Below are 230,686 nucleotides of genomic sequence, written 5' to 3'. Positions count from 1 at the left end.
TCAGATAGGGCGAGAACAGGATGTACTCCTTGCCCTCGGCGATCATCAAACCCCAATCGGGTAACGGTGGTTGAACACCAAGCCCGAGGAATGACAGGGCAGACGCGATGAGAACGGCGTTGGCCATCTCTACGGTCGCGATAATGATGAGGTAGTTGAGAATGTTGGGAAGGATATCCCGCCGGATCATCGTGAAATCCGAACATCCGACTGCACGCGCGGCTGTCACGAATTCACGGCTGCGCAGTTGAAGCGTCATTGCCCGCGCGACCACCGCAAAGCGGTCCCACAAAAGCAGCCCGAGCATCAGGACCAGCAGCTTCAGGGATGGGCCGGCGAGGAAGGCGATCGCCAGCGCAATCAGCACTGCCGGCAAGGCCAGGCGAACCATGATGAGGAAGCGGACCACAAAATCGATCTTGCCTCCGTAAAACCCGGCGACGACACCAAGCGTCGTACCGATTGTTCCAGCAAGCAGGATGGTCAGAAAACCGATCATCAGCGACAGCCGACCGCCCCAAAGAAGGCGTGCAAGATAGTCGCGCCCGAGGTGATCCGTTCCCAATGGGTATTCGGCGGTGCCGCCGCTCCACATCGGCGGCCGAAGCCGTGCAATGAGGCTCTGGTCAAACGCATTGTGAGGCAACAGATACGGACCGATCAGCGCGGAGAAAACAACAAGGAAGAAAAGCCCCCCTCCGATCACGATCCCGCTGTTGGACAGCCACCGGCGCGCGGTGTCGCGTGCGGCTTCGGCGCCAAGCAGTTCGATGGGCTCTACTTCGACTTTCTCGACGGTCATTTATTGATCCCTCAGACGCGGATCGAGCAGCGCGTGCAAGACGTCGCTGACAAAGGTGAGCAAGCAATAGATTGCGCCGAGCACAAGCACGTTTGCCTGAACCACGGGATAGTCGGCCCGATTGATCGACTCCCAGGCGAGGTAGCCGAGCCCCTGAATGCCAAACACCGTTTCGAGGACGACCGATCCACCTATCAGAGCACCGAGTTGGACGGCCGCGATTGCCACGACAGGAATGAGCGCATTTCGGAGGGCATGCTTGATGATAACCGAGGCCGGGCTCAGGCCCTTGGCGCGGGCTGTACGGATGTAATCGGCGCGCAACGCATCGATCATTCCGGATCGCGTCAGCCGCAGAATCGTTGGCAAGGTCGCAATCGCCAGAACGGCTGTCGGCAGGATGAAATGCTTCCAGGTTTCCGAGCCGGAGACAGGCAGGATTCCGAGTGTCAGGCCGAAGAAAATGATCAGAAGCAACCCGAGCCAGAAAGAAGGCATGGCCTGACCCAGCACAACGCCTCCCAGCAATACACGGTCCAGAATACCGTTCGGCTTGAGCGCGGCCAGCGTTCCCAGCGGCAGACCGATAATAATCGAGGCACCAAGCCCGAGCGCGCCGAGCCACAGTGTAACCGGCAGACGCTGCGCGATGAGCGTGGATACGTCTTCCGGGAAGAACAGTGAACGGCCGAAATCACCGTGAAGCGCCTTCCAGGCCCAATCCAGATACTGAACAACGACCGGGCGATCCAACCCGTAGGCCAGACGAATGCGCTCGACATCTTCAGTAAGCGATTCCGCACCGGCGATCCGCAACGCCAGATCACCTGAGGCCCGCAGCAGAATGAAGCCCACGATCGAAACCGCGATCATGACCGCCACGGAGAGCAGAAGTTGTCTTAAAACGTAGCGTGCCAACAAAATAATTCCCGTTGATCGGATCAATTCCCAAGGCAAGAGTTGATCACGGATAACCATTTGTCAAGGACGCAGACTAAATTAATGAAACTAACATGCCGGCAATCGAAATATCCACGCAGCATCCACCATTCTGCACCCGTTCAGAACCTGAATCGACAGTGATTTCGGATTTTGGGACGCGGTTTGGCTGCGTGGCTGAGTATTTTCTTTCACAACACTCTGCGCGGGTGTCCCGACGCCGCTACACCGAACAATCGTTCATAGGCAAAATCGATACCGGCACCCAACGCCCCTACGAGCTGAGCACGCGGCCCCAAACTTGTCGGCTCGAGCTGCAATCGTAGCGGGGTACAACGCTTGAGATGGCGCTCCACCCGGGAAATCAACGCCGGATGAACGCCGATCTGCCCACCCATGACGACAACCTCCGGATCAAGAACCGCCGCTGACGAAGCGATTGCCAGCGCGACCAGGCGTGCCGTCTCGTCAATAACCATTTCTGCCGGTTCCGACCCATCATCGAGCGCGCCAAATATGTCGCGCACACTTGCCCCGCGCGCGCCACCGTAACATTCATACTTGCGGACAATCGCCTGTGCGCCAACCTCGGATTCCAGCGTGCCGACATCAAAATTACGGGAATCGAACGGGTTCGCGCCGATAGGCAACAGCGCAATCTCGCCGATGGCCCCACGACGCCCCTTCAGGAGCATGCCGCCGACAACAGCGCCAAGCCCTATGCCCGCCCCGTGGGCAACAAATATGAAATTATCGACGCCCTTGACGCTTCCGTGCCAACGCTCGCCCCGCGTTGCCATATCCACAGCGTTCTCGACAAGAAGCGGCACACCGATCCTTTCGGTCAGCATGCCGGCAAAATCTATATTGTTTATTCCGGATATGTTTGATGCCGCCAAGACCGCGCCAGTCGATGTCTGGAACACCCCCGACACGGCAATGACACCTACCTGGATAGAGCGCTTGTTGATACCAGAGGAAGCAATCATTCGCTCGACAACCGATGCGATCTGCTCGATTACATATATGCCGCCCCTAGGATCCGTCTCTTCGCTCATTTCGAGCGAGATCTTGCCGTTGAGGGTGACGAACGCCGCGCGAAAGGTGGCGCCACCAAGGTCGATCCCGAGCACATAACAGGCCCCTTCCTGAAACTCGTAATTCAATGCACGCCGGCCGACGCCGCCGGTCACCTGTTCGCCCTCCTTGATCCAGCCCTGACTGACCAGTTCCCGCACAACCTCCGACATTGTCTGCTTTGACAGCCCGGTCACTTCCGAAAGGCGCGCCCGGGAAATCGATCCGCGCTCTAGAAAAACATCAATTACGGCCTGAATGGACAATTGCCGCGCGACTGGCGCCGTGACTTCCGGTTTCTTCGACACGCGCGAAAATCCTTTTGTTAGGGAGCAAATTTAAGAAGCTGCAAAATTCATCAACCGACCTCATGACAATCTACCTTAATTGCCGCCAGCGCAAAAACTATATGCGTACGCTGCTGTTTTCCACCCGCATCAGTTCGATTTCATTTTTCAAAATGCATATTAGTCTAGGTTCTTGACAAATATACCACGCCCTCATACCGTCGCCCCACAACAATGGAGGTAAGCATGCCAAACGGGCTGAAGGTTCTTGTGGCGGGTCTCGGGCACATGGGCATGTCTCATGCCCATGCCTACGACAAGCTCGACGGGTACGAGCTGTCCGCGTTGTGTGCACGCAGCATCGCTTCACGCGATGACCTGCCTGAACAATGGCGCGATTTGCCCCGTTACGCCGATTTCCACGAGGCACTGGAAGCGGTCCGGCCTGACGTTGTCGCCATCTGCACCTACCCGGACACCCATGCCGAGTTCGCAATCTCAGCCTTTAAGGCCGGTGCGCACGTCTTCCTGGAAAAGCCGATCGCCCAGACGGTGGAACAGGCCGAAGCGGTCGTTGCTGCGGCAAAGCAGGCAAACAGGAAATTGCTGGTCGGGCTTTCGCCGCCGCACAGCCCGATGTGGATCAAGCTGAACAGCATCGCACGCGGGCTGGGAAAGCCGCTGGTGATGCGCATGAACCTGAACCAGCAATCGATCGGCCCGGCCTGGAACTGGCACCAGAGCCTTATGGAATCAGCATCGCCGATCGCCGATTGCGGCGTACACTATGTCGACTTCATGTGTAACATCACAGGTGCGCGGCCGGTCCGGGTCCATGCGATCGGCGCGCGGCTTTCGGACGATATAGCCGAAGATATGTACAATTACGGCCAGCTTCAGGTCGTGTTTGACGATGGCTCTGTCGGCTGGTACGAGGCCGGCTGGGGACCGATGATGAGCCAATCAGCATTCATCGTCAAAGACATAATTGGCCCGAAGGGTGCGGTCAGCGTCCTGTCGCCGGACAACGTTCAGCCGACGGAGGCGGGCGCGACGGTGTCAACCTCTTCGGAAATCAGTACCCATTCAAAAATCCGCCCGCTGCGCCTGCATCACGCCGAGCTCGGTTCCGACAATGCCCTCATTAACAGTGACGAGGACATCGAGATTGAGGAAGTCCTCAACCACTCACAGATGTGCGAACGCAAGCATTCCTATCTGCTGGATGCCATCCGCAATGATCGCGACATGACAGATCACATGCGCAGCGCCGTCGACAGCCTTCGCATTGTACTGGCCGCCGACGAGAGCATCCGAACCGAAAAGACCGTCTACCTCTAAAGCCGCTGCCACGCGCAGGCTCCGATCAAATAAATATGAAACGGACGACAATGAACAAGTTTGGACGCTTAACCGAAAAAGCCCGGTACCACGAAAAACTGGAAGGGCGGGTTGCGGTTGTCATCGGTTCAGGACGCGGCATTGGCGCGGCGATTGCTGCGCGCTTGGTGCGCGATGGCGCGTTTGTCGTCGTCGCGGATCGGGATATCGACCTCGCGAATAACACGGTCGCAAGCTTCGACGTCGGTGAACGCGCCATCGCGGCCCAAGCCGACATTCGTGACATCGCAGCAGCAGACCGGTTGGTGGCGCTGGCTGTCGAAAAATTTGGCCAGCTCGACATTCTCGTCCAAAACGCCGGCATCTTCCCTTGGTCGCTAATTGAAGAAATCTCGGTCGATGAATGGGACTCCGTGCTGGAAACCAACCTCCGCGGCGCATTCCTTTCAGCACGTGCAGCCCTGCCACATCTGCGCGATAGCGCCTTTGGTCGCTTGATTTTCACATCCTCGATTACCGGCCCTCGGGTTTCCAGCCCAGGCCACGCCCATTATGCCGCCAGCAAGGCCGGCATCAACGGCCTGGTAAAATCCGCAGCAATCGAGTTTTCTCCGTATGGGATCACGGTCAACGCGGTGGAACCTGGCAACATACTCACCGAAGGCATGAAGGCCGAGCGCACCGCGCAATTCATCGAGAACATGACAGCGGCTGTTCCACTCGGCCGTCTCGGCGCACCCGATGACGTTGCCAATGCCGTCTCGTTCCTTGCGTCCGACGAAGCCAGCTACATCACCGGCACGTCGATCATCGTCGATGGCGGTCAGATCCTGCCGGAGATGAAGACCGCGAAGGGATAGCTCAGCAAAGTGTAGCCCGACAAAGGGATTTAATGGCAATACCTTTCGACCGGAAACAGGACAAGCGACGATGGCACATGACGAACTGACCAACATGACCGCATGCGAGGTTGTCGCCCTGTTGAAAAAGGGCGAGGTCACGCCTCTCGATCTGCTCGACGCAGCAGAAAGGCGCATCGAAGCTGTCGATCCCCATGTCAACGCACTCCCGACACTCTGCTTTGACCGGGCCCGCGATCATGCTAGGCGCCTGATGGACAAGCCGATTAGCGAGCGCGGGCGGCTCGCCGGCCTGCCGATGCCGATCAAGGATCTGAACGAGGTCGCAGGCGTTCTGACAACGCATGGCTCACCAATCTACAAGGATCATATTCCTGAGACGTCCGACATCGTTGTTGCAAATCTCGAGAGCGAAGGCGCAGTCGTTTACGGCAAGTCCAACGTTCCCGAATTCGGTGCGGGCGGAAATACGTTCAACGAGGTCTTTGGCCCAACACGTAATCCCTGGGATACGCGCATGTCGGCATCCGGCTCATCCGGCGGATCGGCAGCCGCTTTGGTAACGGGCATGGCCTGGGTCGCTCACGGAAATGACATGGGCGGCTCGCTGCGCAACCCGGCATCCTTTTGCGGCGTGGTCGGCCTGCGCCCGTCGCCGGGCCGCGTTGCCCGCACCCCCGGTGAAATGGTCGACAGCTTGCTGGCTGTCGACGGACCGATGGCGCGCAACATCGCTGACATGGCGTTATTGCTTGATGCAATGTGTGGCGAATATCCAGCCGATCCGCTTTCCCTGCCGCGCCTGTCGGCAAGCTATGCTGAAGCCGCACAAAGACCGGAAAAACCTCTCCGCATCGCCTTCAGCGCCGATCTCGGCATAACGCCTGTCGATCCACAGGTGGCGGACATTTGCCGCAAGGCCGCTTTGAAGTTGGAACATGCGGGCGTTACCGTTGTCGAGGACCATCCGGACCTCAGCGACGCGCATGAAGTGTTCCAGACATTGCGGGCATATCAGTTCGCTGCTTCTCACAGGCAGAAGCTTCAAGACTTTCCCGAACTGCTAAAGCAGGAAATGATCTGGAATGTGGAAAAAGGCGAGCGTCTCTCCGCGTCGCAAATCATTGACGCCCAGTCGAAACGAAGTGCGATCCTTCGCCGAACGATCGACTTCTTCAGGACTTACGACCTGCTTTTGACGCCGGCCACGATCGTCCCCCCTTCCCGGTCAACAAACGTTATGTCGCCGAATGCGCCGGCAAAACTTTCGACACCTACATTGACTGGCTTGCAATTGCCTACGGTATAACCCTGACAACCGCGCCGGTGTTGTCGATGCCCTGCGGTTTCACCGACACAGGGCTACCGGTGGGCCTGCAAGTCGTTGCCGCTCCGCGAAACGAGATGGGGCTGTTGCGCTGGGCAGCCTTTATCGAAGGCGAACTCAACTCAGTGATCAGGAAACCGATTGTTCCGAACGTTACGCACGACACGTCGGTGAAATAGTATTGGCGGCGCGAGCCGCACCGAGCCGCAGCCGAAACGCTGTCGCGCAGCCGTAAAAGTCATGGGCAATACTGGGCCTTCGGCAAATGCGAAGCTCGATGCCGATTCGACTTCGGCTGACACGAGCAAATCGCCGACCGGCCATGCTCATCCGGCTTCCCAAGACAAGCCCGCGTCAGGGGGTACGGCTGCTCCCGACCAGTGCGTCGCGCAGGATTGCCGCCCAATGCGGGGCAGTACCGGCATCCGCAATGAGGTCATTGCGAATCTCGAATTCTACACAGGGCAATCCGCGTTGTTCGCCGTGCACAGGTATGGCGTAATCGGTATCGTCGCCAACCGCATAGGGTTCGTTTATGCCGATGCACAGATCCGTGTTGTCTTTGAGCCAATCGGCCACCGACGGCGCCAGATCACGATCCCGGTTGAATAGGACCCCGATTTCCCAGGGCCGTTTCTGACCAAGATAGACAGGCGTGAAAGAATGCACGGTGACCAGTTTGGTGGGGATACCGCGTTGCCGACGGTCTTCGAGCGCTTCAGTTACTGCATTGTGGAATGGCCAGAATATCTCGCGCGCCCTGGCAGCGCTTGCTTCCGGCGTCAGGTTGATATTGCCGGGCACATCAGTGGCTTCGCTTCGAACCGGCGTGAAGGCAGCAACATCGGGGCGGCGGTTGCAATCACAGACAATGCGCGAGTAGCGCTGAGCATAGAGCGGCGCATCGAGCATTTTCGACAGTTCGATCGCGACCGCGCGTGCGCCAATATCCCAGGCAATATGCCGCTGGCGATCGGTCTCCGATAGCCCCATTGTTCCAAGGCTCTCAGGAATCCGGTTTCCAGCATGCTCACAAATCACAAAATATTCAGATGTGGCATCTTGGTTGAAGGTCTCCAGAGGATGCGGCTCCTCGGGTGAGAGCACCATTGCCTTGGTGTTATCCTGCAAATCAGACACTTTTCCGCTCCATGCTGTTTGTATCAATTCGTACAAATCCAATCGAAACATTGCAAGATGTATCTTTTAGTTGACGATCATGGGGACGGCACCTTATCGTCGCGACAATTGAAGGAGCATACTCACTTGGCAGAAGTACCAGTCATTGATGCGAGCGGATTGCAACGGGGGTTTGGTGGTTTGCTGGCAGTGGATGGCTATGGATTGCAGCTGGCCAGGGGAGAACTGGTCGGCTTGATTGGCCCCAACGGCGCTGGCAAGACAACTGCTTTCAATCTGCTGACCGGCGTGTTGGAACCTTCATCCGGGACGATCCGAATCGAGGGCCGTGACCATACCGGTTCTCCCCCATGTCATGGCGCGCGCCGGGCTGGCCCGGACCTTCCAGAACATTCGCCTTTTTGACGATCTCAGTGTTCTCGAAAACATCATGTGCGGCGGTCACATGCGCCATGGCGCCAGTACGCTCGCGACCATCCTGCAGCTTCCGTCATTCTGGAGGGCGGAAGAAAAGCTGCGGGATGTGAGCCGCGATATCGTCGAACGAATCGGCCTGCAGGAACTCGCAGCCCGCAAGGCAGGCGATCTTTCCTACGGCGATCAGCGCCGGGTGGAAATCGGGCGGGCGTTGGCCGGGCAGCCCAAGGCGTTGCTGCTCGATGAGCCTGCAGCAGGGCTGAACCCGTCTGAAACCCGCGACCTGGTCGATTTCATTCGTCGCATCAATTCCGATTTCGGCATCGCTGTTCTGGTGGTCGAACACGACATGCATCTCGTCATGGATTTGTGCGACCGTATCCAGGTGCTAAACCGAGGCACGCTGATTGCCGAGGGCACGCCGGTCGATGTCCAGAAGGACTCGGGTGTGATCGAGGCCTATCTCGGCACCAGGCGAAAGGAAAAAGCCCATGCTTGAGATTCGCGATCTGAATGTGTTCCGAGGTGCGACGCATGTGCTCAAGGACGTGGCTTTTGCCGTTGACGAGGGCAGTCTGGTGGCACTGATCGGAGCCAATGGTGCCGGGAAATCAACCACTTTGCTGACCCTTTCGGGGCTATTGCCGGCGCGTTCGGGTTCAATTCTGTTCACCGCGGGCGGAACAACAATTGACCTGGTGCAATCTTCATCTGAAAAAATCGTTCGCGCCGGGCTGGTGCAATGCCCCGAAGGGCGACAGGTATTTCAGTCGCTCAGCGTGGCGGAAAACCTCGCCATGGGCGCCTACACACAATCGGACAAAGCGGCGATAAAACAGACGACCGAACACGTCTATGAACTGTTTCCGATCCTGTCGGAAAGAGCGCATATCGCTGCCGGTTCGCTTTCCGGCGGCGAACAGATGATGCTTGCCATTGGCAGGGCTTTGCTGGCCAAACCGAAAATGCTGCTTTTGGATGAACCCTCCCTTGGTCTGGCCCCGCAGATTGTCGAGAAGATTTTCGATATTATCGAACAGCTGAAAGCGACAGGCGTCACCATCTTGCTGATTGAACAAAACGCGGCAATGGCGCTCGATATCGCCGACCGCGCCCATGTCATGGAGAACGGACGCATCGTGCTTTCGGGCACCGGCGCCGAACTTGCCCAGAACGACCGGGTCAGACAGTCCTATCTCGGGGTCGCAGCATGAGCCAATACCTTTTCCAACAACTGATCAACGGCCTTGCGCTTGGCAGTCTCTATGCGCTTGTCGCGATCGGGTTTTCGATGATTTACGGCATCGTCCGTCTGATCAATTTTGCCCATGGGGACCTGGTGATGATCGGGGCCTTTTCGACACTCGCCCTGGTGAGTGCAGGCGTACCGTGGCCAGTCATCCTGATCTTTGTGCTGGCGATCGGCGCGCTTGCGGGCATGGCGATCGAAACAATCATATTCCGGCCGATGCGTGGCGCCAGCCCGGTCACCGGCTTTATCGCAACACTGGCGGTTTCGATTGCCATTCAAAACAGCGCACTGATGATCCTGTCCGGCCAGCCGCGGAACTTTCTGTTTCCAGCCTTCATGCGTCAACGCATCGAATTTAGCGGGGTCAATGCGTCGCTGACAGACCTCGTCATTATCGTTCTGACCCTGCTTCTCATCGGCGGGCTGTTTCTGGTGGTTTATCGAACCAAGCTCGGTACCGCGATGCGGGCGACGGCCGAAAACCTGATGGCTGCCCGGCTGATGGGGGTTGCTGTCAATCGGACGATCCTCGCCGCATTCGCCATCGGCAGTGCGCTTGCTGCCGTTTCCGGCCTGTTCTGGGGCGGCAAATTCGGCCAGATCGATCCACTGCTCGGTTTTGTGCCGGGACTGAAAGCATTTGTCGCGTGCGTCATCGGCGGTGTCGGCTCGATTGGCGGCGCCATGCTCGGCGGTTACATTCTCGGGCTTGCCGAAGTTCTCTTTGTCGGTTTGTTGCCACAGGAGTTCTCAGGCTACCGCGATACGTTTGTGTTCCTGCTGCTGATTGTCATCCTGCTGGTCAAGCCATCGGGGCTTTTTGCACGCAATACCGAGGAGCGCGCATAAGATGAAGGCGAGAGAACTCAATGAGGCTCGGGCAATTACCCCGCATGCAACGCCGATGAAGGGGTTTGTCGCCGCAGCCGCTGTTGTCGTGATAGCGGCCATTGCTATCTTTGTGGCGAGCAAGGGACTGAGCAATTATACCGTTACCTTGCTGGCATTGTTGTTCATAAATGCTGCACTGGCGGTATCGCTGACACTGACCAACGGTCTCACCGGATTGTTTTCACTGGGGCACCCGGCCTTCATGACGATTGGCGCCTATGTCGCCGCCATCCTGACATTCAGTGCAAGGCGAAAAGGGTCGATGCTCCCCGATCTGCCGGACTGGCTTGCGTCAACCGAGTGGTCGATGTTGCCGGCATTGCTCGTAGCCGGTCTGGCCGGTGGCTTGGTCGCCTTGGCCATTGGCGGTGCCGTGCTTCGGCTCAAGGGTCACTATCTGGCAGTGGCGACCTTGGGATTGATCATCGTTGTCCAGGGGCTGGCAACCAACTGGGACGGCATTACTCGCGGCGGATCAGGCATCAGTGGGCTGCCCCGGTATGTCGACATCTGGTGGGCCTTCGGATTCCTGGTGCTGGTGGTTGCTGTGACATGGCGGATCAAGTTCTCGTCACTGGGACGCGCAATGATGGCGGTTCGCGAGAATGAGCTTGCTGCCAAGTGCAGCGGCATCAACGCAGCGCGGCTCAAGATTTTGGCCTTTGTCATCGGCGCCATCATGGCCGCCATGGCCGGCGCGCTGCTGGCCCATCTCATCAGTGTCGTGACCCCGAAAACCTATTCGGTTCTGTTGGCCTTCAATATTGTCGTAATGGTTGTCATCGGCGGTTCCGGCAGCATCATGGGAGCTCTGCTTGCGGCGACGGTTATTACCATCGTGTCCGAAAGCCTGCGGCCCGTTGAGGAGAGCGTGGGGCTTTATGGATTGAGCCAGGTGATTGTAGCGCTTTGCCTGATCCTCGTGCTTTACCTCAAACCGTCGGGATTATTTGGCAGCGGTGAACCGGTGGTCATTCGCAAATTATTCAGTGGAAGGCAGGAACCATGACAGAACCGCGCCGCAAGGATGTTTACCCGGGTCGCGTCTTGCCGCTGAGCGCCGAGCGCTGCGGGTTACTGGTGATCGACGTGCAGAACTGGGTGATGGATGAAGCGAACCGTCAGCCACGACCCGAATTTTACGAGGCTGCCCGCGGGCACGTTATCGGCAATATCGGCCGGCTGGCCGATTCATGCCGGCAAACCGGCATAGAAGTCATCTATACGGTGATGGAGAATTTTACCGACGATGGCCGTGACCGCAGCCTCGACTACAAGCTTTCTAATTTCTTCATTCCCAAGGGATCCTGGGACGCCAAGGTAATCGACGAGGTGGCGCCTCGGGGCGACGAGATGATCATTCCGAAGACCTCTTCCAGCCTGTTCAATTCGACCAACTTCGAATATCTGGTCCGCAATATCGGGCTGGACACGCTGTTCGTAACCGGGTTTCTCACCGACCAATGCATCGACCATACCATTCGCGATGGCGCTGATCGCGGATTTCACATGGTTTGCGTTTCCGATTGCTGTGCAACCGATACTCAAGCGCGGCACCAGTCGGCGCTGGCGGCGTTCAAGGGCTATTGCCGCATGGAGACAACAGACAGCCTGATTGCTGCAATCAAGCGCGACACCAGCGGTTAACGCATCGTTGAAGATCGGGACAAGTTCTGCTGGTTATAGACTGCGCCCGGCAATAGCAGGGCGCAGTCAGGTTTCATCAGTAGGCCAGGTGGTATTTCTCGCACTGCTGCCCGTCCGATAGGTCCTTCATCAGGTCCACCTCAAAGCGTTTGTGCGCAAGATAGGCCTGGATCAAATCTTCACCCAGCAACGGCTTGAATGCGGCTTCGCCCTCGAACAAGTCCAGTGCCTCGGTTAATGATTGCGGCAAACGCACAATGCCCAGGTCGCGGAGTTGCGCCTCCTCAAGATCCTGCGGCGGGCCGGGACAGACTTCCGGCCGGTCGAGTTTCTGGTCAAGTCCATGAAGGCCCGCGGCAATCAATGTGCCCAAAACCAGGTAAGGATTTGCCGTCGCATCGGCCGCGCGAAATTCAAAGTGGAACTGTTTTGAAATATCAGTCCCGGAACCGGGAAAAACCGGACAGATTCTCAGACCGGCCTCGCGGTCGCGCTCACCCAGATTGTTGTAGGCCGCACTCCAGCGGTTGGGGGTCAACCGCAGATATGAAATCGTCCCGGCGGCGGTAATGGCCGTCAGCGCAGGCATGAGCTTGAGAATGCCAGCCAGAAACGAGCCGGCGGTTTCCGACATGTTGTTCTTGCCCTGGCTGTCATAATTGACCGGCTTTCCGGATGCTGCGTCCATCAGGCTGAAGTGCATGTGCACGCCGTTGCCTACCGCGTCAGGCCGCAGGATCGGGGTGAAGCTTGCCCTCGTCCCGAAATACTGCGCAACCGCCCGCGCGATCTCGCGCACCGCCACCGCCTCGTCCGCTGCTTTGACCCCTTCAGCCGGGCCAACCGTTACCTCATACTGTTTTGGCCCGAATTCGGGCATGAACGTATCGATCTCAAGGCCCGCAGCCTTGAGCGCCCCAAGATAGGTTTCGGCAAACCTGCCTTGCCGCCGAAACGCATCAAGGGCATAGCTTGCATTGGGTAATTCCTCGACATCCTCGAGCATGAACTCATGCTCGAATGCTGCCTTCAGCTTGAGGCCATGACGGTCCTCGAGTTGCTTAAGCATGCGCTTGAGGAAACTGCGCGGACAAACGCTCCACGGGGTCCCGTCAAGATTGCATATATCGGCCATCATATAATGAAACGCGGCTTGTTCATCGCCAAAATCAACCCGGACACGCGTGGCGTCATCGGGAACCAGCACTGTATCTCCAAACGGCCCCCAGGGGCTTGGCGCGATCGGGCCGTGTGCGGTGATCATGCTGTTGGTCGGGGTCCAGCCAATGCCTTTCTTGAGGCGGCTTTCGAGATCACAGGCCGGAAAGCCCTTGCCTCGCACCTGGCTAGCCAGATCGGCCGTGCACAACATAATGATCTCTTCACGCAACATGGCAGTCCTCATCTCGTTTTCTGATTGTTTTTGGCGCTGGTCTGATTATTTGCGGCAAGGTGTGACCGGAGATCTTCAAGCGCTTCGATGCGCTTTTTGCCGGCCGTGTCCGCTTTGCTGGCGACAGCGCCAACCAGCGCTTCGGCCACGCCTGTCCCGACGGTCAGGACATCGAAAATTGACGGCGCTTCCACCGGGAAGGTCAGCACATGGTGTGCCGAACGTGCGGCTGGCGACTGCCAGATATCGGTGAGCAGGACGATGGTCGCGCCTCGCTTGGCTGCGGCATCGGTGAAGTTGATGACATCGTCCTGGTAACGGCGGACATCAAAGACCACCAGGATACTATTGCGCCCTATATCGAGCAGGCATTGCGGCCAGATCTGGGTCTGCCCCGAAATCGGATAGACCTTGCCCCGGATCGCGATCAGCAGGTCACCCATGTAGTTGGCAATGTTTGACGAGTACCTGCCACCCAGAAGGTGAATGTCACGCCGCGGGTCAGCCAGCAGAACGGCAACCTTGTCGAATTCCTTTTCGGAAATAAGGTCCGGCAGCGCGCGGAAGTGCTCGGCGAGGCGATCGCTGGTTCTCGCCAGAAACGAAGTCTTGGCCGCTTCGTCACGCACCTTGCGTTCGCCGAAGCGCATCAGTGGCGACTGAAGGGTTTCCTCGATGTGGCCGCGCAGCGCCACCTGAAAATCTGCATAAACCGGAAAGCCCAACCGCTTGACGAGACGCAACACAGTTGCCGTGCTGACGCCACTCTGATTGGCAAATTCGGCGACCGTGGTCAGGCCCGCCATTGGATAATTGGCCATGAGATGACGCGCCGCACGCGCCTCCCGGCTGCTCAATTCAGGCAATGCCTGCCTCAGTTCTTCAAGCACGTTCATTGATTTTTGCTCATCAGAGATGACGCCTTCATCTGTATCAAATCAGACAAACATGCGCATTGAAAGAAAAAATGTACCATTCGATTGACGTTATCCATTTGCAGAGGCATGCTGCTATCGACGCATGAGGTGTGTGCACAGCTTATGTGTGAGGGTGAACATTCGACTAATTCAACAAGGAGATTAGCATGAAAAGTTTGATCGCCGCATCGGTGGCTTTCGCTGCCATGCTGGGAGCGGCCCACGCACAAGAAATCAAAATCGGCGCGCTATACAATCTGACCGGAGGCATGTCGTCACTTGACGGGCCATCGCTCAAGGGCGCGCAACTTGCAGTCAAGCAGATCAACGAGGGTGGCGGTTTGCTCGGTCAGCAGGTCGTGTTGATTGCCCCTGATGGCAAGACCGACCAGCAGGAAACTGCCAAATCGGCTCAACGTGTTCTCTCCGAAGGAGTGGTCGCGGGCATTGGTCAGTCAGACACGACATTCGTGATGGCTGCAGCGCCACTGTTTCAGGAAGAAGGCATCCCGTTTGTCACTTCGGGTGCAACCCATCCGGAATTGCCGCAGTGGGTCGGCGACTACATGTTCATGACGCCGTTTGGCGATGACGACCAGTCTTATGCCATCGCGGACTATGCCTACGACAAGCTTGGTGCCCGCAAGGTCGCTGTGTGGACTGACAACTCGATGGATTTCACCAAGGCTTTGAGCAAGTTCTTTGTCGAACGGTTCGAAAAGCGCGGCGGTGAGATTGTCGGGACGGACACCTTCATGATGGGCGATACCGACTTTTCTGCCCAGATCGCCCGCATTGGCTCGCTGGATCCGAAGCCGGATGCCGTGTTCATCTCCGCCATTCCTTCGGAAGCAGGGTTGTCGGTAAAGCAGATCCGCGAGCAGGGCATCACCATGCCAATCGTTTCCGGTGATGGTTTTGACACCGAACTCGTTGCCAGCGTGCCGGGGCCGGAACTGGCCAATGAAGTCTATTTCTCGACCCATACCTACCGGGCCGATGACCGTCCGGAAGTGGCGAAATTCGTCGAAGACTACAAGGCGGAATATGGCATTGATCCGGAAAATGCGTTTGCGCCGCTAGGGTACGACGCGCTGATGCTGGTTGCCGATGCGATCCGCCGTGCAGATTCTGCCGAGCCCAAAGATATCCGCGATGCCCTCGCCGAAACCCGGGGCTTCAACGGTGTCACCGGTGAAATCAGCTATACGCGCGAGACTATGGTTCCGCCGAAGCCGGTTTCCATTATCAGCGTGAAAAACGGCAAATACGCTGTTGAAGAAATCTGGAATCCGGAAACCAACTAAACACCGCTTGCAGGTAGCAGAGAAGACGGGGCCCAGCTTGGCCCTGTCTTTTTTCTTGGGCCGTTGAAATGGCCACCAATTGGGAGATGGTTTGAAATGAGCACGAACATCGGCGGCACACTGGCCCGGTATGAAGGGCGCGACAGAAATTTGGATTCGCGGAAAACGGCAGTTTTGGTCGTTGATGCGCAGAATGCTGAATTGCAGCCAGAGATACTGCAACAACATCCCGAATTCGCCGAAGCACTGAAGAACCGGGCGCTGCCAGCCATGAGTCGGTTGCTGGATGCGGCCCGCGAACGGGGCGTCGAAGTGATTTACACCGTGATCGAATCACTGACCCAGGACGGGCGGGATAGATCGCTGGATCACAAGTTGTCCAACATCCACGTCCCCAAGGGATCGCCGCTGGCCAAGGTTATCGATGATGTCGCGCCGATGGGCGATGAGATCGTGCTGCCAAAAACTTCGTCAGGTGTCTTCAACTCGACCAACATCGATTACGTGCTTCGCAATTTGGGTATCGAGAACGTCATCATCACCGGATTTGTCACCGATCAGTGCATCGATATGGCGATCCGCGACGGCGCAGATCGCGGCTATTACATGGTCTGCGCGGCGGACGCCTGTGCAGCCTACACGGAACAACGCCATGCCGCTGCCCTGAAGGTCTTTGGCGGCTATTGCCGCGTTCAGAATGTTGACGAGATTCTCGCAACCATTGTCGCCGATTGATTACGCCCCATCGAGATCTTGCAAGGCCTGGCGCTGGTGGCCAGGCCTGCTTGGGCAGCACCGAGTTTTCTAAACACCCTCAGGCTTTATTCTCTGCTGCCGTTCTAACTTGACGGGTAACAGCATCTCGTTTGAAATCACCACTGAAATTGACTTTGCCCATCATGCCCTCCTTGCCTCAAAACCAAGAAAGAAGGCGTCTACAAATCTAGGGACTATTCAATCAGCCGTCCGGACCCTGTGGAGATTGGCGAAGCTATCGTGCTAGCGTAGGATCATGATCGAGAAGTCACCAACCTGCCAAGCTAACGAGACCGCCCGGTGATGGCATCGCATCACAATCTCTATCTGGTCGCACTTTCGATCATTGTTGCCATTCAGGCCAGTTATGTCGGCCTGTACCTCGCGCTGCGGATCTCCGGGGCTTTCGCACTCAATCGACGACTCCTGATCGCGGCCTCCGCGATGACCCTGGCTGTGGGTATATGGGGCATGCACTTCATCGGCATGCTGTCTATGGCGATGGCGGCAGAGGTCGACTACTTGGTGCTGCCGACACTTCTTTCATTCCTGGTTTGTGTGTTGGTGACGGGAATTGCCGTCTATCTGGCCAGCCTGCGTTCGCCGCGCTTGTTGGCGATCGCGGCAGGAGTGATGGGATTGGGCATCACCACCATGCATTATGTCGGCATGATCGCCCTGCATTCCAGTGCCCGGCTGAGCTATGATCCGGTCTATGTGATTATCAGCTTTATCATCGCCGTGACCGCCTCGGGTCTGGGGCTCTGGCTGGCGTTTTCAGCCGACCGGCGTCCGCCGCTGTTTCTCTGTGCCACCGCGCTGGGATGCGCGGTATCGGGAATGCACTACACGGCAATGGCCGGCACCACGTTTGATTTTTCACTTGCTGCACCGATCACATCGACATCGTATATTTCAAGCGACACATTGGCGGTGATCGTCAGCGTGGTTGCCTTCGCGGTGTCAGGAATCTTCATGTTGACGCTGGTACCCAAGCGGGTGACCTCCGGCCCCCATCAAGCAGATAGGACGAACGGAGCGGACGGCGCTGACGACTTCTATGACAGCGGCTTTGATGACAGCACTGTGGCGGACCCGGCGGTCGCCGAAGTCACAGCAGTGCAAAGATCCAGTTCAGGCAATCTGTTGCCGATCGAAAAGAACGGAAACCGGTTTCACATCGCAGCCAGCGACGTCATCTCGGTGCATGCCAACGCCCATTACACCTATGTCTTCAACGGGCGCGACGACCTTTTCTGTTCGTTGTCGATCAGTGAAATCTTCGAACGTCTGCCCAAGCCTTTGTTCTACCGGACCCACCGCAGTTATATAGTCAGTCTTGCGCATGTGGGCCAGGTGAAGAAATCCGGAGATGCGGCCATCGCCGAACTGGTTTCGCCTGTTCGCAGGACGGTACCGATCAGCCGGGCCCGCGTGGCCGATCTTCGCCAGAAATTGGCCGCCCACCAGTCCCGCGAACACTCGAATATCAGCTAGAATTTATGTCAACATTGTTGACGCAGTTCGTGCGAACACCCTGTATTTCGTGAAAATACGTGGTGTTCGTGCGCCAGCAGTTGTCTGGCACCGCCGCAATAGCCTCTCTTCTGAGCACTGTTGAAGATCGATCGAGAGAGCAGCCTTCGGGCTCTTGGAGTGATCGGTTCTTAATCTGCCAAGTTTTCGGGAGGAGCTAGAATGATACCAGGCACATTCGACTATCACCGACCTGCAACCATTGACGATGCGGTGGGGCTGCTCACCAAACTCGGCGAGGATGCCAATATTCTCGCCGGCGGGCACAGCCTGATCCCCTTGATGAAGACCCGGCTGGCTTCGCCGGAACATCTTGTCGACCTCTCCGGCATCGGTGGTCTCAAGGGTATCGAGATCAAGGGCGACGAAATCATCATCGGCGCCATGACCACGCAGTTCGAACTGATCGCATCAGACGAACTTGCCCGTCATATTCCCATCATCGCCGAGACCTCGCGGCTGATCGCTGATCCGCAAATCCGCTACAAGGGAACCTTTGGTGGCAATGTCGCCAACGGCGATCCCGGCAACGACATGCCGGCGCTGATGATGTGCCTTGGGGCGACCTATGCGGTCACCGGTCCGGATGGCAGCCGGGAAATTCCCGCGCGCGATTTCTACCAGGGCGCCTATTACACCTCGCTGGAGCATGGCGAGATCCTGACTGCAGTCCGCATTCCGACCCCTGCCCCAGGCCATGGCTATGCCTATGAAAAACTCAAGCGCAAGGTTGGCGACTATGCCACTGCGGCCGCTGCCGTCGTCATCACCATGGCGGGTAGCAAATGCACCAGCGCATCGATCGGTTTGACCAACGTTTCGGAGACACCGCTCTGGGCATCCGATGCTGCTGCTCTGCTTGTTGGCACCAGCCTCGACAAGGCGACAGTCGATGCTGCCGTGGCAGCCGCCGAAGCCATCACCAACCCGGCCTCCGATATGCGCGGGCCTGCTGAATATCGCACGAAAATGGCAGGTGTCATGGTGCGGCGCGCACTTGAGCGGGCTCAGTCCCGCGCCAAAGGTTGAGGGGGAACTCCAATGACAAAATCGCATATCGAACTGACCATCAACGGCAAGAAGGTAGAGGCTCTGGTTGAGCCGCGCACCTTGCTGATCCACTTCCTTCGCGAACAGCAGAACCTCACCGGCGCGCACATAGGCTGCGACACCGGCCATTGCGGTGCCTGCACCGTCGACATGGACGACATGTCGGTCAAGAGCTGCATGACGTTTGCGGTGCAGGCCAACGGCACAGAAATTACCACCATCGAAGGCGTGGCCAATGCGGACGGAACCTTGAGTGCGCTGCAGGAAGGCTTCCGTATGATGCACGGCCTGCAATGCGGCTTCTGCACGCCGGGCATGATCGTCCGCGCGCACCGCCTGCTACAGGAAAATCCGGCGCCGACCGAGGATGAAATCCGCCATGGCATTTCCGGCAACCTTTGCCGCTGCACGGGCTACGTCAACATCGTCAAGTCCATCCAGTATGCCGCCGCGAAAATCAACGGCACCCCGTTTCAGGAGGCTGCAGAATGAACGACCAGACCAAAATTGATCAGGACCGCGCCGAGCGCACCGAAAAACTCCAGGGCATGGGCTGCAAGCGCAAGCGGGTCGAAGATGTCCGCTTTACGCAAGGCAAAGGCAGCTATGTCGATGACCTGAAACTGCCAGGCATGCTGTTTGGCGATTTTGTCCGCTCACCCCACGCCCATGCGCGGATCAAGAGCATAGATACCAGCCGCGCCCAGGCTCTGCCGGGCGTCGTTGCTGTGCTGACCGCTGCTGATCTCAAGCCGCTGGGTCTACATTACATGCCGACGCTGGCCGGTGACGTGCAGGCGGTTCTGGCCGAGGAAAAAGTTCTGTTCCAGAATCAGGAAGTGGCCTTCGTCATCGCCGAAGATCGCTACATAGCCTCCGACGCCACCGAACTGGTTGACGTGGAATATGAAGCGCTGCCGTGCATTGTCGATCCGTTCAAGTCGATGCTGCCCGATGCACCGATCCTGCGCGAGGACATTCAGGACAAGATGGAAGGCGCTCACGGTCCCCGCAAACACCCCAATCACATCTTTGAATGGAAGATCGGCGACCAGGAGGCCACGGATGCGGTCTTCGCCAATGCCGATGTGACCATCAAGGAAATGCTGGTCGATCACCGCACTCATCCATCGCCGCTGGAAACCTGCCAGTCGGTGGCCTCCTTCGACAAGGTCAAGGGTGAGCTGACATTGTGGGGCACATTCCAGGCGCCGCACGTCATTCGCACCGTCGTTTCGCTGATTTCGGGCCTGCCCGAGCACAAGATCCACGTCATTGCGCCCGATATCGGCGGCGGCTTCGGCAACAAGGTCGGCGCCTATGCCGGCTACGTTTGCTCGGTTGTGGGCTCCATCGTGCTCGGCGTGCCGGTCAAATGGGTCGAGGACCGGATGGAGAACCTCTCCACCACGTCGTTCGCCCGCGACTACCACATGACCACAGAACTTGCCGCCACCAAGGATGGCAAGATCCAGGCCATGCGCGTGCATGTGCTGGCCGATCATGGCGCCTTTGACGCCTGCGCCGATCCATCCAAATGGCCGGCCGGTTTCATGAACATCTGCACCGGCTCCTATGACATCCCGACAGCGCATCTGGCCGTCGATGGTGTCTACACCAACAAGGCCTCAGGCGGCGTCGCCTATCGCTGCTCGTTCCGCGTCACCGAAGCCGTGTTTGCCATCGAGCGGGCGGTGGAATTGCTGGCCCAGAAGCTTGGCATGGATGCGGCTGAGTTGCGCATCAAGAACTTCATCAAACCCGAGCAGTTCCCCTACCACTCGGCTCTCGGCTGGGAATATGACAGCGGCGACTATCACACCGCCATGAAGAAGGCGATGGACACCATCGGCTACAAGGAACTGCGCGAGGAGCAGGCGAAGAAGCGCGAAGCTTTCAAGCGTGGCGAGACCCGAGAACTGATGGGGATCGGCATCTCGTTCTTCACCGAGATCGTCGGCGCCGGGCCTGCCAAGAACTGCGATATTCTCGGCATCGCCATGTTTGACTCCGCCGAAATCCGCATCCACCCGACCGGTTCGGTGATTGCCCGTATGGGCACCAAGAGCCAGGGCCAGGGTCACGAGACAACCTACGCGCAGATCATTGCCACCGAAATCGGCATTCCGGCCGACGACATCATGATTGAGGAAGGCAACACCGACACTGCGCCCTATGGTCTCGGCACCTACGGTTCACGCTCCACGCCAGTGGCGGGTGCAGCAACGGCCGTGGCTGCCCGCAAGATCAAGGCGAAAGCCCAGATGATCGCCGCCCACATGATGGAAGTGCATGAAGGCGATCTGGAATGGGATGTCGACCGTTTCCGGGTCAAGGGATTGCCGGAAAAGTTCAAGACGATGAAGGAAATCGCCTGGGCTGCCTACAACAATCCGCCCCCGAACATGGAGCCCGGTCTGGAGGCAGTCAATTATTATGAACCGCCGAACATGACCTATCCGTTCGGCGCCTATTTCTGCGTCATGGACATCGACGTCGATACCGGTGTTGCCAAGACGAGGCGTTTCTACGCGCTCGATGATTGCGGCACGCGCATCAACCCGATGATCATCGAGGGACAGGTCCATGGCGGCCTGACCGAAGCCTTTGCCTGCGCCATGGGTCAGGAAATCCGCTACGACGAGCAGGGCAATGTCATGGGCGCGTCTTTCATGGACTTCTTCCTGCCGACCGCCGTCGAGACCCCCCATTGGGAAACCGACCACACGGTGACCCCCTCCCCGCACCATCCGATCGGTGCCAAGGGTGTGGGTGAAAGCCCCCATGTCGGCGGTGTGCCATGCTTCTCCAACGCCGTGAACGATGCCTATGCATTCCTCGGCGCCGGACACATCCAGATGCCGCATGATGCATGGCGCCTCTGGACCGTCGGCGAGAAGCTGGGTTTGCACACATAGAGTCGGGGAAGCTCCGGTGAAAATTCCACAGGAAAAGGTCGCCACGCAACTGGCCGCGGTCGGGTATATTCCCGATCGCGATCTGGCCACGGCGCTATGGCTTATGGAGAGCCTCAAGCGGCCGCTGCTGCTTGAGGGCGAAGCTGGCGTCGGCAAAACAGAAGTGGCACGGGCCTTGGCCCTTGCCCACGATACCAAACTGATCCGGCTGCAATGCTACGAGGGGCTCGACCAGAGTGCGGCCCTCTATGAATGGAACTATCAACGCCAATTGCTGGCCATCAAGGCACGCGAAGGCACCGATGCCGCTGCAGTCGAGGAGCATATTTTCAGCGAGGCCTATCTGCTCGAACGTCCGCTGCTGGCCGCGATCAGGCAGGAGAAGTCTCCTGTTCTGCTGATCGATGAGGTGGACCGGGCGGACGAAGAGTTCGAGGCGTTCCTGCTCGAACTGCTGTCAGACTTCCAGGTCTCGATTCCGGAATTGGGAACGATCACGGCGACCACCATTCCCCGTGTCATCCTGACATCCAATGGCACACGCGAACTCAGCGATGCCCTGCGCCGTCGCTGTCTCTACCATTATGTCGACTATCCCGATGTCGACCGCGAAGCCAGAATCATCCTGTCGCGCCTACCCGGCATCGACACCGATCTGGCACTGCAGATCGCCAATATGGTCAGCCTCATCCGCAAGGAAGACTTGCGCAAATCACCGGGCGTCGCCGAAACGCTGGACTGGGCTGCCACTCTGGCTGGCCTCGACATTCGCCATTTGCGCGATGAACCGGAGACGGTTCACGAAACATTGATGTGCCTGATCAAGACTGCTGAAGACAAATCCGGCATGACCCGTGAGGTCACCGACCGGCTGCTCGGCAAGGTGGCCTGAGATGAGCGCCGCGCTGCCTATGGAAAACCCGCTCGGCGCAGGCGCCAGGACGAAGCTCAATGGCTTCGCCCATGTCTTGCGCGACAACGGGTTTGTCGTCGGTTTGGCTGAAACTCGTGATGCCCTGACGATCCTGAGCGGCGGCAATGCGACCCGGCCCACGCGCCTGCGCGCGAGTTTGAAAACCCTGTTGTGCAGCAGGCAATCGGATTGGCAGAAATTTGACGAGATATTCGATGCCTACTGGTTGCAACGCGGGATGAAATCGGCGACGCGAATTTCCGGCGCGCCAAAAAATCTCCGGCCGGTCTGCAAACCCAGACGGCGGGCAAGCGCGGCTTTGGCGAAAGCGATCAGGCCGATCATGTCGAGCGCGGCGAAGGCAGTGAAGTTTCCGAAACCGGCCAGTCCAAGCGCGAAGGCGCATCACGGACCGAGCTTCTGTCAAAAACCGATTTTCGTCACCTCTCGCAACCCGAAGATCTGGCCGCTGCGCACGAGCTTGCAGAACGCCTTGCCAAAAGCATGCGCGCGCGGCTGACACGCCGGATGCATGCGCGGCGCTCCGGTCAACGGCTGGATCTCAGGCGAACCATTCACAAAAGCATCGCCCATGGCGGCACGCCGCTGGAGCTGATCCGCCGCAAGCGCAAGGACAAGCCTTTGCGGCTTGTGGTGCTGCTGGATGCGTCAGGTTCAATGAACCTCTATTCGGCTGTTTTCCTACGCTTCATGCACGGCGTTCTCGACAGCTTTCGCGAGGCCGAAGCCTTTGTGTTCCACACCCGTTTGATCCACATCTCGCCGGCCCTGCGCGAGCGCAATCCGCAACGCGCCATGGAGCGCATGTCGTTGCTGGCGCAGGGCACCGGAGGCGGAACCCGGATTGGCGAGAGCCTCGCCACCTTCAATCGCTGGCATGCCAAACGCTGCATTCATTCGCGCACTTGCGTCATGATCGTCTCGGACGGCTACGACACCGGTTCGGCTGAAAATCTCGGGATCGAGATGCAGGCATTGCGCCGCCGCTGCCGTCGCATTGCCTGGCTCAACCCGATGATCGGCTGGCAGGGCTACGCGCCGGAGGCCGCCGGCATGAAGGCGGCGTTGCCCTATATCGACCTGTTCGCTCCAGCCCACAATCTGGAGAGCCTTAAAAACCTAGAACCCTATCTGGCGAGGATATGACCATGCCACGGCAGTCCGACATTCTGGATCTGATGAATGATTACAAAACCAAGGGCGAGCCGTTCGCGCTGGCGACCGTCGTGCGCACGGTATCGGTCACAGCCGCAAAGGCTGGCGCCAAGGCGGTGATCCGAAGCGACGGTACCATCACCGAGGGTTGGATCGGCGGTGGCTGCGCCCGTGGCGCAGTGTTGAAGGCTGCGCGGGAAGCACTTGCCGATGGTCAATCGCGGCTTGTCAGCATCCAGCCCGACGAGCAGCTCTCGGAGCATCAGGTCAAACCCGGCGAGGTGCGCGAAGGCGTGGTCTACGCCAAGAACATGTGTCCCAGCCAGGGAACCATGGATGTGTTTGTCGAACCGGTGTTGCCGCGGCCGCATCTGACGATTTGCGGCGCCTCACCAGTTGCCGTTGCGCTTGCCGATCTCGCCCGGCGGATGGGGTTCTTCGTCACCATCTGCGCGCCGGCGGATGACCACGCCGGCTTTGGTGAAACCGATAGGCTGATTGATGGCTACGCCATTCCAACCGACGGCAGTGAAAGGGATTATGTGGTGATTGCCACCCAGGGCCGCGGCGACAGCGCGGCGCTCAAGGCGGCGGTGCAGGTGCCTTCAAAATACCTGGCATTTGTCGGCTCACGCAAAAAGGCTGCCGCTTTAAAAGCCGATTTGGTAGAATCAGGCATACAGGCTGCACAGCTTGAAAACATTCATGCCCCGGCGGGTCTCGATCTCGGCGCCATCACGCCCGACGAAATCGCGTTCTCGATTGTCGCCGAAATGATCGAAATCCGCCGCCGCGGCCAACGCACACTCTGACAAGGACAAACCAATATGGAAATGAACGGATCACAGCGCATCGAAGCCTCCCGCGAAGAAGTCTATGCCGCCTTGAATGACGTCGACATCCTGCGCCAGTGCATTCCCGGTTGCGAGTCTCATCGAAAAGACCTCCGATACCGAGATGAACGCCAAGGTGACATTGCGGGTCGGTCCGGTGAAGGCGAGTTTTACCGGCAAGGTGACGTTGTCGGATCTCAACCCACCAAACGGATACACCATCAGCGGCGAAGGTTCCGGCGGCATGGCCGGCTTTGCCAAGGGCGGAGCGAAAGTTGATCTGGTGCCTGAAGGCGATGCAACCATGCTCAACTACACCGTCAAGGCCGAAATCGGAGGCAAGATCGCTCAGCTTGGCAGCCGCCTGATCGATGGCACGGCGAAGAAGCTGGCCGGCGAGTTCTTTGCCAAATTCAGCGAAATTGTCGGTCCGCCGCCGGCTGTCGAACAAGCAGAGGCCTAGGAAGTTGCGGCCAAGAAGGGCTGGGTCGGCCGCTTGCGCGATTCCTTGTAACCCGCGCTAGCTAATTGCCTGTCTGGCGGCCCTATTCGAAGCACGTGCGGCCGGAGGGACAAGGAGACATATGATTGATGTATGACACGGCGGCAATCGTTCTGGCAGCAGGCCTGTCTCGCCGGATGGGAGCGGTCAACAAACTGCTTATCGACATCAACGGCGCTGCGATGATCCGGAACACGGTGTCGGCCTGTGCAGCCGTGTGTGATGCGCCGGTTACCGTTGTGACTGGCCATCAGGCAGCCGTCATCGAACAGGTGCTGGCGGGGCTCAACGTCAGGTTCATTCACAACCCGGATTATGCTTCGGGACAGGCAAGCTCTGTGGTTTCCGGACTGAACGCGGTGCCGGAGGCAAGGACAACGCTTGTCGTACTGGGCGATCAACCGCTCCTGGATAATGAAGCACTGAGACAGCTTCTTGCTGCGCACAGGGCCAGCGACGAAACACGCATTACCATACCGGTGAACGGCACTGATCGCGGTAATCCACTGGTCATCCCGCTGGCGTTGAAGGCATCGTTGCTGTCAGACAAGACCAACCCCGGCTGCCGGAAATTCACCCGCAACAACCCGGACAAGGTCAACCAGGTGGCCTTTGATAACCCTGCCTATTTCACCGACCTCGACACGCTGGACGACCTCGAATCCTTTCAGAAGGCACAACCGCCAGCCACGTGACACGGCTATAGCGAGGGCATACCATCCCCATCATGCGGGCCTATGTTGCTTGAGAAAGCGGTCGATCACGCCCACCAGTGTCAGCGCAATCGCGATCCGGACGAACTGAAAGCTGGCGACAGTGGCGACGTCGAGCCGCAGCACCTCGGCGGTGATCACCATTTCGGTTACCGCGCCGGGCGCGTTTGCCAGCATCATGGTGGCAAGGTCGATATCATAGAGGTAACCGAGGATCAGCGAGACCATCGCCGAGACCGCTATGAGGAAGGCTGTCGACAGGCAGGTGCCGAGCAAGAACCGCCCGGCGCCGCGAAACAGATCGCGCCGGAACATCGATCCCGGCGAAACCCCAAGCAGGATCTGCGCGGCGGGAACGACGCCGGCATGGTGGGTGGCGTGCGGGATACCCGACGCCGCCAGCGCGCCGACAACCATCATCGGGCCGAGGAAAAACGGGCTGGTGAGGCGAACCATGCTTGCGGCCAGACCGGCAGCCAGGGCGATTGCGGCCAGCAGTGCCGTGTCCCACCATCCGCCGGCGGCAATCGCCACGGCCGGCGCGGATACGGCAGCGATGGTGAGCGCGGGGGGAAACACCAGCACGACGAAGACGATCCGCAAGGTCTGTGCCAGCGCGGTGCGCGCGCCATCACCACCGTTCTGGGTTGCCAGCAGCGCCATCTCGATTGGGCCACCAGGCACCGTGGAATAAAGCGCGGTTGCGCGATGGACGCCAAACAGACGGGATTGCGCGACACCGTAGGCGGTCGCCGCAGCCGTCAGTATCAGGGCACCGGCAATGATCGGCACCGCATTTGCAATGATGCGGTCAAAGGCGTCTGGTGTCAGGTGCAGACCGAGCGCGCCGCCGATCACAAGTTGGCCGATAACCCGCAGCAAGGCCGGCGGCGCTCTCTGGCTGAATAGCAGGGTGATGGCCGCAGTGGTGATCATCGGCCCGATCATCCAGGCCAGCGGCGCGTGCAACCAGGTGCCGAGCTGGCCCGCCACAAAGGCTGCCGCAAAGACGCCAAGCAATATCGCCACCCGCCGTAATGCCGACCAGGAAGCCGCTCTCATGGCCTGTCGAGCGGACTATTCTGCGCCTCCGATTTCCCCTCCCGGTCATAGGCAAGCCGAAAACCGACATGGCCCGTGCCGCTGTCGGGCGGACAGCCGAGCCGGGCGGCGATACGGTAGCGATGGCAATAACTTTGATGACACAGATAGGAGCCACCCTTCATCAGGCGCTGCTGTTGGCTTTTGGCAACCTGATTGCGTAGTTTGCCGTTGCTCGACAGCGAGCGGACGCGAAACGGATCCTCACACCATTCCCAGGCATTGCCGACCATGTTGTAGAGACCGAAGCCATTGGGTTCGAACGTATCGACAGGTGCTGTGCCGGCATGGCCGTCAAGCGTCAGATTGGTATCGGGAAAATGCCCCTGCCAGATATTGCAGGGGAAGAAATCGTGATCGTCGGGATTGCGATCACCCCAGGGGTAGACGCCGCCATGCGGGCCGCGGGCCGCGTGCTCCCACTCGGCTTCGCTCGGCAGCCGCCCGCCTGCCCAAGCCGCAAAGGCCCTGGCGTCACGCCAGGAAACATGCACCACCGGGTGGTTTACACGGTCATCCACATCGGAACCGGGGCCTTCGGGATGTTTCCAGCAGGCGCCCTCGATCCTGAGCCACCAGGGCGCTTCCGGCGCTGCCGGCACGGCTTTCGCAATCTCGGTGGTAACGAAAGCCCAGAAGACAAACGACCAGCCGTACTGCTCGGCTTCTGTGACAAATCCTGTCGATTCAACGAATGCGGTAAAGCGCTTATTGGTGACGGCAAAACGATCAATGCCGTAGCTGCGCAAACGCACCTTGCGCCGCGGCGCCTCGCCATCGATTGGCAGCACCGGATGATCGGTGCCGACATAAGACGTTGCGCCCTCGATCCAGACCATATCCCGACTGCCGGGATCTTCCCGCCCATCTGCGAGTGGAACCTGATCCAACGTGACGGCGCCAGGCTTGGCCGGGGCTGATGGAACACAACAGCTTTTTGCGGGCTTGTCGGCTGCCGCATGATCAACCTGTTGGTTCATTTTGCCCCGCTGTCGTTCGATCATCGGGTTTGCCCCACACCACGCGCCGTTTCAGGCGCCGCCGCGCAAATTGCGCTGCCGTGGGTCGATGATGTCGCGCAGTCCGTCGCCCATCAAATTGAGACTCAGCACGGCAACCGCAATGGCGATACCGGGGAACACGGCAATCCACCAGGCTTCCTGAATATAGGTACGACCATCGGCGATGATGTTACCGAGCGACGGTGCCGGCGGTGGCGGGCCAACGCCGAGAAAGCTCAGGATCGCCTCGGCGACGATCGACACGGCAAAGACGAAAGTCAGTTGGACGATCAATGGCGACAAGGCATTAGCGAGGATATAGCGGAAGATGATGCGCGCGTGGCTTGCGCCAACTGCATGCGCCGCCTCAATGAACTGCATGCCCTGAACCACCAGCACGCTGGCGCGAACAATGCGCGCCGTGCGAGGGGTGAAGGTAACTGTGAGCGCGATGATGGCGTTGATTTCGGACGGTCCGAGCGCTGCAGCGAGGGCAATGGCCAGCAGCACGCCGGGAAACGCCATCAAACCATCGAGCGTACGCATGATAAGGCTGTCGAGCCAGCGAACATAGCTTGCCAAAGTGCCAAGCAGCGTGCCGAGAATTCCGGTTGTCAGAACGACAATGAGGCCGATGCGCAGCGATACGCGGGTGCCGTAGATGATGCGGCTGGCGATGTCCCGGCCGAAGGAATCGGTGCCGAACCAGTGCTCGTAGGATGGCGGCATGAGGATCGAACGGTAATCGCTGCGGCTCGGCTCATAGGGCGCGATGAGATCGGCAGACAGGGCGACAAATACAAAGATCGCAAGGATCACCAACCCGAAGGAAAACGAGCGGTGGGAGAGCAGCCGGCCGGCAAGCTGACGCCAGCGTCGCCTTCGCGCGGCTGCCATTTCAGCGCCCAGCGAGAGCGTGTCCTCGGGGTGCACGGGCTCAGCGGTCATCACGAACCCTCGGGTCAAACCAGACATAGAGCACATCGACAATGATATTGACGAAGACGAAAATCGCCGCCGTCACCAGCAGACCACCCTGGATGATCGGGAAATCGCGCCTCTGGATCGAGCCGATGATCAGCCTGCCGACGCCCGGGAGCGAAAACACCGATTCAATCACCACCGCGCCGCTCAGCAGCACCCCGGTGATGACACCGACAACGGTGATGATCGGTACCATGGCGTTGATCAGCGCATGTTTGAAAATCACCGTGCGGGCGCGCATTCCCTTGGCCTTGGCTGTGCGCACGAAATCCTGATTGAGCACATCGAGCATGCTCGACCGGGTCATTCGGGCAATTACGCCCATTTGCGTAAAGGCCAGCGTCAGGGCGGGCAGTGTCATGCTTCGCACCCAGCCAAAAAAGTCTTCGGTGATCGGAACGTAACCGCCGGTGGGAAGCCAGCCCAGAAACACGCCGAACAGAATGATCATGACAATGCCGAACCAGAAGTCGGGCACCGAAAGACCAATCAACGCTGTGACCATCGCGCCCTGATCGAGCCAGGTGTTCTGGCGGACCGCGGCGAGAATGCCGAGCAAGATTCCGATCACGGTAGCAATGACCAGCGAAAGGCCGGCGAGCGACAGGGTGATCGGCAGCCGCTCGAAAACAGCATCGCTTACCGAGCGGTTCAACAGGTAGGAATGGCCAAGATCGCCTTGCAGCAACTGGCCATACCATGCCAAAGCGCGCTCCAAGAGCGGTCGGTCGAGACCAAGGTTCTGGCGGATGGCTTCGAGTTCGGCAGGTGTGGCATCGCCACCGGCAATCTCGGCGGTGACATCGCCGGGAACGATCCAGATGATCAGGAATGTGACCAGCGACACGACAAAGAGAATTGGGATGGCGCTGAGAAGACGACCTGCAACGAACCGGATCAAGTTTCTCTCCCCCGAGAAGGCGATGGGTGGGTCGGCGGGAAGCGGACTGCCTCCCGCCGACCCTATCTGGTCAAACCGGCTTAGTCTTCAAACCAGACGTTGTAGACGCGCGGGAAACGGAACGGCTTGAAGCCCTTCACATTTGACCGGCTGGCCTGCATCAGCCCGATATTGCCAAGCTTGATGACACCGAAAAACTCGTACATACGCGTCTGGATCTTGGCGAAGGTGGCCTTGCGGGCCTCCACGGTCGAACCGGAAATGAGTTCCTCGTAAAGCTGATCAAGTTCGGGATCGTTCTTGATGAAATGCGGCTTCTCGCCTGTCAGCGTTGCAATCAGTCCGACCGGGCCAAGATAGGGCTCGATGCCCATCTGCAGCGTCCAGCCGTTCCAGCCTTCAGGCTGCAGCCTGATTTTCAGCGCTGTTGGCCAGTCAACCTGATTAACGACAGCATTGATACCGATGGCGTTGAGTTGTTCGGCGATGACGATGGCGGACTTCGAATGACCGGGGATGTTGCCGTCGGTCAGGATCGAGAATTCCTCGCCATTATACCCCGCTTCCTTGAGCAGCGCCTTGGCGCGATCCGCGTCGGCCTGATTGTAGTACTCCTTGCCGATGTCACCCGCATCATAGGTCGTGCCGGCATATTGCCAGCCATGATCAAGCTGGAACAAGCCTTCGGTGGTGATGCCCATGATTTCTTCCATGTTCAGCGCAACCTGAACGGCTTCGCGGAACTTGGGATTGTCGGACGGCGGCACATTCATGTTGAAAATGAAGGTGTTGAACGCCCAGGGCATGTTCTCGTAGGTGACAATATCGGCATTGCCTTCCAGGCGCCGCGCGGCAGGCACCGGAATCTGCTCAAGCAAGTGAACTTCGCCTGCTTCAAGTGCGGCAACCTGGGCACCCGGTTCAGTGATGATGCGGAAGGTGACCGTATCAAAATAGGCAGTCTTGTTGCCGCCAAAGCCGTCGATCCCGGTTGAGCGCGTATCGGCGCTGTAGTCTGCGAACCGCTCGAGCTTGACGTGGCTATCGGGAACATACTCAACATATTTGTAGGGGCCGGTTCCGACGAAGCTGTTCTTGCCGGCTTCAGTCTCCGCGTCTTCTTCGGGAATGATGACCGCAGGTGCGCGTGGAGAGGAAAAGGCCTCCAGAAATGTCGGCGTCGCCTTCTTCATGGTGAAGGTGACTTCGTAGTCGCCGGTGATCTCGATGCTTTCGACCGGATCGAGAAGATTGCCGGTGGCGCCGACCTTGCGGTAGCGCTCAAGCGATGCCTTGACGTCCTTGGCGGTCATTTCCTTGCCGTTGTGGAATTTCACACCCTTGCGCAAGGGAAAGCGATAGGTGAGCCCGTCATCGGAGATCTCGCAGGTTTCGGCGAGGATCGGAATCGGCGTCACGGCTTCGCTGAAGCCGTAGAGCGGCTCGTAGATATTCATGTTGATGTTGCGTGACGCCTGTGAAGACGTCGACATCGCATCAAGGCTTGGCGGATTGGAGCCTTGAACGACGATAAAGTCGCCGCCCATGGTCTGGGCCATGGCGCCACCGGCCAGGAACGCAGTCGAAAGCACAAGCGCCCCCGTCACGGTCAATGCCCGGCCCAATGATTTCAATTGGTGATATACTCCCATTTCTTCTCATCTCCCTGTTGTCGTTCCCGCGACACCGCACAGGCTTGTGGGGTGCCCCCCTTTGCCGCTATATCGGCGTTTCCGGGGTGTTTTGTATTATCGTATTATCGTATTATCGTATACGATGTTCGCTTAACGCCAGAATGTCAAGGAATTCACTCTTCATGTCGACTGCTAAAGCGCCACGACCAAAAAGAAACTTCTCCAGCCTCGCCCCGCTGACGACGAAAACCCTTGTTGATCAGGTCGTTGATGCGATTGTGGAAGCGACCGCCAAGGGAATATTTCTGCCCGGAGACAGGATCGTCGAGGCGGAAGTCGCGCGCTCGCTGAACGTCAGCCGGATCCCGGTTCGCGAGGCATTGCGGCTGTTGGAGAGCCAGGGGGTAGTTGTCAGCGAACGTTACCGCGGCATGCGGCTGATGAGCGTCAATATTGATCGGCTCGAAAAAACCCTCAAGGTTCGTCTTGCGCTGGAAAAGCTCGCCGGTGCTGAAGTGATCGCACGGGCAATGGCAGATCCGGCGATCCTGGCTCCGCTTGAGGACATCGTCACCCAGATGCATGCTGCAGCCGATGCCGGCGACGGCTTTTTGGTGGCAAGCCTCGATACCGCGTTTCATCTCTGCCTTTGCGAGTTGTCGGACAATGACACGCTGGTACGCACCTGGAAGCCGCTGTCGCGGCAGCTGACGATCATCTTCGGCCTTTCGACCCTGAAGAAGGACATAAAGGCCATTGTCGCCGAGCATGACGACGTCATAGACGCCTTGCGCAAGGGCGACCGGAGCGCATTCGACAAGCTGATGGAAGTCCATATCCTCGAATACTCGCGTGCCGTGGACTATGAGAAGCTCGTCGAGCAATTGCGGATGCTTGAGCATCGCGACAACACCGATTGAGGGCTCACAGCTAAATGCTGCGTGCGACCTCTGCATCCGGCACCACCGCATTGCGCGCCGGATGCCCGAAGGCGGGTGCCAGCGCGTAATCATCGCCGCTACGGTCGAGAAGCCCAATCAGACGGCCGTGCATGTCGGCTGCCAGATCGGCGCCGGCTGACTGGTCCACCAGATTGTTCATTTCATAGGGGTCGGTTGAAAGATCAAACAGCTGCCATGGCCGGGCCCCTGCCCGGTCGCCGATCACCGTGTATTTGAGGTGATCGGACCTGATCCCGCGCCAGGTCTCGTCGTAATAGGAGCGGTTAGACCGGGTTTCGGTGACGAATTCCAGCAACACGCCATCGCGGACCGGCTCCGCACATTCGCCACGGATGAACGGCGCCAAATTCATTCCGGTGAAGCGCGCGGACGCTGAACCGCCGGTCAGCCCGACAAATGTTGGAAACAGGTCCTCGGTGTTGACCGGTACAGACGCGGTCGCGCCGTGGCCGGCAACGTAACGGTCGGGACCGGCGACAATCAGCGGCACGCCTACCGATTCCTCCCAGGGCTCCGCCTTGCCCAGCAAGCCGTGGCTGCCGCCAAGTTCCCCGTGATCGGAGAGGAACACGACCACGGTGTTATCCGCCAAGCCAGTCTGTTCCAGAACCGTGTCCAGCTTTCCCATGTTGTCGTCGATCATCTCGATCATGGCGTAATAGGCCTGCATATTGGCTTCGGCCACCCGCGCCACCGACGCGGGGTCATCCGGGTCGACCTTTCCCGCCGGCCCGCTTTCCTCATGCCATTCGGGCGGAAAGAAGCTGATGGCAGCAAGATCTACATTTGGCCGCGGCACCATCGGCCCGCGATCGCGGACACGCTTCAGACTCTGCTCCGACGCCATAAAGGGCGGATGCGGCGCCTCGACCGACAGCAACAGGAAAAACGGCTGATCCTCCGGCCTATCTGCTTCGAGATAATGGGCAGCCAGATCAAACAGCCCGTCGGTCTGATGGCCGGGAAGACGCCGCGGCACCGGATCGTCATCGACAAAATAGGCGGTGTCGTAGAAATCATTGCGAAGTTCGAAACCGCGCCAATAGTCAAATCCGCGGCGGTGACTGGCCGGGATCGGCGTCCTGCTTGCCTGCGACAGGGTCAGGCCGCCGCTGACGCCATAGGCCGAATAGAGGTGCCATTTGCCGATATAGGCCGTGGCATAGCCTTGTGATTTCAGCGCATCGCCCAACGTATGCTCCGCCGGAGACAGCCGGTAGCCAAGCGCAGGCACATTTCTGGAATGGGCGTATTCACCGGTCACCATTGAAAACCTGAACGGCACACAGGCAGGAAACGTCGAACAGGCCGAGGTAAAGCGAACGCCACGGGAAGCGAGCCTGTCGAGGTTGGGGGTGCGTACATTTGGATCGCCGGCACAGCTCAGCGCGTCGCGCCGCATCTGATCAACGAGAACGACAATGATGTTTGGCTGATTCATGATACCCGTTTCCGGTTGCGTATAATAGCATCGACCGGCACCATAACCACGGACGGAGCGCGACAGCGAGAAGGTACTTGAGACTTGCTAATCGTATTATAGTATACAATATTAAAACCAACAAAGCGTTTTTCGAACCGAACGGGAATGCATGTGCCGGCCACCCACGAACCCCACACCACCATGAACGGTTCCCACACACCGCCGCCGTTGCTGGAGGTTGAAGACCTTACCGTTTCATTCCACGGCCTGAACATCGTCAAGAACCTCTCCTTCACGCTTTCGCCGGGCGAGATATTGGGGATCGTTGGTGAAAGCGGCAGCGGCAAGAGCATGACCGCGCTGTCGATCATGGGGCTATTACCGCGTAACGGGGTTGTCACTGCCTCGGCCCTGCGGCTTAACGGCGAAGACCTGACCAACGCCAGCGAGAGCCGGCTGGAAGAGTTGCGCGGCGCCTCGATGGGCATGATCTTCCAGGAGCCGATGACCGCGCTCAACCCGGTGCTGACTATTGGCGACCAGATCATGGAGACGGTCAGGCGCCATCTGAAAGTGGGGCGGCGTGAGGCGCGTGAGCGATCAATCGAAGCCTTGCGGAGGGTCGGCATCCCCTCGCCCGAACAGCGCATCGACGATTATCCGCACCGGCTGTCGGGCGGCATGCGGCAGCGGGTGATGATCGCCATGGCGCTGATGTGCCAGCCGAAACTGCTGATTGCCGATGAACCGACGACAGCGCTGGACGTGACTGTTCAGGCGCAGATCCTTGATCTGATGCTCGACTTGCAGGCCGAGTACAAGATGGGCATCATCCTCATCAGCCATGATCTGGGCGTGGTGTCGGCGTTCACCGACCGGGTGTTGATCATGTATCTGGGACAAGTGCTCGAAGACGCCAGCGCCGACGCAATGTTCAATAATCCGCTGCATCCCTATACCGAAGGGCTGCTTGCCAGCATCCCGCCGGTTGATCACGACGAGGAACGGCTTCAGGCGATCAAGGGGTCGGTTCCGCCGATCTTCGACCAGCCGCCCGGTTGCCGGTTCGAACCGCGCTGCAACTATGCCCGGCCGGTGTGCGCAACGGCGGTTCCGGCGCTTGTCGATTGCGGCCAGTCGCACCGCGCCGCCTGCATTCGCAACACCGGTTACCAGTTCACGCAGGTCAAGCCATGAGCCTGCCACACACTTCCGCTCCGGCTGGCGATCCGATCCTCGAGGTCAAGCACCTGTGCAAGGATTTCATTGCCGGCAAGGATGGCTTGTTGTCCGCCAAGCGCACCATCCGGGCTGTCGACGATGTCAGCTTTGACATCATGCGCGGCGAGACGCTCGGGCTTGTTGGCGAAAGCGGCTGCGGCAAAACCACGACGGGACGGCTGTTGCTGCGGTTGCTCGACGTGACATCGGGAAGCGTCAAATTCAACGGCGCCGATATTCTCGCCCTGAGCCCACCGGAAATGCGCGCCATGCGGCGCGACATGCAGATCATTTTTCAAGACCCGTTCGGCGCGCTTAACCCGCGCATGACGGCAGGCGAACTGATCGTCGAGCCGCTGGTCATTCATGGCATCAGTGATGCCGTTGAGCGCGAAAGAACGCTGCGGCGGCTTTTGAATCTGGTCGGGCTTTCCGCCTTTCACGCCGGCCGCTATCCGCATGAATTCTCTGGCGGGCAGCGGCAGCGCATCTGCATCGCCCGGGCGCTGGCTCTGGAACCGGCGTTCATTGTCTGCGACGAGGCGGTGTCGGCGCTCGATGTCTCGGTGCAGGCGCAGATCCTGAACCTGCTTCAGGATCTCAAACACGAACTCGGGCTGACCTATCTCTTCATCTCGCATGATCTGGGCGTGGTGCGACATATCTCCGAGCGCGTGGCGGTGATGTATCTCGGCCAGATCGTCGAACTTGGCTTGCGCCGATCGATTTTCGACACCCCTGCCCATCCCTATACTCAGGCGCTGTTGCAATCGGTTCCTTCGTCCGCCAAGGGGCGAAAGTCGTTCTTTACGATCAAGGGCGATGTGCCGAGTGCCGCCAACCCGCCAAGCGGGTGCCGTTTCCACACGCGCTGCCCGATTGCCATTCCGCGCTGCAGTTCCGAACCGCCCCGACTGCGCGAGATCGCGCCCGGACAATCTGTCTCCTGTCATCTGGCAGGAACGGAGCCGACTCTTGACACCGCTTCTGTCTGACAAGGAAATCAAAATGGCCAAACGTCCCAACATTGTGCTTGTTCTGTCGGATCAGCAACGCAGCGATTCACTTGCCTCCTATGGCAACCGGTTTACCGTGACACCGGGCACCGATGCGATGGCAGCCGCCGGCAAGTCGTTCGATGCCGCCTTCACGCCCTGGCCGGTCTGCACCCCGGCGCGCGGCACGATGTGGACCGGGGTCTACCCACACGCCCATGAACTGATCGACAATCTCTATGGCGTCGACAATGCCTTTGCCTCGCACTCCGCCGTCAAGCAGACGGTTTTCGATCATCTTCAGAAAGCCGGTTATCTCACAGCACATTTCGGCAAGTGGCATCTCGGCGAAACCCAGCCGCCATTCTTCGACGTCTGGGAGGAATCGTTCAATTCGCGCAAGGGCCACTGGATGGATGGCAAGCTCGACGGCGAGTACCGCCCCGACCGGCAGACCAATGCGGCAGTCGCGTTTCTGGAAAGCCAAACCGCGACCAGCGATCCGTTCGCGATGGTGCTCAGCTTCTACCCCCATGACCCCTATTCCGCGCCGGAGCGCTTCTACGAGCCCTATCGCGGCCGCGGCGTGCCCTTCGCCGGCTACTATGCGGCCGTCAGCGCGCTGGATCATGACCTCGGACGCATCCGCGCGGCGCTCGAAGAAACCGGGCTCGCCGACAATACGGTGGTGATCTATTTTTCCGATCACGGCGACACGTTCTTCTACCGCCCGGAAGGCGAGCATAAATTTGTCTGCCACGACGATGCCATCAAGATCCCCTTCATTGTCGAAGGACCTGGCATCGCGCCGTCAACGCGAACCGGCTTGCCGATCGGGTTGCAAGATCTGGCGCCGACCATGCTCGATTTTGCCGACGCGGAAATTCCGGGCAACATGCAGGGCCGCAGCCTCAGGCCGATCCTGATGGGCGAAGAACCCGGCGACTGGCGCGACGATTACTACGTTCAGAACATCACCCATGTCAGCAAGATCGAGCAGCGCGCCATCCGCACACCTGACTGGAAGCTGATCGCCTCCGCCAATGGGGCCCATGAACTCTATGATCTGCGCGTCGACCCGGAAGAGGAACTCAATGTGTTCGTGACTCCGCGCGACGATGGCGGGTTCCAGCGCTTCAAGCACTACCCGGATTATGCGGCAAAGATTGCCGAATTGACGGGCCGTATGAAGCGCACGGCCCTTGAGATCGGCGACACCCGTGGTGAAGAACTGGCGGCTGCGGTTGACGAGGCCATCAGCGCAAGGCTCGAGGCGCTGGCATAAGTCTGAATTCAAGGTCTACGAGGCTCCGGATTCCCGGATCCGGAGCCTGTTCGTTGTGAACTCCACGCGGTAACGGCGAGACTGTATTGAGGTTTCTCTCCTAATCCGCCATGGCAGCGTTTGCCGGCAATGGTGACGTGGATGCAGGCACTCTTTGGTGCCGTGTCTTGACGAGGTAGATATGGTGGAAGGCATCCGCACGCATGCCCGACAGCTGAATATCCTCACGCTGCCATTGCCATGGTTGGGTTGTCAGTCGCTGTTCGAATTCCGGAGAGATTTCGGAGGACCAGAAAGCGGCAATCCCGCCCGGCCGCAGCGCATGTCGCACCACGTCTAGGCCATAGGCCTCGTAAAGCCTGTTGTTGTCGGGACGAACCGTGAAATCGGGGCCGTTATCGGTATCCATCAGGATGACGTCGAATGCACCCGGGCTGGTTTCCAGCGTCTCCATCACATCTTCAATGCGCAGGTCGACACGCGGGTCGCGCAGCGGATGGCCGGCAAGCTTGCTCAATATTCCGCGGTTCCAGGTTGCAATCTCGGGGATCAGTTCGCAGACAACAATCTGTGATTTCTCATCCAACATGTCGAGCGCAACGCGAAGGGTAAAGCCCATCCCGAGCCCGCCAATCAGTACGCGTGCCCCTGGGTGCCCGTTCAGCCGCAGGCTACGCACGGCCAGCGTGTCTTCGGATTGATGGTTGATGTTGGACATCAGTTCCGATCCGTTGAAGCGGATCTCGTAGATGTCTTTGCGCTGTCGCAGCACAATGCTGTCGCCCGCCGCCGTGGTGGCGCGGTCCAATTCGGTCCAGAGTGTCATGAAAATGTCCTGTCGGCAGGCCAGCAAATGGCCGCCGTGTTTCCCGGTTAAAGACGAAGAAACGAACGGGGTTGCCGAGTGCTCAGAAGCCTGGCAACCCAGGGACATCGTCTGCCCTGTCTCCGATCAACCGGGGAAACAGTGCAGGCTGCCGGGATATGTCACTTGAAAGGAGCATGATGCGACCGACTGTGGTTGTTCAACTAGGCTTATCATCCATTCTGGCAATGTCGTCCAGTGTTCACTCAGTTGCTCCACAAAGCCCCGGAGTCCGGGCGATGTGAGAAGCCTCGTCAAGACAGAGAAACCGCGGACCGGTGCGCTACCTAGATGTGAAGGCTACCGCTGAGAATCAAGCCAGCTGTCGTCGGCGGTAATGGAAACCTGGTGGGTGCTCACCGGCTGCGTGTTCGCTCCCCAGGCGCGCAGCACTGCCTTTTCGGCGCATCGCAAATCGACTTCCCGGCGAATGGCCTGCGGATCCCAGCCGTCGAGGACGCGGTCAGCGCAGCGCCGCCGCACCTCCTCATAGGCAGGCGCTTCCCCCAGATCGACGGCTTCTTCGGGATCGCTCTCCAGGTCGAAAAGTTGCGGCCGGTAGCCGTCGATATGGACATATTTGTACCGTCCCATTCGCACCATGCGCTGGCAGGTCGCCTCCGGGCCGGTCCACAGCGACGACAGGTCGGTTACATATTCGCTGAAGGTTTCGTCTGTCCATTCCGCGTCCGGATCGCCGGCGATTGCCAGCAGGCTGCGCGCATCAGAACGCGGCAATGGGGGTGCGCTGGCGGCCTCGATCATGGTGGCGCCAACATCATTGAGATTGACGATACGCTGATTGCGGACACCGGTGGGCACGTGCCCCGGCCATGCCATGACCAGCGGGACTTTCACCGATTCCTCGTAGAAGGTGTTCTTCCACCACAGATCACGCTCGCCGATCTGTTCGCCATGATCGGACGCATAAATCACAAGCGTATTGTCAGCCAGCCCGGCGGCCTCAAGCACGGCGAGTACATACCCGATCTTCCGGTCCATTGCGTGGACGAGCCCGTAATAGGCGGTCCGCGCCCGGATGATGTCATCGATGCCTGCGGCTTCACTGCCGCTGTAACGACGCCAGCTGACAAGCCATGGATGCTCCTTCTCCGGCGCCGGGCGTTTGATTTCGGGCGGCCCGACGCGGCCATCAAACAAGTCGAAATCTTCATTGCGGGCAACAAATGGACAATGCGGAAGCAGGAAACCGACGCTCATACAGAACGGCTGCGTTGACCCCGCCGCATGTTCCGCGCCCAGTCTTTCCAATTCTGCGCAGGCAGCTTCCATCGTCACGTCATCGACAACCTCATAGCCCGACTGGCCGCGCCCGGATGCAGTGATACTGACGGCGGGGATTTCGCTGCCACTGGGACCGGGCGCCGATGGCCCCTGGGTTCCCGCCAACATGCCCAGATCCTGCCGCCCCGCGCCCAGCCAGTTTGGCGAACAATCACCGCTCACACGCTCGTCAAAACCATGAAGCTGATCCGGGCCGATCGAATGCAGCCGACCGGCCAGAATGGTGCTGTAGCCCGCAGCCCCCAGCGCATGGGCGTAGGTCGGCAGATCGGAGGCAAGCTGGTCTTCGAGCGTCCAGCAGCTCTGTTTGTGCGGCCAGCGCCCGGTCAAAAGCGACATCCGGCTCGGGGTGCAGATCGGCGAGGCGCAATAGGCGTTGTCGAAGGTCACGCCCCGCGCGGCGATACGATCGATATTCGGCGTTGGCGACAGCGCGTCACCATAGCAACCGGCGATCTTCTGAGAATGCTGGTCCGACAGGATGAAGAGGATATTGGGACGTCTGCTCATGCCACCCTCCTGCTTGCACTCAATCGATGCTCAGTGATCTGTAAAGCACCTGCACGCCGATGCAGATTTCAGCGGTGCCGTCACGCTCTCCGGCTACCGCTGTGTCGCGGCGGTATAAATCGTCGCTTTCGGGCGAAACTCGACATCGGGGTCTAGCGGGTAGATCGGCCGGGCGCAGATACTGTGGCCGAGGCTTGGCAGATCTGCCGAGGTGGCGCCGGGCGCATCGATGTTGAAATTCTTTTCGACCCAGGCGTCATACATGTGAAATTCGGTGTGCGGCGACTTGACCACGACCAGGTCGAAATCAACCGGGTTGCATCCGCTCGAATAGTACATAGCACGGTCAAACAGGCTGACTGATTTGCTCATGACCACGACGGTAAAATTATCGAACACGAGAACCGCCGTGAGCCCGGCATCGAGTTCGGTTTTCATGGTCTCCAGCCGCGACTGGCCGTCTGACAGGCTGGCCACCCGCGCGGTGGTTTCCATTGGCTTGTAGCGCGCCGGATCAATCGCACCGCCAAGCGTTACCGAGATGGTGGCGCCAACGCCGGCCTTGTGGGCAGTTGCCGCCGCTGCCGGATCGACGATCTGGGCCAGTACCCTGCCGGGATAGCCGGCAGAACGCAGCGCCGCCAGGATCGCATTTGAATCGCCCGTTGCCCCGGAGGACGTGGCGTCGGCAGCATCGGTGAAGACCACCGGCCCCGTCATCGTGCGTGCCTGGGCAATCGCCCGGTCGAGCGCGATCAGCTTGCCCTGCATGCGAAAGCGTTGCGGCCAGAATTCATTGGCCAGCCTTTTGGCTTCGGTCTCGGCCGTGGCCACGTCCCCGTCGGTTTGCACGATTACCTGGGTGCAGAGTTCCGGCACATCGGTGAACGGGTTGCCGATCATGATGCCTGCGGCAAGCGCGGAGCCGTCGCGCTCGATCCGCTGGCATTCGCGAATGAGATCGCCATAACAACCGGTACCGGTGATCAATTCGTCGCCGCGCACGAGCGCAGGGACTACCACTCGGGCCGCCACCGGCTTCACCTCCCCGTTCATGACCGAAAGCAACAGGCGCGCGGCGCGGGCGCCGGTGTCACCGAAATCAACGTGCGGGTAGGTGTGATAAAGCGTCAGCCCGTCAATTTGCTGCAACATCCGCTCGGTGAGGATGCCGTGCAGATCGAGCGACAGCACGATCGGCACATCGGGGCCGACAATCTTGCGAACCTCCGCCAGCAGGTAACCTTCCGGATCGAGTTCACCGACAGCGCCCATGGCGCCATGCATCGAAGCATAGACGCCGTCGATCCGGTCCGCTCCCGCGCGCACCGCGTCGAGAATTTCAGCTGAGAGCCTCGACCATCCTTCCGCCGACACTAACCCGGCACTGCCGGCCCTTGCGGCGATGGTCGGAACAACGGCAATATCGGGATGTTGATCAAACACCGAAAAGGCGCCGCCAAGCTCGGTGTTAAGCCCCCGATGGCTGTACAGCGCGTCGCCGTGGGCAATGTGGAAGTTCTCATATTCCGAAAGCAGCGGATTGAAGGAGGATACTTCCTGCTTGCAATCGAGGATCAAGATTTTGGCCATGCGTCAAGTTTCCTGAGACATCATTGGAACAAGGCGACAGGGTTGCCGCCCTCCGCGTTAATCCGAGGCTGCGACATAGTCGGTCATCACCACCGCGACAGTATCGCCACGCCCAACCCGGCCCGGGCCGGCCGACATCCACAGCACGCCGTCGTGATTGTAACGCAACTCAATCGGCTCACGGTCAACATCCTCGACGAAATGGAGATAGCCCGATGGTTGACCAGCCTTGACGGTGTCACCAACGACATTGCAAGGCTCGAAGGTGCCGATGGACGGCGCGAACGTGTAGAGTTCACGGGCAGCGACCATCATGTGCCGGGTTGCCGTGCTGCCATCGGCCTGTGCGGTTTCCGGCTTGCCCTCAATCACGTTGAAATGCTTGAGGATGTTGTCGATACCGCGGCGACCGATGCGCACTCCGTCAACACTCACCCTGCCCCAGCCCCCAAGCTCCGTGCCGAGCGAAATGATGCCACGGCGCTCGACACAGGATGTAAACGTCGCCCCCTCGTCCACTCCACTGAAGACAACATTATAGGGCGCGCCGAATGCGGCGGCTGCGTCCATGGTGCGCTTCATCATCGCGGCGTCGCCAACATCATGCATATTGGTGGACGGTGCCGAATCGCCGGAATGGCCGGCCGTGTGCATGTCCACCGAAACATCGGCCATCGGCAGAATGACACTGTCGAGATAATGCGCCAACATCTCGCTGAAGGTGCCCTTCGGATTGCCCGGGAAACAGCGGTTCATGTCGCGATTATCGATCGGCGAAAGGCGGGTATTGCTATGGACTGCCGGCACGTTAACCGCCGGCATCATGATCACCCGACCCTGCACTTTGGCGGGATCGAGCGTCTGCGCGAGTCGCGAGATGGCAATCGGCCCCTCATACTCGTCACCGTGGACCGCGCCTGTGAACAACACCGTCGGGCCAGTGCCATTCTTGACGACAATGATCGGGATTTCGACGATGCCCCACCCCGAGGTGTTTCGGGACAATGGCGCCCGCAGATATCCTGCCTGACGGCCATTTTTCTCAAAATCGATTTCACCGGCGATCCGGCTTTTCTCAGCAGACGTGGTCAAAAGGTTTCCTCCAAGACTGTGCTTGAATTGTATGATTGTATACTATATCGGTCGAAGTCAACAAGTTTCAGGCCCAGCGCCGCAGGAGAGGATTGCATGCACGCGCCAGCGAAAAAGACCACCGCACCGGTTCGAATTACCCGCATTGTCGTGGCGCCACTTCTGGGCGAAAGTCCTCCTGGCGGCTGGTCGAACGAGATCAAGGCCGATGATTCAATCCATGCTCTGATCGCTGTTCACACCGATGCCGGGATAACCGGATTTGGTAGCGCGTTCACCGATGGAAGGCTGGTGGAAGCTGCGGCGAAGGTGCTTGAACCGCTGCTGCTGGGTGAAAACGCACTCGAGCCGGAGCGGGTCAGCGAGAAGCTGCACCAGAACACATTCTGGATGGGGCGTGGCGGCAGCCTGACCCACGCCATAAGCGGTATCGACATTGCCCTGTGGGACATTCTGGGCAAGGTTACCGGGCTTTCGATCGGACGGCTAGCCGGCGGCCGCTACACCGACCGCGTGACTCCCTACTGTTCTTTGCTGATGACCGAGCCATCGGCCATGGGCGACGAGATCATCAGTTTCAGGGATCAGGGCTTCAAAGCCTTCAAGATCGGTTGGGGCCCGTTTGGCCGCCGCGATGACTTCAAACTCGACGAGGCCATTGTCGACGCCGCCAGGCGCGCGCTTCCCGAAGGTGGCAAGCTGATGGTTGATGCCGGTGGCAGCGACGCATTCTGGCCCAACGGGCTGAAATGGGCGTTGCGAACGGCTGACATGCTGGCCGACCATGATGTCTACTGGTTCGAGGAGCCGCTCAAACCCGACGCCATCGATGATTTTGTGGTGCTTCGCAACCAGAGCAAACTGCCTATTGCTGGCGGCGAGGTGCTGACACGACGCCAGGCCTACATTCCGTTCCTCACCCAGGGCGCCTTCGATATCGTCCAGCCGGATGTAACCAAGGTCGGCGGGCTCAGCGAGCAGCGGCGCATTGCCCGGCTGGCCGAAGATTTTGGCGTCCGCTATGTCGGCCATGGATGGAATACGGCACTAGGTCTGGCTGCGGATCTGCAATTGGCCGCGGCGCTACCCAATGTCGATCTGGTCGAATATATCGGCGGCAGCGCCTATGTCGACAACATCATGGCGAAGCCCTTCAGCCTCGATGCAGACGGCATGCTCACCATTCCGGATCTGCCGGGTCTGGGCGTTACACTCGATCCTGACCGGGTCGCCCAGTACACACCCGACGCAGCGAGCCTTTTCGACGGAGGCTGAGCTCTCCTTGTCGCCGCAGTGCGACCAGGAACTTGAGCCCGGTCAGAGGCTTGGCAGCGCGCCGTCTTCGCCTTCCATCATCTTGTCCAGTATCACGTTGAGTTGTTGAAACTCATCCTCTGTAAGCTTGCTTCGGAAATAGTTGGCCGTCTCCATTGCACGCGGCAAAAATGCGTCAAGCTTCTGCTTGCCAAGGTCGGTGAGATGGACGTCCCGACCCCGCTTGTCACCATCCAGAGGGATGCGTGAAATCATGCCTTTACGGTCCATCGAACCAAGGACGCGCGAGATCACAGCCCGGTCCACGCCCAGATAGTCGGCCATCGCCGACGGGCTCTGGATTCCATATAAGCCACGCATCACCAGTACGCACCACATGATGCGCGACAGCCCCAGTTCACCCAGAAGCCGTTCGTAATGCTGCTCCATAAGCCGTGAGGTACGGGTAAACCTGAAACCCAGGCCCCCACGCAGCTGATAGTCATGTTCGTCGGTCATGTGATTGACATTGTCAATTATCTCGTTTCATATGTCTGATAACGAAGAATTGGCGGCGAGGCAAATTCGCTTCAACAAAGCCAATCAAGGGTCAAGGCAATCTCAGGATTGCGACTTGGGACAGCAAGCTCCTGAAAAGCTGGGCGCCGAAGTCAAGGGAACCACTGAGAAAACGGTCGGACTGCAGGTCCGCCAAACATTCGGAGGATAACATGAAAGTCGCAACTCTCATTCGTGCTGGCATGCTTGCACTCGCAACGGCTGCAGCGCCGGTTGCCCACGCGGCCGATATGAAAACCATCGCGATTTCGACAATCGTCGAAGTGCCATCACTGATGGACGGCAAACAAGGCATCATCGATGCCCTTGCCGACCGCGGATATATCGAGGGAGAAACACTCCAGATCGAATATCAGAACGCCAATGGCAGCATGCCGACGCAGCAGCAGATCGCCAAGAAATTCGTCGGCAACGCGCCGGACGTGATCGTGCCGATCACCACCCCGACCGCGCAGGCCATGGTTGCCTCGACCAAGGACATCCCGATTGTTTTCGTCATGGTCACCGACCCGCTGAAAGCCAAACTGATCGAACGCTATGAACAGCCCGGAGCCAATGTCACCGGTGTCTCCGATGCCGCCCCGATCGGTCAGCAACTCAATCTAATGCTCGAATTCCTGCCCGACATGAAGACGGTCGGCTTTGTCTACAATCCCGGCCTCGACAATGCCTTGGCCGCGCTCGCTGTCCTCAAAGAAGAAGCTGAGAAACGCAATTTGACCGTTGTGGAATCGGCCGCGCCGACGACCAACGAGGTAATCCTGGCGACCAAGAAACTGATCGGCAAGGTCGATGCCGTCTATGTGCCTGACGACACCACAGTGGTCGCGGCGATGGAAGCCATCGTGAAGATCGGCTGGGACGTGAAAATGCCGATCTTTTCAGGCGAAACCAGCGGAGTGGAGCGCGGCGCTGCGGCTTCGGTCGGGCTCAACTATTATGCGGTTGGCCGGCTTGCCGGAGATATGGTTGCCGACGTTCTCGACGGCAAACCGGTGGGGACCATCGATGCCGTCATTGCCAAGGATCTCAATGACAAGTTCGAAACCCTCATCAACAAATCTTCGGCCGAGAAGATGGGATTGACGGTGCCGCAATCAACACTCGATGCGGCGACCAAGATATTCGAATAACAGCTTCATCCCATCGGGCGATTGGCGCCCATCGACGTCAATCGCTCCAAGCTGATGGCAGTGAATTCCCATGTCCTTGTATGAATTTCTCGGCACGCTCGAGACCGGTTTCATTTTCGCAATTGTCGCGCTCGGCGCCTATCTGACATTCAAGATACTGGACTTTCCGGATCTGACGGTGGAAGGCAGCTTTCCGTTGGGCGCCGCCGTCTGCGCTACCTTGATTGTCGGGTTCGGCGTCAATCCCTGGCTGGCCACGCTGCTTGCGGGCGGCGCCGGCTTTGCCGCCGGGTTTGTTACCGCCTACCTCAATGTACGCTTCAATATCCTGCATATTCTGGCCGGCATTCTGGTTGGCATTGCGCTCTATTCGCTCAACCTTCGCATAATGACGGGGCCCAACAAGGCGCTGCTAGGGGTCGAAACAGTCTATTCGGCATTCGAGGGCTGGGGTTATCCGGGCTACATCGTCAACCCGATCTTCCTTGGCATTCTGGTGCTTGTCATCAAACTGCTGATTGACCTTCTGCTTGCCACGGGGCTCGGCATCTCGATGCGCGCCGCAGGAGCCAACCCGGCGATGGCGGAAGCAAACGGCGTCAATGTCGGCAACATGAAGCTGTTTGGCGTCGGGCTTGCGAACTTTCTCACCGCAGTCGCCGGTGCCCTGTTTGCACAGATCTTCGGCGCGGCCGACGCCTATATGGGGATCGGCGTCATCATCGTCGGACTGGCATCGGTAATCGTCGGCATGTCGGTCCTGCCCTCCGATACGATCGCCCGCGCGACTGCGGCCTGCATCATCGGGGCTGTGCTTTACCGGCTTGCGGTGGCGGCGGCGCTAAATGCCGATTTCATCGGGCTGCAGGCGTCCGATGTCCAAATGGTGACCGCAGTGCTGGTTGCTGTCGCCTTGATCGTGCAGCAATCGGGACTGTCGTTCCTGAAGATTTTCAAGAGGCGCAGCAATGATTGAACTTTCGGATGTCCATGTCACGTTCAATCCCGGAACACCGCTGGAAACCAAGGCCTTGCGTGGGGTCAACCTCAATGTTCCTGAAGGCCAGTTCCTGACCGTCATCGGTTCCAACGGCGCTGGAAAATCGACCTGCCTCAATCTCATTGCCGGCCTGTGCCGGCCTGCCAGCGGCACCGTGGCTGTCGCCGGGGACGATATTTCCGATTGGCCGATCTATCGGCGGTCGAAGTTCTTGAGCCGGGTTTTCCAGGATCCCAAGATGGGCACATGCGAGGATTTGACCATCCTCGAAAATTTCGCGCTGGCGCAAGGCCGAACCCGGCCGCGCGGGTTTCGCATGGCAGTCACCCGTACAATCAAGGACGAGGCAGCCGAGCGGTTGAAGGTGCTGGGGCTCGGTCTGGAAAACCGGCTCCACGACAAGGTCGGCCTGCTGTCGGGCGGCCAACGCCAGGCAGTAAGCCTGCTGATGGCCACGACCGGTGACACCAAGGTCTTGCTGCTGGACGAACATACCGCCGCGCTTGACCCGAAAACTGCCGGGTTCGTCCTCGAACTGACGCAGTCGATCGTTGCCGAACTGAAGCTCACGGTGGTCATGGTCACGCATTCGATGGCGCAGGCACTGCATGTTGGCGACCGCACGGTGATGTTTCACCGCGGCCGGATCGTCACCGACATCGACGGACCGAAACGCGCGGCCATGCATGTCAACGATCTGCTCGCGTTGTTCAAGCAAGAGCAGCACGAAGAACTCAGCGACGACGCATTGTTGCTCGGCTGAGACGGGCCGGCAAACCTACATTTTTTGAACCCAGACAGCCAAGGAAACCAGCAATGCCATGGATTGATGCCATTCCCTACGATCAGGCCGAAGGGCCGCTCAAGACCATCTATGACCGGGTCAAGGGACCCGGCAACAAAGTCGACAACATTCTCGCCATGCACAGCCTGCGTCCGCATACGCTCGAAGGTCACATGATGCTGTACAAGAATGTGCTGCACAATTCCAACAACACGGTTCCGAAATGGTTTCTTGAAACCGTCGGCGTCTGGGTGAGCGCGCTCAACCAGTGCAGCTACTGCGTTGATCACCATTTTGCCGGTCTGAGAAGGCTGTTGAAGGATGACGCTCGCAGCGACGAGATCCTGGCGGCAATCACCGATCGCGCCATCGACCGTGCGCCGCTCGATGACGCTCAGAAGGAAGCCTTGCGCTACGCCGAAATACTGACGGTAGCGCCCAAAAACCTGGTTCAGGCCGACGTCCAGAAGCTGCGCGAACTGGGCTACAGCGATGGCGAAATCCTCGAGATCAATCAGGTGGCGGCCTATTTCAACTATGCCAACAGGACGGTGCTTGGTCTCGGCTGTTCCACCGATGGCGAAACTCTTGGCCTCTCACCCAATGATTCCAGCAAGCCCGATGACTGGAACCATGGATAAGCGCCGCAGCCCATTTAACCGACCAATCCAAGGAGCCAGAGACCGATGACAGATCAAAGCGATTTTCACGTAGGCGAGCGGGCCGAGGCTCCGCCAGTCCCAACCCAATTCGAGCCGTCGCCGTTTCGCAAATCCCGCCCGCCGGAGCCACTTCACTTCGAAGTCAATGTTGTTGCCGAAGCACATGACCGGCAGAAGAAGTCAGGTGTGGTCCAGGTCAACATTCCCGGATTCAGCCCGGTCAAACTATATTGCGACGAGCAGACGCCGGTCGGAGACGACACTGCACCGCCGCCGCTTGCGTTTTTCTCCGCCGGTATCGCCTTCTGTTTGATGACACACCTGACCGACATTCTCACGGCTCGTAAAATACAGGTGGATTCCCTGCGCCTTGAGCAACGGATCCGCTTCATGACAAATCTGGGCACGATGCGCGAACTCGGTCACACCACAGATGGGCGATGCGAAAAAGTCGAAACCCACGTCATTATCGAAAGCCCTGAATCCGAAGAGAGCATCCAGGCACTCCTGGCCGAGGCGGAAGGCGCATGCATGGCCCATTTCGCGCTGCGCAATCCGATCCCCTGGTCAACCCGACTGATACACAACAACCGCGAACTGCTGCATGACGAAGGCTGAAACCTGTTGCGCAGGTCGGCAAACCGGCTGCCGGGGGTGTTGTCACGCCCCGGCAGCACGAACTCAGACGGGCTTGTAGGCGATGGCTTCGATCTCGACCAGGATATCGATCATCAGCCGTGATTCCGCAGTCGAGCGGGCCGGCGGATCTTTGGGGAAAAACGGCGCATAGGCGGCATTGAAGTCGGCAAAGTCTTCTGCCCGCTTGAGCCAGACCGTGGTCTTGACCACATCCGAAAGCTCACACCCAGCCAGCGCCAACGCCGCAGCAACATTTTCAAGCGCCTTGGCCGTCTGTGCGCCGACACCGCCATCGATGATCTTGCCGTCGCTGTCAACGGGGACCTGACCGGAAACGTAGACGAAGTCACCTGCCCTGACGGCGGGTGAAAGCGGTACGTGTGATGCGCCGAAACACTGCTTTTTGGTCATGATGATACCTTGTGGTTGCGATAGGTGGTTGCGGTGGATTGCCCGCGGGCTTCTGCCGGCTGATGCTTGCATGAAACCCGGGTTGAGAATTGCCTCGGCTCAGCCGGAGCGGCCACGTGCGTCGACGGGTAAGGCGCCCAGAAGCGCGCCGCCGGATACGACATAAAGCCGGTCAAACAGATTGGTGACAACACAGGTGTGGTTGGGCAGCACATGGATGCGGTCGCCTACCTCCGGCTTTGCGGAGCAGGCCGAGATGTCGATCAGACCATGCTCCTCGTTCAGTTGATAGATTCTGGCTTCAGGATGTTCAAGCACCATGCCATAGCCATCAAGCCCGAGCAGATCGCTGGTCAACGCCTTCGAACCGGCATCGATGATAGCACGGTCCGCGGTGGGGCGGCTGACCACGGTCGCCAGCACCGTCATGGCGCATTGATCGAGCGTGGCGGTGCCGTGATTGAGCAGCGCCCGGTCATTGTAGATATAAGTGCCGGCGCGGTACTCGGTGACTGGCGCCAAGCCCTCATCGGACCACATGTCAGGACTGCCGCCTGACGACACCACCGGCACGGCGATGCCCACCGCCTTGCAGGCGTCGATGGCCGCCTCGAGAACCTTCTGTGATTGCTGGCGCTTGCCTGCGGCCGGGTAGGTCATCAGGCCGCCAAACTGCACACCGCTGGTAGCGGAAATCCGCTTAGCCATCGCGGCAATCGCTGCCGGATCGGCAAGCCCGCATCGGCCACCGCCGGTATCGCATTCGATCAGCACGGTGATGGTTGCACCAGCTTCGCGGGCAGCGTCAGCGACGGCATCAACCACCGCATCACTGTCGGCAACCACGGCAAGCTTTGTCCGCCGCGCCAGCGCGCCAAGCCGCGCGAGCTTGGCCGCTCCCAGCACATTGGTGGTCAGAAAAAGATCGTCAATGCCGCCGTCGGCCATGACTTCCGCCTCGCCCACGGTCTGCACGGTGATGCCGCTTGCACCCAACTGCAACTGGCGCATGGCCCAGGCGACACTGCGGTGAGTCTTGATATGCGGACGGTTGGCAAGGCCGAGATCGTCGCAGCGCTGCTGCCAACGGACCAGATTGGCGTCGGCAACATCCGCGTCAATCAACACCGCGGGGGTTTCCAGCGTGTCCAGCGTACGCTGCAGCGGCTGCAGTTCGTCGTGCAACAGTTCAGACAATCCCGTCATGATGTGATCCTTTCGCTGGCCAATGGTCCGCCTCAATCGGCTGGCGCGACCGTCAGGCCCCGCCAGCCGTGTTTGGCGGATCAGTTGTCGAACCAGCCTTCCTTGAGATAGCGCATATATTCAAACACCATGCCGTGCTTGCGCACAAACACGACCTCGAGAAAATCGCCAACAATGAAGGGTTCAATCAGGATTTCTGCGCCCTCGAGATAAGGCGCCAACTCGGTAACCCGGTAAGCGACATGCGGGTTGTCGCGCACGACCGCCGGTACTGTGCTGTCCTCGCGATAGCGCAAGAACTCGATGTGTTCGGGATGATTGCGCGGGTTGGTCACCCAGATCTTGCTCGCTTCCACCCAGTCTTCATCGGGCTGCGGCTCGGTGGTGGTGATGCCTACATGGTCGAAAACATATTCCAGCATCAGCCGATCCTCACCACGTTGCCGGTCCGCGCCGATTCCTCGGCCGCAAGCGTGGCCTCCAGAGCCGCGGTCGCATCCTCGGGCGTGCCGATTGTCACTTCCTTTCCATCCAGCGCACAGGTGGCGAAATAGGTGAATTCGTCACGCAATGCGCCACCGCGAACACCCTCGAACATTGGCCAATAGGTCGTGTCCGGCGAATGCAGCCGGTCGCCGTCGACAATACCCAGATTGGGGAACGTGTCCTGGACATGGATGATACCCTCGGTGCCGATGATCGACATGCGCTCGTCGATGTCGAAGGGGGTCTTTTCGGGCATGCACCAGACTGTTTCCAGCGTGGCGCTGGCGCCGTCGGCAAAGCGGTACATGGTCTGTCCGATATCGGGATGCTTGAGCCCGCGCACATCGACGGTCTGGGCATACGCCGAAACGATGCGCTGGCCGGTAAACCAGAGCATGATGTCGGTATCGTGAATGGCATCGCCGACAATCGGCCCGATCTTGTCGAGAATGGTCGGTGTCCATGCAGCTGGAATGTTGCGGCGGGAAGACAAGGCCACAATCTTGCCGATGCGGCCTTCGTCGATAGCCTGCTTGGCCATGCGGTAGCGTGGATTGAAGCGCACGATGTGGCCGATATAGAGAATGCCCTTGGCGCTCTTCGATGCCTCGGTGATTGCCAGCCCGTCCTCGACTGTGGACGCTATCGGCTTTTCAAGGAACACATGCTTGCCGGCCTTCAGCGCGGCAATCGCCGGCTCACGGTGCTGGTCCCACATGGTGCAGATCGACACCGCATCGATGTTCGGATCGGCCAGCATGTCGTGATAATCGCGGTAGAGCTTCTTGACGCCGAATTTTTCGCCCATTTCTGCAAGTCGTTCAGGCGTGCGCGTACACAGGGCAGCCAGTTCCAGATTGGCAACGCCGGCAATGGTCTCGGCATGAATCTCGCCGAACCAGCCAAGACCGATAATCCCAATTCGCAAACGATCCATGATTGTCTCCCTCTAGAATTCCTCGAGCGTCAATTCGCGCGTCATGACGATGTTTCCGGCGGTCAGCCCGCAATCGACGGGTATGGCCGCACCGGTGACGGCACTGGCTGCGTCGGAAGCCAGGAACGCGATCACCTTGGCGACCTCGTCGGGCTCGACGATACGGCCCAGCGGATACCAGCGTTCGAGCTGCTTCAGCACGTCGGGATCCTTGGCCTTGCGGTCGTCCCAGATCGGCGTGCGCACCGTTCCCGGCAGCACGCAATTGGCGCGAATGCCGTGGCGGCCATATTCCATGGCGATCGCCTTGGTCATGGCGATGATGCCGGCCTTGGCCGCGCTGTAGGCAGGATCGCCCAGCGCCGACAGACCGTTCACCGAGCCAACACTGACAATGCAGCCCCCGCGCCGTTCAACCATCTGCGGCAACACCGCGTGGGTGCAGGCATAGGCGCCATTGAGATTAGCTGCGATGTCCTCGTTCCAACCCGCTGGATCTGTGGAGGCCAGCGTGTGATGGCGTGAAATACCGGCATTGTTGATGAGGACATGAACCTCGCCAAAACCGGCAAAGGCGGTCTTGACCTGGTCGACAGAGGCAATATTGGCGATCGCCGGGATAACCTTGATCCCGTCCTTGCCGAGCACGTCAACCAGATCGTTGACGCGTTCGCTCACGTCAATGGCCGCGATGGTCGCCCCTTCTGCGCCGAAGAAGCGGCAGAGCCATTGGCCAATGCCGCCGGCCGCACCGGTGATGGCGACGGTCTTGCCTTCGAATGGTCGGGTCATTGCGCCCCCCGCAAAACATCGCCGATCCAGCCGAGATTGGCCCGGCGCAAATGGCCCCAATTGTAAAACGCCAATTCCTCGACCCCGCCCTCGCGCAGCGCCTCGACGGCGGCGATGAATTCCGCCCGGTTGGAAATGTCGGGATGCGATGGGCGCAAAATCCCGCGCAGCGTACCGGTGCCCTTCAGCCGCCGGCGAATATCGAACAAATCGGCCCTTATCCGCTCGGCACTCGGCTCATAAAAACAGGCTTCGACGATGCCTGTCGTTGCCGCCAGTGCGTACAGATCACTGCCCTCGTACCAGGCGCCGGCCGTTGGCCGCGCCACCGAGGGGATGACAGCCACTGTCGCATCCTTTCGGACCGCTGCACGGATTTCGGCCACCAGCGATGTGACAACGCCGTTGCGGAAATCGAGATAACGGCGGAGATCGGCGTTGGTCGCGACATCAGCGCGCCAGAATGCCTCGGCCATGTCGGCGGGGTAATCGATATCGCTGTCGAGATAGGCTTCGATGTCGCCGGCCACTTCCGCCTTGAACCGGCGGGCGTCGATGCCGGCCTTTTCGGCGCCCGAGACGCAATGGTCGCAGAAGCACAGGCCGAGCATGTTTTCGAGCCAGGGATTGGATTTCATCAACGCGAATTCATGGTGGAACCCATGCGCATAGGGCGCAAATCCGGGCGATTCCATGGAGAGGCCGCTGACCGGGTAGCTCTCGGTTACATCGCGGGCGAGACCGATGGCATAGGCCCGTGCTTCCGGTGCCGAGGGGCAAAGATTGTAGTAATAGGGATCGCCAAAAGCGTTACGCACCACGGACTGCGTATTGGCCATCCCGAGCCTGGTGTTGTGCAGCAACACCAGCCAGACATTGACTGCCATGCCGCTCTGTTCGACCAATTCGCCCAGCATGTCGCGTTCACTTAGCATGCTGTTGGCAACAGGCTTGATGGCACCGTAGCGTGACGGATCGGCGTTGAAATAGACCGTTCCGTCTTCGGGAAACAACACCTTGCCTGCCCTGCCATGCGGGCGCATGAACTTGCCGGCATGGTAGCTTCCGGCCATCGTCACCGTATCGAGACCGAGACCGCGAAACTCGTCTGCAGCAGCCTTGACGCCGGTTTCCGCAAGGTCCCAGGCATAGGTGTAAATCGCCTTGTAGCTCATTCCGCCGCTTCCTCTTTGTGGTGATCGTGCCCGCAGTGGCTGCCCAGGGTGAATGGCTCCTCGAACGGGCGCCGACCGATTTCCATCTCCTTGCCGTCCAGATAGACCGCGACCGGCTGCAACAGCGTCACGCCGGGGCGTGTGGCGCCGACGACATCCTCAAAAACATAGTTGCTGTCGACCTGACGGAGCACGGTAATATCGGCCGCAGCGCCAACGCCGAGATGGCCGAGTTCGGGGTGCCTGATGGCCAGTGCCGGCCGGCTCGTCGACATGCCGATCACGTCGGGCAACGTCAGTCCGCAATTGAGCAGCTTGCTCATCGTGTGCAGCAAATCAAAGCCCGGGCCCTCAACAGCGATGACATGAACATCGGAGGAAATCAGGTCGGGCAGAAAGCCATCCTCAAGCGCCCGTTCGGTGGTCTCGTAGCCAAAAGCGCCCATGCCATGGGCGATATCAAACAGCACGCCGCGTTCGCGCGCCGCGCGCACTTCGGGTATCACCTTGCCGTCACTGCCAACGGCAGAATTCGGATCGGGGCGGAAACAATGGGTCAGGATATCGCCGGGGCGCAGCATCGAGACGACGTCGCCATAGCTTGGCGGTGCGGTGCCGATATGGGTCATCAACGGAAGGCCGACAGCCTCGGCAGCCTCCAGCGCCACTTCCAACGCACCAAGCCCCAGGTCACCCGTCACCGGGCCGCCGATGCGGACCTTGACACCAACAATACGGTCGCGATTGGCCTCGATCTTGGCCACACAGCGGTCAACCGGCAGCATTTCGCGGATCCGCGCCTCACCGATCGACACCCCCTTGTCGAAGCCGAAAATGCCGGGGAAGGAAATATTGAGAAAAGCAAATATCTTGTAAGGCGACTGGTTCATCACATAGTCGCGAAAACCATCATAATTGCCGGCCCCTGCGCTACCGGCATCAACCATCGCCGTCAGCGCGGAACGCCGCGCGATCATGCCCGGATCAACGCTCAACGAGGTCGCCTTGTGGTAAACATGAGTATGAATATCCATCAGACCGGGCGCGACGATGCACCCGCTGAGATCTTCCACACGGGCGGTCCCCGGTTGCAGCGATGCGCCGATCGCAGCTACCTTGCCCGCCTTGATTGCCACATCGAACACGCCGTCGACGCCGTTGCGTTCATCGAGAACGCGGCCGCCCTTCAAGACGAGATCGTAGCCTTCGCCGGCTGCCGACTGACTCATTGAAGTTCTCCAATTGGTTCAGGTTTGGCGTGGGCGACCCGCTTCAAAAAGCCGCCCACGCCCGTAGTCGAACGGGCTTAATCCAGTTCGATCACGCGTTTTTCGTTGATTGATTGTTCGGCAGCCAGAACGATGCGCAGGCTGTTGACCGCCGCATCCATGGATTCGCCGAGATCAATGTCTTCCTGTATCGCCTTGAGGAAAAATGCCTGCTCGCGGTCGCAGAGGTCCTGATGACCAGGCTCATCGGTCATGGTCATGATTTCGTCCTCGCGGGCGAAATTCTTGTCCGCGTCAACCTCTGCATGGTGGTAGCGGATCGCATCGGTCTTGGTGTGCTGGTCGATATCGGCCGAATCCGACAGATTTTCCTTGGTCTGCTTGGGATTGGGGACAATCGAGACAGCGCCCTTGGGACCGACGACATCCTTCACGAAATAGGCGACTTCGCTCATCATCGGACCCCAGCCGGCCTCGTACCAGCCGACCGAGCCGTCGTCGAAAGTGACGTGCAAGTGCCCGTAATTGGGCTTGTCGGCCTCTTCCCAGAGGCTCGCGCCGATGCCGTGCACGCGCACCGGCTTGGCGCCCGTGAGCTGGCACATGACGTCGACATAATGAACGCCGCAATCGACGATCGGAATCAGGCTGTCGATCAGATTCTTGTGCCAGGTCCATGCCGGGCCGCTGCTCTGCTGATTGAGATTGAGCCGCATCACCAGCGGCTTGCCGAGTGTCTTGCCAAGTTCGATGAACTTCATCCAGCTCGGGTGAACCCGCAGGATATAGCCCAGCACCAGCTTCTTGTTCTTCTCGCGAGCCAGTTTCACCACCGCTTCGGCATCGGCTATATTGGTGGCAATTGGCTTTTCCATGAACACATGGGCACCGGCATTCATCGCCTTGATGGCGAACTCGGCGTGCGAATTAGGCCAGGAATTGATCGAGACGGCATCCGGCTTCGCGACCTTCAGCGCTTCGTCGTAATCCTCATAAAGCGGATAGCCCTTGAGTTCGTCGGGCACCGCCTTCGACTTGATTGTGCGGCTCATCAGCCCGACAATCTCGAAGCCCGGGTTGCGATGATACGCGCTTGCATGCGAAGCGCCCATGTTGCCCAGACCGACAACCAGAACCTTGACCTTTTCAGGCATGAAGCCCTCCCCTTAAACAGTTTGATCGATGGCGGGCGGCGCGTGCGCCGCCCGCGTTTGACTGGGTTGCCCTAACGGTCAGCCCTTGACGGCCTGGTCGTAGAGATGTGCCTTGAGGTTCTCGACGTCGACCGCGGCAAACTCGTCGCTGAGCTTGTAGCCATCTGCATCGGCCTGGACCTTGGCCTTGTCGAAGTCGTTGGCAGCCGGGATCAATTCATTGGTACACACATCTTCCGCCTTCACCGGATTGGTGATCTGTCCAAGCTCGTGGATCTGGTCGAAGAATGTCTGCCAGGCTTCCATGTTGTGGTCACCCCAGCCGGCGCGCTTGCTCATGTCACCGCGGAACACGGCGATCTGCTGCAGGATCGAGGTAGTGCCAAGTTCCGGCCCGAGATTACCGGCGACTGTCGGGAACTGTTCGAACACGATCTCGACTGCGGCGCGCGGATTGAGATGGGCGAACTCGAGGCCCATGGCCCAACCGCGCAGATACTTCTCGAGGTACGCCTTCTTGTCCGGGTCTTCCAGATCTTCGGCGCGGACAACGAAGGTGTTGGCAAACAGCGGCGAGTTCTGCACGCCGAGCCAGTATTCGAAGTCCAGTCCGGTGGCGATCCATTCAGCCCGCAGGCCTTCCCAGCCAAGTGCGGCATCGCCCTGGCCGGCCTTGAGCGCGGTTGCCCAGGTGGGCCAGCCGGCTTCGACATACTTGACCTTGCTGACATCAACGCCCTGGACGGCCAGCATCGGGTCGACAATCGACTGCCACGCAGCCGAGCCGAGAAGGATGGTCTTGCCTTCCAGCGTCTTGAGATCGTTGGTGCCTTCGCCCTTGCGGAAAGCGAGACTGAAAGTGTCGAACGCGCCCATGTGGAAGGCTGACTTGAGTTTCATGCCGTTTTCGAGCGCATACGAAAACACGCCGGGCGACGGGAAGCCGATATCGGCCTGACCCACATCAACAAACTTGACGGTCGCGGTACCGTCGGACGGACCCGGCTGGAAGTCAGCCTCAACGCCGAGATCGTCGAAATAGCCCATCTTCTTGGCGACATGATAGGCATAATCGTCAATCACTTCGATCGTGCCGCGCGGCGAAATCCAGGTGAATTTGGAATAAGGCTCCGCGCGGGCGCCGGATGCGCCAAGCACCGAGACGCTGACCACGCCAGCGGCGGAGACCTGAAGGAAAGTGCGGCGGCCCATGCTGCCGGACAAGAAGTTCTTATTCATAACCTATTCCCCTTTTACGTTGAAGCGTTCGGATAGTCATTTCCTGGTGCCAGTTCCTCCCGACAACAGGATCTCAGTCAGGCTTCCCAACTGGCGTACTTCTTCCCGAGAAGGAAAAAGAGCACATAGATGAGGATGCCCAGGATCGAGAGGATCAAGACCACCGCGAAGAATTGCGGCATCTGGATCATCGATGAATAAGACGTCAGCCGGTTGCCGAGTCCAAAGCCGCCGCCGACCATTTCAGCGCCGACCGCAGTCAGCAGACCGAAGATCGAGCCGACCATCAGGCCGACGAAAATCATTGGCAGCGCCATCGGCGCACGGACCTTCCAGAAGATCTGCAGGGTGGAGGCACCATAGGAGCGGGCCAACGCGATCTTGCCATGGTCGACACGGCGAAACCCGGTCGCAGCGTTGATCATCACCATCGGCCCGGAAGCCAGCGCCACGGCAATGATGCGCGGCTCGTAGCCGAAGCCGAAGCGCAAGATCAGAAGCGGCACCAGCGCCAGCATCGGCGTCGTCACCAACAGCAGGATGTAAGGCGTGACAATTTTCTCGACAAACGGAAATTGGGTGATCACGGCAGCAAGGATCAGACCGACGGAAGCCCCGATGGCAAAGCCACCGAACAGCTCAACCAGAGTATGACCAAGATGCGGGGCGATGAGCGGAAAATCGGTGACCAATGCCACGGCGATCTCGCTTGGCTTGGGAAGCACATATTGCGGCACTTCCAACAAGCCCAGCAGCAACTCCATGCCGCCGATGACAATCACGGCAACAGCGACCACCGCAAATATCTCGCCAGCGGATTTAATTCCGGGGCCCGAGGTGAGCGCCGACATGTTGGTAATGCCAACCTCGCTGGCGCCGCCAGTTTTAGCGTTAAATTCAGGTATTGCGTCTTTCTCGCTCACATCGTCCTCACTGGGCTGCTGTCTGGACAGATTGGGAGGGTGCGGCAGCACGGTCCGCCGGGTAGCGGCTTTGCTGGTTCCCGACGATCTCCTGCTTGATGGCGTTGGTGAGATCGAAAACCTCCTTGGTCGCCATGATTTCCATGGACCGCGGTCGGGCGAACGGTACCGTATGAATATTGGCGACCCGGCCCGGCCGCGGGCTCATCACCACAACGCGGTCGGAAAGGAAGATCGCTTCCTCGATAGAGTGGGTGATCAGCACGATGGTGGTTTTGGTATCGAGCCAAATCTCTTCCACCAGCCGGTTCATTTCCTCGCGGGTGAACGAATCAAGCGCACCGAACGGCTCATCCATCAACAGCACCGAAGGCTTGAACGACAACGCCCTTACCAGCGCCGCGCGTTGCTGCATGCCGCCCGAAAGTTCGCCCGGAAAGCGATTGCCAAAGCCTTCAAGTCCAACGCGGTTGAGCAATTCATCAATCCAGATCCTGTCGGGCTTGATGCCCTTGATCTCGAAAGGAAAATTGATATTGGCATCGAGATTGCGCCACGGCAGCAGATTGGCATTCTGAAACACCATGCTGATGTCGGGATTGGGGCCGGTCACCGGTTTGCCGTCGAGCAGCACCTCGCCGGCGCTGAGACCATGCAGCCCCGACATCGACCACAGCAGCGTGGTCTTGCCGCAACCTGATGGGCCGACGATCGAAACGATTTCGCCATCCAGTACATCTACCGAGCAACGATCAATCGCCAACAGGTCGCCCGACCGAGTGTTGTACACCTTGGTCGCGCCCCTCACTGAGAGTTTGGGATGGATGGCTTGTTCGACAGTCATTGTCCCTCACACTGCTGGTCCGCTCGTGCAATCCGGGAACGGGGTCCCGACGCATGAGAAGAGTTTGTAACTATCCGACTTAGGAGTCAAGCGTATCGCAAGATAATTACGTTCGCGGCGCACAATGCGATGTTTCCGGTCTTATTTCTCTTGTAAAGTGTGTAAGTTTCCTACATTATCGGCTTGAAGTCGACGGAAACGTACCGAATTTCACCGCCGAAAGACAACCATAACTGAACTTACATGGTGGATATCGCAGTGACCCAGAGAGCGGGAAAGCCGCATCAAAGCAACGCCGCGCCGGACGACGCCAGCAACGAAGACTATGCCAAGGCGATTCCCGACATTCTCTCCCAGATCAAGGATTCCTACGCGGAACTGCGCCCGGCCGAACGACGGGTCGCCGATGTGGTTCTTGCAGATGTGACCTTTTCCGTAGATGCCTCAAACGCCGATATCGCGAGGAAGGCCGAAGTCAGCGAGCCGACCGTTACCCGATTTTGTCGCGCCATCGGCTGCGATGGCGTGCGCGATTTCAAGCTCAAGCTGGCACAGAGCGTCGTGGTGGGACGGCTTTACCTCTCTCCCAACCCGCCTCCTGAACCCAGCGAGAACGGATCGCCGCTTTGGAACGTTGTATTCGGCGAAGCTCGCAATGCACTTAATGCGGTCGAACGCAGCATCGACCCGAAGGACATCCTGAAGGCTGCCGAACTGGTGTCCAGCGCGCCGCAAGTGCTGGTGTTCGGCCTTGGCGGAAGCTCGACGGCGTTGGCGCTGGAAACCCAGAACCGGCTGTTTCGCTACGGCGTCATCGTGTCTTCCTATTCCGACCCCTATATCATGAAGATGACCGCCTCGACGCTCAAGCCGGGCGATCTGGTGATCGCGATCTCGGGCACCGGACGCACCCGTGAAGTGGTGGAAGCAACGACGCTTGCCAAGCATTACCGCGCCAACACGATTGCCATCACCACTCCGGACAGCGATCTGTCAGCTGCTGCCGATCTGGCGCTTACTGTTGATGTACCGGAATTTCAGGACGTGCTCAAACCAACCGCCTCGCGCTACGCCTTCCTGGCGATCATCGATCTGGTGTCAACTGCGGTCGGTTACCGGCTCGAGCCGGATGCACGCGAAACGCTGCGGCGGATCAAGTACACGGTGCTCAATCATCGCAAGGGCAAGGTGCTGGAACCGTTGGGCGACTGACCGAAAGCCAGACCGGAATCAATTTCCCGGCTGCGCGCGCAGCCCCGAAACTGGAGGTATTGAAATGCACGACACAGCACCCGCGTCAGAGGCAACAGCCTGGCTTGCCATGCTGGGCGACAATCTCGGCAAGGGCGACATTGAGACAACACTAGATTTGCTTCAAAACGGTTGCTGCTGGCGCGATCTGGTGGCGTTTACCTGGAACATCAAGACGATGGAAGGCAAGCCCGCAATCGCCGAGATGCTGGCTGCGACGCTGGCTTCGGCGGCACCATCGGCATGGCAGATCACGCGGGCGTCAAAGACCGATGATGGCGCCATCCAGGCCTGGTTCAGTTTCAAGACCAGTGTCGGACAGGGCCAGGGAATCTTCAGCCTGGTGGATGGCAAATGCCGGACCATGCTAACGACACTGCAGTCGCTCGATGGCCATGAAGAAGCGGCCGGGATGACGCGCATTTCCGGCGTCAATCACCGCGCAGACCGCAACCGCGAGACCTGGTCGGAACGCCGCGCGCGGGAAGAAGCCGAATTTGCGGAGGGAACCACTGATCCTTACTGCCTGATCATCGGCGGCGGCCAGGGTGGCATCATGCTCGGCGCCCGGCTAAAACAGCTCGGGGTGCCGACGGTGATTGTCGAGAGAAACGAGAAGGCTGGCGATTCCTGGCGCAACCGCTACCGCTCGCTCGTGCTGCACGACCCGGTCTGGTACGATCACCTGCCCTATGTTCCGTTTCCCGACCATTGGCCGGTGTTTACGCCCAAGGACAAGATGGGCGACTGGCTGGAAGCCTATGTGAAGATCATGGAGCTGACCTATTGGGGCAGCACCGAGTGTGTTTCCGCCGCATTCAATCCGGAAACAAAGCGCTGGCGCGTCGAGCTTGTGCGCGACGGCAAGCCGATGATCATGCAGCCGACGCAGCTGGTGTTCGCCACCGGCGCCTACGGCCCGCCGAAGATGATCGACCTGCCCGGCGCTGACAGTTTTGCGGGCGAGATCCTCCATTCCAGCCACTATTCCGAGGGATCGGCCTACCGCGACAAGAAGGTGGTGGTGATCGGGGCTGCCAGTTCCGGGCACGACATATCGGTCGACCTGTGGGAAGCAGGTGCCGAGGTGACCATGGTCCAGCGCTCCCCCACAACCGTGATCCGGTCGGAAACGCTGATGGAGCTTGGCTTCGACATCTATTCCGAACAAGCAGTGCAAAACGGCATCGACGTCGACACAGCCGACATGATTGCGGCGGCGACGCCTTTCGCCCTGCAACCGCCGATCCAACGTGCGCTTACTGAAAAGATTCGCGCGCGCGACGCTGAATTCTATCGCAAGCTCGAAGCAACCGGGTTCCTGCACGATTTCGGGGAGGACGACACCGGGCTGTTGATGAAGGCGTTCCGCACCGGGTCGGGCTACTATCTCGATGTCGGTGCATCGCAATTGATCATCGACGGTGAAATCGGCATCAAGGCCGGGGTCGAGATCGACCGGATTTCGGACACGGCGATCCATTTTGCCGATGGCACGGCGCTTGAAGCCGATGTGATCATCCAGTCCACCGGCTTTCACTCTATGCATGAGGTCGTGGCCAGTATCGTCTCGCGCGAAACCGCCGACCGGATCGGCACCTGCTGGGGCCTGGGTTCCGGCACCCGCAACGACCCCGGTCCATGGCATGGCGAACTGCGCAACATGTACAAGCCGGTGGCGCAGGAGAACATGTGGTTCCAGGGTGGCAATCTGGCGTTGCAGCGGTTCTTCTCCAAATACGTGGCGCTGCAGATTAAGGCGCGGATGGAAGGCATCGAAACCCCGGTCTACGCCCCGCCGCTCTGATCAGGCGGGAAGCTCCCGGCAGGGCTCACGAGTCCAATGGGTATCATGGGCCCTGCCGATCAAGCGGTTGCCCTTGCGAGAACCGCGGGTCCGATCGGCGTAGTTGGCGCTTGTAACGAACCGTTCAGCGATGCACCTGCGCGAAAGTGCGCACGTCCTTTGCCTCGATCATTTGCCCACCAGCCTCGCCGAAGGCCTTGAAATGGGACGTCGCCCGATGGGCGTCAAAGGCCGCAAGGTCCGAATAGACCTCGTAGAGGAAAACGGTGTCGGGCAGCGCCTCGTCATGGCAGACATCGAATTGATGACACCCGGCCTCGGTCTCGCGCGAGGCTCGCGCATTTTCCAGGATCAGCGGCAGGAATTCGGCCATCTGGCCGGGCTTGATTTTGAAGGTGACGACAACAGCAAACATGTTCTTTCCTCGCTTAACGAAACAGTTCGACCATCGTCATAGACACTGCGGGCACACAGGTCACCAGCAACAAGGCGGCAATCGACAAGCGATAGAGCGTGTCCATCCGGCCGGCGGTCGACCGGCATGGGCTTCGACGGGTGTAATTCGCCACCGGCACGGCTGATATTGACGCCGACCATACGACTTGTGTGCAAGCCTAGCACTGCCGTCAAACCGCTCCCGGTTGACTTGCAGCGATTGCACCAATGTGATCTGATTTCCTCATCCCATCACACGGCAGGATGGCCTCTTCCCGCGGCGCAAACACCGCTGGAGAAAGCCCCCTACGCGATGCACATTCTAAAATCGGAGCCAAACACCCATGAGCACAAAAAACCTGGCGGACATGCTGAAGAACCCCGACCTGCTTATCAGTTCTGCCTTTGTCGGAGGCGACTGGATGGCGGATGCAGCAAGCGGCAAGCGTTTTGACGTGCTCAATCCGTCGACCGGCGCGGTCATCACCTCGCTGCCCGATCTAAGTGTGGACGAGACCAGGGCGGCAATCGACACCGCGCACCTGGCACAGAAGGACTGGGCGGCCAAAACCGGCAAGGAACGCGCAACGGTGTTGCGCAAACTCTTTGATCTGATGGTTGCCAATGCCGATGATCTGGGCGCGATCCTGACCGCTGAAATGGGCAAGCCGTTTGCCGAAGCCCGGGGCGAGATACTGTATGGCGCGAGCTTCATCGAGTGGTTTGCCGAAGAAGCCAAGCGCATCTATGGCGACGTCATCCCCGGCCACCAGCCCGACAAGCGCATCATTGTGCTCAAGCAGCCTGTTGGCGTGGTCGCCTCGATCACCCCGTGGAATTTTCCCAATGCGATGATTGCCCGCAAGCTCGGACCGGCGTTGGCTGTGGGCTGCGCCTTTGTCGCCAAGCCTGCCGCCGAAACTCCGCTGTCGGCGCTGGCCATGGCCAAACTCGCCGAAGACGCAGGTCTACCCAAGGGCCTCTTGAGCGTCATCACCTCGAAATCAAACGCGCCGATTGGCCAGGAATTCTGTTCCAACCCAAAGATACGCAAGATCACGTTCACGGGTTCGACCGAGGTTGGCCGCATCCTGATGCGGCAGTCGGCCGACCAGATCAAGAAGACCTCGATGGAACTCGGAGGCAATGCACCGTTCATCGTCTTCGACGACGCCGATCTCGATGCCGCCGTCGAAGGCGCGATGATCTCGAAATACCGCAACAACGGCCAGACCTGCGTCTGCGCCAACCGGATCTATGTGCAGTCGGGTGTCTACGACGCGTTTGCGGAAAAACTGGCAGTCGCGGTCAGCAAGATGAAAATTGGCGACGGCTTTGACGATGGCGTGACCACCGGTCCGCTGATCAGCGAAGCCGCCGTGAGCAAGGTGATGGAACACATCGAGGATGCCAAGGCCAAGGGCGCCAAGGTGATCACAGGCGGCAGCCGCCATGCGCTCGGCGGCACCTTCTTCGAACCAACGATCCTGACCGGAGTGACCCGCGAGATGAAAGTCGCCGGCGAGGAAACATTCGGCCCGGTGGCACCGCTGTTCAAGTTCGACACGGTCGACGATGTGATCGAACAGGCCAACGATACCATCTTCGGCCTGGCATCCTACTTTTACGCCAACGATCTGACACGGGTCTGGCGGGTGGCCGAGGCGCTTGAATACGGCATGGTCGGCGTCAACACCGGCCTGATCTCGACCGAGGTCGCCCCGTTTGGCGGCGTCAAGCAATCAGGCCAAGGCCGCGAAGGTTCGAAATATGGCTGCGACGACTATCTGGAAATGAAATATCTCTGCCTCGGCGGGATTTAAACGAAGCAATCCTGGGGCTTTGCAAACGCATAAGCCCCGGGACCCCACAAAGAGCCGTTCTATTCCCAATCGGTGCCAGCCGGAGGCCGGTTGCGGTTTGCCTCGATCTGGATCGCTTCATCAGCCTCGGCGAGGTCTTCTTTTGAAGGTGGCGATGGTGGATCGTTCTCGCCGGACTTGTCCTCCGTCAGCGCCAGACAGTAGAACATCGGAAAGTGGTCGGAGCCGACAAACCGCTGCCGCTCAATCGCCACAAGTACAAAATCGCGCGAATGAAAAATGTGGTCGAGCGGCCAGCGCATGAACCAGAAACGCGCGTCAAACGAATTGAACATCCCCCTGCCCTGACGTGGATCAAGTAGGCCGGAAATTCGAAGGAAACGGCGTGTGGTTCGAGACCATGCGACGTCATTCAGATCTCCGGTAACGATCAGCGGCAAGGGTTCTTTGTGCGCCTGCTTGGCGACCACCAGAATTTCCGCGTCGCGGCCAAGCGTATCGCGGTTGGGCAATGGCGGTTCAGGATGGAGCGCAATGATCCGGACATCGCGCCCGCCGGGTAGCCGGGCTACACAGGAGATGCTCGGCACTTCTTCGTTGAGCAGAAACCGAACCTCATGCTCAAGCAAGGGATAGCGGCTCGCGAGAATGATCCCGTAGCTGTCCTCCTGCGGATGCTCGATGCTGTGACGGAACTCGGTCAGGCAGGGCTGCAACGCCTCGACCCAGGCCCGGTCCGGTTCCATGAACACGGCAATATCGGGCCGGGTGTCACGGACCAGATCAATCACGCTTTGATAGTCGCGATTGCCTTGTTTGACATTGCATGTGAGCACCGAAATTGTCGGCGCCTCCTTGCTGTCTCCCGCATACTGGACAGTTTGTACCGGCCACAGCGGGGTGAAGCGCACGACAAAGACAAGCTGGATGGCAATTGCCACAACAGCCATGACTACGGCAGCCACAAGGGTCGATGTCAGCGAACCGGCAAGTATCGCGCCAACAATGACCAACACCGATATTGCGATGGCTTGCAGCCGGCCAAAATCGAAAGAGCGCACCATGCCGTGTCCGAAGGGCAGCAGCGGCATCAGGCTGGCCAGCAGACAGATAGCTGCGAGAACGGCAAGACCAATTTCGATCACGCGGGTGTTCCGGTTTCGGTGCGTGTCAGCGACACGCTGCTCGCCGGTATTGCGCTGGTAAGCGAGGCACGAAGAAGCGGCCGGCGCGCGCGGCTTAAAGGTTCAACCAATGTTTCTGCGGCTGCAATGGCGTTGCAGCGCAGCCGGAACGGGCCGGTGTAGCGGCTACCGAACCTGTAATACCAGCCGTCTCGCCAATTCTCGATCTCGAACAAGGGCTCGTCCATCGCACCATCTCCCATTTCTGCATGAGTTATCAACGCGGGATCGTGACGACGGTTCCCCCGATCGTGTCGAATGATCTTGCGGGAACTTCCCGGCGCTTGCCTCGTTTAATCGGGCAACCCCGCCCAAGTGGCTCTGGAGAGTGAGTGGAAGACCGATGAGCGACAAGACCAGATCATTTCAGGAATTCATCCAGAGCGCGGAGTTTCGAGAAACCGGCACTGGTTTTCAATTCGCATCTGCAGTTCGAGAAGCTGCGGGCCGATGGCCGCTTCGACAAGATGAAGGACATCATACGCAAGCGCGATGCAGCGCTGGCCGGCACCATCAACCCGATGCTCAACGACCATGGCGAAGCCTCCGAAGCGCGTCAGTACAGCGGCCGCGCAGTTGACCAAGAATGGAAATGCCCTTTTGCCCACAAGGATGTAGCCTGACATGACCAATCGAATTGCACCTCGCAGCGGCACGGCCTTCGAACTGAAGAAAGGCCAGTTGCTTACCGTCATTGATCCGGAGGGCGAGCAGGTTTCCGACCTGGTGGCCTTCAGCGCCAGTGACAAGTGCGAATATCTCTCATGAGGAAGGTCGATCGATTACGCGGGCAAAATCTTTTTGACCAAGGGCGACACCCTCTATTCAAACCGTTCAGTCCCCATGCTGACTATTGTCGAGGACGAGGTTGGCCGCCATGATTTCAGCCTGACGCCGTGCTCGCGCGACACCTTCCGCATCATCTATGGTGACACCGATCCGCATCACGGGTGCCAGGGGAATCTTGAGAATGCACTGGCGCCTTACGGGATCGGCGCTGACGCTATTCCAATTGCGTTTAACGTGTTCATGCATGTCTCGGTGGACAGTGACAGCGGCGAGATCAAGGTGCTGCCACCAAAGAGCAAGCCGGGCCAGAAAACTGTATTCCGCGCCGAAATGGACCTGATTATTGCCATGACCGCCTGTTCAGCCGGGCAATCCAACAATTTTCGCTATAAGCCGATCGATTACCGGGTGGACGATCCGCCCTGAATCGCAGTTCTCAAAAAATCACGCCGGGCAGCCAGGTTGCCAGTTGAGGCAGCAGCCAGACCAGTGAGATACCGACGATCTGCAACCCGATGAAGGGCACCACACCGGCATAGATCTGTCCGGTGGTGACTTCCGGTGGGGCTGCACCGCGCAGGTAGAACAGCGAGAAGCCAAACGGCGGAGTTAGGAAGCTGGTCTGCAGATTGATCGCCAACAGTACACCGAGCCAAATCGGATCGTGACCCATGACAATCAGCGTCGGCGCGATCAGCGGCAGCACGATCACCGAGATCTCGACGAAATCGAGAAAGAAGCCGAGCACGAAGACAAAGGCCATGCAGAACAGCAGCGCGCCTGCCGGACCGCCTGGCATGTTGGTGAGGATATGAGCCACCCTCTCCTCGCCGCCAAGACCAATGAAAACCAGCGAAAACATGCCGGCCGCCAGAATGGTAGCGAAGATCATTGCCGTCATGGTGAGCGTGGAATCAACGGCGGCGTGCAGGGTCTTGGTGCGCAGCGTGGCCTTGAGCGCAGCCAGGATCGCCACCGCCCCGATGATTGTAAGAACAATGTAGAAGCCGCCTGCTGCCAGCGAGAAAATGCCGAGATCGTTGCGCTGCAGGCGCACCGGAAACAGGCCGGCAAAGACGCCAAGGCAGATCAGCGCGGCAGCGCCCCAGAGGATGATCCGCGGGTTCTTGCCAACCCGCATACCGGCCATCAGCAATGCGCCGACAGCGCCGACGGCAGCAGCTTCGGTGGGGGTTGCGACACCGCCAAGGATCGCGCCGAGAACAGCAATGATCAGCAGCACCGGCGGCACGATCGCCGAGATGATTTCGCGCCGGTCGGGCTTGGCGAGATCAAGCGAGGCCGGCGGCATGTCTTGCGGCCTCAGCAGGCCGCGCACCAGAATATAGATGAGATAGAGCAGCACCAGCGTCAGGCCGGGAATGATGGCGGCGGCAAAAAACTGACCCACCGACAGCGCCTCAACCGAAAACTTGCCCTGCTCGTATTGCGCCTGCTGATAGGCGTTCGACATCACATCGGCGAGAATGATCAGCAGCGTTGAGGGCGGGATGATCTGTCCCAGCGTGCCTGCAGTGCAGACGATGCCGGAGGCGACGCGCGGATCATAGCCCGAGCGCAGCATGGTCGGCAGCGCGATCATGCCCATGGCCACAACGGTGGCGCCGACAATGCCGGTGGAGGCGGCAAGCAGTGCGCCGACCAGCACGACGGAAATGCCCAAACCACCGCGCAACTGCCCGAACAGCCGGCCCATGGTATCGAGCAGTTCCTCGGCAATGCGGCTTTTCTCCAGCACCGCGCCCATCAGCACGAACAGCGGAATGGCGATCAGCACCTGGTTGGACAATAGTCCGAACACGCGCTGGCCGGTGGCACCCAAAAGAGTAATGTCCATCACCCCGAGTGCCCAGCCGAGATAGGCGAAAATGACCGCGATACCGGCGATGGTGAACGACACCGGAAAGCCGAGCAGGATGCCGCCCATCAGCCCGGCGAACATGATGAGATCGAGATACTGGCTCATGCGTCGGCCTTTGCGGCGTCAGGTCGGGTCAGAAAAAGTCGGATCAGCAGCGACAGCGATTGCAGAACCAGCAGGATGCAGAACGCCGGGATCAGCGTCTTGAGCAGAAACACCGCTTCGATGCCGCCGACCGAAATTGGCCCTTCCAGGATTTTCCAGGAATTACGCACCGACGGCCAGGACCAATAGAGCAGCACCAGCATCGACGGGATCAACAGCAGGATATGGCCGAAAATATCGATGCGTCGGCGACCGTTCGGGCTCGCCTTGGCATAAAACACGTCAACACGGACATGCTTGTCGACCAGCAACGTGTATCCCGCACCGAGCATGAACAGAGTTGCGTGCATGTAGAGCACGCTTTCCTGGGCGGCGATCGAATTGACGCCGAACACATAGCGGCCGACGACAATGGCGAATTGCACCAGTACCATCAACAGAGCCAGCCACCGCACGATGCTGGCCGTCACCCGGCTGACGCCGTCAAGAAAGTCCGCCAGGCGCTGCATATGGTCCCCTTTGCCCTGAAATCAGCCGGCGCGGCACCCTCGGGCACCGCGCCGGCATATGGCTAGATCGATCAGTAACCCATTACAGACGCACGGGCATTCATCTGCCCGTTGTCGGCGTAGGTCATGTAGCCACCGACCAGATCGCGATAGGCGATGTAACTTTCGGTGATGCGCTTGACCAGTTCATCGTCATTCTGGCGCAATTCGTCAACGACTTCTTCCGCCGCCTTGCCCATTGCAGCGACGACATCGTCGGGCAGCTTGCGAACATTGACGCCATGCTCGGAGACCAGCGTCTTGAGCGATTGCGCATGCTTGGTCGTGTATTCGGTCCAGACCGGATTGTAGAGGCTTTCGCAGGCCAGCGAGACAACCTGCTGCAGGTCTTCCGGCAATTCGCTGTAGGCCTTGGCGTTGACGCCACATTCTTCCGCAGAAGACGGCTCACCGACGCCGGGCCAATAGTAGTTCTTGGCAACCTGATAAAAGCCGAGTGCTGAATCAGTCCACGGGCCGATGAATTCGCCGGCATCAAGGGCACCGGTCTGCAGTGCCTGGAACATCGGTGGTCCACCCATCGCCTGGGCAGCCATGCCAAGCTTGGTGGCCATTTCGGACGCCAGGCCGGTGGTGCGGAACTTCAAGCCCTTGAGGTCTTCGACCGAGTTGATCTCGTTGCGGAACCAGCCGGCCCATTGCGGACCGGAGTTGCCGCACAGGAACGGCTTGACGCCAAAGCGGCCGTACATTTCGTCATAGAGCGCCTGGCCACCGCCATGCTGCATCCAGCCGAACTGCTCGTCTGCGCGCAGGCCGAAAGGCTGCGAACCAAACAACAGGATGCCCTTGGACTTGGAACCCCAATAGGCGGGAACGGCATGGTAGAGCTCGGCAGTGCCTTCGGAGACAGCGTCAAAAACGCCCGGTCCCGGAACGATTTCGCCCGCTGCATAGAGCTTGACCTCAATGCGGCCGCCAGACAGCGTGGTGATGCGGTCGGCCAAAAGCTGGGCTGCGACGCCCGGACCGGGAAGGTTCTTAGGCCACGCGGTGACCATCTTCCATTGGCGCTTGTCCTGCGCGATTGCAGGCGTGGCAAGGGTCGCAGCCGCGGCTGCACCGGCGACGCCTGCCGTCAGGAATTTTCTTCTCTGCATTTTCGTTCCTCTCAGTTTGGTTCACCCAAGGATTGCGGGCAGATTGAGCCCATGTTCGCGCGCGCAATCGAGCGCGATTTCGTAGCCGGCATCGGCGTGACGCCAGACACCGGAAGCCGGATCGTTCCACAGCACCCGTTCGAGGCGTTTGGCGGCGGCGTCGGTGCCATCGGCGACAACGACCATACCCGAATGCTGCGAGAACCCCATACCGACTCCACCGCCATGGTGGATCGATACCCAGGTGGCGCCGGACGCGGTGTTGACCAGAGCGTTCAGCAGCGGCCAGTCGCTGACGGCATCCGAGCCGTCCTTCATGGATTCGGTTTCGCGGTTGGGCGAAGCAACAGAGCCTGAATCAAGATGATCGCGGCCAATGACGATCGGAGCTTTGAGTTCGCCCGATGCGACCATCTCGTTGAACGCGAGGCCTGCACGATGGCGGTCGCCAAGACCAATCCAGCAGATTCGCGCCGGCAGGCCCTGGAAGGCGATGCGTTCGCGGGCCATATCGAGCCAGGCGTGCAGATGGGTGTTTTCGGGAAACAGTTCCTTCATCTTGGCGTCGGTCTTGTAGATGTCTTCGGGATCCCCCGACAGCGCTACCCAGCGGAACGGGCCGATACCGCGGCAAAACAGCGGACGGATATAGGCCGGCACGAAGCCCGGGAATGCGAAGGCGTTTTCCAGTCCCTCGTCCTGCGCCACCTGGCGAATGTTGTTGCCGTAATCGAGCGTCGGAACGCCGGCGTTCCAGAAATCCACCATCGCCGCAACATGAGCCTTCATGCTGGTGCGGGCTGCCATTTCGACGGCCTTGGGATTGCTTTCCTGCTTTTCGCGCCATTCAGCGACAGTCCAGCCCTGCGGCAGATAGCCGTGCAGCGGATCATGCGCAGAGGTTTGGTCGGTGACTATATCGGGGCGCGGACCTCCAGCCTTCATGCGTTCGACAAGCTCGACGAAGACATCAGCCGCATTACCCACCAGCCCGACCGACTTGGCCTCTCCGGCCTTGGTCCATTTGTCGATCATGGCGAGCGCTTCATCCAGCGTCTTGGCCTTTTCATCGACATAGCGGGTGCGCAGGCGGAAATCGATGCGGGTCTCGTCGCACTCGACGGCGAGACAGCAGGCACCGGCCATCACGGCTGCCAAAGGTTGGGCGCCCCCCATGCCGCCAAGACCACCTGTCAGGATCCACTTACCTTTCAGATCGCCACCATAATGCTGGCGTCCGGCTTCGGCGAAGGTTTCGAAGGTGCCCTGCACAATGCCCTGCGTGCCGATATAGATCCACGATCCGGCGGTCATCTGGCCGTACATGGCGAGCCCGCGCTTGTCGAGCTCATTGAAATGGTCCCAATTGGCCCAGTGCGGCACCAGGTTGGAGTTGGCGATCAGCACGCGTGGCGCATCCACATGGGTGCGGACCACGGCCACCGGCTTGCCCGACTGGACAACAAGCGTCTCGTCGTCATTCAATTCCTTCAGACTTGCGACGATCTGGTCGAAATCCTTCCAGGTGCGCGCCGCCCGGCCAATACCGCCATAGACGACAAGCTCGTGCGGGTTTTCGGCGACGTCGGGATGCAGATTGTTCATCAACATCCGCATCGGCGCTTCAGTCAGCCAGCTCTTGGCGGTGATCTCAGTGCCGGTCGGCGGATAGACGTCGCGCTGATTGTGTCTCGGATTGGTCATGCGTGGCCTCCCAGGGAAGATGTCAGATCTTGAAGAGCTGTCAGAATGGTTTTGAGGTGCACCCGCAGTTTCTCGGCCTTGGCCTGATCGTAGGCAAAGGGGAGTTCCTCGGCTGCGAGATGCGTGCTTTGCGCCAGTTCCATCTGGATGGCGTGAATATTGTCGGCCGGGCGACCATAATGCCGCGTGGTCCAGCCCCCCTTGAAGCGGCCATTGAGAATGCTCGAATAACCTTCCGCTCCGGCGCAGATGCCCGACACAACACCTTCGATCACAGGGGCGCAGGTGGCGCCATTGTTGGTGCCGATATTGAAGTCCGGCAGCGTGCCTTCAAACAGGAACGGGATGTTGGAGCGGATCGAATGGCAATCATAGAGGATTGCAACGCCATGGATCTGACGGACCCGCGCAAGCTCGGCTTCCAGCGCTGCATGATACGGCGCGTGCCAGGCGAGCCTGCGCGCCTCGATTTCCGCAGCGTCCGGCTCTTCCAGCCACAGGGGCTTGCCGTCGAAATCAGTCATCGGAACCAGACCGGTGGTGTTCTGGCCCGGATAGAGGCTTTCGCCCGACGGATCGCGGTTGGCGTCGATAACGTAACGATGGAAATTGGCGCGCACCGTGGTGACGCCATCCAGCAGGCCGTCATAGAGCTGGTCGACATGCCAATCGGTGTCGCCCAGCGTTTGCCCGAGCGGCGTCAGGCGGGCAAAAATGTCGGCCGGGACGTGGGTGCCGGTATGCGGAAGGCCCAGAACAATTGGGCCGCTTCCCTGTTTGATATCGACTGGGGTCATGCCGCCTCTCCGGCAAGCAGACCGGCCACATTGCATTCGGCCTGAACCAAGCCCTCGGCCACCAGCGATGCGGCCTTGGCGATGTCACCGGCCATGAACCGGTCGTCCTTGAGGGTGGCAATCTCGGAGCGGATCAAGGCGAGAGCAGACTGCAAAGCCGGGCTTGTGGTCAGCGGTGCACGAAACTCGACGCCTTGCGCTGCGCACATCAATTCGACGCCGACGATGACGTTGAGATTGTCGTTCATCCGCAACAACCGCCGCGCACCGTGGGCAGCCATGGAGACATGGTCTTCCTGGTTGGCCGAGGTAGGCGTGGAATCGGTCGAGCACGGGTTGGCGAGATGCTTGTTCTCGCTCATCAGTGCCGCCGTGGTGACTTCGGCGATCATCAGGCCTGAGTTCAGCCCCGGCGCCGGCGTCAGGAACGGCGGCAAGTCAAACGACAGGGTCGGATCGACCATAAGAGCTACGCGACGCTGGGAAATGGCGCCGATCTCGGCGATGGCGATGGCGATCTGGTCGGCAGCAAAAGCCACCGGCTCGGCGTGGAAGTTGCCGCCGGAGACGATCTTGCCTTCAGCGACCAGCACCAGAGGATTGTCGGAGACCGCATTGGCCTCGACCTCCAGCGTCTGACCGGCAAAGCGCAACAGATCGAGTGCCGCGCCCGCCACCTGCGGCTGGCAGCGAATGCAATAGGGATCCTGCACGCGCGTATCGCCGGAGCGGTGGCTTTCGCGGATTTCAGAGCCATCCATCACCGCGCGCATGGCCCGAGCGACATCGATCTGGCCACGGTGGCCACGGAACGCATGAATGCCGGCTTCAAGCGGCGCCGTCGATCCCATGATCGCATCGGTCGACAGGCAGGAAGAGACGACACTGGCCTGAAGATTGCGGATGGCGGAGAAATAACCAACCAGCGCGCAGGCCGTTGAGAATTGCGTGCCGTTGATCAGGCCGAGACCTTCTTTCGGCGCCAGCACGGCAGGCTCGACTCCGGCGGCGGCCAGCGCCTTTCCGGCAGGCATGCGTTCGCCGTCAAAGATCGCCTCCCCCTCGCCGATCATGGCGGCGGCCATATGCGCCAGTGGCGCCAGATCACCCGAAGCGCCTACAGAACCCTGACTCGGAGTCACAGGCGTGACGCCCTTGGCCAGCATGTCCTGAATGACCGACAGGGTTTTCCAGGTGATGCCGGAAGCGCCGCGCCCGGCCGAAAGCAGCTTCAGCGCCATCATCAACCGGGTGGTGGCGATGTCGAGTGGCTCGCCGACGCCGCAGCAATGCGACAGGATCAGGTTGCGCTGCAACTGCGCGGTATCGCCGGGCTTGATGCGGACACTGGCAAGCTTACCGAAACCGGTATTGACGCCATAAACCGCCTCGTCGCCGGCCGCAGCCTGACGGACAAGATCTGCGGCCGCCTCAATACCCGGCAGGGCGCTGTCATCGAGAACCGCTGCAACACCGGTGCGCCAGATCTGTTCGAGTTGGCCAAGCGTCGCCTGACCGGGCAATAGCGTCAGCTTCATAGCGCGCCTCCATAAATCCGCTTCCAGAGCGGGTTGAATCCAATGCGGTAGGCCAGTTCCGCCGGATGCTCGACATTCCAAACGGCGAGATCGGCGCGCAAGCCAGGCTTGATCATGCCTGCATCACCGAGACCCAATGCTCGGGCGGCGTTTCTTGTGACACCCGCAAGCGCTTCTTCCGGTGTCATGCGGAACAGGGTGCAGGCCATGTTCATGCTGAGAAGCAGCGAGGTCATTGGCGATGAGCCCGGATTGCAATCCGTTGCTACAGCCATCGCCACGCCATTTTGGCGAAATGCGTCAATTGGCGGCGCGGCGGTTTCATGCAGTGTGTAAAATGCACCGGGCAGGATAACCGCGACGGTGCCTGCTTTTGCCATGGCTGCAGCATCCGCAGCGTTGGCATATTCAAGATGGTCGGCAGACAAAGCGCCATAGCTCGCGGCCAATTGCGCACCACCGAGGTTGGATAGCTGTTCGGCGTGCAACTTGACCGGAATGCCGAGCGACCTGGCCTTGTCGAAGACGCGGGCTATCTGGTCCGGTGTAAAGGCAATGCCCTCGCAAAAACCATCAACCGCATCGACCAGACCTTCCGCATGGGCAGCCTCGAGTCCGGGAATACAGACCTCGTCGATATAGGCATCGGGGCGATCCTTGTATTCGGGCGGCACCGCGTGCGCGCCGAGATAGCTGGTCCTGACCCTAACCTGACGACGTTCAGCCACAGCCTTGGCAGCGCGCAGCATTTTCAACTCGTTTTCAATATCGAGGCCGTAACCGGACTTGATTTCGATGGTGGAAACACCTTCGGCAATCAGCGCATCAACCCGGGTGAGCGAGCCGGCCAGCAAATCATCCTCGGATGCGGATCGGGTGGCGCCAACGGTGGAAACGATGCCGCCGCCTGCCCGGGCAACTTCCTCGTAGGACGCGCCCTGAAGACGCATCTCGAATTCCTTCGCGCGGTTACCGCCATGAACCACATGGGTATGGCAATCAATCAGCGCCGGCGTTACCAGCCGGCCGCCGAGATTGAGGGATTCATGGCCGTGAAATTCAGCCGGCAATTCCGATGCCGGCCCCACCCAGGCGATCCGCCCCGCCTCGGTGACGATTACCCCCTGCTCTACCAGTCCATAGGCTGGCGTGCCGTCCATGGTCGCCAATGTCGCGTTGGTCAGAAGCATGATTTCGCCATTGTTATGTTCGCATGATTGAACTATAAGTATATACATAATAACCTGTCAAGAGGCGAGGATGATGACAAGCGTTTGGGCCGAAAAAGCGTTACTGGCGAGCGGGTGGGCGGAAAATGTCAGGGTTGAAATCGACCAGAACGGGTTGATTGTGTCGATCGAAACCGACCAGCCATCGAGTGGCCACAAGACCGGCATTCTGCTGCCAGCGCCAGCCAACTGCCACAGCCATGCATTTCAGCGGGCGATGGCGGGGTTGACCGAAAAGCGCGGGCCAAACACCTCGGATTCATTCTGGACCTGGCGACAATTGATGTTTCGGTTTCTCGACCGGCTGACGCCGGATCATGTCGAAGCAATTGCCGCTTTCATGCAGATGGAAATGCTGGAAGCAGGCTACAGCGCCAATGTCGAATTTCACTATCTGCACCATCAGCCGGGCGGCGTGCCCTATGCCAATCTGGCTGAAATGGCCGAGCGGATTGCTGCTGCAAGCGCCACGACCGGCATGGGATTGACGCTTCTGCCTGTGCATTACCAATATGGCGGCTGCGACAAGCGCCCGTTGGGGCCGGGACAAATACGCTTTGGCAACACGCTTGACCGCTACACCGAGCTTCATGCCAAATCTGCGGAAGCCATTGCCCACCTGCCCGCCGACAGCCGCATCGGGGTTGCGCCGCACAGTCTGCGCGCGATTGCAATTGAAGACCTTGCGCACCATGCCGAGCTGGCCGGCGACAATCCGCTGCACATGCATTTGGCTGAGCAAATTGCAGAGGTGGAGGAAATCGAGGCCGCGCATGGCAAAAGACCGGTGGAACTGGTGCTTGAAAAAATGGAGCTGAATGAGCGACGCTGTTTCATCCATTGCACGCAGATGTTGCCGCATGAAACCGAAGGCCTCGCCAGAAGCGGAGCGATTGCAGGACTCTGCCCGATCACAGAATCAAGCCTGGGCGACGGCATCTTTGATGGCGTCCGCTGGTTTGAAAACGGCGGCGCGATTGCCATCGGTTCGGATCTCGAACATCCGCATCTCGCTGTCGGAAGAACTCAGAACACTCGACTACTCGCAACGGCTGCGTGATCATTCGCGCGCGGCATTGGCGACGCAAGACAAGTCCACCGGACGGCGGCTGTTTGATGCCATCAACGCGGGTGGGGCCAGTGTGTCGGCGCGCAATAATGGGGCTCTAGCGGTCGGCAAGCTCGCCGACATGATGGCGCTTGATGCCGACGCGATTGATCTTATCGGCCGAACCGGCGACACAATTCTCGATTGCTACATATTCGCCGGCGACGACCGCATCGTAGGCGATGTCTGGTCGGCAGGCCGCCACATGGTGACAGGCGGCAAGCACGTGAAACGGGAGGCTATCGTCTCGGCCTATGCGAAGGCGATGAAGGAGCTTGGAGAAGCCATTTGAGCGGGGAGAATTCAACAGCTGGCAATCGGTTCAGGCGGAAGTTCTGCGCCGGATCAACGCCCGCGAATGGAAGCCGGGAGACTTCATTCCGAACGAGGCGGAACTGGCGATCGAGTTCGGCTGCGCCAGGGCAACAGTCAACCGGGCACTTCGGGCTCTTGCCGAATCAGGACTTCTCGACCGTCGCCGCAAGGCCGGAACTCGGGTGGCATTGAACCCGGTGCGCAAGGCCACGCTTGATATCCCGGTGATCCGCTACGAGATCGAAGGCAAGGGCCAGACCTACCGCCACACGGTGCTCACGCAGGAGCGCGCGGTGCCGCCATCAGGCATCCGGGCCCGCATGCAGATCGAGTCCGGCGTCAAGCTGATCCATCTGGTCACGCTGCATCTGGCTGACGGCAAACCCTATGTGTTCGGAGACCGCTGGATCAACACAGCAGCGGTGCCCGGCATCGAGACAGCCGATCTCACCGTCAAAAGCGCCAATGAGTGGCTGGTGGCAAACATCCCGTTCGAGGGTGGCGACTTCTCGTTCTCGGCAATGACTGCAGGCAAACGCGAAGCCGAAATCCTTGCCTGCAAGGAAGGCGAAGGTCTGTTCGTCATAGACCGCAGCACCTGGAACAAGGGGCTGGTGATCACCTCGGTGCGGCTGACCTTTGCACCGGGCTATCAGATGCATACCAAGATCTGAGCGGTCAGGCGTCGACCTATTTGCCCTTCCAGACCGGATCGCGCTTTTCGGCAAAAGCCTTTGATCCTTCGAGATTGTCCTCAGAGCCATAGAGTGTATCAACGGTGCGTAATTGCCGTTTGGTGACCTTGTTCATGGTGTCCTGGAATTTCTCGCCTTCGGCTTCGCGCACCACTTCCTTGATCGCGGCAAAAACCAGCGGCGGGCCGGACGCGAGCAGCTCGGCCATTTCCCAGGCCTTGACCATCAGCTCATCGGCCTTATGAATCTGGTTGACGAAGCCCCAGCGGTGGGCTTCCTCGGCATCAAGCCAGCGGCCGGTGAACAGCATTTCCATGGCGATATGATAGGGAATGCGCTTGGGCAGCTTGATCGAAGCCGCATCGGCGACGGTGCCCGAGCGGATTTCAGGCAGTGCAAAACTGGCATGTTCGGCTGCCAGAATGATGTCGCAGGACAGTGCTATCTCCAGCCCGCCACCACAACAGATGCCGTTGACGGCGCAGATCACCGGCTTGTTGAGATGCGGCAGTTCCTGAAGTCCACCGAAGCCGCCGACGCCGTAATCGCCATCGACCGCATCGCCATCGGCTGCAGCCTTCAGGTCCCAGCCGGGGCAAAAGAATTTCTCGCCGGCGCCAGTGAGGATTGCGACACGCAAATCCGGATTGTCACGGAAATCGCGGAACACCTCGCCCATGATACGGCTGGTTTCCAAATCGACCGCATTGGCCTTTGGCCGGTCAAGCGTGACTTCCAGCACGTGGCCAACAATACGGGTCTTGATTGGTCCGGTCATGGTCGGGTTCCTTCCTCATTCAGACAAATCAGCGCGTCGACGGCTATGGCGTCAGACGTGCGGGCGATCAATGGATTGACTTCCAGCTCAATGAGCCGGTCGGCGTGAGCTTCAGCATAGTTGCACACAGCCATCGCCGCATCGACCAGCGACGCGATGTCTGCTGCCGGTTTGCCGCGATAGCCTTCAAGCAGCCGGCCGACCTTCAGGCTCTTGAATGCGGCCTCAATCTCGGTCCGGCTTGCGGGCAAGAGCAAGCTGGCCGTGTCCCCCAGCAGCTCGGTCAGAACGCCTCCGGCGCCGAGGGTCAACAGAAACATGCCTGTCGGATCACGGGTGATGCCGATCAACAGTTCGGCAAGTTGGCCTGACACCATTTCCTCGACCAGATACCCTTGAGCTGTGCCGCTCATATGTTCAGCCGCAGCAACAAGATCCTGCTGGTTTGGAATATTGAGCACCACCAGCCCGGCTTCGCTCTTGTGCGCCGCGCCCGTTCCCTTGAGCACGACAGGAAATTCCAGTGCGGCGGAAGCTTCGGCCAACTCATCGATTGTCGCAGCGGTTCGGCTCTGCGGACATTTGAGGCCAAAGCCGGACAGAACGTCTTTCGAGGCAGCCTCACTGAGGGTGACGGGCGTTCCGGCATGCGTTGATGCCAGCTGCACACCCGGAGCTTCACTACTGCTGATCCGGCCTGCGGCAATGGCGGAGTTTATGGCCGCTATGCCTTCACTCATGCCGTGGAGGACGGCGACACCTCCCTCCATGAAACTGCGAGTGAAGCTGTCCGACATATTTTCAGGCAGGCTCGCCAATACCGCAACGCGCGCGCCGGTGTCTGCCTTGGCTGCAACAATGGCGTCGACTGCGCATTGATAGCCTGACGGGTCGCAGCGGTCGGCACGTGGGAGGTCCAGAATGAAGACGATGAGGTCAAATGTTTCGGCCATGACCATCGAGAACATCCGGGTCATGCGAGGCGTGTCACCCCAGATGAAGGTGTGATAATCGAGCGGATTGGCGATGGTGACGATGGGTCCAAGTTCGGCTTTCAACGCGGCGCGTTGAGCTGGCGCGAAATCGGCAAACTCCAGATTGGTCCCGCTGCTCAGATCCGCCATCAGGCTTGCTTCGCCACCGGAGCAACTGACCGAACAGATTGCGGACCCCGGCAACGGCCCGACCATATGCAGAAGCTTGAGCGTTTCAAGAAAGACTGCAATTGTCTCGACCTCAATGATCCCGAGACGTTTGAGCAATGCCGAGCCAGCTGCGGCATCGCCGGCCAGCGAAGCGGTGTGGGTCATCGTGGCAGCGCGGGCCTTATCGGAGCGGCCGATCTTGATGGCGACCACCGGTTTACCCTTGGCGTGCGCCTTGGCGGCTAAGGCTTCCAATGCACGGATATCACCAAAACCTTCGAGATAAAGCCCGATGGCGGTGACACGATCATCGTCAAGCAGTGCTTCGGCGATGGCGCTGGCGCCGACCTGCGCCTGATTGCCGGCGGCAATCACATAGGCAATCGGCAGACCGCGGGCCTGCATGGTCATGTTGATGGCGATGTTGGAGGACTGGGCGATAATTGCCACGCCACGATCCACAGTCATGCCGCCGTGCTGATCCGGCCACAGCGTGACATTATCGAGATAGTTGAGAAGCCCGTAGCAATTGGGCCCGAGAATCGGCATATCGCCTGCGGCCTCGACAAGCCGCGCCTGCAGATCAGCCCCGCCGGCAGTTTCAGTTTCGCTTTCGAGAAAGCCTGAGGCAAAACAGGTTGCCCCGCCGGCTCCCATGGTGCTGAGCTTTTCGACCACCTCGATGGTCGCATCGCGATTGACGCCGATGAAGCTGGCATCTGGCGCGCCCGGCAGATCATCAATGGAGGCGATGCAGTGCACGCCGAGGATGTCACTACGTTTCGGATTGACCGGCCAGATGTCGCCATCAAAGCCGGATTTCTTCAGCTGCGCCACAACATTGACGGCCCAGCCGCCGCCAAACAGCGCGATGGATCTGGGCCTTAGAAGGCGGGAAAGGTCAGGTTTCATGGTTGGATCACGCGCCAAACGGACGCAGCAGCGAGCGCGAGATGATGTGGCGCTGGATCTCGGATGTGCCTTCCCAGATACGTTCGATGCGGGCGTCACGCCAGATACGTTCGAGCGGTAGTTCATCCATCAGCCCCATGCCGCCATGGATCTGGATTGCTTCATCGGCGACCATGGCCAGCATTTCGGTGGCCTTGAGCTTGGCCATTGCCATGTCGGCATCCGACGCTGTGCCCTGGTCGAATTTCCAACCGGCTTCGAGGATCATCAGCTCAGCCGCCTGCATTTCCATCGCCATGTCGGCGAGCTTGAACGAGACGCCCTGGAATTTGCCGATCGGCTGACCGAACTGCTCGCGGGTAGCCGCCCATTCGACCGAATGCTGGAAGGCGCGGTCGGCGCGGCCAAGACATGTCGCGCCGACCTGCAACCGGGTTGCGCCGAGCCAGGTGTTGGCGACTTCAAACCCCTTATGGACTTCGCCGAGCACATTTTCAGCAGGAATGCGGCAGTTGTCGAATTCGAGGATGGCGTTGGTATAGCCGCGATGGGAGACATTGCGGTAACCGTCGCGAACGGCATAACCCGGTGTACCCTTGTCGACAAAGAACGCAGTGATCAGTTTTTTCGGCCCGCGCGGCGTTTCTTCCTCGCCGGTGGCCATGAAGGCGATGGTGAAATCGGCGATATCGGCGTGCGAGATGAAATGCTTGGTGCCGTTGAGCACCCAGTCCGTGCCATCCTGCTTGGCGCTCGCCTTCATGCCGCGCAGATCGGAGCCGGCGCCCGGCTCGGTCATGGCCAGGCAATCCCATTTTTCGCCAGCAACGCAGGGCTCGAGATACCGAGCGCGCTGATCAGGTGTTCCGGCGCAGAGAATGTTGGAGGGCCGAGCGACGCAGGTCCAGTGCAGCGCGTAATTGGCGCGGCCAAGCTCCTTCTCGTAGAGCAACCAGGTCGGCGTATCGAGGCCGGCGCCGCCGAATTCTTCGGGGATGTTTGCGGCATAGAGACCGGCAGCGATCGCCTTCTGCTGGATCTCGCGGACAAGATCCATATCGAGATGGCCGGTGCGTTCAACCTCGGCTTCGTGCGGATAGAGTTCATTCTCGACGAAAGCCCGTGTGGTCTCGACGATCATCTCCTGTTCCTGGGTCAGTCCGAAATCCATGTTCTCATACCTTTGGGTCGGGGTTTTCAGTATGGCCATCAACGGCAATCACCTGGCCTGACACCAGCCGTGCACCGTCGGACGCCAGAAAAACGGCCATATTGGCTATGTCCTGAGCCGAGACGAAGGAGCGCATTGAAACGCCCGCCTCGTAGCCTGCCCGGATGGCTTCGGGCGTTGTGCCCTTGGCCTTGGCCTCACGCGCAATCACACCATCAATCCGCGGACCTTCAACGCATCCCGGTGCGATCGCATTGGCGCGGATACCGTAGGGGCCGAGCTCCATGGCCAACGTCTTCATCAGGCCGATCACGGCCCATTTCGCCGATGAATAGGGTGACCGGTTTGGAAAACCGTTGATGCCTGCATTCGACGAGGTGATCAGGATGACGCCGGATTTTTGCGCTTTCATCATCGGCGCGGCATATTTTGCGGCCAGAAACGCGCCTTCGAGATTGACTGCCACGCAGCGGCGGAAATCTTCCGGCTCGACATCCTCGACCAGAGCCGTGGGACCGGCAATGCCGGCATTGGCGCAGACGACGTCGATGCCATCCCACTCATCTGAAATGCACGCGAACACCGCCCGCATGTGCTCAGGATCGCTGGCGTCGCCGGTCATTTTCAGCCAACTATTAGGGCACTGAGCCAACGCGGCCTCGTCCATATCGGTGACAAAGATCCGGGCACCATCGACTGCAAAGGCCTGAGCCATTGCCTTGCCGATGCCCGATCCGCCACCGGTGATGAGAACCCGCTTGCTCATGCCCTAATCCCGCATGCTGGCTGGCTTGGGCAGTTTCGACTGGGCTTCGCCAAGCGCGGTGATCTTGGCTAGAACCGCACCTTCCGGTTCGCAGGATTTTCGGGTTTCGAGCGAAACATGGAGCAGAAGCTGGTTACAGGTCGCCAACAATTCGCCGTCAGCGGTCCGGATCATCTCGTGATACAGCCGTAGCTTCTTGCCACGGGCTTCGAGAACCTGGGTGCGGACATGGATCACATCGCCAAGATGGGTCTCGTTGAGATAGCCGATTTCATTGGAGACGGTGAAATAGGACAGACCGCCGGCGATATAGGCCTGGTCGGCGCCGACCATCGACATCACCACGTCGCCTGCATCAGAGAACACCTGCCCGTAACGGCTTTCGTTCATGTGGCCGTTGTAGTCCATCCAGTCGATCGGGATAACGCGGTTGAGTGTTGTTAGCGGTTGGTCAATGTCAGTGGGCAGTGGCGGCTTGTTGCGTGCGTCCTGGGCATTGAGCAGATCGCCGGCACCCCAGTTACGGCCCTTGAGCGCCCGCATCATGGCAACAAGATTGTCGTCGCGGATGCGCTCGAGTTCGCGGATCGAATGCATGCCCGACTGCGCGTCCGACTGATCGGCGATCATGTTGGTCAGTTCTTCGGTCAGTTCCGGCACATCCATCAGCTTGGTCCAGGGCCAGGAGAGGCACGGGCCGAACTGGGCGATGAAATGGCGCATACCCGCCTCGCCACCGGCTATGCGATAAGTCTCGAACAGGCCCATCTGGGCCCAGCGCATGCCGAAGCCATAGCGGATGACATCGTCGATTTCCTGGGTGGTGGCAACGCCGTCCTTGATCAACCAAAGCGCCTCGCGCCAGACAGCTTCGAGAAACCGGTCGGCAATGTGGGCGTCAATTTCCTTGCGCACGATCAGCGGCTTCATGCCGATTTCTTCGAGCACCTCTTTGGCGCGCTCGACAGTTTCCTGAACCCCGACAAGCTCGATAACCGGCAGCAGGTAGACCGGGTTGAACGGGTGGGCGACGAAAATCTGTTCCGGCCTCGCCGCGCCCTGCTGCAGCTCGGACGGTTTGAAGCCTGACGTGGACGAGCCGATCAGCGCATCCTTGCGGCAATGGGCCTGGATTTCAGCAAACACCTGGTGCTTGATATCGAGGCGTTCTGGCGCGCTTTCCTGGATCCAGTCCGCGTCAGCCACGGCTTCTGCCAGCGACGCAGCGAAACTCAGTTTGCCTTCTTTCGGGACGGTCACATCCGACAGCGCGGGCAAGGAGCGCCGCGCATTGGCAAGCACTTCACTGACCTTGCGTTCGGCCTCTGGATCAGGATCGGAGACGATCACGTTCCAGCCATTGAGGAGGAAGCGCGCAGCCCAGCCGCCGCCGATGACACCACCGCCGATGATGGCGGCTGTTTTGTTTTCACTCATGTGTTTCGCTCTTTGGCAAGTGTGGGATCGGTCAGTTCAACGCGTTCGCCGGCGCGGATCACTGCAGGATCATAGGCTTTGCGGGCAAAGACCTGCTCGACTTGATCGCGGAAGAACTCGATGTCTTCATGCGGGTAGTCCGGGTCAAAGCTGTTCTGATCCCAGCGCTCGCAGAATGTGGCGCAATCATCGTAATAGGCGTGCCCCTTGTAGGCATCGCGCGCATGCGGATTACCGCCAACATGCTGGGCATAGTAGAGCTTCTGGAAGTCGCCGTGCTTTTCCACCACCCAGGCGCATTGCTCGCGCACGAAGGGTTTGAGGATAGCGGCTGCATATTCATCGTGATTGTAGGGCGCGTAGATGTCGCCGATGTCATGCAGCAGTGCCGAGACCACCCAGTCGACATCGGCGCCATCGCGCCAGGCGCGGGTGGCGGCCTGCAGCGAATGTCCGAGCCGCGTGACCTGGTAACCCGACAGGCTCTTGTCGAGATCGACCATTGCCGAGAGCAAGCGTTCGCCGGTCTTGGCGGCATACTCGATTTCGTGCTCGGTGAGGAACTCATAGCCCTCACGGTCGCCATCCTTCATCGCCCTGAACTTGACCTTTTCCATGCCACCCTCCCCTTCGTGTTTCATGCAGCCGCAGGCGCGCGCTTGGTCAGGTTGAGCCGTTCGCGGACTTCCTGCGGACCGATGACCCGCGCGCCCATGTTCTCGACGATTGATGCCGCGCGCTCGACCAGCTGGGCATTGGTGGCGAGCTGGCCCTTGCCGAGCCAGAGATTGTCTTCAAGACCAACGCGGACATTGCCGCCGGCCAGCACGGAGGCCGCGACATAGGCCATCTGGTTGCGGCCAAGCGCGAAGGCCGACCAGTTCCAGTCATCGGGCACATTGTTGACCATCGCCATGAAGGTGTTGAGGTCGTCCGGCGCGCCCCAGGGCACGCCCATGCAGAGCTGCACCAGAGCGTCGGGCGCGAGCACGCCTTCCTTGACCAGTTCCTTGGCGAACCAGAGATGACCGGTGTCGAAGGCCTCGATCTCCGGCTTGACGCCAAGCTGGGTCATCATGCCGCCCATGGCACGCAGCATGCCCGGGGTGTTGGTCATGACGTAATCGGCCTCGGCAAAATTCATGGTGCCGCAATCAAGCGTGCACATCTCGGGCAGGCATTCGAGAATGTGCTTCATGCGTTCGGATGCACCGACCATGTCGGTGCCGACCGGATTGAGCGGCAACGGCTTTTCGGTCGGGCCAAAGGTGATATCACCGCCCATGCCTGCGGTCAGGTTCAAGACGACATCGACTTCGGCTTCGCGAATGCGCTCGGTGACTTCCCGGTACAGCGCAACATCGCGGCGCGGGCTGCCGGTCTCGGGATCGCGGACATGGCAATGAACAATTGCGGCGCCGGCCTTGGCGGCATCGATCGCCGAATTGGCAATCTGCTCGGGCGAACGCGGCACATGCGGGCTGCGGTCCTGGGTGGCGCCGGATCCGGTGACGGCGCAGGTGATGAAAACCTCGCGATTCATGGTCAATGGCATGCGGTCAATCCTCCTCTTGAGTGTCGTGCAATGATGACTGGCTTGCAGCCACATGCATTGCAATTTACGAAGTAATCATGACACAAAGCAAAGCTCTGTCGATGATTTCTGAATTGGACCGCCCGATCAAAGTCGATCTGCTGGCCCTGCCCGGCTGTTCGCTGCTGACGCTGGCGAGCAGCGTCGAACCACTCAGAGCCGCCAATCGGCAAGCCGGTCGGCTGGTATTCGACTGGCGCTTCGTCTCCGTTGATGGCCAGGCACCGGAAACCTCTTCGGGGATCGCCTGGCCGGTTCAGCGCAGGCTCGATCCATCTAGCCGTAGCGATATTCTGGCAGTTGTCGCTGGCTTTGGCGCCGCGCGCATGACCGAGCGCAAACTGATTTCGCTGATTTACCGCGCTGCCCGCAATACCAATCTGGTTATCGGCATTGAATCGGGCGCCTGGTTGCTGGCGCGTACGGGGCTGCTCGACGAGCACCGCGCGGCCACCCATTGGGAAGATTTCGAGGAGTTTGCCAGCGCCTTCCCACATGTCGACCTGAGGCCCGACCGCTATGTCATCGACGGGCGCTTCATCACCACCTCGGGCGCGTCGCCCACCTTCGATATGGTTGTCGATCTGATCGGCCGTATTCTCGGCCGTCCGGCAGCACTCGATGTTGCCAGCAGCTTTGTGCATGACGAACTGCGTGCGGCTGGCGACGCCCAGGTCAATGTCACCCTGGGCGACACGCTGCATGATCCACGGCTGGTGCGTGCGGTGCGGATTATGGAAACCCATATCGACGCACCGGTCAGCATCGCGGCAATCGCCAAACGGGTATCAATGTCGGCGCGCGGACTGGAACAACTGTTCGCCCGGCAACTGGAACAGACGCCAGGAGCCTATTTCCTGTCGCTCAGGCTGGCAGCGGCGCGACGGCTGGTCAATGATACGCGGTTGAGCATGACCGATATCGCATCACGCACTGGGTTTTCATCGGAATCGTCATTCTCGCGCGCTTTCAGCCGGCAATTCGGCACCCCGCCCCGCGACAGCCGCAAGGCGCGGTCGGCCTAACGGTGTTGTCGAGACGAGGCAAGTCAGCTTTGGACTGGCACCCTGGCTTCAAGCCAGCGGAAAGCGACCACCAGCACACCGGTCAGGATCATGTAGATCAAGGCCAGCAACAGCAGCGGCTCGTAGGTCAGAAAAGTGTCTTGGCGGACACGGGAGATGATCGCATAGACATCGACCACGGTAATCGTCGCCACCAACGGCGTGGCTTTGAGCTGCAGCACAGTTTCACCAGCCAGCGTCGGCAGCGCCCGATGAATGGCTCGCGGCAACCAGATCCGCCGGAAGGCCGTGAAGGGCGACATGCCATAGGCCCGCGCCGCTTCGAGTTCACCCTTGGGCACGCCGGCAAAGGCGCCGCGCATCACCTCTCCCTCGTATCCGGCAAAGGACATGGTCAACGCCAGAACGCCGTAAGGCCAGGCCGACCTGAGATAGGGCCAAGCCCAGGACTGGCGGATCTCCGGCCAGTAGGCAAACAGCGAACCGAGGCCGTAATAGAGAAGCCACAGTTGCAGCAGCAACGGCGTGCCGCGGATCACGGTGCAGAATGCGCGCGCCGGTCCCGACAACCAGAAAGGCCCCGCAGCTTGAGCCAGACCGAGCGGCACGGCAAGGAGAAAGCCCAGCACGCTGGTGAGAAACAGCAGCCACAATGTGGTGCCGACACCGGTGACCAGCTTTCCGGAGTAACGCGGCAACCAGTCCCAGCGCATGGTGGTCGCGGCAAACACCACGATGCCGATGGCAATCGCCAGCAGCACCAAACGGTGCGGCTCCTTCCAGCTTCTGAGTTCCGGTTCCATCAGCGCACCGCCGTCATGCCACGACGGGCATGGCGTTCAACACGACGAATGACGACATTGGAAAGCAGTGTCACCATCAGGTAAAGCAGCCCCGCAGCCATGAAAAACAGGAAATAGGACTTGGTGGTGCCGCCTGCCTGTCGCGTCACAAGCGTCAGTTCCGAGACACCGACAACAGCCAGAAGCGCCGTGTCCTTGGTAGCTATCAGCCAAAGATTGGCAAGGCCGGGCACCGCATGCGGCAGCATGCCGGGCAAAATAATGCGCCGCAGAACTTGCAGCGACGACATGCCATAGGCCCGCGCCGCTTCGATCTGTCCATAGGGCACGGCCTTGAAAGCACCGCGCAGAACTTCGGTTTGATAGGCGCCCTGCACCACGCCAATGACAAAGATGCCCGCGGCCAAACCGCTGATATCGGTGCGCTCGGCGCCCATCAGGATCATGATCTTGTTAAGCGCGTCGGTGCCTGCGTAATAAAGCAACAGGATGAGAACCAGCTCTGGCACCGCGCGCACCAGCGTGGTGTAGACATCGAGCACATCGCGCAGGATCGGCCCACCATAGAGCTTGCCGGTGGCACCACCGATGCCGATCAGAAAGCCGAGAATATAGCCGCCGACGGCAACCTGCAGCGAAACCGCAAGACCTTTGAGCAACACACCGCCCCAGCCTGGCGGCTCAAGCGCCAGAAGCTCCCAGGCGGCAATGCCGGTGATCCAGTCAAGCATTTGAAACACTCATTGCGGATCGGCGAGGTGAACCCGCCGATCCGGCTGGAGCGATTGCGCCAGCGAGGCGCATTACTTGCCGTAGATGTCGAAGTCGAAATACTTCTTCGAGAACTCGGCATAAGTGCCGTTTTCGCGGATGGCGGCGATGGCTGTGTTGAATTTCTCGCGCAGCTCATCATCACCCTTGCGTAGGCCAACGCCAACGCCGGCACCGAGGATCGCCGAATCGTCTTCCACCGCGCCGGCAATTTCGCAGCACGTGTCTGACTTGACGAAAGCATCCAGCGCCAGTGAATCCGCCATGACGGCATCAACACGTCCGGCAGCTAGATCCTGATTGGCTTCGTCCTGGGTCTGGTATTCCTTGATCTCCGCTGCGACGTCACCGAAATGCTCGATTGCATATTTCTGGTGGATCGTGGAGACCTGAACACCGAGGATCTTGCCCTTCAGTCCCTCTGCGTCCGGGGTGATGCCGCCGCCCTTGGCCATCGCGACAACCGCAGGCGTATTGTAATACTTATCCGAGAAATCAATGGTCTTCATACGCTCTTCGGTAATCGACATCGAGCCGACGATGGCGTCGATCTTGTTCGATGTCAGCGCCGGAATGATGCCATCCCAAGCAACCGGCGTGACCACGCAATCAAGCTTGGCCTCGGCGCAGACGGCGTTCATGAATTCGATTTCCCAGCCGGTCCAGTTACCGGCTGCATCGGGCTCGGTGAACGGCGGATAAGGCTCGGCTGCAACACCAACGCGCACGGTTTCAGCGGAAGCGGCGTGGGCCGCAAGCGTCAGACCGAATGCGGCGATGGCTGTAACGAGTTTGGTTTTCATAGTATTTTCCCTGTTGGACGTTCGGGCTTTGCCCATTCACCCTTGGACTATTGGACAGTCGCAAGGAATTTTTGCAGACGCTCCGATTTGGGCGCGCTGTAGACAGTTTCGGGCGGACCTTCCTCCTCGATCACACCGTCAGCCAGAAACACGACATGGTTTGCCACTTCACGGGCAAAATTCATCTCGTGGGTAACAAGCAGCATGGTGCGGCCCTCTCGGGCCAGATCGGCAATCACGGCCAGCACTTCGCCCACCAGCTCAGGGTCGAGTGCAGATGTCGGCTCGTCAAACAGCATCACCTCCGGTTCGACCGCCAGCGCCCGGGCAATTGCCGCGCGCTGCTGCTGGCCACCGGACAAAAACGCCGGATAGACATCGCGCTTGTCGGACAGGCCGACACGCTCAAGCAGTTTTTCGGCGCGCGCAATCGCTTCGTCGCGCGGCACACCCATCACATGCACCGGAACCTCGATGACATTGCCAAGCACGGTCATGTGCTGCCACAAATTAAAGCTCTGGAATACCATCGCCAACCGGGTTCGGATCCGGCGCAGTTGCGCAGAATTGGCCGGCTGCTGGCCGCCGCGCCCATCCGGCTTCATCTTGATGATCTCACCCTGGATGCTGATCGTGCCTTTGGTCGGCAGTTCCAACATGTTGATGCAGCGCAGCATGGTCGACTTGCCGGAACCCGATCCACCGATGATGGCCACCACGTCGCCGGTGTTGGCCGACAGCGACACGCCCTTGAGCACTTCGAGCTCACCAAACTGCTTGCACAGGTTGGTAACGGCGACAGCGGGCGGAGACGTTGCGGCGGCGGTTTGGGCGCCAGATTGTGGACTGCTCATACGGTTCCTCAGATGCCCCGGTGGGAGCGAACTGAGCCAATCGTGACCCTTGCGCAGTAATTAATCAAGTGTATAATTTCTAAAATCGCACATCACCGGAACGGACTCCTCTATGAAATACGGATCTCAATCGATGACCGCCCCGCTCAAACGGGTGCTCATGCGCCGGCCTGGCAGCAGCCTTCAAAACGCCAACGCTGCGGAGTGGCATTACGGCCCCGGGTTTGATGGCGCCCGCGCCATCGAGCAATTCGGCGTGTTTGCAGATTTGGTGGCGGCGTGTGGTACTGAGATCATCTGGATCGAGGATTCCGGCGACGGCATGGCCGATGCGATGTTCACCCATGACCCGTCGTTGGTGAGCGACAAGGGCGCCATTATTTTGCGCATGGGCAAGCCCGGACGGGTGGGCGAACCGGCGCTGCACGCCGCCGCCTACCGCGCTGCAGGCATTCCGATCCTCGGCGAAATCAAGGCCCCCGGCCAGGTCGAGGGCGGCGATTGCATCTGGGTGGATGACTTAACGCTGGCCGTCGGTCGCGGTGTTCGCACCAACCAGGCAGGTATCGAACAACTGGGCGAAATCCTGTCCCCGCTCGGCGTCACCGTACTCGGCTATGACCTGCCGCTCGGCAACGGCGCCGACGCCTGTCTGCATCTGATGTCGGTAATGTCGCCGCTCGATGAAAAACTGGCGCTGGTGTATGCCCCGATGCTGCCGGTCGGATTCTGGCAATTGCTGAAAGACCGCGGCTACACCCTGGTGGAAGCGCCGCGCAACGAGTTCGAGGCTTCCAACGGGCTCAACCTCAATGTGCTGGCGCTGACCCCGGGCGAGGTGATCATGGTCGATGGTTTCCCCAAGACACGGGCGCTGATGGAACAGGCCGGTTGCAAGGTAACGGCGTTTGAGGCCGATGCGCTGTGCATCCCTTGCGAAGGTGGGCCTACCTGCCTGACCCGTCCGGCATGGCGGGAATGACGCGACGCGCCTTCCATCGTGAACCAGAAGCGGTGCGGCAGAATGATCTGATTGCAGCAACGCTCGACAGCATTGCCGAATTGGGGCTTGCCGGCGCCACGGTGCGCGAAGTCGCGTTCCGCGCCGGTGTTACGCCAGGGCTGATCCGTCGCTATTTCGATAACAAGGAACGGCTGGTGGCGGCCGCCTACAGATCCTTCATGGCCGAACTGACCGCCAACGCCGCCGCCGGTTGCGGCGATGGCACGGCGCTGTCACGGCTTGCAGGACTTATCCGCGCCAGCGTCACGCCGCCGGTCGCCGACGGGCGCGCGCTGTCGATATGGGCCGCCTTTACCGGAACGGTGAACTCCGACCCGGCGATGGCAAAAGCCCACCGCGAAGGTTACCAGTCGTTTCGTGATCTGATCGAAAAGCTGGTCTGCGAGGTCATGGCGGAACGAGGCGTGGCCGCGTCACCACTGCAGATCAGGCAGCACGCAATCATTCTCAATGCCCTGCTCGACGGGCTTTGGATCGAAATCTCCATGGGTGGCGACGACTTCTCGCGCCTCGACGTGGTCCGGCTGACACTCGATTCAGTGGCGACGCTGCTCGGTATCGAACCGGCGGAATTCAGGGAATAAACAGATGCATTACGCACAAATCACCGAGCGCCTGGCTCACAGCGGCGGCGCCAAATGGGCGATCCACCAACATTGCCGGACGATGAAGGCTCAGGGTGCCGACATCATTGAATTGACCATTGGCGAGCCCGACCTTCCACCCGATCCGCAACTGTTCGAGGTCTGCCACCAGTCGATGCTGGCCGGACGCACCGGCTATTCCAGTGGACGCGGCGAACCGGAACTGCTCGACGCGATCGCCGCACGCTATGCGCGCCGCCGCGCCGATGTTGATACCGACAACGTGATGTGCTTCCCGGGAACCCAGACTGCGCTGTTTGCGACCATGATGGCGCTGACCGGGCCCGGCGACGGCGTGCTGGTGGGCGATCCATTCTACGCCACCTATGAAGGTGTGATCGGCGCCAGCGGCGCGCATCGGCAACCGGTGCCACTCAGGCCCGAAAACGGGTTCCGGATGAAGGCCGAAGATCTAGAGGCATCGATCACGCCGCAATCGCGGGTGCTGCTGCTGAATTCACCGCACAACCCGAGCGGGGCGGTGCTGAGGGCCGAGGAACTTGCCCGCATCGGCGCGGTCTGCAAGGCCCATGATTTGTGGATCGTCGCCGACGAAGTCTACGAGGAACTGGTGTTTGACGGTGAATTCGCATCACCGTTCGACAATCCCGACCTCGCAGACCGTGTGATCGCGCTGTCGTCGATTTCCAAATCACACGCAGCGCCGGGCTTTCGCAGCGGCTGGGCAGTCGGTCCGCACGAATTCTGCGACAAGCTGCTGCCGCTGTCGGAAACCATGTTGTTCGGCAACCAGCCGTTCATCGCCGACATGACCGCATTTGCCCTCAATTCTGACCTCCAAACGTCAAAGCTGATGCGCGAGGCCTACAAGCGGCGCGCGGCGCTGATTGCCGACAGGCTAGAGCAACTCGACGGCATCGTGCCGTTCCGGCCGCAGGCAGGCATGTTCATCATCGCCGACGTCTCCGGCACCGGACTCGATGGCGAACGCTTTGCCTGGCGCTTGCTGGAGGCTGGTGTCGCGGTTATGCCGGGCTCCTCGTTCGGTGACAATGCCGGCGGGCTTATCCGGCTCAGCCTGACAGTGCCCGACGAATCGCTGACGGAGGCCTGCAACCGCATCGCCAGTTTCGTGGAATCGATCTGATGGCAGAGAAATCCCAAACCGTCGGTGAAGCGCTGGTAACAATGCTTGAGCAGGCCGGTGTCGACACCGTGTTCGGTATCCCCGGCGTTCACACCATCGAGCTTTATCGCGGGCTCGCGGCAAGTTCGATCCGCCATGTCACCCCACGCCACGAACAGGGTGCAGGATTCATGGCCGATGGCTATGCGCGCGCCAGCGGTAAGCCCGGCGTGTGTTTCGTCATCACCGGCCCGGGGTTAACCAACACACTGACGGCGATGGCGCAGGCGCGGGCCGACAGTATTCCGATGCTGGTGATCTCCGGTGTCAACGCCACGACAACGCTTGGCAAGGGCTGCGGTCATTTGCATGAACTGCCGGACCAGGCAGGGCTTATCCGCACGGTCGCCTTGTCGACCCACACCCTGACCGAGCCATCACGACTGGCTGAGGTGCTGGAGCAGGCCTTTTCGGTGATGACCGCCGCCCGCCCCGGACCGGTGCATATCGAAATCCCGATCGACGTGATGAAGTTGCCCGCCGCTGGCCGGACATTCAAAATGCCTGAAGCGGCCCCATTGTCGCCCTCTGTGGCCGCGTTTAAACGTGCCGCGCAATTATGCGCTGCGTCGGAAAGCCCAGTGATCCTGATCGGCGGCGGCGCGGTCCGGCATGCGGCGGCCGTACGCGCTTTCGCCGAAGCACTCGATGCGCCGGTGGTCAACACCACCAACGCCCGTGGGGTGATGGCTAACCATTCGCTCGACGTGCCCGCCAGCCCCAGCCTGGGCTCGGTGCGCAGCCTGCTTGGCCAAGCCGACCTGGTGCTGGCGCTCGGCACCGAACTCGGTCCGACCGACATGGACATGTATCAGGATGGCGGGTTTGCGCTGCCTGAAAACCTGATCCGGGTAGATATCGACGCAGACCAGTTGCTTCGCGGCGCGCCGGCGGCGCTGCCGGTGCGGGCGGATCTGGGCGCGTTTATCGCCGGCATGCTTGTCCTTTCCCCAATCTGGGCCAAAATCGAAGGCCGCAATGGCAGCGCCCGCGCAAAATTGGCGCGCGATATGGCACTGGCCGAGATTGGCGACGCCTATCGCCAGCACATCAATCTGGTGCAGCGGATCTGGGATATCCTGCCTGATGCCACCATCGTCGGCGATTCAACCCAGCTGGTCTATGCCGGCAACATGTATGTCTCAGTGCCCGGCCCGGCCACCTGGTTCAATTCGGCGACCGGTTTCGGCACGCTGGGCTATGCAGCGCCTGCAGCGATAGGCGCAGCGCTGGGCAAGCCCGGCCATCCGGCGGTAGCGCTTTTGGGCGATGGCGGATTTCAGTTCACGCTGTCGGAGCTTGGCAGCGCCCGCGACTGCAACGCAGACGTGGCGTTTCTGGTGTGGAACAATTCCGGCTATATGGAAATCGAGACGGCGATGACCTCGGTGGACATTGCACCGATCGGGGTTACCCCATCGGCACCCGATTTTTCGATCATTGCCACAGCCTATGGCCTGCCCTCGCGCAGGGTCAGCAATGCCGAGGATTTGCTGACGGCACTGAAAGACCTGCCGCGCCCCTGCCTGATCGAATATCTCGACAACCCCGACGATTGAGGGCTTTGCACTTTACTATCTCAGGCGCAAAGCAACGCTGGCAAACGGTCGCTGCCCAGTCGCCAGCGGCATGCTGCCCATACGAGACATACCAGGCGGTTTGATACGCGCTAGCGACAACACCGGAATGCGTTTGTTCCTGCCGAGCAAGCATGCGCCCGGAACTCGCGTCGGCAGTCTCATGCCTCACCGTCAGAAGCGCGAAATCCTCGTCACCTGAGCAGACTGAGCGGAATGGTATTTGCGCACAGTTGTTTCAAACGGGCCGATTATGCCGAGCATCGCCGGTAATCCATATCGCGGAAAATAGGGAAGCTTACTTCCTCCTTATAATTACTAAAAACGCCAGCAGCGGAACAACGACAAACGGCATAAGAATAATTATTTTTGATGTATATTGAACACATCTTTATTTATACTGAATTCCAAAATACTAATAACTGTGGATATAACAGATATAGTTGCTAAAAATAGGGCAAATATTGATATACTTCTATTAAAAGCTTCATCTTGTTCATACTTTGAAGATTCAATCGCAATGTCTAGCGCCCCGAATGCTTTTACAGTGCTGGCTTCTGATTCCTGCACCCCATAATATCCGGATGTTGATTTTATCACTTCACGAATACATCTATGCGCTGCGTTCCTCAAGCCATACACATGTGCTCGGTAATTACCCACCCCCGAATTCGTGATTTCCGGTTCTTCTACCGGCCTATGCCAGGACGGATGCGATGACCTGGAAGGGGTTTGCGCCTTTGAGGCGGGCGGTGTCGATGGTCGTGCGTACATCCGCCTCGGCTTGGGCGGCCCACATGGCGCGATATCCGTTTGTCACCTTTCGCTGAATGACCCATGGACGGAGCTTTCGCTCAGATGTGTTGTTGGTGACATCGACTTCTCCGGGATAGTCGCAAAACGTCAGCAGCTGATCGCGGGCCCGCCCGATCTTGGCCTGGAGCTTTTGGGCCAGGTCGCACGAAGTCGGGGCGCATAGAAGCCCGGCAAGCTGTTTATCGAATTTGCGCTTCTTGCTTGCGACGGTAGACGCAGCGAATGTGCTTATGGCTCTGGCGAAATCAAACACACGGCCAAACCAAAGCTGGAAGCGAAGAGGGAGATCATCCTCGCCATGTTCCAGCGCAAAGGCTGTATCACGCGCCAAATGTGCAAGGCAGGTTTGATGTCGATGGCCGTGAGATTGCTGGGCTGAATACCGATCAGATATCCATACCTCGGGGACATGGCCGCCCATGGTCTCGTGAACGACCCGTGCTGCACGGGAGTAATCGGGCTGGTGGACAACAGCATCCTTGCAATGAAAAACCCAGTGTTGGGCATTTGTGCCCTCGATACGCACACCGGTTTCGTCGCTGGCGACAACGCGGGCGGCTCGAAGGCTGGCCTTGGCGGCCTGTGCTGTGGCCTGGAAGCTCGGACGGGAGCGGGAAAACATGTTCATGATCGCGCCCTCGCTCACATTAAGGCCGAAGATATCCATGAACACACCGCTCAGGCGTTCGTAAGACAATGCATGGAAACTCTTGAGGTAGATCGCCAGCGCGTGAATGCCTGGCCCGAACGGCGTTGCGGTTGCCACGGCAGGTGCGGTGGCTTTTGTTGTCGTGCCGCATTGCGGGCAATGACAGGAAAAACGCCGATGCCGGGTGACATGAGGACGGATCGCAGGAATATCGATCTCGTCATAGGCCCCGGCCAGCACCATCGTATCATCACCGGAAAACGCATGGCCGCATCTCTTGCAGGCGGTCGGTTCATGATCGCGAAACATGTCGGCAAAATCCGCCAGCACCCTATTGTGGGGTTCATGCCCGGGCTTGGCTCCACCCGGTCGTGAGTTGACGCGTTTCTCTTTCTTGTCCGTCGAGGGCGGCTTGGAAGACGTCCGAGAATCCTTGGAAGGCCGTTGGAGCCGAAGCACCATCTCGATCAATTCGTCCTTGCTCAGCTGCTGCAAATCAGTCCGATCCATATCATCATGGATTCAGACATTGTGGTGCATGGCAAGGGGGTGGGTAATTACTGTGCTCGCCTTGTAATAATCAGTATTTTGTATCTTTGATATTTTTTGAGTGATTTTTTTCCATATTTATTGAAAAATTCATCAAGCCTTTGCGCTGCTATCAATGCATTCTTCTCACCACATTCGTTTAGATACCGTATAGTCATGTCGGAATTTGCAATTTCAATAAAGTCTATTTGACATTCTTTTCTATTTAAATATTCATCGTCGCCGGACAACACGTAGGTGCCAGTCACTTCCGATACTTTATTTGCAGCAATATTGACACATATTGTGTTACTATCAGACTCCAGATACGTTAACTTTTTCCGATCTGAAAAACCTATTTTATCCGACAATCCAGGTACTAATATTTGAGACCCGTGACACATGAACCAGTTGCTGTGCCAACTATTTGTTCGAGAATGTAATTCAAATAGCTCTTCTCTTTCTGAACGCAAAGAAGGTGTCTCTAGCGGAAACGAAGACAAGTCCGTAACGATGCCCATTTTACATAATTCAGAAAGCCAACCGCGGTAAATGGGCCCATCGTTTTCGCAGGCTTGATTAGCAAACGTGGACGAGGCGTCAATATCCAACTCACCCCCCAAAAAATTATAATAATAGTATAAAGATAGTATTCCGCTCTTATAAAATATGAATGTTACTTTGCTCAATTTGAAATTTGATTTGTATCTTGAGTTTTCTTCATGATGCAAAAATATTGATTTATAATCTATCTCTGACTCAATAAACTCTTCCTCAATATCTATAAATCCATTTGATCGTATTACCGATTTGTAATCCACATTATTCTTTGAATTATTGTATATGTAATTAAATGTTCCTGAGTTTATGTATTCATATCCTTCTTTAGAATTAATATGTATCTTATCTGAAATGGAGAGAACTTTTCTACAGATCAGAACAATCTTCTCGTCGCTCATAACAAAATTGTCCTTCAACGCATTTGAACCGTTCAATCGATCATTCAGCAACACTGCGGCGGCACGTTCACTAGTCCCGGTGCCACAGCGCGGTACCATATTGCAACCAGCGTGACACGGGCGGAGAAGTCAAGATCATCAATTGACAAGCACCCTCATTTCTCAGTCCTTATATGACAGTCGCGGTCAGGGTGCCCGGGTTGGTTCAGTTGTGATGTGACCGGCTGCAAACTTTGGTAAGAAATGCGTGAGCGTGTACCCGCCGACGAACACCGAAACGCCCCCACCCGCGCCCCTCGCATTATGCTTAGCCCCCCGGTTACCAATCAACCGGGGCGACGTCGACTGACTGGTTGCTGGACTGACCGCCGGCGATGCGCATGGCGCCGCGCACCGGGGCTACATCGGCATAGTCGCGGCCATAGCCGACCACCACATGATCGGTACCGGCAAACACCGCGTTGGTCGGGTCATATTCAACCCACCCGGCTTGCGGTCCGCACCACGCCTTTACCCAGGCATGCATGGCATCGGCGCCTTCGAGCCGCTCCTGGCCCGGTGGCGACAGGGTGCGCAGGTAACCACTGACGTAGCCCGCCGGAATGCCAAGGCTGCGCAGCGCGATGATCATGATGTGGGTAAAATCCTGGCAGACGCCGTGGCGGGCGGCGAAGGCTTCGGCGGCAGGCGTGTCGACCGTGGTGGCTTCGGCGTCAAAGCGCATCGCGTGGTGCAACGCCAGGCCCAGATTCCCAACGATGTCGCTTGTGGCGAGACCCGGCGACCGGTGACCGGCTGCCCAGCTGGCGATCGCGGCATCCGGCAGTGCGTAGCGGGAAGCAGCCAAAAAGTGCAAGGGAGACACCGGCCCCAGATCGACGGTCTCGGCCAGCGCCTGGGTAAGCCCCGCGAGATCAGGCGAACCGCCAGTTGGCGCGGCGCCGCCCGTAACCTCGACCCGTGAAGTGAAGCCAATCACGATGTTCCAATGCGCCTCTGCAAAGGCCAGCTCGGTAACGGCGTTGCCGAAGAAATCGGTGCGGTCCGACCGATAGGTCGGCAATGGAGCAATGGTGATGTCGCCTGTAATCAACCGTTGCCGGCCCTCAATCGACAGGGGCATGGCATGCAGGATCTGCCGTGCGCCGGCTGCCGGAGCCTCGAAGGCGTAGTCGATGACCAGCTTGATGTCATAGAGCATGGCCATCACCCGAGGTACTGGGTGTGAATTTCATTGGTCACCTGACCGATGGCTTGCCGCAGCTCGTTGAGTTTTTCCAGATCAAGGCTTTGCGGCGTATGCGCGGCGAGATCACTGTGGAGCCGCTGCACCAGCAGTGACAGATTAGACAATCGCCCTTCAGTTTGCGCACCCGGAAGCAGACTCACCTGATGGCAGATCTCACTGACATGACAGGCAATCGATCGCGGATTGAGCACATCAAGCGCCAGCAGATCGATCACCGTGTTGCGGCTGGCGGTAACCGAATAGCGGCGGCGGTGGGTCATGACGCTGTCACCGATCTCGACACAAAGCTCGAAACCGCCATGCGGGCCCGACCATTCGCCAAACGTCGCCAGCAATTCGGCCATCGCCATTGCGCGCTCAAGCGAGCGGCCGATGGTCAGGAACCGCCAACCGGTGGAATGGTACATGTTCTCGTGCACCAGGCCGGAAAAACCGGTGATCTTGCGCAACAATACACCGAGCGCCGAAGCCGCATCATCACCGGGTACCGCAACCCGGCGCATGTCGCCGACCGCGCCCTCAAGGTTTGCGAGCGAGGACCACGCATCGACTGAAAACCGGTCACGTACCTGATTGGCCGAATTCACCGCCATTGAAATGGCCTGCGCAACGGCCAGGGGAACCCCCTCCCCGGTCTCGACCCCACGCTCTTGAAGATAGGTTTCAATGGTATTCATCAGTGGCGAGCCGCCGGCGGGGCTTTCAGGCAAGCGGCTCATATAGGCGCGCACCAGCCGCATCAGTCCCTCTGAGCGTTCGACATAGCGGCCGAGCCAGAAGAGATTGTCGGCGGCGCGGCTCGGCAACAACGCCGGCGAGGTTCGGACGAAAAATTCGTCTGGCCTCACCCTGGCCTCTTCTTCGGGCAGCGGCTTGTCGGAGACCACCCAGACGTCGGCGACCGAACCGCCGCGCCGGATCGACACCGCGGATGGATCATCAGCCGACGCCGCAAGCCGGGCAAACCCGCCCGGCATCAACTGCCAACCGTCGCGGGTGCGCGACAGGAACACGCGGATACTCATCGGCCGCGGTTTCAGCACGTCGTTTTCCCAAGTCGGCGTCGTCGACAGCGACACCAGTTGCTGGCCGACCAGGTGTCGCCCCTCGGCTGCCAGCCAGGCATCAAGATCGAGACCGATTGCCGACATGTCACCCTTGAGCACGGCGCCAGGCTCCGGCTCCAAAGGCAGGCGTGTGGAATTTGCCGGACCGATCATCATTGCGTCGGCGTTGGCGAGCACATGGGCACGCTCGGCTTCACCGCCACACCACCAGGTGGCGATGTTGGGGATGGTAAGCGGCTTGCCGTGCAGCACCTCGGATAGACGCGGCAGGAAGGCCAGAAAGGCGCGGCTTTCGAGCACGCCCGCGCCCAGTGCATTGACCATTGTGACGCCGCCTGAACGAACCGCGCCGAGTAAGCCCGGCGTTCCCAGCTTGGATGCCGATTCAAGTTCCAGCGGGTCGGCCCAGATGGCATCAAGCCTGCGCCACAGAACGCTGATCGGTTTGGGGCCGGAAACGGTTCGAACCAGCAGCCGGCCATCCTCGACCATCAAATCATCGCCCTCAAGCAGCATCATGCCGAGATAGCGGGCGATGTAGGCATGCTCGAAATAGGTATCGTTCATCGGACCCGGGGTAAGGATGCCGACACGGCTGTTGTCTTCCTGGCGCGCAGCATTGAGCCCGTCCCGGAAGGCGCGAAAAAAGCCTGCCAGCCGCGCGACATTGGCACTGCGGTAGAGTCCGGGAAAGGACCGTGACGAGGCAACGCGGTTTTCGATCGCATAGCCGGCGCCCGAAGGTGCCTGGGTGCGGTCACCCAACACCCACCACCGGCCATCGGGACCGCGGCCGATCTCGAAGGCGAGAAAATGCAGGAAATGTTCAGACGCCGGTTTCACGCCCACCAGTGGCCGCAGCCATTCCGGGTTGGAGGCGACCAGGCTGGCGGGAAGATGGCCGTCGGCAACCAGCTTATTGTCGCCATAGAGATCGGCAATCACGGCTTCGAGCAGGTCGGCACGTTCGCCCAGCCCCGCCGCTAGCGCCTGCCACTCGTCGGTCGGCTGGATCACCGGCACCGGACTGAGCGGCCAGTCGCGCGGACTTGCGCCCTCCTCGTACTGACGCACGAACACACCCGCATCGCGCAGATAGTGCGCGCCACGGGAGAAGTCTCGCTCGCGCTCCTGCGGGTTTGCCGCCTGCAAATGCGCCACCAGCTTTCGCCAGGCCGGCTTTACCCGGCCCTCCTCGTCGAGCATTTCATCACGCACCCCTGGGGGCGGCGCATAGCCTGACAGAATGGCGGACCTTTCGGCATCGTTCGACATGTAAGAGCTGTTCACCGGTCAGAGCCCCGGTTTGCGGCGCAAATCGAGCGTGAACGGGAACTCCGGATGCGGCGTTTCCGGCGTCGGCGTACGGGCGCCGGGGGTATGGCCGCGATGCTCGAACCGCGCCAGCCGGCGAGCTTCGGCCTCGTTGCCATTGACCGGGAACGTATCGTAGTTGCGACCACCGGGGTGGGCTACATGATAGACGCAACCACCGAGCGGCCTTCCCGACCAGGTGTCGAATATATCAAAGGTGAGCGGTGCGTCGACCGGCAGAACCGGATGGAGCGCCAGCGTCGGCTGCCAGGCCTTGTAGCGCACGCCGCCGACCGAGACTCCGGCCTTTCCGGCTGCCGCCATCGGCACCGGGCGTCCGTTGCAGGCGACCAGATAGCGCGACGGATCGGCGCTTTCGAGTTTGACCTGCAGCCGTTCGACCGAACTGTCGGTGTAGCGCACGGTGCCGCCGATGGCACCGGTCTCGCCCAGCACATGCCAAGGTTCGAGTGCCTGCCTGAGTTCCAGCTTCACGCCTTCATAGGCAACCTCGCCACAGAACGGAAAGCGGAATTCGGCCTGCGCCTCATACCATTCCGGCCGCAGCACAAAACCGTGGTCGCGCAGATCCTCGAGCACGTCGAGGAAATCCTGCCAGATGAAATGCGGCAGCATGAAGCGATCATTGAGCGTGGTGCCCCAGCGGGTGAAATGCCCCTTCGCGGGGGACTGCCAGAAGCGGGCGACGAGCGCGCGTATCAGCACCTGCTGGGCCAGGCTCATGCGCGGGTCTGGCGGCATCTCGAAGCCGCGGAATTCGACCAGGCCGAGCCGGCCGGTGGGACCGTCGGGCGAATAGAGCTTGTCGATGCAGATCTCGGCGCGGTGGGTGTTGCCGGTGACATCGGTGAGCAGGTTACGCAACAATCGATCAACCAACCATGGCAAGGGCGGGTTTCCGGCATCGGGATGCGGGATCTGATCCAGCGCCATCTCGAGTTCATAGAGGCTGTCGTGACGCGCCTCGTCAATGCGTGGCGCCTGGCTGGTCGGGCCGATAAACATGCCGGAGAACAAAAACGACAAGCTCGGGTGGCGCTGCCAATGCAAAATCAGGCTTGCCAGCAGGTCCGGACGCCGCAGAAACGGGCTGTCGAGCGGGGTTACCCCGCCAACCACCACGTGGTTGCCCCCGCCGGTGCCGGTGTGGCGGCCGTCGATCATGAACTTGTCGGCGCCGAGCCGGGTCTGGCGTGCCTCTTCATAGACCCCTTGGGTGATTGCAACGCACTCATCCCAACTGGTGGCGGGGTGGACATTGACCTCAACCACACCGGGATCGGGCGCCACCCGGATGACATTGAGGCGCGGATCGTGCGGCGGGCCGTAACCTTCGATATGGACCTTCAGGCCGAGTTTGTTGGCCGCCACTTCGGCAGCCGAGACCAGTTCGAGATAGTCCTCGACCTTTTCCACCGGCGGCATGAATATGCACAGGCGTCCATCGCGCGGCTCGACCGAGATCGCGGTGCGGACTGCGCCGTCGAGATCGCCAATTTCCTGCTCGACGCGCTGCTGGGTCGGCTCGGTTGCAGTAAACTGGGCGACCGGCTGGGCCGCAGCATCGGCGGCACGGGAGTCGGCCAGTGCATCGGCAAAGGCTGCTGCGGCAAGATCAGGCAGATCGCCGCGCGGTTCAGTCGGATCGGCGGGATTGACGAACGGATATTCGGATTCAGGCACATGCGGCAGCGAGCCGAGCGGCAGGCGATAGCCGACCGGGCTGTCGCCGGGCACCAGAAACACGTGGCCGCGCCGGGTCTTCCATTTTTCCGAGCGCCAGCCATGGGCCGCAGCCTTAGACTGCCAGCGCTGTACCGGCAGCACAAAGCCAGACGGCGTGGCAAGCCCGCGCGAAAACACCGTGGCAATGCGATGGCGTTCCTCGGCGTCCTCAAGCTTGGAGTTTTCCGGCGTCACATTGTCGGGCAGATTGCCTTCCTTGATGATCCATTCGGCCGGGTCCTCATAGGCGGGCACCACGTGACCCTCGGCAATTCCGAGTGTATCGGCAATCGCCGAGAGCAGTTGCCGGGCGGACTCCGGGCTTGCTTGCCCGGTCTCCTGGCCCTCGTCGGCGATCAGCTCGGCATTGTGCCAGATCGGCTTGCCGTCGCGCCGCCAGTAGAGCGAGAAGGTCCAGCGCGGCAGTGTCTCGCCGGGATACCATTTGCCCTGGCCATAATGCAGGAACCCGCCGGGCGCGAAACGGTTGCGCAGCCGCCGGATGAGCTTGTCGGCAGCCTCGCGTTTTTGCGGGCCAACTGCAGCGGTGTTCCATTCCTCACTTTCGAAATCATCGATCGAAACGAAAGTCGGCTCGCCGCCCATTGTCAGCCGTACGTCGCCCTGCTTCAGCTTGTCGTCAATTTCATGGCCGAGCTGGTTGAGCGCGTCCCAGGACTCGTCGCTGAACGGCTTGGTGATGCGCGGGTGCTCCGCCATCCGCTCGACCCGCATGTCGAAGCCGAATTCCACCTCGGCGAAACTCGCCAGCCCGGAAATCGGGGCGGCATTTCGGTAGTGCGGCGTTGCGGCAAGCGGGATGTGGCTTTCGCCGGTCAGCAGGCCGGAGGTCGGATCGAGACCGATCCAGCCGGCGCCTGGCAGATAGACCTCAGTCCAGGCATGCAGGTCGGTAAAATCGTGATCGGTTCCGGCGGGCCCATCTATTGCAACCAGGTCCGGCTTGAGCTGGATCAGGTAGCCCGAGACAAAGCGCGCGGCAAAGCCCAGTTGCCTGAGCACCTGCACCAGCAGCCAGCTGGTGTCCCGGCACGATCCGCGGCCGGTTTCAAAGGTTTCTTCCGGCGTCTGTACACCCGGCTCCATGCGGATGACGTAGCCAATCTCGTTGGCCAATCGGGCGTTGAGGCCGACAACGAAATCGACCGTGCGGGCGCGCTCACGCGGCACTGTCTGCATGAACGCGGCCAGCCGCGGCCCGGCAGGTTCCGGCGTGCGGTAGATCAGCAGATCGGGGGCTATGTCCTCGGGATAATCAAACGGCCATTCTTCGGCGATATCCTCGACGAAGAAATCGAACGGGTTATAGACCGTCATGTCGGCAACAAGATCGACCTCGATCTTGAATTCCATCACCGGATCGGGAAACACATAGCGTGCCATCCAGTTTCCGTAAGGATCCTGCTGATAATTGACGAAATGCTGCTCGGGACTGATCTTGAGCGAGTGCGAGACAACCCGGGTACGCGAGTGCGGCGCCGGTCTGAGACGGATGATCTGTGGGCCCAGACTAACCGGGCGGTCGTATTTGTAATGAGTCAGATGGTGAACGCTAGCCAGGATCGACATGAGCTGTATCCGTTGATCGGGCGGCCTTGCGGCGCAAAACAGCATGCATTGCCAGCCGAGCCATGTCCACCGGTGATGATGCAGCGCACATAAATAGAAGCCAGTTATCGCTGCCGGGTTTCACCCGATCGAGGCCATAACCCGCGGGTAATGGTGCCGGATAACAGCAAAAGGGCGGGCGCAGCCGGATATACCGGTGCGCCCGCCCTTTAAGAAAAGCAGATATGAGAAGAGGTTCAGGCGGCGAGTTCGCCTTCTTCGTCAAGCAGGGATTCGAGATCGAGGTGCGAGATCATCTGCTTGTCCTTGGCAATGATAGCCGTGGTCATTCTCTGAACTTCAGTGGCGCCGACCTCGGGCACGTTCTGGATTTCGCTCTCGGCGACGGTGACCATGTCGGAGACATTGTCGACCAGAAGGCCAACCAGTTGCCCGCGAACGCTGGCGACGATGATTGCCGAACGCTCGGTGGGCTTGATGGCTTCAAGCCCGAGCCGCAGCGCCATGTCGATGACAGGAATGACGGTACCACGCAGGTTGATCACGCCCATGACATGGCGCGGGGCGTGGGCCAGCGGTGTGGCCGGCGCCCAGCCGCGGATTTCCCGGACCGACATGATGTTCACACTGAACACTTGCTCACCGAGGAAAAACGAAATGATTTCAAGACCTGATGTCTGGTTGTCGGATTGCGTCGCGTTCATCCTGCCCTCGCTTCAAATGGCCCAACTCAATACCTGCGCCGCAAAGCTTGCCGGTATCAAGATCCGGATTGTCCGGAGCTAAATAGATTTTGGAAGAGGCACGGCTTGTTTTCACATGTGCCAATTGCGGTTTGCCGCCGCTGGGAAACGCATCATGCATGAAGCTCCACAGCCTCTTCCCATGATGGAATTTACGCATGGCTTCGTTAAGAATGCGGAAACACCAAACTACAGGAATATGTGGGTTTCAGGAGCATCATGGTGAAGATTGCGCAGAACATGCCGCTTCGGCACCCACGGTATCAGGCTTGAACCAGCGTCCAAGCAGGCGACGTCCCGGGGTTCCCAGAGGCATCCACAACCCAGACAACACCGCACCCTGCCCTTCGGCAGCGCCGCCGTGGCGAAACGGTTAGATGGATCTGCATGCGACGCTCGGTCGGCGCCGCATGCAGGTGGCAGGTGCAGGCTTGTGCTTTAGTCCTTGGGCTTGCGCTTGAGGCCGCCCTTGCCGCCATCCTTGGCAGATGCGTGACCGGGTGCCGGCGCAGGTGCGGGGGCTGCGGCTGGTGGCGGGCCCTTGCGGTGCGACTTGGCTGGTTTGGCGTCAGCCTTGAAGGCAGGCTTGTCACGCTTGGGCTTCTTGTCCTTGGCCTTGGGTTTGTCCGCGGCATAAGGTTTGTCTGCGCCCTTATCGCTGCGGACAGCCGGCTTGGCTTTTTTCGGCTTTACATATTCCGCTGCAGGCTTGTCGCCCTCAACCGGGCGTGCCGGCGGAATATCATCGTATGGCCACACGCCCGGCTTCGCGCCGGTGGGCAGGTCATCGCGGGCCGCAGGTTTACGGTCAGCGTAGGCATCTTGCCGCGGCGGCCGATCGTCACGCTTCTTGCCGCCGGTGAAGGGGCGTTTCTTGGCATAATCAGGCTTTGCCTTTTCGCGCGGGCGATAATCATCTCCCGTCTGCTCAGAACGGTCACCGCGAGGGCCTCGATCTGGACGCGGGCCCGGTGCGGAATCGTTGTCGCGGGGGCGCGGGGGGCGCTGGTTGCGCGCCGGCGCTTCGGGAACACCGGCAAGCCGCGTCACGACGACATTCTTCTCGATCTTGCCCGATGGGCCGATTTCGGCCTCGAATCTTGCCGCCGCTGCGCCGGTAATTTCAACATGCGTATCCAGATCATGTATCCGGATCGAGCCGATTTCCGCCTTGGTAATGTTGCCGGCGCGGCAGATCATCGGCAGCAGCCAGCGCGGCTCTGCCGATTGCTTGCGACCCAGCGACAATGAAAACCAGACGGCATCCTTGATCGGCACATGCTCACGCGGCGCACGCTCCTGAAAAGTGCCACCGGATGAAGGCACCGGGCCATTTTCCATCAATTCTTCGGGTGCTGACCGGCCGGCATGGTGAAAGCGCATCAAGGCCACGGCAACCTTTTCAGGGCCATGCCGTTCCAAAAGCGCAGCAACCATGGCGGTTTCGTCTTCGGTAATGTCGGCCAGGAAGTTCGGGTCGTCCATCAGACGCTCATCATCGCGGGCCAGGATCTCGGCGGCCGACGGTGGCCGTGCCCACGTCGCCGAAATCCGCGCGTCGGCCAGAAGCCGCTCGGTGCGACGACGGGCGTTGTACGGCACCACCATGGCGGAGACACCCTTGCGCCCCGCCCGACCGGTACGCCCGGACCGATGTAGCAGCCCCTCGGGCGATTTGGGCAGATCGGCATGAATGACCAGCTCGAGATCAGGCAGATCGAGTCCGCGGGCGGCAACATCGGTGGCAACGCAGACCTTGGCGCGGCCATCACGCAGAGACTGCAAGGCATGGGTGCGTTCGTTCTGGCTGAGTTCGCCCGAAAGCGCGACAACGGCAAAACCGCGGTTGGAAAACCGTGCGGTCAGGTGGTTGACCGTGGCGCGGGTGCTGCAAAAGACGATGGCGTTCTTGGCATCATAATAGCGCAGCAGGTTGATGACGGCATTCTCGCGGTCATTCGGCGCAACGGTCAGTGCACGATACTCGATATCGAGGTGCTGCTTCTGTTCACCGGCAGTGGTAACACGGACCGCCTTGCGCTGATAGCGCTTGGCAAGATTGGCGATGCCCTGCGGTACGGTGGCAGAAAACATCAGGGTACGGCGTTCATCCGGCGCAGCGTCGAGGATGAATTCGAGATCGTCGCGGAATCCGAGATCAAGCATCTCGTCGGCTTCGTCGAGCACCACGGCGCGAATGGCAGAGAGATCCAGCGAACCGCGGTTGATATGATCACGCAGGCGGCCGGGCGTTCCCACCACAATGTGGGTGCCGCGTTCGAGCGTGCGGCGCTCGGTCATCATGTTCATGCCGCCGACGCAGGTGGCGATCCGCGCGCGGGCTTCGGCATAAAGCCAGGCCAGTTCGCGCTCGACCTGGAGTGCAAGTTCACGGGTCGGTGCGATGACCAGCGCCAGCGGCGCCTGGGGATGGGGCAACGACTGCTCGTCGCCCATCAAGGTCGGCGCCAGCGACATTCCGAAAGCCACGGTCTTGCCCGACCCGGTCTGAGCCGACACCAACAGGTCGGCATCACGCAGTTCGGGCGCGAGAATGGCTTCTTGCACCGGTGTGAGCGCATCATAGCCGCGCTTTGTCAGCGCATCACTGATTGCTGAATGAATATCTGTCCTGGGCGTCATCGTGTTCTTTCAATTGAAATTTGCCGGGCCGGCGGGATCGCTAGTGGAAGGCGTTCAACCACGGCTGCGGCGGATCGCTGCGGTATAGGGCATCAAAGCGGAGGTTCAAAGCGGCAATTTCGCGGGGCAGCCCGCAAATTATCTGGATAATCGCCCCCGATCAGTCAATCAGTGGGGAACCAAGGCAGTGGTGCGGCGTTATTGTGGCATGAAAAAGACCGTTCTCATATCCGCCGCTGTTCTCGCCCTGGGTGTTGCCGCTATTGCAGCCGACGAGCGCAGCATTGTCCCGCAAACAGCCACTGCGAACATTGCCATGACGTCGCTTTCGCCGCGGGTTTCAACCGTACTGCATACCTCGGATGCTTTTGACGCCGTACATTCCGACAAACAGCACCCGGGCGCGGCCCGTCTGGTGTTGTCTCCAACAACCGCAAAAACCGATGCTTGTGAGAAAGCCAACTGGCCCTACTACCCCGCCGATTGCCTGGAACGGGTGGAAACGTCTCAACTCTAAGTAACCCGAAGGCGGGAACCGCGATTGCGGCGCTGCACGCGGGGGGCGACCCGATCGCCGCTATAGAAATCGATACCCGCATTCTTGACCGCTCCAGAACGATGCCGCAGAACTTCGTTCAGCGAAGCTAAGCCGGCTTCGGTCTATCTTGGAGCAGGGCATGTCGAATTCGCATTTTGTCATCACGCTGGGTTGCGCCGATCAACCGGGCATCGTCGCAGCAATCACTGCAGAACTGGCGCGGCTGGGCGCCAATATTGCGGAATCGGGCCAATTCTGGGACCGCAGAATCCAACCGGTTCTTCATGCGGATTGCGATTGAAGCACCTGCGGGGACGCAATCCGATGCCATTTCCGCGGCACTGCAGGAACCGGTCACCCGTTTTGACATGCAGCTCGACATCAACAACCGAGCCAAACGCCCAAAGATCATCATCATGGTCTCGAAATTCGATCACGCCCTGCTGCATCTGATCTACCAGATCCGCGTCGGCTGGCTCGACGCCGAAGTGGTGGCGGTCGTCTCCAATCACGATGACAGCCGAAAACGGGCCGAGAGCGAGGGCCTGACATTTCACCACTGGCCTGTAACCCGCGACACGAAAGCTGCGCAGGAACAGAAACTGATCGATCTGGTAGAGGAAACCGGCGCCGATCTGGTGGTGCTTGCGCGCTACATGCAGGTGCTGTCCGACAATTTGTCACGTGAGCTGTCGGGCAAGGTAATCAACATCCATCACTCGTTCCTGCCCAGTTTCAAGGGCGCCAAGCCCTACCACCAGGCCCACGAGAGGGGCGTCAAGCTGATTGGTGCGACGGCACATTACGTGACGGCCGACCTTGATGAAGGCCCGATCATCGAGCAGGAGACCGAACGCGTCAGCCACGCCATGACCGGCGACGATCTGGTCGCCACCGGCCGTGATATCGAAGCCCGGGTGCTGGCGCGAGCTGTAAAGTTGCATCTTGAATCGCGGGTGATGCTCAATGGCCGCAAGACCGTGGTGTTCGGATGAGCTCCCATGAACTGGGATGACATCCGGGTTTTCCTCGCCGTGGCACGCTCCGGACAAATCCTCGGAGCGGCTCGGCGGCTGGGGATCAACCATGCCACCGCGGCGCGACGGCTGACTTCGCTGGAGAGCGCGCTTGACGCGCAGCTCATCGTGCGCCGCACCAATGGCTGCGGGCTCACGGGTGAAGGTGAAGCCTTCCTGGTCCATGCCGAACGGATGGAAGCCGAGATGCTCGCCGCCCAAGCCAACCTGGGACGCACCGACAGCGCCATTTCGGGCACCGTGCGGATTGGTGCGCCTGACGGTTTCGGTGTGTCGTTCCTGGCGCCAAGACTGGGCAGCCTGATCGCACGCCATCCGGATTTGCGGCTGCAACTGGTGCCGGTACCGCGCAGCTTCTCGCTGCCGCAACGCGAGGCCGATATCGCTATCACCGTCGAGCGGCCATCCGGTGGCCGACTGGTGGCGCGCAAACTGGTGGATTATTCACTGGCGCTCTATGCCTCGCGGGGTTACCTGCAAGCTCACGGAACGCCAACCCGGACGGAAGACCTCAAAGATCACCGGCTGATCAGCTATGTCGAAGACCTGATCTTTTCGCCGTCATTGCATTTCACCCGCGACATCCTGCGCAACTGGACGGCACAACTGGAAATTTCCAGTGCGACCGGACAAACCGAAGCGGTGCGTTCGGGCGCAGGCATCGCCGTGCTGCACGATTATATTGCCGTGGCCGACCCGGATCTGGTCCGGCTGCTGCCCGACCACCGGATCGAGCGGTCCTATTACATGGTCTATCATGAATCGGCGCGAGACCTGGCGCGGGTGCGCACCGTGGCCGATCACATCTCCGCTATCGTCCATGAACACAAGGCGGATTTCTTCTTGTAGCCGCAGTAGGCTTACATCAAGGCAAATCGACGCTGAAAAAACAAAACGCCTGCCGGGTCAGACCCGACAGGCGCTTGTAGTATGTCGGGACGTCGAACCGGTGCTTGGGAGGAGGATCCCGGCTCAATGTGTCCCGACTGATGCCCCGCCGAACTGGGAGGAGGAGGTGTTCGACGCGGCGTTGATTGGGATATGGGACATCAAATGCTGCGATGCAATAGAAGTGCCGAAAATATTTTGATCTTCCGGTAAAACATCCGTGATCGCCAACACGCGTCGCGATAGCCAAACCCTGGCTGCGAACACACAATGATGGATCGCCCGACAGCGTCAACTAACCAAATCGAGCATGAATAGCCATCAACGCAAAACCGGGGCTCAGGGCCCCGGTTGCGATTGGTTCAGGCTGTCTGCAGGGCGCCGGGTCCGGGAATGGCGCCGGGCGGGCATTTGCCCATGATGATCATCCCAAGAACCTCATCCTTGGTGACATCGGAAGTCCTGGCGTGGCCGACCACCTGCCCGTTCTTCATGACGCTGACACGGTCGGCGAGGTCGAACACATCGTGGATGTCGTGGCTGATCAGGAAGATGCCGATGCCTTCCTTTTTCAATTGCTTGATCAGGTCACCCACCTGCTCGGTTTCCTGCGGGCCTAGCGCCGCCGTCGGCTCATCCATGATCAGGATGCGGGCGTTGAAGAGAATGGCGCGGGCAATCGCCACCGACTGGCGCTGGCCACCGGAGAGCTTGCTGACCGGCTCCTTGAAGCGCTGGAAATTCGGGTTCAACCGGCCCATCACCTTGCGTGCCTCGGCTTCCATCGCAATGTCATCGAGCGTGCCCCAGGCAGTCTGCAGCTCGCGGCCGAGATAGAGGTTGGCCGCCGCATCGACGTTATCGGCGACAGCCAGCGTCTGGTAGATGGTTTCGATGCCAAATTTCTTGGCGTCGCGCGGGTTCTCGATATGCACTTCCTCGCCATTGATGAAGATCTTGCCGGCATCACGCTTGTAGGCGCCCGAGAGGATCTTGATCAGCGTCGACTTTCCCGCGCCATTGTGGCCCAGCAGCGCCACAACTTCACCCGGGAACAGATCAACCGACGCATGGTCGACCGCCTTGATGCCACCAAAGGCGATGGAAATGTCGCGAAGTTCGACCAAGGGTGTCTTGTTCATCGTATCTGACATGTCGGGGCTCCTTACTTGGCGCTTCGGCGGTACATGGTGTCGATCCAGACGGCGACGACGAGAACTCCGCCCACCACCATCTGCTGGATCGCGGCATCGAAGCCGATCAGCACCATGCCGGTCTGCAGCGACTGCATCACGATTGCGCCGAGGATCGCGCCGTAGATGGTGCCGACGCCGCCGGCAAACGACGTACCGCCGATCACTGCCGCAGCGATCACATAGAGTTCGTCAAGTGTGCCCAGATTGTTGGTCGCGGAATTGAGACGGGCACTGGCAATGACCGCGGACAGGCCGCACAGCAGCCCCATCAAAGCGAAGATCTTGACCGTGACCCAGCGGGTGTTGATGCCGGCAAGTTCCGCAGCTTCGGGATTGCCACCGATGGCAAACACATAGCGGCCGAAGCGGGTGCGCGAGGTCAGGAAGGTCATCAGGATACCGACACCGAACAGGATCAGCACCGGGATGGCGAAACCGTGGGAAATGAACAGCTCATTGATCGGGGTGTCGATGTTGTTGGCGGCCACATATTGTTTGACGATGCCGCGCGGCCAAGGATAGCTGTTGACCAGCATGACGAAACCGATGGTGACGCCACACCCGACGACGCCGAGGAACATCTCGGCCCACATTGGCCGCAGCGGGAAATTGTAGCGGTTGCGCTGACGCCGGCCGACCACCAGCATGGCTACAATACCAAGGCAGACCAGCACACCGACGATCCAGCTTCCGGTGGCGCCGATCGAGCCATAGGGACCGCCTCCCAGCAACGCAAAGGTGCTGTCGACCGGAGAAATGGTCTCGCCGCGCGCCAGCAAGAACGCCGCGCCGCGCCAGACCAGCAGCCCGCCCAGCGTGACGATGAAGGCTGGGATGCCGAGATAGGCAATAAGATAGCCGTGAAATGCGCCGATCGCGGCACCAATCAACAGGCCGCAGACGACGGTGATGATCCAGATCATCGGGTGGCCGAGACCGAGATATTCGGGCAGGATCCAGACTTGGACGATGGCCATCATCATGGCCGAGAAGCCAAGGATCGAACCAACCGACAAATCGATGTGCCGGGTGACGATCACCAGAACCATGCCGGTGGCCATGACGCCGATGGAGGCTGTCTGAACCGAGAGGTTCCACAGGTTGCGCGCCGACAAGAACGAGCCGCGGCCGATGACCAGTTCGCCATAGACGTGGAACCCGATCCAGATCGCCAGCAAGGCGGCGATCATTCCCAGCAGCCGGACATCAACCTCGGTCGCGCGCAGGAACTTTGTGAACAGGCCCTCGTTTTCGACCCGACCAGCGCCGGTTTCGGATTTTGATAGTGTTTGGCTCACCTGGACTCCCCCATCCACAAGCAATTATTGGCCGCTCCCGCAGTCGCGGTGGCCGGCATCAGTTTGCGTCGTCCGATTATGATCGGCAAGGCGCGACCTGCGCCGACGAATCCTCGCCGGCGCAGGTCTTGTTCAAAACCCAAGCTGGATCAGCAGCCGTTAACGCCGTCCATGGCGCCTTCGCAGACCTTGTCCTTGGCAATGTGACCCGCCTCGATGACAACCCCGATGTTGTCCTTGGTGATCGGCGTCGGTGCCAGGAAGATCGCATTCATCTCAACGCCCTTGGCGCCACCGGACCACTTAACGGCACCAGGGATGTCGGTCATCGCCTTACCATCAGCAAGCATGGCGGCGATATCGCCGGCAGCCTTGCCAAGTGCCCGTGCATCTTTCCAGACCGAAACAGTCTGGGTGCCACGGGCAACACGGTTGAGCGCTGCATGGTCACCATCCTGGCCACCGACCGGGATGTTCAGGCCCTGGGCTGCAAGCGCTGCAATCGCACCGCCAGCCATGCCGTCATTTTCCGACAGAACCGCGTCAACCTTGTTATCAGCAGCGGTCAGGATCTGCTCCATGTTCTTCTGCGCGTTGTCCGGCTTCCAGCCATCGGTGAATGCTTCGCCGACGATCTTGATCTTGCCAGCTTCGACATCCGCGCCGATGACTTCCATCATGCCTTCAAGCAGGAACAGCGCGTTCGGATCGCCCTTGTCACCCTTGATGATGGCATAGTTGCCTTCCGGCTGCGCGGCCTTGACGGTCTCGGCAATGATGCGGCCGACGCCCTTGTTGTCAAAGGTCAGGTAGAATGCGCGCTCATCTTCAATCAGGCGGTCGTAGCCAAGTACCGGGATGCCTTCGGCAGCGGCCTTGTCGACAGCGGCGCCAACAGCGCCCGAGTCGACTGACAAGATCACCAGCGCGTTCGCGCCCTGGGCGATGAGGCTCTCGACATCGGTAAGCTGCTTGGCGGCCGAAGCCTGCGCATCAGCCGAAATATAGGTGTCACCATTGGCTTCAATGGCGGCCTTCATGGCTGCTTCGTCGGTCTTCCAGCGCTCTTCCTGGAAGTTCGACCAGGAAACACCGATCACCATGTCCTTAGCGAAAGTTGCCGTCGACATCGTCAGCGCGATGGCTGATCCAGCCATCAAATAGATAAACGATTTCATGTTGTCCTCCCAAGGGAATTTCCTGCCGGACGGGGCCTCCCTGCCCGGTCAATGCTCAACTGCACGAACTGAAACCAAAAGTCCAGTTATTTTCTCGACAGTCGAGAAAATTAATGTCAGGGTTCCGCCACGCTGTCAACTCAGGCCGGGCTTCCCGGCTGGCATCCTTTTTTCACAGGCCCACCCAGGAGCCGGATGCGATGATGCGGAGACAAGGAAGAATCCCCGGGAAAGACGTCATTGCGCGGCGTTGACACGGGGACGCGGGGGGAAGCATGGAATAACAAGGCCCCGGAAGTGGCTGTTATCCATGGCGGAGGAAACGGGAGCGGTTTCAACACAATGAAGGTGCGGCGGCGAAAATGCTGACGAAATCCAGCTCGGAGTTGATCCGGCGCCAGAACCGGGCGCTGGTGCTTGCGGCGTTGCGCGAGCAGCGCGGTCAATCGCATACCGAACTGGCGATCGCCACCGGTCTTGCGTCGGCTACCGTCACCGCCATCACCCAGGAACTCGAGAGCGAACGTGTTATCGAGCGCGCCGAGGCGCCGTCCGCCAAGGGGCGCGGACGACCGCGAGTACTGTTCAATCAACGCCGGGCCGCAGCCTATGCGGCCTTCGTCCGGATCTCGTCGGATGCGCTTCAGTATTCGATGGTGGATTATTCCGGGACGCTTATCGACCGCATTGAAGAAAAGCGCGACAACACCGGCCAGCAGGCCGAAATCTTCGTCCGCGGTATCCGCGCGGCGCTCAACAAGCTTGCGGAACGAACCGGGGTGACGCGTGACGCGCTGGTGGCGATTTCGATTTCGTCAAAGGGTCTGGTGGCAGACGACAATGCGACGCTGTTGTGGTCTCCAGTGCTTGGCGGCCAGCAGATCAATCTGCGCGAAGCGCTGGCGCCGGATTGGCGCGCCAAGGTGACACTCAACCATGAGAGCCTGCTGGTCGCGAGTGCCCTGCACAAATCCTTGCGCAAGCAGACTGGCTTGCCAGTGCCGCGACTGGCGGCGCTGTCGCTTGGTCATTCCATCGGATTGGGCGTTGTCGACGCAGAACACCCGCACTCGCCACAAGCCAGGGCGCCCGGGTTCGGCCACATGATTCACACCCATGATGGCGCTCTGTGCCGGTGCGGCTCGCACGGCTGCATCGAGGCCTATGCGGGGTTCTACGCGATCCTGCGCGCCGCCTTTGAAGTCCCACCCAACACCATTCCCGCCAGTTTTGTGCCCTTCACCGAGGTCGAGAAAATCGCCGGACTGGCGCGACGCGGCGACCGCATGGCGGAATTTGCCTTTCGCCAGGCCGGGACCGCGCTCGGCAACGGGCTGGCCCGGCTGGTCAGCCTCTATGGCCGGATGCCGGTTGTCTTTACCGGGCCGGGCATCCGGTTCTTCGACCTGATGCAACCGGGGATCGAACAGGGCCTGTCGGCCTCGCTCGGCATCCGCATTGAAGGCCCGCTTGAGATTTCTCTTTCGCATGACGAGGAAGGCCTGGTGTTCGAAGGCCACCTCAACCGCACAATGGCGGCGATTGACCTTGAGGTGATCGCGCCGAAGATCCTGGAACAGGGGGGAACATGATGAGATATACAGACCGGGGCCCGCGTCTGCCCAGCCATCTGGCTGTGCTGCTGGGCCTACAACTGGCGCTCGCCGGCACGGCGCTGGCAACCGACCCCTGGGCGGAACGCACCCAGGCATTGGGCGCGACTGGCGCGATGCCGTCGGGACGATTGTCCAAGCCCGATCTTGAACGATTAATGGCAACCGGCGAGGCGCTGTTTGCGGCGCGGTTTACCACCGAGGACGGTGTCGGTCGGCCGGAAGCAACGCAGGCGATTGACCCAACCCGGCGCAAACATGCACGCCAACAGGCGTTCATGCGCACCGCCGGACCGGATTCGGGATCCTGCGGCGCCTGCCACAACCAGCCGGTGATGGGCGGCGCCGGGGATTTCGTGGCCAACGTATTCGTTTCCGAAGGCTTCGAAAGCGCCGACTTCGATTCACTGGACCCGCAATTCTCCAATGAGCGCGGCACCAATCACGTGTTCGGCTCGGGCCTGCTGGAACTACTGGCGCGGGAAATGAGTCGCGATCTGCAGGCAATCCGCGACAAAGCGCTGGCTCAGGCGCGCGCGGAAGGCAAGACCGTGCGGCTACCGCTTGAAACCAAGGGTGTGGCATTCGGCTTCATCACCGCCGAAGCCGACGGCTCGGTCAATCTCGATGAACTTGACGGCGTCGACACCGACCTGGTGATCCGCCCGTTCAGCCACAAAGGCGTGATGACCTCGCTGCGGCAATTCACCATCAACGCGCTCAACCACCATCACGGCATGCAGCCTGATGAACGGTATGGCGCACGCTGGACCGGCTCGGCGGATTTTGACGGAGACGGCAAATCCGTCGAGGTGACCGTCGCCGACATCTCGGCACTGGTTGCCTGGCAGGCGACATTGCCCGCGCCGCGGCAAGAGGTTCCTCAAATTGCCGGCTGGCCTGAGGCCGCAGTGCGTGGCGAAGTGGTATTTGGCGAACTTGATTGCGGCAGTTGCCACCGTCCTTCGCTGCCGCTGGAAAGCCTCGCCTTCTCTGATCCCGGCCCATACGATCTGGCCGGCACCCTCAACGACCGGCAAGTCGATGCGCCGGCGATTTACGATCTGGCGTTGATGGACTGGGCGGCGTCCCTGCCCCGCGACGAACAAGGCCGGGTGCTGGTGCCTCTGTTCGGCGATCTCAAACGCTATGTCATGACCGACAACCAAATCGACGCGCTCGGCAATGAATTGCTGTCGCAACGTTTTGTCGACCGCAACATTTTCCAGACGACCGAATTGTGGGGCGTCGGATCAACCGCGCCCTATGGCCACCGCAATGATTTCCACAGCCTGGACGAAATCATTCTGGCCCACGGAGGCGACGCGCGGGCTTCCCGGGATGCCTATGAGGCTGCTCCCGATGCCGACAAATCCGCCTTGATTGCCTATCTCAAAACTCTGGTGATTGCCCCATGACCTATATCCGTTCCTGTCTCACGCTTGGCATCATCAGCGTTTTGTCATTCCACCAGCCCGCACATGCAGAGACCGCGTTCACCGCGGACATCCCGACGCTGCACGAGGAGGCGATCGCGGCGGGTATCGATCACAGCTACACCGGGCCGTGGGAGTTCTTTGTTGGCGGCGGTGCGGCTAGTTTTGATTGCAACGGCGACCGGCTCCCCGATCTGCTGCTGGCTGGCGGTGCCTCAGAGGCGCAATTGTTCGTCAATCAAAGCCCTACCGGCGGCGCGCTGGCATTCAGGGCCGTACAAACCGGATTGTCATCGGAAGATCTAAGCAAGGTTCTGGGCGCCTACCCGCTCGACATAGACAATGACCGCCATACCGATCTGGTGCTGCTCAAACTGGGCCGCAATCTGGTTCTGAAGGGCGGGCCGGATTGCAGCTTTACCAAAGCCAACCGCGCCTTCAGCTTCGATGGTGGCCGCGCCTGGTCGACGGCGATGTCGGCGGTCTGGGAGAAGGAGGCTCGGTTTCCGACCATCGCCATTGGCAATTATGTGGACAGGTCCGCGCCGGGCACACCGTTTGGAACCTGCGAGGCCAACTGGCTGCTGCGCCCACGCGCAGGTGAGACGCCGGATTACACAGAGGCGCTGACGCTGGAGCCAGGTTACTGTGCGCTGTCGATGCTGTTTACCGACTGGAACCGCTCCGGCCAGCCCGACCTCAGGGTTACCAATGACCGGCAATATTATCGCGGCGGCGAGGAGCAACTCTGGGACGTGTCGCCGGGCCGTGCGCCAAAACTCTATTCGGCATCGCAAGGCTGGCAACGGCTGACCATCTGGGGGATGGGCATCGCCGAAATCGATTTCGACGCCGACGGCCTGCCCGAATACGCACTGACCTCGATGGGAGACACCAAGCTGCAGAAACTCGACGACGAGGCCGGCGAAGATCGGCCGATCTACCGCGACATCGCCTTCGAGATGGGCGCCACCGCGCAGCGGCCCTATACAGGCGGTGACCCGAAGCCATCGACCGGCTGGCACAGCCAGTTCGCCGACATCAACAACGACACCATGACCGACCTATTCATCGCCAAGGGCAACGTCCAGGCGATGCCGGATTTCGCCAGTTTCGACCCGGACAATCTGCTGCTTGGCGGGTTTGACGGAAAATTCCACGAGAAAGGCGGGGAAGCCGGTATTGCCCTTGATACGCGCGGACGCGGCGCGGTGGTGGAGGATTTCAACATGGACGGCATGCTCGACCTGCTGGTCGTCAACCGCGAGCACCCGGCAAGCCTGTTCCGGAATCTCGGCGCGGCAACCAGCTGGGGCCACCGTCCGCTCGGCAACTGGGTCAAGATCGAGCTCGACAATGGCGCCATCAACCCCGCGGCGGTTGGGGCACTGATATCCGTGCGCACCGGCACCCGCACCCAGACCCGGCGGCTGCAGGTGGGCGGCGGCCATGCTTCAGGCCAGGCCGGGTTCACACATGTCGGCCTGGGCGTATCCGAGCGCGCCACCATTCGGGTGCAATGGCCCGACGGCGAGTGGAGCCATCCCTACCGGGTGTTTGCCAACCAGCATGTGCGGATCATTCGTGGTGAAGCCAATGCGCGCTATTGGTATCCGGTCGCGCAATAGCGATGACCATGCCTGCCGCGCACGGGCCGATACCGGTGGGCGCGGCAGTGCTTGCTAATGATTAATCGATGAAGCTATTGCGGATCGCATAGGCGACCGCCTGGGTTCGGTTGACAGCGTCGAGCTTGCGCGCGGCATTGTTGAGATAGTGATTGACCGTATGTTCCGACAGGTCGAGAATCCGGGCGATTTCCACCGATGTCTTGCCCGCCGAGGTCCAGACCAGGCACTCGCGTTCACGCTCCGTCAGGGGTGAATCAACCTTGGCGGGCTTGGCCGAAACGAACCGCAGCTTGTGATGCGCCACATGCCCGAACAAGGCGAGGCTTGCCTTTTCGGTGAAGTCCATCGCCTCGCGTTTGCCAAGGAAACAGACTGCCGCCGGGCCATGGTCGGGATGGTAGACCGGAACAATGAACCAGCAATCGAGATTATAATCCTTTCGAAACGCGCTCAAAGCCGTCTGCCGCGCGGGTGACGTGGACAGGTCCGGAGTGTCAAGACGATACTCATCCGGTGCGCCAATACCGTTCAAGGCGTCGGCCAGGGGGCTGTTCTTGATCAAGCCGCTGTCTTCATAGCGTTGCACCAGCGCTGCCGGCGCGGAGGTGATGATCATCATGTCGGCAAAAGTCTTCGGTCCCTGATCAGGGGAACTGGCGATGAAGAAATAGTTGAACCCGTAAGCGTCTGCAAGCTCCCGCAACAAGCGGAAAATATCGAACTGTGTTGTGCATTTACCCAATCGGCTCAAGAGATCCGCCTGATCCTTGGCTGGCCGACCGCGCTTGGTCATTTGTTACCCGGCCGGTGCAGGAAAAACCGTTTCAATTCGAACTTCGCAATACTCGCGATAGATTTGGCGAAGCGACGTCCGCCCGAACTGACAATTGAATTTCCGGGTGAATAGGCCATCCGCTTCCTTCCATAAACGATAGGTGACTGCCGTCGAGGCGACATTCGTCAACGTGTTCGATTTTTCATTGTGACTGCGCATTCCCGGCAAATCCCTTGGTCAAAGCTATACCAAAGGAAACCGGATGCAAAATGATTGCACCACAAATTTTCGTATTGTCGAAGCGGCATTTTGGGACATACTGTTCCACGACTAAAAGCAAGAGAGTTCAAGGGGTAAACATGCTGGGAATGATGCAAGAATGGCCGCTTCTCTGCCACAAAGTGATAGACCATGCGGCAATTTATCACCGCCAGCGGGAGGTTGTTTCCCGCTCTGTGGAAGGCCCCCTTCATAGAACCAATTACGGCGAAATCCACGCACGATCACTCAAACTCGCGCAGAGGCTTGCCCGTGACGGGATTGGAATCGGCGACCGGGTTGCCACCATGGCATGGAACACCTGGCGACACATGGAAACCTGGTATGGGGTCCTCGGTGTTGGCGCGGTCTACCACACCCTCAACCCACGGCTGTTTCACGATCAGATCGCCTGGATCATGAACGACGCCGAAGACCGAATGCTGTTTGTCGACCTCACCTTCGTCAAGCTTGTCGAAATCATCGCGCCGAAAGTGCCGAGCCTGGAGCGAATCGTCATCCTGACCGACGACGCGCACATGCCCGAAACCTCGCTTGCCAACACTGTCTCTTATGAAAGCTATATCGCCGAGGTCGATGGCGACTTCGCCTGGGCCGACTTCGACGAACGCACGGCAGCAGGAATGTGCTATACATCGGGCACCACCGGCGACCCCAAAGGCGTGGTCTATTCCCACCGCTCGAACGTATTGCATGCGATGATGGCGCTGCAGCCCGACATGCTTTGCCTGTCATCACGCGACCGGTTGATGCCGGTGGTGCCGCTGTTTCATGCCAATGGCTGGTCAACCGCATTCTCGGGGCCGATGTCGGGGTGCGCCATGGTCATGCCGGGCCCCGGGATGGACGGACAATCGATCTATCAATTGCTCACCGAGGAAAAGGTGAGCATCACCGCGGCGGTGCCGACCGTGTGGCTGATGTTGCTGCAGTACATGGAAAAGGAAGGCGGGGAACTGCCGGACCTGAACCGTGTCGTGATTGGCGGCTCTGCCTGTCCACGGGCGATCACCCAGGCATTTCAGGACAATTATGGCGTCGATGTCATCCACGCCTGGGGCATGACCGAGATGAGCCCATTGGGCACACTGTGCTCGGTGAAACCGGAATACCGACACCTGGAGGGCGAGGCGAAACTCGACCTGCAGAACAAACAGGGCCACCCGCCCTTCACGGTCGAAATGAAAATCACCGACGACGAGAACAATGAGCTACCTTGGGATGGCGCCACGTTCGGACGCCTCAAGGTTCGCGGACCGGCGGTGTCGTCGTCCTACTACAAGGCGCGTGGAGCCGAGCAGTTCGACACGGAGGGTTGGTTCGACACCGGCGATGTCGCCCATGTCGACCGGCATGGCTACATGCAGATCACCGACCGGGCCAAGGACGTGATCAAATCAGGCGGTGAGTGGATCTCGTCGATCGAAATCGAAAACCTGTCGGTGGGCCACCCCGATGTCGCGGAAGCTGCGGTGATCGGCGTCGCCCATCCAAAATGGGACGAACGGCCGCTGCTGGTGATCGTGGTCAGGGAAGGAAAATCACCGTCCAAAACTGACTTGCTCGGTTTTCTGGAAGGCAAGATCGCCAAATGGTGGATGCCTGACGATGTGGTGTTCGTCGACGAAATTCCGCACACAGCGACCGGCAAGATCCAGAAGACGACCTTGCGCGAGCAACTCAAGGACTACCGTCTGCCAACGGCATAGACGTATCAAGACAGATGCAAAAGGCCCGAGATCCACACTGGATCCGGGCCTTTTGCCATTAATCGCGCCGCGCTCAGCGCAGCCTCAGGCCTGACTGCGCATCGAAAAGAAAGGCACGCACTGGATTGAAACCGGTTTTGAGGACTTCGCCTTCGCGCGCCTCACGGTTGTCGCGCAGTTCGATGGTGAGTGGCTGTTCCATATCCGAGCGTGAATAGGCGAATGACGATCCGCCGAGGTTTTCGATGACGTCGATCGGCATCGAAACCTGGACGCTGCCAGCCGGATCGAAATGCTCCGGCCGGATGCCGAGCTCCAACTGCGCACCCGGCTTGGGGTGAGTGGAGCGAATGGTCATCGGAACCTCAATGGCGTCGAGATCGTCAAGCCGCACGGTCAGGGTTTCGCCGCTGGATCCCACAACTGTGGCAGGCAGGAAATTCATCCGCGGCGACCCGATAAAGCCGGCAACGAAAGAATTGTCCGGATCATCATAGAGCGTCAGCGGCGATCCGGTCTGCTCGATGATGCCCGCGCGCAGCACCACGATCTTGTCGGCCAGGGTCATGGCTTCCACCTGATCGTGGGTCACGTAGATCATGGTGGCGCCGAGTTCCTTGTGCAGCTTGGCGATTTCGAGGCGCATCTGCACCCTGAGTTCGGCGTCGAGATTGGACAACGGTTCGTCAAACAGGAAGACTTCGGGCTGGCGAACGATGGCGCGACCGATGGCAACCCGCTGTCGCTGGCCACCCGACAATGCCTTGGGCTTGCGCTGCAGCAGCGGATCGAGATGCAGGATAGCCGAAGCGCCGCTGACCCGCTCCTTGATCTCGGCTGCCGGATGCCCGGTCATCTTCAGACCGAACCCCATGTTTTCCTCAACCGTCATATGCGGGTAAAGCGCATAGGACTGGAACACCATGGCGACGCCACGGTCGGCCGGCTCGACGTCGGTGACATCCTGGCCGCCGATCGACAATGTGCCGCTGGTTGTTGCCTCGAGCCCTGCGACCAACCGCAACAACGTCGACTTGCCGCAACCCGACGGGCCGACAAATACCGTGAATTCACCATCCTCGATGTCCAGATCCACACCGTGGATGACGTCGACGCTGCCGAAAGACTTCTTCACCTGACGTAATTCAAGCCCTGCCATGACACTCCCTTTCAAATCTCCGGCCTCGCCGGTTTGCGGCGACCCTGCGGCCGTCCCTCATTGTTTCCACCCAGTCATTCATGTCCGTGGCCCCAGCCGTGCGCCCATGTCCTCCATCACGGCGCCGGCGGTATTGCGCACCAGGCCAGCCCAACCTTCCAGCGTTGCAGCCGGAATCCGGTAGGCCGGACCGGTAACCGAGACACCACCGACGAAACTCCTGTCGACTGAATATATCGGTGCTGCAACGCAGCGGATGCCGGGCTCATGCTCCTCGCGGTCAAAGGCGTTGCCGGATTCGCGGATCGTTTCGATCTCGTTCATCAGCGCCTTCGGTGTGATCAGCGTACTGTCGGTAAAGCGGTGAAACTTGATGGTGGCGATAATGGCCTGCACCTCGGCTTCCGGCAGTGCCGACATCGCCGCCTTGCCAACACCGGTGCAGTAGACCGGCGACGCATTGCCGATCTGCGAATACATGCGCACGGCCTGACGGCTTTCGACCTTGTCGAGATAGATCACCTCGTTGCCGCGCAGTACGCCCAGATGCACGGTTTCGCCGGTGAGGTCGTGCAGGGCGCGCAAATGCGGCTCAGCGATGGCTCGAAACTGATTGCCGGCCCAGGCCTTGGCTGCGAATTTAAGCAGGCGGATGCCAACGGAATAGGCATGATCGCGCCCCAATGACAGCAACCCCTCCTCGACCAGATTTGACAATTGCCGGTGCAAGGTGCCACGCGGCTGGTCGGAGACGGCGAGAATATCGGTAAAGCGCATCGGCTCTTCTGCGGAGGCGACTATATCGAGCACGGAAATCGCCTTGCCGAGCGTCCCGGTATCCACCCGGCTGCGCGCAGGTTGGTCAGCTTGCGAGCCGGAATTACCCGACGCGGCTTTCGCCTTGTCTTCCATATCCTCCACATTCCCTCCCCTGCTTCCCCAACAGCACCTCGTTGCCGCAACAGGGAAACTGTCTGACTTCAAGCAGTTAAGCCTGCGCGATGACGCCTGCTCGCTTCAGTTCGACGCCTGCGGTGGCCATGCAGCCACTTTTTGCACCTTGACAATCCCTACACCATAGATTGATAATTCTAAATAGTCAAATTGAGTTCCAATTAATGGAACAAAAATTGACGCTGTCGGGGTGATCTTGGAGGATTACCCGCCCGGCAGGTGGAGCGACCGCGCTTGCGGTGCCGACACCCAAGGAACGGCAGTTTGGTCAACCTCTGGGAGGATATCTGAATGAAGCTTTCACTCACATCGACGCTTCTTGGCTCCGCTGCCCTTGCCCTTGTGGCAACGCAGGCAATGGCCGAGCAGCGCACTCTGAAATATTACGCCGACTTTGACCCGGCGCCTCTCGCGGCCTTCGAGGCCGTGATCGCGGATTTCGAGGCCGCCAACCCCGACATCGACGTTGTTCTGCAGAACTTCGACCATGAGGGCTACAAGACATCGATCCGCAACTTCCTGACCGCGGATTCGCCGGATCTGGCCAACTGGTATGCCGGCAACCGCATGGCGCCCTTCGTCAACTCCGGTCAGTTTCAGGATGTTTCCGACGTCTGGGCAGACAATAATCTGGGCGAGACACTGGCCTCGGCCAAGGGCTCGATGACCATCGACGGCAAGCAGTGGGGCATCCCCTACACCTATTATCAGTGGGGCATTTACTACAACAAAAACGTCTACAAGCAGGTCGGCGTCGAGGTTCCCACTACCTGGGCCCAGTTCATCGACAATTGCGCCAAGTTCAAGGAAGCCGGCATTGATTGCCTGACCACCGGCACCAAGGCGCTGTGGCCCGGAGCCGGCATCTTCGATTACATGAACCTGCGTACCAACGGCTATGATTTCCACATGGAACTCACCGCCGGCAAGGTGGCCTGGACCGACGACCGCGTAAAGAACACTTTTGCCGAATGGGCCAAGCTGGTCGAGCCCGGTTACCTGACCGCCAACCACGCAGCACTTGAATGGCAGGACGCTGCGACGCTGCTGGTTCAGGGCAAGGCCGCCAACTATGTCATGGGCAACTTTGCCGTGGCCGTGTTCAAGGACGGCGGCATGACCAACGATACGCTCGGCTTCATGACGTTCCCGGAAATCACCCCGGGTATTCCGCGCGGCGAAGAAGCACCGACCGACACCGTCCACATCACGGCCGGTGCCAAGAATGTTCCCGACGCCAAGAAGTTCCTCGCATATCTTGCTCAGGCAGACGTCCAGACCAAGGTCAACGAGGCTCTCGGCCAGTTGCCGATCAACAACCAGGCGAAGGTCGGCGACGATCCGTTCCTGCAGGCCGGGTTCGAGATGCTTTCGACGGCTGACGGCGGCATCGCCCAGTTCTTCGACCGCGACGCACCAGCGGAAATGGCAAAAATCGGCATGGAAGGCTTCCAGGAATTCATGGTCAAGCCAGAGAATGTCGACAAGATCCTCGAACGTCTCGAAAAGGCGCGTGGACGTATTTACAAATAAGACAAACGGTCGGGCGGTCTTCTGATCGCCCGGCCGCTTCTATACGGCCTGACGAGACCGGCGGCGGATGTAGCGTGCGCACGACCGGATGCGCACTGGGAGGTAGTCATGACGGGGTCAGCAACAACGGCAATCGCCGGCACCAACAAACGCAAGGTCGGTGTCTGGAAGAAAAACCAGCGAGCGCTGGCGCCATGGATCTTTCTCGCCCCCGGCATTGCGATGTTCGCGCTTTATGTCATTTACCCGATCATTGCCTCGATGTGGCTGAGCTTTTACGACTGGGACGGCCTCGGCACCAAAACCTGGCTGGGCCTGCAAAATTACATCGAGCTGGCCGATGACGAGGCCTTCTACACCTCGCTCAAGAACAACATCATCTGGCTGGCGCTTTACATGCTGGCGGTTCCCGCCGGTCTGTTCATCGCGCTGTTCCTGAACCAGACGGTCACCGGGATCCGGATTTACAAATCGCTTTTCTTCTTTCCCTTCGTCATCAGCCAGGTCGTCGTCGGCCTGATCTTTTCCTGGTTCTACGCCCCCAATTTCGGGCTGTTCTACAATCTGATCGAATGGATCACCGGCACCGGTGTCGCCGTATTGGCGGACGACCGTTACGTGACCTACGGCATCATCGTCGCCGGCCTTTGGCCGCAGATCGCCTATTGCATGATCCTGTATCTGACCGGGCTCAACAATGTGGCGCCAGACCAGGTGGAAGCGGCACGGCTCGATGGCGCCAAGGGCTGGAAGATGCTCTGGCATGTCATCCTGCCGCAGCTCAGGCCCGCCACCTTCATCGCCGTGGTGGTTACCGTGATCGGAGCGCTTCGCTCGTTCGACCTGGTGTCGATCATGACCGATGGCGGCCCCTACGGTTCCTCCCGCGTGCTGTCGTTCTACATGTATGAACAGGCGCTCTCGGAATATGGCTACCGCATGGGCTATGGCGCCGCGATTGCCGTCATCCTGTTCGCCATCATGATGATTTTCATCTCCGGCTTCATCTGGAAGATGATCCGCGACGAAAGGGGCGTGTGATGTTTCCCATAGCCATCGAAAAGACCTCTCCGTCGATCCAGTTCCTCTACAAGCTGGCGCTGCCCGTTGCCCTGATCCTGTGGCTGCTGCCGTTGCTTGGCGTCGCCATGACTTCGCTCAAGCCGTCGAGCGATCTGGCCGCTGGCAACTATTTCGGATTGCCGAGCTATCTCGCCTTCTCGAACTATGCCGACGTGTTCAACAATTCGCCGATCGGCAGCTACATCCTGAACTCGTTCAAGGTGACCATTCCAACGGTCATCGGAGCGGTGGCGATTTCCTGCCTGTCCGGCTTTGCGCTTGCCGTTTACCGGTTTCGCATGAACCTGGTGCTTTTCTTCCTGTTCGTGGCCGGCAACTTTGTGCCATTCCAGATCCTGATGGTGCCGGTGCGCGATCTTACCGTCTCGACCGGGCTCTACAACACGATCACCGGCCTGGCGCTGTTTCACATCGCCTTCCAGTCGGGGTTCTGCACTCTGTTCATGCGCAACTTCATCAAGGGGCTGCCGTTTGAACTGATCGAATCCGCGCGCGTTGAAGGCGTCTCCGAGTTTCGCATCTTCTGGTACATCGTGGTGCCGCTGATGCGACCGGCAATCGCGGCGCTGTCGGTGCTGATCTTCACCTTCATCTGGAACGACTATTTCTGGGCTACGGTACTGACCACCAGCGCCGAGACCCAACCGGTCACCGCCGGGCTCTATTCGCTCAACGGGCAATGGATCGCGCAATGGCAACTGGTGTCTGCCGGATCAATCATCGCCGCCATGCCGCCGGTGCTGATGTTCTTCCTGATGCAGAAGCATTTCATTGCCGGCCTGACACTTGGCGCCACGAAAGGTTAGTTCACACGTGCCCACACTGACCAAAACCCTGCGGCTCGACGGCGCAGCGACCAGCCTGGTGTTTGCCTGGAGTTCGGGCGTTCCGATCGCCGTCTACCACGGCAAGAAACTGCCGGCCGACATCGACCTTGATGTGCTGGTGGCGATTTCCGAACGGCCACTGCCGCAGGCAACGCTTGATGACAATGCAGCCATCAGCCTGCACCCGGAAATCGGCCGCGGCTTTCTCGGCCATCCGGCGCTGATCGCTCACCGGCCATCGAGCACCGCGCCAGGATGGGCCGGCCAGTTTACGGTGAGCCGCCAGGAAATCCGCGAGAGCGGCGTCACCTTCGGCATGATCGACGCCGATCGCGGGCTGTTGCTGGATCTCAATGTCGAGCTTGATCCCGAAACTGACGTGGCGACATTTTCCAGCAGCCTGCTCAATGATGGCGACACGCCGATTGTGGTCGACTGGTTGTCGACGCCGGTGATCGCGCCGCCGCAGCAGTTTTCCCAGTATCTCGCCTTTCACGGCCGCTGGTGCGCCGAGTTCGCGATCGAGCGTCAATCCATTCAACTGGGCCTGACCAAGCGCGAAAACCGGCGCGGACGAACCTCGCACGAAGCGTTTCCGGGCACTATTCTGCTCAACGCCATGACAGACGAGGAAACCGGGCAATGTCTGGGCCTGCATCTGGGATGGAGCGGAAACCACCGGATGGTGCTGGAGCGGCTGACCACCGGCGACGTGCAGTTGCAGATGGGCGTGCTGTTGTTTTCGGGCGAAGGCACACTGCCGCCAGGCGAGCGGATGACCACACCGACGCTGTATGTGGCGCATTCCGACAACGGCATGAATGCGCTGTCACAGAAATTCCACGCCCATGTGCGTAAACACATCATCAGGTTTCCGGTGCCCGACAAACCCCGGCCCGTGACAGTCAACACCTGGGAAGCGATCTATTTTGATCACAAGCACGAACGCCTGACGGCACTGGCCGATGCTGCCGCCGATATCGGCGCCGAACGCTTCGTGCTCGACGACGGCTGGTTCCGTGGCCGCAACGATGACACCTCGAGCCTTGGCGACTGGTATCCCGATCCTGGCAAATATCCCGACGGGCTGCAGCCGATCGCTGATTATGTGCGTTCGCTGGGGATGGAATTTGGCCTCTGGGTAGAACCGGAAATGGTCAATCAACAGTCTGAGCTGTTCCAGAACCACCCTGACTGGGTGCTGGGGCTGGGCAACTACCCGAGACTGACCGGGCGCAACCAGCTGGTGCTCGACATCGCCAATCCAAATGTCAGCGAGTATCTGTTCGAGCGCTTGTCCGAGCTGGTCAGCAATCATGACATTGCCTACCTGAAATGGGACATGAACCGCGACCTGGTGCTGCCCGGCGATTCCTCGGGACGGGCGACCGTGTACCGCCAGACGGGCGCGCTCTACGCGCTGCTCGACCGGTTGGGCGCAGCGTTTTCCAAGCTGGAGATCGAAAGCTGCGCTTCCGGTGGCGGCCGCATCGATTACGAGATCCTCAAGCGCACCCACCGGTTCTGGACATCGGACAGCAATGATTCGGTCGAACGGGCGCGCATTCAAACCGGGTTTTCCTATTTTCTGCCGCCCGAAGTGATGGGCGCGCATATCGGGCCGGCCTGGAGCCACACATCTGGCCGCGGCCTGCATGCCGGGTTCCGCGCGCTGGTGGCAAGCTACGGCCACATGGGCGTGGAAGCCGACCTGACCAGGATGAGTGACGAAGACAAGGTGATCATGCGCGACGCCATCGAGCGGCACAAACGCGACCGCCATATCTGGCACACGGGTAAATTCTTCCGAATTCGCACGGTGGATGACACGCTGATCGGCGCACAAAGCGTGGCGGTCGACCAGAGCGCCGCGCGGCTGGTGCTGATGCAAATCGACCGGCCCCGGTCGACCGTTCCGCCACGCATCCGGGTTCCAGGCCTCGACCGCGAACGGGCCTATCGGGTACAGCTTGAAACCGTGACGGAATCGCTCAAGAAAGCGAACCGGAAATTCGACAACCCGCTTTATCACGACGGCTTCGTGCTTGGCGGTGAAGCCTTGGCAACAGTCGGCATCGGCCTGCCATCGCTTTACGCCCAGACCGGGCTTGAGATCACGATTGACGCAATGGACAATGAAGCATGAGTACACATCCCAGATACCCAGATCTTGTCGACGCGGCGGTGCTGATCACCGGCGGCGGCACCGGCATCGGTGCTGCATTGACGGAAGGTTTCGTCGATCAGGGCGCGAAGGTGGCCTTCATTGACATCGCCCAAGCAGCAAGCGAGGCGCTGGCGCTGAGACTGGCTGAGAATGCGCGCCATGCGCCGTTGTTCATCCATGCCGACCTGACCGATCTTGACGCCATCAAGCGCGCTGCGGAACAAGCCGAACAGGCCCATGGCCCGGCCACGGTTCTGGTCAACAACGCCGCCTTCGACGACCGGCATGAACTGCTCGACATGAGCGGCGAGTATTGGGACAACAATCAGGCCATCAATTTGCGGCCGGTCGCCTTCGCCGCCAAGGCAGTAGCCCCGGGGATGATTGCCGCCGGCCGTGGCACAATCATCAATTTCACATCGACATCCTACATGCTCAACATTGGCGCGATGCCCTCCTACACGGCCGCCAAGGCCGGTATTGTCGGCTTGACCAAGGGACTTGCCGGGCGGCTTGGCCCCGATGGCATCCGCGTCAACGCGATTGCACCGGGATGGGTGATGACCGAGCGGCAGAAGAAACTCTGGGTGACCGATGAGGGGCTTGCGGCGATGATTGACCGGCAATGCCTCAAACGCCCGATCGAACCTGAAGACATGGTCGGGCCGTGTCTGTTTCTGGCGTCCAGTGCCGCCGCCATGATCACCGCGCAGGTGCTGATTGCTGACGGAGGCATGATGTGAGTGTCCCCTCCGCCGTTGTCGCCGTCGACTGGGGCACATCGAGCTTCCGGCTCTGGTTGCTATCGGCAGGCGGAACGGTGTTGGCCGAACACCGGAGCCATGAAGGCATGAGCGAAGTCGCCGGGCGCGGCTTTGAGACCGTGTTGGAAGGCCATCTGGCGACATTATCGGCACCGCGGGAATTGCCGGCCATCATCTGCGGCATGGCCGGATCCCGCCAGGGATGGGTAGAAGCGGGTTATCTTGACATTCCCGCCAATGTCACCGGCATCGGCCAGAACGCAACCAGGGTTCCCGGTGTGGCGCGCGAAATTGCCATCATTCCGGGCCTTGCGGTCCGTTCAACCGATGAGCCCGACGTGATGCGCGGCGAGGAAACCCAATTGCTCGGAGCCTATCTGGAAATGCCGGGCGGCGCGCGCTATTGCATGCCGGGAACCCATTCAAAATGGGTATCCATGGATGGCCCGATTGTCACCGGTTTTGAAACCTACATGACCGGCGAACTGTTTTCCGCCATCAACGACAACACCATTCTGGCTCATTCGACCGGCGGTGCCGGCCCGGTGGATGCGCAGGATCCGGCTTTTCTGACAGGTGTTCGGGACGGCTGGGCACGGCCCGAAAAAACCACCCATCATCTGTTTTCGCTTCGTGCCGGACAATTGCTGCACGCCACTGAGGCGGGCTGTAACCGGGCGCGGCTTTCAGGCTTGCTGATTGGCACTGAACTCGCCGGCGCCGGCATTCGCGGCGGCGAGCAGGTCGGCCTGGTGGCAAGCGGATTGTTGCAAAGACTATATCACGCGGCCCTGTCGGAATGCGGTGCAAAACTCCGCGACATTGATGCAGACATGGCGGTCAGGCGCGGTTTGATGGAAGCCTGGCGCAGCTATTCGGCCACAACAGGAGATCGCAAACGCGCATGACCAGAATTCCCTTCCCCCCATGAAACGCAGTCTTGTGGCGATCCTGCGCGGTATCAAGCCTTCCGAGACCATCGAGATCGTTGACGGTCTGATTGACTGCGGGTTTACCGCCATCGAGATTCCGCTGAATTCGCCGGACCCGTTCAACTCGATCGAGATGGCGGCCAAGCGTGCCCCGGCCGATGTGCTGATTGGCGCAGGCACGGTGCTGAAGGTGGCTGATGTCGACCGGCTCCATGACGTCGGCGGCCAATTGATGGTCAGCCCCAATGTCGAGCCCGAGGTAATCCGTCGTGCCGCATCGCGCGGGATGGTGACCATGCCCGGCGTGTTTACGCCAAGCGAAGCGCTTGCCGCCTGCGCTGCCGGTGCTTCGGCGCTGAAATTCTTTCCCGCCAGCGTGCTCGGCCCATCGGGCATCAACGCGATATCGGCGATCCTGCCGAAAGACGTTCCCGTCGGTGCTGTCGGCGGGGTTTCAAACGGCGATTTCGCGGCCTATGCCAAGATCGGCGTCCGCACCTTTGGACTCGGTTCGAGCCTCTACAAGGCCGGCATGGTTGCAAGCGAGGTGCTGCAGCGCGGCGCGGAAGCAATTGCCGCGTATGACGCACTTGCGGAGCAAGGACTGTGAGCAACGACCGCAACGTCTTCAAGGGTTCCGCATTGAACGCACCAGCTTGCATGCTTGGCGAGGGTCCTACCTATGACCAGCACACCGGGACTGCCTGGTGGTTTGATATTCTCGGCCGGAAACTGTTCGAGGCTGATATAGAGACCGGCGTTGTGAAAAGCCATCAGTTGCCACAGATGGCGAGCGTGCTGGCGCGGGTCGACGACGACCGGCAGATCATCGCCACGGAAACCGGGCTGCACCTGCGTCAGGTCAAGACCGGCGCGCTGGAACTGGTCACGCCGATCGAGGCCAATTCGCCCGACACCCGCTCCAATGATGGCCGGGTGCACCCTTGCGGCGCGCTCTGGGTCGGGACCATGGGCATTTCTGCCGAACCTGGCGCCGGGGCGATCTACCATGTCGCGCGCGGCGTCGTGAGCGTGCTGTTTGACAAGATCTCGATCCCCAACGCGATCTGCTTTTCGCCCGATGGCGCGATCGCCTATTTCACCGACACGGCAATCAACAAGCTGATGCGGGTGGACATAGATCCCGAGACTGCGCTGCCTCTTGGAGAGCCACGCGTGTTTTTCGACCATTCGGATGGTGACGGCGGGCTTGATGGCGCCGTGTGCGATGCCGACGGCGTGATCTGGAACGCGCGCTGGGGCGCAGGGTGCGTGGATGCCTATTCGCCCGAGGGAAAACGGATCAAGACGCTGGCGGTACCGGCAACCCAGACCAGTTGCCCGGCCTTTGTCGGCGCCAATGCTGATCGCTTGCTGGTAACCTCAGCACGGGAAGGCATGTCCACCGAGCAGTTGGACAATGACCCGAAAGCCGGGATGACGTTCGTCCTCGACCACCCTGTCAAAGGCCGGTTCGAGCCGGCTTACCTGCTTTAAACAGCTGCCGGAGACCCCATCATGAACCGTTGCCTCGGCGTCTGCTACTACCCTGAACACTGGCCCGAAAACCAATGGGCCGAGGATGCATCGCGGATGGCGGAGCTTGGACTGACCTATGTGCGGATTGGCGAATTTGCCTGGTCACGGCTTGAACCGCAGCGCGGACTTTACGATTTTGACTGGCTGAAACGGGCGATCGACACCCTCCACAATGCAGGACTGAAGGTGGTACTCGGCACGCCGACGGCGACGCCGCCGAAATGGCTGGTGGATGAGATGCCCGACATGCTGCCGGTGGGCGCAGACGGGACGAGGCGCGGGTTCGGCTCGCGCCGGCACTATGATTTTTCCCATGACGGCTATCTTGAGGAATGCAAACGCATCACTCTGGCGCTGGCCAAGGCGTTTGGCGCCCATCCCGGCGTCCTCGCCTGGCAAACCGACAACGAATATGACTGCCACAACACCACGCTGTCCTACTCGCCCGCAGCGCGCGAAGGCTTCCAGGCCTGGCTGCAACGCAAGTACCAGTCGCCCGAGGCTCTCAACCGAGCCTGGGGCAATGTCTTCTGGTCAATGGAAATTGCCGATTTTTCACAAATCGAGCTGCCCAACCTGACCGTGACCGAGGCCAACCCGGCGCATGTGATGGATTTCCGCCGCTACGCCTCGGACATGGTGGTGCGCTTCAACAAGGCGCAGGCCGACATCATCCGCACCTATTCCCCCGGGCGCGACGTGATTCACAATTTCATGGGCCGGACGCTGACTTTCGAACATTTTGCTGTGGGCGCAGATCTGGATATCTCGAGCTGGGATTCCTATCCGCTGGGCTTTCTCGAGGACCGGTCGGACCGTGGCGACGCCTGGAAGCGAAAATTCGCCCGCGCCGGCGACCCCGATTTCCAAGCCTTTCACCATGATCTTTACCGCGCCACTTCAAAAGGCCGCTGGTGGGTGATGGAACAGCAGCCCGGCCCGGTGAACTGGGCGCCGCACAACCCCGCGCCGCGCGATGGCATGGTGCGGCTATGGAGTTGGGAAGCGTTTGCACACGGTGCCGAAACGGTGAGCTATTTCCGCTGGCGCCAGGCGCCATTTGCCCAGGAACAGATGCATGCGGGGCTGTTGCGCCCCGATTCAGTCGAGGCCGAGGGCTTTGCCGAAGCCGCCCAGGTGGCAGCCGAGATCAAAACTCTCAACGCCGAACTAAGCGCGAATGCCGGCAAGGCGGATGTGGCAATCGTGTTTGATTATGCTTCCGCCTGGGCCTGGGAAATCCAGCCGCAAGGCCGCGAGTTCGACTATTTCCGGCTGGTGTTCGACATCTACCGGTCAATGCGCAAGCTCGGCCTGTCGGTTGATTTCGTACCTGCGAGCGCGGCCGATCTCGTGGGCTACAAGTTGGTCTCGATTCCAGGCCTGTTTGCCTGGAATGAGGAACTTGTCGAAGCGATCCGCTGCCATGACGGGGTGGTGCTGATTGGCCCGCGATCGGGATCGAAGACGGCTGATTTCACCATCCCCGAGAACCTGCCGCCATCACTGCCGACGGACATCATCGATGTCACCGTCAGCCGCGTGGAATCGCTGCGTGCGGACATGCCGGTGGCAGCCAGAGAAGGCGGCGGCTTCCAGTTCTGGCGTGAATTCTTGCAACCCGGTCCGGGAACCGAGGTGATCGCGACCACTGAGGACGGCGTGGCCGCTTGGGTTGCCAATGGAACAAGGCATTATCTTGGCGGCTGGCCCGACGAGGATTTGATGGCCCATATCCTCACCCGCCTTGCCGGCCACTCAGGAATTGCCGTCACGACCTTGCCGGACGGGGTAAGGTTGCGCCGCCATGGCGCGCATGTGTTTGCCTTCAACTATGGCAATGACAGTTTTGATCTGGCCTCGATCGGTTGGAATGACACACCGCTGATGGGTGAACTGACGCTGGCGCCATCGGGCGTCGCGGTGATGCCGGCCTCGGGCATCAAGGCAACGTGAACCGGTATCCCGAGCTCGGGAACTTGATCGCTGGCTATTGAATCGGATCAGTTGCCAGCGGCGTGGCTTCTCACCCCGACACGATCCAGTTTTCGTGGCTCTGACGGATACGGACAGTTAGGATGGCGTCATCGGGCACGAACACTTACGCCGCCCTTGGTTTGATCGAGTCCAAATCGCTGCCAATAGCGCGACGACGTTCCATGAGATCGAAGTCGCTCTGCAATCCCAGGAAGAAGCCTTCGGACAGACCGAAATAGCGGGCAAGCCTCAGATCGGTATCAGCGGTCACGGCACGCTTGCCGAGCACTATTTCATTGATCCGCCGCGGCGGAACGCGAACCGCGCGAGCAAGCGCATTCTGGCTCAAATCCATCGGCCTGAGAAAGTCCTCAAGCAAAATTTCACCGGGATGCGGGTTGGGCAACATATCAGTCATGATAGTCAATGATTCGGACATTCCTTGGTCCTCCTTCTTCCCAACGAAAACAAATTCTCCACTGGCTGTTGATCCGTATGCTGTACTGACCCTTGCGCGATCCTTTCAGAGCTTCAAGTCTATTACCTGGCGGAATTCGCAAGTCCTGCAAAACCCGTGCTTGGTTGAGCAGACGGAGCTTCCTCAATGCCACGGACTGGATGTCGGGTGGCAGGTTACGGCTTCTTTTACCCGACCAGATGAGTTCCGTTCGGTCGTCACCAAAGCTTTGGATCATACCGTCACCATAACGCCTCCCGTTACATAACGCAATACGTTACGACGGGAGTCGTTTCGTTCGACGCCCCCCCTCAGATATCCTTCATCAATCTGAGCGCATCATAGATAGCGGCGTGGGTGTTTCTGGCCGCCACCGCGTCACCGATGCGGAACAGTTGGAAGTTTTCAGCCACGTCATCTGCCGGACCACTACCAATTGCTTGCGGCTTGCCGGCGATGAAGGCCTCATAGTCGACTTGGCCGCGGTTTGAAGACAGCGGTTTGAGATCGAAATAGAGTTCATCTAGCGGCAGTGTGCCGTGGTTGATGACGATCTGGTCGAAATGGCGCTGCTTATTCAGCGGCATGTAATCGCTGCCAATCGTCGCCTTGAGGCGGTTACCATCGCGTTCCACCGCGTTGAGACGGTAAGTGACGGTAAAGATCACGTCCTTGTCCTGCAGTGCGCGCATATAGGGCACCAGGTTCATTGCCATCACGTCGGGTGCAAAACTCCGGTCGGGTGTCATGATCTCGACACTGGCGCCAGCCATTGCCGCCACTTCGGCGGCTTGCAGTCCGGCATGATCGCCGGCGTCATCATAGACCAGCACGGACTTGCCGGGTTTGACATCGCCGGAAATCAGGTCCCAGCTCGAGACCACCAGTTCGTTGCCCGCTTCCAGCACCTCGGTATGTGGCAGACCGCCGGTGGCGATGATCACCACATCGGGATTTTCCGCCACCACATCCTGTGCCTCGGCCCAGCTATTGAAGCGAAACTCGACATCGCGGGCAGCGCATTGCGCCATGCGCCATTCGATGATGCCGATCATCTCCTTGCGGCGCTGGTTCTGGGCCGTGAGCAGGACCTGCCCGCCCGGGTGCGGCTGCGCCTCGAACACGGTCACGCGGTGCCCGCGTTCAGCGGCAACGCGCGCCGCCTCGAGCCCTGCCGGCCCGGCACCAACAATCACCACCCGCTTTTTCACATCAGCTGCGGCAATCGTGTGCGGCATTGTCAGTTCGCGGCCGGTGGCAGGGTTGTGGATGCAGAGCGCGTCGCCTGCCTGGTAGATCCGGTCGAGACAATAGGTGGCGCCAACGCAGGGGCGGATGTCTTCCTCCCTGCCCTCGATGATCTTTCTGACCAGATGCGGATCGGCCATATGTGCCCGGGTCATGCCGATCATGTCGAGCTTGCCGCTGGCAATTGCATGCCGCGCGGTGGCAACATCGGGAATGCGGGCGGCGTGAAAAGTAGGCAGCCCGACCTCGGCGCGGATGCGGCCGGCGAAATCAAGATGCGGCGCCGAGCGCATGCCCTGGACCGGGATCACATCGGTCATGGCCGGATCTGTGTGGATCTGGCCGCGGACGACATTGAGAAAATCGACATGGCCCGACGCCTTGAACATATGGCCGATGGCAACGCCCTCTTGCTCGTCGATGCCGCCCTTGGCGGTCTCGTCGGCGGTGTAGCGCACCCCCACCAGCAGCTTGTCACCGACCCGCGCCTTGATTGCGGCAACCACTTCGAGCGCGAAACGGGCGCGGTTTTCAAGCTTGCCACCATAGGGCGCGTCGAGTTGATTGGTCAGCGGCGACATGAACTGATCCATCAGATGGCCGTAGCATTCAAGCTCGATGCCATCGAGGCCGGCTTCTGCCATGCGTTCGGCAGCGTCTGTATAATCAGCAATGATGCGGGCGATGTCCCAGTCTTCCATTTTCTTGGGAAACGCCCGGTGAGCCGGCTCGCGCTGATGACTAGTCGACAGCGCCGGCAACCAGTCGCCCTTGTTCCAGTGGGTTCGGCGGCCCAGATGGGTGAGCTGAATCATCACCGCGCAGCCGTGCTCATGGCACCCGTCGGTAAGTTTTTTAATCCAGCCGACAACTTCATCCTTGTAGGCCAACACATTGTTGAACACCGGCGGACTGTCCTTCGATACCGCCGCCGAGCCAGCCGTCATGGTCATCGCAATGCCGGCTCTGGCGCGCTCGACATGATAGGCGCGATAGCGATCCTTGGGCATGCCATCTTCCGGATAGGCCGGTTCGTGGCTGGTGGTCATGATGCGGTTCTTGAGGGTCAGCTTGCCCAATGTATAGGGCTGCAGCAGCGGGTCGTTGATTTGCACCATCGGTGACGGCTCCTCCGGGTCTGCGCGGGAACGGCGCCAAGCGCCCTCCCGCAAGTCTCAATTCAGTCGCAACTCATGGATGACACGCGCCAGTCATTGGTCAGGGATGCGATATCGCTCACCTGCCATCCGGCGCCGCTGTGTTGAAGGGTCCATTCGATCTCTGTCGCTTGGCCGAAATTGGCAAAATGCGCTGTCACCACCGCTCTCTCGCCCTCAACGGCTTCGTCATATTTGAGCGTTCTGGTGATTTCATCCAGATCAAGATCCTGGGCGTCGATGGAAAAGACAAAACTGATACAGTTGATCTCGTCCCGCTCCCATGCAGCATCGGCGTCATTGAGGAAATCGAGCATCGGTCCCGTAAAACGGGCGCGGTTCTCCGGCAGGTATTCGGCGCCGGGGTCCTGGTAGAAAAACGACACGGCGTCAGTTGCCTCGCCGGCAAGGGCGGGTGCCGTAAACAAGGCAATCATAGACAGACACGCAAAAATTCTGAACATCGAACGGCTCCGGTTGGGACGGCGACGTCAATACCATGCATCCGTCTGCGCCGCCTTGGTGCGTTCAACATACTCGATCAGCGCCTCGTCTGTCGCCTCATCCATTGCCGGGGCCTGATAATCGGCGAGCGTCTGTTTCCAACGCGCATTGGCCCGGGTGGCCGCATCGGTGCGGCCGGCCGCCTCCCATTTCTCATAGGGCTCGTTGTCGGCAATCTGCGAATCCCAAAATACGGTCTGGTAGTTCTCCATGGTGTGGGCGCAACCCAGAAAATGCTTGCCGACGCCCACTTCACGAAAGGCGTCGAGAGCGAGCGAATTGTCATCGACCACCACGCCAGCCAGGTACGAATGCAGCGCGCCGCAGAAATCGGCGTCCATGACGAACTTTTCATAGGACATCGACAACAGCCCATCGAGGAAGCCTGCCGAATGCAGGATGAAGTTGGCCCCGCTATGCACCGCTGAAAGCATCGACATGGTGCCCTCGTTCATTGCCTGCGCGTCGGGCAGTTTCGAATTGGAGAAATTACCGGCACATCGAAGCGGCAGATTGAGCCGGCGGGCCAGTTGGCCGATTACCATCGAGCCGACGGCAGGCTCCGGCGTGCCGAAGGTCGGAGAGCCCGACCGCAGCGACATCGATGAGAGGAAGTTGCCAAAAATCACCGGCGCGCCCTTGCGCTCGAGTTGGGTCAGCGCACATCCCGCCATGGTCTCGGCAAGCGCCTGGGCGATCGCGCCGGCACTGGTCACCGGTCCCATCGCCCCGCCGAGGATGAACGGCACGATGATGGCCGCCTGATTGGCACGCGCATAGGCGCGAAGCGCATTGGTCATGGTACCGTCCCAGACCAGTGGCGAGTTGACGTTGACATTGCCAAGGATCACGCAGTTTTGGTCAACGAAATCGCGGCCGAAAACGATCCGCGCCATTTCGATCGATTCCTTTGCGCGATTTTCGGCGGTCACAGAGCCCATGAAGCAACGGTCCGAATACTTCAGATGCGCATAGACCATGTCGAGATGGCGCTTGTTGACCGGCACATCGACTGGCTCGCAGATGGTGCCGCCGGAATGATGTAGCCAGGGGCTCGACTGCGCCAGCTTGATGAAATTGCGGAAATCCTCGATTGTGCCGTAACGGCGCCCCGTGTCCTGATCCATCACGAAGGGTGATCCGTAAGCCGGAGCGAACACAACGCTTTTGCCACCGATCTCGACGCTGTTGGCAGGATTGCGCGCATGTTGGGTAAAGCTGGCAGGCGCCGATTTGAGGATTTCGCGCAGCATTCCGGGTTCAAACCTGACTAACAACCCGTCGACATTGGCGCCGGCAGCCTTCCAGTGGGAAAGCGCCACATCATCGTCGCGGAACTCGATCCCGACTTCGGCCAGAATCCGATCGGCAGTCGCCTCGATCTTGAGCAGGTTTTCCTCGCCCATCACATCGTAGGTCGGAATATTGCGGATGATGTAGGGGGCTGCGCGATGCGGGGGCGCTGTCCCCTGCCCGGCACGGCGTCCATCGCGGCCACCGCCACGCTCACGTTTTCTTGTTCGTGAAAGTCCCTGCTCGACCGTATCTGCCTGATCCATGTCGCGTTCCTCCCAAGAGAAAAGTCTACGGCGACAAACGGCAGATGTAATGCTGGAAAATTCTTTGCCTTCAGATAAGCTGAACTTATGAGTAACCTTCGCCAACTGTTGCCGTCGGCAGGAAATCTGATTGTCTTCGAGGCCGCCGGACGGCACGCCAGCTTCACCAGGGCGGCACGCGAACTGGGCATGACCCAGGCAGCGGTAAGCTACGCCATCCGCGCGCTGGAGAGCCAGCTTGGCGCAGCGCTATTTCACCGGGTACACAGGGCGGTTTCGCTGACCGAGGCGGGGCGGCGTTTTCATGCCGATGTTTCGTTGGGCCTCAGTCACATCCGCAAATCTGCAGAAGACATCCGTGACCGCGGTCGGGCGGCCAGCGTGACGCTCGCCGCTTCCACGGCTTTCGCCTCGCTGTGGATGCTGCCGCGGCTCCACCGCCTGCGCGACGATCTGCCCGATATTGATCTAAGAATCCAAACCGCCGACCGAGATCTGGACATTCGAACGGAATCAATCGAACTCGGCGTGCGGGGCGGACGACCTGAAGATTGGCCCGATTATGACAGCGCGCTGATCGCGCCCGAAGTGATCGAAGCGGTGGCGAGCGCCGCCTATATCGAGAAACACGGGCGGCCCGAAAGCGTCGAGCACCTCACCCAGCATCGGCTGATCCACCTTGAGGAACCGTTCCGTTCGGCATGCGACTGGCAACAATGGTTCCTCAGTGCCGGCGTCAACGGATCGACTGCAAACCGGGGCCTTGCGATCAACGACTATGTTCTGGTGATCCAGGCGGTGATGGAGGGCCAGGGAATTGCGCTTGGATGGCGCCATCTGACCGAAAGGCTGGTATCAGCGGGACTTTTGCAAACGGTTACCGAACATGCGCTGGAGACTGGTGCTGCGTTTCATGTCATCTGGCCCAAGGCGCGCGCGTTGACACCGCAGACCGCCAAGGTGCTCGACTGGCTGACAAAAGAAGGACGGGTCGCGGCCAGATCGGAGGCCTGATCAACCGCGACCGAACTTTGGCCGCGGCTTGAAGCGACAATCACTCAATGGTTGAGGATGTAGAGCTTTGCTGAATCGGCACTGGCTTTCTGCTGGGCCTCGATCAGAGCGAAGGTGGCGGCGGAATCTACAGCCTTGCCATAGAGCCAGCCCTGACCGGTGCGGCAACCAAGCTCCTTGAGCTTCTCGGCCTGTTCCTCGGTCTCGATACCTTCGGCGATGACCTTGAGATTGAGGCCTTCGCACATCGCCAGAATCGCCCGGACGATGTGTTCGGCTGATTTGTCGATGGTGATTTCGCTGATAAAACTGCGATCAATCTTGACCTTGTTGAAGGCAAATTCGCGCAACCGCCCCAAACTCGACTGACCGGTGCCGAAATCGTCGAGTGAAACCCGAATGCCGATACTGTGGAGTTCATCGACCACCTTGGCGGCAACCTCCGGGTCGCTCATCATCGCCGTTTCGGTGATTTCCAGCTCCAGCCTGCGGGGGTCGAGGCCAACACGGTTGATGATTGCCAGTACGTTGAACGCGGTCGCCGGATCGGTCAGTTGCGCCGAGGACAGGTTGAATGACAAGAACAGGTCCGAAGGCCAGTGCTTGGCGGTTTCGGCAGCCTTTTTCAGCAACGTCTCTGTCAGGGAGTCGATAAAGCCGCGCTCTTCAGCGAGCGGAATGAAAAGACTCGGTGATACGAAGCCCAACTCACCGTCGGTCCAGCGGGCCAGCGCTTCGAAACCCTGGATTGACCGATCCGCCAGATTGACGATCGGCTGGAAATGCACCTCGACCTCATCGGCAATAATTGCACGCCGCAGGGCTTGCTCGACCTGGGTGCCGTGCCGCATTTCCTCAGCAATTTCCTCCGAGTAGACGGTGATCTGACCGCGACCGCGGCGCTTGGAGCGATAGAGTGCGGTATCGGCGCTCTTGAGCAGTTCGGCAAATTGCTCGCCGGCAAAGGGATAGACGGCAAAACCGAATGACGCCGACAAGCGGACGTTGCGATCACCAAGATCGTAAGGCGCCGACAAGACGTCCTTGAACATCCGGCCGATTTTTTCTGCGCCTTTCTTTTCAAACACCAACGGCAGGACAAAGGCGAATTCATCACTTTCGATGCGGGCGACAAAACCGCCATCAGGCAAGCAGGCACGCAATCTGTGCGCGACCTGACACAGGATCTCGTCACCGGCCGCGTGGCCGAACAGATCATTGATCGGCTTAAACCCGTCAATATTGGCTATGCCGATGGTAAACGGCGCCGGGTCATCTGCCCGTTCCGACGCAAGTTTCCGAATTTTATCCATCAGCCGTCGGCGATTGCCCAGACCGGTCAAAGGGTCCGTATAGGCTATCGTTTTCGGGTTTTGAGACAATATGTCTGTGTTTTCATCTTCGGGGGTCATTGATCGCCAGCTGTGCCGCACTTATGAATAGGGGTTCAAAATAGCGACAGATGTCTTAAGAATGTCCTATTATGAGACCCGTGTCTTTCCATGGATACACATCAGGTTCATATATGTTCAGCTCGCCAGTAGCACCGCGGCCGAATCCGCAGACGAGCTCGAAGCCCATTTCGAGATGATCGATTCCAGCTTTTCAGGGCTGACCGGCTTGGAGAGATAATCATCCATTCCGGCGGCAAAGCAACGCTCCCGGTCGCCGCTCATCGCATGGGCGGTCACGGCAATGATGGGAACATGCGAGCGCTCGCTGGAACTTTCTTTTTCGGCGCTGCGGATAGCCTGGGTGGCCTGTAATCCGTTCATCACCGGCATCGAGACATCCATGAGAATCAAATCCGGCGAGCCAGCGCGCCAAGCGGTCACTGCCTCCTGGCCATTACAGACGATGCGAAAATCCGCCCCGATTCCTTCGAGGATCTGCTCAAACACGATCTGATTGACCTCGTTGTCTTCTGCTACGAGCACCCGTATGCGATTTTCTGCCGTGTTTGCAGGAGTGCCGGAAGCGAGAACAGCCATTTCGGGTTTGGTCGATTGTGCCCCCGGGGTTTCCGGCGCTCGTGCAGACGCTGACCGTGCGACGGCGGGCAGCGGCTGCCGGGGTTCGGGGTCAGACGCCTCAAGCACCGGTCCGTTTGCAAGCTGTGCGCATGTTTCCTGTACCCGTCGGCGGTAAATCGCTTGATCTAGCGAGGGGTGACGGTCGAGCCCGGAGGCGCCTTCCATCATCCTCGACATCCCGGTGGTGATTTCGACGCTGTCGAGCACCAGCCCGCTTGCCTGAGCCGCATCGAGAAACGCCACGACTTCGCTAGCCTTGCCAATTGCCACCGCATCTGCGCCGGCGGTTTTCAATGCTGCCACCCTTTGTACGGCGCGATCGGTGTCCTCATCCAGAACCAGAATTCGCTCCCTCTTTGCGGACTGAACCGGAAGGTGTCCCTGAACGATCGCCGGCTCGGCATCATAGTGGGAGGTGACACGGGCTGTGTATCGGGGGCTGGACGCGAATGCACTCACATCGTCGAAGGTCACCGTCACATAATAACTTCCGGGTGTACCAGAGCGACGCGCACGGGTAATGGCATGCATCACCGTGCCGTCTGCCCGAAAGATGTCTTCGGTGGTTTCATAAGGCACGCCGGATTCGAGAACGCCGCGTTCAATTTCCTCGAATTTCGCCGCCATCTCCGGCCCGACAAGTTCCCCCGCCGTTCGACCGAGAACATGCTTGGCATGCAAACCGGGAATACGGCAGAAAGCGTCGTTGACAACGACGTAGCGAAGCGAACAATCCTTGACCATCACCGGCGTGGCCAGGTTGTCAAGAATGTGCTGGGCCAGATCGGACTGGTGTCTTGCCTCGGCAAGTTCCAGATCGCGGCGTTTCTGCTCGGAAACATCGGTGATGGTGGAAATCAGAATGCCATCGGGCATACGCCGCTTGCTCAAGCGCACCCAACGCCCGTCGCTCATCTGCTCGACGCTCTCGTAGCGCTCGCGCCAGTGAATGGCTATGCGTTCGGCAATCCAGTCCTCACGCGTAACATTGCGGGCCCTGCCATTGACCGATCCAAAAACCCGCGCACCGGCATCATACAAAGCGCCGAGTAGATCACGCAGCCTCGCCCCGGGCTCAAGGTGCTCTGGCGGCACGACGAAGAAACGGTTGAATTCGGGGCTGGCGGCGACAACAGTGTCGTGCCTATCAAAGATGATGATGGCGATATCGAGCGCCGACGCAACTGCATCAACAATCCCGGCGTCGGTCGCAGAGCGGCGCATTTCGGAATCACGCAAAGCCATTATTCACCGATCCGATACGCGCCGGAAAGACCGGAACTTGCTTGCCAACTGCCCAATGTGCAGCCTCCTAGGGAACGCAGGTACTTATATTTCGGCGATCCTGTCACAGGAGAGTTAAGCCGTGCTTAACCAAGTCGAACGGTTTTTCTCATTGCCCCATCGGCCAGAATGAGTTCAGGCCCAACCAGGTAATAGATGAGCTTTCAGTGGTTGTTTCTCCATGGACGAAGATGTCGGCGACACCTCGTTTGGCGGTGATGCAGGAGCTCCATGCCATCGCGTTCTCGCGCTCTCCCGCGGCGTCCGGTCAACCTACGAAACAGGCAAATATGCCGCTGCCCCGAGAAAAAGCACCATACTTACCCCCTAGATCCGGCTTGGACATTGCACCACGCCCCGAATCCCTCAACATGGGGGTATGCGCATCCATCAACTTCCCGAAACACTGATCAATCAGATCGCCGCAGGCGAAGTGATCGAACGTCCGGCCAGCGTCATCAAGGAACTGGTCGAGAACGCCATCGACGCCGGCGCGCGAAAGGTCGAGATAGCCACCGCCGGCGGCGGCAAGGCGCTTTTGCGCGTGATCGACGATGGCAGGGGCATGGATGCCGAAGATCTGGGGCTTGCCGTGCGGCGGCACTGCACTTCAAAGATCGACCAGCGGCTCGATGACATCAAGACGCTGGGGTTCCGAGGCGAAGCGCTGCCATCGATCGGATCGGTTGCGCGGCTGACATTGCGGTCGCGGCCCCAAGATGCGGGTCACGCCAACGAGATCACGCTGGCGGGCGGCATTCCCACGCCACTCAAGCCGGCGGCGGCCAATCAGGGCACCACGGTCGAGGTCAGGGACCTGTTTTTTGCAACACCCGCGCGACTGAAATTCCTCAAGAGCGACCGTGCCGAAACCGCGGCCATCACCGAAGTGGTGCGGCGCATCGCCATTGCTTTCCCGGCGGTGAGGTTTACGATTTCGGGTCCGGACCGCTCGACCCTTGACCTGCCCGCGACTGGCGAGGACCGGCTGGCGCGCATCGCCCAGGTGCTCGGCGATGAGTTTGCCGCCAACACCATCGCGCTTGACGCGGCCCGCGAAGACATCACGCTGACTGGCCATATCGGGCTGCCGACCTGGAACAAGGCCAACTCGCTGTCGCAATATGCCTTCGTCAATGGCCGTCCAATTCAGGACAAGCAGATCCTGTCGGCCATACGCGCAGCCTATTCCGACACCTTGCCACGCGGACGCTACCCGGTGGCGGTCCTGTGGATCACCCTCGATCCGGCGCTTGTGGACGTCAATGTTCACCCCGCAAAGGCCGATGTCCGGTTTCGGGACCCGGGCCTGGTCAGGGGACTGATCATCGGCGCCATCCGCCAGGCGCTGACCAATGAGGGCGACCGCGCATCACCGTCTGCGCGTGCCGATCTGGCGCAGGCATTTTCCTCCGCCGCCCCCTTTGCCAAAGCGCCAAACCTTGGTCAGCACGGTTTGGCCGGATTCGGCGGCAGCCCAGCCGGATCAACCTATCGGGGCTGGGTGCCGTCACGATCGCCCTCGCGACCGCTGGGTCAGGCAATGCCCGGTTTCTCTGAAGCAACGCAGGCGGAAATCGGCGACGCATCGGCGCCTTCGGCACGGTTTGAAGAGACCGGCGATGACACGTCTGTGCAAATCCATCCGCTCGGGGCCGCGCGCGCGCAGGTTCACGAGAACTATATCCTTGCCCAGACCCGTGACGGGCTGGTGATTGTCGATCAGCATGCGGCGCATGAGCGACTGGTTTTCGAGCGTCTGAAAACAGCCTTGCGGGCGGGGCCAGTGGCCTCGCAAATCCTGTTGCTGCCGGAAATCATTGATCTTCCCGAAGATGATTGCGACCGCCTGGCCGAGCGTGCCGAAGAACTCGCGAAATTTGGCCTGGTGCTCGAACGATTCGGCCCGGGCGCCATCGCGGTCAGGGAAACGCCTTCGATGCTGGGCGAGACCGATGTCGTCGGCCTGGTGCGCGATCTGGCCGACGAGATTGCCGAGTGGGACAGTGCCAGCGGCTTGCAGGATCGGCTCGAGGCGGTTGCCTCGACCATGGCCTGTCACGGTTCTGTGCGATCGGGCCGGCGGTTGATGCGCGACGAGATGAACGCGTTGCTGCGCGAGATGGAGCGCACGCCGGGGTCGGGCCAGTGCAATCACGGCCGCCCGACCTATATCGAACTCAAGCTCAGTGATATCGAAAAGCTGTTCTCACGCCGCTGAGTGCCGAATTGCCGAGCCGATTGCGTGACGCATTGTTGCATTCCAGCACACGAGGCGGCATAGAACAGCCTTGATTGAAACGGGAGTACACCCCGACATGAACAAATTTGAAGGCGCTGGCGCCCGACCTGCAAAAATCCGCTATCTGGACGGTGATTTCCAGATCCTGATGCCCGGCAGCCACGTCGTCTGCGCGGTCACCGGCGAGTTCATCCCGATCGAGGAGCTGAAATACTGGAGCGTTGCGCGCCAGGAGCCCTATGTGGATGTAAACGCGTCGTTTTTCGCCGACCAGCGCGCAGGCGTTCTACCGACTCAAAGTTAGGGTCTGTTCAGGCGCCGGTCCGTCGGCGCTTGAATGCATCAGTTGCCGCATTGATGATCGCATCGGCGACATGCGGGCTGTCAAACACCAGATCAATCTCCAGCACCGCGCTCTTTTCCATCAGCTCGATCGCCCGGCCATGGCCTGAACGCAAGCGGACATGGTCCTTGGCAGTGGTGATGATGTCGAGGCCGTAGAGTTCGGCTTCTGTCAGCAGATCGGCGATCTCATCCTCGGCAAAATGATGATGATCGGGGAAACCATGCCTGCTGGCGATGCGGACATGGGCTTCTTCAAGAGAGATGAAAAACTTCTCGGGATCGCCGATGGCTGCAAACGCCAGGCAGTTCCGATCCCTAAATTTGGCTGCATTGCGCGGCTCAAGCCTTGCAAGGTGGATCGGCTTGGCGGCACGGGCCGCCATCCGGATCATCGGATCAGCGCCGTTTCCGTCGCCAACGACCACCAGCGCATCGGCATGCCTAACCTGATCGATCACCGGCGCACGCACCGGACCGGCAGGAAACACGCAGCCATTGCCGATGCCGCGCCGGGCATCAACCACCAGCAAGGCCAGGTCGAACACCAGTCTGGCGCTCTGGAAGCCGTCATCCATGATGATGATGTCACAGCCTTCGCGCACGAGCATTTTGGCGCCCGCAACCCGGTCCGGAGAGACAACGGTGGTCGCCTTGGCGGCGAGCAACATCGGCTCGTCGCCAACCAGACGGGCGGTATCCTTGGCTGGATCAACCAGACGTGCATGGCGTATGGCGCCGCCATATCCCCGCGACAAAAATCCGGGCTTCAGGCCACGGGCGATGGCCGCTTTCGCGAGCGTCAGGGCAGTCGGTGTCTTGCCTGATCCGCCAACGGTGAAATTACCGACGCAAATCACCGCCGCATCAACCTGGCTGCGTACCCTTGTGTCCATGATACGGCGCGCGACGCGGCCGTAGACCCAGCCGAATGGCGAGAGCAGCGCGGACTGGACGCCTCGGCGCTGCCACCAGAATGGCGGCGCTTCGCTTACCATTGGCCGCCTTTCCGGTTTTCTCCGTTCTCATTTTCGCGCGGCAGCAACCGAGCCTTGACGGTCAGCGGGTTGATGTAGGGTTCGAGCGCCCGAACGGTGGATTTGAGCGCACCGCGCATATCGTACAACGTCTTCTCGCCACCAGCGGCCATGGCCTGCCGCGCCTGCGGGTTGGTGAGCAGATAATGCACGCCCTTGGCAAGCATTTCGCCATCGCGAACAAACCGGGCGCCACCATTCTTGAGCAGGCGGGCGTAGGATTCACGGAAATTCTCGACATTGCTGCCCGACAATACCGCGCAGCCGAGCATTGCGGGTTCGAGCGGGTTCTGCCCACCACCGCCCTTCAGCGACTTGCCGACAAAGACAATCTCGGTGAGGTTGAGATAGAGCCCCATTTCACCAATGGTGTCGCCGAGATATACATCAGTCTCGGGACCAACGGGCTCACCGCGGGAACGGCGCGCGACCTTGAGGCCGTTTCCGGTCAGCATCGTCTCGATGGCATCGGCGCGGTCGGGGTGGCGTGGCACCAGAATGGTCAGCAGCTTGTGGCGCGGCTTCAGCGCGCGGTGCACGGCAGCGACTATTTCATCTTCGCCTTCATAGGTCGAGATCGCAGCCCAGGTCGGGCGGTTGCCGAGCTGCTCCTGCAGCCGGGCTAGTTCGTCCCCGTCCCAGGGTGGTGCGGTGGTGTCGACCTTGAGATTGCCCGACACAGTGACCGGCCGCGCGCCGAGGCTGAGAAACCGTTCGGCATCCAGATCCGACTGGGCGATGACATGGGAAAGGTTTTCGAACAATGCGTCGGCAAGCCCCGGACGCTTGCTCCAGCGCGCAAACGAGCGGTCCGACAAGCGGCCATTGACCAGCACCTGAGGCGTTCGCCTGGCGCCAAGTTCAAGGATGGTCATCGGCCAGATTTCGGATTCGGCGATGATCGCGAGATCGGGTACCCAGTGGTCGAGGAAACGGGAAACGGCCGGCTTGAGATCGAGTGGCACATATTGGTGGATGACATTGTCACCCAGCCGCTCACGCGCCACCCTCGCCGATGTGACCGTTCCGGTGGTCAGCACAACGGAAATTCCACGCCGCCGAACCTCCTTGATCAACGGCACCACGGCATTGGTTTCACCGACGCTGGCGGCGTGAAACCAGACCAGCGGGCCGTGCGGCCGCTCGATATCGGAGCGGCCATAGCGCTCCTGGCGGCGGGACCGTTCTTCCTTGCCCTTGGCCGCGCGGATCGCCAGATAGGGGCCCAATAACGGGTAGATACCTGCTCCGAACCAACGGTAGCCGACCAGCGCCGCGCGCGCCCAACCGCGGCTCATGCCTGCGCCTCGACAGCCTTCATCACTTCGGTGGTGATACGGTTGAGTTCCGCCGTGACCTGCATCCGGGCCGCGTCAAGCTCCCCCTCGCCGGCGTCGGCTGCGACCCGGATCGGCGGTGCCAGCCGCAGACAGCGGCGACCAAACGGCAGATTGATGGTGGTCTTGTCCCAGGTTTTTTCGAGCACCCGCCGACGGCTGGTAGCGAGCGCCACCGGCACAATCGGGCGGCCGGATATTTTTGCCAGGGTGACAATACCTTTTCCGGCCTGCCGCGCAGCACCCTTTGAAATATCGGCGATCATGACGACGTTGACATCGCGATGCAGCGCGTCGCGCATGGAAAGAAGCGCCTTGACGCCTCCCTTGCGGTTGCCGGCGCCTTGATCGCGGCCGCCGGAACCGCGGATCACCTCGTAGCCGGCCCGCTGGATAATCCGTGCGTTGATCTCCGCGTCGACGCTACGCGATACGAGGGACACAAATTTCCGATCCTTGGGCGCTGCATAGGGCATCAGGATGTGCTGACCGTGCCACAACGCAAAGATAACCGGCCACTCCCCCTCCAGCAAGCTCTGCCAGTCGGTGGACGTGCCAGTGTCGCGGTTGGAACGCCAGATCGAATTCAGCGACCAGCCGATCAATGCTGATCCCGCACTCTGAACCAGCTCGGACTGCAACAGCCTCTTGCCCAGACGACGCCTGTCAATCAGGTCGCGGAGTTGTTTGGGCCTTGGTGCCGCCGTCTCGGCGTCCGGTTTGTTCATTGTGCGTTTCGCTCAGTCCGAGGACTTGGTTTTGCTGTCGCTGCTGGGGTCGAGCATCCGGTGCATATGCACGATGAAATAACGCATATGGGCATTGTCCACTGTCATCTGCGCCTTGGCCTTCCAGGCCTGGTGGGCAGTGGCATAGTTGGGATAGATGCCAACGATGTCGAGCGCGTTCAAATCCCTGAAATCCATTGAATCCAGATCCTTGAGCTCACCACCAAACACTAGGTGCAAAAGCTGCTTGTCTTCACTTTCTGCCATGGGAATACTCCACGTTCAAACGCTGCGGTCAGTCAGAGCGCGGTTTGCGTCAAAACCAGTGAAAGGTCAATGCCCGGCGGCGGGCTGGAAAGGCTCGAGCAATTGTGCAAGCTGGCCTTCGGACGCTGCCAGCATCAATGCGCGAGAAGGATCGGGGGCGTTGTAGCGCATGCGCGCGCCCTGCAGATCCACCAGCCGATGGCCGGTTTCGCCAAGCATGACATCGGCTGCGGCTAGGTCCCATTCATTCGAACTTGGCCGGATGTAGACGCCGTCGAAATCCCCTCGAGCCACGGCTGCCAGCCGAAGCGCCAGCGAGGGACCGCCCGGCACCTTGTCAACCGCGCCATCCGCTCCGGGACGCATGTGCTTGATGACGATGTCGGGCACCACGACCCGCAGCGGCGCGGCACCCTGCTCGCTGGTGTCGAATACGAGTTTCTTACCATTGAGAAAGGCACCTGCGCCAAGGCTCGCTTGCCAGACCTCACCGAGCGCCGGCGCCACCAGCACGCCGGCAACCGGCAGCCCGTCCTCGACAACGCCGATGCTGACGCACCACTCTTTGCGACCGGCGACATAGGCGCGGGTCCCGTCGATCGGGTCGACCACGAAAATCCGGCGGTGGGACAACCTGAGTTCGTTGTCCTCGGCCTCCTCGGACAACCAGCCATAGTCTGGCCGGGCGGCGAGCAGCGTTGTCTGAAGCAGCCTGTCGATTGCCACATCGGCTTCGCTGACCGGCGAGCGCCCCTCGTTCTTGTACCAGACGCCCGGATCCTTGCGGAAAAAGCGCATGGCGATCTCGGCGGCCTCGTGCGAGGCCTTCAGGATAAGTCCGAGGTCTTCGGCGTAGGGGTCAATCACCGGCAAGCGTCATGCCTTCCACGGCTATGGTCGGGGCCGCGACCGAGAACTTGGTGTCGATGTCGTCGGCCAGCGTCATGCGCTTGAACATGTCCTTGAGATTGGAAGCAATCGTGACTTCCGATACCGGGAAACTGATTTCACCATTCTCGATCCAGAAACCGGATGCGCCGCGGCTATATTCGCCGGTAATCGCGTTGACACCCTGACCGATGAGTTCGGTGACATAAAAGCCGGTGCCGACCGAGGCGATCAGTTGCTCGCGGGTCTGCTCTCCGGGAGAGACAATCACATTGGTCGACGATGGCGAAACCCCGCCGCCGCGACTGGCGCGGCCATTGCTGGTAAGGCCGAGTTCCCGGGCCACGGCGGTCGTCAGGTACCACTGTCTGAGAACCCCATCCTCGACCATGGTCAGCGCACCCATCGACACGCCTTCGCCGTCAAACGGGCGCGACCCCGGCCCACGGCGGATGAAGGGATCATCTATCAGGGTGAGCCCCGGTATTGCTACCTGCTGGTCCATCATGTCCTTGAGGAAACTGGTCTTGCGGGCAACCGAGGCGCCATTGATGGCCGACACCAGGTGGCCGATCAGCCCGCGCGAGACGCGCGGATCAAACACCACATTGATATTGGATCCGGTCTTGACCTTGCGCGGATTGACACGGGCGACGACCCGCTCACCGGCGTTGCGACCAATGAGTTCGGGCGCATCGAGGTCCCCATAGAAAACGCGACTGTCAAAATCATAGTCGCGCTCCATCTTCACGCCCTCGCCGGCGATGACGCTGACGGAGTGGGAAAAGCCCGAGCGCTCGAAGGCACCGGAAAAATCGTGCGAGGTGGCCAGCACCATGCCAAACAGGCCCGCGCCGGCGCCAGCTCCCACGGAACTGCTCACACCCGGAACCTCCAGTGCCGCGGCTTCAGCCTTCTTGGCGGCGTCTATCAAGGCTTCTGCCGGTGGCTCGGTCGGATCGAACAGATCAAGATCGGGCCAATCGCTGGCCAGCATGTCGGCATCGGCGAGGCAGGCGTGCGGATCTTCCGGCGAGACCTGCGCCATGGCCACCGCACGCGCAGCAAGGGCAGCCTCATCGGCGTTCTGGCCGGCATGCACCGTGGCCACTTTCTGGCCGACAAACACCCGAAGGCTGAAGGCGTCGGATTCAGACGATTCGGTGTTTTCCACCTGACCGTTGCGCACCGAGGCCGATCGCGAGCGGCGGCGCACCACCAGCGCGTCGGCCTGGTCGGCGCCAGCGCTGCGGGCGTGGCTGATCAGGCGCTCGGCGGTTGCCAGCAGTCCTTCGGATTGATTTGTTTCGCTCATGATTTTTCGCCTTTCACTTGGCTCTCATGTATTGTCCCGAGGGTCAAGCATCAAGCCCGACCTGTTCGGGATGACCTTGTCTCTCGTCTGGAACCAATGATGGAGCGCCATGAATGGCCGTAGCCGAAGTGAGCCTATACACGCAGGGTCTTGTTCTGTTGTGCGGGGCAATCGTTGCCGCGCCGCTGTTCAAGAAACTCGGCCTTGGCACCGTGCTGGGTTATCTTGCCGCCGGAATCGTCATCGGGCCGCTGCTTCGGATAATTACTGACGGCGAGGAAATTCTCCATTTCGCCGAACTCGGCGTGGTGCTGCTGCTGTTTGTCATCGGGCTCGAGCTCAAGCCGTCACGGCTCTGGCAATTGCGCCGCGATATTTTCGGCCTCGGGCTTGTTCAGGTGCTGTTTTCGGCGCTGCTGCTCGCCGCCGCCGCGGTGGCGTTGGCCGGACAAGCCTGGGCCGCCGCCGTCATCATCGGCTTTGGACTGGCATTGTCATCAACCGCTTTCGGAATCCAGATTCTTGATGAACGCGGAGACCTCAACACCCGCTATGGCCAGCAATCGTTTTCGATCCTGCTGTTCCAGGATCTGGCGATCGTGCCAATCCTGGCACTGGTGCCACTGCTTGCGCATGCCCCGGACAATGGCGGCGGCTCGATCATCTCCGATATTGCGATCACGGTTGGCGCTATCGTGGCACTGCTTGTTGCCGGCCGTTACCTGCTCAATCCGCTGTTTCAACTGATCGCCGGAACCGGCGCCAAGGAAGCGATGATCGCGGCTGCACTGTTCGTGGTGCTCGGGGCTGCAATGCTGATGCAATTCGCCGGCCTGTCGATGGCGATGGGCGCGTTCGTCGCCGGCGTGATGCTGGCCGAATCTTCTTACCGGCACGAGTTGGAAGCCGATATCGAGCCGTTTCGCGGCATTTTGCTGGGCTTGTTCTTCATGGCCGTCGGGCTGTCGGTGGATCTGGCGGTCATCGGTGACAACATCGTGCTGCTCGTGATTGCCGTGCCGGTGCTGATGATAATCAAGGGACTGGTGATTTACAGTGCATGCCGGGCATTCGGTTCAAGCCACAACACCAGCATCCAGATTGCCTGCCTGCTGCCCCAGGGCGGCGAATTCGGATTCGTGATTTTCAGTGCGGCAGCAGCGGCAGGCGTATTCTCTCATGGCACTGCGTCGATGCTGGTGGCGATCGTCACCATCTCGATGGCGCTGACACCGGTTGCCTCCGTGCTTGCCAAGCGGGTGATGCGCGATACCGACACCGAACAGATGGACGAGGATTTCGCCGGTGCGGGCGCCGATGTCCTGATGATCGGATTTTCCCGGTTCGGCCAGATCGCCTCGCAAATTCTGCTGGCGGGCGGCTCCGATGTCACCATCATCGACCATTCCGCGGAACGGATAAGATCCGCCTCGAAATTCGGGTTCCGGATCTACTTCGGCGACGGCACCCGCAAGGACGTGCTTATTGCGGCCGGCATCAAGCGGACGAAAATCGTCGCCGTGTGCACCCACAAGCAGGAAACCACCGACAAGATCGTTGACATGATCCAGGCAGAGTTTCCGACCGCGCGTATCTTCGCCCGCGCTTATGACCGGACCCACACGCTGTCGCTACGCGCACGCGGCGTCGACTACGAGGCGCGGGAGACGTTTGAATCGGGCATGGTGTTCGGGCGCAAGACACTCGAGGCGCTGGGCACGGCGGAGGAGCAGGCGCTCGAGATCAGCCACGACATCCGTCGCCGCGATGAAGAGCGGCTTGCCATGCAGGCGGTGGCAGGAATGCTGGCCGGCCAGGAGAAGCTGCTGACCAGACCGGTCACTCCGGAGCCGCTGATCAAGCCCAAACGCAAGTCCGAACGGCTCGACAAGCCATCGGAGCGGGATCACCAGGTTTCCGACCCGGCGTGAGCGCGTTCGCGGCCGGAATATGTGTTTCCGAATGGGCACGGGGAACGAAACCGGTCGCGGCGCATTGTATCCCTGATTTTATCAAGGAGACTTTCTGATGGCCAATCGTGAACGGGACACCACAATTGTCACCACCAGTTCAGGCGGGGCAGGTTGGTTTGTCGCAGTGCTGCTGCTAATCGTCCTCGCCCTTGGCGGATACTATCTATACAGCACCGGCGTTCTGGGCGGCGGTAGCGATGTCAACATCTCGATCGATGTTCCCAAGGACGTGGTTCCGGACGCTACGGCGAATTAACTGGCATGCCGCTGAGAAGCGGCCAATTCACCGGTCTGGGGTGAAATTCCCCGGCCGTTTCTTGGTCGCCATCAAGGAACCAATGTCTGCCGAGATTGCCGAAGCTGCATTCCGCCGGTGACCAAAATAGCTTGTCCAACCAGTATAATTGGGCGCATTGATTGGGGAAGCGCGCCAACCAGCATCTGGACAATCCGCTCAAACCCGATATCACCGTGTTGGTCCTGCCTGGTATCTGGTTGAAGGAAGACACCTCATGACGCCTTTTCACCTCGCCTTTCCGATTTCCGACATTGAAGAGACCCGCCATTTTTATGGCGAGGTGCTCGGCTGCCAGATGGGTCGCTTTACCGAGACCTGGATCGATTTCAGCCTGTTCGGCCATCAGATGTCCGGGCATGTGCGCGCCGACGCTGCACCCGCGGCAGCTTCCGGAGCGGTTGACGGGCATTCAGTTCCAATCCCGCATTTCGGGGTCGTTTTGCAGATGAATGACTGGAAGGCGCTGGCCCAAAGGCTTGAGCAGGCGGAAGGCATCGACTGGATCATGAAACCCAATCTCCGGTTCGAAGGTCAGCCGGGAGAACAAGCGACTCTTTTCATCCGTGACCCCTCGGGAAATGCCCTCGAGTTCAAGGGCTTTTCAGATCTGGAACAGGTCTTCGCTTCTTGACCGGCACGTGGCCACCAACGTCATGACCGGGGCCAACGTCCAGCAAGCGAAATTTGTCACCGGCTCGACGATGCGACATGTGATCACCATGACCGCCACCGGTTCGATCGGGCTGGTGGCGATCTTCATCGTTGACGCGCTGAACCTGTTTTACATCTCGCTGCTGGGGCAATTGGAACTGGCAGCGGCGATCGGCTACGCCGGTACGCTGCTTTTTTTCAGCACTTCGATTGCCATTGGACTGTCGATTGCGGCGACCGCCTTGACCGCGCGGGCACTGGGCCGCGGCCAGCGTGGCGAGGCCCGGGAAATCGCCGGGGCATCAATTGCCTATATGCTGATCTTGATGATCGCGACTGTCGCCATTGCGTTTCCGTTTCTGGGCGAGATGGTCCGGATGATGGGGGCTCAGAGCCGGACAGCGGAGTTGGCAACAGAATTCATGCAGATTGTGCTGCCATCGCTGCCAGTGCTGGGCACCGGCATGTGTCTGGGTGCGCTGCTGCATGCGGTTGGCGACGCCAAGCGCGCCATGTATGTGACATTGGGCGCAGGCGCACTGACAGCAGTGCTCGATCCCATCTTCATCTTCGGCTTTGACCTCGGCATTCATGGTGCGGCGATCGCAACGGTGATCTCGCGGTTCGTTCTGGTGGCAATCGGCCTGCACGGACTGATCAGGGTTCACAATCTGATCGCGCTGCCCTCTCTCGGAATGATGTCGCGGGAATTCCGGGGCTTTCTGGCAATCGGACTGCCGGCGTTGATGACACAAATCGCCACACCGGTTGGCAACACCTATGTGACCACCACCATGGCCGAACATGGCGATGCGGCTGTCGCCGGATGGGCGGTGGTCGGACGGTTGATCCCCGTAGCCTTTGGCGCGCTGTTTGCGCTGTCGGGCGCAATTGGCCCCATTCTCGGACAGAATTATGGCGCCAGGCAGTTCGATCGGTTGATGTCGACCATGCGCGACAGCCTGATTTTCATCATGATCTACACACTGGTGGTGTGGGCGCTACTGGCGCTGTTTCGCAACCAGATCGCCGACCTGTTCGGCGCCGAGGGCGCTGCGCGCGACGTGATTGTCTTCTTCTGCCTGTTCGTGGCCGGCAGTTTCGTCTTTAACGGCATGCTGTTTGTCGCCAACGCCGCGTTCAACAATCTCGGTTTTGCGCTTTATTCGACCGTGTTCAACTGGAGCCGCTCGACGCTGGGCGTCATTCCATTCGTCTGGCTCGGCGCCCACTGGTATGGCGCGGAGGGTGCGCTTGCCGGCTATGGTCTGGGTGCGGTGGTGTTTGGCCTTGCTGCGGTGATCGTCAGTTTCCGGGTGATCGGCAATATCGGCACGCATGACGGCGGCGACGCTGGCACCGCAATACCGATTCGCACGCCGCCCGCCGGACAATCGGCCTTTACCAGCGGCAAGGCCTCGACACTTTAGGCTGAAAACGTAAAGGCAGCGTCGAGATCGTGCTTGAGCTGCTCGGCAACGCCGGCCGAATCGGCCAGAATTTCCTTGGCCTTGAGGAAATCCAGCACCCGGTAGCGGTGCACTTCCGGCCGGAGCAGGATGTGCGGTGGATGGGTCTTGCACTTCATCTCGATGATCGATTGCATCATCAACTGGCTGGCGCCGAACATCATGTCGATGGTCGATGGTGCCTGACCGGGCGTGCCCGAGGGCAGGCCAACAACATCGACGCCGATGATGATATCGGCCAGCCCGGTTAATTGATCAAACGGTACCGGATTGAAAATGCCGCCGTCAATCATCACCCGGTCATCGACCAGAACAGGCCGGAACACGGCGGGAATGGCTGCGGAGGCAGCCAGCGCACAGCGCAGGTCACCATGGTCGCAAACCACTTCGCTGTGGCCGTAATAGTCGGTAACCATGATCCTGGTCGGGATCTTGAGTTCTTCGAAAGTGCGGGCCACCGCGTCGGGAAGCAATGCTTCGAGAATGCGCTCGATATCAAACTGCCCCAATCGAAGGCCGCTCTCGAAGATACCCTTGGCGCCGCGCGGATGGGCCGCTTTCCAGATCCGCCCGATCGCGCTTGCCGGCTTGCTGACGGTGGCGAGACTGTGGTCGCGAATTTCAGCGCCAGTCATGCCAGAGGCCATCGCAGCGCCCATGATCGAACCGATCGATGAACCAGCGATCGCCACCGGCTTGATGCCCATGGCATCAAGTGTCTCGATCACATGGATATGAGCAAACCCGCGTGCACCGCCGCCGCCAAAGGCAATCGCCACCGTCGGATCACCCGAACGGGGTGGCGACGGGGGGCGGGTGATGCTGATGTCGGTCATGACTTAGGTCCGCTTTCAAGCGCGTTGGCGACAATGCCCTCATCGCCGCTGCTGGCTTGAACAGTATAGCGGAACAAATGCATATGTGTGTCACCGAATGCACGGTCTTCAAGCAGCGCGAACGCCGGACCGGGAACGATTTCCGCTGCGGCCTCTTCCTCAAGCACCACCAACGCGCCGTCGGCGATCCAGCCGCCGCGGGCTGCCGATGCGAGCGCCCGATCACCCAGGCCCTTGCCATAGGGCGGATCGGCAAACACCAGATCAAAAGGCCCGACGGTACCGGACGGTCCTAGCTTGGTGGCATCACGCCGAAACAGCCGCGCCCTGCCCTGCAGACCCATGGTTTCGATGTTCTTCTGGATAAGGCCACGTCCTTCGACACCGCTTTCGACAAACAGTGCCGTGCGGCAGCCACGCGACAGCGCTTCCAGTCCCAGCGCGCCGGTGCCTGCGAACAGATCCAACACCCGAGTTTCGCTCAAGGAATCGGGATAGGCGTGACTTAATATGTTGAACAGGCTCTCGCGGCTCCGGTCGGTGGTCGGCCGGATTGCTTGGGTCTTTGGCGCGGCAAGGCTCCTGCCGCGAAACTCACCGCCGACGATCCGCACCCGGTCCCCGTCCCTTTCCAGCTGCCGGCTTGCCGGAACGCTCACCGCCCGAAGGCTTTCCACCCGGGCCCTTGCCTGGCCCCCGGTCTGGTCCCTTGCCAGTTCCCTTGAACCCGCCAGCGCTGCCGGGCTTGCCGGAAGCGGGACTCGCCGCCGATTTGCCGCGCGGCCGGTCTGCGTCACGGCCGGGCTTGCCCTCGCCGCCGGCATCCCGGTCAGGACGCGGCTTGGCGCGACCCTTGGGGAAGCTGCCGCGCCGGGTCTCGGCACGCTGGTCGGTACGGCCAGACTTGCTTGCCGGCCGCTCTTCGCCACGCTCGCCCTCGCCCTTTTTAGCGTCGGAGACGGGACGCGCGCCCGGCGCCATCCACACATTGGTGGCGCGGCTGCGCTGGACGAAACTGCGCTTGGCCGGCTTGCCACCAGGCTCCTCGTTGCGTCCGCCGCTCGGCTTTTCTCCGCGGCTCCACTCGGGCTTGTCGCCACGGGGTCTATCGGGCTTGTCGCCCCGGAACCGGTCCGGTTTGTCGCCAAAGGGTTTGCGTTCGCTGCGGTCACGGTCCGGGCCACGGCCGGCATCCTTGCCGTCACGGGCGGGCCGGCCTGGCTTGGTATCGAGCCGGGCGCGGGCGCGTTCTGTTTTCTCGGAACTCGAAATCCACTCGCGCTGGACCGGCTTGGCCGCAGGTTTGGGTTTGGCGTCGGGCTTCGGCGGAGCAAGATGCTCGCTCAAAGGGGCATCAAAATTGGCGCCAGACTGCTCGATCATGCGCTCGCCGAGCTGTTCACGCAGGGTCCGGCTCTTGACCTCGACAACCTCGCCCTCGCGAATATCGCCAAGCTGGAACGGTCCGAACGAGATACGGATCAGGCGGTTGACGTCGAGACCCAGCGCGCCGAGTACATTCTTGATTTCCCGGTTCTTGCCTTCACGCAAACCCATGGTGATCCAGACATTGTGGCCCTGCTTGCGGTCAAGCGTGGCTTCGATCCCGCCATAGAGTACGCCATCAACTGCAATGCCGTCCTTGAGCGCATCAAGCCGCGCCTGATCGATATCGCCATAGGCGCGGACCCGATAGCGCCTGAGCCAACCGGTCTCGGGCAATTCAAGTGTGCGCGCCAACCCGCCGTCATTGGTGAGCAGCAACAGGCCCTCGGTGTTGATATCCAGACGACCGATGCTCAGCACCCGCGGCAAATGATTCGGCAGCGCATCGAACACCGTTCTGCGGCCTTCGGGATCTCGGTTGGTGGTCACCAGCCCGGCGGGCTTGTGATAGACCCACAGCCGGGTCCGCTCGATGCCGGCGACCTCTTCGTTATCAACCTCGATGCGGTCAGCCAGCGAGACGACGACCGCCGGGCTGTCGAGCACCTTGCCGTTGACCTTGATCCTGCCCTCGGCAACCATCCGCTCGACATCGCGACGCGAGGCAACGCCGACGCGCGCCAGGATTTTGGCGATGCGTCCGCTTTCCACCGGGCTCTCGGCGCTCGCGGCTGCGGCGCCTTCGGATTGGGTCTTGCCGCGTTTGGGCTTGTCTTGTTCGGTCATATGTTGTTTGCCTGCCTTTACAGCGCCGCGCGCCAAGTGTGACGCGAAACGGCCGCTGTAGCACGTTTTATTTGCGCACAAGCATTTCATCGGTTTGGTTCCGGCTTAAAGGCTTATGCTGCGGTGGATGGCTGTCTATCAGGTTGAACGGACGGGGTTAAGGGGTTTCATGCGCCGGGGCGTCACATGATCAGCACAAGTTACATGGATATGGCGCTGGAACAGGCCCGGGCTGCGGCTGACCGCGGCGAAGTGCCTGTGGGCGCAGTGGTGGTGCGCGACGGCGTGGTTCTGGCGCGTGCAGGAAACCGCACCCGCGAACTCAACGATATCACTGCCCATGCCGAAATCCTTGCCATCAGGCAAGCCGCCCAACAACTCGGCAGCGAACGGCTTATCGATGCCGATCTCTACGTAACGCTCGAGCCATGCACCATGTGCGCGGCGGCAATCTCGTTTGCCCGGTTGCGGCGGCTGTATTTCGGGGCCGAGGACGAGAAAGGCGGGGCGGTCGTCAACGGCGTATGTTTTTTCAACCAGCCAACCTGCCATCACAGCCCGGAAATCTACCCGGACCTGGCCTCAACCGACGCCACGCGGCTGCTCAAGGATTTCTTTCAAGGCCGGCGCTGAGCCGGCAGCTGATTAGTATTACCAGGGCCACCAGGAACGTTTGCCGGTGCCTGCCTTCTTGGCTTCGGAAATCCGGCGCCGCTCCTTGGCGCGTTCGGGCTCGCCCAGTTCACCAACCGGCGCTGTCTCGGCGGGTTTGCGATAGGTCAGCGGCGGATCGGACAGGAACCGGCGCCGATCCGAATAGGCGCCCTTCTCGATTTTCCGCGCCTGCTGGTAGGCCTTTCGCTTGCTGGCTTCATTAATCGTATCCTGCGGGGTCGGAGGACCATCGGCCCGACCGCCAGACGTGATGGCGCGGGTGGATGACGAACCAGATCCCCGCCTGGCCAGGGGCGAAGTGAACGTCGAGCTGTTTGGATTGGCATCAGCTTCGGCAACCAGACGCGCGCGCGTTTGTTCGGGAGATTCCACCCAAGCCGGGTTGTTTTCGACAACGCTTTGCTGCGGCACTGGCAGGTTCGCGGTCTCGGCCGGCTTGACGATGTCCGGACGCGGTTTGTAGTCGATATCCGCACCCTTCCTGGGTTGGCCGATCGAGGCGATGTTGCCGATGTCATCCACCAACTGTTCGGTCGAAGTCTTGTCGGTGCCATAGGTCGGCCCCAGGCAACCCGACAGGGTCAAGCTTGCGGCAATGAGTGCGCCTATGATCACGCCAGCGCGGTACTCAATCTTCATTGTCATGCGTTGTGTCCCGTCTCAGACCGTCAATTGGGAAATCTAACTGCTTGTCGCCGTACATTCCGGCCATTTTCAGGCAGGTTTTACCGGATCACCGCAACAAGGGCAATTGACCCGGCGAAATTTGACACGAGGTCAGAATATGAACGCGCCGGGGAGCGGACAAACCCGGGCCCCGACGCAGTTTTTACAGGCGACCCAATGCCTTGAGTTCATGCAGGGCGGCGGCATCGCGAGCCGACACATCGGGGAATGCCGGATCCGCGCCGACATCATCAGTGATCCGCCACGACCGAGCGCATTTGCGGCCCTCCGCCAATGCCGGGACAACCGAAACCGCGGCCACATCATCGAGCCGGAACGCATCATCAGGGCCGACAACAGTCTCCACCCGCACCCCAGAGGTGATGCAGACTTCGGCGAAATCGCTATCGCCAACCGCCACGACCAGCGCCGGATCCGTGATGTGGACAACGGGTGCGGCCTCCAGCGACGAACCGATGCGCTTTTCGCGGCGCTCGATTTCCAGCGCGCCGGTAACGACCTTTCGCACGGTACGGATCTTCTTCCACTTGGCGGCAAGCGAATCGTCACGCCATTTGGCAGGCACATCGGGGAACTGCTCGAGATGAACCGATTCGGCATCGGGATGTTGTGCAAGCCAGGCTTCCTCCATGGTGAAGGGCAGCATCGGCGCAAGCCAGGTCACCAGGCAGTTGAAGATGGTGCGGATCACCTGAAGAGAGGCTTTTCGGCGCAGGCTTGAGGGTGCGTCGCAATAGAGCGCGTCCTTGCGGATGTCGAAATAAAACGCCGAAAGCTCGATATTGGCGAAATCGGTGAGGGCCCGGGCAACACGTTTGAAGTCGAAATTGTCGTAACCGGTGCGTACCAGACCATCAAGTTCCGACAACCGGTGCAGCATCAAACGCTCGAGCTCCGGCATGTCCGCCATCGGCACAGTGTCGCCCTCATCATGGGCCAAGGTGCCCAGAATCCAGCGGATGGTATTCCTGAGCTTGCGGTAGGCATCGATATTGGTCTTGATGACGGTCTTGCCGAGGCGCTGGTCTTCCCAATAATCCGTGTTCATCACCCACAGACGCAGGATATCGGCGCCCGATTCCTTCATGATGTCCTGCGGAAACACCTGATTGTTGAGCGATTTTGACATCTTGCGACCGTCTTCCGCCATGGTGAAGCCATGGGTGATGACGGCGTCATAAGGTGCACGGCCACGGGTGGCGCAGCTTTCGAGCAGCGAGGAATGGAACCAACCGCGATGCTGGTCGGAGCCTTCGAGATAGACATCGGCCGGCCATTTGAGATCCGGACGATCTTCCAGCGTGAAGACATGAGTGCAGCCCGAATCAAACCAGACATCGAGAATGTCGGTGACCTGGAGCCATTTCGGATCGCTTGCCAAATCGCCCAGAAACCGCTCGCGGGCACCTTGCGCAAACCAGGCGTCGGCGCCCTCAGCCTCGAAGGCTTCGAGAATGCGGGCGTTGACGCCATCATCGTCGAGCACATTGCCATCGACATCGGCGAAGACACAGATCGGCACGCCCCAGGCGCGCTGACGTGACAGCACCCAGTCAGGACGGTCTTCGATCATGCCGCGCAGGCGGTTCTGGCCGGCAGAGGGTACGAAACGCGTGTCTTCGATGCCCTTTAGCGCACGCGAGCGCAAAGTCGTGCCGTCACCGAAATCCTTGTCCATGTAGACAAACCACTGCGGCGTGTTGCGGAAGATGATCGGCTTCTTGGAGCGCCAGGAATGCGGGTAATCATGCTTGAGACGGCCACGTGCAAACAGATTGCCCGCCTCGATCAGCGCGGTGATGACAGCCTGGTTGGCGTCGCCCTTCTTGCCCTTGTCGTCGATCACCCGCGCCGGTCCGCCTTCGCGGTCTGGTCCGAGACCGGGGACATCCTTGGTGTAGAAACCGGCGTCATCGACGGTGAAGGGGATCGCCGAAGAAATCCCGCGCGCCTCGATGTCGCGGGCAGCATCCATCCAGGCTTCAAAGTCTTCACGACCATGACCGGGGGCGGTATGGACAAAGCCGGTACCAGCATCATCTGTGACGTGATCGCCGGCGATGAGTGGCACGCCAAAATCATAGCCACCGCCGAGTCCTTTGAGCGGGTGGTCGCAGACCATGCCTTCGAAAATTCCCCAAGGCACAAGATCAACAAGTTTAAACGTCAGCTTTGCCTTAGCCGCGCACTCTTCGGCCAATTGCTTGGCAAAAATCAATTTCTCACCAGGCTGCGGGCCGAAATCATTCTCGGTCGCTGTGACCTCATAAAGCCCATACTCGATCCGCGGTGAAAATGAGACCGCGCGGTTGCCCGGAATGGTCCACGGAGTCGTGGTCCAAATAACGACAGAACTCCCCTTCAACCAATCAAAATTGCCGGGAGTTACATTTCCAACAATGTTTCCACCATCAACAGAAAGATCACCCACGCTATTGAAGCCTTCGGAGACTACAATCTTCGACACCGGAAACTTCACCCAGATCGTGTCGCTTTCATAAGTCTGATACTCGACTTCGGCCTCGGCCAATGCCGTGCGTTCGACCACCGACCACATGATCGGCTTGGAGCCGCGATAGAGCTGGCCGGATTTGGCGATCTTCAAAAGTTCGCCGGCGATGCGGGCTTCGGATTTGAAATCCATGGTCTTGTAGGGATGGTCGAAATCGCCTTCGATGCCGAGACGCTTGAATTCCTCGGACTGGACATCAACCCAGCGCTGCGCCCAGTTGCGGCATTCCTTGCGGAATTCGATCATCGCAGCAGGATCTTTCAGATCAGGCTTTTCCTTGCCCTTGGAGCGGTAGTTCTCTTCCTCGATCTTCCATTCGATCGGCAGGCCGTGACAATCCCAGCCCGGGACATAGTTGGAATCAAAACCACGCATCTGGAACGAGCGGGTGATGACATCTTTCAGGATCTTGTTGAGCGCGTGGCCGATATGGATGTTGCCGTTGGCGTAGGGCGGGCCATCATGCAGCACATATTTGGGGCGGTCGGCAGAGGATGCACGCAGCTTGTCGTAGAGACGCATTTCTTGCCAGCGGGCAACCAGTTCGGGCTCCTTCTTGGGCAATCCGCCGCGCATCGGGAACTCGGTTTCGGGCAGATAGAGCGTCTTGGAATAATCGAGCTTTTCGGTGTTGTCGGTCATGGTGTCGCAATCTTTGGGGCCGTTGGCCCGTGGTAGCCAATATTCGGGATCGTCGGAAGATGGGCGCGGAGATCACGCCAAAATGCCCGGTCTCCAGCGAGGTCTTTGCTCAGCGGGAAACCGGGACCATAATTCGTATCGGCGGCGAGCCTATGATCGGGACAGCCGTGGTCATGGCGGGCTTTTATCAAGCTCTGCAATTTCAGGGAAGCGCAAAGTGCGATCTTGAAAAATTCGCCAGTTGCGCTTATTTTGGGTGGCAACTGGCGAGGTCATAATGTCAAAATCAAGGAAAGCCGGATCGCCCCCTTCTTCAGGGGAGCAAGAAGCAAAGGTGCAGCGCAGCAGACAGGTTTTGACCGCTTCTTTGAGCAGTCAAAATCCTTCGTTGCAGTCCCGACGCATATTGCTCCGCGACGCCAAGACCGGAGAAATGCAGCCCAGCGCCAGTGTGGGTGTTATTGAGACGCTTAAAAGTACCGGCTTTACAAGTGCCGAGATTTTCCAACTCGTCGTCTCCAAACGCTCTCTGGAGCGTCGTCAGCAAAAGAATGAACAGCTAAGCCCGGCAGAATCCGACAGGGCTTTGCGCCTCGCCAGGCTTCACGATCATGCCGTGCGCGTGTTTGGGTCAGAAGAAAAAGCCCACCGCTGGCTGCGCAAGCCGTGTCGCGCTCTCGACGGCGCGGTGCCGCTGGAACTGATGAAATCAGAAACGGGCGCGCATATTGTCGAATCCGAACTTCATGCGATTGATCACGGCATGTTTGCCTGAGCATGCGCATCTGGCGCATATCAAACTATGCTGACCTGTCAGGCATCGGCGGGACTTATTCCGCGAGCCGCTGGAATCATCTGGGCAGACGCATTGTCTATTGCGCCGAGCATCCGGCGCTGGCGATGCTGGAACTGCTTGTGCATTTTGATCTTGAGGACCTGCCCGAGACCTATCAATTGCTCGAGATCGACGTTCCTGACGAACTCATTGTCAAGCCGGTCGATCTTCCAGACAATTGGAATGATGACCCGGCGATATCACGCGATGCATTTGAAGCGTTTTGTGATCGCGGTGATGTCCCGGTCTTGACCGTGCCGAGCATTCTCATGCCGCACTGCCGGAATTTGCTGATCAATCCACTTCATCCCGATCATTCGAAAGTATCGATCATTTCGGCGGAAGCACACGCGCTCGACCCACGCTTTTTGACATGAGTTAAAATAGGAACGGATATCGCTCTATGGATCAAGCCGCAGGTAGATCAGCCGGCGCATTAGCGCCGTGACCGGTTTCGGCGCGATCCGGCCAATCAGCGCGAAAGCCCGGTTGGGCGCCCCCGGTATCGAGTTCTTGCGGCCCGAGAACGCGTCCGCCAAAATCAGCCGGGCAGCATGATCGGGGGCCATGCGCTTGGACGCATCGGCACCTTGCGGCGCGTGGCGCTCGGCATGGTCGGTGCGCAGTGGTCCGGGGAACGCCACCGTGATCGACACACTACGGGCCTTTGCCGCCTTACGCATGCTGCTCGCATAGATCGCCAGCGCATCCTTTGACGCAGCGTAGCTTGCTGCCCCCGGATAACCGGTGAAATAGGAAAGGGATGAAACCAACAACAGTGCCGCACCCGGAGTGAACCCGCCTTCCTCCAGCAGCCGTGCGGCGATGACCATCGGCGCCTCGGTGTTGACGCGCAGCACATTCAGGTGCGTGGCAAGATCGATGGTTTCAAATCGGCCGGTGGCCGAGATGCCGGCATTGAGCACCACCAGATCGAACGGACCGCGCTTGATCAGTTCCGGCAAAATCCGGTCAAGCTCCGTGCGGCTCGAGAGATCGCAATAAAGGTGACTGATAGTCCCCTCACCCGCGTCGGGCGCTTGCGCAACGCCCTTCTGCCGATCAAGCGACAAGACCTCATAGCCGCTTGCTGCGAGCCATCGGGCCATTGCCGCGCCGAGCCCGGCACTGCCGCCGGTGACAAGCGCGCGCTTGGTCGAGGCATTCATAGACGTCGCCCCGTAAAGGCGCCGCCAACCAGATAGCGCGCCCATGAAATGGTGCCCGACGAGCGACGGCTGGCAATCGCCGCAGCCATCATCGCCGCGACATCATCGGAGGCGAGAAACAGGGCTCGCATCCGGCCCGGATCATAACCGGCCTTGTCGTGCATATCGGTCTTGGTGGGGCCGGGATGCAGCACCTGTACCGGCACCCGCCTGCCCCATTCCGACCGCAAGGCGCGGGCCAGGCCATGCAGGCCGGCCTTTGAAGCAGCATAGGCCGGCACCATGGCCGATCCCTTGTGGGCCACCGAGCCGATGAAGGTCAGCGTCCCGCCGGATTTTTCCAGCAGCGGATACAGCGCCTGGGCCTGGGCGATTGCTGCGCCAAGATTGATGTCGAGCGTCTGGCGGATGGCGTCGGTGCTGTCAATGCCGTCGACGGCTGCGAAACCGGTACCGGCATTGAGCACGGCATTGTCGAGACGGTCCCAGCCAATGCCGTCAATTCCCCCGACCAGCGCCTGCGCCGAGCCTTCGGGATCGCTCTGATCGGCAAGAATGTATCCGGCGCCTTGCGGCAGAAGATCGGCGATCTCATCGTGCGGCTTGCGGCCGGAAAGAAGCAGGCGATGGCGACCCGAGAGCTTTTTTGCCAGCGCCAGGCCGATGCCAGCATTGGCGCCGGTGATCAGGATCTGCCGCGATCCGGCCCCGATCAAGCAACCACCCCGAAGGTCATGGCCGCATCGAGCGATGACAGCGGCGTGATCGCACCAAGTGCTGCCCTGGCTTCCGCCTCATCAAGCTTCATTTGTGCCACCAGGGGCTCCAAGCTATCGAATTTCTCCTCGCCGCGAAGCCACGATACAAAGCAGACGCTGCAGGTCTCGCCATAGAGATCGCCGGAGAAATCGAACAGATAGGTTTCCAGCAACAGCGCAGCGTCGTCCCCGTCTACGGTTGGGCGACGGCCGAAACTGGCGACGCCATCATAAAATTTCCCATCGGCACGGCGGAAGCGGACCGCATAGATCCCCGGCAACAGGCCGGTTTCAGACGGCAGCGCCATGTTGGCGGTCGGATACCCCAGGGTGCGGCCAAGCTTCTTGCCGTGCAACACCTCGGCGGAGACCGCATAACGGTAACCCAACAAGCCTGCGGCTTCGCCGACTTCCCCCAGCGCCAGCGCCCGACGTATCCGGCTAGAAGAAACCACATCGGCGTTTTCATCGCGGAAGGCGTCTACCAGCGTGACATCGAAACCATGGCGTTCGCCAGCTTGCGTCAAGTATTCGGGGTTGCCTTCACGGCCCTTGCCGAAATGAAAATCATAACCGGTCACGACGTGACGGACGCCAAGCTTGCCGCTGAGAATGCCGGTGACGAAATCATGGGCACTTTGCGACGAGAAAACTCTGTCGAAAGGATGCTCGACCACGGCGTCAAACCCGAGATGGCCGAGAATGGCAGCCTTCATGGCCGCCGGCGTAATCCGGAAAACCGGCTCGTCGGGGCGAAACACCGTGCGCGGATGCGGTTCGAAAGTCAGCACGCAGGCGGAAACGCCATCAGCTTCAGCGGCCAGGGTGGCCTGTGCCAACACCGCCTGATGCCCCCGGTGGACGCCGTCGAAATTGCCGATCGCCACAACCCCGCCCTTGAATTCCGCGGGGAACCTGGAGGCATCGTAAAGCCGTTGCGCCATTGCCTGTTTCACCATGAGCGTTCAGGCCAGCCATTCCATCCAATATGCCGGGGCGACGCCTTCAGCATTGAGGAAATCCTGCAACCGGGTTTCGTTGGTAACGCGGCCATCGAGATATTCGCGGGCATGAACGCCACGGGCGATGAAGATCGCATCGATGCCGTTGTCGAGCGCACCGCGGATATCGGTGGCAACGCCGTCACCGATCGCCAGAGTCCGCCGCTTGTCGGCGGTGCCGCGCAGGGCTTCGGCCCGAGCCATCGCCTCGCGGTAAATCGGCGCGTGTGGCTTGCCGGCGATGCGAGTTTCGCCGCCGATTTCGGTATAGATGTCTGCCAGTGCGCCAGCGCAGGGCACAAGCCGGTCGCCGCGCTCGACCACGCGGTCGGGATTGGCGCAGATCAGCGGCAGGCCACGTGCCTTGAAATCCGTCAGCAGGGCGCGGTAGTCCTCGGCGCTCTCGGTCTCGTCATCGAGCAGGCCAGTGCACAAGACCGCATCGGCCGCATCCGGCTCGACCAGCGTGACGTCCAACCCTTCAACCAGGGAAATATCACGTTCAGGCCCGAGGAAATAAATTCCGCCCTGCGCGTCTGATACCAATTGCCGTGTGACGTCGCCCGAGGTGACGATGTCATCCCAGCAGGCAGGGTCGACGCCGATGGTGTCGAACTGGCGGATCACACCGGCCGCTGGCCGTGGCGAATTGGTAATCAGAATCACGGTCTGGCCACGCTCGCGCGCCGCTTTCAGGGCCTCTACCGACAGCGGGTAGGGGTTGACGCCATTGTGGATAACGCCCCATACGTCGCACAACAAGATGTCGGCGCGGTCAGTCAATTGATCGAGATCGGTGATCTTGCGTGGCATGGGCAGCGGTTCCTTTCGGGCATTGGATGTCGCCCAGCTTGCAGGCGAATACAAGACCCCGCCGGAATTTTAGCATTTGCACGGCCGAACGCAGCCTGATTGCACGCCCAACTCTTGACTCTTCCAAACCGCAGACTTATCTCGGCTTCGCTAGCACTCTCCATGAGTGAGTGCTAGCACGTAACTCGATGAGGCCCAATACGGGGTCTCAGCCGCTTCTGTCATTCGATCAAGGAATATAGACAATGGCAAAAACCACGTTCCGTCCGCTCCACGACCGCGTTGTCGTTCGTCGTGTTGAGTCCGAAGAAAAAACCAAAGGCGGGATCATCATTCCGGATACCGCCAAGGAAAAGCCGCAGGAAGGCGAAATCCTCGCCGTTGGTTCCGGCAACCGTGACGATTCCGGCAAGCTCGTGCCGCTCGACGTCAAGGCCGGCGACCGCGTGCTGTTCGGCAAATGGTCCGGCACCGAAATCAAGCTTGATGGCGAAGACCTTCTGATCATGAAGGAAAGCGACGTCATGGGTATCCTCGGCTAAGCCGAACGACCACCCACACAGATCCTATCTGCCTCAACACGATGGGCCCAGGCCCGGGAGTTAAGTTAAATGGCTGCTAAAGAAGTAAAATTCGGTCGTAACGCACGCGAGAAAATGCTCCGTGGCGTCGACATCCTCGCCGATGCGGTGAAGGTAACCTTGGGCCCCAAGGGCCGCAACGTCATCATCGACAAGTCCTTTGGCGCTCCGCGCATCACCAAGGACGGCGTGACCGTTGCCAAGGAAATCGAACTCGAAGACAAGTTCGAAAACATGGGCGCACAGATGGTGCGTGAAGTGGCGTCGAAGACCAACGACATCGCCGGCGACGGCACCACCACTGCAACCGTGCTCGCCCAGTCAATCGTCCGCGAAGGCGGCAAGGCTGTTGCTGCCGGCATGAACCCGATGGACCTCAAGCGCGGCATCGACATGGCCGTGACTGAAGTCATCGCGGACCTGCAGCGCAAGGCCACCAAGATCAAGACCTCGGCTGAAGTCGAACAGGTCGGCACGATCTCGGCCAATGGCGAAAGCCAGATCGGCAAGGACATTGCCGAAGCCATGCAGAAGGTCGGCAACGAAGGTGTCATCACCGTCGAAGAAGCCAAGACCGCTGAAAGCGAACTTGAAGTCGTTGAAGGCATGCAGTTTGACCGCGGCTACCTGTCGCCTTACTTCGTGACCAACCCAGACAAGATGTTGGCCGAACTCGAAGACGTCTACATCCTTCTTCATGAGAAGAAGCTGTCGAACCTTCAGGCCATGCTGCCTGTGCTCGAAGCTGTGGTGCAGACCTCCAAGCCGCTGCTCATCATCTCGGAAGATGTTGAAGGCGAAGCTCTTGCTACGCTCGTGGTCAACAAGCTGCGTGGCGGCCTGAAGATTGCTGCCGTCAAGGCTCCTGGCTTCGGCGATCGCCGCAAGGCAATGCTCGAAGACATCGCCATCCTGACCGGCGGTCAGGTGATATCCGAAGACATCGGCATCAAGCTCGAAAACGTGACGCTTGAAATGCTGGGTCGCGCCAAGAAGGTGTCGATCACCAAGGAAACCACCACCATCGTTGATGGCGCTGGCAAGAAGAATGAAATCGAAGGCCGGATCACACAGATCAAGGCTCAGATCGAAGAAACTTCTTCGGACTACGATCGTGAAAAGCTGCAGGAACGTCTGGCCAAGCTTGCTGGTGGCGTTGCCATCATCCGCGTCGGCGGTGCAACTGAAACGGAAGTCAAGGAACGCAAGGATCGCGTCGACGACGCGCTCAACGCTACCCGCGCTGCCGTTCAGGAAGGCATCGTTGCCGGCGGCGGCACTGCGCTGCTGCGTTCTTCCGTGAAGATCACCTCCAAGGGTGCTAATCAGGATCAGGAAGCCGGCATCAACATCGTTCGCCGTGCCCTGCAGTCGCTGGTTCGCCAGATTGCTGAAAACGCAGGCGACGAAGCTTCGATCGTGGTTGGCAAGATCCTTGAAAAGGACGAAGAAAACTGGGGTTACAATGCCCAGACGTCCGAATATGGCGACATGATTGCCATGGGCATCGTCGACCCGGTCAAGGTTGTTCGTACGGCTCTGCAGAACGCAGCTTCGGTTGCTTCGCTGCTGATCACCACCGAAGCCATGATTGCCGAAATTCCGAAGAAGGAATCGGCTGGCGGCGGCATGCCGGACATGGGCGGCATGGGCGGCATGGGCGGCATGATGTAACAGGGCGCCTGCCCCGTTACAGCTTACTGTCTAGCTTATGTACGTGTTCCACATCGCTTCAGGCCGCCAGCCGGCCTGAAGCGAAAGCACCGAAGCCGGACTCCTCACAGGACCCTGCGGCCAATGTGCAGGCACAAAATCAGGGGTGGTTTTCGAACCACCCCTTTTTGCTATCTGCGCACGAGCCGCGCGGCGCTCAAAGCAACAGCCGCAGTGCCTACGTAGGTCGGACTTGTATGTTGCGACGCAAAAATGCGATATCTGGATATGCAAATTTAGCGATGGGTTAACCAATAAATGAAAAACAGAGGATAGGATGGATCAGACGACGCAGCACCTCTCATCAACAGGATGCGTAGCCTGCGGCGACTGACTTCGAAAAGATTGGAACGCCGATCCACGGAGCAATCCGGATCTGACTGCACAGGTCGGGTCGGCAAGATCCAACATCAATTCATACCTGAGCACGCATGATGCGTCGTCAGGGATCACAGCACACAACGCAGATGCTCCATTTCACCAGGCCCGCCGGGGTGTTTCTTGTTCAAGATAACGAAAGCAGATGGCACAACGAGTTTTGGTGCGACGCCGCAGGGCTTTGTCGCACCGGATCAGGAACTCGTCTCCCATTTTTGCCGAACCGAAAGCTGGACGGCCAATCTCGCCACCGGCGCGTTTCGACTCGGGCCTGCTGCGCGGCATTACCATGGCCTCGCCGACACAGGTGATCTGGGACTTCTCAACCTGGTGCGATGCTATGATTCTGGCTCCCGGCAACATGTGCTGGGATTGTTCGAGATGGCGGCCATGCAGGCCTCATCTTTCTGCTTTTCCACAACCATCATTCATGATGGTGGTCACCTGCCGATGATGTGCATCGGCGAATCCTCGAATTTCAACGGGAATGGCGGCGGCTCCATCAATGGCCTGTTCATGTTTGCCCATTTCGTCGTCGCTTAATCTTCGGAATATTCAGCAGCACAGCAGCATGGTTATAGCCCTGATTGTTCGGGGGTAATCCGTGCATCGTGCAAATGCGCGTAATTGTGAACAATATGTCTCCACGTGTTCAGCTATCTTGTCCGCGACCAAGACTGTATGGCTCCGCAACATTCTTTCTACAGGAGACTTACATGTCGGTTAACGTTCAACTTCTGCTCGCTCGAGTCCTTTTGAGCATCATGTTCATCCTTTCCGGATGGGGCAAATTCGGTTCGGTGGAAGGCACTACCGGCTATATCGCCAGCCTCGGCCTGCCGCTCCCGGCCCTCGCCGCATGGCTGACCATCGCGCTCGAAATCTTTGGCGGACTTGCCATTCTGATCGGCTTCATGACCCGTCCGGCCGCCTGGGCGCTGGCCGCGTTCTGTGTCGCAACCGCATTCCTCGCCCATTACCAGCCGGCAGACCAGATGCAGATGATCAGCTTCATGAAAAACATCGCCATTGCCGGCGGTTTCCTGGCGCTGGCTGCGGCCGGTCCCGGCGCATGGTCGGTCGACGCACGCCGCACGGCGTAAGCAGCAAACGCCCTTATCGCCAGACTGAAAACACCCTTGACCCGGCGTTGATATGCGCCGGGTCTTTTTGCATGCATGGCAGCGTCGCTATGGGAGGCCGGTCAAGCCGGATCCGCAGAGCCACCATTGCCGACGAATTTGCGGATGGCAAACATACCCGCAGCGGCAAAGCCGATGATGACAACAATTTCCAGACTGCGAGAGGAGAAGTAGTCCTCGCCGCCAACAAGCATCATCAGCACGCCGAACATGAGTCCTGCGGCCACCAGCACCGCCAATAGAGCTGGCGTCAACTCCCCGCGCAACAACGGCGAATTAGGCGAGACAGCTGCCAGCCGCGCCAGGATAGCCAGAACGAGCATGGACACCATAAGCACCACAAAACCGATCGAAAACTCCATGGGACACCCCCAATCCAAAATCATCCCGAAGCCTGGGAACGAGGCTGAACCGGTCGTGATGAGGCTTTCTGGTGGGCGGAGCCAATCGCATGAACAAGGCGAATGCCGTTCGGATGCGAGGGACGCGTTCAGGCCGGATCTGTTCCGGATCAAGTCAATTTTGCCGCATTCTCTGAAAAATGCAAGCGGACCGCCAAGCGTCAGAATGCCGCTTGGCACTGCTCCCGACGTCTGCAATTTTCCCAGTGTGTTTCGAAAAATGCTGTTCCGAACACCCCTTTAACGCATTTCAGCCCGCAACAGCGCGGACCGCGGCAAGCAGGGCGGCCATGCGCGGGTCGCCATCATGTTCGGGCTTGCGGGCGCGCACCAGACAGGCTTCCGATTTCAGGATCACGCCATCCGACAGGATCCGCAAATGATTGGCAGTAAGCGTCGACCCGGTGGAGGTGATGTCGACGATGATGTCGGCGGCGCCCGAGGCCGGAGCCCCCTCGGTGGCGCCCAGGCTCTCGACAATCCGATAGAGCTGAATGCCGTGCCGGGTGGAGAAGAAATTCTGGGTCAGCCGCCAGTATTTGGTAGCAATCGTCAGCCGGCGGCCGTGGCGGGCGCGAAAATCGGCGGCCACATCACCAAGGTCGGCCATGCTGTCGACATCCTTCCAGATGTCGGGCACGGCAACCACCACGTCGGCATGACCGAAGCCGAGCCGGGCGCAGATCTCGACACGCTCATCCGCGCGGACAAGACTTTCGCGTACCAGGTCCTCACCGGTGACGCCCAGATCGACAGCGCCGGCGCCCAGTTCCCGGGCGATCTCGGAGGCCGAGAGGAACGCCACCTCGACATCGTCGATGCCTTCGACGCGACCGCGATAACTGCGGTCATTGCCGATCGCCGAGACAGCCAGCCCGGCGCGGGCAAAAACGGCAATGGCACCGTCCTTCATGCGGCCCTTGGACGGCAGTGCAATGGTAAGTGTCATGCGCCTGCCCTCACTTTTTCAATCCGGTCGAGCCAGAGCGAGAAGCCAACCGCGGGGATCGGTTCGCGCGCACCCAGCAGGGCCATCAACCGGTCATAGCGACCGCCACCGGCCAGCACCGGAGCTCGGTCACCGGCTGCAATCTCGAATACCAGGCCGGTATAGTAATCCAGCGGCCGACCGAAGGTTGCGCGCCAGCGAATTGCGCCAAGATCCTCGCCGCGCTCCGACAACGCCTCAAGCCGGGCGACGAAATTGCGGTGTGCAGCGGAGATGTCGAGACCGGCATCACGGGCAAACGCCGACAGCGTGTCGGCGGCACGGTCGCAGGGCACATCAAGGGCCAGGAAGGTTTTGAGCGCGTTGAGCGAGGCTTCCGACAGGCGGGTGGCGTCGAGCGCCTGCTTGTCGATCAGCCGGGCGGCAATTTCGGCGGGCGAGCGGCTGGCATTGGTCGAATAGCCGGTCGCCTGCATCACCTCTTCGATATGGGCCTGAAGGCCGGCTGCGTCGCCGCGGGCAAGAAAGCTCGCCACCGAGGCATCGGGATCAGCAGCGCTGTCAGGGTTGGCCAGCCGGGCGATCATTGCATCGAGCGCCTGCTCGTTGCCAAAGGTATGGACCAGCCGCTTCTGCCAGCCTGCAGGCAGGCCCAGGCCGGCGACCACGGCTTCGAACACCGACTGGTCGCCGAGCGTGATGGTGAGATTTTGGTTCGTGGCAAAGCGGACGACCAGCGCGCGGGCTTCGGATATGGCGCGAGCATCGGCGCGCGCCTCGTCGGGTTCGCCAAGATCCTCGACGCCGGCCTGAAAGAACTCGTTTTCGCCATCACGACGTTGGCGGAACACCTTGCCGAAATAGGAGTAGCGGCGCGGCGTGGCGACATTTTCGGCAATATGGGCGCGGCACACCGGAATGGTGAATTCCGGCCGGAGGCAGAGGCTTTCGCCGGTTTCGCTTTCGGTGAGAAAGATACGGCGGCGCAGATCCTCGCCGGCCATATCCAAAAACGGCTCGGCCGGCTGGATCACCGGAATATCGACGCGCGGCGCCTCAAGCGCGTCGAGCGCGGCGCCGAGATCATCGGCGATGGCGGGAAATCCGGCTTCGAGCATGTATTCAGCCTTTTTCCGTGGCGGAGTCGGCAGCCTGTGCTGCGAGGATCTTGCGGACCGTGGCAAGCAATTCGCCCTCATCGACCAGATGTTCGCCGGCCTTGGCTTCGCGCCATTCGGCATTGTCGGTGATGGTCTCGGCGATGCGCTTGCCCTCGATCAGGTCCTTGACGATGACCTTGCCCAATTCCTTCTCGTTGCCGCCCTGGATGATAGCAATGGGTGAGCCGCGGCGGTCGGCGTAGCGCAACTGCTTGGGGAAGTCCTTGGGATTGCCTTGGAAAAGCTCGACCGGCACGGTCGGCCCGAGCGGCTGGCATTCGGCGTCAACCGGGTTGAGGCCGGTGCGCAATTCCTGCGCCATCTTGGCATAATCGCCGAGGCGGTCGCGGTCCATGATGGTGACGAGGATCGGACCGTTGGCCGCCTCGCCCGACAGCTTGCCCAAATTCTTCAGTGCCGTCATCAGCCGCGACACGCCGATGGAAAAGCCGGTTGCCGGCACCGGCTGGCCCATGAAGCGCGAGACCAAGCCATCGTAACGGCCACCGCCGCCGACGGAGCCGAACTGAACCTTCTGACCCTTCTCGTTCGTGACATCGAACAAGAGTTCAGCCTCATAGACGGGGCCGGTATAGTATTCGAGGCCACGGACCACGGAGGGGTCAATCTTGATGCGGTTTGAATCGTAGCCGGCATTTCGAGCAATCGAGCCAATGGTTGTTAATTCCTTGATCCCTTCTTTGAACTTGGCATTGATCGAAAACACTGATCGATCAAAAAGGGGTTGGTCACTTCATCGACGCCACTGGCCATGTCGACGATTTCTGCTGCGGTGAAGACCTCCATTACAGCAGTAATCTGCTCCTCACTCAGGCACGCCCCCGGCGCAAAATCGCCCTCGCCTTCCTTACCGCCGTCCCAACGCCCCGGACCGAGCAGCAGCCTGACGCCTTCAATCCCGAACTTGTCGAGCTTGTCGATGGCGCGCAACACGGTGAGACGCTTGCCGGCATTCTCGTCGCCGCCGAGGCCAATAGCTTCCATCACGCCATCAAGCACCTTGCGGTTGTTGACGCGGATGACGTAGTCGCCGCGCGGAATGCCCAGCGCTTCCATGGTGTCGGCCATCATCATGCACATTTCAGCGTCGGCCTGGACGCCTGGCGCTCCGACGACATCGGCGTCGAACTGCATGAACTGACGGAAACGGCCGGGGCCGGGCTTTTCGTTGCGAAACACCCAGCCTGAGCGATAGGTGCGGTAGGGCAGTTGAATGTCGTTGAAATTCTCGGCGACATGCCGGGCCAGAGGTGCTGTCAGGTCATAGCGCAGCGAGAGCCACTGATCGTCATCATCCTGGAATGAAAACACGCCCTCGTTGGGCCGGTCCTGGTCGGGAAGAAATTTCCCAAGCGCGTCGGTATATTCGACAAACGGGGTTTCCACCGGCTCGAAGCCAAAGCGCTCGTAGACCAGCTTGATCTTGGCCATCATCTGATCGGTGGCGCGAATATCGGACGCCGAGCGATCGGGAAAGCCGCGCGCCAGACGGGCCTTGAGTTTCTGGGGCTTCTTTTGCTTCTTGTCGGACATGGAAAAGGGCCTGGGAAAGGAGAAACGTTTCGTTGCGCTTCTCCTAAACGACAGGCCCTTTTGCTGCAAGGCTTGGGCGATGGTCAGACTCCGACCATCGCCCAGATCGTTAGCGGTACCGGCGCCTCAATAATAGGGCGAACGGCATTCCCGGCGCGGGCCGTGATACGGCTGGAACGAATTGTCGCGCACGCGGTAGGAGCGGTATTTGGCGTCGCACCAGCGCACATGCTGCGGGTTCATGTACCCCGGCCGCACATTGTGACCGCCGCTCTCGCTGAGCGCGCCGCCAATGATGGCGCCGAGCGCAAAGGCTGCCGGCGGGAACCAGTAACCGTTGTGTTGGCGATAGCCGCGCCGGTGTTTGCGGTAGCCGCGATGGCCATTGTAATAGCCGCGGCGATGGTGGCGGCGGGCGTTGCGACGATGGTCGCGAACCTGGACCACGTCGGTATTCTGGGAGAACTGGACAGCGGGTTTTTGCGGCATTACCTGCGCGGCGGAAACCGGCATCAACGTGGCCAGACAGATTGAAGCTGATAACAGCGATTTCGTAACAATCCTGAACATTTCTCTCTCCTTACGTTTAACCCTATTGGCTTTATTCGCAGCAGACCTTTCGCTAGCAACGCCCAACGTTACCTATTGGTTCCAACCAGGAACCAGCACCCAGTCTATCACACCACGCATCGTGGTTTGCTGCAATCCACCCTCACATTTGCTGGGAGGGCGCGAACACCCAGACCGGCGAGAACGCATGATGCCGGTCGGGGATGGCTTGAGATCACCCAAGTGCACGGTGATCCTCACTATTGGTCAACCGCCAACCTTGTTGTTGCCGGAGCCGCAAACCACCCGGACCTCATAGATGTAACTGTCCCGCTGGTTGCTGGTATTTCCCAGATTCCACTTGCCGCTCTTTGCCTTGCTCTTGCGAGCGGCCACGGCGTCGAGTTCGAAATAGGCATAGGCCTTCGCCTCGCGCGGCTGGCTCAGCACCTGTCGCTTGGTCATGCCCTGTTTCATCATCTGCGCAAGGGTGTGATCGCAACTGGCCTTTGGATCGGGGTCATGCCAGGCAATCTTGTTGATCGGCAATGTCGCGTCATGGTGGATCGACACGGTGCGCTTGCTGCCGGCGCCGACATCACGGTTGGTAAAGCTCCTGCTCCAGAGATTGCCGTCGCCTTCGAAATACAAGACGCCTTTGAACGAGCCCAGTTTCATGGCGACGATGCGTTCGCCATTTGTGGCGCGGGCATAAAGCCCCAACAGAAACTTGTGGCTCTTGGTCTTGATGCCGCTGTAGCCGCCTATCTTGGCCGACACATGGATCGGCTGGACGTCGATCCCGTCCTTTTCAACCTGTACCTTCTCGATCCAGTCCCTGGCTGAGGCCTGCACCGGAAGAGCCATGCCGGTTGCGAGAACGGCGGTGGCGAGAATGGTGGATGCAATGATGCTTGTGTTGGACATATTCTTCTCGTTTCAATCTTGATCGTGGTTAATGAACCAGTGATATCGCGGCCAAGTTGAATGCCCGCTGACCAAGTCCTTCATCTTCTGTTCAGGAATAGGCACGTGACGACCTCGCGCAGGAGTGATCGCGGCCAAGCGTAATCCCGGTCGACAAGCTGTGGCAAAGCGGTGATAGGTTGCCTGTCCACCCTCCGAGGAAAGCCTCTTCCATTGCGCCTTGCTGTCATCACCGCCATCACCATGATCGCCTTTGCCGCCAACTCGGTGATCGGGCGGATGGCTATCGGATCGGGTACCGCACCGTTGATTGACCCGGCGAGTTACTCGGCGGTACGGCTGATCAGCGGCGCCGCGACACTGGCAATACTGGTGGCGCTGACCGGCAACCGCGATGGCGTCAAGCGAAGCCCTCAGCCGGGGGCGTGGACCTCCGCGTTTTTCTTGTTCCTCTATGCCGTGGCGTTTTCCTACGCCTATGCGGCGCTGGATACCGGCATCGGCGCCTTGATCCTGTTTGCCTGCGTGCAGGCGACGATGATCGGCTGGAGCCTGAAGGAAGGCGACCGGCCGGCGCTTCTGGAATGGCTCGGGTTGATTGTTGCCTTTGGTGCGTTTGTCTGGCTGGTGTCGCCCGGCCTGTCCGCGCCAGATCCGGTTGCCGCCGCGTTGATGGCGCTGTCGGGCATCGCCTGGGGTGTCTATTCGCTGCGCGGCCGGGGGCTGGGCGATCCGATCAGGTCGACAGCCGACAACTTTCTGCGTTCACTGGCCTACCTGGTGCCGTTGGCGTTGATTGTAGTTGTCGCGCGGCTGCCGTTGCATGCGGCTATGGCCGGGTTGTTGCTGGCGGCATTATCGGGCGGGGTCACTTCGGGACTGGTCTATGTGCTGTGGTACCGGGTGCTCAGGCAGATTGGCGCCACACAAGGTGCGATCGTGCAACTGACCGTGCCGGTGATTGCAACGCTTGGCGGGACGCTGTTGCTGGGCGAGAGCTGGTCGTTCAGGCTGGTGCTGTCATCGCTGCTGATCCTGGGCGGCGTTGCGCTGGCCATTGTCGCCAAGCAGCGCCGGACCTGAATTAGGTGGGCCGCGTCCTCTGCCTCTTGCGCAACTTGTAAGTCAGCGCCAGACCGATGCAATGCGACAACGCCGCGCGATCATTAGCCTCTTCACCCGACAGAACGATGGCGCGATTGCCCTCGTAGCTAAGCATGTCGGGATACAGGGTCCGGAACTCGTCAACCAGATTGGTGTGGCAGATGAACATCAGCGCCACATCGCCGTTGCCGCGCGGCTGAATCCGCACCGAACTGCCGATGTTGCGCCGCACCGGCGTGAAACTCTGCTCGCCCCATTTGCGGCTTTCCTCGAGAACGCCAATTTCGGGCGTCTTTTCTGCCACCTCGAAGATTAACGCGCACAGCTCGTCCGCCGTCACTTTGGTCGCTCCAGCGCGTTGCGCATGGCCTCGACTTCGGCGCGCCGGCAGCAGCCTTCGAGGTGATCGTTGACCAGCCCCATCGCCTGCATGAAGGCATAGACCGTTGTCGGGCCGACAAAGCTCCAGCCGCGCTTCTTGAGATCCTTGGAGATCCGGGTCGAGACCGCCGTGGTCGGGTTGGCGCTCAGCGTGGCATGGTCGACAATTGCCGGCCGCTCCGCGGGGCCTGGTTCATGGCTCCAGAAATAGGCGGCGAGCGAGCCAAATTCATCGACCATCTCGATCGCGCGGCTGGCATTGTTGATGGTCGAGACGATCTTGCCGCGATGGCGGATGATGCCCTTGTCGGCCACCAGCCTTTCGATATCAGCGTCGCCAAAGCGGGCGACTTCACGAAAATCGAAACCGGCGAAAGCAGCCCGGAAATTCTCGCGCTTGCGCAGGATGGTCAGCCACGACAGGCCGGCCTGAAAACCCTCGAGGCAGATCTTTTCAAACAGCCTGGTGTCATCGGTGACCGGCTTGCCCCATTCCTCGTCATGATAGGCAAGATAGTCTGGCAGGTCGCCCGGCCAGAAGCAGCGCGTGCGCCCGTCCGCTCCGGTAATCAGGCCGTTTTGATGCGCCATGGGCTCGCTCTTCATCATGGTTAACCGGGATTCGGGGCCATTTAAGCTGCCGTTCACCGCGTTTGGCAAGCCGGCGATAACCCTAAGCCAAGGTATCCACCATAACCGGCCTTTTATCGACCCGGATTCATCAATTGATTGCATCAAACCCGCAGCATGGAAACTGAAACAAAGCCTCCGGTCGAGCCCGGAAGGTGGCGTTGGGTCAAAATCAGACGAAAGGTAAAGGGTCCGTCCGATGAAAAAATGTGCCTTCCTGCTCCTGTCAGGCGCGGCGTTGAGCCTCGCCTCCTTCACCGCTCCGGCATATGCCGGCGACCGCTACGGGCAACGCCCGCCGGTAGTTCTCAGCCCCGATCTGTCAGCCCCATGGGTGATGCAGCTTGGTGGCCAGGCCGCACCGCGCGGCGGCGTGGTCTACCGCACCAAACCGCGCGGAAACCGCGCGCTTGTCGCCCAACCGCGCACGCACAGGGCCGAACCGCGCCGGGTTACCAACGTGGCGCTGGCCGCACCGCGGATCAAACCCAAGCCAGCAAGCCAGTTCGATCCGAAGTTTCTGCCGCAAACAGTTAGCTATGATGGCAATCAGAAGCCCGGTACCATCATCATCGATACCAACCAGCGCTTTCTCTATTACGTCATGGGCAATGGACAGGCGCGGCGCTATGGCGTCGGCGTCGGCAAGGAAGGCTTTGGCTGGAGCGGCACCGAGAAAATCAGCCGCAAGGCGGAATGGCCAAGCTGGCGGCCGCCGGCAGAGATGATCAAGCGGGTGCGCGAAAAGGAAGGCCGGATCCTTCCCGTGCACATGCAGGGGGACCTGAAAACCCGCTCGGCGCGCGGGCGCTCTATCTCGGCTCGACGCTCTACCGGATTCACGGCACCAACCAGCCATGGACCATCGGCCGGGCGGTTTCGTCAGGCTGTATTCGCATGCGCAACGAGGATGTCACCGATCTTTACGAGCGCGCCCAGGTCGGCGCCAAGGTAATCGTGATGTAACTTTCGGCCACAATCTGGCCTTGTTGCAGACCCGGCCCGGGATCATCCCGGTGCCGGGTTTTTGCTGTACGGCCTAGCCGCCGCTCTCAACATAACCCCGAAATTATACTGCAGCGGCGGTTGATCACGACTCAATCGATGATACTTTCTGACGAAGGGGTTGAAGCAACAAAGAGGGATTGTCATGATTTCAGCACGCATACCGAGCCGTTTCACCATGATTGCCGCAGCCGCTGTGGCGCTGCTATTGGCGCCAGCCTTGCCGTCCGCCTCGGCGATGCCGCGTGGCGGTCCGGCGAGTGTTGAAACCAGCCTGCCGGTGATTACCGTTGCGCAATTGAAAAAGCCCGCTTCGAAATACTGGCGCAAGAAGGTCCGGCTTCAGACCACCGAGAAACCCGGCACAATCATCATCAATACCAACACCAAATATCTCTATTATGTCGAGGGCAACAACCGCGCCACCCGCTATGGCGTGGGCGTCGGCCGCGAGGGGTTCGGCTGGTCAGGCACCGTCAAGATCGGCCGCAAGGCGGAGTGGCCGGACTGGCGCCCGCCGGCAACCATGATCGCCCGTGAACGCCGGAAAGGCCGCCACATTCCGTCCTACGTGAAAGGCGGGCCGAACAACCCGCTCGGCGCCCGGGCACTGTATCTCTACAAGGGCGGCCGCGACACCATCTTCCGGGTGCACGGCACCAACCAGCCCTGGACCATCGGCCAGAACATGTCATCGGGCTGCATCCGCATGATGAACCAGGATGTGGAGCATCTTTACGGCCGTGCCGGCGTCGGCTCCAAGGTGATCGTCATCGGTCCCAATGGCAAAGGTGCCGAGAAACTCTACAGCGACCGCGGAATGGATTTCTTCGGCTCGCTGTTTGGCGGCTAAAGGCCGAGTGCCAACACTGAATATCTCAACAGGCGGTGCATACATGCGCCGCCTGTTGTCGTTGAGAGTGCTGGGAAAATTGGGGCTATTCTGCCGCCTGAACCGCTTCAGCTTCCGTTTCAGGCAGATCGGCGGGCCGGTCGCCGCCATACACCCAGTCCAGCAGCTCCACCGTGTGGATGACCGGAATTCCGGTGCCGCCAGCGATCTGGGTGATGCAGCCGATGTTGCCCGCAGCAATCAGATCAGGCCGGGTGCGTTCGATATTCTTGACCTTGCGATCACGCAGGGTGCGGGCGATCTCCGGCTGCATGATGTTGTAAGTGCCAGCCGATCCGCAGCACAGGTGCCCCTCGGGCGGGTCCTTGACGACAAAACCCGCAGCCTTGAGCAGCGCCTTGGGTTGCACGGTTATTTTCTGGCCGTGCTGCATCGAGCAGGCTGAATGATAAGTGACCACCAGACCGGCGCCATTGACCGGCTCGGGCATGTCAAGCGTGGCGAGATATTCGGTGATGTCGCGGGCCAGCGCCGAGACCCGCGCGGCCTTGTCAGCATAGGCGGGATCAAGACGCAGCATGTGGCCATAATCCTTGATCGTGGTGCCACATCCCGACGCGGTGATGATGATGGCGTCGAGCCCGCCATTGTCGATCTGGCGGGTCCAGGCATCGACATTGCGCCGTGCCGCCGACAACGCATCGTCCTCGCGACCCATGTGGTGAACCAACGCGCCGCAACAGCCCTCGCCTTCCGGCACCACGACCTCGACGCCGATTCGGTTGAGCAATCTGATTGTCGCTTCATTGATGCCTGGCTTGAGCACCGGCTGGGCGCAGCCGGTGAGGATGGCGACACGGCCACGCTTGTTGCCCTTAGCCGCGTGGGCGCCGGGTTCAGCGAAACCGGACTTGCCCGGGATCGCCGCCGGCACAAGCTCCAGCATCGCCGCCAGCGGCTTCATGCCCGGCAGCGCCCGGAACAACGGTGCAAAAGGCCGGCCGAGCCGGGCTGCGTAAAGCGAAGCCCGGAACCGCGCCGGATACGGCAGCACCATGGCCAGCAGCCCACGAATGATCCGATCGGGCAGCGGCCGCTTGTAGGTCTTTTCAATATAGGCGCGGGCATGATCGATCAGGTGCATATAGTCGACGCCTGAAGGACAGGTGGTCACACAGGCCAGGCACGACAGGCAGCGGTCGATATGGGTAACCACCTGCTTGTCGGCGGGCCGGTCGTTTTCCAGCATGTCCTTGATCAGGTAGATCCGGCCACGCGGGCTGTCGAGTTCATTGCCAAGCGTGACATAGGTTGGGCAGGTGGCGGTGCAAAAGCCGCAATGGACGCATTTACGCAGAATCTTTTCGGATTCGGCGACGCCGGGATCGGCAAGCTGCTCGGCGGTAAAATTGGTCTGCATGTCGCGGTTCCTTCGCGTCTCTTCCCTGTGTCCAGCCAAGCCGGAGCGCCCGCCGCCAGGACGGCGGGATAGTGCTGATTGCCAATGCCCGGTGTGCCCGCTTTAAATCAGCCAGCTTTGCGGATTGGCGATCGGTTCGTTGCGGTTGAGTTTCTGCAATCCGATAATGGTGCGGACGATGATCCAGATACCCACCAGCAGCATGGTCAGCATGCCGATCATGACAATCATCAGCACGACGCTGATCAACGCGCCCAGCAATCCGAGCCAGAAGGTCCGGATCGCCCAAGTGTAGTGGCTTTCAAGCCAGGGCTCAGACTTGCCGCGGTTGAGATGGGCCAGAACGATGCCAACAATGCCGGAAATACCGATAACGAAACTGGCCAGATAAAGGATGTAGATGATCTGCAGATTGAGCTTGCCGGGCTCGAGCCAGCGATCGGTCTGGCGCGGTTCGGTTGCTCGTTCATCATTGCTCATTGCATGCTCCTCTTTGTTGCCGGTTGCCTGACAAGCCTATCATATTGTTGCCGCCATTCGCCCTGGGTTGAGCACGCCTTGGGGATCGAACTGATGCTTGATCCGCCGTGACAGCGCTTCGAGCGCCTTGGGTTGCGGCTCGAACACCGGGACCGAAGATCGGGTGGCCGCGTCCGCGCGCACCAGCGTCGCATGGCCACCACCCAGTGCCTTGATATATTGCCGGACCAGATCGGCTTCGGCATCGGCCTCCATGCGCAGCCAGACCAGTCCGCCCTGCCAATCGTAGAAGGCGTCAACGCCGGTCTTGAGCCGCAAGGCGGCAACCAGCTGATGGCCGGCCTGCGGCGCCACCGACACCCGCCAGATCGGTTTGCTGGTGCCATCGGCAAATGGCGCCACATCGCGGATATCGCCCCACAACTCGTGTGTCTGCGCCGCATCCAGCACCGTAACCTCGCCACGACGGCCCATTTCGGTGGCCAACCGCTCAGTGCGCACCTCGACCGAATCCGTAAGCCCCTCAAGTCTGAGAACAGTGGCCGGGCCACCCTTGAGACGACCGCCCGCTACCTTTGCGACAACGCTTTCAGGCAGATGCGCGGCGCCAGAAACTTCGACCGACATCATCAGCGCCGCGGCCATGGCCTCGGCGGCTTCTGCGTCATTGAGGCCGGAGACCACCACGGTCACCGAGGTTTCCGGCATTGGCAGCACCTTGAAGATGACCTCGCACAAAACGCCGAGCGTGCCCCAGGAACCAGCCATCAGCTTGACCAGGTCAAGCCCGGTGACATTCTTCATCACCCGGCCACCGCTCTTGACGACTTCGCCGGAGCCGTTGACGAACCGCACGCCGAGCAGATTGTCGCGCGCAGCGCCTGCGGAAAGACGCCGGGGCCCGGAAATATTGCCGGCAAACACGCCACCGATTGTCGGTTCACCCGTGACGCCAAGCAAGGGGCGATAATCCATCGGTTCGAAAGTCAGCATCTGGTTGTTGGCGGCCAAGGCCACCTCGATCTCGGCCAGTGGCGTGCCGGCGCGGGCGGCCATCACCAGTTCGGACGGATCGTAATTGGTGATGCCGGTAAGCTTGGTCATCGAGATCGCAGAAGCTGACTGTGACGGCCCGCCGAGACCGGCCTTTGTGCCGCCGCCGCGAATTTCGAGCGGATTTTTTGCGGCGAAGGCCGCAGCCACAAGCCGGGCCACCTCATCCTCGGTTTCGGGATAATGGATATCCGCACTGCTCATGCTGCTGCCTTCCCGTGGTCCGGTCCGGCATCACCAGGTTCGGCAAGGCCGCCGCAGCGCCCCTCGAGTGGAAACACCTTCGAGGGATTGAGAATCCATTTCGGATCAAAGGCAGCGCGCACCCGCATCTGCTGGACCAGATCGACCTCGGCATACTGATGCCGCATCAGATCGCGCTTTTCGATGCCGACGCCATGTTCACCTGTCAGGCAGCCGCCGGCGTCGACACAAAGCTTGAGGATATCATTGCCGGCCAGTTCGGCCTTGCGACTTTCCTCGGGATCATTGGCGTCGAACAGGATCAGCGGATGCATGTTGCCATCGCCTGCGTGAAACACATTGGCGACGCGTAGGCCGTAATGATCGATGATCTCGCTGGTCTTGGCCAGCACGTGAGAGAGTTGTCCGAGCGGCACCGTGCCGTCCATACAGATATAATCGGCAATACGGCCGGTGGCTCCGAAGGCCGATTTGCGACCCTTCCAGATCAATGCCGCTTCGGTCGCGGACTGGCTTTCGCGGATGGTCTTGACGTTGTGCCTGCGGGCAATCTCGATGATCCGCTCGAGCATCGCGTCCATCTCGGCGTCAGAGCCTTCGACTTCAACGATTAGAAGCGCGTCCACATCCATCGGATAGCCGGCCTTGGCGAAGGCTTCGCAGATCTCGATGGCTGGCTTATCCATGAATTCAATGGCAACGGGGATGATGCCGGCGCCGATGATATCGGTGACACAGGCCCCGGCGGAGACAGAAGATTCAAACCCGAACAACACCGGACGTGTGCCTTCGGGCTTGGCGATCAGCCTCACGGTCGCCTCGGTGACAATGCCAAGCTGCCCCTCGGAGCCGCAGATAAGACCGAGCAGATCATAACCAGCCGAATCCAGCGCCTTGCCGCCAATATCGACGACCGAGCCATCGAACATGACCATCTTGACGCCCAGCAGATTATTGGTGGTGACGCCATATTTGAGACAATGGGCACCGCCCGAATTCATGCCGATATTGCCGCCAATGGTGCAGGCCAGCTGTGAACTGGGGTCCGGCGCGTAGAAAAAGCCATCGGCGTCGACAGCCTGGCTGATGGAAATATTGGTCACACCGGCCTGAACCACGGCGGCGCGGTTGGGGAAATCAACCTCGATGATCCGGTTCATCTTGGACACGCCGATGACAATGGCGTCCTCCTGCGGGATCGCACCGCCCGACAGCGAGGTACCAGCTCCGCGCGGTACCACGGAAATGGCGTTGTCGTTACAGTATTTCAGTACGGCGGCAACCTGGGCTGTGGTTTCGGGCAGGACGACTGCGAGCGGCATGCGCCGGTAGGAAACGAAGGCGTCGGTATCAAACGGCACCAACTCGCGCTCTTCGGTGATCAGGCAGCTACCGGGCACCAAGCCGGCAAGATCGGCGATGATTTCGGGTCGGCGCGCTATGACGGCCTTATCAGGCTCCAGAAAGGCGATCAGCTCGGACATGGCTTTCTCCCGTAGCGCATTGCAAAACAGCTTTTCAGCCATTCGCGGGTCACTGGTATTTTTTCCTTACCACTCATTTCGCACCTCGGCAATGTCCATTCAGTTCGCATCGCAGCAGTCGAACATTGCTTGGTGGTCATGTAATCGCAAACCACCTTGCCGACGCAAGCCCTCCGGCACAAAGCTCCTCAATCATCTCGTGAGGTTCCAAATAATCGAATGAAATTGGTGATGCCGCTACAACATCGCCACTCTGCCGCATTATCCGACGTCATCAGAAACCTTATTAGAATCAGATCATGGCGGTTGACGGAAGAGCCTTGCGGCTGGCGCCTCCAGCAGCGATCAACCCGGAAAAGGCCTTGATCACGCGCTTCTCGGCCATTTTTTGCGATAGAAAACCACCAAATTTGCAGGTAATTGGATAATAATATTGACCAGCTTTCCTGACGCTTGTTACGCTGTGCGAAAGAGGAACCGACCGCGCCCATGACAACCGATATTTACGGACGAATTGAGCACAGCCGCACCGCCGATGAAGTGGTCCTTCAGATCGAAGTCCTGGTGCTCGAGGGGGTGCTGCGCGTGGGCGACAGGCTTCCTGGCGAGCGTGAACTCGCCAAGCAATTCAACGTTTCCCGGCCAATCCTGCGCGAGGCGCTGAAAGTGCTTGAAGGCCGCGGACTGCTCAACACCCAGCATGGTGGCGGCACCTTTGTCGCCGATGTCATTGGCCAGGTATTCACACGCCCGGTGATGGAATTGATCGCCCGGCACCAGAAGGCAACGCATGACTATCTCGAATACCGGCGCGAAGTCGAAGCCGTCACTGTCGAATTCGCCGCGCGCCGCGCCACCGACGCCGACCGCGATCTTCTAACCCGCATCATCACGGCCATGAAGGCCGCCCATCAAAAGGACGATTTCGCGGAAGAGGCGGCCATCGATGTCGAATTTCACAGCGCCATCGGTGAATGTGCCCACAACATCATTCTGCTCCACACCCTGCGTTCCTGCTACCGACTGCTGACCGAGGGCGTGTTCTACAATCGCGCCATGGTGTACATGCTGCCGGGTGCGCGCGAACAGTTACTTGCCCAGCATCTGGCAATTTACGATGCCGTGATGGCCGGCGACCCTGATGCGGGGCGCAGGGCCACGCAGGCCCATATCGATTTCGTATCCAGGGCCATGATCGACGCGGAGCGGTCGGGCAACCGGGAACGGGTGTCCAAGCTCCGCCTTCAACAACGCTCGCCCGGTATTGCCGGTGCGGGTAAAACCACCAAGCAGAAACGATCGGAGACAGCGGAGTGACATTAGCGAATTCGGAGGCCGCAGGGCAGCCGCGCGTAGGGCTGTTTGCGACCTGTCTGGTCGATCTTTTCCGACCATCGGTGGGCTTTGCCAGCGCCAAGCTGTTGCAACAGGCCGGGTGTGAAGTGCATGTGCCGGTGGCGCAGACCTGTTGCGGCCAGCCCGCCTACAATACCGGCGACAGGGCCGACACAAGGGAGATCGCGGAGCAGGTGATCGAGGCTTTCGAGGAATTCGATTTCGTGGTGGCGCCGTCAGGATCTTGCGCGTCGATGCTGAAGAAGCACTATCCGGGGCTGTTCAAGGGCGACGCCAAATGGGAAGAACGCGCCCAGCGCTTCTCCGACAAATGCCACGAACTGATCTCGTTTCTGACCGACGTGATGATGGTGCGCGACACCGGTGCGGCGCTTGAAGCCAAGGTGACCTATCATGATTCCTGCTCGGGCCTGCGCGAACTCGGCATCAAGCAACAGCCGCGCAAGCTGCTCGGCAATGTCGACGGCGTAAAGATGCATGAAATGAAAGATTCGGATGTGTGCTGCGGCTTTGGCGGCACCTTCTGTGTCAAATATTCCGATGTTTCCAACGCCATCGTCACCAAAAAAGTCGACAACATCGATGCCTCCGGCGCGGAACTGCTGCTGGCCGGTGATCTCGGGTGCCTGATGAACATGGCCGGAAAACTCAAGCGTCAGGGGTCTGATGTCGAGGTTCGCCATGTTGCTGAAGTGCTCGCGGGCATGACCAGCCAGCCGCCGATCGCCGGCTCTGGCAAATAGGCGGAAAGGGAGACAAGCGATGGAACTTACCGCCAAACATTTCAAGGCCAATGCATCCAAGGCACTTGTCGACGCTCAATTGCAAAAAGCGCTCGGCAATGTCGAAAAGGGTTTTATCGGCAAGCGCCAGAAATCCGTCGATGCACTGCCGGAGTTTGACGCACTGCGCGACAGTTCGCGCGACATCAAGAACCATGTGCTGGAGCATCTCGATCTCTATCTCGAGGAATACGAGGCCAAGGTGACTGCCTCGGGCGGGATCGTGCATTGGGCCGAAACGGCCGAAGATGCACGCCGCATCGTGCTCGCCATCTGCAAGAAGGCCAACGCCCGCACGGTGACCAAGGGCAAATCAATGATCACCGAGGAGATCGCTCTCAACGATCACCTTGAAGCCAATGGCATCGAGCCGGTGGAAACCGATCTGGGCGAATACATCATCCAACTGCGTGGTGAACACCCGAGCCACATCATCGCGCCGGCGGTGCATCTCAACAAGGAGCAGGTCGAAAGCGATTTCCGCCGGGTTCATACCCACCTGCCCGAAGGACGCGATTTGTCCGAACCGGTATCATTGCTCAGCGAGGCCCGTGAAGTGCTGCGCCAGCGCTATTTCGCCGCCGATGTCGGCATTACCGGTGCCAATTTCCTGGTAGCTGAAACCGGCTCTTCGGTGATCGTCACCAATGAGGGCAATGGCGACCTGACGCAGACGCTGGGCAAGGTGCATGTGGTGGTGGCCTCGATCGAGAAGATCGTCCCGACGCTGGAAGACACCTCACAGATCCTTCGGGTGCTGGCGCGCTCGGCTACCGGACAGGACATGAGCGTCTACACCACGTTTTCTACCGGCCCGAAGCGGCACGAAGACCCCGACGGTCCGGACGAATATCACGTCGTGCTTCTCGACAATGGCCGCTCGGAGATGATCGGCACCGAGTATCAGGACATGCTGCGCTGCATCCGCTGCGGCGCCTGCATGAACCATTGCCCGGTCTACCATGTTGTCGGCGGGCACGCCTATGGATCGGTTTATCCGGGCCCGATGGGCGCGGTGCTGACCCCTTCACTGAATGGTATCGAGGAAACCGGACAATTACCCAACGCCTCGACCTTCTGCGGCCGCTGCGAGGAAGTCTGCCCGATGCGGATACCACTGCCGAAGATGATGCGGCATTGGCGCGAGCGCGAATTCGAGCGCAATTTGACGCCCTCGGTGGCGCGTTACGGCCTCAAGTTCTGGGCATTCTTTGCCAAGCGGCCGAAGCTCTACCGCTTCGCCGCGTCCTTCGGCATTCCGATCCTATCGGTTTTGGGCGGCTCGACGCGACGATTCCGGTCAATGCCGATGGCAGGTGGCTGGACACGCTATCGCGATCTGCCGGCGCCGGAAGGCCGGACCTTCCAGCAGCAATGGGCGCAGCGCGAGACGCTGAAGCAGGAGGCAAAGCAATGAGCTCGCGGGAAGCCGTACTGGGCAAGATTCGTAAATCCATCCAGGTGGCGGGCCCCGACACGGAACGTCGGGCAGCCGTTGCCGCGCGGCTTGGAACGGCGCCAAGCGGAGTGATCCCGGCGCGGGCGCAATTGCCCCAACCCGAGCAGATCGAGTTGTTTTCGACCATGGCGGACAAATACGGCGCCACCGTGAGCCGGGTCGGCGACTACGACAAGATCCCCGCGGAGGTGTCAAACTATCTGCGCGAACGCAACCTGCCGGCGGCGATCCGTATCGGCGCCGACCAGCGGCTCAAGCAGGCCGACTGGGCCTCGGAGAAGAATCTCGAGATCCGCGAAGGCGCGTCTGACGGCGGTGATCTGGCGGGCGTCAGCCACGCCCTGGCGGGCATCGCCGAGACCGGCACGCTGGCGCTTTTGTCGGGACAGGACAATCCGACGACGATCAACTTTTTGCCTGAGCACCACATTGTGGTGGTGAAGGCCGCTGATGTTACCGGCGACATGGAGGGCGTGTGGACCATGCTGCGCGCGCATTCAGGCAAGGGCGAGATGCCTCGCGCGGTCAACCTGGTCACGGGGCCGTCGCGCTCGGGCGATATCGAACAGACCATTCTGCTCGGCGCTCACGGCCCGCGCGCGCTGCACATCATCATCGTCGATTAGGCAAGGTGGGGCCGGGCTGGCCTGGCCGCGCGGCTCTAAGCCGGTCCGTCGAGCCGCGCCGCGATATCCTCGCGGTAATCTCGCTGCGCCTTTTTGCGGAAGGCTTCGGCCCAGCCGCCCGCAAGCCGCGGCAGTTCGGCCAATGCAGCAGCAATCTCAGGATCCACTCGCGGGTTGAGTCTCGCGCGTGTAACCCGCTCGACGCTCCAGTCCGGATTGGGGCACTCGAGGCGTCTGACCTCGTCGCCGACGCGCACGGCGCCGGGTTCGAGCACCCGATAGTACCAGCCGGTGCGAACGGTTTGCTGAAACAGCGCCGCCATCGTCTGGATGCCGGTATGAGCATTGAGTTTCCAGCAGGGCTGGCGGCCTTGCGAAATTTCCACCACCGCCGACCCCATTGCCAGCACATCGCCAATACAGAGATTGGCCTCGGTCATGCCGCGCGTGGAGATGTTCTCGCCGAACCGGCCCGGCCCAAACTCGTCGGCAATCGCGCCGAGTTCCGAGCGCCACGTTGGATAGTGTTCGGCTGCGTAATGATGGACCGCTTTTTCGAGACCGCCATGAACTTTGAGGTCCGCCTGCTGATCATCGACAAAGCCGGTGTCGGTCAGCTCCTGCGCCGTGTCGATGGGGTGTTTGCCGATCGCCGATGGCGGCTTGCCGGCCCAGCGTTCGTGGGGCTGACCCACATAAAGGCCGATGATGACGGCGCGGAGTTCAACTGCTGGTGGGTCATGCGGGCTCGTGCTCATGGCAGATCTGGTCCTTTTCAACCGGTTCTAGGTCGACTTCCAGCAACCGGCAATAGGCCGCATCGCCGCGCCTTTGATGGTAGCGACACTGGTGGCACAGGCCAAAGGTCTTGCCGCCCCGGGCTGCGATCACGCTGCGCAGCACATCGGCTAACCCCTGCTCCAGCGCCTCAACCTGATCCGGCGTCAGATCAGCCATGGCCTGATCGATGATCCTGTCGGAATGCGCCAACGTCCTCCCGGCAGCGGTCACCGCATAGGAAATGCTGCGCCGGTCGGTTTGCGAGCGCGCCTCGGTGACGAGTCCCTTGCGCTCAAGCGCCCGCAAGGTTTGCGACACGGTTCCGCGGGTAGCCCCGGAAAATGCGGCGACATGGGAAGGCGCGCGCGAAAAGCGGTTGGCACTGGCGAGGTAGCGCAGCGCCTGCATCTGCGCCGGGTTGAGATCGCTGTTCCAATCTTCCGATTCGGAAAGCCGGGACAGCCGCTCGATCAGCGCACGAACCTGATTGGTTTGAGCTGGTTTCATACCGGCAATGATAGCGAGTCGAAAAAGCACTTGCAATAGTTTCGACTCGCTACTAATAAATATTGATCAATCAAAAAGGAGACGATCATGAAATCCCTGCCAATCCTCGCTCTTTCAGGCCTGCTCGCCACCGTGGCGCATGCCGATGAACACCACGCAGTTGACCAGAAAGGCGCAGTTCTGTCGGACGCCGACGCAACCAAGGTTGCCCCATTCGATATTCTTGCAGCCCATGTCCACCGCGAAGGCGCACTGATCAAATTCCACATGACCACCCAGGGCACTGCCGGCGCCGATAGGCCAGCATCCACAGGCGCACTCGGCGGCGCGCCGGTCTGGTCCTATGTCTGGCCGACATCGCTTGATCCATCGGCCGTGGGGTTTGAAGACAAAACCGGCATTCTGGCGCTTGCGGCAACCAGCCACCCCGATTTCGACGACACGCCCCTTTATGACGAGAACGGTGACGGCGACATCGGCAATGACGGCGCCGGTTGGCACAGCCACTGGGTGGTGTTGACGCCTAACGAGGCTTGCGGCACCGGCGCGTTGTCGGTGCGTGACATTGGAGAAAACGAGACGCCCCGCCTGCCCGCAACTTGGCCCGGTCTGCCGATCTTCATCGACAGTCCCGGCTTCAGCCCGGTTTTTGACGGTCCGGAAATCGCCATTACCGTGGCGCTGGCCAATCCCGAAGACGCAGTGGGGATATCATTTGACGGCGTGACCGCAGCGCTCAAGGTCAACGCCAGTGTTCATGCACCGCTGCTGTGCGTCACCGATGTGTTCGATATCGCCTCGGGTGATCTAAGCCTGCCCGGCAAGGTCGAATAGGACCGGCCCCGACTGTCCGGTCCCCGCATCAGGCTTCGCGCCAGCGGGGGCCGGCTCTCTTGACGCCCGGTGGAATTTGCGGCTTGCTTCCGGCTTGATTTCCATCCGAGTTTACCGCCATGCCCATTTCGCCTGAACATTTCCTCGCCTTCGTGGCGGCCAGCATCATCCTTCTGATCATTCCCGGGCCCACCATCATCATGGTCATCACCCAGGCGCTCGCGCATGGGCGCAAGGTCGCATTTGCCAGTGTAATGGGTGTGGGACTTGGCGATCTGGTGGCAACCTCGCTGTCGATTGCCGGTGCAGGCGCACTGCTGGCCGCTTCCGCAAGTCTGTTCCAGGCTCTCAAATTCGTCGGCGCGGGCTATCTGATCTGGATCGGCTACAAGATGTGGCGCACACCGGTGGCACTTCCCGACATGTCGGAAGCGAATATCGCACCGGCCTCCGGGCGGTCGGCAACGATTTTTCGCGATTCCTTCCTGGTTACCGCGCTCAACCCCAAAGGCATTTTGTTTTTCGTGGCCTTCGTGCCCCAGTTCATCGACCACACCATGCCCTACCTGCCGCAGGCGACCACCTATGTGTTGACGTTTACCGCGCTCGCCGTCCTTAATGCCGCAATCTACGCCTATGCGGCCGCCGGCGCACGCCAGACCATCCGCAGGCCCAAGGTGATGCAGACGGCACTGCGCACCGGCGGTTCACTGCTGATGATGGCCGGTGTCGCCGCGGCGCTGACCCGGCGCGCGGGCTGAAAATGCCGCGACAGAACCGGGTAGATCCGGCGGGCCGGTTGCACGCCGTTTCAGAGCGCGGCCTGCTGATGGGCAACCGCGGCTGCCTGCATGACGCACATGGCAAGATAAGCCGACGCAAACCGCCGACGGATCGCTGGATATGCTGTCTTACCAAATTCAAATCCCGCAAACGTCAACTTATGCAGCCGGGCCGATACACGGAACTGTTCTTTCTTGATGAGGCCACCGCGTTTGCAGCCGGGCACAGGCCCTGCTTCGAATGCCGCCGCGCAGAAGCCCTGGCGTTTTCGCAGGCGTTGGCCCGAAGCCGAGGTGTGGATCAACTGGGCGCCGACGCGATCGACCAGATCCTCAAACCCGAACGCACCCGGCCCGCAGATCATCCGTCACGATTGCTTACGGAAGAACAGCTCGAATTGCTGCCCGAAGGCGCCATCATCTCTGACGGGGCGCGATATTTTCTGGTGACCGCTGGCGGGCTGGCGCAATGGGGCTTTGGCGGTTATCTGGAAACGAACGCTTCAGACTTCGCATCCACGCGGCACTGGCAACTCATAACTCCGCCCGCCATCATCGAAGTGCTGCGGCACGGGTACCGTCCGATTCTCCATCCGACAGCAGCAAAAGCCGCTGATTGAACAGGACTGAGTGCTTGATCTTCGGACCTGTTTGACTAAGGAAGACCGCATGCGCGCCAATTTCACACTGCAACGGCTGTATCTCGATGTTCCGCTCAGCCCCGGGCAACAGGTCACGCTCGGCAAGGAACAGGCACATTACCTGATGACCGTGCTGCGAATGAGCGAAGGCGCACAAGTGCTGGTGTTCAACGGGCGCGACGGCGAGTTCGCCGCGACGCTCAAGCCGCGCAGCAAAAAAGCCGCGGATCTGGAGATCGGCGACCAGACCCGCGCGCAACCACCGCAATCGCGGCTCGATTTCCTGTTCGCACCGCTGAAGGTCGGCCGGCTGGATTATCTCGTGCAGAAGGCCACCGAGATGGGAGTGCGGCAGATCACCCCGGTGTTTACCGACCACACCCAGCTTCACAAGGTCAACGCCGCTCGGCTGGCAGCCAACATTCTCGAAGCCGCCGAGCAATGCGGCAATCTTGCCATTCCCGAACTTGGCGATGCGGTGCGGCTCGGCACCCTGCTTGAAGGTTGGGATCCGGCAAGGCGGATCATCTTTTGCAATGAAAGCCAGGCTGGCAACAATCCGGCGGCGCAACTGGCGGAAATCACCGAACGCGACCTGGCCTTGCTGGTCGGGCCCGAAGGCGGATTTTCGGAACAGGAACGTGAGAGGTTGACCTCCCTGCCCTTCGTCACGGCGATCCCGCTCGGACCGCGAATCCTGCGTGCAGATACCGCTGCGGTTGCGGCCCTGACCGCAGTCCAAATGACCATCGGGGACTGGTAGTCGGGCAAATCCACCCAGATCAATATTGTTTGATACTTGGATCAGGGATTTTCACTTGCAAGCCGGGCGGGTTCCGGTCCAATCAACAGCAACGGCGCAGTTTACGGTCGCGCCAGGGATATGAAACAAAGGTCCTGTTATGGCGCGCGACACCACCGACGACACACCGATCAACGCGGTCGAAGATTTGGCCGACTGGATGGCCGCCGGCTGCAAACCGAAAGAAAGCTGGCGGATCGGCACCGAACACGAGAAGTTTGTGTTCTTCAGCGACACGCTCGAGCCAGTTCCCTATGAAGGCGAACGGTCGATACAGGCACTGCTTGAAGGCATGGCGATGATGCTCGGATGGGAACTCATCATCGATGCCGGCAAGATCATCGGCCTAGTCGAACCCACCGGCGCCGGCGCCATCAGCCTTGAGCCGGGCGGGCAATTCGAGCTCTCGGGCGCGCCGCTCGAAACCATTCACCAGACCTGCCGCGAATCCAATGCCCATCTGGCGCAACTCCAGGAAATCGCGGCGCCGTTGGGAATCGGCTTTCTCGGCATGGGCGGCAGCCCGAAATGGACTTTGGCCGAAACGCCGCAAATGCCGAAATCGCGCTACGACATCATGACCCGCTACATGCCGAAAGTCGGCAGCCAGGGGCTCGACATGATGTACCGCACCTGCACTATCCAGGTGAACCTGGATTTCTCGTCGGAAACCGACATGCGCCGCAAGATGCAGCTGGGCATGAAACTGCAGCCGCTGGCAACCGCGCTGTTTGCCGCCTCACCGTTTACCGAAGGCAAGCCGAACGGGCTGGTTTCCTGGCGCGGCGATATCTGGCGGGACACCGACAACCAGCGCTCGGGACAGTTGCCGTTCGTCTATTCCGACAATTTCGGATTCATGGATTATGTCGAGTGGGCACTTGATGTGCCGATGTATTTCGTGCTGCGCGATGGCCATTACCACGAAGCCACGCATGTGACGTTCCGGCAGTTCATGGCCGGCGCCATGAAGGGCGAACTGGATCAACCGATGCCGACCATGGGCGACTGGACCAACCATCTGGGAACACTTTTCCCCGATGCCCGGCTCAAGCGCTTCATCGAAATGCGCGGCGCCGATGGCGGCCCGTGGCGGCGCATTTGTGCGCTGCCGGCATTCTGGGTTGGCCTGCTTTACGACGAGAGCGCGCTTGAGGAAGCCCTGGCGCTGACACGCGACTGGAACCTCGACGAGGTCAACTCACTGCGCAACCTGACTCCGCGGGACGGGCTCAATGCCAAGATCAAGGGCCAGTCGCTGCGCAACATTGGCCGCGAGGTTCTCGGCATCTCCCGGCGTGGGCTGGTCAACCGGGCACGCCTCAACTCCGATGATAATGACGAAAGCCATTTCCTGGCGCCGCTGGAGGAAACAATCGCGCGCGGCACCACTCTGGCCGAGGAAATGCTGGCGCTCTATGAGGGACGCTGGAACGGCTCCGTTGATCCGGTCTTCCGGGACTACGCTTACTAGTGGAACGCCTCCACGGCGATACTCGCGCCGGCTGTCTGCAGCCGGTGGCGCGGGACCGAACCAGCATTGCGCTCTAGGAATGCCCGGTCTGGCGGTATAGTCTCATGCAAAGCCCTTTAGGCGATGCAGGAGAGACATGATCCGATGATGCCGCTTTTCGACATGATGAAGAACGCCCAGAATGGTGACGCGATGCGAACCATGGCGCAGCAATTCGGTCTCGATGAAAAACAGATGGAACAGGCGATGGCAGCGCTGATGCCGGCGTTTTCGACCGGTCTGAAACGCAATGCCTCGAACCCCGACGGCATGTCGGACTTTCTCTCGGCGCTGGCCAGCGGCAACCACGCCCAGTATTTCGAAAACATGCAGAATGCCTTCACCTCGCAAGGGATGGCCGACGGCAACGGTATTCTGGGCCATCTATTCGGCTCCAAGGATGTCAGCCGGGCGGTGGCGGCGCAGGCGGAGGCTGCAACCGGCATCGGCCAGGAAATCTTCAAGCAGATGCTGCCGGTGATCGCCAGCACGCTGATGGGTGGCCTGTTCAAGCAATCAACCGGTCAAATGAATGCAAGCTCGGCCGGGGGTGCCAATCCGATCGGCGACCTGATTTCAGAGATGATGCGCCAGGGGATGGGCGGCACACCGGCAAAGCGCGCACCACAGTCCTCGCCGATGGACAACCCGCTGGGCCAGATCCTGCAGGGCATGTTCGGCGGCGGTCAGCAAGCCGCGCCCGAGCCCCAGGCGCGCAAGCAGAGCGCCAACCCGTTCGGCGACAACCCACTGGGGCAGATCTTTCAGGACATGCTTGGCGGCGCGATGGGCGGCGCTGCTCGCCAATCACCTGAACCGCAACAACAATCAGCCCCGAAACCCAGCGCGTCGAATAAAGCGGGAAATCCCTATGACGATCTGTTCGGCAAGATGTTTGATTCGGGACGCGAAATGCAAAAGGGCTACCAGCAGAATATGGAATCGATCTTCGACCAGTATTTGCAGGGCATGAAGCGGCCTAAGTAACACACGCAAAAAGCCGGCCGCACCAACCCCCTCAGGGTTCAGGCGGCCGGTTAAGGGCGGGACACAGGGCGGTGTCCCGCTGGGGAACTTTCAAATCAGCCTATCAGTGGATGCAGCGGCAATTAAACCGCGCGCGATCCGCCAGTTCGACCAGCGGGTCGGTGCCCACGGGCCTCGAAAGGACATCGTGCATGTCCTGCCGGGTCAATCCGATATCGGCCAGTTGCCAATCCGGCATTTCCTGAATCTTGCGCGCCGTGCGGCGATTGACCATGGCGAAAAATACGGTTCGCGCTCTGCCGGCAACTCCGAGCAGTGCCTTCAGCAAAGTCATGCCGATGCCCGTGGGGCGGGTGGATGTACAGGCAGCAGGAATACTGCAGACGTTCATTGTAGTCTTCCTTGGTTGTGGGGGACGCCGCATGATAGATGGCCGACACAGACCCAAATTCGATCGCAATCTCTCAGAAACCGATTGATCGCACCAGCGAATGTTTCTAATCTTTAATATCAATTTTGTTGATAGGAGATTCCGATGCCGGCGCCGCTCGATATCGATCAGTTGCAGACATTCGTGGCCATTGTCGACACCGGCAGCTTCACCCGGGCTGCAGACAAGGTGTTCAAGACCCAGAGTGCTGTGTCGATGCAGATGCGGCGGCTTGAGGAACGCATCGGCAAGACCTTGTTCATCCGAGACGGCCGGCTCAACCGGCTGAGTGAAGACGGCGAAAAAATGCTGGGCTATGCGCGGCGCATCATCCGGCTCAACAACGAAACCATCACCGCCTTTGATGACCAGCATCTGGAAGGCTCGATTCGAATCGGCACGCCGGATGACTACGCCGACCGCTACATGCCCGGCATCATCGCCCGTTTTGCCAAGACCAACCCGAATGTCGAACTATATATCGAGTGCGAACCCTCGGGCGAACTGGCGGCACGGCTGATGCGCGGTGAGCTGGATGTGGCGCTAGTGACCCATAATCCGCGCGCGCGAACCTCTGAAGTGGTGCGCACCGAGCCGCTCTACTGGGTAACATCGATGAACCACAATGTGCACGAGGATGCGGTGGTGCCGCTGGCCGTCGGTCGTCGCTGCTGCAACTGGCGCAACCTCGCCTGCACAGCACTGGATTCAGCCGGGCGTGACTACCAGGTACTGTTTACCAGTTGGTCGGCGACCGTGGTTGCCTCGGCGGTGCTGTCGGGACTGGCGGTGTCGCTGCTGCCCGAATGCGCGGTCAGGCCGGGCATGCGGATCCTGTCGCCGGCTGATGGCTTTCCGGCCTTGCAGCCGGCTCAGATCGGGCTGATGAAAAGGCCCGGCGCGCCCACCGCGCTGGTCAACGCGATATGTGGCCATATCGCTGCAAGCCTCGACAACATCACCCCGGCGGGCGCCGACACCAATGCAAGCGGTCAGGGCGCTGCCGCACGGCGGGAGCACAGGGGCCGGTCGGACATTGCTGCGGTGCCTGCCTGGTAGCTCCGGCGAAAACGGGAACCAGTACCTGTACGCAGACATGCAAATCGGGGCCAATGGCCTCGATTTCCGTTTTCCAAACCTCGTTGGCCGCGCCTCAGGCGATATCGAAACGATCAGCGTTCATGACTTTGGTCCAGGCTGCGACAAAGTCATCCACGAATTTCTGCTGCGAATCGCCTTGCGCGTAGAACTCTGACAGGGCACGGAGCTGCGAGTTTGAACCAAACACCAGATCGATCCGGGTCCCGGTCCATTTCAGCTCGCCGGTCGCCCGGTCACGTCCTTCATAGACCTGCTCTTCTTCCGAGACCGGCTTCCAGGCCGTGCCCATGTCGAGCAGATTGACGAAGAAATCATTCGTCAGCGTGCCCGGCCGCTTGGTAAAGACGCCGTGCTGCGATGACTGGCCATGATTTGCGCCAAGGGCCCGCATCCCGCCGACAAGAACCGTCATCTCTGGCGCGGTCAGCGTCAGAAGCTGTGCCCGGTCGAGCAGCAGTTCTTCGGCTGACACCGTGTAACGGGTCTTGAGATAGTTGCGGAAACCGTCTGCCACCGGCTCAAGCAGAGCGAAGGATTCGACATCGGTCTGGTCCTGGCTGGCATCCGTGCGGCCCGGGATGAAGGGGACGTCGACCGCATGGCCCGCGTCTTTGGCAGCCTGTTCGATCGCGGCGCTGCCGCCCAGCACTATTAGATCGGCGATCGAAACCTTCTTGTCGCCAGTGGCCGCATCGTTGAATGCCTTGGCGATACCCTCGAGCGTATCCAGCACCTTTGCCAGTTGCGCCGGCTGGTTGGCTTCCCAGTCCTTCTGGGGCGCCAGCCGGATCCGGGCGCCATTTGCGCCACCGCGCTTGTCCGAACCACGGAAGGTCGAGGCCGAGGCCCAGGCGGTGGAGACCAGTTCGGAGACAGACAGGCCCGACGCCAGGATCTGGGCCTTGAGCGCGGCGATGTCGCTGGCGTCAACCAGGGCGTGATCAAGTTCGGGAACCGGATCCTGCCAGATCAGCACTTCAGCCGGAACCTCCGGACCGAAATAGCATTCGCGCGGACCCATGTCGCGGTGGGTCAGCTTGAACCAGGCGCGGGCAAACGCATCGGCAAACTGATCGGGGTTTTCATGGAAACGCCGGGAAATCTTTTCGTAAGCCGGGTCCATGCGCATCGCCATGTCGGCGGTGGTCATCATGGTGGGAACGCGCCTCGAAGGATTATGGGCCGCTGGGGCCAGATCCTTGTCGGCCACATCCTTGGCACGCCACTGCTGGGCGCCTGCGGGGCTCTTGGTCAGTTCCCACTCGTAGCCGAACAGCATATCGAAATAGCCGTTGTCCCACTGGGTCGGGTTCGGAGTCCACGCGCCTTCGAGACCACTGGAAATGGTGTCGTCGCCATGGCCGGTGCCAAAGCTGCTCTTCCAGCCCAGGCCCAGTTCTTCAAGGCCCGCACCTTCGGGTTCGGCTCCGACATACTGGCTCGGATCGGCTGCGCCATGGCACTTGCCGAAAGTATGGCCACCCGCGGTGAGTGCCACAGTTTCCTCGTCGTTCATCGCCATCCGCGCGAAAGTCTCGCGGATATCGCGACCCGACGCAACCGGGTCCGGGTTGCCGTTGGGCCCTTCCGGGTTGACGTAGATCAGCCCCATCTGCACGGCGGCCAGCGGGTTTTCCAGCTCGCGGTCACCGGTATAGCGCTTGTCGCCAAGCCATTCGGTTTCCGCGCCCCAGTAGATGTCTTCCTCCGGCTCCCAGATATCGGCGCGGCCGCCGGCAAAACCGAAGGTCTTCAGGCCCATCGATTCCAGCGCACAGTTGCCGGTGAGCACGATCAGATCGGCCCAGGACAGCTTGTTGCCGTATTTCTGCTTGATCGGCCAGAGCAATCTGCGAGCCTTGTCGAGGCTGACATTGTCGGGCCAGCTGTTGAGCGGTGCAAAGCGCTGCGAGCCCGAAGACGCGCCGCCACGGCCATCAGCGGTGCGGTAGGTGCCGGCACTGTGCCAGGCCATGCGGATGAAGAACGGGCCATAATGACCGTAGTCGGCCGGCCACCATTCCTGGCTGTCGGTCATCAGTGCATAGAGGTCCTGCTTGACGGCTGCGAGATCCAGTTTCTTGAACTCTTCGACATAATCGAACGCCTCACCCATGGGGCTGGACTTGGCCGAATGCTGATGCAGAATCCTGAGATTGAGCTGGTTGGGCCACCAGTCACGGTTGGATCGCAAACCGACATTGGTGGCGCCGTGCACCACCGGGCATTTCGCCGAACTCTCGTTTAACTGCTTGAGTTTCGCTTCCATATCTCTCTCCAGTCGTATCGTGGGATTTTCAAAATGAATTGAGTGAACAAGCCTGTCGTTGATGACCGGCGCGGGCACGGTGATGAATGAAGGCTCGGTTGGCTGCTGCAATCAGGCCGCTGACGAGGGTACCTTTGCAGTCCCTATTTGCCGACAACTGTTGTTCTAAGCGTCAATGTGACCCATTCGTTCGATAATTTCCAATTGTATTTTCGAGATTTATCGATAACTTTATATTATCATGATAACGCTCAGACAATTGACCTATTTCGATGCCCTCGCCCGCACTCTGCATTTTGGCCGTGCGGCGGAACGGGTGCATGTTTCACAGCCGGCACTGTCGACCCAGATCGCCGAACTGGAAACCCGCCTCGGCTGCCGATTGGTCGAACGCACCCGCGGCGCGATCGTGCTGACGGAAAACGGGCAACGGTTACTGCCGTCGTTCCGGCGGGTGCTGGCCGAAGTTCGCTCGATCGAGGAGCAGGTTCAACAGCAGGCCGGAATTCTGACCGGGCGGATGCGGATCGGCATGATTCCGACGCTGGCGCCCTATTTGTTGCCGGCGTTGGCGCCGGAACTGGCCAATCGCTTTCCCGCACTTGATTTCGGCGTGCGCGAAGCGATTACCGAAACCCTGGTGGCGCAGCTGCGCAGCGGCGATCTGGACGCGGTGATTGCGGCGCTGCCGATCCGCGAACCCGGGATTACCCACCGGGTGCTGTTTGAGGACCGGTTCGTGATGGCGGTGGCAAGCAACGACCGGGACGTTCTCGATTCCCCGCTCAACCGCCACAAGATCGCGCTCGACCGGATGCTCCTGCTTGAGGAAGGCCATTGTCTGCGCGATCAGGCGCTGTCGATCTGCGAGGGGCACAGTGAAAGCGCGCTGGTCAATTTCGGCGCCACGTCGCTGACTACGCTGCTGCAGATGGTCGCCCACGGCATGGGCCGCACGTTGTTGCCGGAAATTGCCGTGGCGGCGGAAAACACCGGTTCGGGGGGCATCCATTTCGTGCCGTTTTCACCGCCAGCGCCGTCACGCCAAATCGCCGTGTTCTTCCGCTCGGCGAGCCATCGCCAGCGCGACTACGAAGCCTTTGCCGAAGTCGCGGCAAGAATCGGCCACGACATCCTCAGCGCCGGGCGCAAGAGCATGGGACTCCCGGCCTGACGCGCGCACAGAAGATCAATCCGGCAAATGATCTGACCCACGAGAAATCAGGCGATGTGGAAGGCAAGCAGCAGCCATTGCACCAGATTGATCACCAGACTCAAGATGAACAACGGTCGGCGGATGCGTAACCGGTTGGATGTGACATGCACATAGCTATGGGCGATGCGAGCAAGCACAAACATCCATGAGGCGACCACTGCCGCGGTGTCAGCCGCGCCGGTGACATAGAGCGACAGGCAGGCTGCGTAGAACAGTACCGGGAGCTCGAATTGGTTGGAGAGATTGCGCACCACAGCCGCACTTGGCGCTGGCTCGACGGCTGGAATTCTAAAATCCGACGGCCGGGCATTGCCGGCCTTCACCGCACCGATACGGCGTGCCGATACCAGCATATAAATGGCGTAGGTCAGCAGCACCTGGGCCAATACCGGCCAGAAAATTGCGGTGGATTGGGTCATGCCGGCTCCCTGCAGGTCAATCGCGCCGACAATTTTATCGGGGCGTGTCGTTAGCTCAAGCTGCCAAATTCAATGAGCGGACTGGCGCAACCACCCGCAATTGCGCTTAAGGGACGATAATTGGCGCCAACATGCAATAGCCAGTGTTTACGCCTTCTACCGGGATCGCCATGGGTGCGGCTTGCCGGACAAGATCGTCAATGTCCTGTTAACCAATCCCGCGTTACCTTCGGTTGCAATTTTCGTCGCCGTACCCGTAGACCGCTGCATGAGACTTTCAAATGTGGATGCCCGCCTCAAACTCGGCTCTAAGCCCAGCACTTTCAATCATGCAGTCGATCGTCAGCCAGCAGGCTGACGCACAGCAAAGTGCCCGCGAGACCGACAGCAACCTGATCCCCAACGTCCGGGTTGCGTCCGCCAATTCGCCACAGACAACCGAAAAGCTCAACGACTATTATTTTGGCGACCACATGAGTGTGACCGAAGTTCAGGTCAAGCTTTTTGGCTATCTGGCCACCTATCTGAACAAGCAGATTTCAGCGCAGGACGACGCCGCAGCAGCAGGCGAAGCGCCCGATACCACTACGGAACTGTCCCGGCATCTGGCGTCAATGGATCAGGGCAAGAGGGAAAGTCTGGGCGCTGCGCTGGGCGGTTTTAATAATACTGGCGACAGCGCCCGGGGGCTGGCGCTGAAGATCTCGCTCAATTTCAACCTCGACGAACTGTCGCGGAGCAAAAAGCTTGAGAACTATCTCGAGCAGATGATCGGCTTTGACCTGAAGGGAATGACCGTGGCCGATCTGGTCAAGTCGTTCCTTGATCCCGAAGGGTCGAAAAATCAGAAAGTCCGCGACGTCATCTCTGAAGCGCTCGCAGGTCAGCACGGCTCCAAAGTCTCGCAACGGCTGGAAGACGCCATCAAGGGACTGCGTTCGGTTGCGGAAACCAAGCAGGATATCGCCGATAAGAAGCCCTATGACGAAATCGACGCGGAAACCAAGGCGGAGGATGAAGCCGATATCGACACTGCCAAGGCGTTCGAAACCTTGACGAAGGTCAGTTCCGACATCGAGAGCGCTGACGAGACCAAGCAGCAAGAAGCGGTGCCAATACCTGCCGCCGAGCAATCCGCCGCCGCGGCTGCCAGGGACGAAACACCTGCTGACACCAGCGAGCCGGATGAATCCGATTCCGATGCCGCATCCGGGCAGGAGAACCGCCTGCATCCGGGCTATGCGGAACACATGACCCGCACGGCCAAGGATTCTTTGCAGTCGGGGTTTGCCCCGCTTTATCTGTAACGCGCTTTCAGACAGTCTCGCCGGCCGGCTTGCGCCCGGCGCGCCAGCGACCGATCCACAATGCAACAATCAGCATCAGAGCAAGGGCGCCGGTAAGGAACTTTGCCGCCGTCAGCCCCCGCAACACAGGCACCAACTGGGCGTTGAACGCACGGCTTAGCGACGGTAGGCCGAACATTGCATCAGCCACGGCATTCTCGACATAATCGCAGCCGAGATAGGCGAACGCCAGGGCCAGAACCAGACCCAATCCGATCCGCGCCGAGAGCGGGCTGCCGGCCTGATTACGGCGCGAATTGAGCGCAGCGAACCCGGCAAATGCAAGGCTTGCCGCCAGCATCGGTGGAAACAGAAGATCCGACCCGGCATGCATTGCCACATAGGCTGCCGACGCACTGCGGAGACCTGTGGCCTGCGCCTTAGCAGCTTCGCTGACAAAAGCCTGATGCAGCGCCGCAGCAGCCTCCGTACCATACCCCAGCGGCACAGCGTCGGGCAGATAGAGTCCGCCGATGCTGGCGCTGATCTCCGGACCCTGAACCGTTGCCATATAGGCCAGCAACGCGACCGTGAGCACGCACAGTATCCAGCCCGGCCAGGTCCGTTTCATCACATGGAGCCGGGGTAATTGGGACTTTCACGGGTGATGGTCACATCATGGGTATGACTTTCGCGCAAGCCGGCACCGGAGATGCGCACGAAAGTGGCGCGCTCGTGAAAACTATTCAGATCGGCGGCGCCGACATAGCCCATGGCTGCCTTCAGGCCGCCTGCCAACTGGTGCAGGACGCCCGAGACCGGCCCCTTGTAGGGAACCTGGCCTTCAATACCTTCGGGAACCAGCTTGAGCGTGTCGCGAACCTCGGCCTGGAAATAGCGGTCGGCCGAACCGCGCGCCATCGCACCGACCGAGCCCATGCCGCGATAGGCCTTGAACGAACGACCCTGGTGCAGATAGACCTCGCCCGGGCTTTCGTCAGTGCCTGCCAGCAGCGAACCGACCATGCAGGCCGAGGCGCCGGCAGCGATCGCCTTGGCCAGATCTCCGGAATACTTGATGCCGCCATCGGCGATCACCGGAACATTGTGCTTCTGTGCTTCCTCAACCGCGCTCATGATGGCACTGAGCTGCGGAACGCCTACCCCGGCAACAATGCGGGTGGTGCAGATCGAGCCAGGCCCAATGCCAACCTTGACGGCGTCGGCGCCGGCATCAATCAAGGCCCTGGTGCCCTCGGCGGTGGCAACATTGCCGGCCATGATGCGCACCGAGTTCGACAGTTTCTTGGCGCGGGTGACCGCATCGAGAACCCGTTGCGAATGACCGTGCGCGGTATCGATGACAAGCAAATCGACACCAGCGGCAATCAGACGCTCGGCGCGTTCAAACCCATCCTCGCCGACCGATGTGGCGGCGGCGGCACGCAAACGGCCCTGCTCGTCCTTGGAGGCATGCGGGTTGAGCTGCGACTTCTCGATATCCTTGACGGTAATCAGCCCGACGCAGCGCCCCTCGCCGTCCACCACAACCAGCTTTTCGATACGATGGCTGTGCAGCAGCCGCTTGGCTTCGGTCTGTTCGACGCTTTCCTTGACCGTGATCAGGTTCTCATGGGTCATCAACTCATGGATCTTCTGATCGGGATCGGTGGCAAAGCGGACATCGCGGTTGGTCAGAATGCCGACCAGCCGGCCCGGGCCGGTGATGACGTTGCCGGTGTGCTCGACCACCGGAATGCCGGAAATGCCGTGCGCCTTCATCAAGCCCAGTGCCTCCGACAGGGGCGCGTCGGGACCGATGGTCACCGGGTTAATGACCATGCCGCTTTCGAATTTCTTGACCTGGCGCACCTGCTCGGCCTGCTCTTCCGGCGTCAGATTGCGGTGAATGACGCCGATGCCGCCGGCCTGGGCCATGGCGATCGCCAGCCGCGCTTCGGTCACGGTATCCATGGCGGACGAAATAATCGGCAGATTGAGATCGAAATCGCGGGCGATGCGGGTGGCTATCTTGGCCTCGCCGGGCATGACCTCGGAATGGGCGGGTTGCAACAACACGTCGTCAAAGGTCAGCGCTTCAACGCCGGTGATCGTCTGTATGATTTTTGCCATCGCCTGTCTGTTCCAAATTGTCGGGGACAGCGCCGTGTGGAGACCGTCCCAGGAGGTCTATGCGTTGGCAGTGGCAGGTACCACGCAAGCGGAGGCTGTGAAAGGTCAATTCGAAACAGCAAACCGAAAAATTCAGGCTGCGACGAAGTGTCGACCCCCTCTCCGGTGCAAACGCAGGCCCGGCGCACTGCGGAACATGCCCCCAGTGCGCCGGAAGAGAATCAAATCAGGCGGGGCTGTACCACTCACCCATTTTCACCTCGGCCGCATCGCCGACAAGCTTGGCGAATTCGGCAGGGTCCTGAGTTCCGCCATCACGGCCCCGGTAGTGATAGGGATAGACGACCTTGGGCTTGAAGGCACTGACGGCGCCCGCTGCCTGGGTGATGTTCATCGTAAAAGGCAGATTCATACACAGGAAAGCAAGATCGATGTTTTCGAGCGCCTTCATTTCCGGCGTATCCTCGGTGTCGCCAGAAATGTAGATGCGGAAGCCTTCAAAGCTCAGAACATACCCGTTGTCGCGCCCCTCAGGATGGAAATTCTTGCGCTCCTCGGTAGTGTTATAAGCGGCGATGGCGTCGATTTTCAGCCCTTTCCAATCGGTGGAATCGCCATTGCCGATCTGTGTCGCCTTGGCCTGCATCGCCTCGGGCAACATGGCATGGACGGCAGGATTGGTGATCAGATCGGTGCTTTCGCCGAGCAGCGCATTCAGCGTGTCGACGTTAAAGTGGTCGCCGTGTTCATGGGTAATAAGGATCAGATCGGGTCGAGGCAGATCGGCATATTGTTCGGCATCGCCGACCGGATCGCCATAGATCACCCCAAGCGGTGTTTCGAGAACGAAAGATGCATGCGCGACCGGATGAACAGTGATGTCGCCGGCACCGGTAGCAAACATATCACTGTCCCCGGTTGCAGCGCGGGCGCTGTAGGGCAGGATCAGGACAGCGCCGGAAACGGCCGCCGCTGTGTGAATGAACGTGCGTCTGGTCAATGTCATGGGCTCTCTCCAAGGTTGTCGCAGAAGAGAATTGGCGCATTCACTCGTCAGGGCAAGACACGGATGCGTTATTTGCCATTGAACAATGTGTTTGCAGCTAGGCACAATCGCCTAGTCTTCGCCACCAGCCTCCTTGGCATTGGGAGTACCCGTCACCGATTCGACATCATCAAAACCGTGGTCGGGCGCCGCAACACGGCGACCCTTGAAGCCCTTGGCGAGCACGAACATCTCCACCGATTCCGCCCGCGAGGATGGCGGCTTGATGTGAATGACCGATTTAAAATTCTTCTTGAGCGTGACAAGCAGGTCATTCTCGGCGCCCCCCTGAAAGGTCTTGGCGAGAAAATGCCCGCCCGGGGTAAGAACCTCGATGGCGAAATGAGCCGCAACCTCGCACAGATGCATGGTCCTGAGATGATCGGTGCGACGATGACCGGTGGTGGGCGCGGCCATATCCGACAGCACCACATCGGGCGCGCCGCCGAGTGCCGCCATCAGGGCTTCGGGCGCCTGATCGTCGAGGAAGTCCATCTGCAGGAACTTGACCCCGGCAAGCCCGTCCATTTCAAGAAAGTCGATGGCGACCACTTTCGGATCCGCGTCGGAGGAATCGGTGACCTGAGCCGAAATCTGAGACCAGCCGCCCGGCGCGGCGCCGAGATCGATGATGCGCTTGGCGTTGTCGAGAATCTTGTGCTTGGCGTCGATTTCGAGAAGCTTGTAGACGGCGCGCGAACGGTAGCCTTCCTGCTTGGCCTGCTGCACATAGGGGTCATTGAGGTGTCGCTCGATCCAGCGTCTGGAGGAGGACTTGAGCTTGCCCTTCTTGACCTTCTGTCCGAGTTTGCGGCCGGTCGGGCCGGAGGGCGGACGGGTCATGATGTTGTTCCCTGATTGGAGCGCGGATGCCTGTAGCGATTGTTGCGGCCACGGCCACGCCAGGCGCCGTCGGCAGCCATCATCTCATTGAGCAGGCCTTCGCGAAGCCCGCGATCGGCAACCCGCATCCGCTCGGAAGGCCAGCGTTTGCGGATCGATTGCAAAATGGCGCAACCGGCTAGTACCAGATCTGCGCGGTCGGCGCCAATGCAGGGATTGGCGGCACGTGCCGCGAAATCCCACGACAGCAGCTTGTCGAGCATCAGGTCGACCTCGGCATTCGACATCCACAGCCCATCGACCCGACGGCGGTCATAGCGCGGCAGGTCGAGATGCAAGCCGGCCAACGTGGTCACCGTTCCGGAGGTGCCAAGCAGATGCATGCGGCTGACATCGAGGCCGGAAAACGCCGGCAACGTTGGCGGCGTGAAAGCGTCGAGCATCCCGTCCACTTCCGCGACCATCGCCTCGAATACCGCTGGCGTGACCAGGCACCCGCCATGTCGTTCGGACAGGGTGACCACCCCGACCGGCAACGAGGTCCAGGCCTTGATATGATTGGCGAGCCGGTTGGAACGGTTTTCGGTCAGATCGATCATTGCGATCTCCGAGGAACCACCGCCGATGTCAAACAGTACCAGACCATCGGTATCCCGGCCGACCAGCGACGAGCAGCCGGCAACTGCCAGCCGCGCTTCGGTCTCGCGGGTGACGATCTCGAGCTCCAGGCCAGTTTCGCGCAGCACCCGGTCCAGAAATTCCTGGCCATTGCGCGCCGAACGGCAGGCCTCGGTGGCAATCAGCCGGTGGCGCCGTACCGGGCGATTCTTCAGCTTGCTGGCGCAGACCTTCAATGCCTCCACAGCACGTTCCATGGCATCATTGGACAGCGCACCGGTGGCGTCGAGTCCCTCGCCCAGCCTGACGATGCGCGAAAAGGCGTCAACCACGCGGAACTGGCCCGGGCGTGTCGGTTGCGCAATCAGCAGGCGGCAGTTGTTGGTGCCCAGATCGAGCGCGGCATAGAGATCATCAGCCTGCCTGCGCGGCGCGGATGCCTCCGAATCAGACGGCTGGCCGTGTGCCTGGGCATCCCCTGCCTGCCCAGGGAGTTGCATGGAACCCGACTGCGCGTCATGGCGCTCGGCCCGGTCGGTGGCTTTTTGTGTGGCCAGCGGGCGGCCCTGAATGGCCCGACCCGATTTGCGACGGCGGCGACGGCCCTTCTTCTTTTCAGAAACGCGGCCACCGGCAGCAGACGTGCCGGGCGTGGGTGGAGGTGACTGTGCACCGGACCCGGCCGTAGCCTCTGCCGTGCCTTCACGCTTGCCTTGGTGAGGCGTACTCTGGGCCGATTTCTGCGCGGATTTGCGACGGCGACGCCTTCGGCGTCCGACCGGTTCGGTGCGGCTGGAATTATCGGCGGATTCGCTGGCGGCTGCCCGTGCCGGCGCCGAAACGCCGGGGTTCGAGCCCGAGGTCGCGGAATTCCCGCGTCCTTGTTCCATGCCATCCGACGCTGCCTCTGTGGCGCGTCCGGACGACCTGTCATCTGCCAGCGATACCCCCGCGTTTGGCGTTACGCCGTCCCGAAGGTCTTTCACGGTCTGTCCTGTCGTGCGCGGCGGGCATGGAGCCCGCACCGCGCGTCACGATTTGTGTTGGGCAAAGATTAGCAAAGCCGGATAGAGAACGCAAAAGCCTTTTTTGAGCAGACCGACCGCGCGTGCGCGTAAAGGCGTTCGACAGCGATGGCCGCCGCAGCTCAGACGGCTTCGCCAACGAATGACAAAAACTTGGCAATCAGCGTTTGCATCGCCATTCAATATTGGGTATAAGCCGCCGCGCTGGTCGAGGTTTCTCGGTCCGCTCCTATTGGGGAATAGGTTAACGGTAGACCCGCAGACTCTGACTCTGTTAGTCCTGGTTCGAATCCAGGTTCCCCAGCCAATCGACCTCTTCAAGCTCTGAACAAGATTGATTTTCCAGCGTTTTTTCGTTAGCTGGGGATAGATTTTGTCGTCTGGTGGACAGTACTGTCTTACACGGGTGTCCCCCACGCGTGTCTTACATTGGTGTCCAACGGACGGAAAAGCTGGAGAATCCGTCACCTCCAAACGGAGGTTGGCATGAGTAATGTGCAATATGTGTTTCGGCGTGGAGCGGTCTATTGGTGGCGACGGCGACTGCCGGTTCAGCTTCGGGCCGATTGCCGTTCGAGGATTGAAGTCAGCCTGCGGACAACGTCGCTTAACATTGCCCGTTCGGTCGCCGCCGAGGTCACGAGGGCCAGCGAGCACCTACTACACGGAATGAGCCAATCCATGATCTCTGCCGATGACGCCCGACGTATCCTGACCAAAGTGGCTATCACCCATAGCGCCAAGCTTGACCGTGTGGCTGCGGCCGAACTCGCTTATGGAGACAGTGCTCAAAGCGGGCGCACCATGGACCTGGTGACGGGCTGGGCATACCGCCTCTTCGCCGCCCAAGGCATGGATGCCGCGGTAGGCGAGACCGAGCGCAACGAAATGCTGGCCGCAGACCTCGACGAGCAAATGATTGCAGCTGTTGCGCAGACAATCACGACCCTGCGAGACAGTGGAGCCATGCCACCAAATCGCAACCGTATCATGGGGCTGATGGCGGAGTTCAGCATTCCCGAAACAAGGGTCAATGTGCAGCAGGCTGAACAGCTCTACTTGCGCGGCATGGCTGCAGCCCTTCTCGACGCCGATCGCCGCTGGACTGGCATGCGTCATGACGACGACCTGCTCCTCCAGACGGGCCTTCAGGAAGAGGCACGACGGCCGGTCGCTCAATCGTTTCCTGATGATGCAACCAATCGGCCGGCCACACCTGCTCTTGCCCCACCGATCCCCGCCCCCGTGCCTGTGGCTGAAAAACCAAAGACGCTTACCCCGCCCTCGGCGATTTCCGTTGCGCCAGACACCGCGGAGGTGGATATCAGCTACGACGCCGATGATCTCGACAGCACGATCGACATTGAGGATGAGAGCTATCGCAGCCTGATCGATATCGTCACGGCGGCCGGCGAAGCAAAGGTTGCGCTCGGGGAATGGGACAGCAAGACACTCAGACAGCATATCCAACTCGCCAAGCTGTTCGAGCGCTTCCTTGGACACGACAACCCGACCCGTGTCGGACAAAAGCACCTCGCACAGTTTCGCGACATCCTGCTCAAGTTCCCGAAAAACTATGGCAAATCGCCCCGGGACCATATCATCTCGGTCAGCGACATTATTGCCCGCGCAGAGAAACTTCCAAAAGATCAAGTGGGCCTGACAAGGTCGACGATCAATCGTCACATGAACAACATGGCCAATATTGCGGGCATGTGCGAGGCATATGGCTATTCGTGGGAGAGCTACGATGGCATTTCCAAACTCAGGGCCAAGGCTCGTGGAAATTCCGAGAGTGAACGTCCGCCATTTACAACCGGTGACCTTCAGGCCTTGTTCCGGCTCCCAATCTGGACCGGCACAACCTTGGACGAAAACGATGACTACAATGACGCCGTCATCGTTCATGACGCACGTTATTGGGTGCCACTTATTGCAGCCTACCATGGTGCACGTCGTGAAGAGATTTGCGGCCTCCAGCTTGATGACATCACCGAATTTGAAGGCATTTGGGGAATAAAGCTCACCCCCACCGACGTGCGCGGCTTGAAGACACCAGCGTCGAATCGTCATGTCCCGCTACATCCGGAACTCATTCGTCTGGGCATCCTGGACTATGTCCAAGCAATCCGAAGGGCAAAGCACACACTGCTGTTTCCTGAACTTCTGGCTGTCGCAGAATCCACTCCCATGGGCGATGTCTTCCACGATGACTGGCGGAAGATGAAAGAGGCTGCACTGCCAAAGGCAAAGGAGGAACGAAAGGTGTTTCATTCGTTCCGTCACTGGTGCAACAATGAAATGAAACAGGCAGGCGTCGGTTCAGAAATCCGCAAGGACATCCTCGGACATGTGAACAAGGACGTGAACGAAGGGACCTATACGGAAGTGGCGCACCTCAGGCTAATGCAGGCTGCCCTGGGGAAGCTTCCCACTCCCACATCCGAGCTCAAGGCATCTCCAATTCGACTTCGCCCGGAGGTTATGTCGCACCAGCCCCGCAGGACACGAAAGAGCAAGAAACAGCCGACAGGCCTGGGCCAATGAACTGGCGTGTGACCATCAAGATCAAAGCCCCACTGCGGGATTCAGCGGGGCTTTGGCAGGTGTCAGGATCAGGCATGACGTGGTGCAACCGACGTCCTGCTGTCCCGCCTTACTGTGAGATGCGTGCTTCAGTGGCTGTTGTGCCGGCTGCAACAAGGCTCTTGAGCGTTGCATCCTGTTGGTCGTCCGAAATGGCTGGTGTGGTCTCATCGGCTTTGACTTCCTTCTCGGCCGCGATTTGATCATTCTTCGTGACGTCGTTTTCTGTTTTTGCGACTTCCATTAGGGGCGCAGCGGCCGAAGGCGCACTGACCACGTAGGGTTCGCCGTGGACTGCGAAGCGCAACGCCGGGTGGGCAACTTCGATGACCCATTTTTCCATCTCATCGCGCACTGGCCATGACCCAACGCCACCCAACCGGTAGAGGCTGTGCTGCACCGCGCCCCAGCCGGTTTTCAGTCCGAATTGCTCATGCTGAAGATTGGCTTTCGGCATACGCTCGACTGGCACCAACGGTGCCACAACGTCTTTGAAGAGATCAGATGCGTGGCGTGCATTGATTTCCACATCAGCTGCCAGCGCATTCATGACGATTCTCTTTCCGCTCTCGTGACGCGCAACAGCCTCTTCCAATCCGGCGAGGACAGCAGCAATAAGTCGGTGAAACTCTGCCGTGCTCGATTTGAGCTTTGCAGCAGCCATTTTCTGTAGCCCTGTTCTACCACCCAGCTGTCTGAGATCGGTGAGCTCTTCAGCCTCGTCCTTTTTGCCGCCAACGAGCGCCTTGATTTCCTGAGGTTTGAGGCTCTTGCCTTCATCAAATTGCTTGATGACGTCCTCGATCTGATCCGGCTCACATTTCGCTAGCGCGATGAGCGCGGTCGAACCGATGGCATGCTGTTCAAGGCGCTCCCGATGATCAGAAAGCCGTTCGTGAACCGAGATGAAATTCCAAGCTGAACGGACACTATAGCTGAAATTTTCTTTGAGCCAGTGGCCAAAGCGTTTTTCTGGCTGGACAATTTTTGCCTCGGCAAGGCACTCACCGAGTTCAAAAACCTGTCCGGTTGACCTGCGATGCAATGAGACGATTCGCTTGACGAGTTCAGACAGACGCGCCTCAGCTTCTGGCGAAAGCGGCTCGTCATTTTCGTTAGGTGCCCGAGCTGCGCGCACCTTCTTGTTCGCGGAAGCTATGTTTTCTGTACGTACTTCTTTTGCCTTCTTGGCAGCGACAGTGCGCTGTGTTTTTCTGTTTAAAGATGTCATTCTGATCTCCTGTTAGTATTGATCTGGATATAGGTAGGCTTTACTATTATATATCATATAATAAATAATTGCAATTCTTTTATTTTTGCCGTCTGTGGAGTTTCATGATTATTAGTCGTCAAATTCTATCTTAGATTCTTCTTTTTATACATCCTTACAACTTTTTATATTTACGGTTCGACGCTATCTGATCTCCCCTATGCGGCCCGAAGAGCGTCCTAATTGCGTTCCCACGCAATGGGAAAATCCCTTGAACCGATGTATTTTGTGGCCGGAAATTGTTTCACGCTGTCGTCAACGATCGAGTTGACGAACAATGGTTATGACCTGCGACTCTGTTGGAGCGTACGGCCCAGAGCGGTCTGGCAGACCATCATTAATGCCGTATCGCGGCTATGCACCCTTGGGCTAAGCCTCCCGAGGTGGAACCGCCGACCCGGTAATTGTTCCATACTTGGGGACGATTCGAAGGTCTGTAGTGACCGCTGTTTTCAATGACCAAATGACTGGAAGGGGGCCGATAGCCGACGTGGGTAGGCCGCGCCGTTTTGACCACTTGTGTCATTCTTGTTCAGGAAGCGGCCGAACTGGTAACAGCCCCGAAGCGGAAATTATTTCCGCTTTGCGCCGCCATTACTGCCGTTGAGGCCATCTTGGCCGTCGCCTGGAAGAGGTCGTGGTTTCAGACTAGGTTACGTCGCCAGTGCGCCAACAGCAGACCTCGGCTGTGCCGACCAAGGGGACGGCTACAATATGAATGTTCGGAAGCCGATCAGGTCACGGCCGCGCAACGGTCCCAGATAACTGCCGTCGTGCATGAGGCTACCGCGAAACATGCCTTCATCATCCACGCCTTCCAAGCCACGGTATCCAATCAGATTCTCGACACGGCCCGATCGAGCGTCGCTCACCATCTCTAGCGCGCTTGCTTCCATGCCGACACCGAAGCCAGTCCCGAACCCCCAATGATAGTATGGTTGGGTAGCCACGATCTTCCATCGTCCCACTTTAAAAATGGGCAATGAGATTTTCCTCAGACGGGACTCGTCTCTAGCCCGAAGTCGCTGGGCAGGTCGTGGGAGTCCCATAATCGTAAGCCAAGCGGCGTAGTTATGCCTTTTGAGCCAATCCTCTGGCACATCCACCGGGTCAATGATTTGGTCGGAGGGCGGGTCGACGAAGATAAGTGCCGATTTCTCCTTGTGACCCGTCTCCCGCATTTGTGATAAAAACACGAACCCCTTGGAGGCAGGCGGTGTCAGTTTGTTGATCCAGGGGGCGACTTGGTTCTCCAGCGCCCGCTTCAGCTTGGTTTTCACGATCGTTGGATCATTCCCTGTGTCCGCAAACGATCCCTTCGATTCGACTATGATACGATCCTTGTTTGCGTCTTCGAACAGGAAGTCAGCCGCCTTGACCGCCTTGGCCCCGGGAGAGAGTGCTCCACATGCGACAAGATGGGTTCTGAGAGGGCCAACGAAGGAATAACCCTTCTTGTCGGCGTATAGCAGCGTAAAGCCTTGTGCCAGCCGACCGCAGAGGCTCGTACCAGAGAAGTCATTGAGCGCAGTTGCCCCTCCATTCGCAAGTCGGAAATCGACCTGATTGAAGTCGACGATCTGACTCGCTTGGAGAAGGAACCCAATCCCAGGCAGGATGATACTGGTCGGATTCAGAAAGTCGGCCTTCACAACCGCATGGGCCAATTGCAGTGGGGTGAAAGACATAGCGGCGTGTTTCTCCGCCAGAGCCGACCAGTTTGGATTATTCGGCAGTCGTTTTTTCAAGATGTCGGACTGTTTCCACTCCCACACGTCAATTGTTCTTTTATGGAATAGCTTTCCTACGCCCCACACAGTACTCATCACTCCACCCCATCGGTCTCTGGTCGCTTGTAACACCCGACTCAGATGATACAAGCGGCGACACCCGCAAATCGGGGACGCAACCAAGTGATTGCGCCGGGTTGCGGAAGTGTGAGGACACGCGGACAAGCTCGTCAGGAATGCCATTAAATCGGTCGAACACGGCGTCTGGGATTCCTTCGTTCATTTGGGTCGGGGATGGCCATGACTGAGAAAACAAAGCTCGACATGGTCGAGGAAGCAATGGCAGAACGGGTGGGGAAACTGGCTGCTAAGCCGATCAAGGCAGGCGTAGAATTTGATGCGGCGCTACAAACTGCATACGAGGTTGCCGCGCGCCAGCTACTAACCCAAGGATACGACGGAGACCTTGTCGAACTTGCCAGGGAGCGCGGTATAGGGCGACTTGCCGTCTTTCCAGACGGCGAAGAGCTGGTGTTTTCCAATGAGCTTGAGGCTGCGTTGACAGAGAGCTTTGAGTCCGCTGAGCAAACCATTGCCGAGGGACCGGTCCGCCTTGACGAGAAAGAACTTTTCCTTAACACGAGCTTCCGGATGTTCGTTTATCCTAACGAGTCTAAGCATGCTGGATTTCCGCATGTCACCGTCTGTCTGCAAGACGGCAAGATCAACATATCCGCCAAACCTGACCCCAAAGTCATTGCTGGAAAGAAGGGGCTGAGAGGCGAGGCTGCGGCAATCAAAGCCGTGCAGGACAACCTGTCGGACATACTGAAAGAATGGGAGAAAACCCGCCCGGACGATCAGAAGTTGATAAAAAAGTAGCAGCCCACCGACAAGCGAAATCACTCATAATGCACTTCGATCTTGCCGGATATCGGCGGCGGTGACGGGCATGACGCTGGAGGAACGTTCCCCTGCCCCTCAGCACTCCATGACCGCTCTGGGCCGTGAGTTACTGTGCGACAGAATCCAGCAGAGGTCTCAAGCGGGCAGGAACCAAACCTTCGCTACGGATTCACATCCTCTCCCAACATACAGCGAAAGCTCACCTTCTAAGCTAGAACTTTGATCCGTAATCGGGCTGTTCTTGTCAGATGAAATACGACCCGATAGGTCTCGTGCGGAAGAGGTGTTTACTCGCAGCGTAAGATCGGTGATATCATTCAGCGGTCGACTAGTTTGATATAAAAGCGTTGCAAATTCAAACTGATATCGGTGGAGGGTTGACCAGATGCAGGAAATCAAAGGCTATGACCGCTCCATTCAAGAACTACTGTCCGGTGGCAGCTATGGAATTGATTATTACCAGCGGGAGTACAAATGGGGCCGCAAACAGCTTCAGGAACTCGTTGATGACCTGACGGGGCGCTTCCTCGACAGCTATCAGCCGGGGGATGCTTCCAAGGAAGTTGCGCACTATGGGCACTACTTCTTGGGTTCAATCGTGGTCAGCCAAAATGGTGACGTCCGGCACATTGTGGACGGCCAACAGCGGATGACTTCCCTGTCGATCATGCTGATCTATCTGAATAACCTCCAGCAGGGCCATGAGAAAATGGTGTCCATCCAATCCATGATCTACGCTGATGATTTCGGCGAGAAAAAATTCAAGATGGATGTGCCTGAACGCAACGACTGCATGGAGGCGTTGTTCAATAACACGCCGTTCAACACCGATGACGCTTCGGAGTCGGTTCGCAACTTGACAGCTCGTTACCAAGACCTCAACGAGCTATTTCCTCAGGAACTCCAAGGTGACGCTCTGCCGTTGTTTATCTATTGGCTAATGCGGAAGGTGAAGCTGATCGAGATCATCGCCTATGCGGACGAGGACGCTTACACGATCTTTGAGACCATGAACGACAGGGGGTTGTCTCTGACCCCGACTGACATGCTCAAGGGCTACCTGCTGGCCAACATCGACAACACCGAAAAGCGGCTTGAGGCAGATAAACTCATCAAGAAATATCTGGCGCTCTTTGCGGAGCACGGCAAAGAATCCGACTCCGATTTTTTCAAGGCATGGCTGCGGTCGCAGTACGCGCAGAAGATCAGGGAACGGAAAAAGGACGCCAAGCCCGAAGACTTCGACCTGATCGGCACCGAATACCATCGCTGGATCAGAAATCACTCCGCTGATCTGGGGCTGAACCAAGGCAGCGACTTCCACCAATTTGTGATGCGGAACTTCCGCTATTATGCCGCCCTCTATCTGCGACTGTTGGATGCGGCCCGCACCCGCAAGGATGGATTGGAAAGTGTCCGCTATGTCGCGGATGCAGGTTTCACGCTACAGCACCATGTCACACTCGCTGCTATCACGCCCGATGACGATAAAGACACCGCAACCGCCAAGGTCGGCGTGGTTGCTGATTTCCTCGATTCTTGGCTGAACCTGCGGTTCTGGAACTACAAATCCAACAGCTATTCCACCATGTCCTACGCCGTGTTTCTGGTGATCCAGAAAATCCGTGGTCAGTCGTTGGCCAAGGTTCGCACCATCCTTCACGACCATTTGCTACGCGAGATGGCCGAGATCGACTTCTCCCAACCGGTTCATCTAAATCAGTTCACGTCCAAGGCGATCCACCGTCAACTCGCCCGGTTTACCGATTGGCTGGAACAGAAATCAGGGGTGCCGGGGAAATACGAAGATTACATCGTACGGTCGGGCAAGAATGCCTATGAGGTCGAGCATATCTGGGCCAATCACTATGACCGGTTAGCTGATGTGTTTGATCAACTGGGCGACTTCGACCGCACCCGGAATCACATCGGTGGGCTTTTGCTGCTACCCAAAAAGATTAATGCCAGCCTGAGCGATCTGACCTATGCGGAAAAGCTGCCGCATTACCTCAAGGCCAATGCCTTGGCCCAATCGTTGCACGAGGCATTTTATGACAAAAACCCCGGCTTCCGGCAGACGGTGCAAGAATACGGACTTGAGTTCAAACCACTGAATGAGTTCGGGCTGACCGAGATGGAGAAGCGATCCAAGCTCTATTCCAAACTCGCCGCACTGATCTGGACGCCAGAACGGCTGCTGGGAGAAGAGATAATGTGATGCTGGATGGGCAATCTAAATACGACAGCTATAACGACTATGGCGTTGACTGGATTGAGCAGGTTCCCCGTGACTGGAGCATCGTCAGCAGTCGTGCACTCTTTCGAGAAGTTAAAGAGCCTGGCAACGCGGATTTGCCGGTATTGCAGCAATCCACAGCGGTGTTTCCAAGGAGGAGATATCTGAGTAAGAATATCCTGTCTGATGGACCGCACCACAGCTTCAGATTGTTATCGTAAACGGCGGCTTAGGACCGAAAGTGTCTCCGCAGGCGGTGTACATCAATGTCCGCATTGCGCCGCCAATTCGGCCGTTCGCGACCGCGGACCAATCACCCGTAAGCGGCCATTCAATGCGCGCCGCGCTGAGGTTCGGACAGGGGCGGCAAGCGGACCTTAGATGTAGATTGCCCCAACCGCATCAATGCTAACAATGCGGCCGCTAGCTTCCATCCCGCTGGCGTATGCCTGCTTATGGTGCTTCATGTTTCCCGATGATGAAATTTCGCAAAAAATTGATTTTGGTTTTTAGCTTTTGGAAAGAGAGCAACGATGAAGAGAAAAATGGCAGCGCTCGTCCTGGGTAATGCGGATTATCCTGGAAATGACAAACTGAACAACCCCGTCAACGACGCTTTGGACGTCAGCGCAAAACTGAAATCTTACGATTTCGAGGTGATCCTGGGCACGGATTGCTCAAACTCAAACATGGAAAAGAAGCTCAAGGAATTCGCCACCCTTCTAAAGACCCATGAAGTTGGGCTATTCTTCTTTGCTGGCCATGGGATGCAAATTGATGGCAGCAACTATCTGCTCGCCATTGATACGGACTGTTCTTCAGAGATTGATGCAAAACACAGTTCGCTTTCCCTGGACAAAGTCGTCGAAGTGATGGCCAAGTCGAAAGCCTCCACCAAGATAATTGTACTGGACGCATGTCGAAACAACCCTTGGGAAAGGGCATGGCACCGGGATATCTCTATGCGGGGCCTGGCGTCGGTTTATGCTCCAAAAGGAACGATTATTGGGTTTGCGACGTCTCCGGGCGAACTTGCTGCCGATGGTTCCGGCCGCAATGGTACCTATACAGAAGCCTTACTCCAGCACATAGACACAAAGGACTGTCCAGTCGAGAAAATGTTTAAGCGGGTGCGGAATACAGTCGCCGGAGCGACCAAAGGGAAGCAGACAACATGGGAACACACGTCTCTTGCTGGTGAGTTCTATTTCAACCTCGGAATCGACAAAATAATTTCTGAATACGATGAAACCGCTCTAGCTGACGGTCTTTTTGGTCTCGATACATCAAAGCCTTCACATAAAATCATCGAAGGCCTGAAGAGTTATAACTGGTATGTCCAGAACCCCGCGCTGCTGAAGCTTAATGCGGATAGCGTTAAGCGAATGGGGGTGAACAACCTTTTTGTCTTAGGTCGAAACATCTACCAAGCGGCTTGCGGATCATCTGGGGCAGCGGAAGTCTTTATCGGAGACTTTGTGTCGCGAACCGCACAGTTCGAAATTTCGAAGCGAAAGGCTTTGCTGGATGGGATGCTGTTTGAGGTGTTCTTTGACTCCACAGGGAACCTCCGTTCGAAGATAAAAGGGGAATACTTTGATGAGGTGTTCGACCTTCAAAAAATTCCTGCGCTGAAGGCCAGCTTTGATTTTATTGCGGACGCGCTCGATGCTGCGGGGGCGGACTTTATTGAACTGCCTGGTCGTGGACATGAGCTGGACGTGACTGTTTCCACAAAGAAGATAAAGGCAGGTTACCTCGTTGAAGCAATATTTATTGGTGGAAAGGATTTGTTGCAGGCTTCGGAAAGCGAATGGGATGATCTCGATGGCATACCATCCCACTCAAAGACTGTTATCGAGCAACTGAATGGCACCCTGTCACGTGAGCTAGTAGTTCCTCAGCGCCTACTGAAAGTGACCTATGCACCCGCTGCCGTCGGTGAAAACGACGTGCTGATTATTCCACGCGGTTGGAGCATTAGGAGGGCTTGATAGTCAAATAGTGAACCTCAGAGGAGAATTCGAAGGCGGTCGGTTTAGCCGACTTTGGGCGATAGTTTCGTGGCGGCACCACGAGCCCCAAGAAACTAAGCGGGCCGGAAGTGACATTGCTAAGGTTGAAGCTGAATGTCTACTTCGCCAGCTTCGTCCACACAAGCATTCTGACAAGTTGCGGCCCCTTTGCAGACATCTGTCTTGACGGCCGGTGCTGCATTGCAGCTTCCCCAAAGCTGACCTTGGCGCCTGCTAGTTTCCTATAGTTCAATCGGTCCGTCCCAACCAAACGCTTCGACAATCCGGTTTCTATACGCGGTGGCAATCTGTCTTGGTGCTCTACGGACATACTCTTCGGCCCTTCTCGCAGAGAGTCCCTGGAGACCGCTGAGGTGCGAGATGACATTCTCAATAGAGGGATGATCGTTGTTCTGATTCGTGATTGGTGATTTTGGCGGAAGACCAGTCCATACGACGCCAGCGAAACCATGTTTATTCGCCCAAGCCCCAACAAGCTCCGCACCGTAATGATCAGATGCTCCAGAACTGGTCCAGAATGCAGCATTCCTGTTGCTTGGAAGGTCTTCGCGCACGGCAAGTGCCTCGCGCGCTTGCTCCAACGAAGTCGATGACAGAGTGTTCCAAAGTGTCGAACACAAAGTTCCTTTTCTACATACAACAAGCGTCATGCGGCCATCATGAGATTTTCGCGCGAATTCAAGCGGCAGGGGTGGCCCGTCTTCGCGCCATTCATGCAAAATAGGTAAGTCGCGGGGCTCCCAAATCAACGACCCCCAACCAAGGCAAGCAAACCTAACCAAATTCTCATTCCCATTTTTTTCATACCCTACCCATTTCGGGCTGAGCGATACGCATGTGATTTCCAGTTCAGTGCAACCGTTGGCAATCAACCGCTACTTCATCTTCAGGTTAACATTGACATTCAGGCAACTGCATCGAAGTTGTTCGGACGTACCTTTTCGCGGTTCAAGATAGGGATAGCCCCCACACTTCGGATTCGAACAACGGATATGTTCGAGCAGCGCCTTGAGTGCGTCTGCCACCTCCCTGAATTCAGAGGCGGTGAAGTTTTCCCATTCATTAAAGTGCACAGATTTATTGATGGCCCACTGCTCGGCATTAGTCTTCTTAATAAGCTCTTCTGCCTCAGCCAATCGCTTTTCGAGTTCATCCTTCACGGTATCGTGCCCCCAATGCGCGGCGGTCTTCACGCCGTGCTTGAGACGGTCGCGCCAGCGATTGGTGACAGGCGGCCAGAGATCACCGAGATCGTAGTTAGCATCACCGCGGTACTCGACTTTGGCCCGTAGGTTATCGGCGAGCACTGTCGCGATGTACTCAAGATAGCGGCGTAGAAGCGCTGCCGCACGCGGCACATCGTTCTTGGTGAGCGTTGCATCGATCTCGGTCCAGATGTCGGTGTCGTCCCAGATACGCGGGCCCGTATCGACGTTCCATCCGCCGAAAAACTGGCCTTTTTTGATGAGACCCTCGGTCCGCATATACTGGAGCCAGACCTTATCGTGCGTTGTCAGGATGAACTGCGTGTTCGGAAACTTCGTTATCAGGAGACGGCAAACCTCGCGGCGGTGGCCGGTATCAACGGACATCAACACGTCATCGAGTACCGCGAATGTAAACTTGTCGCCAAGCGTGTGCTTCATCAGTGCGAGGTAGAGGCAAAGCCCCATGCCGTCCTGGTGGCCTTCACTGTGATACGCCCCCGGCGGAAAGGTACCGCGCCCGTAAAAATCCACATTGAAACTGAGCTTTGCAGGCTCTGCCTTAAGCTCGCTGACAAACTTGCCCTCGTCGTCATTGATCGCCTTGTAGAAGTCAGTGAACTCCTTGGCGACGACATCATATATGCCCTCTAACACCGCATTCGAAGCCGTGTCGTAGTGACTGCGGACTTTCTGTGCGACCTTGTTTCGGGCAGCCTTGGCCTTGGCTTGTTTGGTTGCTCTCAGAAGTTGGTCGTAGCGCACCTGCAACTCGCTCAGGAACGAGATGGCCTTGTTGTGCGCCGAATGCTCAGGAAGGGCCGCTAGGCCTTTCTGTACTTCTTCAATACGCAAATTTTCTTCGGTTTTTGATGCCCACCAGTCCGTCTTGATAACCGATAGCACGTCATCGATCTTGGCGGGATCATCGCTGAACGCCTTCAACGCTTCGACAAGTGCCTGAAGTGTCTCAACCGCGGCATCGAGATCAGCGCGGACGACCTTCGGTTCCAGCTTATCGGCGTATTCAGCGGCCTTTTTTATCGCTGCAATCCGTCCTTCGATTTCGGCGCTGATCGCGTCAAGATTGCCGAAGAGCGTTTCGAGGAGTTCGCCCATAGCCTCGGCGCTCAAGAGCTTTTCTGTTAGATGCGCCCGAAGCTCTTCGGCATCCCACGGCTCATCGCAAAGCGGGCAGGCATCGGCCTCAACGAGTTCAAGCCCTATTGATATCAAGCCGTGCTGCCGCGCATGTAGCAGCGCCTTTTCATCTTCTTTGAGCTTTTTGAGCGCCGCCAAAGCGTCTTGTTGAGGCTGCTTGTGGCTTTCCGGTTCACCGGCCGCAAGCGCCTCGGTGAGGGCTTTCAGATCAGCAAGTGCAACTACCTTGGCAATGCCGGGCTTTTTGTACTTGTCGTCATCATCGTCGTCCAGACCATCGCTGAAACTCGTATCCGGCTGGAGCTCGGGTATCTCGGCTAGGCCCAGAATTTTTCGCTGTTCATTGGCCTTCTTGAGCAGTTCCTTACGATCTAGCGAAGGGAGGCCAAGCGCTGTCCTAAGATCGTTTTCTGCCCTCTTGCGCGTGCGCTCCGCCTCGTCAGCATCGCCTTTGCATTTGTTGGCGTAAGTGACAAAGCTGCTACGCAGCTTGCCGACATGGTCAAGGCGCAGAAGATTTTGAACATCGTCAGAGCGACGAGCTGGCGGCGTTACGATGTATTTCGCGATTTCTCTGCGGGAGAGTGCAAATTCCGGATGCATCCGCAGTTCTTCAACCGCCGTTTTGACTGCCGGATCAGCGGGCGTAATTGAAACAGCCCGAGGAGACTTCACACTCCGCTTGATCGTAACGTCTTTGCCAAGCGCCGGGATTGACGCTGTGATGGTCACCTTGGCCTTATCGGGATTGTCCCTCTGATCGACGTGCGGCGCGTGACCCTTGACGTTGAGCTCTCCCGCGCCCTGTCCCGAAAGACGCGTAATATTTCCGGTCAGGCAAAACTCGATTGCATCAACAACACCGCTCTTTCCGGTGCCGTTGGGTCCGCAAACCCCAAAATTGTCTCCTTCCAGATCGAGCGACAACTCCCTGATACCGCGAAATTCTTCGATCTTGATTGTCTTAATACGGATCATGACGCCGCCTTGTCATCATGGGCGGGAAACAGCGCGACATCAATATTCTCGGGCTTCGGAACTTTCCCTTTCCGCAGCAGATCATTAAGCCGTCCGGCGGCTTCATCATCAATCTCGCTATCTTCCTTGAGCGCATTGAGGTACGCATCAAGGACCTTCTTAACCGTTGGCGATAGAGGTTCATCTTGCTCTTCGGTCACAACAGTCCTTCCAATGAATGTGATGCAGTAATGAAGGTCAGGTTATCTCATGTTGAGTAGCACATAAAGATCAGCTTCGGGTTGCATGATCAGTAAATAGGGCGCGATGCAGCGAATGGCGGCAATCCAGACCGTACGGCTGATCTGCTCGCGTGTGCAACGGACGTCCGCCTTCGCCTGCTCTTCCGTGATCGGCATTGTCAGCGTGGGGTCGGAGTCTCAAACCGGCAGCCAGATCACAGAAACATTTATCAGGTACCTAAGGGGCGGCGACCATAAGCAAATCCTGTCTGTCTTAGAACTGCTTCAAGCGCTGCCAGCTTCCAAGGGAGCCGCAGAACATGATTGTCGTGTGACCGTTCTTGGCTTTGTCTTCTAATAGGCCCGCGTCATCTGTTAACCACTCCGGAGCTCTGTTCCGGATACGTTCTTTTTCGTCTTGCCGGACAATCAACTCCGGACTATCTGTGTGTCGTCGCAAGAATTGCATATTCTAGAGCGACTTAACGGCCCCCGCCGGTGCTACCAACACCGACAGAGGCCTGACCCGCAACCTTCTCTCGAAAGGCCTAAGGCTATGTTGACCTTTATCGTTATCTCCCCTCATGGGGAAGACCAATCGCACCCATCTCCTGTTGAAGCTCGATCACGGCAACGCAAAACGCGGACTGGCGACCCATTACGGTCACCCATCTCGTTCTCTCGTCACTGATCATTTCACTTCATTGCGATAGCGCCCGTTCCTCGCCGACATCAGCGGTTCGGCTGCTCGTTTTGAGCAGCGAATGCGGAAATTATTTCCGCATCTGAGCCTCTGTGTCTGCCCGGCTGCCGTCATCGCTCTCCAACAGGAGGTTTCCATGACAAAGACCACACTTAAGACAACCACCGCACCCGTGTATGCGTATTCTGCAGACTCTCTGGAACTGAAGCTGCAGTTCGATGCGTTCATCAATGAACTCGTCGATCCCTCGCTGTCGGTAGACGCCATTGCGCAAGCACTATCTGGCGGTATTGATGCCCTTGCCGCTGTGCTTCGGCCACTGCCTGCAATTGAAGGCAGACTCATCGAACTCGGCATCGCTGCCGTTGCGAGGTGCAACCCAGACCTCAAAGTTTTGACGCAGAACCTGCGCTTGCCGATTTCGCCGACGGCCTTGCAAATCGTCGAGATGAATGACGCCCTGAATTTCAGGGCACTGACGTTCGATGCGGATATGGGCGGTCGAAAGACTTACACGCCTGACTTCGTCATTCTCAATCAGCGAACCAACACGGCGCATATCGTCGATGCAAAACGCAGTGTCTACACATACGACCGCGTGCGACTTGATGACTTGCAAAACCGGATGAAAGCTGCGGGCCTTGTGTTGCCGGACTTTCTCTACAAAGAACATCGACGCCTGAACGTCAAAGAAGTCAGGGTCGTCATCCTGACAGCTGACAATCGGAAGACGGACCTGAACGGCGGTATCTGGCATCTGTCGCAGCTGGACCATCTGGTTCAAGTTGAAGGTGCTGGCGCAGCGATCGCTTCTTTGCAGGCAGAGTTTCGCTCTCGTGTTGACGAACACTGGAAACAGGCTTGCGAGGCGTTCGCAAAGTCCTCCCAATTGCCGATAGCTCTCCCAGTTCAGCCCGAGGTCGAGCTCGATGACGTTGAGGCTGATGATGAGGATGACAAATCCTTTGAAGACACCAACATCATGGATGCCAGCGGCAAACCGCAGCTAATCAGGTTGGGCTTCGCTCAAGCGCCCACCCGCCACTGACAAGCACGCGGCTCCACTCAAACATCAAACTTTTTGTTCACGACACCCGCCGATCCCAACGATCTGGCGCAGGGAGAAATCTGTCATGCGTAAATCCGATCCCACCACCAACAGCAATGTCATCGCGTTTCCAAAGCCGCAGCGGAAGCATCCTTCCGATACCTCGGTACAATCTCAAAAGCCTCTCACGCGCACGCCCAAGCGGCGGCAGAGTAAATCCTCACCCGAGCTCCGACCTCCTCTTCATCCAAGCACGGCAGATGACCTGCTGCATCGACATCGCCAGCGAATTGAAATCCTGACGAATAAGGGAAATCCCACGCCTGAGTTGATCGATGAGATCGCTCCGGGACTTGTTCGCAAAATCCTTCGTCGTGCTGGAACAGGTGATACCGGCAAGGCCGAGCTACCCAAGCATTTGAAGCGCCGGCTTGATCTGTTGTGTCGCTTCAAACATCCGGCCGGTCTGATCCTGAAAGACTGGCTCGATGGAAATCGGCGGTTCCTGCCAGCAAACCTGCAGACAATTGTAGACTTTTCCACATGCGCCGAGGAGGAAAAGTGATGAGCAAGATCAGCAAACGCGTCTCCAAATATCTCATTGCACGTCAGCAGCGCGCCGCTCGGCTAGAAGCCTTCGGTCGAGCTATTGACGCCGGCATTCTTGAAAGTCAGCCGCTCGCCGAAAGCGAGAACAATGGGGTGGTCTGGAATCTCGCGGCGGAAACGGCCGCACTCTTTTCCGGTGATGTCGATAAGGACCGAAAATTGATCCGCTCGCTTCTGGAAGCTTCTTCGCGAAAAAGGAAGCAGATCAAACGTAAGCTAGAATCTGTTGATCAGGACGCATTCAACATGGATGAAGAAGATGGCGCTGACGAAACTGTCATCGAGGTATCCACCGAGTCCACTGGAAACGCTGCGGGACATTCCGACACGCTGCCTGAAGCTGGCGGTGAAAGTGAGCCGCCCGCAAACCTGACGTCCACATCGTGTGGTCCAATTCCTGGAGAGGGTACGGCGGCCAATCTGCCATTCCGGAATATGGCTGCACTTCGGGATCATGTCCTGTCGATTGTAGCGGGCTTTGCGTCGGCACCCAAGGTTCCGGAAGTTGCTGCGGCGCTGCTGCTCTCAAGGGCATTTGAGCAGGATGAGCATGCCATTGACCGACTGCTCTCGATCATGAAACGGAAGAAATCCATTGTTGCTGTCCAAGTCCCAGTCAGGGACTTCGAAAGACACTTCGGCTATTTGCTCGAAGACGGCTCGGCGTTGCCGTTTCATGTGTCGCTTGAACCGATAGCAGAAGGCCCAACGTTGACTGGCCGCTTCAAAGCACTTGCGGATACAACGCCACGGAAATCTTTCAGCTGTTTCGGGAGCGCTTCGCTAAAGCGGTATGATGATGATGACGAACTTCGCACGATCGTATCGAAGCGGGTTCTCACGGCGTTCAAACCACTCATCATTTGCGACGAGCGTGATCAGCCCCTACCGGCTCGGCTTGTCGCTGTCGCGGACATGGTGATCTCGGGAGGTGGAATTGATGCCAGCCTGATCGCAGATGTGCTTGCAATCTGCCACAACATCCCGATCAGTCGCACTTGGTTCCTCATGACGGAACTCGATTTCGAGCCCGGTCATCTCGGCATTGATGATCTCGCGATCGCAATCCGCCCTGGACGATCGCTGACCAGGATCATCGCAATCCTGTTGACGCTTGAAGCCGAAAACCGGGCCATGGCCGAAGCCAAAGAGGACGAAGACAAGGAGCGCCGATTGGGCACTCTTATGACACGGTCGGAAACAAAGAAGCGCGAGAAATATGCGGGCTGCTTCGACATCATCGATCCAGTCAAAGAACCGACCGCGTCAGAACCAGCCAAGGGGCAGACCGCGAAGCAGTCTGCCAAACCGTCCACCGGAAAGGATCACCTGTTCGTTGAAAATTTGGCCGGATATGGCGATGCCCGGCAGTGGTCGCTTGATCTCAAGGGCGACCTTGGGGCGTTCGGCAATAAGGAAGTCGCATGGTCTGATCTCAGTTCACGGCTGCTGCTCTCCGGGCCGCCCGGCACAGGCAAGACAACATTCGCAAAGGCACTCTGCAACACGCTTCAGGTTCCGCTGGTCGCGACGTCGGTGGCCAGATGGCTGGAGTCGTCGAACCTTGGCGATGTTCTGGCTGCGATGAATGCAACATTCGAACATGCCACTCGGACAGCTCCGTGCATCCTGTTTATCGATGAAATCGACAACATCGGAAACCGCGGCGGCAGTGACCGGCCTTATGATGATTACTGGTCGAGCCTTGTGAACCGCGTGCTCGAATTGCTCGATGGTGCCGCAAAAACCGAAGGCGTCATCGTCGTTGGCGCGACCAACAGGCCAGACAAGATCGACCCTGCACTCTTGCGTTCAGGCCGTCTTGAGAAACACATTGTAATCCCGCAGCCAGACACAGCGGCTCTTGCGACAATCATTGCCCATCATCTGGGTAACGATCTCAATGCGATCTTGAACAGCAGTGAGATGGGCAGGTTGGTCGGTCGTACCAGTCCGGCTGGGACTTTGCCCGGACACAGCAACACCACGATTGCCGGTAACGGCAGTGATCAACTCTACGACAGCAAGGAAGGAGTGCTCATCAATGGATAATTCTCATCTCTCGGCTGCAGCGCCCGATGTGAACCCGGTACTCCTGCCTTTGGCGTTGGCTGCTGCTGGTAGCACAGGTGCAGACATTGAGCGTCTGATCCGCGAAGCACGTCAGAAAGCTCGCCGTGAAAAAAGGCAGCTCACTTACAGCGACATCCACGCAGCGCTCACCGCGGGCCAGGCAGCTATGCCACCAGACCTTGTCTGGCGCATCGCTGTCCACGAAGCAGGCCACGCGCTGGCGTGGACTGCGTTCGACATCGCAACCGTCTTTACTGTGACCGTTGGAAATGGGTCTGGCGGCTATGTCGAAAGCGAAATGCGACAGGGTGTTGTCCAAACTCAATCTTGGCTCAATCAGATGATTGCTTGCGCACTTGCCGGACAAGCAGCGGAAAAGCTCATCTTTGGCGAAGCTGGTGTTGGCGCTGGTGGAAGTGAAAGGTCTGATCTTGCGCGAGCGACAAAGATTGCGACTGACGCTGAAACGAACGTTGGGTTCGGCAGGGCTCAGCCGTTGCTCTATCGATCATTGGAAGAACAGCCATCAATGCTCTCACTGGATCGGCAGCTTGCGCAGCATGTTCATGACCGGCTTGAAGCTTCAGAGAGTATGGCTCTCGAACTGTTATCTCGGCATCACGATGCATTGTTAGCACTGGCAACCCGCCTTGCAGAAGCAAAGACCCTTGATGGCGGCGAAGTGAGAGCACTGCTTGCTCAGGAAATGAATGCCACTGCAACGGGCTCCAAAAAAGCGGCGCCCTGAAACTGCGATTCAGAGTTCGGTTCCCGCGTTACCAAACTCGGCGCCCGCGATTCCCAAGTCGGCCTTTGCGATTCTGAATACTGAAACGGCGAGTCCGACCCAAGATTCGCCGTTTCGGAAATCAGTCCCCGCGTTGCCAGATTTAGCCTTGGCGATTCCGAATTCAGCGCAGCCGTTTCCAGCCCAGGAAACTGCGGTTCACGTCAGACGATCAGCGGCCTTCACCGTCATGATTTGCGTTAAGGCGTGAATCAGCTAACCCAGACTCAGGACGGGCCCTCATTCAGGAAGGCTCATGATGACAAAAAGGCATAAGCGGAAACCGGAACTGACGTCTTCACAGATTGATGACCTCGTCGCCCGAACGACAGCCTTGCATAAAGACCTGATCCCTCTGCTTTGCGACCTGAAGCCCCAGGGCCAGCACTACAATGCTGTCGTTGACCTGAGCGATGCGCTGGCACGGACAATCCGCAACGTCTCGGGCGATGAACCCAAATGGATGCAGCCCCGCATCAGCCGTTGACGCCAACGGTAATTCAGGCCCGTGGATTCTGGTAACGGCAAGTGGCGGCGGCGTGCTTGGAAATTGTTTGTGCTGCCAACGCTCCATGCACTCAAGGCGGCTGCAGGGAAACCAGCAAACAAACGCGCCGCAATTTGATATCCATCGAAGCAATGTGCAGGGGACCCGATTCAAGTCATCGCGACGTCAGCTCAATCTGCAATGACGTGCGGGCAACTCGAAACAAGTCATCTCAATTTATCCTGCCGCGATTCTGGATTCGGTCTTGCCGATTCGAAACTGGGAAACCGCGATTCCTCTGTGAACGGCGTTTGCGGCAGTGGGATTGGAGACCTCGAAACCAAGCCTGCGGACCAATCCCCTTCCAGATTGTCAACATTGCGAGGCAAACGGCGTTTGTTCCTTGCATCGCCGGCCATCACACTGGGTCATCCATGATGAACCAGGAGATCAGGATGTCAAAAAAATCAAGACGAGAAATCAATGCCGAGCAGCGAGCACGGCAGCAGAGAGTGAGGGACGAGGCCCGCGACCGGTGTCGTCCATCTCGGGATGATCTTGCCAGGATGCTGCTTTGGAAAATGATCATGAGCACGGAGAAACATCCTCGGGGGCGACGGGAAGCGTTGGACCGATTGCGCGATGAGATCGTCGATGGCCTTGATATTCAGGGGTTTGATGTCCGCGAAAGCGAAGACGTCTTTGAAGACCTTGCTGCACGCTATGCCGATGGCCTATTCCCGTTTCGCCCGAAGCGGCATCTCAAGCCTGCATGATCGACTTCATTTTTGGCACCGCAATCCAAACGCTGTTTGGTCCTTCCTGCCTGTCTTCCCCCCATTACTAACTATAACGACGTTTGAAAAAGAATCGCCTATCCATGACGTAATTCCTGTGTCCCCGAATGTACTGGGGTGAGCGAACTTTCTGACCAAATGATCATCCATCCCACTTCGATGATGTCACATAAAAGATGCTCAAAATGCGTTGCGCATCCGTAGGTTGTCATTAGATTGGGGAGCCGGTGATTTGATGGCGACGGGGGACTTTGGTGCGGATAGTCGACAACTCTACAACCCTTTTGGGTGATGACTTGAAGCGCGAGCTTGGCGGGGCGAGCAAATTCCGCGTGGCTGCAGCCTGTTTTTCCATTTACGCATTCGACGCCCTGAAATCGGAACTGGGGAAGCTCAAGGAATTCGAGTTCATCTTTACCGCTCCGACCTTTGTCCCCAACGGCGCGATTGATCGTATCAAGAAGGAACGGCGGGAATTTTTTATTCCCAAAGACAATTCTGCGGGGACTCTCTCGGGCAGCGAATTCGAAATCCAACTCCGAAACAAGATGACCCAACGCGCTGTCGCCCGAGAATGCGCGGAGTGGATACGTCGCAAGGCCCGCTTCAGGTCGAA

206 protein-coding genes, 1 tRNA gene and 8 pseudogenes (2 of these 215 only partly in view) are annotated in these 230,686 nt (G+C 59.5%); 102 read left to right on the top strand and 113 right to left on the bottom strand.

Going from position 1 to position 230,686, the window contains the following annotated elements; genetic code table 11:
- From OEG84_RS22560 to OEG84_RS22550, 3 genes are all read right to left on the bottom strand, one after another.
- Positions 1–802, bottom strand: partial view of an ABC transporter permease gene (locus OEG84_RS22560; protein WP_267655848.1) — the 5' portion only. 101 nt of this gene lie to the left of the window's left edge; the window shows 802 of its 903 coding nt (coding positions 1–802); the start codon lies at positions 800–802; the stop codon falls past the left edge of the window.
- Entirely contained in the window at positions 803–1,720 is a 918-nt protein-coding gene (locus tag OEG84_RS22555; RefSeq protein ID WP_267655847.1) for an ABC transporter permease, read from the bottom strand.
- A 212-nt stretch (positions 1,721–1,932) separates the two neighbouring features.
- Positions 1,933–3,126 carry an ROK family transcriptional regulator gene (locus OEG84_RS22550; protein ID WP_267655846.1) on the bottom strand — a complete coding sequence of 398 codons (1,194 nt, stop codon included), beginning with the start codon at positions 3,124–3,126 and terminating at the stop codon, positions 1,933–1,935.
- A gap of 225 nt (positions 3,127–3,351) precedes the next feature.
- Here OEG84_RS22550 and OEG84_RS22545 point away from each other — a divergent pair, with 225 nt between their 5' ends.
- From OEG84_RS22545 to OEG84_RS22535, 3 genes and pseudogenes are all read left to right on the top strand, one after another.
- Positions 3,352–4,446: a Gfo/Idh/MocA family protein gene (locus tag OEG84_RS22545; RefSeq protein ID WP_267655845.1), complete on the top strand. Its 1,095-nt coding sequence runs from the start codon at positions 3,352–3,354 to the stop codon at positions 4,444–4,446.
- 50 nt (positions 4,447–4,496) lie between these two features.
- Complete coding sequence (locus OEG84_RS22540) at positions 4,497–5,306, top strand: SDR family oxidoreductase (protein WP_267655844.1); 810 nt, start codon at positions 4,497–4,499, stop codon at positions 5,304–5,306.
- Positions 5,307–5,376: 70 nt separating this feature from the next.
- Positions 5,377–6,812: pseudogene (locus OEG84_RS22535) on the top strand (amidase).
- Positions 6,813–6,987: 175 nt separating this feature from the next.
- On the opposite strand, the gene OEG84_RS22530 reads toward OEG84_RS22535, so the two are convergent.
- Positions 6,988–7,773, bottom strand: a complete 786-nt coding sequence (locus OEG84_RS22530; RefSeq protein ID WP_267655843.1) for an N-formylglutamate amidohydrolase — start codon at positions 7,771–7,773, stop codon at positions 6,988–6,990.
- A 57-nt stretch (positions 7,774–7,830) separates the two neighbouring features.
- On the opposite strand from OEG84_RS22530, the gene OEG84_RS22525 reads away from it, so the two are divergent.
- From OEG84_RS22525 to OEG84_RS22500, 6 genes are read left to right on the top strand one after another with little or no spacing between them, the layout of a single operon-like run.
- Complete coding sequence (locus OEG84_RS22525) at positions 7,831–8,178, top strand: ATP-binding cassette domain-containing protein (protein WP_267655842.1); 348 nt, start codon at positions 7,831–7,833, stop codon at positions 8,176–8,178.
- The gene (locus OEG84_RS22520; protein WP_267655841.1) at positions 8,102–8,689 is read left to right on the top strand and encodes an ABC transporter ATP-binding protein; all 588 of its coding nucleotides are present in this window, start codon (positions 8,102–8,104) and stop codon (positions 8,687–8,689) included. Before OEG84_RS22525 ends, OEG84_RS22520 begins: the two co-directional genes overlap by 77 nt.
- On the top strand, positions 8,682–9,404 hold the full coding sequence (locus tag OEG84_RS22515) for an ABC transporter ATP-binding protein (RefSeq protein ID WP_267655840.1): 723 nt from the start codon (positions 8,682–8,684) through the stop codon (positions 9,402–9,404). The genes OEG84_RS22520 and OEG84_RS22515 overlap by 8 nt, the downstream gene beginning before the upstream one ends.
- On the top strand, positions 9,401–10,291 hold the full coding sequence (locus OEG84_RS22510; RefSeq protein ID WP_267655839.1) for a branched-chain amino acid ABC transporter permease: 891 nt from the start codon (positions 9,401–9,403) through the stop codon (positions 10,289–10,291). The genes OEG84_RS22515 and OEG84_RS22510 overlap by 4 nt, the downstream gene beginning before the upstream one ends.
- A gap of 1 nt (position 10,292) precedes the next feature.
- Positions 10,293–11,342, top strand: coding sequence for a branched-chain amino acid ABC transporter permease (locus tag OEG84_RS22505; RefSeq protein WP_267655838.1), 1,050 nt, complete (start codon positions 10,293–10,295; stop codon positions 11,340–11,342).
- Entirely contained in the window at positions 11,339–11,980 is a 642-nt protein-coding gene (locus OEG84_RS22500) for a cysteine hydrolase family protein (protein ID WP_267655837.1), read from the top strand. Before OEG84_RS22505 ends, OEG84_RS22500 begins: the two co-directional genes overlap by 4 nt.
- Positions 11,981–12,056: 76 nt before the next feature.
- Here the strand turns inward: OEG84_RS22500 and OEG84_RS22495 are convergent, their stop codons facing one another.
- Together OEG84_RS22495 and OEG84_RS22490 are read right to left on the bottom strand one after the other, a co-directional pair.
- Complete coding sequence (locus OEG84_RS22495) at positions 12,057–13,373, bottom strand: glutamine synthetase family protein (RefSeq protein WP_267655836.1); 1,317 nt, start codon at positions 13,371–13,373, stop codon at positions 12,057–12,059.
- A gap of 8 nt (positions 13,374–13,381) precedes the next feature.
- A complete protein-coding gene (locus OEG84_RS22490; protein ID WP_267655835.1) occupies positions 13,382–14,269 on the bottom strand; it encodes a MurR/RpiR family transcriptional regulator in 888 nt (295 codons plus the stop codon).
- 188 nt (positions 14,270–14,457) lie between these two features.
- On the opposite strand from OEG84_RS22490, the gene OEG84_RS22485 reads away from it, so the two are divergent.
- From OEG84_RS22485 to OEG84_RS22435, 11 genes and pseudogenes are all read left to right on the top strand, one after another.
- The gene (locus OEG84_RS22485; protein ID WP_267655834.1) at positions 14,458–15,597 is read left to right on the top strand and encodes an ABC transporter substrate-binding protein; all 1,140 of its coding nucleotides are present in this window, start codon (positions 14,458–14,460) and stop codon (positions 15,595–15,597) included.
- A gap of 96 nt (positions 15,598–15,693) precedes the next feature.
- Positions 15,694–16,332 carry a cysteine hydrolase family protein gene (locus OEG84_RS22480; RefSeq protein ID WP_267655832.1) on the top strand — a complete coding sequence of 213 codons (639 nt, stop codon included), beginning with the start codon at positions 15,694–15,696 and terminating at the stop codon, positions 16,330–16,332.
- Positions 16,333–16,656: 324 nt separating this feature from the next.
- Positions 16,657–17,850, top strand: coding sequence for an MHYT domain-containing protein (locus OEG84_RS22475; protein WP_267655831.1), 1,194 nt, complete (start codon positions 16,657–16,659; stop codon positions 17,848–17,850).
- Positions 17,851–18,051: 201 nt separating this feature from the next.
- Complete coding sequence (locus OEG84_RS22470; protein WP_267655829.1) at positions 18,052–18,918, top strand: FAD binding domain-containing protein; 867 nt, start codon at positions 18,052–18,054, stop codon at positions 18,916–18,918.
- 12 nt (positions 18,919–18,930) lie between these two features.
- Entirely contained in the window at positions 18,931–19,431 is a 501-nt protein-coding gene (locus OEG84_RS22465) for a (2Fe-2S)-binding protein (RefSeq protein WP_267655827.1), read from the top strand.
- On the top strand, positions 19,428–21,857 hold the full coding sequence (locus OEG84_RS22460) for an aerobic carbon-monoxide dehydrogenase large subunit (RefSeq protein ID WP_267655825.1): 2,430 nt from the start codon (positions 19,428–19,430) through the stop codon (positions 21,855–21,857). The genes OEG84_RS22465 and OEG84_RS22460 overlap by 4 nt, the downstream gene beginning before the upstream one ends.
- 22 nt (positions 21,858–21,879) lie before the next feature.
- Positions 21,880–22,749, top strand: coding sequence for an AAA family ATPase (locus OEG84_RS22455; protein ID WP_425602931.1), 870 nt, complete (start codon positions 21,880–21,882; stop codon positions 22,747–22,749).
- Between the two features lies 1 nt (position 22,750).
- Positions 22,751–23,937: pseudogene (locus OEG84_RS22450) on the top strand (vWA domain-containing protein).
- Between the two features lie 2 nt (positions 23,938–23,939).
- Entirely contained in the window at positions 23,940–24,758 is an 819-nt protein-coding gene (locus OEG84_RS22445) for an XdhC family protein (protein WP_425602881.1), read from the top strand.
- A 15-nt stretch (positions 24,759–24,773) separates the two neighbouring features.
- Positions 24,774–25,239: pseudogene (locus tag OEG84_RS22440) on the top strand (SRPBCC family protein); the annotation flags it as partial.
- 131 nt (positions 25,240–25,370) lie between these two features.
- Positions 25,371–25,976: a nucleotidyltransferase family protein gene (locus OEG84_RS22435; protein ID WP_267656293.1), complete on the top strand. Its 606-nt coding sequence runs from the start codon at positions 25,371–25,373 to the stop codon at positions 25,974–25,976.
- Positions 25,977–26,006: 30 nt separating this feature from the next.
- Here OEG84_RS22435 and OEG84_RS22430 read toward each other — a convergent pair whose 3' ends face one another.
- The 5 genes from OEG84_RS22430 to OEG84_RS22410 all read right to left on the bottom strand — a co-directional run bounded on the left by OEG84_RS22430 (position 26,007) and on the right by OEG84_RS22410 (position 31,633).
- The gene (locus OEG84_RS22430; protein ID WP_267655822.1) at positions 26,007–27,056 is read right to left on the bottom strand and encodes an AbrB family transcriptional regulator; all 1,050 of its coding nucleotides are present in this window, start codon (positions 27,054–27,056) and stop codon (positions 26,007–26,009) included.
- The gene (locus OEG84_RS22425) at positions 27,053–28,075 is read right to left on the bottom strand and encodes a formylglycine-generating enzyme family protein (RefSeq protein ID WP_267655820.1); all 1,023 of its coding nucleotides are present in this window, start codon (positions 28,073–28,075) and stop codon (positions 27,053–27,055) included. Before OEG84_RS22425 ends, OEG84_RS22430 begins: the two co-directional genes overlap by 4 nt.
- A 51-nt stretch (positions 28,076–28,126) precedes the next feature.
- The gene (locus OEG84_RS22420; RefSeq protein WP_267655819.1) at positions 28,127–29,044 is read right to left on the bottom strand and encodes an ABC transporter permease; all 918 of its coding nucleotides are present in this window, start codon (positions 29,042–29,044) and stop codon (positions 28,127–28,129) included.
- Entirely contained in the window at positions 29,034–29,981 is a 948-nt protein-coding gene (locus tag OEG84_RS22415) for an ABC transporter permease (protein ID WP_267655818.1), read from the bottom strand. The genes OEG84_RS22420 and OEG84_RS22415 overlap by 11 nt, the downstream gene beginning before the upstream one ends.
- 80 nt (positions 29,982–30,061) lie before the next feature.
- Entirely contained in the window at positions 30,062–31,633 is a 1,572-nt protein-coding gene (locus OEG84_RS22410) for an ABC transporter substrate-binding protein (RefSeq protein WP_267655817.1), read from the bottom strand.
- A gap of 164 nt (positions 31,634–31,797) precedes the next feature.
- On the opposite strand from OEG84_RS22410, the gene OEG84_RS22405 reads away from it, so the two are divergent.
- On the top strand, positions 31,798–32,535 hold the full coding sequence (locus OEG84_RS22405) for a GntR family transcriptional regulator (protein WP_267655816.1): 738 nt from the start codon (positions 31,798–31,800) through the stop codon (positions 32,533–32,535).
- 10 nt (positions 32,536–32,545) lie between these two features.
- On the opposite strand, the gene OEG84_RS22400 is transcribed toward OEG84_RS22405, so the two are convergent.
- Entirely contained in the window at positions 32,546–34,018 is a 1,473-nt protein-coding gene (locus tag OEG84_RS22400) for a sulfatase family protein (RefSeq protein ID WP_267655815.1), read from the bottom strand.
- A gap of 183 nt (positions 34,019–34,201) precedes the next feature.
- Between OEG84_RS22400 and OEG84_RS22395 the strand changes: the two genes are divergently transcribed.
- Genes OEG84_RS22395 through OEG84_RS22385 form a run of 3 tightly spaced genes read left to right on the top strand, consistent with a single transcriptional unit; the run spans position 34,202 to position 37,501 of the window.
- Positions 34,202–35,197, top strand: a complete 996-nt coding sequence (locus tag OEG84_RS22395; RefSeq protein ID WP_267655814.1) for an ABC transporter ATP-binding protein — start codon at positions 34,202–34,204, stop codon at positions 35,195–35,197.
- Positions 35,194–36,216, top strand: coding sequence for an ABC transporter ATP-binding protein (locus OEG84_RS22390; protein WP_267655813.1), 1,023 nt, complete (start codon positions 35,194–35,196; stop codon positions 36,214–36,216). Before OEG84_RS22395 ends, OEG84_RS22390 begins: the two co-directional genes overlap by 4 nt.
- 13 nt (positions 36,217–36,229) lie before the next feature.
- A complete protein-coding gene (locus OEG84_RS22385; protein ID WP_267655812.1) occupies positions 36,230–37,501 on the top strand; it encodes a sulfatase family protein in 1,272 nt (423 codons plus the stop codon).
- A gap of 100 nt (positions 37,502–37,601) precedes the next feature.
- Here OEG84_RS22385 and OEG84_RS22380 read toward each other — a convergent pair whose 3' ends face one another.
- From OEG84_RS22380 to OEG84_RS22365, 4 genes are all read right to left on the bottom strand, one after another.
- Positions 37,602–38,327, bottom strand: a complete 726-nt coding sequence (locus OEG84_RS22380; RefSeq protein WP_267655811.1) for a spermine/spermidine synthase domain-containing protein — start codon at positions 38,325–38,327, stop codon at positions 37,602–37,604.
- A gap of 339 nt (positions 38,328–38,666) precedes the next feature.
- On the bottom strand, positions 38,667–40,181 hold the full coding sequence (locus OEG84_RS22375) for a sulfatase family protein (RefSeq protein ID WP_267655810.1): 1,515 nt from the start codon (positions 40,179–40,181) through the stop codon (positions 38,667–38,669).
- Between the two features lie 93 nt (positions 40,182–40,274).
- The gene (locus tag OEG84_RS22370) at positions 40,275–41,774 is read right to left on the bottom strand and encodes a M81 family metallopeptidase (protein WP_267655809.1); all 1,500 of its coding nucleotides are present in this window, start codon (positions 41,772–41,774) and stop codon (positions 40,275–40,277) included.
- A 57-nt stretch (positions 41,775–41,831) separates the two neighbouring features.
- The gene (locus tag OEG84_RS22365) at positions 41,832–42,866 is read right to left on the bottom strand and encodes a succinylglutamate desuccinylase/aspartoacylase family protein (protein WP_267655808.1); all 1,035 of its coding nucleotides are present in this window, start codon (positions 42,864–42,866) and stop codon (positions 41,832–41,834) included.
- Between the two features lie 96 nt (positions 42,867–42,962).
- On the opposite strand from OEG84_RS22365, the gene OEG84_RS22360 reads away from it, so the two are divergent.
- A complete protein-coding gene (locus OEG84_RS22360; protein WP_267655807.1) occupies positions 42,963–44,141 on the top strand; it encodes a mandelate racemase/muconate lactonizing enzyme family protein in 1,179 nt (392 codons plus the stop codon).
- Positions 44,142–44,183: 42 nt separating this feature from the next.
- Here the strand turns inward: OEG84_RS22360 and OEG84_RS22355 are convergent, their stop codons facing one another.
- Positions 44,184–44,639 (bottom strand): MarR family winged helix-turn-helix transcriptional regulator, encoded by a 456-nt coding sequence (locus tag OEG84_RS22355; protein WP_267655806.1) that lies wholly within the window; start codon positions 44,637–44,639, stop codon positions 44,184–44,186.
- 212 nt (positions 44,640–44,851) lie between these two features.
- Between OEG84_RS22355 and OEG84_RS22350 the strand changes: the two genes are divergently transcribed.
- The 5 genes from OEG84_RS22350 to OEG84_RS22330 all read left to right on the top strand — a co-directional run bounded on the left by OEG84_RS22350 (position 44,852) and on the right by OEG84_RS22330 (position 48,896).
- Complete coding sequence (locus OEG84_RS22350; RefSeq protein WP_267655805.1) at positions 44,852–45,832, top strand: ABC transporter substrate-binding protein; 981 nt, start codon at positions 44,852–44,854, stop codon at positions 45,830–45,832.
- Between the two features lie 70 nt (positions 45,833–45,902).
- Positions 45,903–46,808: an ABC transporter permease gene (locus OEG84_RS22345; protein ID WP_267655804.1), complete on the top strand. Its 906-nt coding sequence runs from the start codon at positions 45,903–45,905 to the stop codon at positions 46,806–46,808.
- A complete protein-coding gene (locus tag OEG84_RS22340) occupies positions 46,801–47,595 on the top strand; it encodes an ABC transporter ATP-binding protein (RefSeq protein ID WP_267655803.1) in 795 nt (264 codons plus the stop codon). Before OEG84_RS22345 ends, OEG84_RS22340 begins: the two co-directional genes overlap by 8 nt.
- Positions 47,596–47,648: 53 nt before the next feature.
- The gene (locus OEG84_RS22335) at positions 47,649–48,257 is read left to right on the top strand and encodes a carboxymuconolactone decarboxylase family protein (protein ID WP_267655801.1); all 609 of its coding nucleotides are present in this window, start codon (positions 47,649–47,651) and stop codon (positions 48,255–48,257) included.
- A 45-nt stretch (positions 48,258–48,302) separates the two neighbouring features.
- Entirely contained in the window at positions 48,303–48,896 is a 594-nt protein-coding gene (locus OEG84_RS22330; protein ID WP_267655800.1) for an OsmC family protein, read from the top strand.
- A 63-nt stretch (positions 48,897–48,959) separates the two neighbouring features.
- Here the strand turns inward: OEG84_RS22330 and OEG84_RS22325 are convergent, their stop codons facing one another.
- The 11 genes from OEG84_RS22325 to OEG84_RS22275 all read right to left on the bottom strand — a co-directional run bounded on the left by OEG84_RS22325 (position 48,960) and on the right by OEG84_RS22275 (position 59,313).
- Positions 48,960–49,328 carry a RidA family protein gene (locus tag OEG84_RS22325; protein WP_267655799.1) on the bottom strand — a complete coding sequence of 123 codons (369 nt, stop codon included), beginning with the start codon at positions 49,326–49,328 and terminating at the stop codon, positions 48,960–48,962.
- Positions 49,329–49,427: 99 nt separating this feature from the next.
- Entirely contained in the window at positions 49,428–50,534 is a 1,107-nt protein-coding gene (locus OEG84_RS22320) for an alanine racemase (protein WP_267655798.1), read from the bottom strand.
- Between the two features lie 80 nt (positions 50,535–50,614).
- Positions 50,615–50,956 carry a hypothetical protein gene (locus tag OEG84_RS22315; protein WP_267655797.1) on the bottom strand — a complete coding sequence of 114 codons (342 nt, stop codon included), beginning with the start codon at positions 50,954–50,956 and terminating at the stop codon, positions 50,615–50,617.
- Positions 50,956–51,957: a Gfo/Idh/MocA family protein gene (locus OEG84_RS22310; RefSeq protein ID WP_267655796.1), complete on the bottom strand. Its 1,002-nt coding sequence runs from the start codon at positions 51,955–51,957 to the stop codon at positions 50,956–50,958. The genes OEG84_RS22315 and OEG84_RS22310 overlap by 1 nt, the downstream gene beginning before the upstream one ends.
- A 12-nt stretch (positions 51,958–51,969) precedes the next feature.
- A complete protein-coding gene (locus tag OEG84_RS22305; protein ID WP_267655795.1) occupies positions 51,970–52,749 on the bottom strand; it encodes an SDR family oxidoreductase in 780 nt (259 codons plus the stop codon).
- Positions 52,746–53,924: a hypothetical protein gene (locus OEG84_RS22300; protein WP_267655794.1), complete on the bottom strand. Its 1,179-nt coding sequence runs from the start codon at positions 53,922–53,924 to the stop codon at positions 52,746–52,748. Before OEG84_RS22300 ends, OEG84_RS22305 begins: the two co-directional genes overlap by 4 nt.
- Positions 53,921–55,153 carry an amidohydrolase/deacetylase family metallohydrolase gene (locus OEG84_RS22295; RefSeq protein WP_267655793.1) on the bottom strand — a complete coding sequence of 411 codons (1,233 nt, stop codon included), beginning with the start codon at positions 55,151–55,153 and terminating at the stop codon, positions 53,921–53,923. Before OEG84_RS22295 ends, OEG84_RS22300 begins: the two co-directional genes overlap by 4 nt.
- Before the next feature lie 77 nt (positions 55,154–55,230).
- Positions 55,231–56,307, bottom strand: coding sequence for a Gfo/Idh/MocA family protein (locus OEG84_RS22290; RefSeq protein WP_267655792.1), 1,077 nt, complete (start codon positions 56,305–56,307; stop codon positions 55,231–55,233).
- A gap of 78 nt (positions 56,308–56,385) precedes the next feature.
- Positions 56,386–57,546 (bottom strand): ABC transporter substrate-binding protein, encoded by a 1,161-nt coding sequence (locus OEG84_RS22285; protein WP_267655791.1) that lies wholly within the window; start codon positions 57,544–57,546, stop codon positions 56,386–56,388.
- 77 nt (positions 57,547–57,623) lie between these two features.
- Positions 57,624–58,469, bottom strand: coding sequence for an ABC transporter permease (locus tag OEG84_RS22280; protein WP_267655790.1), 846 nt, complete (start codon positions 58,467–58,469; stop codon positions 57,624–57,626).
- Positions 58,470–58,476: 7 nt separating this feature from the next.
- Complete coding sequence (locus OEG84_RS22275) at positions 58,477–59,313, bottom strand: ABC transporter ATP-binding protein (RefSeq protein WP_267655789.1); 837 nt, start codon at positions 59,311–59,313, stop codon at positions 58,477–58,479.
- Positions 59,314–59,571: 258 nt separating this feature from the next.
- Here OEG84_RS22275 and OEG84_RS22270 point away from each other — a divergent pair, with 258 nt between their 5' ends.
- Positions 59,572–60,525 carry a MurR/RpiR family transcriptional regulator gene (locus OEG84_RS22270; RefSeq protein WP_267655788.1) on the top strand — a complete coding sequence of 318 codons (954 nt, stop codon included), beginning with the start codon at positions 59,572–59,574 and terminating at the stop codon, positions 60,523–60,525.
- 64 nt (positions 60,526–60,589) lie between these two features.
- Positions 60,590–62,371, top strand: coding sequence for a flavin-containing monooxygenase (locus tag OEG84_RS22265; protein WP_267655787.1), 1,782 nt, complete (start codon positions 60,590–60,592; stop codon positions 62,369–62,371).
- Positions 62,372–62,495: 124 nt separating this feature from the next.
- Here OEG84_RS22265 and OEG84_RS22260 read toward each other — a convergent pair whose 3' ends face one another.
- Positions 62,496–62,786 (bottom strand): putative quinol monooxygenase, encoded by a 291-nt coding sequence (locus tag OEG84_RS22260; RefSeq protein WP_267655785.1) that lies wholly within the window; start codon positions 62,784–62,786, stop codon positions 62,496–62,498.
- Positions 62,787–63,150: 364 nt separating this feature from the next.
- On the opposite strand from OEG84_RS22260, the gene OEG84_RS22255 reads away from it, so the two are divergent.
- Positions 63,151–64,629, top strand: a complete 1,479-nt coding sequence (locus OEG84_RS22255; RefSeq protein WP_267655784.1) for an NAD-dependent succinate-semialdehyde dehydrogenase — start codon at positions 63,151–63,153, stop codon at positions 64,627–64,629.
- Positions 64,630–64,688: 59 nt separating this feature from the next.
- Here the strand turns inward: OEG84_RS22255 and OEG84_RS22250 are convergent, their stop codons facing one another.
- Positions 64,689–65,774 carry an endonuclease/exonuclease/phosphatase family protein gene (locus tag OEG84_RS22250; protein ID WP_267655783.1) on the bottom strand — a complete coding sequence of 362 codons (1,086 nt, stop codon included), beginning with the start codon at positions 65,772–65,774 and terminating at the stop codon, positions 64,689–64,691.
- Positions 65,771–66,001: a hypothetical protein gene (locus OEG84_RS22245; protein ID WP_267655782.1), complete on the bottom strand. Its 231-nt coding sequence runs from the start codon at positions 65,999–66,001 to the stop codon at positions 65,771–65,773. Before OEG84_RS22245 ends, OEG84_RS22250 begins: the two co-directional genes overlap by 4 nt.
- 195 nt (positions 66,002–66,196) lie before the next feature.
- On the opposite strand from OEG84_RS22245, the pseudogene OEG84_RS22240 reads away from it, so the two are divergent.
- Both OEG84_RS22240 and OEG84_RS22235 read left to right on the top strand, forming a co-directional pair.
- Positions 66,197–66,436, top strand: a pseudogene (locus OEG84_RS22240) (YqcI/YcgG family protein); the annotation flags it as partial.
- A 1-nt stretch (position 66,437) separates the two neighbouring features.
- Positions 66,438–67,028, top strand: a pseudogene (locus tag OEG84_RS22235) (DUF1989 domain-containing protein).
- Positions 67,029–67,038: 10 nt separating this feature from the next.
- Here OEG84_RS22235 and OEG84_RS22230 read toward each other — a convergent pair.
- The 7 genes from OEG84_RS22230 to hutI form a co-directional block, all read right to left on the bottom strand.
- Positions 67,039–68,589 (bottom strand): TRAP transporter large permease, encoded by a 1,551-nt coding sequence (locus tag OEG84_RS22230; protein WP_267655781.1) that lies wholly within the window; start codon positions 68,587–68,589, stop codon positions 67,039–67,041.
- Entirely contained in the window at positions 68,586–69,098 is a 513-nt protein-coding gene (locus tag OEG84_RS22225) for a TRAP transporter small permease subunit (RefSeq protein WP_267655780.1), read from the bottom strand. The genes OEG84_RS22230 and OEG84_RS22225 overlap by 4 nt, the downstream gene beginning before the upstream one ends.
- A 71-nt stretch (positions 69,099–69,169) precedes the next feature.
- Entirely contained in the window at positions 69,170–70,258 is a 1,089-nt protein-coding gene (locus OEG84_RS22220) for a TRAP transporter substrate-binding protein (RefSeq protein ID WP_267655779.1), read from the bottom strand.
- A 21-nt stretch (positions 70,259–70,279) separates the two neighbouring features.
- A complete protein-coding gene (gene hutU / locus OEG84_RS22215) occupies positions 70,280–71,962 on the bottom strand; it encodes a urocanate hydratase (RefSeq protein WP_267655778.1) in 1,683 nt (560 codons plus the stop codon).
- On the bottom strand, positions 71,959–72,759 hold the full coding sequence (gene hutG, locus OEG84_RS22210; protein ID WP_267655777.1) for an N-formylglutamate deformylase: 801 nt from the start codon (positions 72,757–72,759) through the stop codon (positions 71,959–71,961). The genes hutU and hutG overlap by 4 nt, the downstream gene beginning before the upstream one ends.
- Positions 72,756–74,297 (bottom strand): histidine ammonia-lyase, encoded by a 1,542-nt coding sequence (gene hutH, locus OEG84_RS22205; RefSeq protein WP_267655776.1) that lies wholly within the window; start codon positions 74,295–74,297, stop codon positions 72,756–72,758. Before hutH ends, hutG begins: the two co-directional genes overlap by 4 nt.
- Positions 74,294–75,487, bottom strand: coding sequence for an imidazolonepropionase (gene hutI, locus OEG84_RS22200; protein WP_267655775.1), 1,194 nt, complete (start codon positions 75,485–75,487; stop codon positions 74,294–74,296). The genes hutH and hutI overlap by 4 nt, the downstream gene beginning before the upstream one ends.
- A gap of 70 nt (positions 75,488–75,557) precedes the next feature.
- Between hutI and OEG84_RS22195 the strand changes: the two genes are divergently transcribed.
- From OEG84_RS22195 to hutC, 3 genes are read left to right on the top strand one after another with little or no spacing between them, the layout of a single operon-like run.
- Complete coding sequence (locus OEG84_RS22195; protein ID WP_324288239.1) at positions 75,558–76,586, top strand: formimidoylglutamate deiminase; 1,029 nt, start codon at positions 75,558–75,560, stop codon at positions 76,584–76,586.
- Entirely contained in the window at positions 76,504–76,926 is a 423-nt protein-coding gene (locus OEG84_RS25425; protein WP_324288238.1) for an amidohydrolase family protein, read from the top strand. Before OEG84_RS22195 ends, OEG84_RS25425 begins: the two co-directional genes overlap by 83 nt.
- A complete protein-coding gene (gene hutC, locus OEG84_RS22190; protein ID WP_267655774.1) occupies positions 76,910–77,623 on the top strand; it encodes a histidine utilization transcriptional repressor HutC in 714 nt (237 codons plus the stop codon). The genes OEG84_RS25425 and hutC overlap by 17 nt, the downstream gene beginning before the upstream one ends.
- 16 nt (positions 77,624–77,639) lie before the next feature.
- Here the strand turns inward: hutC and OEG84_RS22185 are convergent, their stop codons facing one another.
- The 7 genes from OEG84_RS22185 to bcoG are packed head-to-tail and all read right to left on the bottom strand — an operon-like array spanning position 77,640 to position 85,408.
- Entirely contained in the window at positions 77,640–78,422 is a 783-nt protein-coding gene (locus OEG84_RS22185) for a carnitinyl-CoA dehydratase (protein WP_267655773.1), read from the bottom strand.
- Positions 78,419–80,479 (bottom strand): acetate--CoA ligase family protein, encoded by a 2,061-nt coding sequence (locus tag OEG84_RS22180; protein ID WP_267655772.1) that lies wholly within the window; start codon positions 80,477–80,479, stop codon positions 78,419–78,421. The genes OEG84_RS22185 and OEG84_RS22180 overlap by 4 nt, the downstream gene beginning before the upstream one ends.
- A gap of 7 nt (positions 80,480–80,486) precedes the next feature.
- Positions 80,487–81,650, bottom strand: a complete 1,164-nt coding sequence (locus tag OEG84_RS22175; protein ID WP_267656292.1) for an acyl-CoA dehydrogenase family protein — start codon at positions 81,648–81,650, stop codon at positions 80,487–80,489.
- A 4-nt stretch (positions 81,651–81,654) separates the two neighbouring features.
- Positions 81,655–82,416 (bottom strand): SDR family oxidoreductase, encoded by a 762-nt coding sequence (locus OEG84_RS22170; RefSeq protein WP_267655771.1) that lies wholly within the window; start codon positions 82,414–82,416, stop codon positions 81,655–81,657.
- 3 nt (positions 82,417–82,419) lie between these two features.
- Positions 82,420–83,853 (bottom strand): carnitine 3-dehydrogenase, encoded by a 1,434-nt coding sequence (locus OEG84_RS22165; RefSeq protein WP_267655770.1) that lies wholly within the window; start codon positions 83,851–83,853, stop codon positions 82,420–82,422.
- The gene (locus OEG84_RS22160; protein WP_267656291.1) at positions 83,850–84,470 is read right to left on the bottom strand and encodes an HD domain-containing protein; all 621 of its coding nucleotides are present in this window, start codon (positions 84,468–84,470) and stop codon (positions 83,850–83,852) included. Before OEG84_RS22160 ends, OEG84_RS22165 begins: the two co-directional genes overlap by 4 nt.
- A 20-nt stretch (positions 84,471–84,490) precedes the next feature.
- Positions 84,491–85,408: a 3-dehydrocarnitine:acetyl-CoA trimethylamine transferase BcoG gene (gene bcoG / locus OEG84_RS22155; RefSeq protein ID WP_267655769.1), complete on the bottom strand. Its 918-nt coding sequence runs from the start codon at positions 85,406–85,408 to the stop codon at positions 84,491–84,493.
- Between the two features lie 77 nt (positions 85,409–85,485).
- Between bcoG and OEG84_RS22150 the strand changes: the two genes are divergently transcribed.
- The gene (locus OEG84_RS22150; RefSeq protein WP_267655767.1) at positions 85,486–86,472 is read left to right on the top strand and encodes a GlxA family transcriptional regulator; all 987 of its coding nucleotides are present in this window, start codon (positions 85,486–85,488) and stop codon (positions 86,470–86,472) included.
- 23 nt (positions 86,473–86,495) lie between these two features.
- On the opposite strand, the gene OEG84_RS22145 is transcribed toward OEG84_RS22150, so the two are convergent.
- The 4 genes from OEG84_RS22145 to OEG84_RS22130 all read right to left on the bottom strand — a co-directional run bounded on the left by OEG84_RS22145 (position 86,496) and on the right by OEG84_RS22130 (position 89,703).
- A complete protein-coding gene (locus tag OEG84_RS22145; protein ID WP_267655765.1) occupies positions 86,496–87,275 on the bottom strand; it encodes an ABC transporter permease in 780 nt (259 codons plus the stop codon).
- Positions 87,275–88,006, bottom strand: a complete 732-nt coding sequence (locus OEG84_RS22140) for an ABC transporter permease (RefSeq protein WP_267655764.1) — start codon at positions 88,004–88,006, stop codon at positions 87,275–87,277. The genes OEG84_RS22145 and OEG84_RS22140 overlap by 1 nt, the downstream gene beginning before the upstream one ends.
- A 72-nt stretch (positions 88,007–88,078) precedes the next feature.
- Positions 88,079–88,849: a transporter substrate-binding domain-containing protein gene (locus tag OEG84_RS22135; protein WP_267655763.1), complete on the bottom strand. Its 771-nt coding sequence runs from the start codon at positions 88,847–88,849 to the stop codon at positions 88,079–88,081.
- 47 nt (positions 88,850–88,896) lie between these two features.
- Complete coding sequence (locus OEG84_RS22130) at positions 88,897–89,703, bottom strand: ABC transporter ATP-binding protein (RefSeq protein WP_267655762.1); 807 nt, start codon at positions 89,701–89,703, stop codon at positions 88,897–88,899.
- Between the two features lie 133 nt (positions 89,704–89,836).
- On the opposite strand from OEG84_RS22130, the gene OEG84_RS22125 reads away from it, so the two are divergent.
- Genes OEG84_RS22125 through OEG84_RS22110 form a run of 4 tightly spaced genes read left to right on the top strand, consistent with a single transcriptional unit; the run spans position 89,837 to position 94,077 of the window.
- Positions 89,837–90,685 carry a dimethylarginine dimethylaminohydrolase family protein gene (locus OEG84_RS22125; RefSeq protein WP_267655761.1) on the top strand — a complete coding sequence of 283 codons (849 nt, stop codon included), beginning with the start codon at positions 89,837–89,839 and terminating at the stop codon, positions 90,683–90,685.
- Positions 90,682–91,311 carry a TetR family transcriptional regulator C-terminal domain-containing protein gene (locus OEG84_RS22120; RefSeq protein ID WP_267655760.1) on the top strand — a complete coding sequence of 210 codons (630 nt, stop codon included), beginning with the start codon at positions 90,682–90,684 and terminating at the stop codon, positions 91,309–91,311. The genes OEG84_RS22125 and OEG84_RS22120 overlap by 4 nt, the downstream gene beginning before the upstream one ends.
- 4 nt (positions 91,312–91,315) lie before the next feature.
- The gene (locus tag OEG84_RS22115; RefSeq protein ID WP_267655759.1) at positions 91,316–92,479 is read left to right on the top strand and encodes a pyridoxal phosphate-dependent aminotransferase; all 1,164 of its coding nucleotides are present in this window, start codon (positions 91,316–91,318) and stop codon (positions 92,477–92,479) included.
- Positions 92,479–94,077, top strand: a complete 1,599-nt coding sequence (locus tag OEG84_RS22110; protein ID WP_267655758.1) for a 5-guanidino-2-oxopentanoate decarboxylase — start codon at positions 92,479–92,481, stop codon at positions 94,075–94,077. The genes OEG84_RS22115 and OEG84_RS22110 overlap by 1 nt, the downstream gene beginning before the upstream one ends.
- A 381-nt stretch (positions 94,078–94,458) precedes the next feature.
- On the opposite strand, the gene OEG84_RS22105 is transcribed toward OEG84_RS22110, so the two are convergent.
- The 9 genes from OEG84_RS22105 to OEG84_RS22065 all read right to left on the bottom strand — a co-directional run bounded on the left by OEG84_RS22105 (position 94,459) and on the right by OEG84_RS22065 (position 107,399).
- Entirely contained in the window at positions 94,459–94,665 is a 207-nt protein-coding gene (locus OEG84_RS22105) for a hypothetical protein (protein WP_267655757.1), read from the bottom strand.
- 127 nt (positions 94,666–94,792) lie between these two features.
- Positions 94,793–96,070, bottom strand: a complete 1,278-nt coding sequence (gene tnpC, locus OEG84_RS22100; protein ID WP_267651873.1) for an IS66 family transposase — start codon at positions 96,068–96,070, stop codon at positions 94,793–94,795.
- A gap of 47 nt (positions 96,071–96,117) precedes the next feature.
- Positions 96,118–97,146 (bottom strand): hypothetical protein, encoded by a 1,029-nt coding sequence (locus OEG84_RS22095; protein ID WP_267655756.1) that lies wholly within the window; start codon positions 97,144–97,146, stop codon positions 96,118–96,120.
- Between the two features lie 220 nt (positions 97,147–97,366).
- Positions 97,367–98,248 (bottom strand): transglutaminase family protein, encoded by an 882-nt coding sequence (locus tag OEG84_RS22090; RefSeq protein WP_267655755.1) that lies wholly within the window; start codon positions 98,246–98,248, stop codon positions 97,367–97,369.
- A gap of 5 nt (positions 98,249–98,253) precedes the next feature.
- Positions 98,254–100,638 carry a circularly permuted type 2 ATP-grasp protein gene (locus tag OEG84_RS22085; protein ID WP_267655754.1) on the bottom strand — a complete coding sequence of 795 codons (2,385 nt, stop codon included), beginning with the start codon at positions 100,636–100,638 and terminating at the stop codon, positions 98,254–98,256.
- A gap of 18 nt (positions 100,639–100,656) precedes the next feature.
- Positions 100,657–104,013: a transglutaminase family protein gene (locus OEG84_RS22080; protein ID WP_267655753.1), complete on the bottom strand. Its 3,357-nt coding sequence runs from the start codon at positions 104,011–104,013 to the stop codon at positions 100,657–100,659.
- 236 nt (positions 104,014–104,249) lie between these two features.
- Entirely contained in the window at positions 104,250–104,717 is a 468-nt protein-coding gene (locus OEG84_RS22075; protein ID WP_267655752.1) for a chemotaxis protein CheW, read from the bottom strand.
- Positions 104,677–104,916, bottom strand: coding sequence for a hypothetical protein (locus tag OEG84_RS22070; protein ID WP_267655751.1), 240 nt, complete (start codon positions 104,914–104,916; stop codon positions 104,677–104,679). The genes OEG84_RS22075 and OEG84_RS22070 overlap by 41 nt, the downstream gene beginning before the upstream one ends.
- 278 nt (positions 104,917–105,194) lie before the next feature.
- A complete protein-coding gene (locus OEG84_RS22065; protein WP_267655750.1) occupies positions 105,195–107,399 on the bottom strand; it encodes a DEAD/DEAH box helicase in 2,205 nt (734 codons plus the stop codon).
- Between the two features lie 208 nt (positions 107,400–107,607).
- On the opposite strand from OEG84_RS22065, the gene OEG84_RS22060 reads away from it, so the two are divergent.
- The 3 genes and pseudogenes from OEG84_RS22060 (at position 107,608) to OEG84_RS22050 (ending at position 109,823) form a co-directional block, all read left to right on the top strand.
- Positions 107,608–107,916, top strand: a complete 309-nt coding sequence (locus tag OEG84_RS22060) for a hypothetical protein (RefSeq protein WP_267655749.1) — start codon at positions 107,608–107,610, stop codon at positions 107,914–107,916.
- A gap of 160 nt (positions 107,917–108,076) precedes the next feature.
- Positions 108,077–108,932 (top strand): annotated as a pseudogene (purU, locus tag OEG84_RS22055) (formyltetrahydrofolate deformylase).
- 6 nt (positions 108,933–108,938) lie between these two features.
- Positions 108,939–109,823 carry a LysR family transcriptional regulator gene (locus OEG84_RS22050; RefSeq protein WP_267655748.1) on the top strand — a complete coding sequence of 295 codons (885 nt, stop codon included), beginning with the start codon at positions 108,939–108,941 and terminating at the stop codon, positions 109,821–109,823.
- A 401-nt stretch (positions 109,824–110,224) separates the two neighbouring features.
- On the opposite strand, the gene OEG84_RS22045 is transcribed toward OEG84_RS22050, so the two are convergent.
- The 3 genes from OEG84_RS22045 to OEG84_RS22035 all read right to left on the bottom strand — a co-directional run bounded on the left by OEG84_RS22045 (position 110,225) and on the right by OEG84_RS22035 (position 113,534).
- The gene (locus OEG84_RS22045) at positions 110,225–111,016 is read right to left on the bottom strand and encodes an ATP-binding cassette domain-containing protein (RefSeq protein WP_267655747.1); all 792 of its coding nucleotides are present in this window, start codon (positions 111,014–111,016) and stop codon (positions 110,225–110,227) included.
- Between the two features lie 11 nt (positions 111,017–111,027).
- A complete protein-coding gene (locus OEG84_RS22040; protein WP_425602880.1) occupies positions 111,028–112,356 on the bottom strand; it encodes a sugar ABC transporter permease in 1,329 nt (442 codons plus the stop codon).
- 149 nt (positions 112,357–112,505) lie between these two features.
- Positions 112,506–113,534, bottom strand: a complete 1,029-nt coding sequence (locus OEG84_RS22035) for a substrate-binding domain-containing protein (protein WP_267655746.1) — start codon at positions 113,532–113,534, stop codon at positions 112,506–112,508.
- 362 nt (positions 113,535–113,896) lie between these two features.
- Here OEG84_RS22035 and OEG84_RS22030 point away from each other — a divergent pair, with 362 nt between their 5' ends.
- Genes OEG84_RS22030 through OEG84_RS22020 form a run of 3 tightly spaced genes read left to right on the top strand, consistent with a single transcriptional unit; the run spans position 113,897 to position 118,211 of the window.
- Positions 113,897–115,126: an ROK family transcriptional regulator gene (locus OEG84_RS22030; RefSeq protein WP_267655745.1), complete on the top strand. Its 1,230-nt coding sequence runs from the start codon at positions 113,897–113,899 to the stop codon at positions 115,124–115,126.
- Positions 115,123–116,565 carry a di-heme oxidoredictase family protein gene (locus OEG84_RS22025; protein ID WP_267655744.1) on the top strand — a complete coding sequence of 481 codons (1,443 nt, stop codon included), beginning with the start codon at positions 115,123–115,125 and terminating at the stop codon, positions 116,563–116,565. The genes OEG84_RS22030 and OEG84_RS22025 overlap by 4 nt, the downstream gene beginning before the upstream one ends.
- Positions 116,562–118,211: a CRTAC1 family protein gene (locus tag OEG84_RS22020; protein ID WP_267655743.1), complete on the top strand. Its 1,650-nt coding sequence runs from the start codon at positions 116,562–116,564 to the stop codon at positions 118,209–118,211. Before OEG84_RS22025 ends, OEG84_RS22020 begins: the two co-directional genes overlap by 4 nt.
- A gap of 61 nt (positions 118,212–118,272) precedes the next feature.
- Here the strand turns inward: OEG84_RS22020 and OEG84_RS22015 are convergent, their stop codons facing one another.
- The gene (locus OEG84_RS22015; RefSeq protein ID WP_267655742.1) at positions 118,273–119,007 is read right to left on the bottom strand and encodes a helix-turn-helix transcriptional regulator; all 735 of its coding nucleotides are present in this window, start codon (positions 119,005–119,007) and stop codon (positions 118,273–118,275) included.
- A 341-nt stretch (positions 119,008–119,348) separates the two neighbouring features.
- Here OEG84_RS22015 and OEG84_RS22010 point away from each other — a divergent pair, with 341 nt between their 5' ends.
- Positions 119,349–120,977 (top strand): long-chain-fatty-acid--CoA ligase, encoded by a 1,629-nt coding sequence (locus OEG84_RS22010; protein ID WP_267655741.1) that lies wholly within the window; start codon positions 119,349–119,351, stop codon positions 120,975–120,977.
- Between the two features lie 73 nt (positions 120,978–121,050).
- On the opposite strand, the gene OEG84_RS22005 is transcribed toward OEG84_RS22010, so the two are convergent.
- Positions 121,051–122,136 carry an ABC transporter ATP-binding protein gene (locus tag OEG84_RS22005; protein ID WP_267655740.1) on the bottom strand — a complete coding sequence of 362 codons (1,086 nt, stop codon included), beginning with the start codon at positions 122,134–122,136 and terminating at the stop codon, positions 121,051–121,053.
- 78 nt (positions 122,137–122,214) lie between these two features.
- Positions 122,215–123,048 carry an IclR family transcriptional regulator gene (locus OEG84_RS22000; protein ID WP_267655739.1) on the bottom strand — a complete coding sequence of 278 codons (834 nt, stop codon included), beginning with the start codon at positions 123,046–123,048 and terminating at the stop codon, positions 122,215–122,217.
- A 333-nt stretch (positions 123,049–123,381) separates the two neighbouring features.
- Here OEG84_RS22000 and OEG84_RS21995 point away from each other — a divergent pair, with 333 nt between their 5' ends.
- The 9 genes from OEG84_RS21995 (at position 123,382) to OEG84_RS21955 (ending at position 133,891) form a co-directional block, all read left to right on the top strand.
- A complete protein-coding gene (locus OEG84_RS21995) occupies positions 123,382–124,623 on the top strand; it encodes an ABC transporter substrate-binding protein (protein WP_267655738.1) in 1,242 nt (413 codons plus the stop codon).
- A gap of 108 nt (positions 124,624–124,731) precedes the next feature.
- Positions 124,732–125,664: a carbohydrate ABC transporter permease gene (locus OEG84_RS21990; protein ID WP_267655737.1), complete on the top strand. Its 933-nt coding sequence runs from the start codon at positions 124,732–124,734 to the stop codon at positions 125,662–125,664.
- Complete coding sequence (locus tag OEG84_RS21985) at positions 125,664–126,512, top strand: carbohydrate ABC transporter permease (protein ID WP_267655736.1); 849 nt, start codon at positions 125,664–125,666, stop codon at positions 126,510–126,512. The genes OEG84_RS21990 and OEG84_RS21985 overlap by 1 nt, the downstream gene beginning before the upstream one ends.
- Before the next feature lie 7 nt (positions 126,513–126,519).
- A complete protein-coding gene (locus tag OEG84_RS21980; RefSeq protein ID WP_267655735.1) occupies positions 126,520–128,679 on the top strand; it encodes an alpha-galactosidase in 2,160 nt (719 codons plus the stop codon).
- Positions 128,676–129,443 (top strand): SDR family NAD(P)-dependent oxidoreductase, encoded by a 768-nt coding sequence (locus OEG84_RS21975; RefSeq protein WP_267655734.1) that lies wholly within the window; start codon positions 128,676–128,678, stop codon positions 129,441–129,443. The genes OEG84_RS21980 and OEG84_RS21975 overlap by 4 nt, the downstream gene beginning before the upstream one ends.
- A complete protein-coding gene (locus OEG84_RS21970) occupies positions 129,440–130,372 on the top strand; it encodes a 2-dehydro-3-deoxygalactonokinase (protein ID WP_267655733.1) in 933 nt (310 codons plus the stop codon). Before OEG84_RS21975 ends, OEG84_RS21970 begins: the two co-directional genes overlap by 4 nt.
- Before the next feature lie 19 nt (positions 130,373–130,391).
- On the top strand, positions 130,392–131,006 hold the full coding sequence (locus OEG84_RS21965) for a 2-dehydro-3-deoxy-6-phosphogalactonate aldolase (RefSeq protein WP_267655732.1): 615 nt from the start codon (positions 130,392–130,394) through the stop codon (positions 131,004–131,006).
- Between the two features lie 50 nt (positions 131,007–131,056).
- Positions 131,057–131,893: an SMP-30/gluconolactonase/LRE family protein gene (locus OEG84_RS21960; RefSeq protein WP_267655731.1), complete on the top strand. Its 837-nt coding sequence runs from the start codon at positions 131,057–131,059 to the stop codon at positions 131,891–131,893.
- 21 nt (positions 131,894–131,914) lie between these two features.
- Entirely contained in the window at positions 131,915–133,891 is a 1,977-nt protein-coding gene (locus OEG84_RS21955; RefSeq protein WP_267655729.1) for a beta-galactosidase, read from the top strand.
- 145 nt (positions 133,892–134,036) lie between these two features.
- Here the strand turns inward: OEG84_RS21955 and OEG84_RS21950 are convergent, their stop codons facing one another.
- The 5 genes from OEG84_RS21950 to OEG84_RS21930 form a co-directional block, all read right to left on the bottom strand.
- Positions 134,037–134,351 carry a HigA family addiction module antitoxin gene (locus OEG84_RS21950; protein ID WP_267655728.1) on the bottom strand — a complete coding sequence of 105 codons (315 nt, stop codon included), beginning with the start codon at positions 134,349–134,351 and terminating at the stop codon, positions 134,037–134,039.
- Positions 134,323–134,607 carry a type II toxin-antitoxin system RelE/ParE family toxin gene (locus OEG84_RS21945; RefSeq protein WP_267655727.1) on the bottom strand — a complete coding sequence of 95 codons (285 nt, stop codon included), beginning with the start codon at positions 134,605–134,607 and terminating at the stop codon, positions 134,323–134,325. Before OEG84_RS21945 ends, OEG84_RS21950 begins: the two co-directional genes overlap by 29 nt.
- Before the next feature lie 73 nt (positions 134,608–134,680).
- Entirely contained in the window at positions 134,681–136,735 is a 2,055-nt protein-coding gene (locus OEG84_RS21940) for an NADH:flavin oxidoreductase (RefSeq protein WP_267655726.1), read from the bottom strand.
- 62 nt (positions 136,736–136,797) lie between these two features.
- Positions 136,798–137,238 carry a hypothetical protein gene (locus OEG84_RS21935; RefSeq protein ID WP_267655725.1) on the bottom strand — a complete coding sequence of 147 codons (441 nt, stop codon included), beginning with the start codon at positions 137,236–137,238 and terminating at the stop codon, positions 136,798–136,800.
- Positions 137,239–137,265: 27 nt separating this feature from the next.
- Positions 137,266–138,837, bottom strand: coding sequence for a trimethylamine methyltransferase family protein (locus tag OEG84_RS21930; RefSeq protein WP_267655724.1), 1,572 nt, complete (start codon positions 138,835–138,837; stop codon positions 137,266–137,268).
- 87 nt (positions 138,838–138,924) lie between these two features.
- Between OEG84_RS21930 and OEG84_RS21925 the strand changes: the two genes are divergently transcribed.
- Positions 138,925–139,851, top strand: coding sequence for a LysR substrate-binding domain-containing protein (locus OEG84_RS21925; RefSeq protein WP_267655723.1), 927 nt, complete (start codon positions 138,925–138,927; stop codon positions 139,849–139,851).
- 44 nt (positions 139,852–139,895) lie between these two features.
- Here the strand turns inward: OEG84_RS21925 and OEG84_RS21920 are convergent, their stop codons facing one another.
- Complete coding sequence (locus tag OEG84_RS21920) at positions 139,896–141,263, bottom strand: putative bifunctional diguanylate cyclase/phosphodiesterase (protein ID WP_267655722.1); 1,368 nt, start codon at positions 141,261–141,263, stop codon at positions 139,896–139,898.
- Between the two features lie 117 nt (positions 141,264–141,380).
- Complete coding sequence (locus OEG84_RS21915) at positions 141,381–143,129, bottom strand: response regulator (RefSeq protein ID WP_267655721.1); 1,749 nt, start codon at positions 143,127–143,129, stop codon at positions 141,381–141,383.
- A 418-nt stretch (positions 143,130–143,547) separates the two neighbouring features.
- Here OEG84_RS21915 and mutL point away from each other — a divergent pair, with 418 nt between their 5' ends.
- Positions 143,548–145,389: a DNA mismatch repair endonuclease MutL gene (gene mutL / locus OEG84_RS21910; RefSeq protein WP_267655720.1), complete on the top strand. Its 1,842-nt coding sequence runs from the start codon at positions 143,548–143,550 to the stop codon at positions 145,387–145,389.
- A 97-nt stretch (positions 145,390–145,486) separates the two neighbouring features.
- Positions 145,487–145,714, top strand: a complete 228-nt coding sequence (locus OEG84_RS21905; protein ID WP_267655719.1) for a DUF2093 domain-containing protein — start codon at positions 145,487–145,489, stop codon at positions 145,712–145,714.
- A 7-nt stretch (positions 145,715–145,721) separates the two neighbouring features.
- On the opposite strand, the gene lpxK is transcribed toward OEG84_RS21905, so the two are convergent.
- The 6 genes from lpxK to OEG84_RS21875 form a co-directional block, all read right to left on the bottom strand.
- On the bottom strand, positions 145,722–146,750 hold the full coding sequence (gene lpxK / locus OEG84_RS21900) for a tetraacyldisaccharide 4'-kinase (RefSeq protein WP_267655718.1): 1,029 nt from the start codon (positions 146,748–146,750) through the stop codon (positions 145,722–145,724).
- Positions 146,744–148,087 (bottom strand): lipid IV(A) 3-deoxy-D-manno-octulosonic acid transferase, encoded by a 1,344-nt coding sequence (waaA, locus tag OEG84_RS21895; RefSeq protein WP_267655717.1) that lies wholly within the window; start codon positions 148,085–148,087, stop codon positions 146,744–146,746. Before waaA ends, lpxK begins: the two co-directional genes overlap by 7 nt.
- The gene (locus tag OEG84_RS21890) at positions 148,084–148,854 is read right to left on the bottom strand and encodes a lysophospholipid acyltransferase family protein (RefSeq protein ID WP_267655716.1); all 771 of its coding nucleotides are present in this window, start codon (positions 148,852–148,854) and stop codon (positions 148,084–148,086) included. Before OEG84_RS21890 ends, waaA begins: the two co-directional genes overlap by 4 nt.
- Before the next feature lie 12 nt (positions 148,855–148,866).
- Complete coding sequence (locus OEG84_RS21885) at positions 148,867–149,121, bottom strand: DUF4170 domain-containing protein (protein ID WP_267655715.1); 255 nt, start codon at positions 149,119–149,121, stop codon at positions 148,867–148,869.
- A 66-nt stretch (positions 149,122–149,187) separates the two neighbouring features.
- Complete coding sequence (locus tag OEG84_RS21880; protein WP_267656289.1) at positions 149,188–149,988, bottom strand: 3'(2'),5'-bisphosphate nucleotidase CysQ; 801 nt, start codon at positions 149,986–149,988, stop codon at positions 149,188–149,190.
- Positions 149,981–151,324 (bottom strand): TldD/PmbA family protein, encoded by a 1,344-nt coding sequence (locus OEG84_RS21875; protein ID WP_267655714.1) that lies wholly within the window; start codon positions 151,322–151,324, stop codon positions 149,981–149,983. The genes OEG84_RS21880 and OEG84_RS21875 overlap by 8 nt, the downstream gene beginning before the upstream one ends.
- Before the next feature lie 113 nt (positions 151,325–151,437).
- Here OEG84_RS21875 and OEG84_RS21870 point away from each other — a divergent pair, with 113 nt between their 5' ends.
- From OEG84_RS21870 to OEG84_RS21855, 4 genes are all read left to right on the top strand, one after another.
- Positions 151,438–153,255 (top strand): monovalent cation:proton antiporter-2 (CPA2) family protein, encoded by a 1,818-nt coding sequence (locus OEG84_RS21870; protein ID WP_267655713.1) that lies wholly within the window; start codon positions 151,438–151,440, stop codon positions 153,253–153,255.
- A 97-nt stretch (positions 153,256–153,352) separates the two neighbouring features.
- Positions 153,353–153,553: a hypothetical protein gene (locus tag OEG84_RS21865; RefSeq protein ID WP_267655712.1), complete on the top strand. Its 201-nt coding sequence runs from the start codon at positions 153,353–153,355 to the stop codon at positions 153,551–153,553.
- Between the two features lie 256 nt (positions 153,554–153,809).
- A complete protein-coding gene (locus OEG84_RS21860; RefSeq protein ID WP_267655711.1) occupies positions 153,810–154,226 on the top strand; it encodes a VOC family protein in 417 nt (138 codons plus the stop codon).
- A gap of 7 nt (positions 154,227–154,233) precedes the next feature.
- Positions 154,234–155,676 carry an MATE family efflux transporter gene (locus tag OEG84_RS21855; RefSeq protein WP_267655710.1) on the top strand — a complete coding sequence of 481 codons (1,443 nt, stop codon included), beginning with the start codon at positions 154,234–154,236 and terminating at the stop codon, positions 155,674–155,676.
- Here OEG84_RS21855 and OEG84_RS21850 read toward each other — a convergent pair.
- The 3 genes from OEG84_RS21850 to OEG84_RS21840 are packed head-to-tail and all read right to left on the bottom strand — an operon-like array spanning position 155,673 to position 158,723.
- Positions 155,673–156,551, bottom strand: coding sequence for a patatin-like phospholipase family protein (locus OEG84_RS21850; protein WP_267655709.1), 879 nt, complete (start codon positions 156,549–156,551; stop codon positions 155,673–155,675). The two genes, OEG84_RS21855 and OEG84_RS21850, sit on opposite strands and share 4 nt — an antisense overlap.
- On the bottom strand, positions 156,548–157,165 hold the full coding sequence (rsmD, locus tag OEG84_RS21845) for a 16S rRNA (guanine(966)-N(2))-methyltransferase RsmD (RefSeq protein ID WP_267655708.1): 618 nt from the start codon (positions 157,163–157,165) through the stop codon (positions 156,548–156,550). The genes OEG84_RS21850 and rsmD overlap by 4 nt, the downstream gene beginning before the upstream one ends.
- Complete coding sequence (locus tag OEG84_RS21840; RefSeq protein WP_267655707.1) at positions 157,146–158,723, bottom strand: pseudouridine synthase; 1,578 nt, start codon at positions 158,721–158,723, stop codon at positions 157,146–157,148. The genes rsmD and OEG84_RS21840 overlap by 20 nt, the downstream gene beginning before the upstream one ends.
- 186 nt (positions 158,724–158,909) lie before the next feature.
- Here OEG84_RS21840 and OEG84_RS21835 point away from each other — a divergent pair, with 186 nt between their 5' ends.
- The gene (locus tag OEG84_RS21835) at positions 158,910–159,356 is read left to right on the top strand and encodes a nucleoside deaminase (protein WP_267655706.1); all 447 of its coding nucleotides are present in this window, start codon (positions 158,910–158,912) and stop codon (positions 159,354–159,356) included.
- Positions 159,357–159,374: 18 nt separating this feature from the next.
- Here the strand turns inward: OEG84_RS21835 and OEG84_RS21830 are convergent, their stop codons facing one another.
- Both OEG84_RS21830 and ileS read right to left on the bottom strand, forming a co-directional pair.
- Complete coding sequence (locus tag OEG84_RS21830; RefSeq protein WP_267655705.1) at positions 159,375–160,043, bottom strand: hypothetical protein; 669 nt, start codon at positions 160,041–160,043, stop codon at positions 159,375–159,377.
- Positions 160,044–160,227: 184 nt separating this feature from the next.
- Positions 160,228–163,239, bottom strand: a complete 3,012-nt coding sequence (gene ileS / locus OEG84_RS21825; RefSeq protein ID WP_267655704.1) for an isoleucine--tRNA ligase — start codon at positions 163,237–163,239, stop codon at positions 160,228–160,230.
- Between the two features lie 59 nt (positions 163,240–163,298).
- On the opposite strand from ileS, the gene OEG84_RS21820 reads away from it, so the two are divergent.
- Genes OEG84_RS21820 through OEG84_RS21810 form a run of 3 tightly spaced genes read left to right on the top strand, consistent with a single transcriptional unit; the run spans position 163,299 to position 164,451 of the window.
- Complete coding sequence (locus OEG84_RS21820) at positions 163,299–163,517, top strand: hypothetical protein (protein ID WP_267655703.1); 219 nt, start codon at positions 163,299–163,301, stop codon at positions 163,515–163,517.
- Positions 163,517–164,014 carry a type II RES/Xre toxin-antitoxin system antitoxin gene (gene parS / locus OEG84_RS21815; protein WP_267655702.1) on the top strand — a complete coding sequence of 166 codons (498 nt, stop codon included), beginning with the start codon at positions 163,517–163,519 and terminating at the stop codon, positions 164,012–164,014. The genes OEG84_RS21820 and parS overlap by 1 nt, the downstream gene beginning before the upstream one ends.
- A 2-nt stretch (positions 164,015–164,016) precedes the next feature.
- Positions 164,017–164,451, top strand: a complete 435-nt coding sequence (locus OEG84_RS21810; RefSeq protein ID WP_267655701.1) for an RES family NAD+ phosphorylase — start codon at positions 164,017–164,019, stop codon at positions 164,449–164,451.
- 24 nt (positions 164,452–164,475) lie between these two features.
- On the opposite strand, the gene OEG84_RS21805 is transcribed toward OEG84_RS21810, so the two are convergent.
- From OEG84_RS21805 to OEG84_RS21790, 4 genes are read right to left on the bottom strand one after another with little or no spacing between them, the layout of a single operon-like run.
- Entirely contained in the window at positions 164,476–165,243 is a 768-nt protein-coding gene (locus tag OEG84_RS21805; protein ID WP_267655700.1) for an SDR family NAD(P)-dependent oxidoreductase, read from the bottom strand.
- A complete protein-coding gene (locus OEG84_RS21800) occupies positions 165,240–165,959 on the bottom strand; it encodes an SDR family NAD(P)-dependent oxidoreductase (RefSeq protein ID WP_267655699.1) in 720 nt (239 codons plus the stop codon). Before OEG84_RS21800 ends, OEG84_RS21805 begins: the two co-directional genes overlap by 4 nt.
- On the bottom strand, positions 165,956–166,960 hold the full coding sequence (locus tag OEG84_RS21795; protein ID WP_267655697.1) for a bifunctional riboflavin kinase/FAD synthetase: 1,005 nt from the start codon (positions 166,958–166,960) through the stop codon (positions 165,956–165,958). The genes OEG84_RS21800 and OEG84_RS21795 overlap by 4 nt, the downstream gene beginning before the upstream one ends.
- 6 nt (positions 166,961–166,966) lie before the next feature.
- Positions 166,967–167,815: a TIGR01459 family HAD-type hydrolase gene (locus OEG84_RS21790; protein WP_267655696.1), complete on the bottom strand. Its 849-nt coding sequence runs from the start codon at positions 167,813–167,815 to the stop codon at positions 166,967–166,969.
- A gap of 245 nt (positions 167,816–168,060) precedes the next feature.
- On the opposite strand from OEG84_RS21790, the gene groES reads away from it, so the two are divergent.
- From groES to OEG84_RS21770, 4 genes are all read left to right on the top strand, one after another.
- Positions 168,061–168,357, top strand: a complete 297-nt coding sequence (gene groES, locus OEG84_RS21785; protein WP_267655695.1) for a co-chaperone GroES — start codon at positions 168,061–168,063, stop codon at positions 168,355–168,357.
- Between the two features lie 69 nt (positions 168,358–168,426).
- On the top strand, positions 168,427–170,070 hold the full coding sequence (groL, locus tag OEG84_RS21780) for a chaperonin GroEL (RefSeq protein ID WP_267655694.1): 1,644 nt from the start codon (positions 168,427–168,429) through the stop codon (positions 170,068–170,070).
- 540 nt (positions 170,071–170,610) lie between these two features.
- Complete coding sequence (locus OEG84_RS21775; protein ID WP_267655693.1) at positions 170,611–171,030, top strand: hypothetical protein; 420 nt, start codon at positions 170,611–170,613, stop codon at positions 171,028–171,030.
- Positions 171,031–171,203: 173 nt separating this feature from the next.
- Positions 171,204–171,590: a DoxX family protein gene (locus OEG84_RS21770; RefSeq protein ID WP_267655692.1), complete on the top strand. Its 387-nt coding sequence runs from the start codon at positions 171,204–171,206 to the stop codon at positions 171,588–171,590.
- A 101-nt stretch (positions 171,591–171,691) separates the two neighbouring features.
- Here OEG84_RS21770 and OEG84_RS21765 read toward each other — a convergent pair whose 3' ends face one another.
- The 6 genes and pseudogenes from OEG84_RS21765 to OEG84_RS21740 all read right to left on the bottom strand — a co-directional run bounded on the left by OEG84_RS21765 (position 171,692) and on the right by OEG84_RS21740 (position 177,169).
- Positions 171,692–171,991 (bottom strand): hypothetical protein, encoded by a 300-nt coding sequence (locus OEG84_RS21765; RefSeq protein ID WP_267655691.1) that lies wholly within the window; start codon positions 171,989–171,991, stop codon positions 171,692–171,694.
- A gap of 289 nt (positions 171,992–172,280) precedes the next feature.
- Positions 172,281–172,979 (bottom strand): ATP phosphoribosyltransferase, encoded by a 699-nt coding sequence (hisG, locus tag OEG84_RS21760; protein WP_267655690.1) that lies wholly within the window; start codon positions 172,977–172,979, stop codon positions 172,281–172,283.
- Positions 172,976–174,097, bottom strand: a complete 1,122-nt coding sequence (locus OEG84_RS21755) for an ATP phosphoribosyltransferase regulatory subunit (RefSeq protein WP_267655689.1) — start codon at positions 174,095–174,097, stop codon at positions 172,976–172,978. The genes hisG and OEG84_RS21755 overlap by 4 nt, the downstream gene beginning before the upstream one ends.
- Positions 174,098–174,131: 34 nt before the next feature.
- Positions 174,132–175,693 (bottom strand): annotated as a pseudogene (gene hisS / locus OEG84_RS21750) (histidine--tRNA ligase); the annotation flags it as partial.
- 126 nt (positions 175,694–175,819) lie between these two features.
- Positions 175,820–176,263: a BA14K family protein gene (locus OEG84_RS21745; protein WP_267655688.1), complete on the bottom strand. Its 444-nt coding sequence runs from the start codon at positions 176,261–176,263 to the stop codon at positions 175,820–175,822.
- Between the two features lie 246 nt (positions 176,264–176,509).
- Complete coding sequence (locus OEG84_RS21740; protein ID WP_267655687.1) at positions 176,510–177,169, bottom strand: hypothetical protein; 660 nt, start codon at positions 177,167–177,169, stop codon at positions 176,510–176,512.
- Between the two features lie 213 nt (positions 177,170–177,382).
- Between OEG84_RS21740 and OEG84_RS21735 the strand changes: the two genes are divergently transcribed.
- Complete coding sequence (locus OEG84_RS21735; protein WP_267655686.1) at positions 177,383–178,252, top strand: DMT family transporter; 870 nt, start codon at positions 177,383–177,385, stop codon at positions 178,250–178,252.
- 1 nt (position 178,253) lies between these two features.
- Here the strand turns inward: OEG84_RS21735 and OEG84_RS21730 are convergent, their stop codons facing one another.
- Both OEG84_RS21730 and OEG84_RS21725 read right to left on the bottom strand, forming a co-directional pair.
- Positions 178,254–178,613 (bottom strand): DUF1801 domain-containing protein, encoded by a 360-nt coding sequence (locus OEG84_RS21730; RefSeq protein WP_267655685.1) that lies wholly within the window; start codon positions 178,611–178,613, stop codon positions 178,254–178,256.
- Positions 178,610–179,245 carry a DNA-3-methyladenine glycosylase I gene (locus tag OEG84_RS21725; protein WP_267656288.1) on the bottom strand — a complete coding sequence of 212 codons (636 nt, stop codon included), beginning with the start codon at positions 179,243–179,245 and terminating at the stop codon, positions 178,610–178,612. The genes OEG84_RS21730 and OEG84_RS21725 overlap by 4 nt, the downstream gene beginning before the upstream one ends.
- 238 nt (positions 179,246–179,483) lie before the next feature.
- Here OEG84_RS21725 and OEG84_RS21720 point away from each other — a divergent pair.
- Positions 179,484–180,250: pseudogene (locus OEG84_RS21720) on the top strand (L,D-transpeptidase).
- A 184-nt stretch (positions 180,251–180,434) separates the two neighbouring features.
- On the top strand, positions 180,435–181,142 hold the full coding sequence (locus OEG84_RS21715) for a L,D-transpeptidase (RefSeq protein WP_425602879.1): 708 nt from the start codon (positions 180,435–180,437) through the stop codon (positions 181,140–181,142).
- An 85-nt stretch (positions 181,143–181,227) separates the two neighbouring features.
- Here OEG84_RS21715 and glcF read toward each other — a convergent pair whose 3' ends face one another.
- The 4 genes from glcF to OEG84_RS21695 all read right to left on the bottom strand — a co-directional run bounded on the left by glcF (position 181,228) and on the right by OEG84_RS21695 (position 185,783).
- Positions 181,228–182,562, bottom strand: a complete 1,335-nt coding sequence (glcF, locus tag OEG84_RS21710; protein ID WP_267655684.1) for a glycolate oxidase subunit GlcF — start codon at positions 182,560–182,562, stop codon at positions 181,228–181,230.
- Positions 182,563–182,664: 102 nt separating this feature from the next.
- The gene (locus tag OEG84_RS21705; protein WP_267655683.1) at positions 182,665–183,042 is read right to left on the bottom strand and encodes a DUF4870 family protein; all 378 of its coding nucleotides are present in this window, start codon (positions 183,040–183,042) and stop codon (positions 182,665–182,667) included.
- Positions 183,043–183,081: 39 nt separating this feature from the next.
- Complete coding sequence (glcE, locus tag OEG84_RS21700) at positions 183,082–184,299, bottom strand: glycolate oxidase subunit GlcE (RefSeq protein WP_267655682.1); 1,218 nt, start codon at positions 184,297–184,299, stop codon at positions 183,082–183,084.
- Entirely contained in the window at positions 184,296–185,783 is a 1,488-nt protein-coding gene (locus OEG84_RS21695) for an FAD-binding oxidoreductase (RefSeq protein ID WP_267655681.1), read from the bottom strand. Before OEG84_RS21695 ends, glcE begins: the two co-directional genes overlap by 4 nt.
- A gap of 489 nt (positions 185,784–186,272) precedes the next feature.
- Here OEG84_RS21695 and OEG84_RS21690 point away from each other — a divergent pair, with 489 nt between their 5' ends.
- Genes OEG84_RS21690 through OEG84_RS21675 form a run of 4 tightly spaced genes read left to right on the top strand, consistent with a single transcriptional unit; the run spans position 186,273 to position 190,006 of the window.
- A complete protein-coding gene (locus OEG84_RS21690; RefSeq protein ID WP_267655680.1) occupies positions 186,273–187,100 on the top strand; it encodes an FCD domain-containing protein in 828 nt (275 codons plus the stop codon).
- Positions 187,097–187,882 (top strand): (Fe-S)-binding protein, encoded by a 786-nt coding sequence (locus OEG84_RS21685; RefSeq protein WP_267655679.1) that lies wholly within the window; start codon positions 187,097–187,099, stop codon positions 187,880–187,882. The genes OEG84_RS21690 and OEG84_RS21685 overlap by 4 nt, the downstream gene beginning before the upstream one ends.
- A gap of 19 nt (positions 187,883–187,901) precedes the next feature.
- A complete protein-coding gene (locus OEG84_RS21680) occupies positions 187,902–189,338 on the top strand; it encodes a LutB/LldF family L-lactate oxidation iron-sulfur protein (RefSeq protein WP_267655678.1) in 1,437 nt (478 codons plus the stop codon).
- Entirely contained in the window at positions 189,335–190,006 is a 672-nt protein-coding gene (locus tag OEG84_RS21675; RefSeq protein WP_267655677.1) for a LutC/YkgG family protein, read from the top strand. Before OEG84_RS21680 ends, OEG84_RS21675 begins: the two co-directional genes overlap by 4 nt.
- A gap of 35 nt (positions 190,007–190,041) precedes the next feature.
- Here the strand turns inward: OEG84_RS21675 and OEG84_RS21670 are convergent, their stop codons facing one another.
- Both OEG84_RS21670 and OEG84_RS21665 read right to left on the bottom strand, forming a co-directional pair.
- Positions 190,042–190,764, bottom strand: coding sequence for an MOSC domain-containing protein (locus OEG84_RS21670; RefSeq protein ID WP_267655676.1), 723 nt, complete (start codon positions 190,762–190,764; stop codon positions 190,042–190,044).
- Entirely contained in the window at positions 190,745–191,293 is a 549-nt protein-coding gene (locus OEG84_RS21665; RefSeq protein WP_267655675.1) for a MarR family winged helix-turn-helix transcriptional regulator, read from the bottom strand. Before OEG84_RS21665 ends, OEG84_RS21670 begins: the two co-directional genes overlap by 20 nt.
- A gap of 87 nt (positions 191,294–191,380) precedes the next feature.
- Here OEG84_RS21665 and OEG84_RS21660 point away from each other — a divergent pair, with 87 nt between their 5' ends.
- The 6 genes from OEG84_RS21660 (at position 191,381) to OEG84_RS21635 (ending at position 196,852) form a co-directional block, all read left to right on the top strand.
- A complete protein-coding gene (locus OEG84_RS21660) occupies positions 191,381–192,127 on the top strand; it encodes a hypothetical protein (protein ID WP_267655674.1) in 747 nt (248 codons plus the stop codon).
- A 125-nt stretch (positions 192,128–192,252) separates the two neighbouring features.
- Positions 192,253–192,888: a LysE family translocator gene (locus tag OEG84_RS21655; RefSeq protein WP_267656286.1), complete on the top strand. Its 636-nt coding sequence runs from the start codon at positions 192,253–192,255 to the stop codon at positions 192,886–192,888.
- A gap of 182 nt (positions 192,889–193,070) precedes the next feature.
- Positions 193,071–193,529, top strand: a complete 459-nt coding sequence (locus OEG84_RS21650) for a hypothetical protein (RefSeq protein WP_267655673.1) — start codon at positions 193,071–193,073, stop codon at positions 193,527–193,529.
- A 49-nt stretch (positions 193,530–193,578) separates the two neighbouring features.
- Entirely contained in the window at positions 193,579–194,313 is a 735-nt protein-coding gene (locus OEG84_RS21645) for a 16S rRNA (uracil(1498)-N(3))-methyltransferase (RefSeq protein ID WP_267655672.1), read from the top strand.
- A gap of 139 nt (positions 194,314–194,452) precedes the next feature.
- Positions 194,453–195,826, top strand: coding sequence for a glutamate--cysteine ligase (locus OEG84_RS21640; RefSeq protein WP_267655670.1), 1,374 nt, complete (start codon positions 194,453–194,455; stop codon positions 195,824–195,826).
- Between the two features lie 144 nt (positions 195,827–195,970).
- Positions 195,971–196,852 (top strand): DUF937 domain-containing protein, encoded by an 882-nt coding sequence (locus OEG84_RS21635; protein WP_267656285.1) that lies wholly within the window; start codon positions 195,971–195,973, stop codon positions 196,850–196,852.
- Between the two features lie 103 nt (positions 196,853–196,955).
- Here the strand turns inward: OEG84_RS21635 and OEG84_RS21630 are convergent, their stop codons facing one another.
- Complete coding sequence (locus OEG84_RS21630) at positions 196,956–197,243, bottom strand: DUF1127 domain-containing protein (RefSeq protein WP_267655669.1); 288 nt, start codon at positions 197,241–197,243, stop codon at positions 196,956–196,958.
- 144 nt (positions 197,244–197,387) lie between these two features.
- Here OEG84_RS21630 and OEG84_RS21625 point away from each other — a divergent pair, with 144 nt between their 5' ends.
- Positions 197,388–198,341: a LysR substrate-binding domain-containing protein gene (locus tag OEG84_RS21625; protein WP_324288236.1), complete on the top strand. Its 954-nt coding sequence runs from the start codon at positions 197,388–197,390 to the stop codon at positions 198,339–198,341.
- A gap of 94 nt (positions 198,342–198,435) precedes the next feature.
- On the opposite strand, the gene katG is transcribed toward OEG84_RS21625, so the two are convergent.
- Positions 198,436–200,652 (bottom strand): catalase/peroxidase HPI, encoded by a 2,217-nt coding sequence (katG, locus tag OEG84_RS21620; protein WP_267655668.1) that lies wholly within the window; start codon positions 200,650–200,652, stop codon positions 198,436–198,438.
- A gap of 241 nt (positions 200,653–200,893) precedes the next feature.
- Here katG and OEG84_RS21615 point away from each other — a divergent pair, with 241 nt between their 5' ends.
- Positions 200,894–201,826, top strand: coding sequence for a hydrogen peroxide-inducible genes activator (locus OEG84_RS21615; protein WP_267655667.1), 933 nt, complete (start codon positions 200,894–200,896; stop codon positions 201,824–201,826).
- A 47-nt stretch (positions 201,827–201,873) separates the two neighbouring features.
- Here the strand turns inward: OEG84_RS21615 and OEG84_RS21610 are convergent, their stop codons facing one another.
- Positions 201,874–202,287 (bottom strand): MAPEG family protein, encoded by a 414-nt coding sequence (locus tag OEG84_RS21610; RefSeq protein ID WP_267655666.1) that lies wholly within the window; start codon positions 202,285–202,287, stop codon positions 201,874–201,876.
- Between the two features lie 329 nt (positions 202,288–202,616).
- Between OEG84_RS21610 and OEG84_RS21605 the strand changes: the two genes are divergently transcribed.
- Positions 202,617–203,594, top strand: coding sequence for a hypothetical protein (locus tag OEG84_RS21605; protein WP_267655664.1), 978 nt, complete (start codon positions 202,617–202,619; stop codon positions 203,592–203,594).
- Positions 203,595–203,601: 7 nt separating this feature from the next.
- Here the strand turns inward: OEG84_RS21605 and OEG84_RS21600 are convergent, their stop codons facing one another.
- From OEG84_RS21600 to OEG84_RS21580, 5 genes are all read right to left on the bottom strand, one after another.
- On the bottom strand, positions 203,602–204,204 hold the full coding sequence (locus OEG84_RS21600) for a hypothetical protein (protein ID WP_267655663.1): 603 nt from the start codon (positions 204,202–204,204) through the stop codon (positions 203,602–203,604).
- A complete protein-coding gene (gene guaB / locus OEG84_RS21595) occupies positions 204,204–205,706 on the bottom strand; it encodes an IMP dehydrogenase (RefSeq protein WP_267655662.1) in 1,503 nt (500 codons plus the stop codon). Before guaB ends, OEG84_RS21600 begins: the two co-directional genes overlap by 1 nt.
- Positions 205,707–205,932: 226 nt before the next feature.
- Positions 205,933–206,712, bottom strand: coding sequence for an MBL fold metallo-hydrolase (locus OEG84_RS21590; RefSeq protein ID WP_267655661.1), 780 nt, complete (start codon positions 206,710–206,712; stop codon positions 205,933–205,935).
- 111 nt (positions 206,713–206,823) lie between these two features.
- On the bottom strand, positions 206,824–207,594 hold the full coding sequence (locus OEG84_RS21585) for an RlmE family RNA methyltransferase (RefSeq protein WP_267655659.1): 771 nt from the start codon (positions 207,592–207,594) through the stop codon (positions 206,824–206,826).
- Positions 207,591–209,198, bottom strand: a complete 1,608-nt coding sequence (locus tag OEG84_RS21580; RefSeq protein ID WP_324288235.1) for a Ppx/GppA phosphatase family protein — start codon at positions 209,196–209,198, stop codon at positions 207,591–207,593. The genes OEG84_RS21585 and OEG84_RS21580 overlap by 4 nt, the downstream gene beginning before the upstream one ends.
- Positions 209,199–209,470: 272 nt before the next feature.
- Here OEG84_RS21580 and OEG84_RS21575 point away from each other — a divergent pair.
- Both OEG84_RS21575 and OEG84_RS21570 read left to right on the top strand, forming a co-directional pair.
- Positions 209,471–209,544 (top strand) — tRNA-Gln (locus tag OEG84_RS21575).
- Positions 209,545–209,723: 179 nt separating this feature from the next.
- Complete coding sequence (locus OEG84_RS21570; protein WP_267655657.1) at positions 209,724–211,784, top strand: site-specific integrase; 2,061 nt, start codon at positions 209,724–209,726, stop codon at positions 211,782–211,784.
- A gap of 109 nt (positions 211,785–211,893) precedes the next feature.
- Here OEG84_RS21570 and OEG84_RS21565 read toward each other — a convergent pair whose 3' ends face one another.
- Together OEG84_RS21565 and OEG84_RS21560 are read right to left on the bottom strand one after the other, a co-directional pair.
- Positions 211,894–213,054: a hypothetical protein gene (locus OEG84_RS21565; protein WP_267655656.1), complete on the bottom strand. Its 1,161-nt coding sequence runs from the start codon at positions 213,052–213,054 to the stop codon at positions 211,894–211,896.
- 746 nt (positions 213,055–213,800) lie between these two features.
- The gene (locus OEG84_RS21560; RefSeq protein WP_267655655.1) at positions 213,801–214,919 is read right to left on the bottom strand and encodes a hypothetical protein; all 1,119 of its coding nucleotides are present in this window, start codon (positions 214,917–214,919) and stop codon (positions 213,801–213,803) included.
- Positions 214,920–215,123: 204 nt separating this feature from the next.
- Here OEG84_RS21560 and OEG84_RS21555 point away from each other — a divergent pair, with 204 nt between their 5' ends.
- The 3 genes from OEG84_RS21555 (at position 215,124) to OEG84_RS21545 (ending at position 219,959) form a co-directional block, all read left to right on the top strand.
- Positions 215,124–215,705 (top strand): hypothetical protein, encoded by a 582-nt coding sequence (locus OEG84_RS21555; protein ID WP_267655654.1) that lies wholly within the window; start codon positions 215,124–215,126, stop codon positions 215,703–215,705.
- 409 nt (positions 215,706–216,114) lie between these two features.
- On the top strand, positions 216,115–217,947 hold the full coding sequence (locus tag OEG84_RS21550) for a DUF262 domain-containing protein (RefSeq protein ID WP_267655653.1): 1,833 nt from the start codon (positions 216,115–216,117) through the stop codon (positions 217,945–217,947).
- Positions 217,948–218,510: 563 nt separating this feature from the next.
- Positions 218,511–219,959, top strand: a complete 1,449-nt coding sequence (locus tag OEG84_RS21545; protein WP_267655652.1) for a caspase family protein — start codon at positions 218,511–218,513, stop codon at positions 219,957–219,959.
- Between the two features lie 917 nt (positions 219,960–220,876).
- On the opposite strand, the gene OEG84_RS21540 is transcribed toward OEG84_RS21545, so the two are convergent.
- From OEG84_RS21540 to OEG84_RS21530, 3 genes are read right to left on the bottom strand one after another with little or no spacing between them, the layout of a single operon-like run.
- Positions 220,877–223,345: an AAA family ATPase gene (locus OEG84_RS21540; RefSeq protein ID WP_267655651.1), complete on the bottom strand. Its 2,469-nt coding sequence runs from the start codon at positions 223,343–223,345 to the stop codon at positions 220,877–220,879.
- Positions 223,342–223,545: a hypothetical protein gene (locus tag OEG84_RS21535; protein WP_267655650.1), complete on the bottom strand. Its 204-nt coding sequence runs from the start codon at positions 223,543–223,545 to the stop codon at positions 223,342–223,344. The genes OEG84_RS21540 and OEG84_RS21535 overlap by 4 nt, the downstream gene beginning before the upstream one ends.
- Positions 223,546–223,587: 42 nt before the next feature.
- The gene (locus OEG84_RS21530) at positions 223,588–223,743 is read right to left on the bottom strand and encodes a hypothetical protein (RefSeq protein WP_267655649.1); all 156 of its coding nucleotides are present in this window, start codon (positions 223,741–223,743) and stop codon (positions 223,588–223,590) included.
- Positions 223,744–224,405: 662 nt separating this feature from the next.
- Between OEG84_RS21530 and OEG84_RS21525 the strand changes: the two genes are divergently transcribed.
- The 7 genes from OEG84_RS21525 to OEG84_RS21495 all read left to right on the top strand — a co-directional run.
- Positions 224,406–225,317: a hypothetical protein gene (locus OEG84_RS21525; protein WP_267655648.1), complete on the top strand. Its 912-nt coding sequence runs from the start codon at positions 224,406–224,408 to the stop codon at positions 225,315–225,317.
- A gap of 85 nt (positions 225,318–225,402) precedes the next feature.
- A complete protein-coding gene (locus tag OEG84_RS21520; protein WP_267655647.1) occupies positions 225,403–225,882 on the top strand; it encodes a hypothetical protein in 480 nt (159 codons plus the stop codon).
- Complete coding sequence (locus OEG84_RS21515) at positions 225,882–227,978, top strand: ATP-binding protein (protein ID WP_267655646.1); 2,097 nt, start codon at positions 225,882–225,884, stop codon at positions 227,976–227,978. Before OEG84_RS21520 ends, OEG84_RS21515 begins: the two co-directional genes overlap by 1 nt.
- Positions 227,971–228,747 (top strand): ATP-dependent metallopeptidase FtsH/Yme1/Tma family protein, encoded by a 777-nt coding sequence (locus OEG84_RS21510; protein ID WP_267655645.1) that lies wholly within the window; start codon positions 227,971–227,973, stop codon positions 228,745–228,747. Before OEG84_RS21515 ends, OEG84_RS21510 begins: the two co-directional genes overlap by 8 nt.
- Before the next feature lie 295 nt (positions 228,748–229,042).
- Positions 229,043–229,273: a hypothetical protein gene (locus tag OEG84_RS21505; protein ID WP_267655644.1), complete on the top strand. Its 231-nt coding sequence runs from the start codon at positions 229,043–229,045 to the stop codon at positions 229,271–229,273.
- Positions 229,274–229,860: 587 nt separating this feature from the next.
- Entirely contained in the window at positions 229,861–230,049 is a 189-nt protein-coding gene (locus tag OEG84_RS21500; RefSeq protein ID WP_267655643.1) for a hypothetical protein, read from the top strand.
- Positions 230,050–230,324: 275 nt separating this feature from the next.
- On the top strand, positions 230,325–230,686 hold the start of the coding sequence (locus OEG84_RS21495; protein WP_267655642.1) for a helicase-related protein. The gene runs 2,902 nt beyond the window's last position; the window shows 362 of its 3,264 coding nt (coding positions 1–362); its start codon is at positions 230,325–230,327; its stop codon lies off the right edge, out of view.

Source organism: Hoeflea algicola (assembly GCF_026619415.1).
Classification (GTDB): Bacteria; Pseudomonadota; Alphaproteobacteria; order Rhizobiales; family Rhizobiaceae; genus Hoeflea; species Hoeflea algicola.
This window is presented reverse-complemented; position numbering and strand designations above follow the sequence as displayed.

Coding starts and splice junctions, on each gene's coding strand:
- OEG84_RS21955 (WP_267655729.1), top strand. CDS start 131,915: ATGAACCGTTGCCTCGGCGTCTGCTACTACCCTGAACACTGGCCCGAA.
- OEG84_RS21925 (WP_267655723.1), top strand. CDS start 138,925: ATGAGTAACCTTCGCCAACTGTTGCCGTCGGCAGGAAATCTGATTGTC.
- OEG84_RS21940 (WP_267655726.1), bottom strand. CDS start 136,735: ATGGTGCAAATCAACGACCCGCTGCTGCAGCCCTATACATTGGGCAAG.
- OEG84_RS22505 (WP_267655838.1), top strand. CDS start 10,293: ATGAAGGCGAGAGAACTCAATGAGGCTCGGGCAATTACCCCGCATGCA.
- OEG84_RS22485 (WP_267655834.1), top strand. CDS start 14,458: ATGAAAAGTTTGATCGCCGCATCGGTGGCTTTCGCTGCCATGCTGGGA.
- OEG84_RS22265 (WP_267655787.1), top strand. CDS start 60,590: ATGCACGACACAGCACCCGCGTCAGAGGCAACAGCCTGGCTTGCCATG.
- OEG84_RS22500 (WP_267655837.1), top strand. CDS start 11,339: ATGACAGAACCGCGCCGCAAGGATGTTTACCCGGGTCGCGTCTTGCCG.
- OEG84_RS21965 (WP_267655732.1), top strand. CDS start 130,392: ATGAAACGCAGTCTTGTGGCGATCCTGCGCGGTATCAAGCCTTCCGAG.
- OEG84_RS21935 (WP_267655725.1), bottom strand. CDS start 137,238: ATGTTCAGAATTTTTGCGTGTCTGTCTATGATTGCCTTGTTTACGGCA.
- OEG84_RS22545 (WP_267655845.1), top strand. CDS start 3,352: ATGCCAAACGGGCTGAAGGTTCTTGTGGCGGGTCTCGGGCACATGGGC.
- OEG84_RS22085 (WP_267655754.1), bottom strand. CDS start 100,638: ATGTCGAACGATGCCGAAAGGTCCGCCATTCTGTCAGGCTATGCGCCG.
- OEG84_RS21520 (WP_267655647.1), top strand. CDS start 225,403: ATGCGTAAATCCGATCCCACCACCAACAGCAATGTCATCGCGTTTCCA.
- OEG84_RS22370 (WP_267655809.1), bottom strand. CDS start 41,774: ATGGCCAAAATCTTGATCCTCGATTGCAAGCAGGAAGTATCCTCCTTC.
- OEG84_RS22080 (WP_267655753.1), bottom strand. CDS start 104,013: ATGTCGATCCTGGCTAGCGTTCACCATCTGACTCATTACAAATACGAC.
- groES (WP_267655695.1), top strand. CDS start 168,061: ATGGCAAAAACCACGTTCCGTCCGCTCCACGACCGCGTTGTCGTTCGT.
- OEG84_RS21560 (WP_267655655.1), bottom strand. CDS start 214,919: ATGAGTACTGTGTGGGGCGTAGGAAAGCTATTCCATAAAAGAACAATT.
- glcF (WP_267655684.1), bottom strand. CDS start 182,562: ATGCAGACCAATTTTACCGCCGAGCAGCTTGCCGATCCCGGCGTCGCC.
- OEG84_RS21695 (WP_267655681.1), bottom strand. CDS start 185,783: ATGTCCGAGCTGATCGCCTTTCTGGAGCCTGATAAGGCCGTCATAGCG.
- OEG84_RS21605 (WP_267655664.1), top strand. CDS start 202,617: ATGCAGTCGATCGTCAGCCAGCAGGCTGACGCACAGCAAAGTGCCCGC.
- OEG84_RS22425 (WP_267655820.1), bottom strand. CDS start 28,075: ATGAACCAACAGGTTGATCATGCGGCAGCCGACAAGCCCGCAAAAAGC.
- OEG84_RS21930 (WP_267655724.1), bottom strand. CDS start 138,837: ATGGATCAGGCAGATACGGTCGAGCAGGGACTTTCACGAACAAGAAAA.
- OEG84_RS22410 (WP_267655817.1), bottom strand. CDS start 31,633: ATGGGAGTATATCACCAATTGAAATCATTGGGCCGGGCATTGACCGTG.
- OEG84_RS21665 (WP_267655675.1), bottom strand. CDS start 191,293: ATGAAACCAGCTCAAACCAATCAGGTTCGTGCGCTGATCGAGCGGCTG.
- OEG84_RS21950 (WP_267655728.1), bottom strand. CDS start 134,351: ATGTCCGAATCATTGACTATCATGACTGATATGTTGCCCAACCCGCAT.
- OEG84_RS22490 (WP_267655835.1), bottom strand. CDS start 14,269: ATGAACGTGCTTGAAGAACTGAGGCAGGCATTGCCTGAATTGAGCAGC.
- OEG84_RS21505 (WP_267655644.1), top strand. CDS start 229,043: ATGATGACAAAAAGGCATAAGCGGAAACCGGAACTGACGTCTTCACAG.
- OEG84_RS21870 (WP_267655713.1), top strand. CDS start 151,438: ATGGCCGTAGCCGAAGTGAGCCTATACACGCAGGGTCTTGTTCTGTTG.
- OEG84_RS22360 (WP_267655807.1), top strand. CDS start 42,963: ATGCACGCGCCAGCGAAAAAGACCACCGCACCGGTTCGAATTACCCGC.
- OEG84_RS21660 (WP_267655674.1), top strand. CDS start 191,381: ATGAAATCCCTGCCAATCCTCGCTCTTTCAGGCCTGCTCGCCACCGTG.
- OEG84_RS21570 (WP_267655657.1), top strand. CDS start 209,724: ATGAGTAATGTGCAATATGTGTTTCGGCGTGGAGCGGTCTATTGGTGG.
- katG (WP_267655668.1), bottom strand. CDS start 200,652: ATGGAAGCGAAACTCAAGCAGTTAAACGAGAGTTCGGCGAAATGCCCG.
- OEG84_RS21615 (WP_267655667.1), top strand. CDS start 200,894: ATGATAACGCTCAGACAATTGACCTATTTCGATGCCCTCGCCCGCACT.
- OEG84_RS21740 (WP_267655687.1), bottom strand. CDS start 177,169: ATGTCCAACACAAGCATCATTGCATCCACCATTCTCGCCACCGCCGTT.
- OEG84_RS22120 (WP_267655760.1), top strand. CDS start 90,682: ATGACGCGACGCGCCTTCCATCGTGAACCAGAAGCGGTGCGGCAGAAT.
- OEG84_RS21795 (WP_267655697.1), bottom strand. CDS start 166,960: ATGGTGAAACAGGCAATGGCGCAACGGCTTTACGATGCCTCCAGGTTC.
- OEG84_RS22405 (WP_267655816.1), top strand. CDS start 31,798: ATGTCGACTGCTAAAGCGCCACGACCAAAAAGAAACTTCTCCAGCCTC.
- OEG84_RS22320 (WP_267655798.1), bottom strand. CDS start 50,534: ATGACGGGATTGTCTGAACTGTTGCACGACGAACTGCAGCCGCTGCAG.
- OEG84_RS22160 (WP_267656291.1), bottom strand. CDS start 84,470: ATGGAAAAGGTCAAGTTCAGGGCGATGAAGGATGGCGACCGTGAGGGC.
- OEG84_RS21805 (WP_267655700.1), bottom strand. CDS start 165,243: ATGAATGCCTCGACCAAGCGCGCGCTTGTCACCGGCGGCAGTGCCGGG.
- OEG84_RS21650 (WP_267655673.1), top strand. CDS start 193,071: ATGCAGCCGGGCCGATACACGGAACTGTTCTTTCTTGATGAGGCCACC.
- OEG84_RS22480 (WP_267655832.1), top strand. CDS start 15,694: ATGAGCACGAACATCGGCGGCACACTGGCCCGGTATGAAGGGCGCGAC.
- OEG84_RS22065 (WP_267655750.1), bottom strand. CDS start 107,399: ATGACGCCCAGGACAGATATTCATTCAGCAATCAGTGATGCGCTGACA.
- OEG84_RS21590 (WP_267655661.1), bottom strand. CDS start 206,712: ATGACATTGACCAGACGCACGTTCATTCACACAGCGGCGGCCGTTTCC.
- OEG84_RS21555 (WP_267655654.1), top strand. CDS start 215,124: ATGACTGAGAAAACAAAGCTCGACATGGTCGAGGAAGCAATGGCAGAA.
- OEG84_RS22150 (WP_267655767.1), top strand. CDS start 85,486: ATGACACAAAGCAAAGCTCTGTCGATGATTTCTGAATTGGACCGCCCG.
- OEG84_RS21790 (WP_267655696.1), bottom strand. CDS start 167,815: ATGCCACGCAAGATCACCGATCTCGATCAATTGACTGACCGCGCCGAC.
- OEG84_RS21960 (WP_267655731.1), top strand. CDS start 131,057: ATGCTTGGCGAGGGTCCTACCTATGACCAGCACACCGGGACTGCCTGG.
- OEG84_RS21610 (WP_267655666.1), bottom strand. CDS start 202,287: ATGACCCAATCCACCGCAATTTTCTGGCCGGTATTGGCCCAGGTGCTG.
- OEG84_RS21755 (WP_267655689.1), bottom strand. CDS start 174,097: ATGCTCGAAGCCGGATTTCCCGCCATCGCCGATGATCTCGGCGCCGCG.
- OEG84_RS22515 (WP_267655840.1), top strand. CDS start 8,682: ATGCTTGAGATTCGCGATCTGAATGTGTTCCGAGGTGCGACGCATGTG.
- OEG84_RS21745 (WP_267655688.1), bottom strand. CDS start 176,263: ATGTTCAGGATTGTTACGAAATCGCTGTTATCAGCTTCAATCTGTCTG.
- OEG84_RS21690 (WP_267655680.1), top strand. CDS start 186,273: ATGACAACCGATATTTACGGACGAATTGAGCACAGCCGCACCGCCGAT.
- OEG84_RS22305 (WP_267655795.1), bottom strand. CDS start 52,749: ATGACCCGACCATTCGAAGGCAAGACCGTCGCCATCACCGGTGCGGCC.
- OEG84_RS21510 (WP_267655645.1), top strand. CDS start 227,971: ATGGATAATTCTCATCTCTCGGCTGCAGCGCCCGATGTGAACCCGGTA.
- OEG84_RS22045 (WP_267655747.1), bottom strand. CDS start 111,016: ATGTCAGATACGATGAACAAGACACCCTTGGTCGAACTTCGCGACATT.
- OEG84_RS22220 (WP_267655779.1), bottom strand. CDS start 70,258: ATGCAGAGAAGAAAATTCCTGACGGCAGGCGTCGCCGGTGCAGCCGCG.
- OEG84_RS22175 (WP_267656292.1), bottom strand. CDS start 81,650: ATGGATTTCGGACTGACCCAGGAACAGGAGATGATCGTCGAGACCACA.
- OEG84_RS21975 (WP_267655734.1), top strand. CDS start 128,676: ATGAGTACACATCCCAGATACCCAGATCTTGTCGACGCGGCGGTGCTG.
- OEG84_RS21525 (WP_267655648.1), top strand. CDS start 224,406: ATGACAAAGACCACACTTAAGACAACCACCGCACCCGTGTATGCGTAT.
- OEG84_RS21675 (WP_267655677.1), top strand. CDS start 189,335: ATGAGCTCGCGGGAAGCCGTACTGGGCAAGATTCGTAAATCCATCCAG.
- hutI (WP_267655775.1), bottom strand. CDS start 75,487: ATGCTTCTGACCAACGCGACATTGGCGACCATGGACGGCACGCCAGCC.
- OEG84_RS22345 (WP_267655804.1), top strand. CDS start 45,903: ATGTCCTTGTATGAATTTCTCGGCACGCTCGAGACCGGTTTCATTTTC.
- OEG84_RS22290 (WP_267655792.1), bottom strand. CDS start 56,307: ATGCCTGAAAAGGTCAAGGTTCTGGTTGTCGGTCTGGGCAACATGGGC.
- OEG84_RS22010 (WP_267655741.1), top strand. CDS start 119,349: ATGCTGGGAATGATGCAAGAATGGCCGCTTCTCTGCCACAAAGTGATA.
- OEG84_RS21540 (WP_267655651.1), bottom strand. CDS start 223,345: ATGATCCGTATTAAGACAATCAAGATCGAAGAATTTCGCGGTATCAGG.
- OEG84_RS22310 (WP_267655796.1), bottom strand. CDS start 51,957: ATGGATCGTTTGCGAATTGGGATTATCGGTCTTGGCTGGTTCGGCGAG.
- OEG84_RS21945 (WP_267655727.1), bottom strand. CDS start 134,607: ATGATCCAAAGCTTTGGTGACGACCGAACGGAACTCATCTGGTCGGGT.
- OEG84_RS22170 (WP_267655771.1), bottom strand. CDS start 82,416: ATGAGCAAGCGGGTTCTCATCACCGGTGGCGGATCGGGCATCGGCAAG.
- OEG84_RS21995 (WP_267655738.1), top strand. CDS start 123,382: ATGAAGCTTTCACTCACATCGACGCTTCTTGGCTCCGCTGCCCTTGCC.
- OEG84_RS21625 (WP_324288236.1), top strand. CDS start 197,388: ATGCCGGCGCCGCTCGATATCGATCAGTTGCAGACATTCGTGGCCATT.
- OEG84_RS21770 (WP_267655692.1), top strand. CDS start 171,204: ATGTCGGTTAACGTTCAACTTCTGCTCGCTCGAGTCCTTTTGAGCATC.
- OEG84_RS21820 (WP_267655703.1), top strand. CDS start 163,299: ATGGGCGCGGAGATCACGCCAAAATGCCCGGTCTCCAGCGAGGTCTTT.
- OEG84_RS22275 (WP_267655789.1), bottom strand. CDS start 59,313: ATGACTGTCGAACAAGCCATCCATCCCAAACTCTCAGTGAGGGGCGCG.
- OEG84_RS21545 (WP_267655652.1), top strand. CDS start 218,511: ATGGCAGCGCTCGTCCTGGGTAATGCGGATTATCCTGGAAATGACAAA.
- OEG84_RS21860 (WP_267655711.1), top strand. CDS start 153,810: ATGACGCCTTTTCACCTCGCCTTTCCGATTTCCGACATTGAAGAGACC.
- OEG84_RS21840 (WP_267655707.1), bottom strand. CDS start 158,723: ATGACCGAACAAGACAAGCCCAAACGCGGCAAGACCCAATCCGAAGGC.
- OEG84_RS22295 (WP_267655793.1), bottom strand. CDS start 55,153: ATGAGTCAGTCGGCAGCCGGCGAAGGCTACGATCTCGTCTTGAAGGGC.
- OEG84_RS21670 (WP_267655676.1), bottom strand. CDS start 190,764: ATGAGCACGAGCCCGCATGACCCACCAGCAGTTGAACTCCGCGCCGTC.
- OEG84_RS21850 (WP_267655709.1), bottom strand. CDS start 156,551: ATGACCGACATCAGCATCACCCGCCCCCCGTCGCCACCCCGTTCGGGT.
- OEG84_RS22325 (WP_267655799.1), bottom strand. CDS start 49,328: ATGACCAAAAAGCAGTGTTTCGGCGCATCACACGTACCGCTTTCACCC.
- OEG84_RS22385 (WP_267655812.1), top strand. CDS start 36,230: ATGGCCAAACGTCCCAACATTGTGCTTGTTCTGTCGGATCAGCAACGC.
- glcE (WP_267655682.1), bottom strand. CDS start 184,299: ATGAGCAGTGCGGATATCCATTATCCCGAAACCGAGGATGAGGTGGCC.
- OEG84_RS22165 (WP_267655770.1), bottom strand. CDS start 83,853: ATGAGTGAAAACAAAACAGCCGCCATCATCGGCGGTGGTGTCATCGGC.
- mutL (WP_267655720.1), top strand. CDS start 143,548: ATGCGCATCCATCAACTTCCCGAAACACTGATCAATCAGATCGCCGCA.
- OEG84_RS21835 (WP_267655706.1), top strand. CDS start 158,910: ATGATCAGCACAAGTTACATGGATATGGCGCTGGAACAGGCCCGGGCT.
- OEG84_RS21530 (WP_267655649.1), bottom strand. CDS start 223,743: ATGCCGATCACGGAAGAGCAGGCGAAGGCGGACGTCCGTTGCACACGC.
- OEG84_RS22470 (WP_267655829.1), top strand. CDS start 18,052: ATGATACCAGGCACATTCGACTATCACCGACCTGCAACCATTGACGAT.
- OEG84_RS22090 (WP_267655755.1), bottom strand. CDS start 98,248: ATGCTCTATGACATCAAGCTGGTCATCGACTACGCCTTCGAGGCTCCG.
- OEG84_RS22005 (WP_267655740.1), bottom strand. CDS start 122,136: ATGGCAGGGCTTGAATTACGTCAGGTGAAGAAGTCTTTCGGCAGCGTC.
- OEG84_RS22260 (WP_267655785.1), bottom strand. CDS start 62,786: ATGTTTGCTGTTGTCGTCACCTTCAAAATCAAGCCCGGCCAGATGGCC.
- OEG84_RS21985 (WP_267655736.1), top strand. CDS start 125,664: ATGTTTCCCATAGCCATCGAAAAGACCTCTCCGTCGATCCAGTTCCTC.
- ileS (WP_267655704.1), bottom strand. CDS start 163,239: ATGACCGACAACACCGAAAAGCTCGATTATTCCAAGACGCTCTATCTG.
- OEG84_RS22140 (WP_267655764.1), bottom strand. CDS start 88,006: ATGCTTGACTGGATCACCGGCATTGCCGCCTGGGAGCTTCTGGCGCTT.
- OEG84_RS21565 (WP_267655656.1), bottom strand. CDS start 213,054: ATGACATCTTTAAACAGAAAAACACAGCGCACTGTCGCTGCCAAGAAG.
- OEG84_RS22070 (WP_267655751.1), bottom strand. CDS start 104,916: ATGCGTAAATTCCATCATGGGAAGAGGCTGTGGAGCTTCATGCATGAT.
- OEG84_RS22525 (WP_267655842.1), top strand. CDS start 7,831: ATGTATCTTTTAGTTGACGATCATGGGGACGGCACCTTATCGTCGCGA.
- OEG84_RS22375 (WP_267655810.1), bottom strand. CDS start 40,181: ATGAGCAGACGTCCCAATATCCTCTTCATCCTGTCGGACCAGCATTCT.
- OEG84_RS22400 (WP_267655815.1), bottom strand. CDS start 34,018: ATGAATCAGCCAAACATCATTGTCGTTCTCGTTGATCAGATGCGGCGC.
- OEG84_RS22510 (WP_267655839.1), top strand. CDS start 9,401: ATGAGCCAATACCTTTTCCAACAACTGATCAACGGCCTTGCGCTTGGC.
- OEG84_RS21645 (WP_267655672.1), top strand. CDS start 193,579: ATGCGCGCCAATTTCACACTGCAACGGCTGTATCTCGATGTTCCGCTC.
- OEG84_RS21810 (WP_267655701.1), top strand. CDS start 164,017: ATGCGCATCTGGCGCATATCAAACTATGCTGACCTGTCAGGCATCGGC.
- OEG84_RS22125 (WP_267655761.1), top strand. CDS start 89,837: ATGACCGCCCCGCTCAAACGGGTGCTCATGCGCCGGCCTGGCAGCAGC.
- OEG84_RS21765 (WP_267655691.1), bottom strand. CDS start 171,991: ATGGAGTTTTCGATCGGTTTTGTGGTGCTTATGGTGTCCATGCTCGTT.
- OEG84_RS22035 (WP_267655746.1), bottom strand. CDS start 113,534: ATGAAATCGTTTATCTATTTGATGGCTGGATCAGCCATCGCGCTGACG.
- OEG84_RS22420 (WP_267655819.1), bottom strand. CDS start 29,044: ATGACCGCTGAGCCCGTGCACCCCGAGGACACGCTCTCGCTGGGCGCT.
- OEG84_RS21630 (WP_267655669.1), bottom strand. CDS start 197,243: ATGAACGTCTGCAGTATTCCTGCTGCCTGTACATCCACCCGCCCCACG.
- OEG84_RS22095 (WP_267655756.1), bottom strand. CDS start 97,146: ATGGTACCGCGCTGTGGCACCGGGACTAGTGAACGTGCCGCCGCAGTG.
- OEG84_RS22110 (WP_267655758.1), top strand. CDS start 92,479: ATGGCAGAGAAATCCCAAACCGTCGGTGAAGCGCTGGTAACAATGCTT.
- OEG84_RS22445 (WP_425602881.1), top strand. CDS start 23,940: ATGCCACGGCAGTCCGACATTCTGGATCTGATGAATGATTACAAAACC.
- OEG84_RS22015 (WP_267655742.1), bottom strand. CDS start 119,007: ATGACCAAGCGCGGTCGGCCAGCCAAGGATCAGGCGGATCTCTTGAGC.
- parS (WP_267655702.1), top strand. CDS start 163,517: ATGTCAAAATCAAGGAAAGCCGGATCGCCCCCTTCTTCAGGGGAGCAA.
- OEG84_RS22060 (WP_267655749.1), top strand. CDS start 107,608: ATGAAAAAGACCGTTCTCATATCCGCCGCTGTTCTCGCCCTGGGTGTT.
- OEG84_RS21725 (WP_267656288.1), bottom strand. CDS start 179,245: ATGGCGCATCAAAACGGCCTGATTACCGGAGCGGACGGGCGCACGCGC.
- OEG84_RS22390 (WP_267655813.1), top strand. CDS start 35,194: ATGAGCCTGCCACACACTTCCGCTCCGGCTGGCGATCCGATCCTCGAG.
- OEG84_RS22020 (WP_267655743.1), top strand. CDS start 116,562: ATGACCTATATCCGTTCCTGTCTCACGCTTGGCATCATCAGCGTTTTG.
- OEG84_RS22255 (WP_267655784.1), top strand. CDS start 63,151: ATGAGCACAAAAAACCTGGCGGACATGCTGAAGAACCCCGACCTGCTT.
- guaB (WP_267655662.1), bottom strand. CDS start 205,706: ATGGCAAAAATCATACAGACGATCACCGGCGTTGAAGCGCTGACCTTT.
- OEG84_RS21890 (WP_267655716.1), bottom strand. CDS start 148,854: ATGAACAAACCGGACGCCGAGACGGCGGCACCAAGGCCCAAACAACTC.
- OEG84_RS21500 (WP_267655643.1), top strand. CDS start 229,861: ATGAGCACGGAGAAACATCCTCGGGGGCGACGGGAAGCGTTGGACCGA.
- OEG84_RS22285 (WP_267655791.1), bottom strand. CDS start 57,546: ATGAATAAGAACTTCTTGTCCGGCAGCATGGGCCGCCGCACTTTCCTT.
- OEG84_RS22245 (WP_267655782.1), bottom strand. CDS start 66,001: ATGGACGAGCCCTTGTTCGAGATCGAGAATTGGCGAGACGGCTGGTAT.
- OEG84_RS22340 (WP_267655803.1), top strand. CDS start 46,801: ATGATTGAACTTTCGGATGTCCATGTCACGTTCAATCCCGGAACACCG.
- lpxK (WP_267655718.1), bottom strand. CDS start 146,750: ATGGTAAGCGAAGCGCCGCCATTCTGGTGGCAGCGCCGAGGCGTCCAG.
- OEG84_RS22495 (WP_267655836.1), bottom strand. CDS start 13,373: ATGTTGCGTGAAGAGATCATTATGTTGTGCACGGCCGATCTGGCTAGC.
- OEG84_RS21515 (WP_267655646.1), top strand. CDS start 225,882: ATGAGCAAGATCAGCAAACGCGTCTCCAAATATCTCATTGCACGTCAG.
- OEG84_RS22335 (WP_267655801.1), top strand. CDS start 47,649: ATGCCATGGATTGATGCCATTCCCTACGATCAGGCCGAAGGGCCGCTC.
- OEG84_RS21715 (WP_425602879.1), top strand. CDS start 180,435: ATGATTTCAGCACGCATACCGAGCCGTTTCACCATGATTGCCGCAGCC.
- OEG84_RS22030 (WP_267655745.1), top strand. CDS start 113,897: ATGCTGACGAAATCCAGCTCGGAGTTGATCCGGCGCCAGAACCGGGCG.
- OEG84_RS21830 (WP_267655705.1), bottom strand. CDS start 160,043: ATGACAATGAAGATTGAGTACCGCGCTGGCGTGATCATAGGCGCACTC.
- OEG84_RS22225 (WP_267655780.1), bottom strand. CDS start 69,098: ATGCAGCGCCTGGCGGACTTTCTTGACGGCGTCAGCCGGGTGACGGCC.
- groL (WP_267655694.1), top strand. CDS start 168,427: ATGGCTGCTAAAGAAGTAAAATTCGGTCGTAACGCACGCGAGAAAATG.
- OEG84_RS22025 (WP_267655744.1), top strand. CDS start 115,123: ATGATGAGATATACAGACCGGGGCCCGCGTCTGCCCAGCCATCTGGCT.
- OEG84_RS21600 (WP_267655663.1), bottom strand. CDS start 204,204: ATGAAACGGACCTGGCCGGGCTGGATACTGTGCGTGCTCACGGTCGCG.
- OEG84_RS21990 (WP_267655737.1), top strand. CDS start 124,732: ATGACGGGGTCAGCAACAACGGCAATCGCCGGCACCAACAAACGCAAG.
- hisG (WP_267655690.1), bottom strand. CDS start 172,979: ATGACACTTACCATTGCACTGCCGTCCAAGGGCCGCATGAAGGACGGT.
- OEG84_RS21705 (WP_267655683.1), bottom strand. CDS start 183,042: ATGAGCAATGATGAACGAGCAACCGAACCGCGCCAGACCGATCGCTGG.
- OEG84_RS22460 (WP_267655825.1), top strand. CDS start 19,428: ATGAACGACCAGACCAAAATTGATCAGGACCGCGCCGAGCGCACCGAA.
- OEG84_RS21635 (WP_267656285.1), top strand. CDS start 195,971: ATGATGCCGCTTTTCGACATGATGAAGAACGCCCAGAATGGTGACGCG.
- OEG84_RS22540 (WP_267655844.1), top strand. CDS start 4,497: ATGAACAAGTTTGGACGCTTAACCGAAAAAGCCCGGTACCACGAAAAA.
- OEG84_RS22435 (WP_267656293.1), top strand. CDS start 25,371: ATGTATGACACGGCGGCAATCGTTCTGGCAGCAGGCCTGTCTCGCCGG.
- OEG84_RS22475 (WP_267655831.1), top strand. CDS start 16,657: ATGGCATCGCATCACAATCTCTATCTGGTCGCACTTTCGATCATTGTT.
- OEG84_RS21915 (WP_267655721.1), bottom strand. CDS start 143,129: ATGGCTTTGCGTGATTCCGAAATGCGCCGCTCTGCGACCGACGCCGGG.
- OEG84_RS22185 (WP_267655773.1), bottom strand. CDS start 78,422: ATGACCGGACCAATCAAGACCCGTATTGTTGGCCACGTGCTGGAAGTC.
- OEG84_RS22350 (WP_267655805.1), top strand. CDS start 44,852: ATGAAAGTCGCAACTCTCATTCGTGCTGGCATGCTTGCACTCGCAACG.
- OEG84_RS22380 (WP_267655811.1), bottom strand. CDS start 38,327: ATGACACTCTGGACCGAATTGGACCGCGCCACCACGGCGGCGGGCGAC.
- hutH (WP_267655776.1), bottom strand. CDS start 74,297: ATGAAGCTGACGCTATTGCCCGGTCAGGCGACGCTTGGCCAACTCGAA.
- OEG84_RS21640 (WP_267655670.1), top strand. CDS start 194,453: ATGGCGCGCGACACCACCGACGACACACCGATCAACGCGGTCGAAGAT.
- OEG84_RS22130 (WP_267655762.1), bottom strand. CDS start 89,703: ATGAGCAGTCCACAATCTGGCGCCCAAACCGCCGCCGCAACGTCTCCG.
- OEG84_RS22355 (WP_267655806.1), bottom strand. CDS start 44,639: ATGACCGACGAACATGACTATCAGCTGCGTGGGGGCCTGGGTTTCAGG.
- OEG84_RS22135 (WP_267655763.1), bottom strand. CDS start 88,849: ATGAAAACCAAACTCGTTACAGCCATCGCCGCATTCGGTCTGACGCTT.
- OEG84_RS22195 (WP_324288239.1), top strand. CDS start 75,558: ATGATGACAAGCGTTTGGGCCGAAAAAGCGTTACTGGCGAGCGGGTGG.
- hutG (WP_267655777.1), bottom strand. CDS start 72,759: ATGACCCCAGTCGATATCAAACAGGGAAGCGGCCCAATTGTTCTGGGC.
- tnpC (WP_267651873.1), bottom strand. CDS start 96,070: ATGGATCGGACTGATTTGCAGCAGCTGAGCAAGGACGAATTGATCGAG.
- OEG84_RS21550 (WP_267655653.1), top strand. CDS start 216,115: ATGCAGGAAATCAAAGGCTATGACCGCTCCATTCAAGAACTACTGTCC.
- OEG84_RS21885 (WP_267655715.1), bottom strand. CDS start 149,121: ATGGCAGAAAGTGAAGACAAGCAGCTTTTGCACCTAGTGTTTGGTGGT.
- OEG84_RS21865 (WP_267655712.1), top strand. CDS start 153,353: ATGGCCAATCGTGAACGGGACACCACAATTGTCACCACCAGTTCAGGC.
- OEG84_RS22180 (WP_267655772.1), bottom strand. CDS start 80,479: ATGAAACCTGACCTTTCCCGCCTTCTAAGGCCCAGATCCATCGCGCTG.
- OEG84_RS22145 (WP_267655765.1), bottom strand. CDS start 87,275: ATGGAACCGGAACTCAGAAGCTGGAAGGAGCCGCACCGTTTGGTGCTG.
- bcoG (WP_267655769.1), bottom strand. CDS start 85,408: ATGCCATTGACCATGAATCGCGAGGTTTTCATCACCTGCGCCGTCACC.
- OEG84_RS22115 (WP_267655759.1), top strand. CDS start 91,316: ATGCATTACGCACAAATCACCGAGCGCCTGGCTCACAGCGGCGGCGCC.
- OEG84_RS22395 (WP_267655814.1), top strand. CDS start 34,202: ATGAACGGTTCCCACACACCGCCGCCGTTGCTGGAGGTTGAAGACCTT.
- OEG84_RS22330 (WP_267655800.1), top strand. CDS start 48,303: ATGACAGATCAAAGCGATTTTCACGTAGGCGAGCGGGCCGAGGCTCCG.
- OEG84_RS22050 (WP_267655748.1), top strand. CDS start 108,939: ATGAACTGGGATGACATCCGGGTTTTCCTCGCCGTGGCACGCTCCGGA.
- OEG84_RS21875 (WP_267655714.1), bottom strand. CDS start 151,324: ATGAGCGAAACAAATCAATCCGAAGGACTGCTGGCAACCGCCGAGCGC.
- OEG84_RS22430 (WP_267655822.1), bottom strand. CDS start 27,056: ATGAGAGCGGCTTCCTGGTCGGCATTACGGCGGGTGGCGATATTGCTT.
- OEG84_RS22465 (WP_267655827.1), top strand. CDS start 18,931: ATGACAAAATCGCATATCGAACTGACCATCAACGGCAAGAAGGTAGAG.
- OEG84_RS22000 (WP_267655739.1), bottom strand. CDS start 123,048: ATGGAAGACAAGGCGAAAGCCGCGTCGGGTAATTCCGGCTCGCAAGCT.
- OEG84_RS21920 (WP_267655722.1), bottom strand. CDS start 141,263: ATGACCCCCGAAGATGAAAACACAGACATATTGTCTCAAAACCCGAAA.
- OEG84_RS21585 (WP_267655659.1), bottom strand. CDS start 207,594: ATGACCCGTCCGCCCTCCGGCCCGACCGGCCGCAAACTCGGACAGAAG.
- OEG84_RS22230 (WP_267655781.1), bottom strand. CDS start 68,589: ATGAGCCAGTATCTCGATCTCATCATGTTCGCCGGGCTGATGGGCGGC.
- OEG84_RS22315 (WP_267655797.1), bottom strand. CDS start 50,956: ATGCTGGAATATGTTTTCGACCATGTAGGCATCACCACCACCGAGCCG.
- waaA (WP_267655717.1), bottom strand. CDS start 148,087: ATGAGCCGCGGTTGGGCGCGCGCGGCGCTGGTCGGCTACCGTTGGTTC.
- OEG84_RS22300 (WP_267655794.1), bottom strand. CDS start 53,924: ATGAGCTACAAGGCGATTTACACCTATGCCTGGGACCTTGCGGAAACC.
- OEG84_RS21905 (WP_267655719.1), top strand. CDS start 145,487: ATGAACAAATTTGAAGGCGCTGGCGCCCGACCTGCAAAAATCCGCTAT.
- OEG84_RS22075 (WP_267655752.1), bottom strand. CDS start 104,717: ATGAACGCGACGCAATCCGACAACCAGACATCAGGTCTTGAAATCATT.
- hutU (WP_267655778.1), bottom strand. CDS start 71,962: ATGACCAATCCGAGACACAATCAGCGCGACGTCTATCCGCCGACCGGC.
- OEG84_RS21680 (WP_267655678.1), top strand. CDS start 187,902: ATGGAACTTACCGCCAAACATTTCAAGGCCAATGCATCCAAGGCACTT.